The sequence below is a fragment of the Hymenobacter sedentarius genome (assembly GCF_001507645.1).
Classification (GTDB): Bacteria; Bacteroidota; Bacteroidia; order Cytophagales; family Hymenobacteraceae; genus Hymenobacter; species Hymenobacter sedentarius.
In genome coordinates this window covers 340,710-571,395 of record NZ_CP013909.1, presented here as the reverse complement: position 1 = coordinate 571,395, position 230,686 = coordinate 340,710, and the positions used below count along the sequence as shown (strand labels likewise).

Below are 230,686 nucleotides of genomic sequence, written 5' to 3'. Positions count from 1 at the left end.
GGTGCCCACCACGGTGCCGGCGGCGCCGTCTTCCTGGGTGGTGTAGGACTGGTTGGCTACTACCGGGGCCTCGTTCACGTCGCTCACGTTAATAACGAAGGCGGCGCTGCTGGTCAGGCTGCCGTCGGTGGCTTGGGCGGTGATGGTGTAGCTGGTCGCGACTTCAAAGTCGAGCCCGGCACGGTTGGCCACGGTCACCACGCCGGTGGTGGCGTCGATGACGAAGCGGCCGTTGGCGTCGTCGGTCAGGCTGTAAGTCAGGGTGGCGTTGTCCGCGTCGGTGGCCGTCACGGTAAGGCCCGTGGGGGTGCCGGGAGTTGCATTCTCAGCCACGGCGTTGGGGGCCGCGTCGGCGTCGGTCGGGGAACCAGGGGCGTCGTTCACGGCCTGCACCTGCACCAGCTTGGTGGCGGGGTTGCTGTCGAGGCCACCGTCATTCACCACGAAGCTGACCGTGCGGTCGGCGGCGGTGGGGGCGTCGGCGGTGTTGAGGTAGGTGATGCTTTGCAGCACGGCCTGCCAGTCGGCCAGCGTGGCGTAGGGCGCGGCCGAAGCCAAATTGAGCACGCCGGTGGCGGCGTCGTAGGCACCGGTGATGTTGCCGGCGGGCACGAAGGCCAGCACGTCCTCAGCCGGCACCAGGCCGCTGCTGAGGCTGACGGTGGCCGAAGCCAAGGTGGTGCCGTCGGCGTCGTTCACGGTCATGCCAGCGTCCACGGCGGTGACGGTTTGCTCGGGGGCGGCCGTAGCGCCGGTCGTGGCAGCCAGCACGGGAGCTTGCAGCACCGCGAAGGCTGCGCTATTGGCGGTGCCAGCGGGCGTGGCCACGCTGCTGCTGCCGGTGGCTGTGGCCCCGGCCGGTACGTTAAAGGTGATGGCTGTGCCGGTGTTGCTTAAGATGGTAGCCGCCGTTCCGTTGATGACCAGGGCCGTGGCCCCAGTGAGGTTGGTGCCGCTGAGGGTGACCAGGGTGCCGGGGGCGGCCGGGTTTGTGCTGAAGCTAGTGATAGCGGGGGCCGTTTCCTGATTTAGGCGCACGCTCACTGTGCCGCTGCTGTAGTTGGCCGCGAGCAGGTCGAGGTCGCCGTCGCCGTCCACGTCGGCCAGGGCCACGCCGCGGGGGCTGGCGCCGACGGGCACGTTCTGGGTGCCGGCGAAGGCGCCCGTGTTCGAGCCCGTGGCGTCGCCCCCGTTCAGGCGCACGCTCACCGTGCTGCTGCCAATGTTGGCCGTCACCAGGTCCAGGTCGCCGTCGCCGTCCACGTCGGCCAGGGCCACGCAGTAGGGGCCGCTGCCCACGGGCACGTTCCGGGTGCCGGCGAAGGCGCCCGTGTTCGAGCCCGTGGCGTCGCCCCCGTTCAGGCGCACGCTCACCGTGCTGTTGCCAGTGTTGGCGGTCACCAGGTCGAGGTCGCCGTCGCCGTCCACGTCGGCCACGGCCATGCTCTGGGGGTTGGCGCCCACGGGCACGGTTTGCGTGCCGGAGAAGGCGCCCGTATTCGAGCCTGTGGCGTCGCCCCCGTTCAGGCGCACGCTCACCGTGTTGTTGTTGGCGTTGGCCGCGAGCAGGTCGAGGTCGCCGTCGCCGTCCACGTCGGCCAGGGCCACGCCGCGGGGGCTGGCGCCGACGGGCACGTTCTGGGTGCCGGTGAAGACGCCCGTGTTCGAGCCCGTGGCGTCGCCCCCGTTCAGGCGCACGCTCACCGTGGTATTGCCAGCGTTTGCGGTCACCAGGTCGGGGTCGCCGTCGCCGTCCACGTCGGCCAGGACCACGCAGTAGGGGTTGATGCCCACGGGCACGTTCCGGGTGCCGGTGAAGACGCCCGTATTGCTGCCCGTCGCGTCGCCCCCGTTCAGGCGCACGCTCACCGTGCCGCTGCCGTTGTTGGCGTTGGCCGCGAGCAGGTCGAGGTCGCCGTCGCCGTCCACGTCGGCCAGGGCCACGCAGTAGGGGCTGGCGCCGACGGACACGTTCTGGCCACCGGCGAAGGCGCCCGTGTTCGAGCCCGTGGCGTCGCCCCCGTTCAGGCGCACGCTCACCGTGCTGTTGCCAGTGTTGGCGGTCACCAGGTCGAGGTCGCCGTCGCCGTCCACGTCGCCCACGGCCACGCTCTGGGGGCCGCTGCCCACGGGCACGTTCTGGGTGCCGGCGAAGGTGCCGGACCCGGCGCCGGCCTGGGCCGTGAACTGGTACACGTAGGGCTTGGCCGCGCCGGCGGGCGAGGTGACGTAGACCGTTTCGCCGGGCTTGAAGTCGGTGCTCGGGTCCAGGGTCACGGTGTTGCCGCTGGCCGTGGCGGCGAGGGCTTTGCGGCCCCCGGCCTGCTGGGAGTACACGCGCACGCTGGCGGCCAGGGCCGCGTTCGCAGCCTGGCCATACGTCAGGGCCACGTTGGCGGCGCGCCCGGCGGCCAGGGCGTTGCGCGCGGGCGAAGTGCTCACCACCGTCGGCAACGGCGGCACTATGAACGTACCGGCCGTGGACACGGTGAACGGCAGGGACGTGACCTGCACGTAGCTGCTGCTGCTGGTGGTGAGGGCCGCGCCCACGGCCACGCCGTTAATCAGCACGCGCATGGCTTGGTCGTAGGGCAGGGCGCAGCACTGGCGCTGGGCCATGAGGAAGCGCACCCGGTAGGTGCCCGCGCCCAGGCTCAAGGCCTGCTCCACGTACCCGTCCCGCAGCTGAAACAGGGCAATGTGGGTGCCGTCGGGCGGCGTGGGCGGGTAGAAGGGACTGTTGGCAGTGGCGATGGCCGCGTTGCCGATGCTGAAGCCGGGGCTAGCAAAGGCCCAGCCCGTGACCGTGGTCGGGTTATACACGATGTCGGCGGCCGGGGCGCCGCTCTCGAAGCTGCCGTTGGCCACGCCCCCGGGCACCACCGCGCCGTTGGCGTCGATGATTTCCACCTGGTCGATGTACACCGTGTTGTCGGAGCTGGTGCCGCCGGTGCCTTGCAGGCGCAGCACGGGGTTGGGGGCCGAGGTGGCCCCGCCGCTGGCCGTGGCCAGCGTGAGGGCCCCGCTGGTGGAGCCCACGCCCGGCGCGAAGGTGAAACCCAGGGCCGTGCCCGTGCTGGTGAGGGTGCCCGCTGTGCCGTTCACGGCCACGGCGGTTACCCCGCTCAGGTCGGTGCCCGTCACACTGACGCTGGTGCCGGCCGGCCCGCTAGTGGGCGTAAAGCCTGTGATGGCAGGGGCCTGGGCCCGCGCCGCCACCGGCAGCAGCGCCGCAAGCAGCAGCCATAGCCTGTAGGCCGAAAAGCAGCGGATGCTGCGCAAGGATGGTAAGGGTGTTGGCATAAATTGAGGGGGGTAGGAAAACTAAAAGTTGCTGATTAAGAGATAGTTATTCGCCAGCAGTAGCCGTAGCGCCTAGTGCGGGTCTGGGTCTGGGTAAGTGGCCTAGTGGGGCCTCCAGCAACAGCAGGCCCAGCAGCGACCGGCGCAGGGAGCTGTTCAGGTGCCAGAGCTGGTGGCGGGCGGCGCGGGGGAGAAAAGCCAGAGTGGCGGAAGCCGACGAGGCACCGACGCCGCGGGAAGCAGGAAGCGATGCTGCATCGGTGCCGTGGGAGGCGGGAGCCGTCGCTGCATCGGTGCCGCAGGTAGCGGCCGGAGAGTAGCGTGTACTCATGCAGTTGGAGAAAAAGTGAAGATTTTGCTGATTTGCAAGAAGTAGCGGCTGGGCAACACAATCCCATCCAATAATTCTACAAAGCTACCGGCCACGACAAGGGCACGGTATGACACGTTGGTGTCATGCGAAAAACCAGGAAATTATAGTATTTTGACGGGAAGATCGTGCCTGGCCGCACGCAAAACGCCCGGCTTCCCAAGACGGCCGGGTGCAAACCAAATGCAATTATTTGAAAATAAAATTTTACGGCACGATGCAATTGAGCACATTTCGAGAAGGGCTGCTGCTCGAGGTCGCCCATGTAAGTTCCTGTGCTGGTCCCTCGGCGGAGAGGCAGGAGCTCGCGAGGGAGTCGCTGGTGCGTGACACCCCGGCTTACCTCGCCTCGTGGGCAAGCCAGGGCCTGGCTGGCCGGGAAGCCGGGCGGCTACCCAGCCAGCGGTACTGTCACTACCACCGCGAAGCCCGTTGCCAACGGCTCGTAGCGCACGGTGCCGCCCACGACCCGGGCGCGGGCCTGCATGTTGGTCAGGCCGCGGCCGCCGGGGCGGGGGCGGCCGTCGTGGCCACGGCCGTCGTCGGCCACGCTGAGCGTGAGGCCGGCCGCATCCGCCACCAGCTGCACCGTAACTGTGGTGGCGCGGGCGTGCTTGACCACGTTGTGCAGGGCTTCCTTGTAGATGAGGTAGAAGTTGTGGAGCAGGGCTGGGTCCAACACCGGGTCGGGCAGGTCGGGGACAACGCGGAATTGTACGTCGAGGCCGGCAGGTGGCAGCACCTCCTGGGCGTGGTCACGCATGCGGTCCAGCAGCTGGCCGAGGCGCAGTGGCCCGGCGTCGAGGCTCCATACCACGTCGCTCATTTGCTGGGCAGCCTGGCGGGAGGCGAGGGCCAGGGCGTCGAGCCGGGCCCGGGTCTGGGCCGGGGTGTGGGGCGTTTCGCGCAGCAGGTCGCTGTGCATGCTGATTTGGGTGAGCAGGTTGCCCACGTCGTCATGCAGGTCGGCGGCGATGCGCTGGCGCAGGGCGTGTTCGGCTGCCCAGTACCGCTCGCGCCGCCGGCTGCGGCGCTGCTGCCACCGGTACACCCCGCCCACGGCCGCCGCCAGCAGCAGGCCCGTGAGGGCGGCCCACACGCCGGGCCGCCGCCACCAGTAGGTGCGCGCCCGCACCGGCACGCGCAGGACGTTGCGGGCGGGCGTGCCCAGTTCGGTTTCGCCCCGGATTTCGAGCGTGTAGTCGCCCGGTTCCAGCCCTTGCAGGCGCAGGCGGTTGCTGGTGCCCAGCTCCTGCCAGGGCGCGGGCCGCGTGCCCCGCAGGCGGTACGCGAAGCGTCCCAGCTCGGGGCCGGTGTCATCGCTGAAACTCAGCGCCAGGTCCGCAAAGGCATCGCCGGGGGCCAGCTCCAGGCCCTGGGGCAGGGTGCCGGCCAAATAATCGGTGCGGATGGTGTCGGGCTGGGCGTGGTGCTGGGTGAGGCCGGTGAGCAGCAGCCGGGGCTGGTACTCAGCAACGGTCAGGTCCTGAAGCTCTAGGACGCTTAGCCCGCCCACCCCGCCCACGTACAGGCGCTGCCGCACCGAGTCGTACCAGCCCGATTGGCGGTTCAGTTCGTTGGTCGCCAGCCCTTTGGCAGTGGTTAGGTCGCTGCGCCTCCCGGTACGGGGGTCGTAGCGCACCAAGCCGTTGTGGGTGCCCACCCACAGCACCCGCCCCGGCCGGGGGGCCAGCACAAACGCCACCGCTTCGCTGGGTAGCCCCCGGCCCAGCGTGAGCTGCCGCTGCACGCCCCGCCGCGGGTGCAGCAGCAGCAGGCCGGCGTCGAGGGTGCCCACCCACACGCTGTCGGGGTGCGCGGCCAGCACGCAGCGCAGCAGGCCGGTGGGCAGCCGGTAGGGCGGCGCCTCGTCGGGGCCGTAGTGGCGCAGGGCGCCGGTGGCCGGCTGCAGGCAGTACAGCCCCCGGTTGGTAGCCAGCCACAGCTCGCCGTTCGCGCCTTCGCTCAGGGCCTCAATCTCGCAGCGGTGCAAGGGCCAGGCGGGGTCGCCTTCGCGGTAGCGCGTGCGCGTGTGGCGGGCCAGGTCGAGCTCAAACAGGCCCTGCTGCCCGCCCGCCCACAGCCGCCCGGCCCGGTCGCGTAGCAGGCAAAAGATGGTTTTGCCCGTGGGGTCGGGGTGGAGGCCGGCCCACGCGATTTCCTGAAACCGTCGCCCGGTCAGCAGCCCGACGCTCCTTCCGTTTTCAAACCCCACGACCAGGCGCGCATCGGGCAGGCGCAAGCTGCAGTACCAAACCTGGCCGGGGGCCTCGCCGCGCCAGCGGCGCAGGGGGGCCAGCGGGCTGTCGGCCGCCTGCGTAAACGTGCCCGAGTAGCTGCCCACCAGCAGCCGGCCATCGGCCAGCCGGCTAATGGTGCGGGTGCTCAGGCGCTGCCCCCCGGCCACGGGCAGCACCTGAATGGGCGCCCGTCGGGGCCGCAACTTAAAAACCCCCGGCATGCCTTCGGCAAACGCCCACAGCCCCGTGCGGTCCCGGTTGAAGCACAGCCAGCCGTTCCACTCGCGGGCCAGGGGCAGGGGGTAGTGCTGCAGCCCGGGCGGCTGCCGCTGCCGCCGGATGGACAACGCCAGCAGCTCGCCGCTGCCCAGCCAGTACCAGGTGCTGTCCAGCTCCAGCACGTTCAGGCGGGGCACGGCCGCGGAGGAACTGTTGCGGAGCCAGCGGGCCAGCACCCGCGCCGGCCGCTGCGGCCGGCGTTCATAGAGCACGCTGTCGGTCAAGAAGTAGGGGCCGTGGGGCAGGCGCAGCGGGTGAGTGGCCAACTGCGTCCGGCGCGCGTTATCGGCCTTCAGCACCCGGTAGCGCCGGCTGTGGTTGGCCAGAAGTTGGGCCGAGCCACCCGGCATCAGCCGCCAGCTGCGCTCAAAGCTGAACAGCAGGAGCTGCCCCGCCGAATCGGGCTCTATGGCTGCTATCAAGCCCTGCGGGTACTGCCACACCAGCCGCGCGGGCTGTCGGGGCCGCCGGAGCGGCAGCCGGAACAGCTGGCAGGGGTCCAGCCCCCGGCCAAACCACAGCGCCCCCCGGTACAACAGCAAGGCGTTGATGTGGCCGTGTCGCCCCGTTAAGCGGGGCAGCGGCACCCGGCGCAGCTCGCCGCTCGCGGGCACAAACGCGTACAGCCCGTCGTGCATGCCCACCCACACCGTGCCGGCCGAATCGGCCACCACCCGGTAGGCTTCGCCGCTCAGACGGGGCCCTTGCCGCACCAGTTGGTTGAGGGGCACCAACTGCCGGCCGTCGTAGCGAAACATTCCCTGCCGAGCGGCCACCCAGGCGAAACCCGCCGGGTCGCTGCTCAAGTCGCGGACCCCCACCGTGCTCAGAACGCGGTCGGGCTGCTGCTCCAGCGGCTGGGTCCTCGCGACCGGACCGGCCAGCAACAGCCAGCTGCCCACCAGCCACCGCAAGATTGTTATTAGCTTCGTCAGCATGCAGGTCGGGCGTTGAAAGTTGGGTACAAATAACGCTCAGCTTTCGCGCCAACTGCCCCTTGCTGGCCAGTCAGAATCAGGGCTTGTTCGCGGTCAGGCTGCGGGGCGTGCGCCCCGGCCGTGGGCGAGTTCAACAGCCCTTGCTAGCGGCTAGCCTAGCGGACCTATCCGCGCCGCTTCAGGGCTAGCGCCAGCAGCTCGCCTTTCGAGTTGATGTGCAGCTTGCGGTACACGGCCCGCAGGTGGTTTTTAACCGTTTCGTGGCTGATGCTGAAGGTATCGGCGATGAGCTTGTAGCTCAGCCCTTCCTCCACGGCCGTCACCACCTCCTGCTCGCGGGCTGTGAGGCGGGCCGTGGCCGTGGCCGCCACCGCCACCGGCGGCTGTCGCCGAAATGCCTGCAGGACGTGCCGCGCCACGGCCGGCGACATGGGCGAGCCGCCGCCGGCCACCTCCAGCAAGTGGGCCTTGAGGACGGGCAGCGGCGTGTTTTTCACCAAGTAGCCCACCGCCCCGGCGCAAATGGCCTCGAACACGCGGGGCGCATCGGTGTACACGCTTAGCATGAGCACCTGCGCCTCCGGCAGCCGCGCCAGGATGAGTGGCAACCCCTCGATGCCCGAGCGGCCGGGCAGGCCCACGTCCGAGAGCACCAGCGCCGGCAGCGTGCCCAGGGCGGGCAGCTGCTGGAAGAAGTCCTCCACCGAATTTGCCGCCAGCACGCACTCGAACTCGGGCTGGGCGCCCAGGTACTGCTGCAGCATTTCCCGGATGGGGGTCTGGTCTTCGATGATGGCCAAAGGGAGCCTGTTTTGCATGGGGCAAAAGTAGTGCCCACTGATTTGCGGCGCTATGACACGAAAGGGGGATAGACGGCTTAACTCCCGGGACTTGTCAGGCGTTATTTTTTCAGCCGGAACTGAAGTTCTCTCAAATCTTAGGTTAACCTAGGAGCGTCTAATTTATTCCTGCACTCTATCTTCCACGCACTTTTGTTGCGCGAGCGCCTCCATTAGCACACTTTAGCGTTCGGGGTCTACTCCGGGCCCGGGGTTACTTTTGCAGGGGCTCCACGTCAAGGCCGGGGACGATGCCAGCCTTGAGGCGGAAGGCTTCTTCCACGAGTTCCCTGACGAGGGCCGCGTCGTCGGGGCGGCAGACGACCGAGTCGTGGATGGTGGCGGCCCAGACCTTGTTGGCGTGGAGGGCCTTAAGCACTGTGTCGAGGATGACCGAGGCTTCGCGCTTCTGCATGGCGTCGGCCAGGTCCTGGTACCGGGCGAACTTCATGTCGCGGATGAGCTGGTAGACGTTGGGGAAGTGCTCCTCGAACCACTTGCCGCACTTGCCGGCCACGGTGTGCTGGTTTTTGCAGAAGAACAAGCTGGCGAAAAACCAGCCCTTGAACTCGCGGCGCTCGCGCTTGTTACGCATGGGTATCTTCATAGCGGCGGCCACGTGCTCGTAAAACTTGCCGGAGGCCGTGAGGTCCATGTAGTGCTCGGCGTCTGCCGGCAGCTCCTGGTAGCGGTACTTGTCGGCGAGCAGCAGATTCAGCATGAAGGGCTGGGAGTTCTTAATGTCGATGTTGACGAGCACCTCGGCCGGGGCGTCGGCGTGGTAGAGAAACTGGCGGAAGCAACTGGCCAGGTTGGTGAGCGCCGTGTAGACCCGCGAGCCTTTGATGGGCCGGGTGGGTGGCTTGAGCTGGAGGTTGCGGAGCTTTTCCAGGGCCACGAGGTTGGAGGTGTAGGCGTCGAGTGCCCGGGCCTTGAGCACAGCGTAGATGGTGGTCTCCGGCTCGTGCTGCTCGCGGTTCTTCAGCTGGCGGGGGAGGAGCACCTTGCGCAGCTTCGCGCGGCTGGGCAGCTGGATATGCAGCTCGTCGGCCTCGAAGGCAGCGTCGAGCAGCGCGGCGTAGGCTTTCTTGGTCACCTTGGTCTTATCGACCGTGGCCCGGTGGGCGACGATAAATTCGAGCGTCGTGTCGTAGATGCGCTCGTTGAGGTCCCGGGCCGGGGTGAAATCGAGGCGGAGTTCTTTCATGTCGCGGTGGATGCGGTTAAGGAAGCGGTCCTTCTTGAGCTGGTGCTCTTCGTCGTGGCGCTGGTCCCAGAGCTTCTTGCCGAAGGTTTCCTGTTTGTAGATTAGCACGCCGACGGGCTTGCCGACGTAGGTGGAGGTGATGCAGTAGCCCAGGTTCTTGCCCGCACCGTCCACGCCCTGGCCGTTCCAGTACCGGTAGTCGCAGTCAATGACGCCGGAATCCTTGAGCAAGGTGAGCACCAGCTTGGTGTAGCGGGCACCGAGCTGCTGGACCAGCCAGTTGTAGCTGATGTTGACGAAGTCGCCCTGGGAGTAGCGGACGTCGTAGACCGGGGCCGTGATGATGCAGTCGAGGATGTAGGCCACCTTGTCCTGGTGGTGGAGAATCTGGGGCTCGGTCCAGCCGTTGGCGCGGAGGTAGCCCGGGAGGTCGGCCAGCATGCCGGGCACGTAGAGCGGCCGGGGATTGAAGGTAAAGGTGGAAACGTAGGCCACGGGGTCTAAGGCTTTGGTGCTGGGTTCAGGGGGTCTCCGGCGTTCCACGGCCGGCGTTGTTGGTGGAGCGGGGTGAAGCGCTGGTGGAGGACCAAAACCAAACCTCCCCCAGCCCCGGCCGATGTTTGCGAGTCTGGTCTTCTCGGAAAGCCCCGGGGGCCTTCGGGGGTAAATACGCCGACCGAGGTGTCGTTTTCCAGTTGAGCTAAAAAAAGCGAAAAACCTCTCTCTCGTGGGCGCGGGCGCGCGCGGTAGTTCTGGAAGCCTTTTCATTTCCGTGGTATTCAGGTTCCACTTTTCATGTGCTCCACTGGCTCCCCACCAGGTTCCCCACTTCCCGGTCTTCCCAGTCCCCTTCCCCTCCAGGTTCTCCCACCAGGCTCCAGGATAAGGCTCCCCTTTCATTCTTCCCTTATCACGATACACTTGATGAATTTCCATTTTTAAGTAGTACATGCCCAGGTAGTTACGAGCTGTTTTTTTTGGCAAAAAGTGTAAACCAGGTTGTGGTACCTGGGGTAGTGGCCCCCGCTCACCCTCAAAAAGAACGAGGTCGTGAGGGCGGCGGGGAGGTGGGAACCACCGGGCGGGGGCTACTTGGTTTTGGTGGGCTGCTGCTAGTAGATGGGGAAGACCCCTTGATGCGGGCTAGGGTGTAGCCTCCGAGCGTCTACTTGACCTTGCCGTCCTGGTGGTCGAGCTGCTTGAGCTGGTCCTCGCTGCGCACCGCCTTGACCGTCCCACGGGCCTGGGGCTCGGTGAGCTTGAAATCGGGGCGCATGCGGTCATAGGCCCGGGCCCAGCCGTCCATGCCACCGGTCGTTTTGCGTCGGGACCAGTGCCTGGTAGCCACTGGTAAGGGCTTGCCGAAGTCACTTGGACGTAGCAGTCTACTACTATACTCACTCGATATGTCGCACTCAGAATTTTTGAAAAAAACTTGGGGTACCCACCACAGATGGAGGCCCCAAGGGGGCGGGCGGAGGAGGAGGGGGATACTTAGGCAGCAGGGGCGGGGGCCCCAAACCCAGGCTTTTTAGGTTGCCCGGCTAGCCTTCGGCACCTGTTTGTCGTCCGATGCACTCCACACAGGGTTTTTAACTGGTGACGCCTTGCCAGAACGGCACCAAAAAATCAGTTGTATCCGCAATAAAAACCCGTTATTCCCGGTTCGGGAACTGTTAAGTTTTGTACTTGCTAGGGGTAGTACCGGGGGTTGACCAGAAGCGGGAACCGATGCTGACTCTGTTAACCACGACCACAAGTGGTGGGTGGGAACAACCTTTGTCGCGGGCGAGTAGCGGGCACGCACCACGAAGATTAGCCAGCTTTTCTGGGGCGGCCCGTGGTGCAGCGCCCGTATTTGCGTCGCCCATTGGGTTGGGTTTGCAGTTTCAATGCAGCCAGCACGTGGCCCCGTTTGACGCGTACCTCGCGACCAGCTTTGAAGCCCTGGAGCTTCCCCGCCTTGACCCACTCGTAAACAGTTTGCGGGCTTAGCCCCAGCAACTGCGCGGCTTCGTTCACAGTCAAGACTTGGTCATTCTGGTCGGCTTCCACGGCTGCCGCGGCCTTCTCTGCCAGCAGCAACTCGTACTCTTCGCGGGCTGCCAGGCGTGCATACCGGTCCAGTTCCTCGAGTAGCGGAATGATGAGGTTCAGCCACTTGGTGAACCCGTGAAATGGTTGCTCACCAGCTTTTTTTGCGAAGGTCGAAGGCGTGATTCCTGCGGGTAGAGGACGCGTCATTAGTTTCATGGCCGCCTTTACGGCAACCCCAACGGCCCCGTTACCGTAGCTTTTCTCCTTTTCACAAAAAAGATTATAAAACCCTTAATTACAGTTGGTTGAACTGTTAATGGGTTGCCGGGTTTCCCGCTTCCCGCCCGGCGTTTGCTGGGTGGTGGCAAATGAAAACGCCGCCACGAATAGAAAAAAGCTCTACTCGTGGCGACATTCCAGAACCGAAGCCTACTCGGTTGCTTCCAGCTCCTCGGCGATGCTGGCGAACTGCGCCAGCGCGGCCTGTAGGTTCTCGGTGATTTCCAGGGCCAGCACGTCGGGGGCGGGCAGGGTGGCGCTGTCTTCGAGGGCGTCGTCCTTTAGCCAGAAGATGTCGAGGTTCACCTTGTCGCGGGCCAGCAGCTGGGCCAGCTCGTAGCGGTGGAACTGCTCGGTCTCCTGGCGCTGGGCCCGCTGGCCCGGCTTGCCGTAGCAGGCGATGAAGTCCTGCAGGTGGGCCAGCGTGAGCGGGTTTCCCTTGGGGGTGAAGTGCTGGTTGGTGCGCAGGTCGTACACCCACAGCTCCTTGGTCTGGGCCTGCTCGGCGGCGGCGCGCTTCTCGAAGAAAATGACGTTGGCCTTCACGCCCTGGGCGTAGAAGATGCCCGTGGGCAGGCGCAGCAGGGTGTGCACGTTGCAATCTTGCAGCAGCTTGCGGCGGATGGTTTCGCCGGCCCCGCCCTCAAACAGCACGTTGTCGGGCAGCACCACGGCGGCCGTGCCGCCCACCTTGAGGATGGTGTAGATGTGCTGGACGAAGTTGAGCTGCTTGTTGCTGGTGGTGGCCACAAAGTCGGTGCGCTCGTAGCTGAGCGTGTCCTTGCTGGTCTGGCCTTCCTCGCTCATCACCGTGATGCTGCTCTTCTTGCCGAAGGGCGGGTTGGCCAGGATGAAGTCGTAGCGCTCGCCGGGGTCGGAGAGGAGGGAGTCGCGGTTTTGCACCGGGCTTTCGGTGGAGCCCACGCCGTGCAGGTACAGGTTCATGGCGGCCAGGCGCACCACCGAGTCCACGATGTCGGTGCCGTGGAAGGTGTGGTCGCGCAGGAACCTGAGCTGCTCGCGGTCCAAGTCCTTGCCGTAGGTGTCGACGAGGTAGTCGCGGGCCACCAGCAGGAAGCCGGCCGTGCCGCAGGCCGGGTCGCAAATGGTCTGGCCCGGGGCGGGGGCCACGGCTTCCACGATGGCCTGGATGAGCGGGCGCGGGGTGAAGTACTGGCCGGCGCCGCCCTTCACGTCCTCGGCGTTCTTCTGCAGCAAGCCTTCGTAAATCTCGCCCTTCACGTCGAAGCCCAGGCCCGACCAGTTCTCGCGGTCAATCAAAGCCAGCAGGTGCTTGAGGCGGGCGGGGTTCTGAATCTTGTTCTGGGCCTTCTTAAAGATGACGCCCAGCATGCCGGGCTCCTTGCCCAGGTCGGTGAGCAGGTGGCGGTACTGCACCTCCAGCGCGTCGCCTTCGAGGTGGCGCAGGCTGGCCCAGTCCTTTCCTTCTGGCACGGCCGGGGCGTTGGGGGCGCCGGCCTGCTCGTCGGCCATCTTCAGGAACAGCAGGTAGGTAATTTGCTCGACGTAGTCGCCGTAGCCCACGCCGTCGTCGCGGAGCACGGTGGCGTAGCCCCAGACGCGCTGGACGAGGGATTGGGCGGTGGCATTCGGGGTTGGCTGGCGCATGGGAGTAGGTGGCAAAGAGGGGTGGCCCCGCATGGGGACCGGTGATGAGGGGCTGCCGCTACGGGCAGGGGACGGTTTCGTTGGAGAGGTACTCGCTCTTCTTGGCGCCGGCGTAGGCGTAGGAGAAGGGCTTGTCGGTGCGGGTCATGCGGGCGCAGCTGTAGAGGCCGATGCCGCGGCTGATGCGCGCGGTGCTGGTTTTGTCGAGCGAGGCGCCGGTGAAGTTGGCCATGTAGCCGCTTTGCCGGTGGGTGTTTTTCAGAATTACCACGTAGCGGCCGTTCACCTTCACCTTGAGGATTTGCAGGTAGGGGTTGGTCGTGGCCGCGGCGCTATACGTTAGCCCCACCTCGCGCATGGCCTGGTTGAATTGGCACACGTAGGGCTGCTCGCTGGTGTCGTCGTTCAGCAGCTTGAATACCGACAGCAGCGCCTCCGCATCGGCTTTCTGCGCCGCGTTTTCGGGGTCGCCGATGAACGACTCGACATCGTGCTTGTACCGGCCAGCGTCGTCGCTAAACAGGGCACCCACGAAATGCGAGCGCAGCGAGGAGTAGCTCTGGCAGAAGCCGCGAAACGGAGCCAGCAGCAAGGCCAGGACCAGAAGGGTTGAAAGACGCATGGAGTGGGGTAGGATGAGGTAACCAGAAGCAGGCACGCGCCTACAAGGGCATGGGGAGTTGTTTTGATGCCGGCGAGGCTTTGGGCTCCCGGGCCTTGCGCGCTTTCGGCGGGGCCGTGGATTCGTTCCGGAGCCGCGCCAGCAGCACCGTGGCCGGCTCGTCGGTGGCATCTTGGGGCACAAGGCGGCCGGTGAAAGCCCGGTGCAGGATGCTCTGGCGCAGGCGCTCGGCGCGTTTCAGCTCGTCGGTGAGGGTCTTGCTCAGCGCATCGAGCACGGTGAGGCGGCGCTCTACTTCGGCTATGATTTCTATTTGCTCGGCGATGGGCGGCAAGCAAACGGGCAGGTTTAATAACTGCTCTGTGTTGATTCCGTCCCTCGTGGCACCATGATTCACACGGAGCAAATAACTGACGACTTCGCGGGCTCCACGGACATAGTAGAGGAAAAAGAAAGGGGTTATGGTCTCGGCATCCAGCCTTAAGCGCATGATGTGATAATTGAAGAGAATGCCATCAAGCTCACTCGTAACAAAACCAGCTCTCCCAACAGATGCCATGCGCGAGAAAAGCAAATCTCCTTTTTTCAGCCGGTAGCGCTCAAGCCCAGCTGCTTTTTCTTCAGTGATATGGACTGCTTTATTCAACTTAATGCCGCCTTCTGTCAAGCAGCCAATAGTTAAGACTGGTACTCCAGAAGTGACAAAATCACTCGTCCCTAAGGAAGTGCCGAACGGTCCTGTCATCACTGTTTGCTCTCCTATAACCCCAAGCTGCTCCACCGTGGTCCAAGCCCAGCCCGACGGCAGCTCCGGAAGCTCGGAAGCATCTACCGCTTCCGGCTCAACATACTTCGATTTCCATCCCTCGCCCAACGGCAGCTGCCCGCCGCGCTTGGCCACCTGGGCGGCTTCCCACTGCGCCCGGCGCTCGGCGCGGATGCGGGCCAGCAGGGCGGCGCCGGTTTCGGTGGGGGCGGGGTGGGCCTCGCGCCAGGCGCGGGTAAGTTCGCCAGTCACGGCCGCGTGCAGCACCGACTGGCGGTAGCGTTTCAGCAGGGCCTGGGTGCGGCGCACGGTCGCTACGCCTGCATCCAGCTTGCTAAATAGCTCCTCCAGCTTCGCCACGATGCGGCGCTGCTCGGGCAGGGGCGCTAAGGGCATTTCCATTTGCCGCACCCTCTCTTTATTTAAAGCTGGCTGATTATTGCCAGATGAAGTACGCCTTGTCTTGTGGTAGCTACCTAACAAGTAGTAATAAACAAACTCGGGACTGACCTCTGTCTCAGAAACCCGAATCGCAGCTGAATTTTGATTGTTACAGGCTTCAATATCAAGGATGGCAACCTGTCCACGCGTTTTCCCTTCACCTATCATCCCGATTAGCACAGTGCCCCGTGGATGGATTGAAGTAGATGAATTTGCTAGACCCTGCTCGGAAATAAACTCACGGGCTGTTTTGATTCTGCAGAAAGCAACCTCGCCGCTGCTAATCCAAGGAATACCACCTGTCCAGTAATCTTGATTTGACCTGCTAGGGGTGGCCCCTACTAAGACCTTGAAAATTTGGCCTATACTAGTTCTTGCCCAACTGTTCGGTAACTCCTGCTGCTCTTCCATTTCTTACGTTTCCTACGCGGCCAGGGCCTCGTTTAATTCGGCCACCAGCTGATTCAAATCTGCCCCGAACACCTGTTTGGCGCGGGCGTAGCCGCCCTGGTCCACGAAGGGCGGCATCGTAAAGTCTTCGGCCTCCACGCTCAGGGAGGTGGCCACCTTCTCCTTCATCATTGTGAGCCAGCGCTGTTGCTCCTCCGTGAACGTGCGGCCGGCCTGCTGCTGCGCCGCCAGCCACGCCCCGAACCGCTCGTCCACGCCCAGCGGGTAGGCCGTCAGCGTTTCGGTCTGGTGCAGGGCAAAGCGCACGAGGCTGATGAGGTTGGTGAGCAGGGTTTTGGGGCCGGCCCCGCGCACTCGCGCCTTTTCCAGCTGCTCGTAGGCCGCCCAGATGCCTTCGGGCGTCAGTTCCGGGTGGTCGAGGCGCAGGGCCAGGGCCAGCTCCCGAATCTGGGCAAAGGTAACGGCCCGGCGAGCGTAGGGCCGGTTGTGCAGCAGCTGCAAGGCCGTGATTTCATCTTTGTGCGCTTCGATGAAGGCCTGAAACTTGTCGACTCGCTGCCGGGCCAGCGCCTCCTGCGCGGCTTCGGGCGAGGTGCGGCTCTCGAAGCCCGCCGCCAGCACCCGGTCCTGGCTCACCAGGTCGATGATGAGGTCGTGCTGGGCGTGCACCTTGGTGAGCAGCGTGCGCAAGGCCGGGTCGTCGAACAGGTGTACGGCCCGCTCGGTGAGGGCCTCCACGGCCTGCTGCCAGTGGGCGTCGGTGGGCTCGTCGAGGGCGCTACCCGGCTCGCCGGGGGCGGGCTGGCCGGCGGCGTGGGCTTCGGCCGCGGCCACGCGCTGGGCTTCGGCTTCTTGGCGCACGGGGTCCACGGCGTCGTAGAGGCGGGCGGCGAGCTGTTGCACGGTGGTCCCGCCGGTCTGGGTTTGCACGGCGGCGCGGTCGTCAGGCGTGAGCTGGCGGTCGAGCCGGGCCAGGCGGGTTGCCAGGCTGCGCAGCTGGGCCGGGTCGTGGTTGCCCTGGGCCACGGCGTGTAGCAGCTTCTCGAAGCCCAGGCCGCCGAGGCGCTCCACGCTTTCGGTGTCTTTCTTCACCGAGTCGGTCACGCCCACCGCGTCCACAATCACGAAACGAGTTTTGGCGCCGGCGTCGCTCGTCACCGTCTCCAGGTCGGAGGGGCTGATGACGCGCGTGCCGCGCCCCTTCATCTGGTCGAAGTACACCCGGCTGCGCACGTCGCGCAAGAAGAGCAGGCACTCCAGGGGCTTGATGTCGGTGCCGGTCGAAATCATGTCCACCGTCACCGCCACCCGCGGGTTGTACTCGTTGCGGAACTTGCGAATCAGCGTGTCGGCGTTCTCGTCGGAGCCGTAGGTGATTTTCTTGCAGAAGTCGTTGCCCTTGCCGAACAGCTCGCGCACCAGCTCCACGATTTCGTCGGCGTGGTGGTCGCTCTTGGCGAATATCAAGGTCTTGGGGACGATTTCGCGCCCCGGAAACAGCTCCGTGAACAGGCTGGATTTCCACTTCGTGAGCACCGTGCGAATCTGGTCGGGCGTCGTCACCGAGCGGTCGAGCTGCGTGCCGGTGTACACCAAGTCGTCGTCGAGCGTTTCCCAGCGGCGCTTGCGGGTCTGGCGCTCCATGCGCTTCACGGCGCTGCCCTTTTCCACCCGCGAGCCCTGGGCCGTGATTTCGGTCTCGATGCGGAACACGTCGGAGCCCACGTTCACCCCGTCGACCACGGCCCGCTCGTGGCTGTACTCCATCACCAGGTTCTGGTTGAAGAAGCCGAAGGTCTGCTTGGCCGGCGTGGCCGTCAGGCCGATGAGGTGGGCGTCGAAGTATTCGAGCACCTGCTGCCACACGTTGTAGATGGAGCGGTGGCACTCGTCAATCACCACGAAGTCGTAGCCCTCGGGCGGCAGGGCCGGGTTGTAGGCCACCTCGCGGGGCCGCTGCGGCGCCTCGCCGTTCAGCTCGAAGCCCGACCGCTCCTCGTTGCCCGCGTCGAACTCGGCCTCGCCCCGCAGCATCGAGTAGAGCCGCTGGATGGTGGTGATGGTGACCTTGCTCACCGTGTCGAGCTGGTTGCTGGTCAGGTGCTGCACGTTGTAGAGCTCCGTGAACTTGCGCCCGTCGTCCGGGGCCGTGTACTGCTGAAACTCCTGCAGGGTCTGTCGCCCCAGGTTGCCCCGGTCCACCAGAAATAGGATGCGCTTGGCCCCCGCAAACTTGATGAGCCGGTAGATGAACGACACCGCCGTAAAGGTCTTCCCCGAGCCCGTGGCCATCTGAATGAGCGCCCGGGGCCGGTCGTCCTTCAGGCTCACGTCGAGGTTGCGCAGGGCTTCAATCTGGCAGTCGCGCAGGCCGGCGGTGGTAACGGCCGGCAGGGTACGCAGCCGCGCCCGCAGCGTACCAATTTGCCGGGTCCACCCGCGCAGGGTCTCAGGCCGGTGAAAGCCGAACACCGGCCGGGAGCGTGGCTCCGGGTCGCGGGCATCGGCGAAACGAATTTCCTGACCGTTGGCCTCATAACCGAAGGGGAGCTGGTCGGCCACCCGCTGGGCGTGCTTGGTGGCGCTGGCCTGGTAGCGGGCCGTCTGCTCGGCCACGGCAGTAAGCGAGGTGCCTTCCCGCTTGGCCTCCACGATGCCCACCAGTTTGCGGTCCACCAGCAGGGCGTAGTCCGCCGGGCCCGAGTCGGTGGGGTACTCCCGGACTGCCACACCGGCACCCGCTCCTAAGTTTATCTGCTTGTAGTCCTGCACGAGCCAGCCGGCGAGGGCAAGTTGGGCGTCGATGAGCTGGCGAGCGTGCTGTTCAGGGGTAAGCATGAAAGGAAAGGGCGGCGGTAGAACTGCGAATGTAGTTCCATATTAGGGCTCATCCCTAAAACGCCTACGGCCTTGTTCAGGCGGTGCCTGGCAAGGGGCTGCCCCCGGGTAAGACATTACTCGTGGCGTGTTCCTGTTTGCTCCATACACTAGCAAATTCTGTCAGCAACCTATCTGACGTTACCTGGATGTAACGTCGAAAGGATTTGAAGTCCTTGTGTCCGGTAGCTTTCATAATCGTTTCCCAGCTCAAGCGCCCCTCGAGCGAAAGGGTAACGAAGGTGCGCCGACCCGTGTGGGTGCTGATGAGCTCGTACTTGGGATGGGTGGTGCTGGTGTGCAGGCTTCCCCGGTGCTCATCATGATTGGTAGGAGTGTCGATGCCCGCAAGCCGGGCGACGTCCTTGATATAAGCATTCAAATTCTGGTTGGCGATGGGGTGCACTAGGCCCGCCCAAAGCCGGGCCAGCAGCGGTACGGCTGGGTTACCACGGAGCGGGATGGTGAGCTTCTCCTTGGTCTTCTGGGCCCGCAGCTCCAGCCACTCTCCATTCTGGTGCTCCGGCCGCAGGGCAGCTACGTCGGAAAATCGCAGGCCGGTGTAGCAGCTGATGAGAAACAAAGCACGCGCATTCTCCAGCCGGTCCGTGTCGCTCAGGCCGGACAAGTCGACCCGCTCCAGGGCGGATAATTCGGCTCGGGTGAGGGCCAGCACGTCCGGGTCTTGGCGCTTCCAGTGCCAGCGCTTGTAGTCCTGCAATGTCGTATGCCCTGACTCGTGGGCATCCCCCAGGAAGTGTTTCAAATGAGCAAGGAGCTTGGCGATGCTGTTGTCTTGCAGCCGGGCCGTGTCGAGGAGGTAGGCAGCAAAATCGTCCCAGAATTTCTTCGTGAAGCCCTCGTAGGTTAAAGTTTTGCCCCTGTGCTGTTCATAGCGGTCCAGGTGGTTGTAGAGCGTGCCGATAGCTTTCACCGTGTTGGGCCGGCGGGTTATGGCATGTCGTTCCTTGTAAGCCAGCAGGTCGATAAGAGGGCGCGGCGGCGGGGCGGGTGCTGCGGGTGCTGCTTCCGGTTCAATGGCTTCCCGGAGTTGGGCGGCACTTGGCAGGGTGTCCTGGCTGCGACACTCGTTCCAGCAGGCCAGCAGGCGCTTGCTCATCCGGGCAAGGTTGAGGTTCAGCGTTTCGTGAGTGCGCTTGAGTTCAGCGTCGATGTCCCGGCCCTTGACGCGGGCCTGTTGCACATCACCGCCGGCCCAATATATGGGCAGGATTTTCTCACCGGTATAGATGCGGACCCTGTCGTTCCCGTTCTGGGGGTTAAACCAGATGTAAATGGTCGTTGGTTTTTCGGCCTTGGGGTCCTTGAGGTGAAACGAGACGGTCGCCATGAACTGGGAGTTGATGCTGACGTGAAGGTAGCTAAGTGCTAGGGTTGGGTACAGCCTGGGGTACAAACATTCCGTAAAGCACACACATCACTTCTTTAAAGCAACAGGCCCCTGAACCAATAAAAGGCGTTTTTTGCTGAATCAGCCGGTGTTTTATCAGTTTTGACTTGGGTTGGTTATGGTATTTGGTACTCCCGTCTCTGGTACAATAGAAAAGCCTCCCATACAGGAGGCTTTTTTATTTTAAGGCGTGCGTTGAGCTGAAATTCCAGCGGCGGCGCCCAGGCCCGATTTGAATAGTACCACTAGCGCGGCCACTGGTAGCGGGCTGACGATAAAGTCCAGCAGGTGGCGGCTGAGGCGGTAGCCCCAGGCCGCGTTGCCGGTCAGCTTATTTAGCAGCACCATGGCCGCATACACGGCCAACGCGCCCGCATAGAGCCGCAGCGCCAGCCGCCACTGGGCCGGCGTGGGGAGCAGCAGCCGCAACAGCAGCAGGCAAATGCTGAGGTACAACACCGCGTAGGTGGCCACCGCGGGCAAGAAGCGTTTCAAAATGCCCCCGTTTATTCCCTGCTGCAAGGCCTGGGCCTGGCGTTGTAAGCCCACTGCGGCTAGTGCTTTTTGCCAGAAAGAAGTAAGCAGCTGCAGAATGGACTCGTCGTAGATGCCTATTAGGAACAACAGGATTACCAGCGCGCCGACGCTCACCCAATAAGCGGGGTGTACGGGTTTGGTTGGTCTAAAGCCAGGTTGTTCAAGCACGTGATTTTAGCTTCGGTTACGCGTTAGAATGCCGCGGGGCGGTGGGCGGCAACGGCCAGCCGCTTGGCCCACAGCATCCACAAGCCAAAGATGAAGCCGTACACGATAAAGGTGAACGTGTAGTGGTGGTTGAAGTCGACCGACTGCTGGGCGTAGTGATGATTGATGGCCAGGGCCGCTACCCGCAGCACATTCAGCCCCCAAATGAGCACCATGCCGGCGGGAATAAACCAAAGCTTGCGCCGCCAGGGACCCGGGAAGGCGGCCACAAACCCACTAAACAGCGCATACAGCACCAGGCCGTTGCAGGGCGCGCCGATTATTACGGCCGGCTGCCCCCTCATCATCACCAGGGTGGCGTACTGGGGGCTCACGGCCGCATCAAAACCCAGCAGCCGCAGCAGCCCCACCCCAGCCGCCGTAATCTGATTGCACAAGGCCGCATCGAGCCGGCCGTCGGGCGCCAGCCATTGTTCATAGCCAAAAAACCACACCAGAAACAGGGCCGCCGCAATAAGCAGGAACCGGTACAGGAACCGGTTGCCGGTCGGCGCGGGGCTGGCGGAGGCAGTAGCGGGCATAAACTCCAAAATAAGGGGGCTGCAATTTCCAACAAAAAACGGCTCCTCCTTCCGGAAGAGCCGCTCCTGGCCTACAAAATTAGTGGGCTAAACCTTGCGCCGACGGTTGCGCAGGCGCTTTACGCCATAGGCCACGCCGCCGGCCAGCAGCAGCGAAATGCCGCCATCGATGGGAACGGCCGTTGGGTTGGGAGGGGTGCCAGGAGTTGGGCCGCCGGTGGGTGGCTCCCCTTGAGCCAACGCTAGTGCAGTAGTTGCCAGCACCAGCAAGAGGCTCGGCAGCAGAGTTTTTAGAAAAAATGATTTCATACAGGAACGCTAAGGGTGCTAACTGAGGAGGCGGATATAGCAAATATAGAAAGAAAGCTGGCCCGTCAATCCGGCTGGATCAGGTGCTTATTCTATGTAAGGCAGGCGGGATACTCGACAATTACGCATACTGTGGAGAAGTAGTTTTGGCCGCGCAGCCGGACCGTAAATAAGCGTCGGAATAAAGCCCCGCAAGGGAGTCGTGGCTGGTTTCAAGTTAATGGGATGCCGGACACAGCCAGGGCAAGCCGCGTAACCAGGCTAAGCGCTATGGTGGCTGCACCAAGCGCGACATTACGCAAGGCAAGCGTGGGGCTGAGAATAGATAAGGGTAATTTACGGTTTAGCCCAAGCGGGGCGGCCGCCTGGGCATGGTGGCCGGTGCGGCGGGTACAGCGGGCTTGTGCCTACCTTGCACCTGTCGTTTTGCCCCCGCCTATCCATGAATCCCGCTTCTGACGTACCGGTTCCGTCGGCCGGCCCCGCCGACTACCATCCTCTCATTCGCCAGGTTTTTGCCGAGATGGGCAAGGTGGTGGTGGGCCAGCAGCCGCTGCTCACGCGCCTGCTTATCGGCTTGTTTACCGGTGGGCACATCCTGCTCGAAGGCGTGCCGGGACTGGCCAAAACCCTCACCATTTCCACGCTGGCCAAGGTGCTGCACCTGAATTTCCAGCGCGTGCAGTTCACGCCCGACCTACTGCCGTCGGACCTGGTTGGCACCATGATTTACAACCAGAATCAGTCGGTGTTTGAGGTCAAGAAAGGACCGATTTTCGCCAATCTGGTGCTGGCCGACGAAATCAACCGCTCGCCGGCCAAGGTGCAGAGTGCCCTGCTCGAAGCCATGCAGGAAAAGCAGGTCACCATCGGCGAGACCACCTATCAGCTCGACCTGCCCTTTCTGGTGCTGGCCACCCAAAACCCGGTGGAGCAGGAGGGCACGTATCCGCTGCCCGAAGCCCAGGTCGACCGGTTTATGCTGAAGGTGCACGTCGATTACCTCAAGAAGGCCGACGAGCTGGAGGTAATGCGCCGCATGGCCAACCTCAGCTTTGTGGAAGACGTGCAGCCCGTGCTCACGGAGGCCGATATCTTTGGCATCCGCCAGCAAATCAACCAGGTCCAGATTTCGGAAACGCTGGAGAAGTACCTGATTGAGCTGGTGTTCGCCACTCGCCGCCCGGCCGACTACGACCTGCCCGAGTTTGCCCAGGCCGTCCAGTTTGGGGCCAGCCCCCGGGCCAGCATCGCCCTGCACCGCGCTTCCAAGGCCGTAGCCTACCTCGAAGGCCGCGACTACGTGCTGCCCGAAGACATCAAGGAAGTGGCCGCCGATGTGCTCAACCACCGCATTCTGCTCACCTACGAAGCCGAAGCCGATGGCATCCGCACGCAGGACTTGATTGAAGCCATTCTGCGCAAAGTGCCCATTAGCTAGGCTCGCGCTTGGCTCGTTAGCGTAACCACATAAAAAAGGGCTGACCGTATGGCCAGCCCTTTTTGCTGAGGAAAATATAAGACCGTTTATTCTACCACTACACGCTTTACCACCAGGTCGGTGCCGGTGCTGAGCTGCAACGAGTACACGCCCGGGGCCAGGCGGCTCACGTCGAAGTTGGCGGTGCCGTTGGCTGGGGAGAGGTTGAGCTGGCGCGTCTGCACCACTTGGCCCAAGGCGTTGAGCAGCGTGGCCGAGGCCGCGCGCAGGCTGCCAGCGGGCACGGTCAGGGTGAAGCGTTGGTGCGCCGGGTTTGGGTACACCGACACGGTAGCGGCCAGGGCCTCGTTGCGGGTGGCCGTGGCCACGCCGAGGGTTACATCAACTGCCAGCCGCGAATTGAGCGTGGAAGTGTTGATGTCCGTCCAGGTGGTGCCGGTGGTGGTGAAGAAGAACGTGCCGGCTCGCAGCGGCTCTTCCAACTGATAGGCCAGCCCAATATTTTCTGCCCCCACGGTTTTGATGCCCACGAAGAAGGGCCCGTTTACCGCCACGTTGGGCACGGATACCGCGTCGGTCACGACGGCGCCGGTGGCGGCCGAGGGGCGGGGACGGGCCGGCGACGTGTACAGCACGGTGCCGGGCTGGCCGTTGGCAGCCGAATACACCAGCACCTGATACGTGGAGCCCGCCGTGGCCGTCCCCACGAACGTCGGGGTGACCGAAGTGACGGCCGCGGCTCCGGCGGTCCGGTAGCCTACTGCAATTACGCTGCCGGCGGAGGTGACGCCCGCCCCGCCGTCAAACGTCGTCCCGGAAATGTAGCTCAGTGAAGCCGTCGAAATGGTCTGGGTGACGGTTTGGGAGTTGTTGGAGGCATGGTCGTCGGCCGGAACGGTTACGGTGAGGGTGTTGGTGCCGCTGGCCCCGGCCACGGGGTACGTGAAGGTCACAGTGGTTGAAGCGCCGGCGGCCAGCGTGGCCACGGTCTGCGTGTTGGTGTACGTGGTGGCGCCGCTCACCGTCAGGGTTACCGGCACGTTGGTCAGGGCGGCAGAGCCGGCGTTGGTTATCACGGCCTGCGCCGTCACGGGCGAGCCAAAGGTGCTCGACACCTTGCCCAGCGTGTACACCACGGTTACGGCCGCATCTTTGGGCGGCAGGTTCAGGATGCTGGCACAAATGGTGAAAGCTCCTTGGGTATCGCTGGAGCCAACGCCCGACACGAATACATAATACGTGGTGGCCGGCGCCAGGCCCCGCAATTCCAAGGGCGGGGCAACGGCATTATTGGCCTGGCCCGCCGAGCACCCCACCGATACAAACGGCCCGGCTGCGCCGCCCGTGCTGGAAAAGACCCGCACCTGCCCCGCCGGGGCCCCGGTAACGGTGATGGTGACGGCGGTGCTGCCTTGCTGGCCGCTGGCAGCGGTGGTGAACTTATACCACACGTCCTTGGGGTTGATGGCCACGCCGCAGCCCGGGTTGCCATACCCTGCGGGCGTCGTGGTGGTGGCGCCCACGTTGGTTCCGTTGGTGGGGGTGCAGGTAGCTGCCAGCGGCAGCGCAATGGCGCCGGCCGGGTCGTCGTTGGCAGGGGGAGGGGCAATGCCGCCGGGCGTAAAGCGGTAAGTGCGCCCGGCATCCGGCAGGCCGTCTTTGCTTATGTTGTGCGCCTGTTGGCCGTAGTTCTGGTTGATGAAGGTGGTGCTGCTCCACGGGTCGGAGGGCACGCCTTTCAGCGCCAGCGTCACTTGGTTGGTGGCGGTGCTGCTGCCTTTCAGGCCCACGTTGGGAAAGCGGGTGCCCGCCGGGCTTGCCGAAGGCGTGGCCGTACCGTACACAAACTCAATGTTGCTGTTCTCATACAGCTTCACCTGGAAGCTGAAGTTGGCGTACTGCGACGCCGCCGCGTTGGCCGCGCCGGCAGGGTCCGATTTGTCGCTCACGTTTTTCCACTGAATCGTGCACACCCGGTTGGGCGCCGTGCCCGTGGTCTGGACCCGATATTCGGCCGCGCTGGTGCCCGCCTGCAAATCGAAGTTGAAGGGCATAATCAGGTTGATGTCGGCAGCCCCAGCGGCGCCCCCCAGGGGGTCGACCCCAGCACCGCCGCCAAAATTCTCATAGTACAGCGCCGCCGTAGAAGGTGGGGTGCTGCCGAGCTTGATTAACCCGTTGGTGTTGAGGATGAACTGCGTGAAGGCCGTGCCGTTGTAGTTAAACGTGAAGCCGATGTTCTGGGCGGCGGAGTTGGCGTCGTCGGCGTTGGCCGTGGCGATGACCGTGCCATTGGTCCCCAGGTCCGTGTAGGTGCCGGCCACGTTCACGGCATTGGCCGCGCCATAGTTCAGGTTTTGGGCGTGCGCCGCAAAGGGCAGCAAGGCCAGCGGTAGCCACCGACTGGCTTTTTTCAGCCGGGCGAGTAAAGGTGTGAACATGAAAAGGAGGAAAAGTGGAGAATAGAAAGACCAGTAAGCAGCAGTGGATAACCGATAAGCCCAACCGCACTGCCGTGCGAAGGGCTGGGCCAAAGCCGTAAGCAAATTACCACATTAAAACCCAAAGGCATAGCTGTACTATACCGCTGTAAGGCGCTAGGAGCGAGAACTAACGGGCCTCGGTGGCAATTGACTGAAGCAGGGTGGCGGCGTTTTGGGCCGGGTTGCAGTCGGCCACCGGCACGAACGTGCGGTCGGGCTCGCCGGGCCGTTGGGCTAGCCCATAGGTGTAGGTCTTGTCGTAGTAATCGAGCACCAGCTCCACCATTTGGGCGAAATCGCCGGCCTCGACCGCTGCCAAGGCTTGCTGGGCAGCCAGGCCGCCCAGGCGTTTGTGCAGCCGCTCGATGGCCGCGGCCAGTTCCACCGGGTTTTCGGCGCCGTACTCGGCGGCCAGTTTGGCTACGCGGGCGGCGCGGGGCACCTCCAGCACCCAGCGCGGAGCCGTGCGCAGCTGCGCAAACAAGGCGGGCGGAATGGTGAGCCGGCCAATTTGCCGGCTTTCGTCTTCCACCCAGATGGGCGCATCGGTGGGCAGCGCCGCCATAGCCGCCGCCAGGTTGTTCTCAAACTGCTCCTGAGTGGGCTGAGCGGGCTGGCCGATGGCGCCAAACGCCGAGCCCTTGTGGCTGGCCAGGCCTTCGAGGTCGAGCACCGGCTGGGTGGCCGAGGTGGCCGTCAGGGCGTGCAGCACGTCGGTTTTGCCGCTGCCGGTGAGGCCGCCCAGCACGCGCCATTGGCGCGGAGTATCGAACGAAGCCAGCACCTCGCGGCGGTACTCCTTATAGCCCTTGTCCAGCAGGTGCACCTTGAAGCCGGCCAGCTCCAGCAGCCACATCACGGCCCCGCTGCGCATGCCGCCGCGCCAGCAGTGCAGGCGCACTTCCTTGCCCTGGGCCAGCTTCTGGGCCTGCTTGGCCATCGCCGACATCTTCGGTCCAAAGAATTCCAGGCCCAAGTGCACGGCGCGTTCCTGGCTCACCTGCTTGTAGGTGGTGCCGATGCGGGCCCGTTCCTCATCGGTGAACAGCGGCAGGTTGAGCGCGCCCGGCACGTGGCCCTGCGCAAACTCAATCGGGGCCCGCACGTCGAGAATGGGGTAGGGCAGGGCCTGAAACTCGGCCAAAGAAAGACGGGGCATAACTTATTTCATTTAACAATTAACATTTATCGTTAACATCTAGTCTTTGTATTCAGCCAGCACTTCATTATTTCAACCGAGCACGGAAGGCTGTTGACTGATAAAGGTTAATTGTTAAATGGCTTGAGCTGACGCTTGTAGAGTTGAACGGTGTTTTCGAGGCCCAGGTAAATGGCGTCGCACACCAGCGCGTGGCCGATGCTTACTTCGGCCAGCTCGGGCAGCTGTTGCTGGAGCCAAGCCAGGTTGTCGAGGTCGAGGTCGTGGCCTGCATTCACGCCCAGCCCAAGCTGGCCGGCGCGGGCGGCGGCGGCGCGGTAGGGCGCCACGCCCTGCTCCCGGTCGGTGAGGTATTGCCGGGCGTAGGCTTCGGTGTACAGCTCAATTCGGTCGGTGCCGGTGGTGGCGGCCGCGTCTACCAAAGCCAGGTCGGGGTCGAGGAAGATGCTCACCCGGCAACCCAACCCTTTGAGCTCGGCCACAATATCCCGGAGGTAGTCTTGGTGCTTGATGACGTCCCAGCCCGCGTTGGAGGTGATGGCGTCGGGCGCGTCAGGCACTAGCGTCACCTGCTCGGGGCGCACTTCGCGCACCAGGTCCAGGAAATCGGGCGTGGGGTTGCCCTCCACGTTCAGCTCCGTAGTCACGATGGCCTTCAGGTCGCGGACGTCCTGGTAGCGGATGTGGCGCTCGTCGGGCCGCGGGTGCACGGTGATGCCTTCGGCGCCGAACCGCTCAATGTCCCGCGCGGCCTGCAGGATGTCGGGCCGGTTGTGGCCCCGGGCGTTGCGCAGGGTGGCCAGTTTGTTGATGTTGACGCTGAGCTTGGTCACGGGTGGTTCGGGTATGGAGTGGGAGAGAGGGCAGAAGCACAACAGTTCAGCAGGGCCCGCCGGTTTAAACTTCCGTAGTGCTGAGCCTACGCTTGCGGGCCGGCTGCCGTAGCTTCGGGGCGAAATTACGCCCGCCACGGCCCCCGCCCCGAAGCGCCGCGCGCCGTGGGCCCGTATACCCTGGCCAACCTCAGCAATTTGCCGCTGAGGCTGGCCTGTTGCCACATTCTTTCCCGCACTAACTCGCCAACCCACCACCTTATGCTAAAAGACACCATCGACGCCGCCATCAAGCAAGCCATGCTGGCCAAAGACAAAGTGCGCCTCACCACCCTGCGCAGCATCAAATCGCAGATTATGCTGGCCGAAACCGCCGAAGGAGCCCACGGCGCCGCCCTCACCCCCGAGGCCGAGCTCAAGCTGCTCAATAAAGCCGCCAAGCAGCGCCGCGATGCCGCCGCCATCTACAAGGAGCAGTTTCGCTCCGAGCTGGAAGAAAACGAGCTGGCCGAGTTGGCCATCATCGAAGAATTCCTGCCCCAGCAGCTCTCCGAAGCCGATTTGGTGGAGCGCCTCGTGCACATCATCCAGCGCGTAGGTGCTCAGGGCCCTTCCGACTTGGGCAAGGTGATGGGCGTAGCCGCCCGCGAACTCTCGGGCCAGGCCGACGGCAAGCGCATTTCCGACGTCCTGAGCCATTTGCTCAACAATACTAACCTGTAATCATTTATCATTTAACAATTATCATTTAACAGGTCGCCCAGCGTGCCTGCATCCAGGAGAAGGAGCTGAGGCCTCAACGCAGGTTGAGCTGAATGATAATTGTTAAATGATAACTGTTAATTTACATGACTGCCCTCGATATTCTGCTCCTGCTTCCACTGGGCATTGGGGCTGTGAAGGGCTACCGGCGCGGGCTGGTACTGGAGGTGGTGTCGCTGCTGGCTTTCGTGCTGGCCGTGGTGGGCGGGCTGAGTTTGCTGTCGGCCGCCGTGCCGCTGGTGCGGCATTACGTGGGCAGCGCCTTTGGCATGCTGCCGCTGGTGTCGTTTGCGCTGGTGTTTGTGGCCATTATGTGGGGCGTGCACCTGCTGGGCGGCCTGCTCAAAACGGCAGTGCACCTCACCCCGCTGGGCGTACTCGACAACTTGCTGGGCGCCGCCGCCGGGGTCATTAAGTGGGTGGTAGGGCTGAGCTTGCTGCTACACGGCACCGGGCTGGCGGGGCTGCACCTGTTGTCGCCGGGTCTTGTGGCTGGCTCCCAGGTGTTGCCCATCGTGCAGCAGGCCACGCCGCTGGCGCTGCAGCTCACCGGCTACGTGCTGCCCTTTGCCCAGGATTTGCTGGTGCGAATGCGCTCGGCCTTTGTCAAAATTTAAAAATGACGAATGAGGAATGACAAATGGTTGCTACCAGTTGTGGAGCGCCCATTTGCCATTCCTCATTCGTCATTCGTCATTTCAGAAATGCGCCTGCTGCTGCTCGACAATTTTGATTCCTTCACCTTCACCCTGGCCGACTACCTGCGTCAGCTGGGCGCCGAGGTGCTGGTGCGCCGCAACGATGTGCCGTTGGTGGAGCTGGAGCGGCTGGAGTTTGATGGCATCGTGCTGTCGCCGGGGCCCGGCACGCCTGCCGAGGCGGGGGTGATGCCCGCGGTGATACAAGCCTACTACCAGCGCTTGCCCATGCTAGGCGTGTGCCTGGGCCACCAGGCGTTGGGCCAGTTCTTCGGGGCCCGCGTGGTGCGGGCGGCCCGGCCCATGCACGGCAAAGTAGCCCAGATGCTTTGCGATACTACTGATCCGCTTTTTGCCGGGTTGCCCGCCACGCAGCTGGTCACGCGCTACCATTCGCTCATTGTCGGCGAGCTGCTGCCGCCGGAGCTTTTGGCCCTGGCCCATACCACCGGCCCCACCCCCGAACTCATGGCCTTGCGCCACCGCACGTTACCGCTCTACGGCGTCCAGTTTCACCCCGAAGCCCTGCTTACCCCCCATGGGTTGGCAATTTTGGCCAATTGGCTCCATTGTTGTATCATTGCCAAAACGCCGGGACTTGACGAGAAATGAGATGGAATTGCGCCGCCAGCACCAGCAAGGGTATGAATACGTAGACGAAGGCCACGGCCCGGTGCTGCTGCTGCTCCATGGCCTGTTTGGTGCCCTGAGCAACTGGCAGGAAGTGGTGCGCGAGTTTGCGCCCGACCACCGCGTTCTCATCCCCCTGCTTCCCGTATATGACATGCCGTTGAGCCAAGCCGGCGTGCCCGGTTTGGTGAAGTATGTCGAAGGCTTCGTAGCTGCCCTCGGCCTGCCGTCGGACTTCACGGTGCTTGGCAACTCCCTCGGTGGGCACGTGGCCCTGGTATACACCCTTACTAATGCCCGGCGCGTCAACCGGCTGGTGCTCACGGGAAGCAGCGGGCTGTTTGAAAACAGCATGGGGGCCTCGTTCCCCAAGCGCGGCAACTATGCCTACGTGCAAGAGCGGGTCGGTTTTACTTTTTACGACCCTACCGTCGCGACCCAGGAATTGGTGGATGAGGTGTTCAACGTCACCAACTCCAATTCCAAATGCCTCCGCATCATTGCCATTGCCCGCTCTGCGCAACGCCATAACCTGAGCAAGGAGCTAGCAAAAATCACGGTGCCCGTGCTGCTGGTGTGGGGCCTGAACGATACGATTACGCCGCCACCCGTGGCCCACGAGTTTGCCCGCTTATTGCCGCACGCCGAATTGCGTTTTCTCGACCACTGCTGCCACGCGCCCATGATGGAGCGCCCCGCCGGCTTCAATGCCTACTTGCGGCGGTTTTTGCGTACAACCGAAACGGCCCCCGCCGTCGCTGCTTAGAAAGCCGGTTATCATTCTGCCGGCTCCGCTGTTGTTCTCTACTATCCTGCCACTTTCGCGTGGTCTTTATGCCTTTCCACTATCCTTTCCACCAAGCCCGCTGCTATCTCTTCGACATTCATAATCAATAAGAATATGCCCGCCCTGCTCGCCGAAGACTTACTCAACGAAATGATTCCGCCTCTGAAGGGCACCGATTCGGCGGGCAAAGCAGCGCGCTGGCTCGATGAGTTTCACGTGGCCCAACTGCCTGTGCTCGACAACCGCCACTACCGTGGCCTCGTCACCGAAGCGGACCTGGCGGACTACGAAGACCCGGAAACCCTGCTCTCCGAACTGCAGCTGGGCTACGCCGATGCCTATGTGCGCCCCGACCAGCACTTTTACCGGGTAATGGAGTTGGCCATTGAAAATAAAATTCAGCTGGTGCCCGTCGTGGATGAGCGCCAGGAATACGCCGGGGTCGTGACCATCGCCGATGCGCTCGCCGCCTTTGGGCAGCAGCCGGCCGGCGGCCAAGGCGGCATCATAGTGCTCAGTATGGAGGAGCGGGATTATTCTCTCACCCAAATCAGCCGCTACGTAGAGGAAAACAACGCCAAAATCGTGAGTGCCCTCGTGGCTCAGGACGAGGTGGACCCCTACCGCATCCGGCTCACCCTCAAGCTCAACACTGACAATCTTTCCCGCATTACGGCTACGCTGGAGCGGTTTGGCTACGTCGTAACAGCCCAGTTCAACGGCACGGCGGTGGCTAATGAAGATGAGCAGGAACGCTACGACGCCCTCCTGCGGTACCTGAGTGTCTAATATCGGGTGCTAGGAATTCTCTTGTCGCTACGGCTGCTCTTGGCCAGCGTGGGCGTTGGGCTGGCTCCGCCCGATACCTTGCCCAAGCCGCTACGCCCGGTAGTGGCCCCCACCGATACCTTGGTGCGCATCGTGCCCTGCCCGGGCATAGCGCGCGCGGTGGTTGGCACCATTCTTTTCGGGGGCAATGCGGTTACCAAAGAGCGCATCTTGCGAGCGGAGCTGGATTTTCACGAAGGCGACACCCTCGCGCTTGCCGACCTGCCCACCCGCCTCGAGGCCAACCGCAGCCGGCTGTTCAACCTGCAGCTGTTTCATGCCGTGGTGGTGCAATCCAGCTGCGCGGGTAGTCGGCTCATTGTCGTTTTCGGCGTGCAGGAGCGGTGGTACACCTTCCCGGTTCCCATCCTCTCGCTGGCCGACCGCAACCTGCGCTCCTGGAGCGAGCGCACCGACCGCTGGCGCCGCGTCGACTACGGCGTGCACGTGGTGCGCAATAACTTCCGGGGGCGCAATGAGCAGGTTATCGCCAACCTCCAGCTGGGTTTCAACCGCAAGTATGAGCTTTTCTACGAAGCCCCGGGTCTGGGCACCTACCGGCGCATTGGCCTTGGGGTAGGAGCGTCCTTCTACCAGAGCCGCACCGTCGATTACATCACGCGGGCCGACCGCCTGGTGCCACTGGCTTCCAACGACGGCTTTCCGATTCAACGATTTTACGCCACGGCCGGGCTGCGCTTTCGCCATACTGTCCAGTTTCTCACCGCCCTCGACGCCTCTTATCACCGCGAGCGCATCACGGATTCAATTAACTACTATAATCCCAACTATTATCAGGGCCGCACCCAGCGCGAGTTCCTCGACCTAACCCTCACCAGCACCCGCAACCAACGCAACACCTTTGCCTACCCACTTACCGGGCAGTATGCCCAGGCCCGCCTCACGCACCGTGTTTTTCTGGATGGGGCCACGCCCAGCCTCACCACCCTGCGCCTGAGCTACGCCCGCTACCTGGCGCTGGGCCATGGGTTTTACTACACCGCTGGCATCAGTGCTCAGGCCCGGCTCACCCGCCGCCTGGCCTACGCCGACACCCGGGCGTTGGGCTACGAAGACCTGGTGCGGGGCTACGATGAATACGTCATTGACGGTCGGCACTATGGGTTGCTGCAACAAGGCCTGTCTTACCGGCTGTTTCATCCCGAGCCCATTCGGGTGCAGTCCCTCGGCAACCCCAAAATCAACACCATCCCGTTAGCGCTCTACTTGAATATCTTTGCTGATGCCGGCTACGTTGCCGCGCCCAGCACTCTACCCCAAAACCGCTTGCCCAACCACCTGCTCCGCGCTATTGGCCTCGGGCTTCATCTGGTCACCTACTACGACCGGGTGTTTACCGCCGAATACACCTTGAACGGGCTGGGCCAAACCGGCTACTTTTTTCGAGCCGAGTTTCCGATTTAACGTTTGCGACGTGCGTTGACGGTTATTTATTTGTTACGTATTCCCATCCCAGGTGACGTAATTCGCTTCCCTTACCCGCATGAAAATCGCCATTCTCGGCAAACCGTTCGACGACGAAGCCGCCCCGGCCATTCAGGCATTGCTCGACGACCTGGCCGCGCGCCGGGCCGAAGTGCGCATTGGCGAAGCCTTCCGCACCTTCCTCGACAACCGCCTGCGCCTGCCCGAGGGCACCACCGAATTCCGCCGGGGCGATTCGCTACGCGGCGTCCAGTTCGTTCTGAGCATTGGCGGCGACGGCACCCTGCTCGACACGGTAACCTACGTCGGGAGCCTCCAAATCCCCATTCTGGGCATTCATACCGGCCGGCTGGGCTTCCTCGCCACCATAACGCCCGACCGCATTGCCCAAGCCATCGATGCCTTGTATAAAGGCCACTTCAATATTGAGGAGCGCAGCCTGATACGCGTGGATACCGACCCCGACGTTTTTGGTCAGCTCAACTTTGGCCTGAACGAATTCAGCGTTCTTAAGCGCGACACTTCGTCCATGATTGTCGTTCACACGTACATCGACGGCGAATACCTTAATTCGTATTGGGCCGATGGATTGGTAGTAGCCACTCCCACAGGCTCTACCGGTTACTCGCTCAGCTGTGGAGGTCCGGTGATGCTTCCCCAGACCAACAATTTTATCATTGCTCCCGTATGTCCCCACAATTTGAACGTGCGTCCTCTTGTGGTGTCAGACCGAAGCGTGATTTCCTTTGAGATTGAAGGCCGTAGCACCAGCTACATGCTTTCGCTCGATTCACGCTCCCTGCCCGTAGAGGCCTCCGTCCAGATTGCCGTTCGCCGCGAAGCCTTCAATGCCCGCCTTGTAAAACTCAACCATGTAAACTTCCTCAGTACCTTGCGTAGCAAGTTAAACTGGGGCCTTGACCGCCGTAATCCCTCTGGAATTCAATTGTAATTCGGCAATTTCTTATTGAAAAGATATTAGAAAGTTTTTTTAGTTCCTGTTAACGCCTACTTTTGTCACTGTCTGAAACTGCGCACTTTCTGCGCTGCTTACAATACCCGAACTTCGCATCATCATTTTAGCTGCCTTATGAAAAATATTTTCACGTATTCTACGGCCTTTGTGCTCGGTTTGGCCCTAGTGGCTACGCCGGATGCCGATGCCCAGCAGTTCAGTAAGCGGAAGCAGTATAACTCCGTGGGCTTCAGCCTCAACGCTGTAAACTATTTTGGCGATGTAACGCCTACTACGAGCTTCACCAGCCTCCGCTTCGGCGCGACTCGCGTGGGTGCCGGTGTTTCCATCACCCGTCGTTTTTACCCGCGTCTTTCGGGCCGCTTCGGCCTAAGCTACGGTCGCATCACGGGCGATGACAACCTGGCCGCTGATGAGCAAGGTGCAGATTCCAAATTCCGCTACAACCGGAACATGAGCTTTCGCAATGATTTGTTCGAAGCGTCTGCAGTTGCAATTTTTGACATCATCGAAAACCGCAATAACTACCTAAAGCGTCCGGACTTTGTGCCGTATGTATTCGCAGGCGTTGCCGGCTTCTACAACAATCCGAAAGGACTGGTGGGGAAAAACACCTTGGGCCTATCTGAAGGCCAATATATTGCTTTGGCAGACCTGAAGACCGAAGGCCAAGCCACCGCTTACAGCAAAACCCAGATTTCAATTCCCTTTGGTGGTGGCATTCGCTACCGCATTAATCGTAACTTTGACGCCAGCTTAGAAGTTGGCTGGCGCAAAACGTTTACCGACTACATCGATGACGTAGGTGGTAAATATGCTCCGGTGTCGAATTTGTCTACGCCTGCCGCTCAATACTTCGGGCATTTTATTACCAAAGACCGGACCAACTTTCCCGGCTTTGATGCTCCAGGTGCTATTCGGGGCGACAAAGGCAATAAGACCGACTGGTACATCGTTACCGGTGTGACGTTGAATTATATTTTGACGCCTCGCATCAAGAATCCCAAGTTCCGCTAGCCTAATTTGCTGGCTGATTATTTACTCTACAGTCAGTTTGAATGACGAAGTCAGTTTACCAAAGCGCACTCCTCGTTTGCCTCATGCAAGCGGGGAGTGCGCTTTTTTGCGCAGATGCTACTGCTCAAAGCACGAGTGAGGTAGGGATAGGAATTGGCGCTACCAATTACCGCGGGGAAATTTCTCCTAACTATCAGTTAAAGAATAATCGGCCGGCGTTTACAGCCTTCTATCGGCGCGATGTATCGGTGCCCATCACGCTGCGCGGGGCTTTTACCGCGGGCTTACTCCGCGCGGCCGATGACAACGTGACCGGCGTGAATGGCGGCGTGCCGCCGTTGCAAAATTATCGGCAGGCAAATACGAAAGGAAGCCTGCTGGAGGCATCGGCGGTGATGGAGTATAACTTCATGGACTATCATCTCCGCACGAACAAGATTCATTTTACGCCTTATTTATTCGTGGGGGTTGCCACATTTTATGCCAACACCACTACGGTAACCAATAATGCGATGCTCGGCGAAGCGTTTAATCGCAAGGGCTCAATGTTGGGCTTTGCCATACCGGCAGGGGCAGGAATCAAGTATGCGCTTTCGCAACACATCAATCTTGGTTTGGAGGCGGGTGTCCGCAAAGCATTTACGGACAATCTCGACCATCTATTTGACCAAGACCCACTCTTGGTAAATCCTCATGACCAAGATTGGTATTATTACAGTGGAGTAAGCCTATCTTATACTTTCTATAAAATCCTCTGCCCTGACCAGTATAAGAACAACGAACACCTACTGAAGTAGTAGCTGTCTTGCAGTAATGACGGGTGAAGAGGTGGGCCGGGTACCCCATCCATGGGTAGTTCTCACTTCGTCTTCGGCTGCTAAATGCAACCATTTCCGTAACTTGCGGGCTCTTTTAGCGAAACCGCAAGCATGACCGGCAAGGCCGAAATAGATACTCATAATATTCCTGCCCACGTGGCTGTTATCATGGATGGTAACGGGCGCTGGGCCAAGCAGCGGGGCGGCTTGCGCGTGTTTGGGCATCAAAGCGCCATTACCGCTGTGCGCGAGACTGTGGAGGAAGCGGCCGAACTCGGCGTGCGCTACCTGACGCTTTATGCTTTCTCGACGGAAAACTGGAACCGGCCGGCTCTGGAGGTAATGGCCCTGATGCAGTTGCTGGTGCATACCATCCGGCAGGAAACGGCGACATTGCTCAAAAACAGCATTCGTTTAGAAGCCATTGGCGATATCAGCACCCTGCCTGGCAACTGCCAGCGTGAGTTGGCCGAGGCCATGGAGCTAACTAAAGACGGCACCCGCATGACCCTGGTGTTGGCCTTGAGCTACAGCGGCCGTTGGGACTTGACGCAGGCGGCCAAGCGGATGGCTGCCGACGTGGCCAGCGGCCAGCTTAAGCCCGCCGATGTGACGGAAGCTACCGTGGCAAGCTACCTGGTAACAGCCAATATGCCCGACCCGGAGCTGCTCATTCGGACCAGTGGCGAGCAGCGCATTAGTAACTTTTTGCTCTGGCAATTAGCTTACACAGAGCTTTACATCACCGATTTGTTGTGGCCGGATTTCCGAAAGCAGCATTTTCAGGAGGCCATTCGGGCGTACCAGCGCCGGGAGCGGCGATTTGGCAAAACCAGTGAGCAAATCGCTGTATCTTAATTTTTTGTAATGATAGTTGTGCGTAATTTTTTGGTAAAATGTGTGCTGACACTGGTGGTGCTAGGAAGCCTGTTGGCCCGCTCAGTGCTGGCACAGCAAGCTGCTCCCGGTGGAGCAGGGGAGCCCAAACGGTATGAGCTAGGGGGCATCACCGTAAGTGGCGCCCGCTACCTCGACCCCAATACCCTTATCGGGCTGACTGGTTTGCGCGTGGGGGACGCTATTACGGTGCCAGGCGAAGAAATTGGCAAATCCATTCGGAAACTGTGGGCCCAAGGCATTCTGGGCGATGTAAGCGTGACCATCGCGCGCATTGAGGGCAATAAGATTTTCCTCGATTACAACCTGAAGGAGCGTCCTCGCTTGTCGAAGTTTACTTTTACCGGAATCAAGAAAAGCCAGACGGAAGACCTCACCAAAAAGATTACCCTGATTCGGGGTAAAGTGGTGACGGATGCCCTGCTGAATAACACGCGGACGCAGGTGCGCAAGTTCTTCGTAAACAAGGGCTATCTGGATGCCAAGGTGAACATCCTACAAGTGGCCGACTCGTCTTTGTCGAACAGTGTGGCCCTGCGCATTGATGTGGACAAGGGGTCAAAAGTGCGCATCCATGATATTGCCTTTGAAGGCAATAACGCGTTTACCGACCGTAAGCTGAAAGGAAAGCTGAAGAAGACCAAAGAGCGCAAACCCTACAAATTCCTGACCGCGGGCAAATTCCAGCGTAACGAATACGAAGAGGACAAAAAGAAGCTGCTCGAATTTTACAACGCCGAAGGGTACCGGGATGCCACCATTGTGTCGGACACGCTGGTGCGCGATAAGGAAGGGTTGGCCCTGCGGATTCGGGTTGATGAAGGCCCGAAATACTATTTCCGGCATATCACCTGGAGTGGCAACTACCTCTACGACGACAAGACGCTGGCCAATGTGCTCGGCATCAAGCCCGGCAGCCCGTACAGCAAGGAGATTTTAGATAAACGGTTGAACTACAACCCAACCGGACAGGATATCTCCTCACTGTACCTCAACGACGGATATCTGTTCTTCACTATCGACCCGGTAGAAACCAAGGTAGAAGGCGACTCCATCGACATTGAGATGCGTCTGAGTGAAGGTGTGCAAGCGCACATCAAGGACATTAACATTGCGGGCAATACCAAGACCAGCGACCATGTGCTGCGCCGCACCTTGCGTACGCTGCCCGGCGACAAATTCAACCGGGAATTGCTCATCCGCTCACAGCGGGAAATAGCCACCTTGGGCTATTTTGATCCGGAAAAAATCGGCATCAACCCCGTGCCAAACCCAGTAGATGGTACCGTAGACATCAACTATACGGTCGTAGAAAAGCCTTCCGACCAGGTAACGCTGTCGGGTGGCTGGGGCGGTTACGCAGGCTTTATCGGTACAGTAGGGTTGGTGTTCAATAACTTCTCACTCCGGAAAGCTGGCACGCTGCGCAACTGGACCCCGGTGCCTTCGGGCGATGGCCAACGGTTGGCGCTGAACCTGCAGGCCAACGGCGTGCAGTATCAGGCGTATTCGCTCTCGTTTACGGAGCCCTGGCTGGGCGGCCGGCGGCCCAACTCATTCTCCTTTAGCCTGAACCACAGCATCCAGCGTGCCGGCACCAGCCTAGACGCTTCCACGAGCAGCTTCATTAAGGTAAACAGTGCTACCGTGGGCCTGGGCCGCCAGCTGCGCGTGCCGGATGACTACTTTACGCTCAGCAACTCGCTCTCGGTAAGCCAATACCAGACGCAGAACTATGCGTTGCTGCCCGGTTTTGCTACAGGCTATGCCACAAACATTACCTTCAACACCACGCTGGCCCGCAATAGCATCGACAACCCGACCTATACGCGGCGCGGCTCCTCGTTGAGCTTGAGCGTGAACCTGACCCCGCCGTATTCGCTGCTCAACCCCAACCATCCCAATACCAGCCAGCTGATTGAATTCCACAAATGGATTTTTGACGCTTCGTGGTTTACGCCCATCGTGGGCAAGCTGGTGCTGAACACCCGCGCCCACTTTGGCTACCTGGGCAACTACAATTCCAATCGCACGATTGGGCCGTTTGAACGGTTTAAGATGGGCGGCGCGGGCCTGGGCTACAACGGCGGCGGCAACTTCCTGGTGGGCACCGACTACGTGGGCTTGCGTGGATACGATGACCCCAACAGCACGTTCGCCATTCCCACGGCCCAGAACAACCAGTCGGGGGGCATTGCCTTCAACAAGTACGTGCTGGAAATGCGCTACCCGGTTAGCCTTAACCCCGCTGCGACGGTCTACGTGCTGGCTTTCGCGGAAGCAGGCAACTCGTATGACTCCTACACCAATTATAACCCCTACAAGCTGTACCGCTCGGCTGGCGTAGGAGCCCGCGTCTTCATGTCGGCATTTGGTTTGCTAGGCTTTGATTTTGGTCATGGCTTTGATTCCGTGGTACCCCCGGTGGGCACTGCCGTGGGCACCAAGCAGGACCCCAACCACTTCCATTTTATTATTGGGCAGCAAATTCGCTAGTTGAACACTAGGCGGGCGTCATTTCACGTTTCCTCTTTATGAAGAACCTCCGTTATTTGCTGCTGGCCTTATTGTTGCTTATGGTCGCGTCTGGTGTTCGGGCGCAAAAATTCGGCTGGGTTGATTCGGAGTACATCATGGCCAAAATGCCGGAGTACGCCAAGGCCCAAGCCGAATTGAACGCCATCTCGGAAACCTGGCAAAAGGAAATCGAGGCCCAGAAAAAGGACCTTGATAAACTGTACCACAACTACCAAGCGGAAGAAGTGGTGCTGACCGAGCCCATGAAGAAGAAGCGGCAGGACGAAATCCTGAAGAAGGAACAAGACATCAAAGCCTACCAGAACAAGCAGTTCGGCTACGAAGGGCAGCTTTTCAAGAAGCGGCAGGAACTCAACAAGCCAGTTCAGGACAAGGTATTCGAGGCCGTGGAAAAAGTGGCCAAGAAGAAGCAGCTGGCGGTTGTCTTCGACAAGGCCAGTGACTTGACCATGCTTTATACCAACCCTGCCCACGACTACACCGAATTTGTACTGGAGGAGTTGGGCCTGGGCGCCGAAGACCGCAACCAGCCCGGCCCGAAAGGTGCCGTGAAAACCGTGGCGCCGCCTAAAACCCCAGTGGACCCCAACTTTGAGTCTGATTCCGGTACGCCGGAACCGGCCTCCGGAAACAAGCCAGCGCCCAAGCCTACCCGCTCGACCAAGAAGAGCCGGAAGTAATTACCTTTGTCCCAACATTTTTCTGACCTTTTTTCTTTTGATGAACCTCGTGAAAATCTTTCGTCTGACGCTCGCCGCCGCTCTGCTGACCGCCGGAACCCTGGCTGCCACTTCTGCGCAGGCCCAGGCCCCCTTGAAAATTGGCTATACCGACGTGCAGTACGTGTTGGCCCAGATGCCCGAAAGCAAGCAAATTGAATCGGAGCTCAAGACGTATAATGACCAGCTCGCTGCTCAGCTGAAAAGCAAAAGCGGCGAATTCGAAACGAAGCTGAAAGCTTACCAGCAGGGTGGCCCCACCATGACGGATGTAGTTAAAGCCGACAAAGAGAAGGAATTGCAAGGGCTGCAGCAGTCCATTCAGGAGTTCCAGCGCAGCGCCGAGCAGTCGTTGCAGCAGAAGCAGCAAACCCTGCTGAAGCCGGCCCTGGACAAGCTCCAGAAAAACATCGACATTGTCGCCAATGAAAACGGCTTCACCTACATCTTCAATTCCGATGGCGGTGGAAGCCCCCTGTTGCTGCACGCTCCCAAGGATGGCGACATTTCCGACTTGGTGCTGAAGAAAATGGGCATCACCCCCGGCGCCGCTGCTCCCATCAAATCGGGTCCGGTAGCAACGCCGGCGCCTGCCGCAGCTCCAGCGGCAAGCAAAACCAAAACGAAGACCAAGAAGTAAGCGGCACTCGCCGCTTGATAGCAGAAAAGCCGGAGCGTTTGCTTCGGCTTTTTTCATATGTAAATGCGTCAGGTATGATAAGCAATGAATTAGACGCCGAAGACTTGGAGGGCGTCGACCCGGATGAAATCGAAGGAGGTGACGAGCTTTATGAGCACCACCGCATCGTCGTGGACCGGGGGCAGGAGCTGCTGCGCATCGACAAGTTCCTGCAGGCTCGGCTGCGCAACACGTCGCGCAATAAAGTCCAGGAAGCTATTCGCGCCCTGGCGGTGGAAGTAAACGGCGTTCCGGTTAAGCCCAATTATCGGGTGAAGCCGCAGGACACCATCACCATCACCCTGCCCGAGCCGCCGCGCGACGACCGGGTGGTGCCCGAGGAAATGGCCTTGGACATCCGCTATGAGGATTCGGAACTGCTGATTGTGAACAAGCCAGCCGGGCTGGTGGTGCACCCCGCCTACGGCCATTGGCAGGGCACACTGGTGAATGGATTGGCCCACCACCTAGCCAACCTGCCCACGGGCCGCAACGGCGAAATACGACCGGGCTTGGTGCATCGCATCGATAAGGACACGTCGGGCCTGCTGGTGATTGGCAAAACGGAATTTGCTATGACGCACTTATCAAACCAGTTTTTTCACCATACCATCCAGCGCAGCTACCTGGCCTTGGTGTGGGGCACGCCACCCGGCCCAACGGGCACCATTCGGGGCCATATTGGCCGTAGTGTGCGCGACCGTAAGGTACAGGCAGTATTTCCCGGTGGGGAACAAGGCAAGCCCGCTGTGACGCACTATGAGGTGCTCGAAAGCTTTGGGCCGGTAACCCTGGTGCGGTGCGTGCTCGAGACCGGCCGAACCCACCAGATTCGGGCGCATATGCAGTACATCGGCCACCCGCTCTTTTCGGATGCTACTTATGGGGGCGACCGCATTCGGGTGGGCCAGAACACGGGCAGCTACCGGATGTTTGTCGAGAATGCTTTTCAGCTGATGCCTAGGCAAGCGCTGCACGCCCGCTCCCTGGGCTTTGTGCACCCTACTTCCGGCAAGCAGATATTCTTTGAGGTGGAGCTCCCAGACGATTTTGCCGCAGTGCTCGAGAAGTGGCGGGCGTGGGCATCGGCTTCTTAGGTGTTAGTAAATCATGATACATAAAAAAGCCCCGACGTATCACGTCGGGGCTTTTTTATGTATCTGCTCGGCTCAACTACTTTTTCTTGACAGTAGTTTTAGTCGTCGTTTTCTTAGCAGTGGTCGTAGCACGAGGCTTTGCCTTAAGAATGCTGATGTTGTTAGCAGCGCCCTTGTTCTCGGGGTCCATGGCCAGCACTTGCTCAAAGTAGCCCAGCGCGGCAGCTTTGTCGCCTTTCTGGAAGTTGTACACACCGAGGTAGCCATTGGCTTCTACCACGCCTTCCTTGAACTTAGCAGGGTCAGCGCCTTCGGCTTTCGACAGCTCGATGTATTTCTCATAGTAAGGCTTGGCCAGGCCCTGTTTGGCTTCGGGGTCGATGTACGAATTCACCTTGGCGCGGGCCAGGTAGCCGGGGGCGTACGTGGGCTTCGCGGTGAGGATGATGTTGTACACACTATCGGCGCGGGTATACTGCTTGTCGCCGGTGAGGGCTGTAGCCAAGCGGAACTGGTCCGTCAGGTCGCCTTTGCAGTTGATCAGCTTATACTTGTACACGTTAGCTGCACCTTTGTAGTCCTTCTGGTTGGCATAGATAGCCGCTAGGTCGTTCTGCAGATCGCAGCCTTTGGAAGGGTCTTTGGCAATGATTTGCTTGATAAGCGCTACTGCCTCGGGACCACGGCCGGTTTTGCTCATGATTTTGGCCTGGTAAGCATAGTCTTCGGGGATAAGCTTATCAGCCGGAGCTACTTTCAGGTAAGTATCCATGGCCGTAGCAGCACCGGCATAATCACCAGTTTCATACAGCAAGTAGGGCTTCAGGCGGTTCATGGTGAGGTTCTTGGGGTCGCTCTGCAACACCTTGTTCACCTCGGCCAATGCTTCGGGGTACTTCTTGGTCAGGTACAGGAACGATGCATACTGGGCATCGGTAGCCGACGACTTCTCAGCCAAGCCAATGTACTTCTGGAAGCTGCTCAGGGCCAAGTCGTACTGGCCGGCGTAATAGTACATGTCAGCCAGCTCGCGGTAGGCAGGAGCGTAGCTGGGGTCCAGCTCAACGGCTTTGTTCAGGCTTTCCCGGGCAGCGTTGAAGTTGCGCGAACGCACGCTCAACGCACCTTTTTTGTAGTAGGCCTGGGCGTAGCTTGGGTTGGCTGCAATGGCCCGGTCGTAGCTGGTCATGGCTTCGCCACCGCCTTGGTCAGAGTGGAGGAAAACGTCGCCGCGAGCAACCATCAGCGCCGGGTCATCCTTTTTGATGACGGTCTGGGCGGCATTCAGGTAGTTTTGGGCTTTGTTGATGTCCTTCACTTCAGACTCTCCATAAGCCTGCGCAATCATGGTCAGGACCTTGGCGTCTTTGTTTTTTGTGGCTTTCGCGGCCGCGTCAAACTGAGCTTCGGCTGGGCCCACTTCGCCTTTGGCTAACAGGGCCCGTCCGGCTGCTACTTTGCCAAAAGGCGAAGTGCCCGAGGCTCTGTTAAAGTAAAAAGCAGCCGAGTCCGGCATGTCGCGCATCTGATACAGACGGCCAAGTTCGAAGGCGGCTTCAGGCGAAGAGCCGGGGCGCAACATAGCGCGGGCTTCGTTGAAACGACCCAGCTCAATGGCGCGTTGGGCGGTTTGCACGTTTTGGGCGGTGGCTGCCGTAGTGCCGGCTATCATGGCGATAGCAACGAGCAGCGGCTGTTTCCAGGGCTTGAAACTCATAGGAAAAGGGAATGGATGAAAAAGCTGTAGTAAAAGTTGGTACGCGCAAAAGGCGCTTACAGTTTAGGGGTCGTCATGATGCGGGCCTGCATCTGAGCTGGCAGCAACCCTGACTTCTGAAATATCAGCTGCCCATTTTTGCCTGCCACGAAAGATGCAAACCCCGTGCCTAACCCCGCGCGCGCCTCTCGGCTGATGACGTAAAGGTTGCGCCGAAGCGGGTAATTCTGCAAATCGGGATATTGAGCCATTTGCTCCGGCGTCTTCTCGGCCAAGTATACTTGGTAAGGCTGAATGTAATCGGCGGGTTTGGGGTGGGGCCGGGCCGTAATGCTGGCCACGCGCACTTTGTTGGCAAACTTCATGGCTGTCGGGTCGTCCCGGTCAGAAATCCAGTTGACTCCCACGATGCCAATGGCGTTCGGATGCGTAGAAACGTAATCCAGCAGGGCCGGATTCGATGACGCCGCGAATACCCGCGTGGTCAAGGGTTTGCCGTGCGTCACGGAATCGCGCACGAAGCGAGCGGTGCTGCTGCGGTTCGCATCAAATACCACGTTGATGTCGGCCAGCCCCTTCTTGCCGCTTACCTGGCTCCAGTTGCTGATTTTCCCAGTGAAGATGTCAGCCAATTGAGCTACCGTCAACAGCGAGTCCGGGTTGGCGCGGTTCACCACAATGGCCAGGCCATCGATGCCGATGCGCGTGGTGCGCGGGATGATGTTCTGCTTCACAAAATCGGCCTTTTCCTCCGCGTTCAACTCCCGGGCTACCACGGCCACCTTCACCTTGTCGTTGATGAGGTCCAGCATCACCTTTTCTTCGGGCTGGAAGCTCATTTTCACGTGCGCGTTGGGGTAGAGCTTCGAAAACGTGTCTATCTGCGCCTGCAGGATAGGGGCGAAGGTCTCGTCTACGCTCACGGCCACGGTGCCACTGGTAGGCGTGTCCTGTGCCCCCGGTGAGCCGGGTCCATTGCAGGCGGCAACGGTAAAGGCACCGGCCAGTACCGCAGCGGCGCCGGTGGTCAGAAGGTGAGCGCGCTTAGTCATGGTCGTTGGAAGAAGTGTTTTTACGAAAGTGAGTCTGAAAGCCCCGGCCGAACCGGAGCAATCCATAAAGGAGGAATACTGTGCCCAGTACGCGGCGGCCGGTGGGGCCTAGTTGAAGCAGGCCACCGCCCGCTGGCTGGTCGGCCGACCACCATAGCCAGATGCCTAGTCCTATATATACCAGAGCCATCGCCAGCACAAAGTAACGCACCAGCCGTTGGGGCGACTTGCCGAGCCGTTCTTCGGTTGTTGGAATGTTGAGCATAAACAGGAAAAATTTAAGAATGAATATGTTATAAAACCAATAACCTGCCCCTAAAGGTTCGGCCGAATAGTAGACTATCCCTGAACTGGCTCACAAAAAAGCCGAAAATTAGCCGCTTTTCATAGCTGCGGCCAACTTTCGGCTTTCGTCAGGCGCATTCCTGCCGGTAGGGAAGGCCGGCGCGCCTATTCGTACTGGAACGTGATGGGTAGCGTGAACCGCACGGGAACCGAATGATGGTTTTGTATGCCGGGCGTCCAGGCGGGCATTTCGCGCACCACCCGGGCCGCCGCTTCCTCCGTACCGTAGCCGAGCCCTTTCAGCACCACCACGTCGCCAATAGAGCCATCGGCCTGCACCACGAAGGTCACGTACACCTTGCCCGAAACCTGGGCGGCTAGCGCGGCCGCGGGGTAGCGCAGGTGCTTCTGCAAGTAGCGCTGCAAGGCCGAGCGCCCGCCCACGAAGTCAGGCATCACCTCGGCCGTCAGAGCCGGCGCTGGGGCTGGCTCAACTGTTGGCTTCGCCGAGTCTACTCCTGGCGTAGTAGCTGGGCCCGTTCCCGCACTAGCCCCGGTTAAGTTCTCGGCCCCCGGCGTGGCGGGGCCCGCCTTGCCCACATCCTGTGGCAAGGCTGGTTCCACGGTGGGCTTTACCTCAGGGTCGGGCACCACGTGGGTTTTAATCTCGGCATGCGGCGTAACCGTGACGGCGGGATGGCTAGCAATCGGTGGCAGCATCGGCTTCACTTTCGGCAACTCGTAAATTTTGGGTTGAACTGGTTCCGACCCGGAAAAAAGTGGGGGCGCCACAACTACCTCAGGCAAGAAGTAGCGAACAGCCAGCGGCAGCAGCAATAGCACCGCGCAAGCCGTGACGGCGATGAGCAGCGCTGAGCCTAAATGGCGCTGGTAGGAGCGGCGCAGCTGAAACGCGCCGTAGGCTTGGTTGCGACCCTCGAAGACGATGTCATCGAGCGAGCCATGAGTGAGGAGCGAGAACATAGAGGCAGCAATGGGTTGAAGTGAGAGAAATCAAACCCAAGCCACGCAGGCGGGGGCCCTCCGCTACTGGCTTGCTCCAGCACAACGACTTACTGTTTTAAATTAGTATGCAAGCATACATAAATCTTATTGTCATTGGGAGTGGTACGCCCAAAGAAAAACCCCGGACCGAGCCGTGAGGCCCAATCCGGGGTTTTAGCTGGTTCTGGCTTGCGCCGGAACGTTGCTTTACTGAATCTTAAAGGTGATTGGCACCGTGAACGATACGCTAACCGCGCGGCCGTTCTGCTTGCCGGGGATGAATTTAGGCAGGGTTTTCACCGCCCGAATCGTTTCCTCGTCCAAGCCGGAGCCCAGCCCTTTTACCACTTTCACATCCGAAACGTCGCCTTGGGCATTCACCGTGAAGCTAACGAAGATGCGGCCTTCTACTTGGTTGCGAAGAGCCAGCGGAGGGTACTTGGTAGCTTTCTGGATGGCTGATACGATGGCGGCGTTGCCGCCGCCGCCGGGCAGCTGGGGCATTTGCTCCACGTAGGTGTAGACTTTGTTCTCTACCACCTCCTCAACTACCTTGTCGCCTTCGCCCGAAAGCTCGGTCAGGTCCGGAGCGTCCGTGTTGCCTTTTACGGTTACGGTGGCTACGGTCTTGTCCTTCAGCTCCTCCTGGTCCGGAACCTCTTCCTTCTTCACCTCTTCATCCTTTTTCACCACTGGAGGGGTGAACTTGATGGTGGTGAGCTTGGGGGGCGGGGGTGGCGGCGCCTCGGGGGGCGGGGGCGGGGGTGGCGGCTTGGTCTCGTCCAGAGGAGGAGCATCCATCAGCACGTTCTCCTGCAGGTTCTTCTTGGGCTCCTTCGGCATCTTGTCTTTCAGATACTGCGAAATGAGCGGGAAGAAAATCAGCAGCGAGAATATCGCTGTGGCGATAATCAGGGCCCGGGTGACGTGCCGCTGGTACAAGCGGCGCAGCACATAAGCACCGTATGCCTTATTACGGCCCTCAAAAACGATGTCGTTTAAGCTGGCCTTGGCAATTTGCGCATTGTCCATCATAGGGCTGATTCTTTAATAAGGTCCAGGTCTTCTTTGGGAGCCTTCACCAGCGCGTATTTCTTCTGGTTCGTGATGTTCATCTCGTCCAGAATATCCACCATGTTTTTATACTTGGCGTCTTCGGTTGGCTTGATAAGAATGATAGGTTCCGGCTTCTGGCGCTGGCGCGTCAGCAGGACCTGCCGAATGCCGTTGGCCGAAAAGTTGGTCACCTTCATCTCCGGCTTTGGTACGGTCTTATCGGCCGGGGTGTTCAGGCCGAAGTAGTAGTACGCCTTGTTGTCTTTCCCGAGGAGGATGGTCATGGCCTGCGAGGCCTTGATTTTGGTGTCCTCCACATCGTCGGTCTTCTTCACCGGCATCGTGAGCTGCATCACGTTGGGCTTGGCGAAGGTGGTGGTCAGCATGAAGAAGGTAAGCAGCAGAAAGGCTAAGTCCACCATCGGTGTCATGTCGATTTTGGTCGACATTTTCTTGGCCCGCTTCTTTCCACCCTTGCCACCAGATTGGGCTTTTTGTTGGATTTCTGCCATGGTATTTGCTTAAGTGAATGCCATGGAAAAACAATTCCTACGGGTCAGGCTCGCAATTAGCGCGAGGCCGCCACAGGCTTGTTCTCCATGTCTGTGATGAGGTTGAAGCGGTTGATGTCCTTCTCCTGGAGCACCTTGATAACCTTCTGCACCGTGGGCACGTCCGCGTTGCCGTCGCCCTTGATGGCGATATAAGTCGGCTTGTGGAAGATGGCTTGGTTGGCACGGCGGGCTTCCAGTACCCAGTCAACCAATTGGTTGTTGAGCGAGTCGAGCGGCACACCGGGTTGCTTGTCGTTCACCTGCTTGCGGTCTTCCTTGGCCATGTCCAGGTAAGAGCCGAGCTGGCTGATGGGCAATCCAAAGTTGGGCAGGTCCCCAAACTCCTTGGCTTGCGCAGCGGTGAAGTTCACGCCGTATTTGGCGCCGACCCGCTGCAGGGCCTGGATTTTGGTTTGTTTGGCATCGACACCGAAAAACACACGCTTGTTCTTGTCGACGGTGAGCGTAATAACGTTGTTTTCGGGCAGTTTCAGCTCCGAGACGGATGACGGAGTGTCTACCACCACGGATTCCTCGGGGGCAAACTTGGTGGTGAGCATGAAGAACGTCACCAGCAAGAAGGCCAGGTCCACCATCGGCGTCATGTCGAGCGACGGCGAGGTACGGTGCGGTTTTACTTTAGGCATTGCGAGGTGGGGTTAAAAGGGGGCGATTCGCTCCAGAGAACGAATCGCCCCACGTTTTAGTGCATCAGCTTAGTGCCGACAAACGGAAATTAAACCGTCTGGGCAGGCTGCGTATTGCCGTGCTGAGCGGCAAAGGTTTGGATGATGCTGAAGCCAGCCTCGTCGATGCTGTAGGTCAGCTCGTCAATTTTGCTCGTGAAGTAGTTGTAGGCAACGATGGCCAGCGCCGACGTACCAATACCCAGAGCGGTGTTGATGAGGGCTTCCGAGATACCGTTGGCCAGTGCTACAGCGTCGGGGGTGCCGGCCTGCGCCAGAGCGGCGAAGGCGCGAATCATGCCGAATACCGTGCCGAGCAGACCTACCAGCGTAGCGATAGAAGCCAGGGTCGAGATGATAACCAGATTCTTCTCCAGCATGGGCAATTCCAGCGCGGTGCTTTCCTCGATTTCTTTCTGGATGGCCAGGATTTTCTGGTCGGTGGCCATGGTACGGTCACGGCCCATTTCGTTGTATTTCAGCAGGCCGGCTTTTACCACGTTGGCCACGGAGCCTTTCTGCTGGTCGCAAGCGGCCAGGGCACCGTTGATGTCGTTGGTGTTCAGCTTCTGGCGTACCGTGCGTACAAACGCCTCGATGCTCTTCGAGCCTTTAGCTTTGCTGATGGTCAGCATGCGCTCAATCGAGAAGGTGATTACGCAAAGCAGCATCGTCATCAGGATAGGCACGATAAAACCACCTTTGTACACCACGCCGAGGTAATCACCGGGGTTGGGGTTGTTCTCGTTGTTGCCGCCCTGGAAGTGGCTTGCATCACCTAGCACGAATTTATAAACGACAACGCTGACGATAAAGGCTAGGATAATAACCAGGACGGAGAACAGCGAGGCACCACCGCTGCTTTGGGCTTCGGCTTTGGCGGCCGTTGCGGCAGGCCGTGGGCTCGTATTCAAGGCATTTTTCTGTTCCATTGTTCTGGAGTGTTTGGGTTGTTAAATGTGAAGTAGTTGAATTGAGTGGGTAAAGAAAAAGCAAAAAGTTGGTAGGAACGCCAGGGGCTAGCAAAAGAACAATCGATAATCCCGAACCAAAAGGACTGGAATGGCACTTATCGAAGTACAAGCTACGCACGGCGCTGTCTTAGCTGGGCAAACCTAACCAAAAAGCGCGGCCCAACCAAAGAAAACTTGACCGGAGCCAACAGAAGGGCGGCAAAGAAGCGGTAGAAACGTGACAACGCTAATTAGCGCCTTTGGGTTGGGTGGGGCGTTGTTTTGCCTGTTCCCAATATATATCCATTTGCGCCAATGTCAGGTCGGCGAGGCGTTCGCCGTTGGCCGCAGCAGCACTTTCCAGATACTGAAAGCGGCTGATAAACTTGCGGTTGGTGCGTTCGAGCGCCTCCTCGGGGTTGATGCCCGCAAAGCGGGCAAAGTTGACCAGCGAAAACAGCAAATCCCCGAATTCATCGGCGGCGCGTTCGACGTCCATTTGCTCGGGCCGGCCGTGGCTGTATTCGTCGCCAAATTCCCCTAACTCCTCCTTGACTTTTTCCCAAACTTGCTCGGGCTGCTCCCAATCGAAGCCGGCTCCGCGGGCTTTTTCCTGGATACGCATGGCCTTTACCAGCGCCGGCAACGACGTGGGCACCCCCCCGAGTACGCCGGCGGTATTGCCTTTTTCCTTCAATTTTAATTGTTCCCAGTTGCGCTTTACCGCGTCCTCGTCATCGGCCTGCGCATCGCCGTAGATGTGGGGGTGGCGGTAAATCAGCTTTTCGCACTGCGCGTTGAGCACGTCGGCAATGTCGAAGGCGCCTTTTTCGGCGGCGATGCGGGCGTAAAAAAGCAAGTGCAGCATCACGTCGCCCAGCTCTTTCTTCAAATCGGGCAGGTCGTCGCGCAGAATTGCGTCGCTGATTTCGTACGTTTCCTCAATGGTGAGGTGGCGCAGCGATTGCAGCGTTTGCTTTTTATCCCAGGGGCATTCGGTGCGCAGGCGGTCCAGAACGTCGAGCAAACGGCCGAAGGCCTCAAGCTGAGCCGGGTGGCGGGCGCTGGTAAGCAGAACACTAGGTATCGAAGCAGAGTTTTCCATTGTTCCAAAGATAAATGTCGGCACCGCCAACCGGTTGCCAGTGCCTAAATTTGGCCTTTCAAAAAACTACCCCGTGACTCTCATAAAATCTATCTCCGGCATTCGTGGCACCATCGGCGGCCCTGTTGGGCAAGGCCTGACTCCTCTCGACGTGGTGAAATATGCCGCGGCGTACGGCTCCTGGGTGAAAACCCAGGCCACCGACAGCAAGCTTATCATCATCGGCCGCGACGCCCGGATATCCGGCGAAATGGTCAGCCGCCTCGTGGCTGCCACCTTGCAGGGGCTGGGCCTCGACGTGTGCGACCTGGGGCTGAGCACCACGCCCACCGTGGAAATGGCCGTGCCGGCCAAGAAGGCGGCCGGCGGCATCATCCTCACCGCCTCGCACAACCCCAAGCAGTGGAACGCGCTGAAGCTGCTGAATGCCCAGGGCGAATTCATTTCCGAAACCGACGGGCAGCAGGTGCTGGCCTTGGCCGAAAGCGAAGATTTTGAGTTTGCGGCCGTCACAAAATTGGGCCAGTACACCACCGACGCTACCTTCCTCAAAAAGCACATCAAGGCCATTTTGGCCCTGCCGCTGGTGGACGTAGAAGCCATTCGGGCCCGAAAGTTCCGGGTGGTGGTGGATGCCGTGAATTCCTCGGGTGGCTTTGCCGTGCCGCAACTGCTGGAAGCGCTGGGCGTGACCACGGTGGAAAAGCTGCACTGCGAGCCCACCGGCGACTTTGCCCACAACCCCGAGCCCCTGCCCGAGCACTTGCGCGACATTGCCAAGGCACTGGAGAAAGGCGGCTTTGACCTCGGCATCGTGGTGGACCCCGACGTGGACCGCCTGGCCCTGGTGAGCGAGAACGGCGAAATGTTCGGCGAAGAGTACACCCTAGTGGCCGTAGCCGACTACGTGCTCAAGCAACTGGGCGGCGGCAACACCGTGAGCAACCTGAGCAGCACCCGCGCCCTGCGCGACGTGACCGAAAAAGCCGGCGGCCAGTACGCCGCCGCCGCCGTGGGCGAGGTGAACGTGGTGACCAAGATGAAGGAAACCAACGCCGTGATTGGCGGTGAAGGCAATGGCGGCATCATCTACCCCGAGCTGCACTACGGGCGCGATGCCTTGGTGGGCATTGCGCTTTTCCTAACGCACTTGGCCAAGTCCGGCCTGAAGATGAGCCAGCTGCGGCGCTCGTACCCGGGCTATTTTATTTCTAAGAATAAAATTGAGCTGACCGCTGAAATCAATACCGACGACGTGTTGGCGCAGATGGAGAAGCGGTATGCCAAGCAGCCCGTGAACACGATTGACGGGGTGAAAATTGAGTTCGACAAGGAGTGGGTGCACCTGCGCAAGTCCAACACCGAGCCCATTATCCGCATCTACGCCGAGTCGGATTCGAACGCGACGGCCGACTACCTGGCACAGAAAATCATCGGCGACATCAAGGAGATTATTGCTGTAAAGGCGTAAATCTTTGTGCGGTAGGCAGAGCGGCGGCTGATTGCCTAGCGTTCTGGTTTTGGCGGCGGGTTGGTTTGGACGAAAAGTCCGACGTTTGTGTAATGATATCTTGGAAAGGCCGGGCGCACCCACGCCCGGCTTCTTCTGGTCTTACCCTTCTTATATGACACCCAACCCCTCTTCCGCCCCCGCCTTCGTTTATTTCGACAACGCCGCCACCACCCCGCTCGACCCTGAAGTGCTGGAGGCCATGCTGCCTTTCCTGAGCCAACACTACGGCAACCCAAGCAGCCTGCACGGGCCGGGCCGCCAAGTGCGGGCCGCCATCGAAAACGCCCGCAAGACGGTGGCGCACCTGCTGAATGCCGCCCCGGCCGAAATTTCTTTCACGAGCGGCGGCACCGAGGCCGATAACTACGCGGCTTTTGGCAGCATCCGCACCCTGGGGCTGAAGCACGCCATCACCTCGCCGCTGGAGCACCACGCCGTGCTGCACCCGCTGCAGGCCATGGCCAAAACCGGCGAAATTGAGCTGCATTATGTGCGGCACGACGCCCAGGGCCGTTTAGACCTGGGCCATTTGGAGGAACTGCTGGCCACGCAGCCCCGCACCTTTGTGAGCCTGATGCACGCCAATAATGAAATTGGCAACCTGAACGACATTGAGGCCATCGGGGATATCTGTGCCCGCCACCAGGCCGTGTTCCATACTGACACGGTGCAGACCATGGGCCATTATCGGCACGACGTGCAGAAGCTGAAAAACCAGTTCCTGGTAGGGTCGGCGCACAAGTTCCACGGGCCGAAGGGCGTGGGCTTTCTCTACACCCGCAGCGGCATGCAAGTGAGCCCGCTCATTCACGGGGGCTCGCAGGAGCGCAACGTGCGCTCGGGCACTGAGAATGTGTACGGCATTGTGGGGCTGGCCAAGGCCTTGGAAATAGCGATTCGCGACCTGGCGGCGCACCAAGCCCACGTGCAGGGCCTGAAGGACCGGTTCATCGAAAAGCTGCGCGCGGAGATTGACGACGTGCAGTTTAATGGCCTGTCGGCGCAAGCCGACCAGAGCCTGTACACGGTGCTGAGCGTGAGCCTGCCGCTGTCGCCCATCAACGAAATGCTGCTTTTTAACCTGGACATAAGCAAGATAGCGGCGTCTGGCGGCTCGGCTTGTACCAGCGGGGCACAGGCGGGCTCGCACGTACTCGAAGCCCTCGGCTGTGACCCCGACCGGGCCACGGTGCGTTTCTCGATGAGCAAGATGAATACCGCGGCCGAAGTGGACTACGCGGTGGCCCAACTGGCCAAGCTCTACCGGCCGGTAGCCGCCTAGCCAAAATTGTGAAGCCTCCTTAGCTGATCTATGGCCGGCTAAGGAGGTTTTCTGGGAGAAAATAGAAGCGTTGGGTGCCAGGGGCTACGGTCCGGAAAAGTAGAGCTAAAAGGGCCCGGTGCTGCGCCGCCCACGGCCCTTTTAGGCGCTTTAAGGCCGAAGCTCGGCCTAACACTGGGGGAGGTTTGTCGTAAGCCGGGAGAGTTTCACCAATCCTTTCTTCGCCATGGACCAGTCCCAATTTTCCACCTCAACTACCGCTTACGGCAATGCTGCGGGAAGCCAAGCGCAGCAATGGCGCAATCAGGGCAATATGTTCCAGATGCTCAATAAGTTGCCGACTTCGCTCAAAAACCTGGGCAACCAAACGGCCACGACCTTCAACAAGCTCAGCACTACCCAAAAAGTAGTGGGCGGCGCCCTGTTGGTGCTGGGCGCCAGCTACCTCACGCGCCGCGGCAAAAACGGCAAGGGCCAGAGCGCTACGCTGCACGAGCTGCTTTACTTCGTAAATGACCGGATTGAAGGTTACCGGCGCGCTGTGGAGGAAAGCAAGGACACACAGCTGCGCAGCTACTACCAGCAGCTGGTGAGCCAAAGCCAGCAGTTTGCCAATCAGCTCAACGCGTACCTGCGCCAGCAAGGTGGAGACCGCGAAACCGGCACCACCCTAAAAGGCAAGCTCTACCGCGGCTGGATGGACGCCAAAGCCGCCATAACCGGCCGCGACGAAAAAGCCATTCTCGGCTCCAATATCTACGGCGAGGAGTGGGCACTAAAAGCCTACGAAGAAGCCCTGCAGGACCAGACCCTCACCGGCCCCATGCGCAGAGCCGTAGAGCACCAATACAGCCAGGCGCAAAGAACCTATCAGGAGCTTAAGCGCCTGGAGAGCAACCAGATTTAGCCGGTAACTTATTTCATCTGACAAGCCCCACGGGGCGTGGCCCAATGGCGGGCCACGCCCCGTGGGGCTTGGCTTTGGGTAGCCTTCTGAAGGATGAGAATACCTGGGGTCATCGCCTGAGAAGATGTTAGACTACAGCCGCTATTTATTAGCCCAGGTGGCTGCGACAGCCCACTTTCCTCGCAACTGAAACATAGCGCAAATTGACTATTTTTCGGTTTGCTTCGTAAGGCAAAACATCACCCAAACTTCTTTATGGCGGATATTAATATTCAACGCAAAAAATCAGCGCCAAGCCCATGGCTGCTGGTGCTGCTGGCAGCCCTGGCTTTGGCCGTAGCGGCGTATTTTTTTCTGCGGCAGGAGCCGGCCGATGAACCTGCCCCGCCCAATGCCACCGGCATGGAAGCCCAGCCCGCCGACTCGCTGGCTCCCGGCAGCGCCGCCGAACAAGCCCGCGCCACGCCGCCCCCAGCCGATGCCCCCGCCGACTCTGTGAACCTGGCGCATGAGGACAACTCCACCGCCGAAACCCTAGCTGCCCAGGCCACCGGCAATCCTGCCAACCCCAATTACGCCGTGAACGGCCTGCGGAAGCTAACCGGCGTACTGGTGGCCCTGGCCGACCGCGACGACCTACGCGACCCCACCATCACGGAGCAGCGCGACAACCTGACCAGCGCCACCAACCGCCTGGGCGAAGCCAGTACGAGTTTGCGGCCGGGATTTGTGGCGGCGGCGGGGCTCATTAAAGCCATGCAGCAAAAAGCCTATCCGGAGTTGGAAGGGGCCGCCAACGACCTGGTGAGCCTGGCCGGCCAGCTGTCGGGCCGCCACGCCACCCCCGCCGACCAGCAGCAAAACAAGCAATTTCTGACCCAAGCCGCCGCCGCGGTGCGCATGCTGAGCGAGCCGGCTCACTAACCCTCATTTACAAGAGCTATGGAAACTCCAGTGCTGCGCCGTTTGCGCGACTTAACCGATTTTGAAGTGGCCGATGGCAACCCGGACGTGCGCGGCTGGGCCGTGCGCGGCGGCGATGGCCAGGCCCTGGGTGTGGTGCACGAACTGATTGTAGAGCCCCAGGCCCTTAAAGTGCGGTACCTGGATATTGAGCTGCACGACCGGTTCAAGCGCGGCAAGCACGAGAACCACATTCTGCTGCCCATTGGCGTGGCCTCGCTCGATACCGACGGCGACAACGTGTTCGTGCCCGCGCTCACCGCCGACACGATTCCGAACTACCCGCCGTACTCCGAAATCCAGATTACCCGCGACTACGAAGAAGCCATGCTCCGGGCCCTGGGCATTGCGCCGGCGGTGGGCAACAACCAGTTCTACGACCGCGACTCCTACGATGCAGGGGCGTTCTATCGCCGCCGCGCATAGCCGACGCGCGGCAAACTCTTAGTTGCGCCGAATCATGGCGGCCACGGCATCTACCCACTGCGGCTCCGAGTTCAGCGAGGGCACCAGCTGCCAATGCTCGCCGCCGACTTCTTCAAACATCTCCTTGAACTCCTCGCCGACTTCGATGGTAGTTTCCAAGCAGTCGGCCACAAAGGCCGGGCTGAAGGCCAGCACGTTTTTGATGCCTTTGGCCGGCATATCCTTCAGGGCAAAGTCGGTGTAGGGCTTGAGCCACGGGTCGCGGCCCAGGCGGCTTTGGAACGAAACGGTGTACTGGTCGGGCGTGATGCCCAGGCCGGCCGCAACCAAGCGCGAGGTCTCGAAGCACTGGGCGCGGTAGCAGTAGCGGTTTTTGTCGTTTAGCGTGTCGCAGCAGCTCCCAAACTGGCAGTAGTTGTGGAAGCTGCCCTTGGTGATGTGCCGCTCCGGAATGCCGTGGTAGCTGAAGACGATGTGGTCGTACTGGTGCTTGGCCATCTCGCGTTTGCCCAATTCCACAATAGTGCCTATGAAGCCGGGGTCGTCGGAAAAAGCGCTGATGAAGCTGATGCTGGGCACAATCCACCACTTGCCCACAATCTCCATTACCTTCTCCTGCACCGAGCCGGTGCTGGCCGCCGCGTACTGCGGGAACAGCGGCAGCACAATGATGCGCTCCACGGCCGCCTCGCGCAGCTCCTCCAGCGCCTTGGCAATGCTCGGCTTCTGGTAGCGCATGCCGAAGGCCACCACGTACTCCGGCCCAAGTTCGGCTTGCACTTTTTTCTGCAAATCGAGCCCGTGAAAGAGCAGGGGAGAGCCCCGTTCGGTCCAGAGCTGCTGGTAAATTTTGGCCGACTTCGGGGCCCGTAGCGGTACCACAATGCCTTGAAACAACGGGTAATGCACCACGGCGGGCAGGTTGTCAATCACCCGCACGTCGGTCAGAAATTCGTTGAGGTAGCGGCGCACGTCCGGCGTTTTGGGCGAGTCAGGCGTGCCGAGGTTGACGAGCAGTACGCCGATGCGGCGAGAGGGGGCAACAGGAGAGTTCATTAACACAAAGTTCAGCAGCAACGAGCGGACTACCGGGGTGTGCGTTTCCAAATAGCGCCATCACCCCGGCTGGTTGCCAGGCAAACAGGGATTGGGCTGCTTGGTTCAGCTCAGCCGCTCGGGCGCCGCACCTTTAGCTCAATTTGCGGGAATTGAACCACTCAAAAAGTGGAAAGAGCGTCACGTATTGAAGCTTCGTCGTTGGACACATTTAGGGCCACCGTAGTATTTGCCCTTCAAAATTCGTACCTTTGCGCCCCTGATTATCAAACCCATCCATCGTGAACCCCGAAACTAAACCCCACCGCGCCGGCTTCGTGAGCATCATCGGCAAGCCCAACGTGGGCAAGTCCACGCTCATGAACGCGCTGGTGGGCGAGCGGCTCAGCATCGTCACCAGCAAGGCCCAAACCACCCGCCACCGCATCCTGGGAATTCTCAACGGCGTAGATTTTCAGCTGATTTACTCCGACACGCCGGGCATCATTCAGCCCAAGTACGAGCTGCACAACGCCATGATGTCGTTCGTGTACTCTTCGCTGGAAGACGCCGACGTGGTGCTGTTCGTGACTGACATCTACGAGAAGCACGACGAGGAGCCCGTAGTGGAGCGCCTGCGCAAAATGGTGGACACGCCCATCATTCTGCTGGTCAACAAAATCGACCAGGCCGACCAGGCCGAAGTCGAAGCCAAACTGGCTTACTGGAAAGAGCAGCTCCCCAACGCCGCCGAGGTGCTGCCCATTTCGGCGCTCAATGCCTTCGGCACCGAAGGTGTGTTGCAGCTGGTGCTCGAGCGCCTGCCTATCCACCCCGAGTACTACCCCAAAGATGAGCTGACAGATAAGCCCGAGCGCTTCTTTGCCGCCGAAATGGTGCGCGAGAAAATCTTCAAGCTCTACAAAAAGGAGATTCCGTACAGCTGCGAGGTCGTTATTGAGGAGTTTAAGGAAGAGGAAACTATTATCCGTATCCGCGGCATTATATATGTAGAGCGGAGCAGCCAGAAAGGCATCATCATCGGCGCGGGCGGCGAGGCGCTGAAGAAAGTAGGCACCTGGGCGCGCGAGGAGATGGAGAAGTTTTTCCAGAAAAAAGTGTTTCTGGAGCTCCACGTCAAAGTCAACGAAAACTGGCGCACCGACCCCAAAGCCTTGAGCCGCTTCGGGTACCAGTAAGTCATTCAACATTTATCAATTAACATTTATCAGCCGTTCTGCTTGCGCAGGATGGAGGCTGTTAGCGTGTTAAATGATAAATGTTAATTGTTAAATGAAAATCCGGCCATCTTGTATTTAAATAACCCCGGGCACTGCCGAATCTAGGTCGGGTCGGCGGCTGGGGCCACATAACATGTCAACGCAAAACACCATCGCCATCGTGGGGCGGCCCAACGTGGGCAAATCCACGCTATTCAACCGCCTCGTGGGCCAGCGCAAGGCCATCATGGACAACGAGAGCGGTGTCACCCGCGACCGCCACTACGGCTACGGCGACTGGATTGGGAAAAACTTCACCGTGATTGACACGGGTGGTTACGTCCACAATTCGGAAGATATTTTCGAAGGCGAAATCAACAAGCAGGTGAAGCTGGCCATTGAAGAGGCCGACGTCGTCCTGTTCATGGTAGACGCCGATGCCGGCGTACACGGCCTCGACGAGGAGTTTGCGCACGTGCTGCGCCGCTACATCGGCAAAAAGCCGATTTACCTGGTAGCCAACAAGGCCGATACCAACCTGCGCGCCAACGGCGTGGGCGAGTTCTACTCGCTCGGCCTCGGCGACGGGGAAATCTACGCCATCAGCAGCGCGAACGGCCACGGCACCGGCGAATTGCTCGACGCCGTGGTGAGCCACTTCGACGAGCCCGGCGTGGAAGAGCCCGAGTCGGACATCCCGCGCATTGCCGTGGTGGGCCGCCCCAACGTGGGCAAGTCCAGCCTCGTGAACCTGCTGCTGGGCGAAGACCGCAGCATCGTAACCGATATTGCCGGCACCACCCGCGACTCGATTTCGGCCCGCTACAATGCTTTCGGCAACGAGTTCATCCTGGTCGACACGGCCGGCTTGCGCCGCAAGGCCAAGGTGAGCGAAGACGTGGAGTTCTACGCCAACATGCGCAGCCTGCGTGCCCTGGAAGAGTGCGACGTCTGCATCGTCATGCTCGACGCCAGCCGCGGCATCGAGGCGCAGGACGTGAACATCATCTCGCTGGCCGACAAGAACCGCAAGGGCATCGTGATTCTGGTGAACAAGTGGGACCTGGTGGAGAACAAGGAGACGAACACGGCCAAGGACTTTGAGGCGAAAATCCTCGAAAAGATTGCGCCGATTTCGTACATCCCGGTCATCTTCATCTCGGTGCTCAACAAGCAGCGGGTGCACAAGGCCATCGAAACCGCCATCGAAGTGTACCACAACAAGCGCCGTAAAATCCCGACTTCGCAGCTCAACGACGTAATGCTAAAGGAGATTGAGAAGTACGGCCCGCCGGCGCTTAAAGGCAAGATGATTCGCATCAAGTACGCCACGCAGCTGCCCACGCACAACCCCGTGTTTGCCTTCTTCTGCAACCTGCCGCAGTACGTGCAGGCCAACTACACGCGCTACCTCGAAAACCGGATGCGCGAGCATTTCGACTTTACCGGCGTTCCCATCGGCATCGTGTTCCGCAAGAAGTAAACCTCGCAGTGGGCGAAGCGCAGAGGCTTTTTCATAGGTTCTTCATAAATATCCGATTGGGTGGGTTACCTTTTTTAAACTGGGGTATAAAGCCCCGAATTTGAGAACTTGCTTCCCGCGGGCTCTTGAAGGTTAACTGAATCTAACACCACACTTTAAATTGACCCCAAGATGAAAAAGGTATTGTTCCTCGCCCTGGCTGCTGCTTCGTTCTCGTTCACCTCTTGCGAGAGCAAGAAAGAAGAGGCTACCGAGCAGGCTGCTGAGAATGTAGAAAACGCTGGCGAAGCCAAGGCTGATGCCATGGAAGACAAGGCTGACGCCGTACGTGACTCGGCCGATGCTAAGTCGGACAAAATGGAAGACAACGCCGATAAAATGGCTCCTGCTACCGAGACTCCCTCGGCAGAAGTTAAGAAGTAATTCTTAGCCTTACGGCACAAAAAGCCCCGCCAGCAATGGCGGGGCTTTTTTCGTTTCTGTTAGATTCTCTTAAAGCGTGGTTTCGGGCGAGCCCAGCCGGCGGTTGAGCAGGCCGTCTACCACTTCAAATAGGCGGCGTGGCTCGTAGGTGCGCCACGGCAGGTCGTCGAGTTGGCCGCCGAAGTTGACGTAGTTGTCGACGTTGTATTGCTGCATTTCCCGCTGCACGTGCTCCTGGAAGTTCACGCCCGCAATCCAGCCGTCCTCCACGTCTTCGAACCACTCTTCATAATAGTCGTCGTCGGAGCCGTGGAAGTTGAACACGTTTTCGCCCACCAGGATAAACTTGCGGATGCCCTCGTGCACGAGCACGTCCACGATGTTGCGCTTCAGCTCCATGATGTCGTTTTCGATGGCATCGTTCCACTCCCCAATGAACTCGAGGATGGCCACGCCGTCTTCGTAGTCGGCAAACAGGATTTTGAAGAAGAGCGTATCCGACCCCAGACTGTCCCACTGCGGGTGGATGTAGTAGCCATAAATGGTGTTGGTGTAGGCTTCGAGGCTGTTTTCGGCCTCGAACAACGGCGAACGGGGGTCTTCGGAGGCCGAGTACTGGTCAATCCAGTTGTAATGGGGCTCAATGGTGTGCATAGGCGGCAGAAGGCGTTAAGCTAGGAACGCACCTCGGCGCGCTCGGTTTCCCCAACCCCAACAAATTGGGCTGGGTTCTACTAACGCCTAATGCGCCGTGGCGCGTTCCGGGCCGGCGCTAGCGGGCCTGCAGGGCCGCGCGCACGCTGCCGTGCTGCTTCAGTAGCTCAGCCGCTTCGGCTTCGCCAATGCCGAGTTCTTCCATCAACATCCGTTCGCCGCGCTCCACCAGCTTCACGTTGGAGAGCTTCATGTCAACCATTTTGTTGCCGCGCACGTAGCCCAGGCGCACAAAGGTGGCGGTGGTGAGCATGTTGAGCACCATTTTCTGCGCCGAGCCGGCCTTCAGGCGGGTGCTGCCCGTGAGGAATTCCGGGCCGGTTACTACTTCCACCGGGAATTCGGCGGCAGCGGCCACGGCCGAGCCAGCGTTGCACACCACGCAGCCCGTGGCCACGCCCGCGGCCCGCGCCTGCGTGAGCCCGCCTATCACATACGGCGTGCGGCCCGAGGCGGCGATGCCCACTAGCACATCCTTAGTGCTGATGTTATGGGCCTGCAGGTCCTTCCAGGCTTGTTCGGCGTCGTCTTCGGCGCCTTCAACGGCCACCCGAATGGCCGAATCGCCGCCGGCCATGATGCCCACCACCATCTCGGCCGGTACGCCAAACGTGGGCGGGCACTCCGAGGCATCGACTACGCCCAGCCGCCCACTGGTGCCTGCCCCGATGTAAAACAGCCGCCCGCCGGCGCTCAGCCGCGCCACAATGGCTTCGACCAGCTTTTCAATCTGCGGCAGGGCCTTGGCCACGGTTTCGGGCACCGTGCGGTCGAGCCGGTTCATGCCGGCCAGAATGGCGGCCGTAGGCAGGGTTTCGAGGTTGTTGTATTCGGAGGGCGATTCGGTGGTCATGCGCGGAGAGAGCTAGGCTTGCCGTGAAACGGGAAATATCAATGTTCAACAAACGGTAAGCGAAAACTTACGTCTGGAGTTGGCCAATTACCGGAAAATTATCAAATACGTGGGCCGTGTGCGGGGCGTCGTGGTCCAGTTCGGTGGTCAGGTCCTGGCCCGCCCAGTGTTCGTAGTGGTTGCCGCGCCGCCACAGGCGCGAGCGGCTCACGTCGTAAATCTTGCCCTGGTAGGCCACCCAGATTTCGTCGCGGTCTTGGCCGTTGCGCAAGGCCAGCTGGTTTTTGGTGTAGGTTTTAGTTGTTGGTTGCTCGTTGTCCGTTGCTAGGCTCATACCGCTTTCTGTTACGCATTTGACTATCAACTGACAACAAGCAACGAACAATACGCACTAGCCCAACAAGGCCTGCAGCCGAATCCAGCGTTGCGGCAGATCGCCTTGCGAGGCGTTCATGTAGTCTTCGTAGGTGCAGGGCACCACGCGCTTCACGGCGTTGTCGCCCAGGCGCTCTACTTCCATCCACCACTTGTCGGCGCGGCGCGATTTGTAGAACACCAGCTTGTCGGGGTTGCCGGGCAGCACCACGGTGTAGGTAAGGAAGCGGAACGTGCCAAAGCCCGTTTCGGGACGGCGGTGGTAGAAACCTTCCACGAAGTACCAGAGCATGGTGGCCACGGTAGCGGCGGCCATGCCGTGCGGGTCCTGGTCAGCGCGGTAGCCGTAGAGGCCGAAGGAGCTGAGCTGCTCGTTGTGCCCGGCGTACCAGCAGAGCTGCGTGGCTTCTTCGTTGCCCAGGCCGAAAGGGTTGGCCGGGAAGTAGCCGGGCGCGTCCTGCCAGCGCAGCGCCGCGATGTCCACGCTCATGAATTCGGCCTGCCGAATGAGCGGCTCGGCCAGGCGGCGGTCGGCCCGGACTTCGCCCACGCTCATGGTTTCGAAATGCAGCTTTTCGAGGGCAATGAGCACCTCGGGCGGCGTGAGGTATTGCTGGTGGGCTAGGTGGGCTAAGCTGAACACGAAGTTGGGCTCGTGCACCAGCAGGCGGCGCAGGTGGCTGTCTTCGGGCGGCGTGCCGGGGCCGGGCTCGGCCATGTCGGGCCGGGCGTCCACCACGGCAAAGCTGATGGCGCGGTCCTGGCTTTCGTAGGCCAGAAACTGGCCGTAGTCGAGGTCGTGGCTGCCGCCCAGCAGCACGGGTACGGTGTTTTCTTCCAGCAGCGCCCCGATGATTTCGCGCAGGCGCTGGTAGGTATCTTCCAGGGTCAGGCCGGGGCGCAGGTTGCCCAAATCCACGAAGCGTACCGAGCCGGTGCCTTTCTGCAACTGGTAGAAGCGCTGGCGTACTTCGTTGGCGCCGTGGCGGTTGGGGGCCGGTGGGCCGGCGGCGCTGCCCCGCCACTCATCGAGCCCAATCAGGGCCAAGTCGGCGTTGCGCCAGTCGGGGAAGGTTTCGGTAAAACGGGTGGCGTAGGCGGCCAGGGTGGTGGGGGCAGGCACCGCGGCGGTTAGCGTTTCCGGCAGCGGGTCAAAAAACAGGGCCAGGTTCATTGGGGGCGGAAAGGCAAGCGCCCAAAATTACGCAGGAAAAGCCCGCATTGGCTGGCTTTTGGGCCGTTTTTGCATCTGTATTGGTTTATAGCAGTAAGAGCAGGGTTGTTCATCGCCTAACCGAATGTAGTCTGGCCCGAAAAAAAGCTCTTTATTTAAGCTGAATTTCACTGATACGCTTTATCCAGCCCCACCCATGGACGTTCGTCGCTCCTTCGATATCCTGCCGCACCAACTAGCCAATTCGCCCAAAAGCGACGCCTTGGCCGCGAAAATTGGCGGCCAATGGATACCCAAAAGCACCCAGCAGCTGCAGGACGAGGCCAACCTCGTAAGCCTGGGGTTGGTAGCCATTGGGCTGAAGCGCGGCGACAAAGTGGCCATTATCTCGATGAACCGTCCGGAGTGGATGCTGGCCGATTTTGGCATCGCGCAAATTGGCGGCGTGAGCGTGCCCATGTACCCAAGCATCACGGTGGAAGACTACAAGTACATCTTCACCGATGCCGGCGTGCGCGCCGTGTTTGTGGCCGATAAAAAGCTGTACGATAAAGTGAAAGAAGCCACGTCGGGCCTTGACATTCCCGCCGAGAACATCTTCACCTTCGACAAAATTGACGGCGCCCGCCATTTTGATGAGCTGCTGGAATTGGGCAAAAAAGGCCAGCCCGCCACACTAGAGCCTCTGAAAGCCGCCGTGCAGCCCGACGACCTGCTCACCCTCATCTACACCAGCGGCACCACGGGCAGCCCCAAGGGCGTGATGCTCACACACAACAACATTCTAAGCAACTGCCGCAGCTCCCAGCGATTTGTGCCGGTAAACAAAGAAGACAAAGCCCTGAGCTTCCTGCCGCTGTGCCACATTTTCGAGCGCATGGTAACGTACCTGTACATGATTAACGGCGTGAGCATCTACTACGCCGAGAGCATGGACGTGATTGCCGACAATCTGCGCGAGGTGAAGCCCCAGATTTTCACCACCGTGCCCCGCCTGCTGGAGAAAGTGTATGACAAAATCGTGGCCAAAGGCCACGAGCTGGAAGGCATCAAAAAGCAGCTGTTCTTCTGGGCCCTCGACTTGGGCCTGCGGTACGACACCCAGAAAGACCAGGGCTTCCTGTACAATACCCAGCTGGCGCTGGCCAACAAACTCATCTTCAACAAGTGGCGGGAGGCCCTGGGCGGCAACCTTCGCTGCATTGTGAGCGGTGGCGGCGCCTTGCAGCCGCGCCTGGCCCGGGTATTCTGGGCGGCCGGCATCCGCGTGATGGAGGGCTACGGCCTCACCGAAACGTCGCCGGTAATTGCCGTGGGCGGCTACGAGCCCGAAAACAATATGATTGGCACCGTGGGCCCGGTGATTGACAACGTGGAGGTGAAAATTGCCGCCGATGGCGAGATTCTGACCAAATCGGCTTCGGTGATGAAGGGCTACTACAACAAGCCCGACCTCACCGCCGAGGTCTTCGACAAGGAGGGCTGGTTCCACACCGGCGACATTGGGGAGCTGGTCAATGGCAAGTTCCTGAAAATCACGGACCGCAAGAAAGAGATGTTCAAAACATCGGGCGGTAAGTACATTGCCCCGCAGGTGATTGAGGGCAAACTGAAGGAAGACCCGCTCATTGAGCAGGCCATGGTGGTGGGCGCCGACCAGAAATTCCCTTCGGCGCTGATCGTGCCGTCCTTCTCCGACCTGAAGAGCTGGTGCAAGCGCAACGGCGTGCCCGCCGACGTGCCCAACGAGGAGCTCATTAAAAATGAGAAAATAGTGGACCTGTACGAAGGTCTGGTGAAGAAGTACAACCAGAGCTTTGCGCAGTGGGAGCAGGTGAAGCGCATTGTGCTGCTGCCCGAGCTCTGGACCGTGGAAAGCGGCGAAATGACGCCCACCATGAAGGTGAAACGCAAGGTCATCACCGAAAAGAACAAAGACCTTATCGAGAGCCTGTACCACGTGGCCGAGCGGCGCTAGCCGCCGCTGGCTCAATTGCCAGATAACGGTTACGACAACGCCGTCGTAAGTAGGTTCGTGGAATTTAATTTGCTGTTGGGGAAGCCGGAACGACATCCGGCTTCCCCAATTTTTTTAGCCTAACTGTTATGCAAGCATAACAAAACCTTCGTAAGTTTACCGCTCTTTCAGCTCGCTTATGAAACCCGAAGAAACCGTTGACTACAACATCAAAGTGGCCTGGCACGCCATTTCACGGATGTACAACACCCAGGCGGCGCAGAACGACATCACGACCAGCATCGGCTTTGTGTTGTTGAACATTGACCAGGAGAAGGGCACGCCGGCCACCAAAATTGCCCCGCTGCTGGGTCTCGAAACCCGCAGCCTGACCCGCATTCTGCGGAGCATGGAGGAAAAAGGCCTGATTTATAAACAGGCCGATTCGGTGGACAAACGCTCGGTGCGCATTTTCCTGACGCCGCTGGGGCTGGAGAAAAAAGAAGTTTCGCGGCAGACCGTGCGCCACTTCAACCTCAAAGTGCGGGAGAAGATACCGCAAAGCCAGCTCGACACCTTTTTTAAGGTAACGGCTCAGATAACGAGCATGATAGAAGGCAAAACCCTTTTTGAGGATTTTGTACTCAAGCCGCTGCGGAAAGAAGCCTCGTCTTAGGCAGCCCTGCTAGCCGCTTCACCTACTACCCACCCCACTTCCCAACTCATCACCCCACCAGAGGATGAACCGAACCATTAAGAAAGTTGCCGTGCTCGGCTCCGGCGTCATGGGCTCGCGCATTGCCTGCCACTTCGCCAACATCGGCGTGCAGGTGCTGCTGCTCGACATTGCCCCCAAAGAGCTACTGCCCGACGAAGAGAAAAAAGGCCTGCAGCTGGACGCACCCGCGGTGAAAAACCGCTTGGTGAACGCTGCCCTGCAAGCGGCCATCGCCTCGAACCCGTCGCCGCTCTACCGCAAGGCCGACGCCAGCCGCATCAAAACCGGCAACTTCGACGACAACCTGAAAGACATTGCCGGCTGCGACTGGACCATTGAGGTGGTAGTGGAGCGGCTCGATATTAAAAAGAGCCTGTTTGAGCGCGTGGAGCAGTTCCGCAAGCCCGGCACGCTCATCACCAGCAACACCAGCGGCATCCCGATTCACCTGATGACGGAAGGCCGCTCCGCCGATTTCAAGAAGCACTTCTGCGGCACGCACTTCTTCAACCCCCCGCGCTACCTGAAGCTGCTCGAAATCATTCCGACGCCGGACACTGACACTGGAATCGTGGATTTCCTGCTGCACTACGGCGACCTGTACCTGGGCAAAACCACGGTACTGGCCAAGGACACCCCGGCCTTTATTGCCAACCGCGTGGGCGTGTTTGCCATCATGGACGTGTTGCGCATCATGCAGGAACTGGGCCTGACGGTGGAGGAAGTGGACAAGCTCACCGGCCCGGTGATTGGCCACGCCAAGTCGGCCACCTTCCGCACTTCCGATATCGTGGGGCTGGATACGCTGATGAACGTGGCCAACGGCCTCGCCCAGGGCCTGCCCAACGACGAAGCCAAGGACGTGTTCCAACTGCCCGAGTTCCTCAAGAAGATGGGCGAGAACAAGTGGCTGGGCGACAAAACCGGCCAGGGCTTCTACAAGAAAGTAAAAGGCGAAGGCGGCAAGTCGGAAATCCAAGCACTGGACTTGAACACGCTGGAATACCAGCCCGGCACCAAGGTGAAGTTTGCCACGCTGGAGCTGACCAAAACCATGGATGCTCTGGCGCCGCGCTTCGCGGTGCTGGTGAGCGGCAAGGACAAGGCCGGCGAGTTTTACCGCAAGAGCTTCGGCAGCCTGTTTGCCTACGTTTCGAATCGCATTCCCGAAATCACCGACGCGCTGTACAAGATTGACGACGCGCTCCGCGCTGGCTTCGGCTGGGAAATGGGGCCGTTTGAGACCTGGGACGCGCTGGGCGTGCAGAAAGGAATTGAGCTGATGCAGGCCGAAGGCAAGCAGCCTGCTGCCTGGGTGACGGAGATGCTGGCCGCCGGTCATACCACCTTCTACAAGGTGAACGCCGCCGGCAGCAAGGAGTACTACGACGCCGAAACCAAGAGCTACCAGCCCATCCGCGGCGTGGAGAACTTCATCATTCTCGACAACCTGCGCACCACCGGCAAAGTGCTGTGGAAAAACGCTGGCGCTTCAATAATTGACTTGGGCGACGGCATCCTGAACGTGGAGTTCCACTCCAAGATGAACTCACTGGGCCAGGACGTTATCCAGGGCTTGCTGAAGGGCGTGGACATGGCCGAAGCTGGCTACCGCGGCCTGGTGGTTGGCAACGACGCGCCGCAGTTTTCGGCGGGCGCCAACCTGGGTCTGGTGTACATGCAGGCGCTGGAGCAGGAGTTCGACGAGCTGAACATGATGATTGCGCAGTTCCAGAACGCCATGATGCGGATGCGCTACAGCAGCATTCCGGTGGTGGGTGCCCCGCACGGCCTGGCGCTGGGCGGCGGTTGTGAGCTGAACCTGCACTGCGACCGGGTAGTGGCCGCGGCCGAAACCTACATGGGCCTCGTGGAATTCGGCGTTGGGCTGATTCCGGCCGGCGGCGGCACCAAGGAAATGACCTTGCGCACCGCAGCTAAGTACGAAGAAGGCGAGCCCGAATTCAACCTGCTGCGCAACACCTACATGACCATCAGCACGGCCAAGGTTTCGACCTCCACTGCCGAAGCCTTCGACCTGGGATTCATGCGCCGGGGCGACGAAATCGTGGTGAACAGCAACCGCGTGATTGCCGCCGCTAAGGCCGCCGCGCTGGACCTGGCCGACGCCGGCTACACCCAGCCCACGCAGAAAACCAACATCAAGGTGCACGGCAAGGGTGCACTGGCCATGTTCAAAACGGGCGTATACGCCATGCAGCAGGGCAACTACATCTCGACCCACGACCAGCTTATCGCCGACAAACTCGCTTATGTGATGTGCGGCGGCGACCTCTCGTCGCCCACCGAAGTGAGCGAGCAGTACCTGCTGGACCTCGAGCGCGAAGCCTTCCTGAGCCTCTGCGGCGAGCGCAAGACGCTGGAACGGATTCAGAGCATTCTGACCACCGGCAAGCCGCTGCGCAACTAAATCGTTTGTCATGCTGACGAAGGAAGCATCTTATCACGGCTGCTTTCGTCAGAAATCCAACCTACCCGAGCGGTGCGAACGTGATAAGATGCTTCGCAAGCTCAGCATGACAATAAAAATACCATGTCTAACACTGCATATATCGTAGCTGGTTACCGCACGGCCGTGGGCAAAGCCCCCCGTGGCGGCTTCCGCTTTACCCGGCCCGACGACCTGGCGGCCAACGTTATCAAGCACCTGATAGCCCAGGTGCCGACTCTCGACCCCACGCGCATCGATGATGTTATCGTCGGCAACGCCGTACCGGAAGCCGAGCAGGGCCTGCAGATGGGCCGCCTGATTTCGCTGCTGGCCCTGCCCATCAACGTACCCGGCCTCATCGTGAACCGCTACTGCGGCTCGGGGGTGGAAACTATTGCCATGGCCGTGGGCAAAATCACGGCCGGCATGGCCGAATGCATCATCGCCGGTGGTACCGAGAGCATGAGCATGGTGCCCACCGTGGGCTGGAAGACCGTGCCCAACTACAACCTGGCCATGAAGCACCCCGACTATTACATGGGCATGGGCCTCACGGCTGAGGCGGTGGCCAAGGACTACAACATCAGCCGCCAGGACCAGGACGAATTTTCCTACAACTCGCACCAGAAGGCCATCAAGGCCATCCGAGGCGGCAAGTTCCAGAAGAGCATCGTGCCCGTAACGGTGGAGGAAACCTACGTGGACCAAGCCACCGGCAAGAAGAAAAGCCGCTCCTACGTGGTGGACACCGACGAAGGACCCCGCGCCGACACCTCGGTGGAAGCCCTGGGCAAGCTGCGCCCCGTGTTCGCGGCCAACGGCACCGTCACGGCCGGTAATTCCTCCCAAACTTCCGATGGCGCGGCCTTCGTGCTCGTGATGTCGGAGCGCATGGTGAAGGAGCTGAATCTGGAGCCCATTGCCCGCATGGTGAACTACGCCTCGGAAGGCGTGGACCCGCGCATTATGGGCATGGGCCCCATCAAAGCCGTGCCCAAAGCGCTGAAGCAGGCCGGCCTCAAGTTGGACGACATCGACCTGATTGAGCTAAACGAAGCCTTTGCTTCGCAGTCCTTGGCCGTGGTGCGCGAGTTGGGCATCGACCCTGAGAAGCTGAACGTGAACGGCGGCGCCATTGCCTTGGGCCACCCGTTGGGCTGCTCGGGTGCCAAGCTCAGCATTCAGCTGTTCGACGAGTTGCGCGAGCGTGGCAAGAAGTACGGCATGGTAACGGCCTGTGTGGGCGGCGGCCAGGGCGTGGCCGGCATCTACGAGCTGCTGAAGTAGAAAAATGCTGCGGAAAGTCGGCTGCTTGGTTGAGCTGAATAAAGCCTGCCAAATGGCTTGATTTTCTGAGAACCAGCACGAGCTTCCCTGGTGTTTTGTACCAAAGAAAGCCCCGCTCATCCGGGGTTTTCTTTACCCAAAGTAGTAGGCGTGCCTAACAAATTTGCCCGATTTTTCTTACCTTTTACCCCACCTAACCTAATTACCACCCGTCATGGAAGTAACGCAGAAAGCGCCCCTCAAGGGCGGTGAATTCATAATCAAGCCAACCGCTGCGCAGGACGTTTTCACGCCCGCTGATTTTACCGAAGAGCAGAATTACATGCACCAAACCTGCCTGGACTTCGTCGGGACGGAGGTGCAGCCGCTGCTTGAGCGCCTCGACAACCATGAGGAAGGCCTGATGCGCGGCCTGATGGAAAAAGCGGGCCACCTTGGCCTGTTCGGCGTGAGCGTGCCCGAGCAGTTTGGTGGGCTGGACATGGACTTTCCCACGGCGCTGCGCGTGACCGAGGGGGTAGGCGGGGGCCACTCGTTTCCGGTGGCATTTGCGGCGCACACGGGCATTGCCCTGTTGCCCATCCTGTACTTCGGCAACGAAGAGCAGAAAGCCAAGTACCTGCCCGGCCTCACCAGCGGCGAGCTGATGGGCGCGTACTGCCTCACCGAGCCCGGCTCCGGGTCCGACGCGCTGGGCGCCAAGACCAAGGCCGTGCTCAACGCCGAAGGCACGCACTACGTGCTCAACGGCCAGAAAATGTGGATTACCAACGCCGGCTTTGCCGATGTGTTCATTGTGTTTGCTCAGATCGACGGCGACAAGTTCACCGGCTTCATCGTGGAGAAAAATACGCCCGGCCTGAGCCTCGGCAACGAGGAGCACAAGATGGGCATCCAGGGCAGCAGCACCCGGCAGGTGTTCTTCGCCGATGCTCCCGTGCCGAAGGAAAACGTGCTGGGCGAGATTGGCAAAGGCCACCTCATTGCCTTCAACGTGCTGAACATCGGCCGCATCAAGCTGGCCGCGGCCTGCCTGGGCGCCACCAAAATGGCCGCCACGCTGAGCGTGAAATACGCCAACGAGCGGGTGCAGTTCAAGATGCCGATTGCCAAGTTTGGCGCCATTCGCTACAAGCTGGCGCAGCAGGCCATCCGCATCTACGCCGTGGAATCGGCCATTTACCGCGCCGGTTCCGATATCTACCGCATGGAGCAGCAGCTCATGGCCGAAGGCAAAGGCGCCAACGAGGCCCTGCTCGGCGCGGCCCGCGAGTTTGCCGTGGAGTGCGCCATCCTGAAAGTGGAAGGCTCGGAAGTGCTCGACTACGTGGTAGACGAAGGCGTGCAGATTTATGGCGGCTACGGCTTCTCGGCCGACTACCCCATGGACCGCGCCTACCGCGACTCGCGCATCAACCGCATTTTTGAAGGCACCAACGAAATCAACCGGCTGCTGGCCGTCGACATGATTTTGAAGAAAGGGCTGAAAGGCGAAATCGACCTGATGGGCCCGGCCATGGCCGTGCAGCAGGAGCTGCTGAGCATCCCGAGCCTGAGCCAGGAGGAAGAAACCGGCCTGTTCAGCAAGGAGTTCAAGACCATTGCCAACCTGAAAAAGGCGGTGTTGATGGTAGCCGGCACGGCCGTGCAGAAGTACGCCGCCACCCTGGCCAAAGAGCAGGAACTGCTGATGAACATCGCCGACATGGCCATCAAGGTCTACACGGCCGAGAGCACCTTGCTGCGCGTGGAGAAAGAAGCCGGCACCAAGGGCGTCGAAGCCCTCTCGGTGCAAGCCGACATGGCCCGCGTGTACCTCACCGACACCGTGGACACGGTGGAGAAATCCGGCAAAGACGCCATTGGCAGCATGTGCGAAGGCGACGAGCAGCGCCTGCTGACCATGGGCCTGAAGCGCTTCACCAAAACCGAACTGCTGAACGTGCGCGATGCCCGTCGCCGCGTAGCCGCGGTTCTCATTGAGGCCAACGAGTACGCTTTCTAAGCCTTATATCTGTAAACAAAAAGCCGCTCCAGGTTTCAGGAGCGGCTTTTTTATGGATACTGGCGGAGTTGGGCTATTTCACCACGATTTTTTCCAGCTGCAGGGCCGCCGATTTTTTGCTTGGCCGGCTCACGGCAATGATGGTTTTCTCGCCGAGCCAGGTAGTGAAGTCCTTCACGTAGGCCAGGCTTTTGTCGTCGGCCACGTTCAGCTTCAGGCGCTCGGGAGGGCTCACCACGCCGGTTTGGGTGTTGATGCGGCGCAGGTAGAGGTCCGATTTCTTGTTGATGGTTTCCAGGGTGAGCACCTGCACGGTGCTGCCAAAAACCGCCGCCCGAAACCCGATGCCCGTGTAGGCATCCACGGCCGGGGCCACTTGGTCTTTGGCCACGATGCTGTGCCAGGTGGGCTGGCCGTATTCGTTGTAGCCGAACACATGCAGCTCACGCGCATGCACGGGGGCTTCGCTGCCGCCTTCCTCAAAGTGTTTTTCGGCCACTACCACCAGCTGCTTTTCCGGGGTCAGCAGCAACTCGCCCAGGTACACGTCGTCGAGGCGCTTTACATCGACACCGCTCGACTTACTCACCTCGGCCAGGTAAGCAGGCGTGAAGCGAAACTCCGGCGAAAACTTCATGTCGCCGGCGCCGCTGAAATCGTACTTCACCACCTTCAGGCTGTAGTACTCGCCGGTCTGGTAATCGGCGCACAGCGCGGCGGCGTACAGGCTCCCATCGTTCAGCACCTTAAACTGGGCATCGCGGATGGTAACAGACTTGCCGCCGAACGTGCCGCCAACTGGTACCCCCAGCACCTTGATTTCAGTTGAACTTCCGGCCGGGTAGCGGCGCACGGTCAGCTTCTTCATGTGGTCGCTGATTAGCGTCACGTACTGGGTGCCGTCGTTGGCCACGTGCACCGACGGCGAGAAGAAGTCGCCCAAGTCGCGAAAGTCGTAGGCTTTTTCCTGCAGTTGGGCCAGGTTTTGGTCAAATAGAGTAGCAGCAATGCTCTTCACCTGCTGCTCGCGCGCCAAGTAGCGAAAGGCCAGCAACCGCGTGCCATCGGGGGAGATGGACACGCCTGGCCGGCGGTCGCGGGCCGGGGCCGTCATCACCACTTTGGCCGCGCCTTTCTGGCCGCTTTGCAGGTTCACGGCCACCACGCTCAGGTTTTGGCTGCTTTCGTCCTTGTGGTGCAGCACCACCAGCGCCTGCTGGGGGCCGCGCCCAAACGCTTCCAGGGTTTCCCCGGGGTTCACCGGAATGGTGGTGCTCCACTGCTTTTTAAGGTCGGCGTCGTAGCGCTCCACGGCGTAGCCGCCCGCGCTTTGGTGAGCCAGAATCACGAAGCCCGTGCCATCGGCCAGGGGCAAGGTCTTTTGGGGCACCCGCATGTCGTAGCGGTCGGTGCCCTGCTCGGGGAGATAGCTGAACGGGGCGGATTTTACTTTTTGAGCCAAGGCCGGGCCGGCGTTGCCCATTAGTGCCCAGACTAGTAGCCCCACCAGCAATGCTCGATGCAACATAAAATTTGGTTTTGTTGGAAGTAGGAGTAGGCGAAACGCATCTGTCTGTCGCGGTCAAAAGTACCCATTCAAGGCTTCGCCAGCCGCATTTGGGCCAGTTGCGGCATTAAAATTGAGCTGGGATAACAAAAAGATATTATTAAGCATAACACTAAAGGTTTCTCCTTCGTACAGGGACTCCATTCCCCTACTGTCCACCTTTATAGAGCATTAAACGGATATAATATTCCCTTAACGGTTCAACTTAAATTCGACGTGCTGCGAGCCCTTTTCGTCGTGCATTTCGCCTAGTCTGCCCATCTCTACCTAACAAAAATTACCCTCTACCGTACCTTTGCTGTCCCAAGCCATTATAGGAATTATGAAATCACTTTTCAAATTTACCCTTCTATCTGCCCTCATTATCAGTGGCAAACTTGCCAAACAATCGTCCCCGGTTGCTGTGGCACAAAGTGTAGAAACGACGACTTCCCCCGACACTACTGTAGTGTTTGTTCATCAAGTAACTAGCACTGAGCCAGCCAAGCCTGCCCAAGACACAGTCCAGCCCCAACAAAACGGCCCCAGTCTTTTGGCCAACTTGTTTTAGACAAAAAACGTGACTCCTACCAGAGTCCTTTTTTTTGCTCTGTCGGATATTATAGAATTAGAATATTATAAAAACCCTTAACTAATCCTGCTCCAGTTTACGGCTGATGCCGGCAAGCTTTCGATGTGGCGCCGGATGTTCCCATTGTCAGGGTTTACCAAGTCGGGGTCTTCTGTTAGCAAAGCCTGGGCTGCGGCCCGGCTTTCGCTCAGAATGCGGCCGTCTTTGGCGAGGTCTGCAATCAGCAAATCGAGCACGCCGCTCTGCTGGGTGCCCATCAGGTCGCCCGGCCCCCGCAGTTTCAGGTCGATGTCGGCGATTTCAAAGCCGTTGTTGGTGCGCACCATCGTTTCGAGGCGGGTACGGGCGTCTTTGCTCAGCTTGAAGCCCGTCATCAGGACGCAGTAGCTCTGGTCGGCGCCGCGGCCTACCCGCCCACGCAGCTGGTGCAGCTGCGAGAGGCCAAACCGCTCGGCCGATTCTATCACCATCACCGAGGCGTTGGGCACGTTCACGCCCACCTCAATCACGGTGGTAGCCACCATAATCTGGGTTTCCTTGTTGATGAAGCGCTGCATCTCGAAGTCTTTTTCCTCGGCCTTCATGCGCCCGTGCACGATGCTGATTTGAAACTCCGGGAAGGCCCGCGACACGCTTTCGTAGCCATCGGTCAGGTCCTTGTAATCCATCGTTTCTGATTCTTCAATCAGCGGGTACACGATGTAAACCTGCCGCCCCAGCTTCACTTGGTCGCGGACGAACTCAAACACCTTCAGGCGGTTGGCGTCGTAGCGGTGTACGGTCACAATGGGTTTGCGGCCGGCGGGCAGCTCGTCAATCACGCTCACGTCGAGGTCGCCGTACAGCGTCATGGCCAGGGTGCGCGGAATGGGCGTGGCCGTCATCACCAGCACGTGCGGGATAACGTGCGGGTTCTTCTGCCACAGCTTCGAGCGCTGCGCCACGCCAAAGCGGTGCTGCTCGTCCATTATGGTCAGGCCTAAGTTGCGGAACTGCACCACATCCTCCAGTAGGGCGTGGGTGCCCACGAGCATGTGCATGGTGCCGTTGCGCAGGGCCTCGTGCAGCACCCGCCGCTCGGCCGTGCGCGTGCTGCCCGTGAGCTTGCCGATGCTGATGCCTAGGGCATCGGCGTACACCTTCAGGCCGGTGTAATGCTGGTCGGCCAGGATTTCGGTGGGAGCCATAATGCAGCTCTGCGCGCCGTTGTCGGCGGCCATGAGCATGGCGATGAAGGCCACAATGGTTTTGCCAGAGCCTACGTCGCCTTGCAGCAGCCGGTTCATCTGCTGGCCGGCGCAAAAGTCCTTGTAGATGTCGTGGATAACGCGCTTCTGCGCCCCGGTCAGGTCAAACGCGAGGTGGTTTTTGTAGAAGTCTACCAGCGTGGGCACCTGATTGAAAATCTGCCCGGCCAAGGTCACCTTGCGCTGGTCGCGTTGGCGCAGCAGCTTGAGCTGCACGTAGAACAGCTCCTCAAACTTAAGCCGGAATTTGGCCGCCGCCAGCAGCTCCGGGCTCTGCGGAAAGTGAATCTGCTGCAAGGCCTGGGCCTTGCTCATTAGCCCATAGTGCTCAATGAGCGCCGGCGAGAGCGACTCCACGACGTGCGACTGCGCCAGCTTGAGCAGCTCGGCCACCATGCGCATAATGGCCTTGCTATCGATGCGGTGGTAGTTCTTGAGCTTTTCCGATGTGTTATAGACTGGCTGCAAAAAGCTTTGCCCGGGCTTGGCTTCCGTTACTTCCTCCAACTCGGGGTGAGCCATCTGGGGCCGGCCGTTAAACATCGTCGGCTTGCCGAAGACGATGTACTCCTGGTTGTTCTTGGTGTACTGCTGCACCCACTTCACGCCCTTAAACCACACCAGCTCCAACTCGCCAGTGCCGTCGCCCACTTTTGCAGTGAGGCGTTGCTTGGGCCCTTCGCCTATTAGTTCTTTGCCCCGCAGCATGCCTTTCACCTGCACGTAAGGCAGGTCGTCGTGCAGGTCGGCCACGTTGTACACCTGCGTGCGGTCCAAGTACCGGAACGGGTAGCGCTGAATTAGGTCGCCGTAGGTAAACAGGCCCAGCTCTTTGCCCAGCAATTGGGCCCGCTGGGTGCTGCCCACCGTGCGCAAAAACTCAAGCCGGGTGTTGAAGAAATTACTCATTTCATTTAACAATTAACATTTATCATTTAACAAGTCGACCGAAATGCACTAAGTCCAGGGAGCATCAGCGTGTTAAATGTTAATTGATAAATGTCAAATGAAGCCTATTTATATCTAAGCGTGTTAAGCATCCGAACCATGTCGGTTTTCACGTACTCAATCACCGGGGCCAGGGAGTCGTTGGCCGTGGCCGTCTGGAAATACAGGGCCCCGCGCAGGAAATGCTTGGTGCTGTCGGTGGTGTAAAACTGAAACTGGCTGGGCACCTCGCCCTGCAGCTCAAACACCGAGGCCCTAATGCCGCTCGGAGTTTTCAGAATCCGCTCGTCGATGGCCGTGGCCTTGATTTCGTGCTTGCCGGTGAGCTTGCGGGCGTCCTCCATCATCTTGTTGTAGAGGCGCCGGTCGCGCTGCACATCCATGTAAGTTATCTGCACGTTGGCGTGCAGCTTGGGATAGTACACGTTAATCCAATGCGGTTGGGCCATGTAGGACGAGTCGCGCTTGACCACCGCTTGCGTGGAGTACTCAAAAGTATACGGGTGGTTGCCTGGCAGCATGCGGTAGCGGTGCGCCGGCAAATCGATGCGGTTGTAGCCCTTGGGCTTGGGCGTAAAATCGGGCGCCGACGAGCAGCTCGCCAGCAGCACCAGCGCTACTACCAAGGCAGGAAGTTTTTTCAGTATCGCAATCACGTAATCTAGTCTAAAGAAGTGGCGCGTCCGCATCGGAAAGGGCCTAAGGCGTCAAAGGTAACCTTTGGCCCGCGCTGGTCGCAACGTAAAAAGCCCCGGGCTAGTGCCGGGGCTTTTTCTCAAAAACGTTGTTTAGCTACTAAAACGGCAGCTGGTCCATCTCCGGTTCCTGCCGGAAGCTTTGCTGCGGCTCGGCAGTAGCCGGAGCGCTGGCATCGCCGGTGGCCCCCTGCGGCCGGCCGCCCAGCATCGAAATCTCATCGGCGATGATTTCGGTGATGTAGCGCGTCTGCTGGTCTTTGTCCTGGTACTGGCGGGTGCGCAGCTTGCCTTCGATGTACACTTGCTGGCCCTTCTTCAGGTACTTGTCGGCCATATCGGCCAGACCACGCCACGCCGAGATGTTGTGCCATTCGGTGCGCTCCACCCGATTGCCCTGCTTGTCCTTATAATAGTCGTTGGTAGCGAGGGTGAAGTGAGCCACGCTCACACCGCCTTCCAAATGGCGCACTTCGGGGTCTTTGCCCAGGTTGCCTACCAAAATCACTTTGTTCACTCCGGCCATATTATTGCTCGTTAGGAAATACAGAATCGAAAAAGCCACCCGGCCTTTTCTTGCTCAAAGATAATAGATTAAATTGAGTTGAGCTAAAGAATTGCTAAAAAAATAGGCAGACTTAGCTAATATAAATAGGCATAACCGGCTCACGCATTCTGGCTGCAATAATTGGCAATTAGCTTGGGCTTGGGCAGGGCCTCGATTTCATTGGCCGAGTAGGCACGGAGCCCTAAGTCCCGCAGCGTGGTTTCGGGTAGCGGTTGAGCCAAGACCAGGGAATGGAAGCGCGCTTCCAGTTTTTGGTGGCTCAACACGTGGCGGTAGGCCGAGCTGGGTTCGGCGGCCTGGCTGGTGTCGAGGCGCACGCCCAGCGCGTCGAGGTGGCGCATCAGCTCTGCGGGTGGGAGCTCCGCCACGGTGGTTTCGGTCATGGCAAAGTCGTAGAGCCCCTGCCAGATGTCTTTCTCCCGCCGCTCGCGCAGGTACGTCTGCTCGCCGTGGCGCAGCACGAAGTAGTGGAAGTAGCGGGTGCGCGAGGCCTTGGCCTTGCTCTTTACCGGCAGTAAGGCTACCTGGCCGTGCTGAAACGCCCAGCACTGGCTTTGCAAGGGGCAAAACATGCAATCGGGCTTTAGGGGCGTGCACTGAATGGCCCCAAACTCCATAATGGCCTGATTGAAATCGGCCGGGGTACTGGCCGGAATGTGCTGGTCGGCCAGGGCCTGGAACTCCTTTCTTGAGCTGGGCGCGGCAATATCTGAATGCAGCCCAAAGATGCGGGCCAGCACGCGGTACACATTGCCGTCGAGCACCGCCACGGCCTCATCAAAAGCAAAGGAGGCAATGGCCGCCGCCGTGTAGGGCCCCACGCCGCGCAGCTGCAGCAGGCCGGCGTAGGTACTGGGAAACCGGCCGCCATATTCATGCACCACCTGCTGCGCGGTAAGGTGCATGTTGCGAGCCCGCGAATAGTAACCTAAGCCCTGCCAGTAGCGTAGGACCTCAGCCTCTGGAGCGGCGGCTAAATCCTGCACCGTGGGGTAGGCCGCCAGGAAGGTTTCGTAATAGGGGAGGCCTTGGGCTACGCGGGTTTGCTGTAGTATGATTTCCGACAACCAAATGGCGTACGGGTCACGGGTGTGGCGCCAGGGCAGGTCGCGGGAATGCCGCGGATACCAGGCCAGGAGCGCGGCCGCTAGAAAGGAAGGCCGGGAAGTTATTTTTGTCAAAATTTTGAAAGAGAATAATTTGGGTCCTGGACTTGTTTAGTCGTCTTGGTTGTTAAAACAAAAAAAGGGGGCTACCTTTGTGGCCCCAATTCAAGGGCGAACCGCCTACCGGGCAAGGGCTTACGCTGGAATTCGGGACTTTTTTGCCTAAAAACGTAATTTTTTTAACCACCTAAGTACCATACCAACGTGACTAAAGCTGAGGTAATCGCCGAAATCTCTACGAAGACCGGCATCGAGAAAGCAGACGTATTGATGACTGTTGAAGCTTTCTTCAAAGTCGTGAAAGATTCTATGACGGAAGGCAACAACATTTATGTACGCGGCTTTGGCTCGTTCGTAAACAAGAAGCGCGCCCGTAAAGTAGCCCGCAACATCTCGAAAAACACGTCCCTTATCATCGAGGAACACTACATTCCGAGCTTTAAGCCTTCGAAAACCTTCGTGGCAAAAATTAAGAACAGCAAGAAGGTGAAAGCCGTTGCTGCCAAAGCCTAAATTCAACAGTAGACAGCGTTAGGTATTAAGTAATCAGCCTACTTATTATCCACTGCTGACTATAAGGCAATGAATTACCGGCCGCGCCGCCGGTGTCTTTTCCGAGAGGGGAAGCCCGGCGGCCGGTTTTTTTCAGCCCATGGCTACATCCCGTTCTGCTTCTCATCAATTGGTCGTCCTCGCCGCTGCGCTTGCACTGGTCGGGGGCTTGTACGTGTTGCCCAAGGGCATCATGAAGCCAAAAGAAAGTCGGTCGGAGCTGAGCAGCGACGCTGCGAAAACGGCCAACCGTGACGGTGGCGGTCCTAACACCAACGGCTCCAAAACCGAGGCTTCTTCGGGACCGGTACCGGCTACGGCTACCGACAATGGCGGGGCCCACTCCGACGGCGACGGGCACGACCACAGTGCTTCAGCACCGGCGGCTGCCCCGCACACCACCGCCAGCCCCGCCCAGCGGGCGGAACTGGCGCGGTTGCTGGCGGAGTACAAAGCGGCGCCCAACGCGGCCGCCCAATCGGCGGCGGCCATCACGCTGGCCCGCCGCTACGAAAGCGTGGAGCGGTTTGACAGCGCCGGCTATTACCTGGAGCAGGTGGCTTTGGCTAGCCCAAGCGCTCAAAACTGGCAGCGGGCCGCCGATGCTTACTTCCAAGCGTTTAGTTTTGCGGCTTCCGACGAGCGGGTAAAACTGCTCGGTGGCAAGTCCCGGGAGCTTTACGCAAAAGTTTTGCAGAAGGAACCGGGCAACTTAGATGCTAAAACCAACCTCGGCATGGCCTACATGGCCTCCGATAACCCCGTGCAGGGTGTAACGCTCCTGCGCGAAGTGCTGGCTACCGACCCCCGCAATGAGAAAGCCCTCTACAACATGGGCATTCTAGCGGTGCAAAGCAACCAGTACGAGAAAGCCGTGAAACGCTTCCAGGACTTGGTGAAAGTCAATCCGAAGAACGTGAACGGCCAGTTTTACCTTGGCGTGACCTTGGCCCGCACCGGCGACAAGGAGGGCGCAAAGGCGGCTTTCCTCACCGCCAAAAGCCTCAGCGCCGACCCGGCCCTGGCCGCTTCGGTAGACGAAGAAATTGCCAAATTGAAATAGCTACAATAACTCAAACACCAACTTAACCCCCAAGCATCATGCCCTGCGGTAAAAAAAGAAAGCGTCATAAGATTGCCACTCACAAGCGCAAGAAGCGCCTGCGCAAGAACCGTCACAAGAAGAAGTAAGCCTCACGGGGCGTAGCGGCGGCCGGCAGTTTTCCTAACGGGAAAGGAGCCAGCCGTCTATCTCTCACGTAGCCTCCTGGGTGTGGCCGCGTTGGGTGCTTTTCCCGTGGCTCGCGAGGGAAGCCAGAACCTTGAGTTCTGGCTTCCCTTTGCCGGTTTCGGGGTAGTGCTTTAGCGGCCTTGCCAGCAGGTTACCTTAACTAAATCAACGCTTTGAGTAATGAATTAGTGATTAATTCTACTCAGGAAGGCGAGCGGATTGCGTTGTTGCAGGATAAACGGTTGATTGAATACCACTTCGACCGCAACGACACCAATTACTCAGTAGGCGACATCTTCCTGGGCACCGTGAAAAAGGTGATGCCCGGCTTGAACGCGGCTTTTGTGGACATAGGCTACGAAAAAGACGCGTTTCTGCACTACGGCGACCTCGGCGAACAATACAACTCCTTTACGAAGTGGGTGCGCACCGTACAAAGCGGCCGCGCCACCACTGCCGGACTGGAAAAATTCACGTTTGAGCCCCCGCTCGATAAAGTGGGCAAGGCCGAGAGCGTGTTCAAGAAAGGCCAGCAGATTGTGGTGCAGGTCATCAAGGAGCCGATTTCGACCAAAGGCCCCCGCGTGAGCACCGACATTTCGATGGCGGGCCGCTACCTCGTGCTGATGCCGTTTTCGAACACCATCAGCGTCAGCAAGAAAATTGTGAGCAAGGCCGAGCGTGACCGGCTCAAGCGCCTCATCGCCAGCATCAAGCCCAATAACTTCGGCGTCATCATCCGCACCGTGGCGGAAGGGCGTGAGGTGGCCGAGCTGGATAAGGACATGCAGGACATGGTGGCCAAGTGGGAGCAGCTTTATACCACACTCCGCACGGCCAAGCCCAACGACAAGGTCCTGGGCGAGCTGGGCCGCACGTCGTCGATGCTCCGCGATATGCTGAACGAATCCTTCGACAGCATTATGGTGGACGCGCCCGCCATGTACGAGGAGATGCGGGATTACCTGCAGAAGATTGCGCCCGACAAGCTTGGATTGCTGAAGCTGCATAACTCGAAGATTAAAATCTTCGAGCAGACCGGCATCGAAAAGCAGCTTAAGACGCTGTTTGGCAAGACCGTGACCGTACCCGGCGGCGGCTACCTCGTAATTGAGCACACCGAAGCTCTGCACGTCATCGACGTGAACTCGGGCAGCAAGAGCAATCAGGAGAACGACCAGGAAGCTACGGCTTTGATGATTAATTTGCTGGCTGCCAAAGAAGTAGCCCGCCAGCTGCGCCTGCGCGACATGGGCGGCATCATCGTGATTGACTTCATCGACATGCGCTCGGCCGAGAGCCGCAAAAAGGTGGAGGACACGGTGCGCGACGTGATGAAGCTCGACAAAGCCAAATTCACGGTGTTGCCCATCACCAAGTTTGGCCTGCTGCAAATCACCCGCCAGCGGGTGCGGCCAGCCGAGAACATCGTGACCGGCGAGGTGTGCCCCACCTGCGGCGGCACGGGCAAGATTTCGGCTTCCATCCAGGTAACCGACGACATCGACAACAGCATCGACGACCTCCTGGTGAACCAGAACCAGTCGGGCATCACGCTGTCGGTGCATCCGTTCCTGCACGCCTACTACACCAAGGGTCTGGTGTCGCGCCAGATGAAGTGGTACCTCAAGTACTACAAGTGGGTGAAGGTGGTAAAGGACAGCAGCTTGGGCCTCACCGACTATCGTATCGAAGACGAGCGCGGCGAAGAAATCCAGCTGCGTTCCTCAGCAGCGGCCATGAGCCGTTTGCAGGACCGCGAAGTAGAAATCGTGGACTAGCCTTCGAGTTGAAAAGCAAAAGCCCCGCCGCTTGCACGAATGCAGACGGCGGGGCTTTTGCTTAAGGAGTCTTTCGACGGCTTTGTCGGCTAGAACTTGATGCCGAGGTCCAGCGCAAAGCCACTGTTCTTGATAGTCACGTCTTTGAAGCCACGGCTTTTCTCGAAGTAGTGGTCGATGTCGACCAAGCCACGGTTGTAGCTGATGCCGGCAAAAAGCTTGGTGCTTTTTGCCATTTGGTACTCGGTGCCCACGCTAACTAGTGCGTCGGCATCGACGAAGTATACGTAGTCGCTGGCCTTGTTTTCGTTGTTGGTGGCGGGGTCCTTAAAGAACTTGCTGCTGTTGATGCGCGTGCCAATGGGCACATTCAATGCACCACCTACCTGGAAGTAGAGCCGGGTAGCGGGCGCAATTTCATTCGTGAACAGCTTCACGGTGAGCGGCACGCCCAGATACTGGGTATTAAACTTCAGCGGGACCACAAACGACTGGCCCGTTACGCCGCTGGAAACGTCGGTGTATTTGATGCTGCCGCCTTTGCCGGTGAGCAATAAGCCGGTGCTAAACGCGTAATTCTCGCCGAAAAAATAATCCACCACGAGGCCACCGCCGAAGCCAGCCTGGCTGCCATCGCTGGTGAAGGCGTGGTCGGCGGGCGACTCGGCCCGCAGGCTGGTAATGGAAGGCGACACTTTTAGCCCAATTTCAAATTGAGCTGAAGCGGTGTGAATGGTGGCTACGAAGACCAGCAGGGCAAGGAATATTTTTTTCATAGAAGGCAGGTGGCCCGCAGCTTCCGGCAACTGCCGGCTGCCAACGGGTTGTTGGCTAATTTTGCCCCAAAGTAACGCGCGTGAATAAGAATAATTTTGCCTGGCGGCGCTGGCTGCCCGTATTGTTGGTAGTAAGCCTCGGACTAGGGGCTTGTAAAAAGGGCTCGGCCGAGGGCTGCCGGACCGATGTCGCGGCCGATGCCCCGGCCTTGCCGGTGCGGGTGCAGCATCTGGAAATACCTTTTTTCAAGATTAAGACGCCCGCCGACGCCCGGCAGTTTATGGATGCCCACCGGGCTTTTTCCCGGTATTATTTGCAGCGGCAGCCGGCTACTGAAAATGAGCTGGAGGGCGGCTTGCCCCAGTTGGCTACTAACGCGGCTCTGCAGCAGCTGGGCCGCGAAACGGCCGCCGCGTTCCCCGACAGCGCAGCGCTTACCCACGACCTGGGGGAGATGTTCCGGCGGGTGCATTATTACTTTCCCGACTTCCGGGTGCCGCCTGCGGCGACTTATGTAAGCGGGTTCTTGAGCAAGGATATTTATGTGAACGACAGCTTGTTGGTGCTTAGCCTGGACTGGTTTGCGGGCCCCAAAGCCAGTAAGCGGCCCGACCTGCCCCAGTACATGCTGCGCCGCTACACGCCCGCGGGGCTGCTGCCGCTGCTGGCCCAAAACGTGTCGAGCAAGTACAACCGCCACGAGCTGACGGCCAACACTATGCTGGATGCCATGGTGCATTCGGGCAAGGCGCTCTATTTCGCCAGCCTAATGCTGCCCTGCACGCCCGATTCGTTGCTGCTGGGCTATACCGGCCGCGAGATGGTAGGACTGGAAGCCAACGAGCCGCGGGTGTGGGGCCATTTTCTGGAAAAAAACCTCCTGTACTCTACTACGCCGTTCCTGCTACAGAAGTACGTGGGCGAGCGGCCCAACGTGCCCGAAATCGACAAAACCTGCCCGGGCAGGGTGGGCCAGTGGGTGGGCCTCCAAATCGTGCGCAAGTACGTGGCCGAGCACCCCGAAGTCAGCCTGGGCCGCCTCATGGCCGAGAAGAATGCCCAGCGCATTCTCAACGAGTCGCACTACCGGCCCAAGCGCGACTGAGCAGCTGAGTGACTGAGCGAACGTGCTGTTAACCTCATCATTTACTCAGTTACTCAGTCGTTCAGTCACTCAGTGATTCCATGCACATCGCCGTTCTCAGCCAGTACCACACCAACCCCGACTGCCCGGCGACCAGCCGGCACTACACGCTGCTGGCCCACATTGCTAAAACGCACCGGGTGACGCTGCTCACTACGCCCGCCTGGAAGGAGCAACGGCTGACCGAGGAGTTTCCGTGGGTGCCGGCCGGCGTGGAAATCCGGGAGGCGAAGGTGCCGTACGACAACAAAATGGGGCCTGCTCGCCGCGCCTTGTCCTTTGCGCAGTATGCGGCGTGGGCCGTGCGCGAAGGGCTGCGCATCGACAAGCCGGACGTAATCTGGGGCATCAGTACGCCGCTTACGGCGGCTTGGGCAGCGGCGCAGGTGGCGCGGTGGCGCAAGGTGCCGTGGGTGTTTGAGGTGCAGGACCTGTGGCCTTCCTTTCCCATTGCCATGGGTGCCGTGCCAACCGCCTTGGCTCGTCAGCAGCTGTATCATCTGGAGAAGCGCCTCTATGGGAGCGCCCGGCACATTCTGCCGCTGTCGCCGGATATGAGCCGTTATATCACTGATTTGGGTATTTCATCCGCAAAGGTGACGACCGTGCTCAACGGCACCGACCTGGATTTGGCTGTGCGGGCGACACCGGCTAACGTAGCTCAACTTCGCCAGGAAGTTGGGCTGGCGGGGAAGCGCGTGATTTTATACGCTGGCACCTTCGGGCGGGCCAACGATATTCCCACATTGGTCGCGGCGGCGGAAGCTATGGCCGCGACCGATGCGGATACGGTGTGGCTGTTTCTGGGCCATGGCTACTTAGAGCCGCTAATTGCGGCAGCGGCAGCCCGCTGGCCGGGGCACATTCGGTTGGTGGGAGGGCAGGCCCGGCACGACGTTTTCAGCTGGTTTGCGCTGGCGGCAGTGTCGGTGGTGTCGTTTTTGAGCTTGCCCGTGCTGGACTCTAACTCGCCGGCCAAGCTTTATGACTCGCTGGCCGTGGGCACGCCGGTGATTGTAACCAACCAGGGCTGGACCAAGGCGCTTGTGGAACAGTACAACTGCGGCTGGTACGTGCCGGCCGGGGAGCCTGGCGCGCTGGTAGCTCAATTACGGGCGCTGCTGGCCCAGCCGGAGGCGCTAGCCGCGGCAGGTGCCCGGGGCCGGCAGTTGGCACTGGCAGCGTTCGACCGCCAGCAGCTGGCTCAGCAGGTACAAGGAATATTGGAAGCGTCAGCCGGCTCGGTATAAAGGCTTGCCCGGGCGTTACAGTTTAAAAGGCAACGTTTTATACCGCATAATGCCGAGCTTGTGCCCAGTTGTGCTTTGTAAGCAGCCGTACAGAATCGTAACGCCCGGCAAAGGCTATTCGGTAGGCAACGGCACGTAGGCCAGCTCCTTGCCAAAGTGCTTTTCAAAGTAGGCGCAGCTGGGAGCCAGCGGGCAAATGCTGCACTTGGGCGAGCGGGCCACGCAGATGTAGCGGCCGTGCAAAATCAGCCAGTGGTGGGCTTTATTGATTAGGTCTTCGGGGATGTACCGAACCAGGGCCTTCTCCACAGCAAGCGGGGTGGTGGCCACTTTTGGCACGAGGCCAATGCGGTGCGACACCCGAAATACGTGCGTATCAACCGCCATGGCGGGCTGGTTGTAAATGACCGAGGCCACCACGTTGGCCGTTTTGCGGCCCACGCCAGGCAGCCGCTGCAATTCCTCAATCTGGCTCGGAACTTCGCCCCCAAACTCTTCGGTGAGCATGCGGCCCAGGCCGGCCAGGTGCTTGGCTTTGTTGTTGGGATACGAAATGCTGCGGATGAACACGAAGATTTCTTCGGCCGAGGCCGCCCCCAGGTGCGCGGCGGTGGGAAACTGCTCCAGCAGCGCCGGCATTATCTGGTTTACGCGCTTATCGGTGCACTGCGCGCTGAGCACTACGGCCACTATCAGCTCGTATGGGTTGCCGTACACCAGTTCCGTTTTGGGTTCCGGAAAGTGGGTAGTGAAGTAGTCGAGAAAGTAGCGAAACCGGTCGGCACGTGACATAACGAGAAGAATAGTGCGCAAAAAAATACATCCTGAGCGCAACGAAGGACCTGGGGCGGCGAGCGGCGGCCAGTAATCGATAAAATTACTGAGTTCAACTCAACCGGCGGTAGGTCCTTCGCTACGCTCAGGATGACAGCAGGTATAAAGATTAAAATGGGGACGCTACGAACCCGCCAAAAAAGTGCGGGAATAGCGCAGGATAGCCTCGGTGGTTTCGGCCCGGGGCTCGCGGCGCAGGCCGTCGAGGGTGCGTTGGGCCAGGAGCAGGTCGGCGCAGGCGGTGGCCAGTTCGGGGTCGTGTAGCAATGCCTCTTCTACGCCGAGCAACTCCTTAGCTGGCAACTCGTTGTACACGTAGCGGAGCAGTGTCGAATGGGGTAAGGTTTGGATCATAACTATAGGAATTTGCGGTCATTTTCTTCCGCAGGTTAATTAGCGCGTAGCGCATCCGGCCCAAGGCCGTGTTGATGCTGACGCCGGTTGCGTCGGCTATCTCCTGAAAGCTCATGTCGCCGTAATGGCGCATCAGCAGCACTTCTTTCTGGGCAGCAGGCAGTTCCTGAATCAACAGCCGAAGGCGGGCGTGGGTTTCTTCCCGCGACATAATGTCGTCGGGGCCGTCGTCGGCAATGGTAAGCGTGCTGGCCAGTCGCTCATTGTCGGTGAGGCTGACGTGCGGAACACGCTTGCCCCGCCGGAACGAATCGATGGCTAGGTTGTGAGCAATGCGGCAAATCCAGGGGGCAAACTTGCCCTCTTCGTTGTAGCGTCCACTTTTTAAAGTGTGGATGGCCTTGATGAAGGTGTCCTGCAAAAGGTCTTCCGCCACATCCTCGTCGCGCACGATGAGCAGGATAGTGGTGAAAGCACGGCTTCGGTGCCGTTCCAAGAGAATGGAAAAGGCGGATTCCTGGCCGGCCAGGTAGAGCGAGATGAGCGCGGAGTCGCTAGGCTGCAAGAGGTCCATAAAGGGCTACGGATTAAGAGAACGTAGAGCTTTAGGCCGATAGTATGCAGTTATCTGAAAAATTTGAGAAAGCGACGAGAAGCTGGCTTTTAGCCCGCTAGAATCGGACCAAATGTAGAGAAACGGAAGGCAAATGCGCAATAGACGAGAAATTAAAATGACAAAATCTTTTTGCTGAAAAAACGCAACCTTCCCAATTTCTTCATTTAAGGCCTTTTTTAGATAACCCTGCTAATAAAAAAATGTATATAATGCTGAGCTTATGTAAAGCGCGGGGCCGGTGGGGCTAGCCGGCTAGCCAGCGGTGGGCGGCGGCTTCGTCGGTGAAGAGGGCCGTGAAGAAGCCCTGGTTGGACTGGCTGTTGTGGCTGATGGCCGCTACCGAGCTGTCGGACTGCTCTTCGCGGGCTCGCAGAGGCGACACCAGGAAGGCGATGCGCACGGGCTCGGCGTAGCGGCGGGGTAGCTTGGGGAAGAAGTCGGCCTTGAGCCAGGCGGCCAGCTCTGGCGTGGTCAGCTCGTCGCGGCGGCGCAGGTCGAGCAGCCACCGCGCGCAGTCCATGGCATCGGCGGCGTCGAGAATGGCGAAGTAGCCCGCCTTGAGCTCGGGCACCGTGATTTCGCGCTGCCACCGGGCCACGAGGGCGGGCAGGTCGGGGCGGGGCGTTATTTCGAGGCCGAAATCGGGCATGAGCCGGAGCGGTGAGCGCAGTGAAGGTCAGGATACAAGGTAGCAAAAACCGGCGCGCTCGCCCAAACGGCCGGGCCGTCGGGGCTACCTTTGGGCCCCGGCGCCGTCATGGCGCTTTTTATTGTGCTGTATGCTGCCTCCCGCCGTTGCCCCCGTTGCCCACGACCCGTACGCTGCCCTTCGCCTGCCCGAATTCCGCCGCCTGGTGTCGGCCCGGGTGCTGTACATCATCGCCAGCCAGATTCAGGGCGTGGTGGTGGGCTGGCAGATTTATGAGCTCACCAACAACCCCCTGGCGCTCGGCCTGATTGGGTTGGCCGAGGCCATTCCCAGCATCACGGTGTCGCTCTATGCTGGGCACGTGGCCGATTCGGTGCCGCGCAAGCGGATTATCATTCCGGCGATGGTGGTGCTGTTTCTCTGCTCGTTGAGCTTGTTTTTGCTCACCAAGCCGGCCGGCATGGCGCTTTTTGCCAACCGTGAGGTGCTGGCGCTGCCGCTGTACGTGGCCATGCTGTACGTGGTGCTGTTTGTGAGCGGCATTGCCCGCGGGTTTATGGGGCCGGCGCTGTTCTCGTTTATGCCCCAGTTGCTGCCCAATCGCAGCGTGCTCTCTAATGCCGTGACGTGGAACTCCACCAGCTGGCAGGCCTCGGCGGTGCTGGGGCCGGCCATTGGCGGGCTGCTGTTTGCCCAGCAAGGCAAGGGTTTCGCTTACGGGGTCGACGCGACGCTGATGTTCCTTTCGCTGCTGCTTTTCTTGAGCATTGCGGGGCGGCCGCTGCCCGAGCGCGAGGGCCAGCAACTGAGTTTGAGCGAGAGCGTGCTGAGCGGCGTCCGGTTTATTTTCAACAACCAGATTGTGCTGGCGGCCCTCTCGCTGGATTTGTTTGCGGTGCTGTTTGGGGGCGCGGTGGCGCTGCTGCCCATTTTTGCGAAGGACATTTTGCACACCGGCCCCGATGGGTTGGGCTACCTGCGGGCCGCGCCGGCGGTGGGCTCTGTGCTCATGGCGGTGTGGCTCACGTACTCGCCGCTGCGGCGTCGAGCGGGGCGCAAGCTGCTGTGGGCCGTGGCGGGCTTTGGCCTCGCCACCATTGGGTTTGCGCTGTCCAAGAGCTTTGCGCTGTCACTGTTTCTGCTGTTTCTCACGGGCGTGTTCGACTCTGTGTCGGTGATTGTGCGCTCCACGCTCATTCACACATACACCCCAGAATACATGAAAGGGCGAGTCTCGGCCGTGAATAACATCTTCATCGGCTCCTCCAATGAGATTGGGGGCTTCGAAAGCGGCGCGGCAGCCAAGCTGATGGGCACCGTGACGTCGGTGGTATTTGGGGGCCTGATGACGCTGGTGGTCGTGGGCATCACCGCCCTGAAAGCCGACAAGCTGCGGGAGCTGGAAACCGGCACGAAGTAGCCCGGCATTTAGCTCAATTTTTCAGCCCAACTATTCAGCTCAACTTGAGCCAGAATCAGCCGCCGCATTTGCGACCAGCGCAGCATATTGCTCGGGCGTGTCCACATCCATCAACCCACCGGGAAACGGCACCCGGCCAACGGCTGGGCCTAGGCTTTTGATAAGCAGGCCGGCGCCCTGTGCTCCTTTCAGCTGCTGAAGCGCAGGCAGCATCGTGCGGTCGAATACGGCTGGCACGCCCAGGGTATCGCCGTAGGCAGCGGCCACTACCGGGGCCTGCGTGTGGTGCTGCTGCGCTATCAGCTGCCGCAGCAGGGCAGGCGTCACCAGCGGCTGGTCGCTGAGTATGACGAGGAAGGCCGTAGGTTGAGCTGGCGCCGCTGCGGCTAAGCCCGCCCGAATGGACGACGCCATTCCCTTTTCCCACGCCAAATTGCGAACAACTTGCACCGGCAAATCGGCAACTTCGGCTACCAACGCCTCGTGCACAGCACCCGTGACGAGAACCACCGGCGCGCAGCCAGTAGCCGCGGCGGTTTCGGCGGCGTGGCGCAGCAGGGTGCTGCCGCGGTAGGGCAGCAGCTGCTTGGACTGGCCCATGCGGGTGGAAGCACCGGCGGCTAGCAGCAACAACGCCACCGTCCCGGGCAAGCCCGGAGCGGTGGCGCTGGAGGAAGCAGAAGGCTGCTCGGGCATTTATACCGATTTGGTGCCCAGGATTTTGTCGGGCGTAATGGGCAGGTCGCGCACGCGCTTGCCGGTGGCGTGGAACACGGCGTTGGCCACGGCAGCCGACACGCCCACCATGGAAATTTCGCCGATGCCCTTCACGCCCATGGCGTTGATGAAGGGGTCGTGCTCGTCGATGAACTCCACGGTCATTTCCGGGATGTCGGCATTCACGGGAATGTGGTAGTCACCCAGGTCGGAGTTGGTGTAGCGGGCGTAGTGCGGGTCGCGCAGGGTGGCTTCCATCAGGGCCGCGCCAATGCCAAAAATGGAGCCGCCGATAATCTGGCTGCGGGCGGTTTTGGCGTTGAGGATGCGGCCGGCGCCGTGCACGCTCACCCAGCGCGTGACGCGCACGGTGCCCAGGTCAGGGTCTACCTGCACCTCGCAGAAGTGGGCGCCGAACGAGTGCATGGAGTGCTCGCCCGTCGATTCTGTGTTGTTGTTGGGGCCGGCGGGGTTGCCGGGGCGCCCGGTTTCGTAGCCCGCGCCGTATTTGCCCTGGCCGCTGCCCTCCACATCGTCCATGCCGGCCCGTTTCATCAGGGCCATGAAGTCTTCGCCTTTGGCGGTGTTTTTTGTGAGCTGCAGGCGGCCCTTCTCCACGCTTACGTCTTCGGGCTTGGCTTTGAACAGCGGCGACTTGGGGTCCTGAATGGCGACTTTGGTGAGGCGCTGCCACACGTCCTGCGCGGCCATGTACACCGACGAGGAGACCGTGCCCGCCGCTACCGAGCCGCCCGAGTTGGGCGCGGTGGGCAGCTTGGTGTCGCCGAGCTCGAAGCGGATTTTTTCGGGCGGCAAGCCGAGCGAATCGGCCGCTACCTGGGTGATGACGGTGTAGGTGCCGGTGCCCAGGTCGGTGGCGCCGGCCTGCACCACGGCGTGGCCGTCGGCGTACAGCCGCACCCGGGCCATGCCCTGGGAGTTGTGCACGGGGTAGCTGGCGGTGGCCATGCCCATGCCCACCAGCAGGCGGCCGTTGCGGGTGGCGCCCGCTTTGGGGTTGCGCTTGTTCCAGCCAAAGAGCTCGGCCCCGCGGGCGTAGCACTGGCGCAGGCTTTTGCTGCTCCAGGGCCGGCCGGTGCTGGGGTCCTTCTCGGCGTAGTTGCGCAGCCGGATTTCGATGGGGTCAATATTGAGCTGATACGCCAGGTCGTCCATCAAACACTCGATGGCAAACGAGCCGGGCGCCTCCCCCGGGGCGCGGGTAAAGGTCGACGTCATCACGTTGCCCCGCGCCAGCTGGTAGTGCGACTCAAACGTGGGGCAGTCGTAGAGCATGTTGATAATCTTGCTGTTGGCCTCCGCGTAATTATCCCAAGGCGACGTGGTGGAGGTCTTTTCGTGGATGAGCGACAGCAGCTTGCCTTCCCGGCTGGCTCCCAGCATCAGCGTTTGGGTCTGGTCTTCGCGGTGGCCCATACTCGTGAACTGCTGGCGCCGGGTGAGCACCAGCTTCACCGGCCGGCCCACGCCCTTGGCCGCCTGCGCCGTGAGCACGGTGTGCGGCCAGCAGGAGCCCTTGCAGCCGAAGCCGCCGCCGAGGTACTTGGTCACCACGCGCACCTGGTCTTGCGGCAGGCCCAGCATGGTGGCCAGCGACTTCTGGGTGCGCGTTACGCCCTGGGTCGATTCGTACACCGTGAGGCGGTCGGGGGCTTCCCACACTGCCGTGGTGGAGCCGGGCTCCATGGGATTGTGGTGGTTGATGGCGTGCGTGTACACGGCCGTCAGCTTCACGGGGGCGCTGGCCATGGCCGCGCGGGCATCGCCGCGCCGGGTGTAGCCATCGGCCTTGCCGTCCTGAACCTTGTCGGGGTTAAACAGCTGGGCCTTGGGGTCGGTGTAGGTGGCAATGGGCTGCTCGGCGGCGTAGGCCACGCGCACTAGGGAGGCCGCGTGGGTGGCCCGCTCAAAGGTGTCGGCCACCACCAGGGCCACGGGCTGGCCGGCGTAGTGAATCACATCCGATGTCAGGGGCAGGAAGCCCATGGGGGCGCCAATGGCTTTTTTGCCGTCGGGGTCGTTGGGCGTTTTGGCCAGCTTGGGCAGGTTGAGGTGCGTGTAGATGGCCAGCACGCCCGGCTCTTTGGCCGCGGCCGTGATGTCGATGCTTTTGATGCGGCCTTTGGCGATATCGCTGGTTTTCAGTACGCCGTAGGTGAGGCCGGGCAGGGCGTATTCGGCTGAGTACTTGGCTTTGCCGGTTACCTTGTCGCGGCCGTCCACGCGGTTTAGGGGCTGCCCCACCACGCCGGGGCCGGCGGTAGTTTCGAAGAAAGCTGGTTCGTTCATGGTGCGGTGGGGTTAGGCCTTGGCGGCAACGTCGGTGAGCGCCCGAACCAGGGTATTCTGGGCCAGCTCAATCTTAAAGCGGTTTTGTTCGCGGGGTTGGGCCTCACGCACGGCCGCCGCGGCCGCGGCCCGGAAAGTGGCTTCCGTAGCCGGCGCGCCCGTGAGAATCTTCTCGGCGGCCAGTGAGCGCCAGGGCTTGGTGCCCACGCCGCCCAGCGCCACCCGGGCCGAGCGAATCTGGCCACCCTGCACATCCAGCCCAACGGCCGCGGAAACCAACGCGAAGGCATACGACGCCCGGTCGCGCACCTTCAGGTACATCGACTTGCGGGCGTGCGCCGCGGCGGGCACCGTCACGGACACAATCAGCTCACCCAGCTCAATTACGGTCTCGCGCTGGGGCGTATTGCCGGGCACGAGGTGGAAATCGAGCAGCGGCACGTGGCGCTGCTTGCCCTTGGCATTTTCGAGGAGCACCACGGCATCGAGCGCTACCAGGGCCACGGCGAGGTCGCCGGGGTAGGTGGCAATGCAGGCTTTGCTGCCGCCCAGGATGGCCAGGTTGCGGTTTTCGCCGTCCTGGGCCGGGCAGCCGGAGCCGGGCTGGCGCTTATTGCATGGAAAGGCCGTGTCGCGGAAGTAGCCGCAGCGGGTGCGCTGCAGCAGGTTGCCCCCAATGCTGGCCATGTTGCGCAGCTGTGGCGAGGCCGCCTGCAGCAGCGACTGCGAGATAACGGGGTACTGCTGCACCACCAGTGGGTTTTCGCCCACGTCGCTCATGCGCTCCAGGGCACCGATGCGCAGGCCGTCGGCGGTTTGCTCCACGCCTTTGAAGGCCAGCATATTGATGTCGACCAGCTGGTTGTGGTTTTCCACGTTCAGCTTCATCAAATCGAGCAGGGTGGTGCCGCCGGCAATGAAGGCCGCGCCCTTGTGGTCGTGCACCGCGGCCGTGGCTTCCTTGGCCTGCGAGGCTTGGAGGTAGGTGAAATTTTCCATAACCTTAAGACTTAAAGCCGCTTTTCTCGACCTGCCGAATGGCCGCCACGATGTTGGGGTAAGCACCGCAGCGGCAGAGGTTGCCGCTCATCCACTCGCGCACGTCGCCGTCGGTTTTGGCGTGGCCTTCTTTCAGGCAGGCCACACCCGACATGAGCTGGCCCGGCGTGCAGTAGCCGCACTGAAAGCCGTCGTGCTCAATAAAGGCCTGCTGCAGCGGGTGCAGCTCTTCGCCTTTGGCCAGGCCTTCCACGGTGGTGATTTCCTTGCCCTGGCTCATCACGGCCAAGGTGAGGCAGCTGTTGACGCGGCGGCCGTCTACCAGCACGGTGCAGGCACCGCACTGGCCGTGGTCGCAGCCTTTCTTGGAGCCCGTAAGGTCCAGGTTTTCGCGCAGGGCGTCCAGCAGCGTGGTGCGGGGCTCGGCCTTGATGGTGCGTACGGTGCCGTTCACCTTCAGCTTCATCTCCGATACGCCGGCCACTTTTTTGGAAAGCGCCGTGAGCCGTTCGGCCTGGCCCACGAGCGGTGGGGCCAGCGCCAAGCCCAGGAGGCCCGTGGCTTGCTTGATGAACGAGCGACGGCCGTCGTTGGGGGAGGGGCCGTCGGGCTGCGCGGCCGAATCGGGCGTGAAGTGGTCAGTCATGGCGGAGAAGTCGAGGCAAGGAGTAGGCGGCTAACAGTTCAAGCGGGCGCTTGGTTGGGAAGTAGCAGGCACAAGGTACGGTTGAGTAGAACCACCTACTACGTTACATGTCTTCCGAAAAGTTACTACGCCGGCCGGGAATAAGCCAGGCGGTGCCCCGCTAGTCGCACCGCACGTAGGGCCGCATCTTCTCCCAGTCTTCCGCTTTCAGAATCGGAATCTGCTTCAAATCTTCCACCCGCTTGAAGGGCCCGTGCTGGTTGCGGTAGGCCACGATGAGGCGGGCGCGCGGCTTGCCGATGTAGGGGTGCAGGTACATTTCGTCGAACGATGCCGTGTTCACATTCACCACCCGGGGCGCAAACCCAGCAGCTACGAAGGTGTATTTCTTGAGGCTGTCGCGCAAATCGGGTGCGTCCTTCAGCACAAAAACCTCGTCCAGCTGCTCTTCGCGCAGGTAGCCGCCGAGCTGGTTGCGGTACCGCACCACCCACTTGGCGCGCCCCGCCCCAATGCCCCGAATCTGCATAAGCTGCGTGGTGTCGGCGGTATTGAGGTCGAAGGGCTGCAGGTTGCGCGGCTTGCGCGGGAATCGGCCGGCGGCCTCGCCAGTGGCGGCAAAGGGCGGAAACTTGCCGTCGGGGCCTAGCCGATTATTGGCGTAGGCAGGGCGGGGTGTTTCGTCGGGCAGCTGCATGAAGGGCGCTAGGCGCTGGTATACCGAGTCTTCCAGGCCATACATTTTCTTGAGCTGGGCTTTGGCTTTGAAGCCGCCCGCGGCCTCGCGGTATTTCACGATGCGGCCGGCCACGAAATGCGGCACGCCGCGTGCTTCCCAATCCTGGGCCGTCAGGGCGTTGGGGTCGAAGGGCGCGAGCCGCACCTGGGCCACGCGCGGGTAGCGCGAGCCGCCGCCCGCATTGTTTTCATAGTTCCGTTTCGGGTAGCGGGTGGCGTAGCGTGGGTCAGCGGTGCGGTGCTCCTTGAGCTGGGCGGCTAGTTGGTCTAACGCCTGCTGGTCGGCGGCGGGCAGGTACACGGGCGCCTCGGGCCGCAGCAGGATAGGGGCTACTATGGCCGCCAGCATCAGGGCCAGCAGCCCGGCCATGCCGCGGGCTTCGCTCCGCGAGTATCCCATGTGGCGCCGCACCCAGCGCATGGGGCCAGAGTTATCCCACGACCAGCGGGGCCGTGGTGGGGGTGGCGTAGCAGCCATGGGCGAAGGCTCCAACGCAGGGTTGGAAAATGGTAGGAGAGACGAGCGCAGCTGCAGCCGGGAAGAGCTTTCCTCACTGCAGCAAGCAAGTATAGGGATAAAGCCCGATTATGGCTCAACTCCTACCACGCATCAGCCCAACTCAAACCCACTCCGCAGCTAGCCGCGCAGGCGCGGTACGCTACCCGTTTTGGTGATTCGGGGTGCCGGGAAAGGCAGCTTCTGCGGCGCGCGTACCGGAGCTGCGGTTGGCTGCTTGGACTTAACGGCCACCCAGTCGTTGATTTTCTTGAGGGCAACGGGCGAGAACGTGGCTTGCTGCACACCGTTTACCAGGGGCCATTGGGCGGGGGCGGGCTGGAACAAGTGGTTCACGCCGTCGAGCCGATAGGCCGAAACGGGGCGGTGGGAGGCGTGCAGGCCCCGGCGCAGCGGCGTCATGTTGCGCTTGGCCGATACCTGCAAATCGGCGGTGCCGTTGAGCAGCAGAACGGGGCATTGAACCTTGCTCAACTGGGTTAGAGGGCTGAAATCGAAGAAGTAGCGCGACCACGGCGAGGTGAGCTGCGCGGCGCGGGCGCGGGCCATGGCCGGGTTAATGCCCGTGTTGGCCCCGCTGAGCATGGCCGCCACTTTGGCGCTGGCGGCGGCATTGTCCGGCGTCTGGCGGATGGTGCTCACGGTGCGGTAGTAGATGTCCTGGGCCGCTTGTACTTCCGCGGCGTTGGCGCCGGTCAGGCGCATGATTTCGTTTTGCTGGCGCAGCAGCACGCTGTAGCCCGGCTGGCCATAGCCGGCCAACGACACCACGAAAGCCGGTGCCCGGCCGGGCACCGCCGCGGCCAGTAGGGCCACGTTGGCGCCTTCGCCGTGCCCGAGCAGGCCCACGCGCTGCGGCGCCACCAGCGGGCGGGTGCGCAAAAAGTTCAGCGCCGCCTGCGCATCCGTCACCAGGTCGGCCGTGGTGGCGTTGGCGTAGGTGCCGCCCGATTTGCCCACGCCGCGGTCGTCGTAGCGCAGCACCGCGATGCCGTGGCGGGAGAGGTAATCAGCCAGCTGCCCAAACATGCGGTAGCCCGATACTTCCACCTCACGGCCCTGCGGACCCAGGTCAGAGACGAGCACTACCGCCGGGAAAGGCCCTTCGCCCGCCGGCACGGTAAGCGTGCCGCCCAGGTTCTGCCGGGAGATGGGGTTGGGGAACACCACCTCGGAGACGCGGTAGGGCGGCGTGGGCCGGAACGGCGCAGCGGCTACGGCCTTGGCCGAGGGGGCGCGCAGCAGCACCATGGCAGTTTTCACGCCGGCCTGCGTCCAGGTGCCGCTGAACTTGGCGCCGCCGTTCAGCACCTTGCCCACGAAGCTGCTGCCAGCCTGCTCAATGCGCAGCTTGAGGTCGGTGCCGTGCAGCTCCACGGCCACCGGCATGCGGCTGATGCGCTGCTGGGGCGCGTCGAGGGCGCCGTAGTACGTGCCGTTGGTGAGGGGCACAATGGTAATGATAACGGTGATTTGGCCGCCGAGCAGTTTGAGCGGGCCTTTCCACTGGCCATTAAGCGGAGCGGGGGCAGCAGGCAGCGCGGCGGCATCGGGTCGTGGCAATAGCAGCAGGGTAACCAAATACACCGATGTAAGTAAATACTGAATCATGAAATTGAAATATAATAATGGTCTTTATAAGTCAAATAAAGCTTGTAGAAGGTGAAAAGTGCAACAAAAAAAATGCGTGGCAAGGCTTGGCATGACAGAAAACAAGTACGCATGAAAACACGAATGGCCGGCCTTGCGGGCCGACCATTTCGGTAGCAGCTATCGGGTAAGCACCTTCACTTAGTCTTTTGTGCGGCGACCTATCCAATGGCGGACGAGCGGTGATGCGCAAGGCGCAAATGCCTCTGAAAGGAGCCATACTTACTTGGGGTGCCAATGGGGCCCTGTGGCCCTGCAGAACGGGTAGTTCAAGTTGGGCAATGCTTTCACCGCCGGTTGCTGCAAATGGCCCGGGAACCGTATTTGGGCAGGGCAGATGGCTGGCCGACGGCAGTGGCTAGGCTAAGCCGAATGAACAGGCCCCTCGGCATCAGGCCCGCTGCGTAAGGCCAAAGGTGTTCATCATTTGAAAAAGTAAGTTATCGGCCGCGCTCAGGTTGTGAGCCTGCTCGTTGAGCTCATTAGGGGCAGTGTAGCCTGCCAGTTCATAAAACTGCTCGGGCGAAAGCGTTTGGAAGGCCATCGACCAATCTGAAAAGCTGCGTTGGCTGATTTCCTTGTCGGCTAGTTTGGTGAGGCCCTTATGACGGGGGTCTCGGGAAACAACCTCATAAACCGCATCTAAATCGGCCTTCTCACCCTCCATAATTTGCATAAACTGCCCGTCGCCGTAGGCCAGTGCCCCGGTAATGTTCCGCTGCTCATTGTTGAGGCGTGCTTGGCGAAGAATAAATTCTAAATCGTTGTCGCTCATTGGATGCGCGGCGCGACTCATGTAGATAATGTGGTGCATGTGGAATGTATCAATTTGCTGGATTGACGCAAATAAAAGAAGCGTAAATCAAATTAATTAACATAATTAAATATTAATAAAGTTATGATTTGTGAGGGAGCTATGCCTTTAATCCGCTGATGCCTGAGTTCAACTGGCTTCCTGTAATCTTATTAGGATACGATACTTAGAGTAGTAAGATGCTGCCACTATTATCATACCTGTATCTTCAATCTCGATCTGCCCAATCTACTTAACAGCTACAAGTAATGCGCGCAACCCGTTTAACGTGCTGCTTTTGTCGGGATTTCCTATGATTATTGAATATACCAACGGTTTTGGTAAAGTGTATCATACCATTGAGTACGATTACAGAAACGAGAGGGTGTAAAGTAATTGGATTGGTTACCAGACGTATACCGGTATTGTGGCCGGAGCAGACTCCTGTCTGCACGTGCTCGAGGAAAATAAAAGCCACCTGTTGCTCAACGACAACCGCGAAGTAGTGGGCCCGTGGGACCACGCGGTGGAATGTTACGAACTGGGCCCCGCGGGCTATTGCGCACGGGCTCACGCATTTTGCCAACGTGGTCAGCCCCGAGTCGATGGCCGCCCTTTCGGCCGAAGCCATGCATCTGGGAATAGGGAGCCAGCTACAGATGCGTTCGTTTGGCAGTGTGGACCTGGCGCAGGCTTGGTTGCGTGCGGCGCGGCGCACCATTGGCAAGTAAGCCGCCGTCAACTTCGGAAGTGGGCCGGCCGCTACAGGCAAACTGCAAGAGGGCTAATTTGCAGCGGGGCAGAAAGCTGCTGCATCACGAAGGTGGCGTTTGCCAGACAGTCGGCCGCACTATAGTTGGTGCCGATGTATACCGTATTGCCGTGGTAAAAAGCCGGAGTGCTTGAGCCGATGGGCTGCTTTGTGCGGGAAATTAGAAATCGGGTTTTGCCCGCTTTATCAGAAAAGGGCAGTGGTAAATGAGGGGTGTTAGCCAAGACATACCGGGTTGCTTCCAGCAGGATTTCCTTCCAGGTAGCAATTGATTTAATAGTGCCGTCGGGCAGTCGTAATTGCGTTGGTTTATGGCCTGGCTGCAATTCATTCAACTTGAGTTCGCTTAATGGCGTAAAACCTGCTGAGTTTGCCTTGGGCTTCTTTGGTTTCGGTAGCGCCTGCACTGCCAGTATAGGCGGCCTGCTGGCAACGGGCAATTTTTGCTGGAACAGGGGCACAGATGCGGCCACCTGGGGTAGGTGGATACCATGCCCGCCATACGCGGCATCAAGCCACTGAATAAGTTGCAACGCTGCCTCCACCGGAGGCGTATCCCGCAGGTTTAGGGTGCCAACCGGTTCGTAGCTGGAGTGAGCAGGCGAATAACAATGCCAGTTCAGGCCGTCGGTGATGAAAAATTTTCTGGGCTTCAACGAAAACGCGTACCCAATTAGAGCGCCAACGTGGCCCAGCTTATCCAGGCTTTCACCCAATTTTTTGGCTTCCACCACCGCGCAGGTTTTACCCTGGGTGTCTTTAAGCAGGTAATCTAATTTTTGCTTGTTGGCCACCATGCGCTCGGGTTCCACCATCCGAACGTTGCTTGTATCCCAGCCCAACGCCCGCAGAATCGGGTCAATCAGGGCCGCCCGGGTGGCGGCTTCGTTGTTCTGAAAAAGGACGGCATTGGCGGCAGCCTGGGCTTGCACCTGCTGAATAACCTGGTAGATAGCCGGGAGCGGACTGGCAGAGGGCATACGTAACGGAAGAAGGGAAATGTGGCGTAATGTTAGGCAAAGCACCACGATACCGGGGTATTGCCGGGCTACCATGCCGCGGCTTTAGCCCCGGCCGTACCTTCGCAGTCCCAAGCAACTGCATCCGGCCGAAACCTTCCGGCCCCTTCTAGCTGTTGGTTCGTTTATGCCCAAAAAAGACTCGTTGCAAGTTTCGGCCCCCGCCGACAATGCCATTGATAACCTCGACCCGCGCGAATTCATCCTCATCAAGAATGCCCGGGTTCACAACCTCAAAAACCTCAGCGTAGCCCTGCCGCGCAACCAGTTTATCGTCATCACGGGCCTGAGCGGCTCGGGCAAGTCGAGCCTGGCCTTTGATACCTTGTATGCTGAAGGCCAGCGCATGTACGTGGAAAGCCTGAGCAGCTATGCCCGCCAGTTTTTGGGCCGCATGGACAAGCCCGACGTGGACTACATCCGCGGCATCTCGCCGGCCATTGCCATCGAGCAGAAGGTCAGCATCAAGAACAACCGCTCGACGGTGGGCACCAGCACCGAGATTTACGACTACCTCAAGCTGCTGTTTGCGCGGGTGGGCCGCACGTTTTCGCCCGTGAGCGGCGAGCAGGTGCGCAAGGACAACGTGGCCGACGTGGTCGATTTTTTGGCCACCCAGCCCGACGGCACCAAGGCCATGATTCTGGCCCCGCTCTACCGCGCCGACAAAACCCGCCCCATGAGCAAGGAGTTGGATTTGCTGCTGCAGAAAGGCTACAGCCGCGTGGTGGTGAACGGCGTGACCTCCCAGATTGAGGACCTGATAGGCGAGGGCCAGCCCGAAGTTAAAGGCGACGTCTTCATCATGATAGACCGCGCCGTGCTTCGGCCCAACGACGAGGACCTGCTGTTCCGACTGTCTGACTCGGTGCAGACCGCCTTTTTCGAAGGCCACGGCACCTGCCTGCTGCGCCTGAACGAAGACGAGACCCGCACCTTCTCCGACAAGTTTGAGCTGGATGATATCGTGTTTGAGGAGCCCAGCGTCAACTTCTTCTCCTTCAACAACCCCTACGGGGCCTGCCAGACCTGCGAGGGCTTTGGCTCGGTGCTGGGCATTGATGAAGACCTGGTAATTCCAGACAAGAGCATGACCGTGTACGAGGGCGCCATCGCTCCCTGGCGTACCGAGAAGCAGGGCGAGTGGCTTAAGCCGCTGCTGAAAAACGGCATCCGCTTCGACTTTCCCATTCACCGCCCCTACAGCGAGCTCAGCCACGCCGAGCAGCGCCTGCTCTGGACCGGCAACAAGTACTTCGACGGCCTCGACAAGTACTTTAAGTGGGTGAGCGAGCAGACCCACAAAATCCAGTACCGGGTGCTGCAAAGCCGCTACCGCGGCCGCACCACCTGCCCCGACTGCCGCGGCACCCGCCTGCGCAAAGACGCCCAGTACGTGCGCATCGACGGCCGCAGCATTGCCGACATCGTGCTGCTGCCCATCTCCGACGCGCTAAACTTCTTCGAAAACCTGACCCTGAGCGAGCACGACGCCAAAGTGGCCGAGCGCCTCGTAACCGAAATCACCAACCGCCTGGGCTACCTCAACCGCGTAGGTCTGGGATACCTCACCCTGAACCGCTTGAGCAATACGCTGAGTGGCGGCGAAAGCCAGCGCATTTCGCTCGCTACTTCCCTGGGCTCGGCCTTGGTGGGCTCCATGTACGTGCTCGACGAGCCCAGCATTGGCCTGCACCCCAAGGATGCTGAGCAGCTCATCGGCGTGCTGCGCTCCCTGCAGCAGCTGGGCAATACCGTGGTGGTGGTGGAGCACGAAGAGAAGATGATGGAAGCGGCCGACCAGATTATCGACATCGGCCCCGAAGCCGGCAGCGGCGGCGGCAACCTGATGTTCCAGGGCACCATGGCGCAGCTCCTGCAGGACACCGAAACCTACACCGGCCAGTACCTGAGCGGCAAAATGGAAGTGCCCGTGCCCAAAGTGCGCCGCCCCTGGCGCAACGCCCTGGAGCTAACCGGCGCCCGCGAAAACAACCTCAAAAACGTGAGCGTGAAGATTCCGCTGGGCGTGATGACCGTTGTAACGGGCGTATCTGGCTCGGGCAAGTCCACGCTCATCAAGCGCATCCTGGCCCCGGCCTTGATGAAAATGCTGGGGGGCGGCGCCGGCGAAAGCACCGGCAAATTCGACCGCCTCACCGGCGTAAACGGGCAGGTAACGCACGTCGAGTTCGTCGACCAGAACCCCATCGGCAAGTCGTCGCGCTCCAACCCCGTGACTTACGTGAAGGCCTACGACGCCATTCGAACGCTGTTTTCGGAGCAGCCGCTGGCCAAGGCGCGTGGCCTCAAGCCCTCGCACTTCTCCTTCAACATCGACGGCGGCCGCTGCGAGGTGTGCCAGGGCGAAGGCCAGGTAAAGATTGAAATGCAGTTCATGGCCGACATCTACCTGACCTGCGAAGGTTGCGGCGGCCGCAAGTTCAAGCAGGACATTCTGGACATCAAGTTTCAGGACAAAGGCATCGACGAAGTGCTGGAGCTGACCGTGACCGATGCCGTCCAGTTCTTCAAAGGCCAGCCCAAAGTAGCCGAGCGCCTCAAGCCGCTCGAAGACGTGGGCTTGGGCTACATCCGCCTCGGGCAGTCGGCCAACACGCTGAGCGGTGGCGAAGCCCAGCGCGTGAAGCTGGCTTCCTTCCTCACCAAAGGCGCCACGCTGCAGCAGGACAAAATCCTGTTCATCTTCGACGAGCCCAGCACCGGCCTGCACTTCCACGACATCAGCAAGCTGCTCACGGCCCTGAACGCGCTGGTGGAGCAGGGCAACTCCGTGCTCATCATCGAGCACAACGTCGACATCATCAAGTGTGCCGACTGGCTCATCGACCTAGGGCCGGAAGGCGGCCTCAACGGTGGCCATTTGCTCTTCGAAGGCACGCCCGAAGAGATGGTGAAATTGAAGGACACCAACCACACAGCGCGGTTTTTGGCGGAGAAAGTGTAACGTTACAGCCCGAAACCGCCGTAGCTGCCTGCCGTAGTGCAGCAGAAGAGGTTAGGAAGGCGGTAAGTGGAGCTAATTATCAAGGGATAAGCAGCTCCACTGACCGTTAATCCACCTGCCCCGACCGATACGTAGGTTACGTGCTTTAATTCCCGCTCATGCTCGCACCCTCGCCGGCCCCAGATAATTACGCTTCCCCCAACCGCACCTTCATGGGAAGGCTGTGGCGGTGGCTGACGGCGTTGGCCATTTTTGGCAACATCTTTCTCAGCTACTATTCGAACACCCACCCCTTTTCCGGGCAAACCATGGGCATGGTGTCGGCCAGATACCCTACCTTGCTCACGCCGGCGGGCTATGCCTTCAGCATCTGGGGCCTGATATTTTTGGGGTTGGCGGTGTATGCCATTTGGCAGCTGTTGCCCGCCCAACGGCAGTTGTCGCTGCCCGACGCTCTGGCCAAGCCGCTCACGCTGGCCAATGTGGCCACCGGCGCCTGGGTCGTGCTGTTTGCCTACGAGCAGATTATCCCCAGCGTGGGGGTAATGCTACTCATTCTGCTTTCCCTGATTGTGGCGTACGGCCGCACCCGGCGGCGCATTTTTGCCGGGGCTGCTCCGGCCTGGATTGGGGTGCCCTTCTCGCTGTACCTGGGCTGGATTTCGGTGGCCTCGGTTATCAACATCACCATTGGGCTGCGGGAGTTGGGGTGGCAGACCGCCGAGGGCCTCTCGGTCACGATGACGCTGGGGCTGCTGCTTGTGATTGTGGCTTTAGGTTTGATAATCAGCCGGGTCTTTCGGGACATGGCGTTCCCGTTGGTACTGGCCTGGGCCCTGGTGGCCATTTGGGTGGTGCGCTTGCGCGAAATACCCGAGTTGGGCTGGGCGGCGCTGGCCGGGGCCGTGGCAGTCACGGTGCTGGGCATTGTATTGTCGCGCCGCGGCGGCCGCAAAACGCCCTGGCAGCTGCGCGACGAAGCCGTAGCGGCAGTCGAAGCCGAGATTGCAGCTGCCCGCGCCGCCAGGGAAATGCGCACGGGCGAATAGTGCGGCGCCGCTGTGGCGAATAAGATGCGATGGCTGCGACGCGGCAGGCGCTGTTAGCTTTGTGCGATTGAACTTCACGCTTATCGCACCTTCAGCTTATGCGCAAAAATCTCGTTGCCGGCAATTGGAAAATGAACCTGACTTACCCCGAGGGCTTGGCCCTGGTAAGTGAAATTACCAGCTTGGCCGGCTCGGCCGCCGCTGGCGCCAATGCCCCCGAAATCGTTATCTGCCCGCCGTTTCCGCTGCTGCACGGCGTGGGGCAGGCCCTGCCGCAGCGCGGCAAGTTTCACCTCGGCGCGCAGAACTGCCACCAGAAAGAAAGCGGTGCTTTCACCGGCGAGGTTTCGGCCAAGATGCTGGCTTCGGTGGGCTGCGAATACGTTATCCTGGGCCACTCGGAGCGCCGACAGTACTTCCGCGAAGACGACGAGCTGCTGAGCCAGAAGCTGAAAGCGGCCCTGGCCGCCGGCCTGAAGCCCATTTTCTGCGTGGGCGAGTCGCTCGATACGCGTGAATCGGACGAGACCTTCGACTACATCGGCAAGCAACTCACCGACGGGCTGTTCCACCTCAGCAACGAGGAGTTTGACCAAGTCACTGTCGCCTACGAGCCCATCTGGGCCATTGGCACGGGCCGCACCGCCACCAGCGCGCAGGCGCAGGAAGTACACGCCTTCATCCGGGAGCGCATTGCCCGCGCCTACGATGCCAAAGCTGCTCTCGACACTACCATTCTCTACGGCGGCTCGGCCAATGCGCAGAACGCGCGGGAGCTTTTTTCGCAGCCCGATGTTGACGGCGGACTGATTGGCGGGGCTTCGCTGAAAGCGGCGGACTTCACGGCCATCATCCAGTCGTTTTAACCCAGGCCTGGCACCGTTGTTGGAAGGCGGTTAGGCCCGTAATACCCGCGTAATTCCGCCCAAAAACTGTCGCTTCAGCTATGTTCTTTTCCTTTCTGCTCACGGCATTATTAGCAACGGCTCTGGCTCAACCCCGGTTGAGCCATGCGGCGGTAGCTGCCCGCACCCACGCGGCTGGTCCGCTGGAGCCGTGCAAAATCTACGGTTCCGTGTATCTCGAAACCGACCCGAGCCGCCGCAACTACTGCCTGGGCACGGTGTACGTGGAGCCCGAAGAGGCCTTTGTCGACCTCATCGTGTTCAAGGAAGCCAACAAGCTGTTTGCCGACAAAGCCGGCCTGTGGGCCGACGCCCCGGCCCGCGACTTCGCCGACTACGTCCTATTTGTGACCACCGACCGGTCGCGGGCCGACTTCTCTATCCATTACACCAAGGTGCGCTCCTTTGCCGGCTGCAAGCAGTAACTACGCGCTGTATAACTTCTCAAAATGCCACCTTTAACCGGGGTGGCATTTTTGTTTGCCGGCAATTGGGGGAATGTCAATAGTAGCGGTGCCGGTATACCATCGGGTATGGAAGGCGCTTACCCGGCTTTTCCTGCGACCTTTGCCGCATGGTTTTCCTCGACGGCTGGTCTGAGCCGTTGCTTTTTGCTCTTTATGGATTTTATTGAACTGACCGTTGAAGCCCCGCGCGAGCTGGCCGATATTTTGGTGGCCGAGCTGGCCGAAGTAGGCTTCGACACTTTTGAAGACAACGACGCCGGCTTTTGTGCCTACACCACCGAAGAGGCCTTCAACCCCGATGCGGTGGAGGAAATCATGGCCCGCTACTCGGGCATTGGCGACCTGAACCATTCGCACCGCGTCATTACCCGCCAAAACTGGAACGCCGAGTGGGAGAAGAACTTCCAGCCGCTGATTATCGCCGAGCGCGTGTCGGTGCGGGCCCCGTTTCACTCCAAGCCCGACAACGTGGACTATGACATCGTCATCATGCCGCGCATGTCCTTCGGCACGGGCCACCACGAAACCACGGCCCTGATGATAGAAAACCAGCTCGACGTCGACCACAAGGGCCTGCGCGTGCTGGACATGGGCACCGGCACCGGCATCCTGGCCATTATGGCCGAAATGCTGGGCGCCCGCCAGGTCCTGGCCGTCGACACCGAGCCCTGGACGGTGGAAAACGCCCGCGACAACGCCGCCGAAAACCAGTGCCGCACCATTGAGTGCCGCCTGGGCGGCGTGGAAACCCTGGCCAACGAAGCCCCCTTCGACCTCATCCTGGCTAACATCAACCGCAACGTGCTGCTCGAAGACATGCACGAGTACGCCCGCCTGCTGCCCAGCGGCCGCCCCATCCTATTCAGCGGTTTCTACGAAGAAGACCTGCCCAAAATTCAGGCTGAGGCGGCTAAGCACGGCCTCCGCTACCAGCGCCACCGCACGTTGCGCAGCTGGGTGTCAGCCATTTTTGAGAAGGAGTAAGGCGATTTAAAACCTCGCCTGGGGTATTGTAACCACAAGAGTGTTTCAATCGCCTGTCATGCTGAGCTTGCGAAGCATCTTATCGCCGCGGAACGAATCGTTCGAACGTGATAAGATGCTTCGCAAGCTCAGCATGACAGGCGATGTGGTAAAGATGCTTCGCTGCACTCTGTATGACGTCCCAGTTTATAGCTCAATTCCAGCTAAATACCCAATCGCATAAACTGTTGCTACGAAACCAGCTTGGGCAGTGCCCGCGACGACTCGCGAACTACCAGGGTGGTGGGTAGCTTCATTGTGCTGGGGCCGGTGCTCTTGTGCTTGCGCTCGATCTGCTCGATGAGGCGTTCGGCGGCGAGCTGACCTATTTCCTGGGCGGGCTGGGTCACGGTGCTCAGGGGCGGGTTGAGCAGGTGGGCCGATTGGGAATTGGTGAAGCTGAGCAGCCCCACCTGGCCGGGAATGTCGACGCCGCGCTCGCGCAGGGCCGCGAGACAGCCCAGGGCCAGCCGGTCGCTGGCCGTGAAAAACGCATCGGGCGGGGGCGAAAGGGCCAGCAGCTCGTCCACGAGCGGACCGGCCTCGTCGGGGCCGAAGGTGCCGTAGCGCACCAGGTTTTCGTCGAAGGGCACGCCGTATTGCTCCAGGGCGGCGCGGTAGCCGGCTAGCCGCTCCTGCGTGATGCTCAGGTAGGGCGGAATGGTGAGGTGGGCAATGCGGCGCCGGCCGGTTTGGAGCAGGTGCGAGGTGGCGGCGTAGGCCCCGCCGAAGTTGTCGGCTACCACCTGCGTCACGGGCAGCTCGGCGGCTACACGGTCGAACAGCACCAGCGGCATGCCCTGGTCAATCAGCGCCTGCAGGTGCGACACGTTGGAGGTTTCGCTGGACAGCGAGAGCAGCAGACCGTCGACGCGGCGGGACACGGCCTGCTGAATATTGGCCAGTTCGCGCTCGTACGACTCGTGCGTCTGGAAGATGATGACGTGGTAGCCGCGGTTGTAGGCAATGGCCTCGATGCCGTTGATGGCCTGCGAAAAGAAGTTGTTCGCAATCTGGGGCACAATCACGGCCAGAGCCTTGCTGCTGCTGCCCTTCAGGCTCAGGGCAATGGGGTTGGGCCGGTAGTTGAGCCGCTCGGCGTATTCCATCACCAGCCGCTTGGTTTCGGGGCTGATTTCGTAACTGTCGCGCAAGGCCCGCGACACCGTCGAGGTCGACAGGTTCAGCGCGTGCGCAATATCCTTGATGGTGACGGGGTCCAAGCGCGTTGACTAAGAAAGGAGAATAAACAGCCGCAGCCGGCTCAACTAAATTACTGGATTACGCGCCCGGATGGTTCCGGCGCCTTCGCCCAACCAAGTTGAGCTGCTGGCAGCAGCGGTGGCCGCTGCAGGAAAACTTTCTAGGCTTAATCCACTACAAGAGTAGCTAATTCTGGCTAAATAGAAACGGCCCGGGCGTTTCCGCTGGTAAGAAGGCCGCGGAATTAGCTCAAGTCCCTGGGAGCATGGCTTGCGGGGTTCATGGTGTCGCCATCTTTGTGCAGTAATCTTACGGTTGGGCTAAATAATAAAGCCCACTGTTTTCGACAGCCTGCAAAGATGAAATTAGTGCGCGTGCAAAAAGGAATGCTGGCGGCCCTGCTGGCCGTTGGAGTGGTGCTCACCGCCTTTCGCCAGCGGCCCGCTGAGGAAGGCCTGATGGAGCGCATCGCGCGCCAGGTAGGCGAATTCTACGCAGCCGCCCGGGGTGAAAAGGCCTACCTCCACCTCGACCGCCCGGTGTACGGCACCGGCGAAACCATCTGGTTCAGCGCTTATGTCGTCGATGCCTCGCGGCACCAGCTCGATTCCCTTAATCAGGTGCTGCACGTCGACCTGGTCTCGCCCGAGCACAAGGTGGTGGCCCGCCGCACCCTGCTGCTGCAAGGCGGCCGCGCCAGCGGCGACCTCGACGTTGCCGATTCGCTGGCCGCCGGCACCTACGTGCTGCGCGCCTACACCAACTGGATGCGCAACGCCGGCGATAATTTCGTGTACAGCCGCCGCCTGAGCATCTGGCCCGCCTCGCCCATTGGCCCCCAGGAACCCAGCGCCGAAACCACTGCGGCCCGCAAACCCAAAGGCGGCAGCGCCGCCGCCGGCAAACCCGACGTGCAGTTTTTCCCCGAAGGCGGCTACCTCGTGGAAGGCTTGCCGGGCGTGGTGGCCTGCAAAGCCACCGACGCCAGCGGCCGGGGCATTGCCGTGCGCGGCCAGATTCTAACCGCGCAAAACGCCGTGGTGACCACCTACAGCAGCCGCCACGCCGGCATGGGCCGCTTTGCCCTGGTGCCCGCCGCGGGCCAGCGCTACCACGCTCGCATCACGCTGCCCGACGGCAGCACCGCCGACTATCCCTTGCCCGTGCCGCAGCCCAGCGGCTACACCCTGCACGTGGTAGAAAACGGCCCGGACTTCCTGGTAGAGGCCCGCTACCGGGGCGCGGCCGGGGCTCCCGCGCCCGGCCCTGTGCACCTACTCACGCAAGTGCGGGGCGTGGTGGCCTACCCGGCGGCGCGCCCGCTGGTGGGCGATGCCCCGGCGGTATGGCGCATGCCAAAGAAGAACTACCCCAATGGCATTGTGCACTTCACCTTGTTTGATGCCCAGGGCACGCCGCGCTGCGAGCGGCTGGCCTTTGTGCAAAACGGCCCGGCCGCGCTGAAAGTCACCATCACCCCCGACCAGCCCACCTACGGGGCCCACGCGCCGGTGCAACTCACCGTGCGCGTAGCCGATGCGGCGGGCCTGCCGGTGCAAACCAACCTGTCGGTGGCCGTGAGCGATGCCGGGTTGAGCGCCCTCGACCCCAACGCCGAAACCATTGCCTCGAATCTGCTGCTGACTTCTGACCTGGTGGGCTACGTCGACACCCCCGGCTACTACTTCCGGGAGCAGTCGGCCGCCACGGCCCAGGCCCTCGACGACCTGCTGCTGACGCAGGGCTGGCGGCGGTTTGTGTGGAAGGACGTGCTGGCCGGCAAGCCCGCGCCCGTTGTGTTCTTGCCCGAGCAAAACATCTCCCTCACCGGGCAGGTGGTGAGCGCGCAGGGCAACCGCCCCATTGCCAACAGCCAGCTCACGTTCCTGCAAACGCGGCCGACCAAAAACGTGGCCACGGCTACCACTGACGCCAACGGCCGCTTCACGTTCTCGGCGTTCACGCTGCGCGATACGGCCGTGATTACCCTGCAGGCGCGGCGCTCGCAGGGCGGTTCCAACGTCCTCATCCGGCCCGATGCCGGCCCGATGCCGAGCACGCAGCCCTTACCCGCGCTGCCGTCGTTGGCCACGGCACCCGCCGGCGTGGCCGCCTTTGTGCGCCGCAGCCGCCAGGCCCAGGCCGCCGACCTGGACCTGCACCCCGAAAAAGCCGTGCGCAACATCAACCTGAGCAACGTGTCGGTGACGGCCAAGCGGGAAACCGTGCCGCGCGACGACCCGCGCCGCCTCTACGGGGCCACCGGGGGCACAGTGATTGATTTTGCCAACATGCCGGAGGCGAAATCGGGCATGTCGGTGCTGCAGCTGCTGCAGGGGCGTGTGGCCGGCCTCACCATCAGTGGCAACCCGCCGAACATGACGGCGCAAATCCGGGGGGCGGGCACGCCGCTATTTATCCTCGACGGACAAAAGGTGGACATCGACTTTATCAGCTCGCTGCAGTCTTCCGACATTGAATCGGTGGAAGTTTTCAAGGGCATCGAAGCGGCCATCTTTGGTGGCAGCGGCGGCGCCATTGCCATCTACACCAAGCGCGCCAACCCCAAGTACAAGGGGGGCGATTCGGCTCCATCGCCCGGCATTGCGACCGTGAAGGTGCCAGGCTTCTACCAGGCCCGCGAGTTTTACCAGCCCCGCTACAACGCCCTGCTCACCAACCCACCCGCCGACCCGCGCACCAGCACCCTGTACTGGAACCCCATCGTGCGGACCAATGCGCGCGGCGAGGCCGAACTGCACTTCTTCACCGCCGATGGCAGCGGCACTTTCCAGGCAGTGGCCGAGGGCCTCAGCCTGGGCGGGCTGCCGGCCCAGGGCACGGGCACGATGGTGGTTCGGGGGAAATAGCCTGAGGAGCCTTAGGTTGAGCTGGCTTGCGTAAAAGGCCAGGAGGTTGGGCTGCCAGCAGCGCAGATGAGAACGTTCCCGGCAACGATTGCGCAAAAAAAAGCGCCTCTCTGCCTCGCAGGAAGGGCCTATCGGCTCAGAGTTGGCCTAATATTGTTAGGGCGATACTGCCTTCACTCCCTTGGGCTCACTCGCCGGGGCGGGTGCAACCTTTCCTTTCGCGCGATGAAATCAACGTTGGTATTACTGCTGGCTGGGCTGGCGGCTTTCCTCATGCTGGCCTTTGGGCCGGCGGCCGAGCCGAAAACGCAGATTTTCCTGGTGGGCGACTCCACCATGGCCGACAAGGCCGACCTCACCAAGCCCGAGCGTGGCTGGGGCATGGAATTCGGCCAGTATTTTGACGGCGGCGTGGTTATCCGCAACACCGCCGTGAACGGGCGCAGCACCAAAAGCTTCCTGCGCGAAGGCCGTTGGGCCAAGGTGCTCCAGGACCTCAAGCCCGGCGACTGGGTGTTCATTCAGTTTGGGCACAACGACTCCAAAGTGGAAGACAGCACCCGCTCGGCCCCGGCCCAGACGCTGTACCGCCAGCTCCTCACCAAGTTTGTGCAGGAAGCCAAGCAAAAAGGCGCTAACCCCGTGCTGCTCACGCCCGTGGGCCGCCGCTTCTTCGACGAGGCCGGCAAGCGCAAGGACGACCACGGCGAATACCCCGGCGTGGTGCGCGAGGTGGCCAAGGCCCAGAAAGTGCCGCTGATTGACTTGCACGAAAAAAGCTGGGCCCTGTACTCGCAGCTCGGCGAGCAGGGGTCGCGGCCGCTGTTCTGGTCGTACCTCAACGGCTACTACCAGCTCAACCCGGTGCCGCCCGCCAAGAACGACAACACCCACTTTTCGGAGTATGGCGCCACCCGCGTGGCCCAACTCGTGGCCCAGAGCGTGAAGGAGCAGAACCTGCCCCTGGCCAGCCACCTGAGCCGCGCGCCCTTCGACGGCAAGTACCTGTTTGACCTGCCCGTGGTGCTGGAGCCGATGTTTAAAAAGGACACCTTTAACATCGTGAAATACGGCGCCGTGGCCGACGGCCAGGCCCTGAACACCGAAGCCTTCCGCAAAGCCGTTGATGCGTGTGCGGTAAATGGCGGCACGGTGCTGGTGCCCCGCGGCCTCTGGCTCACCGGCCCCATCGTGCTGAAAAACAACGTGAACCTGCACCTGGCCACCGGTGCGCTGGTGCAGTTCACGGCCGACCGCAGCCAGTACCCGCTCATTAAAACCACCTGGGAAGGGGAGGAGGCCATTCGCAGCCAGGCCCCCATTTCGGGCGTGGACTTGACCAACATCGCCATCACCGGCAACGGCATCTTCGACGGGGCCGGCGACGCCTGGCGGCCCGTCAAGAAAAACAAACTCAACGAAACGCAGTGGCAGAAGCTGGTGGCCTCGGGCGGCGTGCTCTCCGATAAGAAAGACTACTGGTACCCTTCGGCCGGGTCCCTGAAAGGAAACCTGCTGGCTACGGCCGGCACGCCCCGCAAGAGCCTTGACCCGAAAGACTTCGACGACATCCGCGACTTCCTGCGGCCCAACATGCTGAGCCTAACGCGCTGCAAGCAGATTCTGCTGGAGGGCTTCACCATCCAGAATTCCCCGGCCTGGACCATTCACCCGCTGCTGTGTGAAAACATCACGCTGCGCAACGTGACGGCCAAGAACCCCTGGTATGGCCAGAACACCGACGCGCTGGACCTGGAATCCTGCCGCACGGGCGTGGTAGAAGGCTGCACATTTGACGTGGGCGACGACGGCATCTGCATCAAGAGCGGCCGTGACGAGCAGGGTCGCAAGCGCGGCGTGCCTACCGAAAACTTCATCGTGCGCGACACGAAAGTGTATCACGCCCACGGCGGCTTCGTGATTGGTTCCGAAATGTCGGGCGGCGCCCGCAACCTGTACGTGTACAACTGCACCTTCATGGGCACCGACGTGGGCCTGCGCTTCAAGACGGCCCGCGGCCGCGGCGGCGTGGTCGAGAACATCTTCGTCGATGGCGTGGACATGACCGACATTGCCGGCGAGGCCATTCTGTTCGACATGTATTACGCCGCCAAGGACCCCGTGCCGCTGGCCGGCGAAAGCACCGCGCCGCCCGTGATAGCCGCGCAGCCGCTAAACGAGGGCACGCCCCAGTTTAAGGGCTTCCGCATCCGCAACGTGACGTGCAAGGGTGCCACGACCGGCATCTTGGTGCGCGGCCTGCCCGAGATGAGCATCAAGGATATCAGCATTGAAAACGCGGTGCTGGAAAGCAAAAAAGGCCTGGTGTGCCAGGAGGCCGAGAACATCCGCCTGAAAAACGTGACGCTGCTCTCGACTGAAACCGCCCCCGTGATGGAAGTGCAAAACAGCCACAACATCGCGCTGGACGGCATCCACTACACCAAGGGCGCCGAACTGCTGCTGCGTGTGACCGGCGACCGCAGCAAAGACATCCGCTTGACCAACACTAATATCAAGCTGGCGAAAAAAGACGTGGAGCTGGGCCAGAAAGTGGCCAAGAAAGCGGTGGTTTTTGCTAAGCGTTAAGGCACAGTATTGGGCTATTTTTAAATAAAGAACTTCGTGCCGAGCCTCCTGTCATGCAGAGCGTAGCGAAGCATCTTATCACTGCCAGACGAATCGTTTAGCGGCGATAAGATGCTTCCTTCGTCAGCATGACAGACGATTAGTTTAGTTGCGCGAGCAAGAGGCTTCGCTCCGCTCTGCATGACGTTATGTTACCCTTCCTTTATGAAAAACAATCTCCGTTTCCTGCTGCCGCTGCTGGGCCTTTCGCTGTTGAGTGAAACCGCCTCGGCGCAGACGGCGAGACCCGCCGCGTACTCGCAGCGCATGGCCGATGCCTTCATCAGATGGCACCCCGATTCCATTGTCATTGGCTCGCGCAAAACGGCCCGCTGGGACTACGAGCAGGGCCTGATGCTGAAGGCGCTGGAACGCGTGTGGCAGCGCACCGGCAACGCGAAGTATTTCACCTACATTCAGAAAGACATCGACCAGTTTGTGCAGAAGGACGGCAGCATCCGCACCTACAAGGCCGACGAATACCAACTCGACAACATCACCACGGGCCACGCCTTGCTGCTGCTCAGCCAGGTTTCGGTGCCCAACCAGGATAAGTACATCAAAGCCGCGCAGTTGCTCCGCAAGCAGCTCGACACCCAGCCGCGTACCAAAGAGGGCGGCTTCTGGCACAAGAAAACCTACCCCAACCAGATGTGGCTCGATGGCCTGTACATGGCGGAGCCGTTCTATGCCGAGTACAGCCGGCTGTTCAACCAGCCCGCTGTCCTGGACGACGTGGCCAAGCAGTTTGCGCTGATTGAGAAAAACCTGGTGGACCCCAAAACTGGCCTGCTCTACCACGGCTATGACGAAAGCCGCGAGCAGCAGTGGGCCAACAAAACCACCGGCCAGTCGCCCAATTTCTGGGACCGCGGCATCGGCTGGTACAGCATGGCGCTGGTCGATGTGCTCGACTACTTCCCCCAGAACCACCCGCAGCGGCCTGCCCTCGTTAAGGCCCTGAAACGCCTGGCCCCCGTGCTGGCCAAGTACCAGGACCCGAAAACCGGCACCTGGAGCCTGGTAATGACCCAGGAAGGCCGCAAGGGCAACTACGCCGAGGCCTCGGGCAGCAGCATGTTTGTGTACGCGCTGGCTAAGGGCGTGCGCATGGGCTACCTCGATAAAAGCTTCGCCCAGGTGGCCCGGAAGGGCTACGAAGGCCTGCTCAAGTCCTTCGTGGCCACCGAGCCCGGCGGTGCGTTGGCCTTCAATGGCACGGTGAGCGTGGGCGGCCTGGGCGGCAAGCCCTATCGTGACGGCTCCTACGACTACTACCTCAGCGAGCCGCTGCGCAAGAACGACCTGAAGGGCGTCGGCCCGTTCATCCTGGCCAGCACGGAGATGGAGATTGCCGCCGAAAACGGCATCGGCCAGAACAAAACCGTGGGACTGGATTATTTCTTCAACCACGAGATGCGCAAAAACAGCATCACCGGCGAGCCCGAGCAGTGGCACTACACCTGGGAAGAGCGCACGCACGGCGGCTTCTGGCTGTGGGGCAACCAGTTACGGGAGCTGGGCGCAAAGACCGTGGCCATTCCTACCGCGCCTACTGCGGCCAGCCTCAAGAACCTGAGCGTCTACATCATCGTGGACCCCGACACGCGCAAGGAAAGCCCTCAGCCCCACTACATCCAGCCCGCCGACAGCAAGGCCGTAACCGACTGGGTGAAGGCCGGCGGCACGCTGGTGCTCTTCGCCAACGACACGGCCAACTGCGAAATCAAGCACTTCAATGAGCTGACCAAAAACTTCGGCGTGCAGTTCACCGACCAAAGCGTGAACATGGTGCAAGGCAGCCAGTTTGAGCAGGGCAAAGTGGAGCTGAACTCCGGCAAAGCGGTGTTTAAAAACGCCGCGACGGCTTACATCAAGGAGCTAGCTGTGCTGGCCGTGCAGGCGCCGGCCCAGCCACTGGTCACCAACAACGGCAAGGTCATCATGGCCACCGCCAGGTTGGGCAAGGGCCGGGTGTTCGTCCTCGGCGACCCGTGGCTGTATAACGAGTACGTGGACGGCCGCAAGATTCCGGCTACGTTCGAGAACTTCCAGGCCGGCAAGGACCTGGCCACCTGGCTGCTGAGCAACAAGTAGCGGCAGCGGGGCCGGCAATGCGGTGATGGCGAGTTAAGCTGGCTTTGGCGCATCCGGTGTGGCAAAACCGGGACCTGAAGCGTAGCTTAGCGGCTCAACGGTGCCCCGGCCTTGGGCGCTCTTTCTTCATTGTTATGAACAAGTATTTACTACTGGCTTCTCTGGCCTTGCCGCTGGCGGGGCACGCCCAAACCACTCCCACGCCGCGGGCTCTGCGCCTGAGCGACCTGGCTCAACTTCGCGACGTGGCCGACCCGCAGCTTTCGCCCGACGGCGCCTGGGCGGCCTACACCGTGACGCGGGCCGACACGGCCGCCGACAAGCGCAACGCCGACGTGTGGATGGCCCGCACCGACGGCTCGCAGAACCTGCGCATCACCACCGACCCCAAAAGCGAAACCAAGCCCCGCTTCAGCCCCGACGGCAAGTACCTGAGCTTCCTGTCGAGCCGCGGCGAGGACGACGCCGGCGATGCCCAGCTCTGGCTGCTGAACCGCGCCGGCGGCGAAGCCGAAAAAGTAACCAAGCTCCGCGGCAGCGTGTCGGACTACGTATGGGCACCCGATGGCAAGCGCATTGCCCTGATTATCCGCGACGCCGACCCCGACTCCCTTTCTGCCGCTCAAAAGACCAAGAAGAAAACCGCGCCGCCCATCGTCATTGACCGGTTTCAGTTCAAACAGGACATCGACGGCTACCTCAACAAGCAGCGCCAGCACCTCTACGTGTTCGACGTGGCCACGCGCAAGCTCGTGAACCTTACGCCCGGCGCGTACGACGAGTACCTGCCCGCCTGGAGCCCCGACGGCAAGCAGCTGGTGTTCTCCAGCAAGCGCGGGGCCGACCCGGACCGCCACAACAACTTCGACCTCTTCCTCATCGATGCCCAGTCCGGGGCCACGGCCCGCCCGCTCACCACGAGCGAATTGCCCGACAGCGCGCCACGCTACGGCAGCCGCCCCGCCTGGAGCCCCGACGGCAAGAGCATTGCCTTCGTGCAGGGCGGCCCCAAGGAGCAGCTGGTGTACGCTCTGCACCAGCTGATGGTGGTGCCCGCCAGTGGCGGCACCCCGCGCGCCCTCACCGCCGGCCTCGACCGCAACACCACCAAGCCCCAGTGGGCCCCCGACGGCAAAAGTCTCTACTTTCTGCTCGAGGATGACCGCGCCGTATCGCTGGCCCGCGTGCCCGCCGCCGGTGGCAAAATTGAAAAAGTACTCACCGGCGCCCGGGAGGTGGGCGACTACGCCCTGGCCCGCAACGGCCAGCTGGCGGTGCTCACGGGCCAGGCCCAGCAGCCCAACGAAGTGTTTGCGCTGGGCAAGAAGGCCGCCCTGCGCCCGCTTTCCAAGCAGAACGACGAGTGGCTGCGCGGCCTCACGCTGGGCGACGTGACGCCCATTCAGGCCAAGAGCAAGGACGGCACGCAAGTGAGCGGCTTCCTTATCAAGCCGGTGGGCTACCAGGCGGGGCGCAAGTACCCCACGCTGCTGCGCATTCACGGCGGGCCGGTGTCGCAGTTTGGCTACGGCTTCTCGTTTGAGTGGCAGTACTTCGCGGCCAATGGCTACGCCGTGGTGGTGGCCAACCCGCGCGGCAGTTCGGGCCGCGGCCTCGACTACAGCAAGGCCATCTACGCCGACTGGGGCAACAAAGACACAGACGACGTACTGGCCGTGGTCGACTACGCCGTGGCTCAGGGCCTGGCCGACCCCGACCGCCTGGGCGTGGGCGGCTGGAGCTACGGCGGCATCATGACCGACCAGGTTATTGCCCGCGACCAGCGCTTTAAAGCCGCGGTGAGCGGCGCCAGCATCGGCAACGTGCTGGCCGGCTACGGCACCGACCAGTACATCCGCGACTATGAAACCGAGCTAGGCACGCCCTGGAAGAACACCGACGTGTACCTGCGCGTGTCGTACCCTTTCTTCCACGCCGACCAGATTCACACGCCCACGCTTTTTCTCTGCGGCGAAAAGGATTTCAACGTGCCCCTGCTCAACACCGAGCAGATGTACCAGGCCCTGAAAAGCCTGAACGTGCCCACGCAGCTCGTTATCTACCCCGGCCAGTTTCACGGCATCAACACGCCCAGCTACGTGAAGGACCGCTACGCCCGCTACCTGGCTTGGTACAACAAGTACCTCATGCCGAAAGGCAGCGCCTCCAGCGGCCAATAAGCTCGCCTGGCAGCTCAATTTCAATCTGTATATTCGAATGAAAAACAGTTCGTTATGCTCCATGGGTGAGACATAGCCAGGTGTTTTATTAGCTCTGCTGCGCTCAAGTAGCTGAAGGCCAAACCAACCAGATGAAGGCCGCCGCAAAGCCAGCGTTAGCGCCCGGCGGAAACCGTTGCACAAACGATTATGTGCGAAAAACCAGTTTTTTCTTTCAGAAGCGGTTTTTTTAGCGGAACATTACTTTCCCTTAGCTTCGCTAGCACTGCGCCACCCTGCAAATGTGGCTAGCCGCGGCGTTCCAACACCAACTACACTCAATGAACAAGCTCTCTACGATTGATTACATCGTTTTCTTCGTTTACTTCATCATTGTATCCGGCTACGGCATCTGGATTTACCGGCGCAAAACCGGCCACGATGGTACCCTGGAGGGCGATTCCAAAGACTACTTCCTCGCCGAAGGCTCCCTGACGTGGTGGGCCATCGGCTCCTCGCTCATCGCCTCCAACATCTCGGCCGAGCAGTTTGTGGGCATGTCGGGTTCGGGTTTCAAAATGGGCCTGGCCATTGCCACCTACGAATGGATGGCGGCCATCACGCTGGTGGTTGTGGCCACGTTCTTCATCCCGGTGTATCTGAAGAATCACATCTTCACGATGCCCCAGTTCCTGAACCAGCGCTACAACAGCACCGTGGCCATGATTATGGCCATTTTCTGGCTGGCGCTCTACATCGTCGTCAACCTGACCTCGATTCTCTACCTCGGCGCCATCGCCATTAGCAGCATCGCCGGCCTCAACCTCGACTTCTGCCTGTACGCGCTGGCCGCGTTTGCCGTGCTTATCACGCTAGGGGGCATGAAGGTAATTGGCTTTACCGACGTAATCCAGGTGTTCTTCCTGATTCTGGGCGGCTTGGCCACCACCTACCTAGCCCTGAACCTCGTGGCCGAGCACAGCGGCCAGACCGGCGTGCTCAACGGCTTCCACCTGATGACGCAGCAAGCCGGCGACCACTTCCAGATGATATTCAAGAAGGACAACCCCAACTTCATCGACCTGCCCGGCCTGACCGTGCTGCTCGGCGGCATGTGGATTGTGAACCTGAACTACTGGGGCTGCAACCAATACATCACCCAGCGCGCCCTCGGCGCCGACCTGCCCACGGCCCGCGCCGGCATCCTGTTTGCCGCGTTCCTCAAGCTGCTCATGCCCGTGATTGTGGTGCTGCCCGGCATCGCTGCCTACGTGCTGTACAAATCCGACGTGTTTAGCACGGAAATGATGCAGAACGGCGAGCTTAACCCCGACCGCGCCTACCCGGTGCTGCTCAACATCCTGCCCGTGGGCCTGAAGGGCCTTTCCTTCGCCGCGCTCACGGCGGCCGTGGTGGCCTCGCTGGCCGGCAAAGCCAACAGCATTGCCACCATCTTCACCCTCGACGTCTACAAGAAAGTTATTAACCCCGAGGCTTCGGAAAAGAAGCTGGTGCACGTGGGCAAGGCCGCCGTTATCGTGGCCATGATTTTGGGCGTGCTCATCGCGCCGCACCTGGGCATCGACAAGAAAGGCGGTTTCCAGTACATTCAGGAATATACGGGCTTCGTGTCGCCGGGTATTTTTGCCATGTTCATCCTGGGCTTCTTCTGGAAAAAGACCACCTCGTCGGCGGCGCTGTTCGCTACCATCGGTGGCTTCCTGCTGTCGGTGCTGTTCAAGTTCCTGCCCAATTTCACGGACCTTTCGTTCCTGGCGCCTTTTGGGTTTGCGGTGAAGAACGCCGACGGCGTGTATGAAATCCCGTTCCTAGACCGGATGGGCTTTGTGTTCGCCATCTGCATCGTGGCCATGGTGCTCATCAGCTTGTTTGAAACCAGCCGCGGCGTAAAAACCAACGGCCTGGAAGTAGACCGGAGCATGTTCAAAACCACCCGCGGCTTTGCCATCGGCTCCATTGCCATCATGGTTATCCTCACCACGCTCTACACCATTTACTGGTAAGCTTTCAGGCAAAGCGCCATAGGCCGTCATGCTGAGCGCAGCCGAAGCATCTCGCGTGCAATAGTAGACTCAATCAATAAGATTAGTTACAGCACGCGAGATGCTTCGGCTGCGCTCAGCATGACGTTCTGCGTTATGTCAACCCGCCTTTCCACCCTTATTCGCTATGAAACTAATCCGCTACGGCCTGCCCGGCCAGGAAAAGCCCGGCATTCTACAGGGCACCCAGCGCTACGACGTGTCCGCGTTTGGCGAAGACTACAACGAAGCCTTTTTTGAGCACGATGGCCTGCAGCGGCTAGCTCAATTTGTGCGGGCCAATGCCAGCCAGCTGCCCTTGGTGGCCGATACCGAGCGCCTGGGACCGCCCGTGGCCCGGCCATCCAAAATCGTGTGCATTGGGCTGAACTACTCCGACCACGCCCGCGAGGTAGGCGCCACGCCGCCCGTCGAGCCGGTGCTGTTTCTGAAGTCAACCACCGCGCTGGTCGGGCCTTTCGATGACATCATTATCCCCCGAAACTCGGTGAAAACCGACTGGGAAGTGGAACTGGCCGTGGTGATTGGCAAGCGTGCTTCCTATGTGGAGGAAGCCGATGCCGCCGGCTACATCGCCGGGTACACGCTGCACAACGACGTATCGGAACGCGAGTTTCAGATGGAGCGCAGCGGCACTTGGGACAAGGGCAAGGGCTGCGACACCTTCGCGCCAGTGGGCCCCTTCCTGGCCACGCCCGACGAAGTAGGCGACGTGGACAACCTGCGCCTCTGGCTCACCCTGAACGGGACCATGGTGCAGGACGGCACCACGGCCAACCTGATTTTCAACATTCCCTTCATCATCGCCTACGTCAGCCAGTTTATGACCCTGCTGCCCGGCGACATTATCTCGACGGGCACCCCTGCCGGGGTAGGCCTGGGCTTTAAGCCGCCGGTATATCTCCAGCCCGGCGATGTTGTAGAGCTGGGCATCGACGGCTTGGGCACGTCGCGCCAAGTGCTGAAGGCCTACGCGGGCTAGTTGGTCGGCTTCAGTTACTTGTGATGCTGACGCGCCATCTGTCATGCAGAGCGCAGCGAAGCATCTTATCGCCGCGGAACGACTCAGGCGCAATAAGATGCTTCCTGCGTCAGCATGACAGACCCGTTACAACGAAGCAGTAGAGATGCTTCAACTGCGCGGACGCCAGATGAGCATGACGTTCTTTTTTGACTATACCCTAAGCAGCAAGCAATGGCAGCACAGCTAAAGCGGATAGTTCGAAGTGTTGTAATCTTGAGTATCGGCTTGAGCCTGCAGGCGGCAGCCCAGGCCACGCTTTCCCAGGTTTGGGTCCCGGACCTGGGCAACGGCAGCTACAAAAACCCGGTGCTGTACGCCGACTATTCGGACCCGGACGTGGTGCGGGTCGGCACCGATTACTACCTCACCTCGTCGAGCTTCAACAGCGTGCCGGGCCTGCAAATCCTGCATTCCAAAGACCTGGTGAACTGGACCATTATCGGGGCCGCGTTTCAGGAACAGCTGCCGGTGGCCGAGTTCCGGCTGCCCCAGCACGGCAACGGCGTGTGGGCCCCGGCCATTCGCTACCACAACAAGCAGTTTTACCTCTACTACCCGGACCCCGACCGCGGCATTTACGTGACGCGCGCCACCAACCCCGCCGGCCCCTGGGAGCTCCCCAAGCTAATAAAGGAAGCCAAAGGCTGGATAGACCCCTGCCCGCTGTGGGACGAAGACGGCAGCGCCTACCTCGTGCACGCCTTCGCCGGCAGCCGGGCCGGGTTCAAGTCCATTCTGGCCGTATCGCGTCTGAGCGCGGATGGCCTGCAAGTCATGGGCGACGACGTGCTGGTCTTCGACGGGCACGCCAGGCACCCCACCATCGAGGGCCCTAAGTTTTACAAGCGCCACGGCTACTACTACATTTTCGCGCCCGGCGGCGGCGTGCCCACCGGCTGGCAAACCGTGCTGCGGTCCAAGAGCGTATTCGGCCCCTACGAAGACCGGATTGTAATGGACCAAGGCAAAACCACCATCAACGGTCCCCACCAGGGCGCGTGGGTCGACACGCCCGATGGCAAGGAGGACTGGTTTCTGCATTTCCAGGACCAGGGGCCCTACGGCCGGGTGGTGCACCTGCAGCCCATGGCCTGGAAGAACGACTGGCCCGTCATCGGCGAAGACCCCGACGGCGACGGCAAGGGCCAGCCGGTGCTCACCTACCGCAGGCCCCGCGTGCCCGGCCCGGCGCAGCCCCTGGCCACCCCGGCCACGTCCGACGAATTCAGCGGCCCCGCGCTGGGCCTGCAGTGGCAGTGGCACGCCAACCCCCAGTTGGGCTGGGCCTTCCCCAACGGGCCCCAGGGCTACCTGCGCCTCTACGCCGTGCCGCTGCTCACCGACTTCAAGAACTACTGGCAAGCCCCCAACCTGCTGCTGCAAAAGCTGCCGGCCGAGCGCTTCACGGCCACCACCAAGCTCACCTTCACGCCCCGGTTCGACGGCGAAAAAGTTGGGCTGATAATGATGGGGCTCGACTACGCCTACCTCTCCGTCACGAGCCACAACGGGCAGTGGCGCATCGCCCAAACCACCTGCCACGATGCCGACAAGCTCACCCTCGAAACCGGGGCCGCGCCGCTCATGATTGCCGCTCCGGCTTCCGGCACCATCTACCTGCGGGTGCAGGTGAGCCCCGGTGCCAAGTGCCGCTTCAGCTACAGTCGCGACGGCAAGCTGTTCGAAACAATCGGGCCTGATTTCCAGGCCCGCGAAGGCAAGTGGATTGGAGCCAAAGTGGGTGTGTTTTGCAGCCGCATCGGCAAAACCAACGACGCCGGCAACGTCGATTTGGATTGGTGGCGCATCACTGAGAATGGGCAATAGGCAGTAAAATATCTGTTCCATCTGTCATGCTGACTAGCATTTGTCATGCAGAGCGCGGCGAAGCATCTCTACCGCGCAGGTAACCCAATCGGCTGTCATGCTGACGAAGGAAGCATCTTATCACGCCTGAGCCGTTCTCCGGGGATAAGATGCTTCGCTGCGCTCTGCATGACAGAAAGCGCGGGTGCTTTAAGACGAAAGAGGAATTGTAAAATAATTGGGCTGATTATGAAATAAGGTATTGTTCAGCTTAAGCCGAAAAATCAAATACAGGGCTAGAATATTAGTAAAGTACAATAATAGCCGTAAGAGCCGGTTGCAGCTGGTTCGAAACTCATTTGGCCTAAATTGAGCTAGTTAAGCCAATTAATTCTGCTGGTGAGAGCATCGTCGCGGGTATGGCATCGTTCCCGGTAACGATTGCGCAAAAATATATTGTCCAAGTCTTGCTTCCAGGGTCTGATGCACGAAACCTTTAAGAAGCAAAACCGGCCGCAGCCGAACTGCGAGCTTGGTTTATACTTCTTCTGGTCTCCGCATCGTCCCTTTTATGACTGCATTTTCTTCTGCTTTTAGTTTAGCCGGCAAGCGCGCCCTCGTGACGGGCTGCGACCGGGGTATCGGTCAAGCCATAGCCTTGGGCCTGGCCGAAGCTGGCGCCGACATCATCGGCGTATCGGCGCATATGCCCCAGGGCGGCGAAACCGAGCAGGCTGTGCAGGCCCTAGGCCGGGAGTACCGCGGCTACCAGGCCGACTTCGGCAATCTGGAGCAGCTCAACGGCTTCATCAAGGAGGTGCAGGCCGATTATCCCACGATTGACATCCTGTTCAACAACGCCGGCATCATCCGCCGCGCGCCGGCCGCCGAGCATTCTGACGAGGACTGGGACGCCGTGCTCACCATTAATCTGGACGCTCCGTTCCGGCTGGCGCGCGCCATCGGCGCGCAAATGCTGCAGCAGGGGAGTGGCAAAATCATCTTTACGGCCTCCCTGCTCACCTTCCAGGGTGGGATCAACGTGCCCAGCTACGCGGCCAGCAAAGGCGGCGTAGGCAGCCTGGTGAAGGCGCTGGCCAATGAATGGGCCGGCCGTGGCATCAACGTGAACGCCATTGCCCCCGGCTACGTGGCCACCGACAACACCGCCGCCCTGCGCCAGGACGAGGAGCGTAGCGCCGCCATTCTCTCGCGCATTCCGGCTGGCCGTTGGGCTGTGCCCCAGGACTACCAGGGCCCGGCCGTGTTCCTGGCCTCGGCCGCCAGCGACTACGTGCACGGCACCATCCTCACCGTCGACGGCGGCTGGATGGGGCGGTAATTAAGGGTTGAGTTTTGAATGTTGAGGGTTGAATTGAACAAGTAAAGCACCTCTCAATAATTCAAACGAAAGAAATTCAACCCTCAACATTCAAAACTCAACCTTTCCATGACCCAACGCTTCGCCATCGGTCCGCGTGAAACGGCTACCCTCAACACGAGTGGTATCCGCGAGCATTTCCTGATTGAAAACCTGTTTGCGGCCGGTGAAATCCAACTTACCTACACGCACTACGACCGCATGATAGTGGGCGGGGCCCAGCCCAATGGCCAAGCGTTGTCGCTGCCGTGCCCGGAGTCGCTCAAGGCCGGCTATTTTCTGGAGCGCCGCGAGCTGGGCGTGCTCAACGTAGGTGGCCCCGGCCAGGTACGCGTGGGCAACGACACCTACGAGCTGGGCAACCAGGACTGCCTCTACGTGGGCATGGGCACGGCCGACGTGCGCTTCACCAGCCACGACGCCGCCAATCCGGCGAAGTACTACCTGCTCTCGGCCCCGGCCCACCATGCCCACCCCACTACTCTGCGCACGCAGGCTCAGGCCACGCCCGTGGAAATGGGCGCCACCGAGACGGCCAACCGCCGCACCATCTACAAGTACATCTACGCCGAAGGCATCCAGAGCTGCCAGCTGGTGATGGGCCTGACGCAGCTGCAAGCCGGCTCGGTGTGGAACACCATGCCCAGCCACACCCACGACCGCCGCATGGAGGCCTACCTCTACTTTAACCTGCCCGCCGGCCAGCGCGTGCTGCACCTGCTGGGCGAGCCCACCGAGACACGCCCCCTGTGGGTGAGCAACGAGCAGGCCATCCTCTCGCCGCCGTGGTCTATCCACACCGGCTGCGGCACGGCGGCCTATGCCTTCATCTGGGGCATGGCCGGCGAAAACCGCGAATACACCGACATGGACGCCGTGCCCCTCGAGGCCCTGCGCTAAGCTGATTTCAAAAAAACTCCTACCCAATTTTTCCTGCACTCATGAAAAAACATTTTCTCCTGCTCTGGCTGCTGCTCTTTGGGAGCATCGGACTGGCGATGGCCCAAAGCCGCCAGATTCAGGGCGTCGTAAAGTCTGCCGAAGGGGAGCCCCTGCCCGGCGTGACGGTGCTGGTAGAAGGCACCACCAATGGGTCCTCCACCGGGGGCGACGGTGCTTACAACATCACGCTGCCCGCCGCTAGTGCGGCTACGGCCAAGCTGCGTTTCAGCTACGTGGGCTTTACCTCAAAAGAAGTGACGGTGGGCGACCAGTCGACCATCAACGTGACCCTGGCTTCCGACAGCAAGCAGCTGGAAGACGTGGTTGTGATTGGCTACCAGGAGGTGCAGCGCCGCGACGTGACCGGCTCGGTATCGTCGGTGGGGGCGCAGCAAATCAAGGACGTGCCCGTGAACTCGGCTGCTGAAGCGCTGACCGGCCGCCTGGCCGGCGTGCAGCTCACCTCGGCCGAAGGCACGCCCGGTAATGCCAACGTGCAGATTCGGGTGCGCGGCGGCGGTTCCATTACCCAGGACAACTCGCCGCTGTACGTGGTGGATGGGATTCAAGTAGAAAATGCCTTGTCGGTAATTTCGCCCCAGGACATTGCCTCGGTCGACGTGCTCAAGGATGCGTCGGCTACGGCCATTTACGGCGCCCGCGGCGCCAATGGCGTGGTCATCATCACCACCAAAAAAGGCCGTGACGGCAAGGTGGTGGTAAGCTATAACGGCTTTGCCGGCGTTCGCCAGCTTGCGCGCAAGCTCGACCTGATGAAACCCGCCGACTACGTGGACTACCAGTTTGAGCGGGCGCAGTCGGTGGGCACGGCCGCGGGCGGCATCAACACCTTTAAAACGGCTTTTGGCAGTAAAAACTTCCTCAGCGATACGCTAAACCGCAGCCGCAGCGCGCCCTTCCTGGACTGGCAGGACCAGGTGTTTGGCCGTGACGCTTTCCAGCAGACCCACAATTTCTCGGTGGCTGGCGGGGTGAAGGGCACGACCTATTCGCTGAGCCTGACCGATAACCACGAAGACGGCATTCAGCGCGGCTCCAACTATGACCGCAAGCTGGCCAACTTCCGCTTCGACACCAAGGCCAGCGACAAGTTTTCCTTTGGCCTGAACGCACGCTTTAACAATCAGGAAACCAACGGATCGGGCACGTCCAGTGCCTTGTCCACCATCACTTCGCGGCTGCGCAACGCGGTGCAGTTCCAGCCCTTGGCCGTGCCGCTGGCCGGCGCCCTGGACCCCACGCAGTTCGACGAAGACTTTTTTCAGCAATCGAGCTTGGTGAACCCGGTCATTGCCATCGACAACGAGTACCGCCTGGACCGCCGCCGCACCACCAACCTCAGCGGCAACGTGGCCCTGACGCTGGTGCCGGGCCTGGTGGTTCGGTCCACGGCCGGATTCGACATTACCGACTCGCGGCTGGAAACCTTTAACGGCCGCTACTCGCCCACCATCCGCCAGGTGGCCGGCAACTACGCCGCGCTGCCCTTCGCCTCGCTGAGCACGGGCGTCCAAACCACCATCAACAACTCCAACGTGGTGAGCTACACGTACAAAACGGGCCGCCACAGCCTGGACGGCCTCCTGGGCCAGGAAATCTACCAGCAGCAGGGCACCGTTCAGTACATCCAAACCAACTTCCTGCCGCTTGACATCACGGCGCGCCAGGCCATTGCCAACATCAACCAAGGTGTGCTGCCGGCCGGCACCGTGGCCCAGCCCAACCTGCCCACCACCGGCGAGCCGGTGAAGTCGCGCCTGCTCTCGGGCTTCGGCCGCCTGAACTACACGTTTGCCGATAAGTACCTGGCCACGCTGACGTTCCGGGCCGATGGCTCGTCGAAATACGCGCCGGGCAACCGCGTGGGTTATTTCCCGGCCGCTTCGCTGGCGTGGCGCGTGTCGCAGGAAGAATTCTTGAAGCCGCTGACGGTGATTTCGGACCTGAAAATCCGCCTGAGCTACGGCAAGGCCGGTAACAACCGCATCAACGACTTTTCCTACCTGCGCCTGTTGAGCGGGGGCGGCGGCGAATATTGGCTGAACCACATCCGGGTGGGCGGCGCCAACGTGCCGTTCCTGGAAAACCCCAACCTGAAGTGGGAAACCACCGTCTCGCGCAACCTCGGCATGGACTTGGCCTTGTTCAACAACCGCCTGCAGCTCACCGCCGACGTGTACTACAACACCACGCAGGACTTGCTGGTGGCCCGGCCCATCCCGGTTATTACGGGCTACGCTTCGCAGCTGCAAAACATCGGCTCCACCTCGAACCGCGGCCTCGAGCTGCAGCTTAGCGGCACGGTGATGCAAACCCCCGACTTCACTTGGACGGCAAATTTCAACACCTCGTTTAACCGCGGCCGGATTGAAGACTTGGGCGGTGCCCCGGAAATTCCCGGCGTGTACTCAGGCTGGGCCAGCACGGCCATTTCCCAGGATTTTGTGGCCCGCGTGGGCAGCCCCATCGGCCTGATGTACGGCTACGTGACCGACTTCGACAACGGCCGCAAGGGCTTTTATACCGTCGATGACTTCGAAGGCTACAACGCCACTACCAAAGCGTGGACGCTGAAGTCGGGTGTGGCTTCCGACGTGGGCGTGCAGGGCCAGACCCTGGCGCCGGGCATCATCAAGCTCAAGGACCTCAACGGCGACGGCATCGTGAACGAGCTGGACCGCACGGTGATTGGCAACGCCAACCCCAAGCTGACGGGTGGTTTTAACCAGCAGTTTACCTACAAAGGATTCGATGCCAGTGTGTTCCTGAACTTCGTGTACGGCAACGACGTGTACAACGCCAACAAGCTGGAGTTTACCAGCGCCATCAACCCGCTCAGCAACATGCTGGCCCTGATGAACGACCGGTACCGCACCATCGACGCCAACGGCGCCCCGATTACGGACCCGAACACCTCGCGCGACCTGAACCAGAACGCGCAAATTTGGCAGCCCACGCGGCAGCTGTTCACGCACTCCTGGGCCATCGAAAACGGTTCGTTTCTGCGCGTCAACAACGTGACGCTGGGCTACTCGCTGCCCAAGGCCCTCATCAGCCGCGCCAAGCTCACGCAGCTGCGTTTCTATGTGACTACCAACAACTTGTACACCTTCACTAAATACACCGGCTACGACCCGGAGGCCAACACCCGCCGCGCCACCGGCCTCACGCCCGGCGTAGACTACGCCGCGTACCCGCGCAGCCGCGCCTTCCTTTTTGGTGTCAACCTGGCTTTGTAATAACTCCGATGATGAAACGCAATATCCTTCGCCTGGCCCTGGGGGCCGCCACGCTGACCGCCACCCTTGGCCTGAGTGCGTGTAAAGATTACCTTGACGTAACGCCCGATGCCTACTACACCCCGGAGCAGCTCTTCAGCACGGTAAGTGGGGCCACTACGGCCGTTATTGGAGCGTACGACCTGCTTTCCGGCGACCGGACCTACGGCACCCGCCTGAGCCTGTACTACCCCTATGATACCGACGAGCTGATTGGCGCGCCCGGCGTGGCCAACTCCGGCAACCGGGGCATCTCGCGCTACAAAGCCTTGCCTACCAATGCCGAAGTGGTGAACCCCTGGGGCGACCTGTACCAGGGCGTGGAGCGGGCCAACATCTGCATCAAGAACATTCCGCAGATGTCCCTGTACCGCAGCGGTACCTCTGCCGATACGGCTGCTTTGCACCGCCTCTACGGCGAAGCCCTGACGCTGCGTGCCCAGTATATGTATGAGCTGGTGCGCAATTGGGGCGATGTACCGGCTCCGTTGGTGCCTACTGACGCCGCGGCCAATTTCCAGTTGCCCTCCGCAGACCGGAACGTGACCCTGGACACGCTGATTGCAAACCTGGGTAAAGCTTCCAAGCTCGTGCCGTGGCGTAGTGCCGCCGGCGCGCCCTCTGAGCGCATCACCAAAGGAGCCGTGAAAGCATTGCGCGCCCGCCTGGCGCTGCAGCGCGGCGGCTACTCGGCCAACGCCCGTACCGGCGTGATAGAGCGCCCCGCCGACTACCTTACCTACTACCGCATCGCGCAGCAGGAGTGCGCCGACTTGATGCGTAACCGCACCCAGCACACGCTCAACCCCAGCTTCTACGACCTGTTCAAGAGCATAAATGAGCTGCGCCGCGAAAGCTCCAACGAAATCATGTTTGAGGTAGGCATGGGCGGCAGCAGCGCCGTGTCCGACAGTAAAGTGGGCTACTACGACGGCCCGCGCCTGAATGCCTCGCCCATCTATGGCTCTTCGCAGGGCACCGTCGTCGCCGTACCCACTTACTTCTACGCCTTCGACTCGACGGATGTGCGTCGCGACATCACGCTCACGCCCTACACCATCGGTTCCAACAACAACCAGGCCGGCACCACACTGGCCGCGGTGACCACCGGCAAGTTCCGCCGCGACTGGCGTACCCCGGCCCTGCCCGGAACCGGCAACTACCTGGGTTACAACTGGGTGCTTATCCGCTTTGCCGATGTGCTGCTGATGTTTGCCGAAGCCGAAAACGAGCTGAACGGTCCCACTACGGCTGCTAAAAACGCCTTGTTGGAAGTGCGCACCCGGGGATTCGGCGGCAACGCCACCCGCGCCGCCGCTGGCCTGGACCTCACCACGAAAGCAGCGTTTTTCAACGCGCTGGTGAAAGAGCGGCTGCTGGAATTTGGTGGCGAAGGCATTCGCAAATACGATTTGCTGCGCTGGGGCATGCTGGCCACCAAGCTGGCCGAAACCAAGGCCGAGCTGGCCAAAATGCAGGCTGGCCAGGCTCCTTACAATATCGTGCCGCAGTACATGTACTACCGAGTTGTGAACGGCCAAGTGCAGTGGGCGCGCTCGTTCTATCGGCCCTCGCCGGCCGCTACGCCCACCGGCACCACCCGCGTCAACTGGCGCTTGTCCGTTGATGCAGCTTACGTGAACAACACCAAGCCCGGAGGCACGGGCCTGGCCGCCGACTTTGTGCCCAACGTGGGCAAAGAACTGCTGCCCATCCCGCAGAGCACCATCGACACGGACCCCAACGTGCGTCAGAATTTCGGCTATTAGTAAGCCTTTTTACTAGTCGGCAACGACGGCCCCGGCGGTCGTTGCCGACTTCTATGCCCTAGCGAGTTCGTCCCTTTCAACATGAAAACAACGCTGCAACTACTGTTCCTGCTGCTAGTGGGATTGGGCAAGGTGGGACTTGGAACGACCCTTGCTCAGCAGGTGACGGTGGCCGAGGATGGTTCGGGAAGTTTCCGGACCATCCAGGCAGCGGTCAACAGCTTGCCCAACGAGGCCACCCAGCCGCGCACGGTGTTCATTAAAAACGGCACCTACCGCGAGAAGGTGTTTGTTGACGGCAAGGCCAACATCGTATTCAAAGGCCAAAGCGAAAAAGGCGTGGTGCTGACCTATGCCCAGGCCCGCGACGCCTGGCGCTGCGACCCCGCCGGCGGCCCCGACGACTGGGGTGTGGCCACGCTGAACCTACGCAACAGCCCCGACATCACGCTGGAGAACCTCACGGTTGTCAATTCCTACGGCTTCGATGCCACCGGCGACGTGGTGCTGGATTGCCCCGCCGAGCCCAGTGGCAAGAAAACGGTGAGCAAAACCGGCCACCAGATGGCCCTGCGCACCATGCCTGGTGCCACCCGCATCACGGTAAAGCATTGCACCTTCCGGGCCCTGGGCGGCGACACGGTGAGCCCCTGGGACACTGAGGCCGGCCTGTATTACTTCAAGGACTGCACCATGGAGGGCGGCGTGGATTTCTACTGCCCCCGCGGGTGGGCCTACGCCGAAAACTGCCGCTTTATCTGCCACAACCCGAACGCGGCCATCTGGCACGATGGCTCGGGCAACCGGGACTCGAAAACGGTGCTGAAAAACTGCCGCTTCACCGGCGACGACAACTTCAAGCTCGGTCGCTTCCACCGCGAGGCGCAGTTCTACCTCATTGGCTGCAAGTTTGCCAAGAACATGGCCGACGCCGATATCTATTGGGCTGAATCGGGTCCGGGCGCCAAGCAGTGGGGCCGGCGCGTGTACTACTACGACTGCCACCGCAAGGGCGGCGACTACGCCTGGATGAAAAACAACCTGGCCACCGCCGAAAATGCCCCCAGCCCCCGCGCCATCAACGCGAACTGGACCTTCGGCGGCCGCTGGAACGTGGACCTAAGCAAGCCTGCGCTGCCCGCTCCGGCATCGGCGGCGGTCGATACCATCGCTGAGAAAATGCTGGTTTTCCAGCGGAGCGTGGGCGGCTGGCCCAAGGCCGTAGGGGAGGTGAAGGTGAACTACGACCACAAGCTGACCGCCGCCCAGCGCGCGGCCACGCTGGCCGATAAAAACCGCACCGACGCCACCATCGACAACAACGCCACCGCGCGCGAAATAACCTATTTAGTCGAGGCCTTCCGCCGCACCAACAACCCGGCCTACCGCCAGGCCGCCGAAAACGGCATCCGCTTCCTGCTGAAAATGCAGTATCCCAATGGCGGCTTCCCGCAGTACTACCCCGATTTCAGCAACTACCGCCACCAGATAACCTACAACGACGACGCCATGGTGCGGGCCCTGACGGTGCTACGCAATGTGGCCCAACAGAAAGACCAGTTCGCTATTGTGGACCCCGGCCTAGTAGCTCAAGCCAAAGAAGCCGTGGACCGTGGCATCAGCTGCATCCTCAAAACGCAGTACGTGCAAAACGGCAAGCTCACTGCCTGGTGCGCCCAGCACGACGAGAAAACCCTGCTGCCAGCCAAAGCCCGCGCCTTCGAGCTAGCCTCGCTGAGCGGCGACGAAACCGTGGGCATCGTGCGCTTCCTGATGGGAGTAGACAAGCCATCTGAGCCCGTGACAACCGCCATCGAAAGCGCCGTGGCCTGGCTGAATGCCGTGAAAATGGAAGGCTTCGCCATGAAGGAAATCGACGCTCCCAAGGAACCGCGCGGCAAAGACCGGGTCATCGTGCCCGAAGCCGGCTCCACGCTGTGGGCGCGGTTTTATGAGCTGAACACCAACCGCCCCATTTACGTGGGCCGCGACAGCCAGGTGCACTACCACTTGACCGAAATCGAAAACGAGCGCCGCGCCGGCTACCTCTACGCCGGTACCTGGCCCGCCAAGTTGCTCGAAAAAGAATACCCCGCCTGGCAAAAGCGCGTGAACACCGCACCGGGCGAAGCAAAAAAATAAACGGCTACATCTATCCCTCCATGACGATTCTAACCCAAGAGCTGGTCCGGACTGCCCCACGCGCGGCCCTGCCTGTAGCCTGGCCCACCGCCGAAATGCTGGCGCTCCCCGAAAAGGTGCTTCAATTTGGCACTGGAGTGCTGCTGCGCGGCCTGCCCGATTTCATGATTGACGAGGCCAACCGCCAGGGCGTGTTCAACGGCCGCATTGTGGTGGTGAAAAGCACCGACGGCGGCGACGCCACGGCCTTTGACCGCCAAAACGGCCTGTACACGGTGTGCGTGCGCGGCGTCGACGACGGCAAGCCCGTGGAGGAAAACGTAGTATGCGCCAGCATCAGCCGGGTGCTATCGGCCAAAAGCCAGTGGGCCGACGTCTTGGAATTTGCCACCAGCTCCGACCTGCAAGTGGTAATTTCCAACACCACCGAAGTCGGCATTCAGCTGGTGAACGAAGACATTCACCTCACGCCGCCGCAGTCGTTTCCCGGCAAGCTGCTGGCCGTGCTCTACGCGCGCTTTCAGGCCTTCAAGGGAGATGCCAGCCGCGGGCTCGTGGTCGTGCCCACCGAGCTGATTACCGACAACGGCCGCAAGCTCGAAGCCATTGTACTGGAGCTGGCGCACCGCAACGACCTGGGCAGCGAGTTCATCGACTGGCTCGAATCGGCCAATAACTTCTGCAATACCCTGGTCGACCGCATCGTGCCCGGCCGGCCCGACCCTGCTACCTACGAGCAGCTGCAAACCGACCTGGGTTACCAGGACGAATTGCTCACCGTGGCCGAAGCGTATTCACTCTGGGCCATTGAGGGCGGCGAAGAAGTACGTGAGATACTCTCGTTTCACAGCACGGCCCAAGGCGTAGTTATCCGGCCCGATATCACGCTGTTTCGGGAACTGAAGCTGCGCCTGCTCAACGGCACGCACACCCTGAGCTATGGCCTGGCACATTTGGTGGGCTGCACTACCGTACGCGAAGCCCTCGACAACGAGTGCCTGGCCCGCTTCATCCACAACCTCATGCTGGCCGATTTGCTGCCGGGCATCCCGTATGCTGTGGATGAAAAGGTGGGCCAGCGCTTTGGCATGCAGGTGCTAGACCGGTTCCGCAACCCCTACCTGGAGCACCGCTGGATGTCCATTGCTATGCAGGGCACCACGAAGATGCAAATGCGCAACGTGCCCACGCTGCTGCACTACTACCAGCAGCACCAGGCCGTGCCGCACTACATGGCGCTGGGCTTTGCGGCCTACCTGCTATTTATGCGCAACACCACTTCAGCTCCCGGCGTGGGGCACGGCGAGTCTAATGGCGAGCCCTACACCATTATCGACGACCGCGCCGGTTACTTTGCCGACCTCTGGGCCCGGGTCTCGCCCCCGGAATTGACCACCACGGTATTGGGCAACACCGCCCTCTGGGGCCACGACCTGACGCGCCTGCCCGGCTTTGCCGACTGCGTAAGCCAGTATCTGACTCAATTGATGGAGGAAGGGGCTGCAGCCACTTTAGTGGCCTTTTTCACCAAAAAATCTGCCGCTGTTAACTCGTAAACTACTATAACCGTCATGCTGAGCGCAGCCGAAGCATCTCGCCCGCTTCGTTGCAATCATCTGGATTACTGCTGCACGCGAGATGCTTCGGCTGCGCTCAGCATGACAGTCTATCTAAACTCTAACTCACCCGTGAAGCACCAAGTAGCCCGTATTCACCCCGCCGACAATGTGCTGGTCGCCCTCGTGGACCTGCCCATCGGCACCGAAGTGCCGTGGGAAAATGGGTTTGTGACCGTTACTGAAGCCATTCCGGCCAAGCACAAGCTCGCGCCCCTGGGCCTGAGCCCCGGCCAGCCCGTGACCATGTACGGCGTGCTGGTAGGCACCGCGCGCGAGGCCATCCGCCCCGGCGGCCGCCTCACCACGGCCAACATTCAGCACGCCACCAACAGCTACGACGAGCACGCCCAGCAGCGCGCCACCTGGCAGGCGCCCGACGTGAGTGCCTGGCAAAACCGCACCTTCCAGGGCTTCTACCGCGCCGATGGCCGCGTGGGCACCGCCAACTACTGGTTGGTAATCCCGCTGGTGTTCTGCGAAAACCGCAACATCCAGGTGCTGCAGGATGCCCTGATAACGGACCTGGGCTACGGCCGCCGCAAAAGCTACCAGCCCGAAACCCGCAAGCTGGTGAGCCTAATGCAGGCCGGCAAGTCCATCGAAGAAATCCTGAGCACCGACCTCGAAGCGGCCGAAGACACGGCCCGCAGCCAGCGCCCTTTCCCGAACGTAGACGGCATCCGCTTCCTTTCGCATGAGGGCGGCTGTGGCGGTATCCGCCAGGATGCCCAGACGCTGTGCGGCCTGTTGGCCGGCTACATCACGCACCCCAACGTGGCAGGTGCCACCGTGCTCAGCTTGGGCTGCCAGAATGCGCAGGCCACCATGCTGCAGGACGAAATTGCGAAGCGCGACCCGCACTTCAGCAAGCCGCTTTACATCCTGGACCAGCAGAAGCTGGGCACCGAGGAAAACCTCATCAGCACGGCCCTGCGGCAGACGTTTGCGGGCCTGATGATTGCCAACCAAGCCCACCGCGAGCCGGCGCCACTGTCCAAGCTCAATATTGGGCTGGAGTGCGGCGGCTCCGATGGCTTCTCGGGCATTTCGGCCAATCCGGCCCTGGGGCACGTATCCGACATGCTGGTGGCACTGGGCGGTTCGGTTATCCTGGCCGAATTCCCGGAACTGTGCGGCGTGGAGCAGGAACTCGTGGACCGCAGTGTGGACCAACCCACCGCCGAACGATTCAGCAGCCTGATGAAAGCGTACGGCGACAGCGCCGTGGCCGTGGGCTCGGGCTTCGACATGAACCCTTCACCGGGCAACATCCGCGACGGCCTGATTACCGACGCCATGAAATCGGCCGGGGCAGCCCGCAAGGGCGGCTCTTCGCCCGTGGTAGCCGTGCTCGACTACCCGGAGCTGGTGACCAAGCCGGGTTTGAACCTACTGTGCACGCCCGGTAACGACGTGGAATCGACCACGGCTGAAGTTGGCTCTGGCGCCAACATCGTGCTGTTTACCACCGGCCTGGGCACGCCCACCGGCAACCCCATTGCCCCGGTGGTGAAAATCGCCAGCAACACAGCCCTGGCCAAGCGCATGCCCGACATCATCGACGTGAACACCGGAACGGTGATTGACGGCGAAGAAACCATCGAGCAGGCCGGCGAGCGCATCCTCGACTACGTCATTCGGGTGGCCAGCGGCGAGGAAGTTGCCGCCGTGCGCCACGACCAAACCGACTTCATTCCGTGGAAGCGCGGGGTGAGTTTATAAGCTGGATTTTCATATAGAACGTCATGTCGAGCGCAGCCGAGACATCTCGCTCAAGGAAGTAATTAAAATAATTGCAACGACGCATGCGAGATGTCTCGGCTGCGCTCGACATGACGTTCTCTTTAGGCTATTGAATTTATGAAGCCCTTTCTCAACGACGACTTCCTGCTTCAGACGGCCACGGCCAGCATGCTCTACCACGAGTACGCGAAGCAGATGCCCATTATCGATTACCACAACCACCTGCTGCCCGACCAGATAGCCGAGGACAAGCAGTTTGAGAACATTACCCAAATCTGGCTCTACGGCGACCACTACAAGTGGCGCGCCATGCGGGCCAACGGCATCCCCGAGCGCTACATCACCGGCGATGCCTCGGACTGGGAGAAGTTTGAGAAGTGGGCCGAAACCGTGCCCTACACCCTGCGCAACCCGCTCTACCACTGGACGCACCTGGAGCTGCAGCGCTACTTCGGCATCACGGAGCTGCTGAACAAGGACAGCGCCCGCCGCATCTATGACGAGTGCAGCGCCAAGCTGCAAACCCCCGAGTACTCGGTGCGCGGCCTGCTGCGCAAGATGAACGTGGAAACCCTCTGCACCACCGACGACCCCGCCGATAACCTCGAACACCACCAGGCCCTCGCGGCCTCGGGCTTCAAGGTGCGCGTGCTGCCCACCTTCCGGGCCGACAAGGCCATGGCCGTGGACGATGCCGCCAGCTACAACGCCTACCTCGACCGCCTGGGCCCCGTGGCCGCGGTGGACATCCGCACTTTCGCCGATTTGGAAACGGCCTTGCGCCGCCGGCACGACTTCTTTGCCAGCGTGGGCTGCCGCTTGTCGGACCACGGCCTCGAGCAGATTTATGCCGCCGATTATACCGCGGCGGAAGCGGATGCCATCTTCAGCAAAATCCGCGGCGGCAGCGAGCTGACGCTGGCCGAGAACAACCAGTTTAAATCGGCCATGCTGGTGCTGCTGGCCGAAATGGACTGGGAAAAAGGCTGGACGCAACAATACCACTTGGGTGCGCTGCGCAACAACAACTCGCGCATGCTCCGCGAACTGGGCCCCGACACGGGCTGGGATTCCATCGGCGACTTCCTGCAGGGCCGCGCCCTCTCCACGTTCCTGGACCGCCTCGACGGGCAGAACAAGCTGGCCAAGACCATTATCTACAACCTGAACCCGGCCGACAATGACTTGATTGCCACGATGATTGGCAACTTCAACGACGGCTCGGTGGCGGGCAAGATGCAGTTCGGCTCCGGCTGGTGGTTCCTCGACCAGAAGGACGGCATGGAAAAACAGCTCAACTCGCTCTCGAACATGGGCCTGCTACCCCGTTTCGTGGGGATGCTCACCGATTCGCGCAGCTTTCTTTCGTACCCGCGCCACGAGTATTTCCGCCGCGTGCTCTGCAACTTGCTCGGCAACGACGTGGAAAACGGCGAGTTGCCGGCCGACCTGGAATTGCTGGGCCGCACCGTGCAAAATATTTGCTACGGCAACGCCAAGGAGTACTTTGGCTTCGGCGAAGTAGCTCAAGCGGCGCCAGTCGCTGCCACTGTTCAGTAGCGAACAAATTCGTCTGTCATGCTGAGCTAGCGAAGCATCTTCTCCCGGCTGAACGAATTGAGCTAACCTGATAAGATGCTTCCTTCGTCAGCATGACAGATGAAGTGATGAAATTCAAGACCTTAACTACCCACTAAATGAAGCAAGTTGTCACGTTCGGCGAAATCATGATGCGGCTCGCGCCGCCGCTGAACTACCGGTTCGCCCAAACTCCCAGTCTGGAAATCACCTACGGCGGCGGCGACGCCAACGTGGGCGCTTCGCTGGCGGGGTTGGGCGTGCCCGCCGCGCACGTTACTTGCTTTCCGGCCAATGACCTCGGCCAGGCGGCTGCCCAGCACTTCCGCGCCCTGGGCGTGAACATGGACGCCACCGTATTCAACGGCGACCGGCTGGGGCTGTATTTCCTGGAAGTAGGAGCGGGGATGCGCCCCAGCAAGGTGGTGTACGACCGCGCCAACTCAGCTTTTGCCCACCTCGATGCCGCGGCTTTCAACTGGGATGAAATCCTGAAAAACGCTGGCTGGCTGCACTGGACGGGCATCACGCCCGCCATCTCGGCCAGCACGGCCGAGGCCACGCGCCAGGCCATCGCGGCCGCGCGCCGCCTGGGCATCACCGTCTCGGCCGATGTGAACTACCGCCGCAACCTGTGGCAGTACGGCCAAACGGCCCAAGCCGTGATGTCGGAACTGGTGGAGGGCTGCGACGTGGTGGTGTGCTCCGAAAACGACGCCGAGGACTTGTTCGGCATTCAGCCGCTGCTCGGCACCGACAACAAGTTTGTGTCGGTAGCCCAGCAGGTGATGGCGCGCTTCCCGCAAATCAAGCAGGTCATCACCACCCGCCGCAACACCCACAGCGCCTCGCACAATGGCCTGAAGGGCCTGTTTTACGACGGCAAGCAGTTCCTCGAAACCCTCACCTACGACATCAACCCCATCGTGGACCGCATTGGCGGGGGCGATGCCTTCATGGCGGGTTTCATCTACGGTTCTTTGGCTTACAACAACCCGCAACAGGCCCTGACCTTCGCCGTGGCGGCGTCGGCGCTCAAGCACACTATCCACGGCGACATTAACTTAGTGACGGTGGCCGAGGTGGAAGAAATCATGAAAGGCAACACCAGCGGCCGCTTGCTGCGCTAAAGCTCACTTACAGATAATGGCTCAACTGACAGTCTCCGCCGCCGATACATTAGCAACTTTGTTGCGCTACCCCGTGGTGCCCGTGTTCTACCACGCCGACGCGGCGTATGCCCAGCGCATGCTGCAGGCCTGCTACGCGGGCGGCATTCGGGTGTTTGAATTCACTAACCGCGGCGGCAACGCCCTCGAAGTATTCACGCAGCTCCAGGCCTACGCGCAGGAAAACTGCCCCGATATGGTGCTGGGCATCGGCACGCTGTTCACGGCCGAGCAGGCCGAGCAGTTTATCGCGGCCGGCGCCGCCTTTGTGGTGCAGCCCTGCGCCACGGCCGAAGTAGCCGAGGTGTGCCGCGCCCACAACATACCGTGGCTGCCCGGCGCGCTCACGCCCACCGAGATTTACAACGCCAGCCAGCTGGGGGCGGCCGTGGTCAAAATCTTCCCCGGCAACATCGTCGGGCCTGATTATGTGAAAGCCCTGCGCGGCCCCATTCCCCACATCAAGCTGATGGTGACGGGTGGCGTGGAGCCCACCCGCGAGAGCGTTAGCGCCTGGTTTGGGGCGGGCGTGAACGCCGTGGGCATGGGCTCGCAGCTGTTCAAGAATGCCGATGATACCGACGCGCTGTCCGCCAGCATTAGCGAGCTGATGCAGTTCGTCGAAACGCTGAAAAAGAATTAGTAAGTTGGAGGAACGTCATGCTGAGCGCAGTCGAAGCATCTCTACCGTGTAAGTAAATATTTGCTATTGAGGTAGAGATGCTTCGACTGCGCTCAGCATGACGTTCTTCTTGAGTGTGTGCTGCCCGAGTACCCGTTCTTAAATTCCCAAACTCGATGATGCCAACTTCCGCCCAAGCGCTGCCCGGCTCCCCGCTGGCCTCCGCCAATGCCGTCATGGGCAAATTCCGCTGGACCATCTGCGCTCTGGTGTTTTTTGCCACCACCATCAACTACCTCGACCGGGCGGTTATCTCGCTGCTGAAGCCGTACCTGGAAACGGAGTTTCACTGGAACTCGGGCGACTACGCCAACATTGAAATTGCCTTCAAGCTTGCCTACGCCGTGGGCATGGTGGGCGCCGGCCGCATCATCGACAAGCTGGGTACGAAACTGGGCTACGCCCTTTCCACTGCTCTGTGGAGTGTGGCCGCTATGGGCCACGCCCTGGTGAGCAGCACATTTGGCTTCGGCATTGCACGGGGCTTTTTGGGCATCACGGAGGCCGGTAACTTTCCGGCCGCCATCAAAACCACGGCCGAGTGGTTTCCGCAGCGGGAGCGGGCGCTGGCTACGGGTATCTTCAACTCGGGCTCGAACGTGGGCGCCATCGTGGCGCCACTCACCGTGCCGCTCATTGCCGAAACCATCGGCTGGAAATGGGCCTTCATCATTACGGGCGCACTGGGCTTTATCTGGCTGGTGCTGTGGATGTATTTCTACGAAACGCCCGCCAAGCACGCCCGCCTCACCAAGTCTGAGTTTGATTACATCAACGCCGACATTCCGGTGGGCCTGCCGGCCGAAGGCGTGACCGAAGAAAAGCCCAAGGCCTCGTGGGGCAAGCTGCTCACCTTCCGGCAAACCTGGGCCTTCGTGATTGGCAAGTTCATCACCGACCCCATCTGGTGGTTCTACCTGTTCTGGTTGCCCGATTTTCTGGGCAAGCAATACAACCTCAAGGGCACGGCCATTGCCCTGCCGGTAGCGGCGGTATACATCTTGTCGAGCATCGGGAGCGTGGGCGGCGGCTACCTGCCCCTGGGCTTCATCCGGCGCGGCATGCCGGCGTTTCAGGCCCGTAAAACCTCGATGCTCCTCATTGCCTGCTGCGTGTTCCCAATAGTGTTTGCGCAGTGGCTGGGGCACATGAACATGTGGCTGGCGGTGTTCGTCATCGGCATTGCGGCGGCGGCGCACCAGGCCTGGAGTGCCAACATTTTCACCACCGTATCCGACATGTTTCCGAAGCGGGCCGTGGGCTCGGTCACGGGCATTGGCGGCATGGCGGGTGGCCTGGGCGGCATTGCCCTCACGGCGCTGGTGCAGAAGCGCATGTTTGTGCACTACGAAAGCATCGGGCAGATTGACAAGGCCTACTACATCATGTTCTTCATCTGCGGCGCGGCTTACCTCGTGGCCTGGGTCCTGATGTTCACCCTGGTGCCGCGCATGGAGCCCATCACCCTCGACGAAGAACCCAACCAACCCGCAGCTTAGTGCTAGCCCTTCCGATGAAACGATTCTTAACCTTTGCACTGCTGGTGCTCGGCCTCTCCGCGGTAGCTCACCCCACCGATAACAAAAACGACAAAGCCGCCAAAGAAGTGGAGGCCCTGGAGCGGCAGCGCTTTGAGGCTCAGGTGAAAAAGGACTACGCCTTTCTGGAAAAAGTCTTTTCCGACGACCTGATTTACACGCACTCCAACGGCAAGCAGAACAACAAAACGGAGTATCTGCAGAGCATCCGCGACGGCAAAAGCGTGTACGACAAAATCGAAGTGGAAAACCTCAACGTGCGCGCCTACAACGACGGCAAAACGGCGGTGGTTAATGGCCAAATCATCATCTACCAGCCCAACAAGCCCGATGGCACGCCCAACGTAGCCCACCTCAAATACGTGGTGGTGCAGGTGAAGGACAAACACAAAGGCTGGCAGGTGGTGCTGTGGCAGTCGCAAAAACAGGCTTCTTAGGCCCATACTAGCCGGAAAGCACTGTCATGCAGGGCGACGCGAACCGATGGTCGGCGTAGCCAAGCATCTCGCGTGCTCAAGTAATTCAATCAATCGTCTGTGATGCTGAGCAGCGCGAAGCATCTTATCAAGTCAGAACAAATCGTTCAGCGGCGATAAGATGCTTCCTGCCTCACCATGACAAATGGCGAGGACAAGATGCTTTGCGGCGCTCTACATGACTGCCTGACTACTGGTTTGCCTTATCATACTTAGCTCCGCTCTATCCAAATCCCACCCATGTCTCAGACCACTGAAAACACGCTGGCTACTCCGGTAGGCATCACGCTGGAGCGCTACATCATGCGCAAGCAATCGGAGTTTGCCTATGCCACGGGCGAGCTGTCGCAGCTGCTGCGCGACATTGCCCTGGCCGGCAAAATTGTGAACCGCGAGGTAAACCGGGCGGGTCTTTCCCGCATTACGGGGGCCATGGGCGAGAAAAACGTGCAGGGCGAAAACCAGCAAAAGCTCGACGTGGAAGCCAACATCCGCTTTGTCCGCGCCCTCACCAACGGCGGCGAAGCCTGCGCTGTGCTGTCGGAAGAAGACGAGGATATTATCCAGACGGGCAACGTGAACGGCAAGTACGTGGTGGCCATCGACCCGCTCGACGGCTCCTCGAACATTGACGTAAACGTGAGCATCGGCACCATTTTCGGTATTTACCGCCGCGTGTCGCGCATTGGGGGGCCGGCCCGAAAGGAAGATTTCCTACAGGGCGGCCGCGCGCAGATAGCAGCCGGCTACGTCCTGTATGGCTCCAGCACCATGCTGGTGTACACCACCGGGCACGGCGTGGCGGGCTTCACCTACGAAAACTCGTTGGGCGAATTCTTTCTCTCGCACCCCGACATCAAAATCCCCCGCCAGGGCCCGGTGTTTTCCTGCAACGAAGGCAACTGGTTTGATTACCCGGAGTTCGTGCGCACCTTCCTCACTACTTGCAAGGAGCGCCGGCTTACGGCCCGCTACGTGGGCTCGCTGGTGGCCGACTATCACCGCAACCTCTTCACGGGCGGTATCTACCTCTACCCGCCCACCGTGGACAAGCCCGGCGGCAAGCTGCGCCTGCTCTACGAGTGCTTTCCGCTGGCTTTCCTCATTGAGCAGGCCGGAGGCGTGGCCGTGACCGGGGCCGATTTGGTGCTCGACGTGCACCCGACTTCCGACCTGCACCAGCGCGCCCCACTCTTCGTGGGCTCTGCCGATTTGGTGGAGGAGCTGCGCTGCAAAGCGACGAAATAAGGCCGATACTATGCGTGCCAAGGCCCTCTTGCTTGCTCTAGTGGCCCTGGCCACGGGCTATTCGGCGCGCGCCCAACAGCCCAGCTCTAACGTGCTGGACTGGAAAGCGCCCGCCACGCTGAGCACCTACTTGCTGCAGCAAATGCATGCGCAGTACGCGTCACGCGCCGCCGAACTGGACCGGGCCGCACAGTCGACAGCCGGGGCGGCGGCGTACCGCGACAGCGTGCGGGCGCGCTTCCGGCGGGTACTGGGACCGCTGCCGACGCGCACCCCGCTGCGGGCCCAGGTCACTGGCAAGCTCACGCGCGACCAGTACCGCATCGAAAAAATCATCTACGAAAGCACCCCAAACCACCACGTAACGGCCAACCTCTACGTGCCCGCGGGCAAAGGCAAGAAGCCCGGCGTGCTGCTGTTCTGTGGGCACGAGCAGGAGGCCAAAGCCACAGTATCGTACCAAAAAACGGCTATTCTTTTCGCGCAGCACGGGTTTGTAGTGCTGGTGATTGACCCCATTTCGCAGGGCGAGCGCATGCAGCTCACCGACGCGGCCGGCAAGCCCCTGGCCCGAGGCGGCACCACTGAACACACCTTGCTTAACGCTGATGCGGCGCTACTGGGCGAAACGGTACCGGCCGAGCAGTTCTGGGACAACGAGCGCGGCCTCGATTACCTGCTCACCCGCGCCGAGGTGGATACCGCACGCTTGGGCTGCCTGGGTAATTCCGGGGGTGCGACCCAAACGGCCTACTTCATGGCCCTGGAGAAGCGGATGAAAGTAGCGGCGCTGTGCAGCTACGTGGCCAGCGGCGAGCGCAACCTGGAGCTCACTGGCCCCGCCGATGGCTGCGTGCAGCTGCCCGGTGCCGGCCGCGCCTGCCTCGACCTGGCCGATTGGCCCATCATGTTTGCCCCCAAGCCCTTGCTGGTGCTGGCCGGCCGCTACGATTTTGTGGATTATACCCAAATAGAAGCCGCCACGGCCGAAACCCGGCGCGTATACACTGCCCTGGGCCACCCCAACCAGCTCAACTTATTCACCTACGACGACGGGCACGGCATCTCGCAGCCCAAACGGGAGGCCGCGGTGGCCTGGTTCCGGCGGTGGTTTTATGGCGATGCCAGCCCAATTCGGGAAGGCGCCTTAGCCACGTTGTCTGAGAAAGAACTGCGCTGCACGGCCACCGGCCAGGTCAATACTGCTTTCCCCAACGAAGTGACCTTAGCCGCCGCACATTTGGCGGCCGCGCAGAAGCTGGCCCCAGCCCGTGCCGCCGCCACGCCGGAAGCCATAGGGGCGCTGGTGCGCCGGGAACTGAACATTTCCTCCAGCGCAGATGGCCGGCCATTGTCCATGGCGCTGCTTGATACCGTGCGCCGCAACGGCCTCGTGCTGCGAAAGTTGATTCTGCGCCGCGAAGGCGAGCCGCCGCTGCCAGCGCTGCTAGCCATGCCGCCTGCCTCGGTGCGCCCCACGCGGGTACTTATCTGGCTGCCTGACGCGGGGAAGGCCACTATTCTGGACAGCGCGGCGCAGGTGCAAGCCTACCTGCGCCAGGGCACGGCCGTGCTGCTGGCCGACTTGCGCGGCCTGGGCGAAACCACCGACCCCGCGGCGTTCAACGACCCCAAATATTACAACCGCGAGTACCGAAACGCCCTGCTGGCCCTGCACATAGGCCGCCCGCTGCTGGCCCAACGCGTAGAGGACCTGAACTCAATTCAAATGTTCGTGCGCAACCAAACGCAGCTGTCTGGCCTGCCCATGGAAATGAGGGCCAGAGGCCGGGCAGTGGGGCCCGCCTTGCATGCCGCGTTTATTTGGCCCACTTTCGCCCGCGTCGTGGTAGAGCAACCGCCCCGCTCATATCAGCAACTACTAGCCCAACCCACGGCCAAGGATGTGTATTCGGAGGTGCTGCCGGGAGTACTGCAGCGCTATGATTTGCCGGATTTGCAGCGGGCGCTGGGCAGCCGGCTGGTGCTGCCGTAGCACCACGCCTGCAGTTGCTTTCTGAAGACACAAGCCTTCCTCAGTAACGAAAGCAGCTCACCGAGATTAAAGTGAATACGCTTAGAAGTTGAAGCGCAGTTGCTCTCCACGCCAGGTGCTGGCGGTGCCGGTAGAGGCGGCTAGCAGGCGCTGGCGCTCCCGCTCGTGCGCCCCATGTTTCTGTAGCCAGGCCAAAGCGGGCTCTTCCTCCTTAAACCAGCCTACGCGGGCAGCCCAGGTAGGCCATTCGCTCACGGGCTCCTGCCCCAGCTTGGGCAAGTCCTGCCACAGGGATGGAGCTACCAGCAGGGCGATGCACGGGGGGTGCCCCAACTGGGCCCGCACCCGGGGGAAATAATCTTCCTCCAGCCACTCATGTAGCTGAGGCGGCTGGGCGTTTGAGCTTTCTCGTCCGTCCAGCAGCCAGTAGCGGCAGCGCCGGCGTGTAGCGGTTGCCAGCAGCACTTCGCAGGTTTTGGTGACTTCCTCGGCGCTTAGGGCCCGCTTGAGGCGGCCGCGCAGCAGCGAAGAGCCGGTTCGGCACGTTACTGGGCAGAAAGTGAGGCTCGGTAGAGGAGCTTCTGGCAAGTGACTGAGCTGAGGCATAGGGCAAGAATATAATCTCACCAAAGGAACAATATTTATATGATATATGCAAAATATTGTAATAGCCTGATAGTCCGCACTATTCTTACAGTAAACGCCCTTGGCTTAAGCTGGCTAGCCGCCAAAAAAGCTCGCACCATCGCCGTAATCAGGTGGTTAATAGCTTTTCGCTACTCATTTGGCTCGGTAGGCCAACCCAATTTTCAGGCGAGCTGGCATTTCCCGACCAGGTAACGCACGTTGCCCCATCCCTGCCGCATGCAGCTACAAGAGCCGGGGCAGGTTGGGCAATACTAAGTGCGTTTGAAGAGTTCAGTTAGTGTATTCCAGCTGCCCACGACGGGCTAGGCTTCAGGCCCAAAATCCGGGGCGCTTTCCAATAGCTCGTTTTGCCAGAGCAGCTGTTCTTCGCGGATGGGGTAGGGGGCGCCGTGGCGAATGGTCTGGAATACGGCTTCAAACAGGTGCATGTAGTCGCCGGGGGAGGCGGGGTCCGGGGTGGTAGTGAGGCTCCCGTCGGGGGCGGCGAGGGTGAGGCGGCCTTCCTGGCCGGGCTTTTCGTGGCCATAGTCGGGTGCCAGCGGCGAAGTGCCTTGGAGCAGTTGGGCTTCCTGCGGGTCGGTGCGGCCTTTTTGGTAGCTGCCCAGGGTGCCGTGCAGGATGTAGGCGGGGCCGGGGTCGGCGATGAGCAGGCCGGAGGTCAGCCACACGTTCAGGTTGTGCGGGAAGCGCAGGTGTAGCGTAAAAAAGTCATCGACGCGGCTGCCGGCCCGGTACCGGCCCACCGTCTTGTGGCGGCCGAGCGGCTGCCCAAACAAGCTGATGGCCTGGTCGATGAGGTGCGGGCCCAGGTCGTAGAGCAGGCCGCTGCCGGGCAGGGGCTCTTCCTTGAATTTCTTGGTGTGCAGGGTCGGCTTGTAGCGGTCGAAGCGAAAGTGCACTTCGATGAGCTGGCCCAACTGCCCACTTTCGACCACGCGGCGCACGGCACCAAAGTCGCTGTCCCAGCGGCGGTTTTGGTAAGCTAGGAGGTGGCAGCCCATTTCCCGAGCCAGCGCCACCAGCGCCTGCAGCTGCGCCACGGAAGTGGCCACGGGCTTTTCCAGTAGCACGTGCTTGCCGGCGCGCAGGGCTTGCTGGGCCAGCTCGAAGTGGGTGTTGCTGGGCGTGTTCACCACCACCAGCTCAATAGTAGGGTCGGCCAGCACGTCGGCCACGCTCGGGTAGCTACGGATGCTGGGGTAATCGAGGTACATGCGCTTTTCGGTGCGCTCGGCCACGGCCAGCAAGTCAAACCCGGGGTGGGCGGCCAGAAACGGGGCTTGAAAAAGCTTGCCCGACATGCCGTAGGCCAGCAGGGCGGTGCGAATGGGTGCAGTGGTCATGCACCAAAGTAAACTGGTTGGGAATCAACGGGGCCTGAATTCTGCGCTACCTGCCAGCGCAGGGCGGGGGCCATTTCCGGGTGCGGGCATTTTTTGAAAAGTGTAACAATAGCAGGGAGCCAAAAAGGAGCTTGGCCAGAAAATTGCTGACTGTCAGCAAGTATCGGACTTTAACTCCTGCGGTTGGTGTATTGCTTTTTAGATTCTGCCTAACTTGTACCGATTTTTTAGCACTGCGTGGAGCACTATACTTTGTCACAGGCGTTTGCGTTGAAAAAGCAGCCCGCTGAGTCGTGGCTGCGTCGTTTCGTCGACGCGCGGACGGGGCAGGGGCGGCTATAGCAGCATTTATACCATTGGGAAGGTCCGCGGCTTGCCGAGCGAGCCACAATTACAGACAACGAGACTTTATGAAGCATTTAGTTCTTCTTACGGCATGGCTGGGTTTGGTACTGGGCGGTTATTCGTCGGCCCAAGCCCAAACCAAGGCGCCGGCGCCGGGTGGGGCGGCGCCGGCCGCCGCACCCCGCTACCAGGTGGGCCGGCTCTCGACCGACCCGGCTCAGTACATCGTTGATGTACAGAGCATGATGGCCAGCACCAACAACGCCGCTGCCCGCGCCGTGGGAGCCCGCCTGAGGGAGCTGTGGGGCACCAACCGCCTCACCTCCTCGCAGCAGGCGCGCATCGTGGCCCTGTCGCAGGTGATGCTGGCAAAGAAGTTTCGGCCCCGGCCGCACTTCGAGCAGCTGTACATGGCCATCATTGGCGGCGCGAACTCGGCCAAGCTCAGCGACCAGCAAATGGACCAGTACCTCGACGTGCTGGGCCAAACCCTGGAGAAGGAAGCCCCGCAGGAAACCGAGAAATTTATCTTCAGCACCAGCCGCTTTTTCAACGGCGGCTACTTGTACCGCTCCGGCTACAGCTCGTTGCGGGCCGTGGGTGGCACGATTTCGTTTGCGTACTCGCCCATTGCCGCACCGGTTTCTAACCTGGAATTTGGCGCGTCGGCGCCCGCGCCTAAAGACGAGCCGCTGCCCGCCGCCAAGAAGCCCGTGGCCGCGGCCAAGACGCCGGCAAAAGCGGCTCCCAAGCCCGCCGCGCCCAAGCCCAAGAAGAAAGCAAGCAGCAGCGGCTGGGATACGGCCGACATGTGGTCGTCGCCCTCGGGCGGCGGTTGGGGCGATTCGGACGACGGCTGGGGTGCTCCCGTGAAGAAAAAAGCGCCGGCCAAAAAGCCCGTGGCCAAAACGGCTACCAAGGCCAGCCCAACCGCCGCGCCCGCAAAAGCGGCCGCGCCCACCGCCAAGGCCGCGGACTTTGAGCCGCCTACGGCTTCGTTTACGCCCTCGGCGCTGCCCTACGACGACTACATGGCGCCGCCGGCCCGTGGGGCCGTGATAGTGGTGAAGGATACCGACCTGCATATGGGCACGGCCGGCGACTCGGTGGTACTCAAAAAAGTGAGCGGCACGGCCGTGCCCAACTCCGGCCGGTTCCTGGCCACGGGCGGGCAGTTTGCCTGGGTCATCAAAGGCAATCCGGTAACGGCCGACCTGGCCGGGTTTGACTTCGATATGAACAAGCCCGAGTTCACGGTGCAGCCCGTCACGCTCACGTATCCGGCCGTGCTGGAGGCCCCCGTGAAAGGCGCGCTCAGCTACAAGAGCGTGCGGCGCAAGCCCGGCGCCCCCGACACGGGCTACCCACGCTTTATCTCGCTCACCAACGACGCCCGTATTAAAAACCTGGGTGAGAACATTCAGTACCGCGGCGGCCTGTCGATGGCCGGCGGCAAGGTGCTCAGCGCGGCCCTCGATGGCTCGCCGTCCAACCTTATCGTGAGCCTGGGCGGTAAGCCCAAGTTCAAAGCGTCGTCGCGGGCCTACGTGCTGGGCGACTCGGTTATCACCGCCAACCGGGCGGCGGTGACCATCTACGAAGGCGCCAAGGACTCGGTGACGCACCCCGGCACCCAGCTCAAGTACCTGAAAGGCAAGCAGCAGCTGAAGCTGGCGCGCGAAGAAGGCCTCTATAAGAACACGCCCTACAGCGACTCCTACCACCAGATGGATATTCGCACCGAGGCGCTGACCTGGAACCTGAACAGCCCCACCATCGACTTCGCCGTGCTCTCGGCCAAAAACCAGCAAACGGCGGATTTTGAGAGCAAAGAGTTTTTTACCAACAGCCGCTACCAGCAGCTCAAGAGCATCAACCGGCTGCACCCGCTGCAAATGCTGGTGGGCTACAGCCAAAGCCACGGCAACGCCAAAACGCTGAACGTGTCGACCCTGGCCACCGACCTGCAAACCTCGGAGCCCAACATGCGCAGCGCCATGGCCGGCCTGGCGCGCGACGGCTACGTGGAGTGGAACCCCCTAACCGGCGACGTAACCATTCTGCCCAAGGGCGCGCACTACGTGGCGTCGGCCCGCGACAAAAAAGACTACGACCACATCGCTATCAAGTCGCTGTCGGGCTCGGGCCGGAACGCCACCCTTAACCTGAACACCAACGAGCTGACGGTGCGCGGCGTGGACCGCTTCAACTTCTCCGACGACTCGGCCACGGTGTTTGTGCGGCCCGACAGCGCCATCATCCGCATTCAGAAAAACCGCAACATCAACTTCAACGGCACGGTGGTGGCGTCGGCCATGCGCTTCAAGGGCCGCGAGTTCAAGTTCGACTACGACGGGTTTTACGTCGACATGGCCAAGATTGACTCCATCGTCATTCGCAGCGAAGCCAAAGACGCCAAGGGCAAGCCCACCGGCAAGCACGCCGACTTTGCCCTCACCAACAAAGGCAAATTCTCGACCGGTCGCCTTTTTCTGAACGACCCCAAAAACAAGTCGGGCCGCAAGAAAAAAGGCCAGTACCCCGCCTTCGATTCCAAAAGCGGGGCCAACGTGTACTTCGGCAAGCAGGACGTGCTGGGCGGCGCCTACGACTCCACGATGGTGTTCGACATCCCGCCGTTTAAGCTCGACTCGCTCAACGGCATCGGCAAGACGGCCACCGGCTTCAACGGCACGTTCCGCAGCGGCGGCATTATCCCCGACATCCAGACCAAGCTCACCGTGCAGGAAGACGGCTCGCTGGGCTTCGTGTACGACGTGCCCAAGGACGGCTTTCCGCTGTATAAAGGCCGCGGCCGGGTGTTCAGCAAGGTGAAGATGAACGGCAAAGGCCTGCAGGGCGACGGCACCATTACCTACCAGTCGGGCACGTTCACCTCCAACAGCTTCGTGTTTTACCGCGACTCGGTGGTGACGGTGGGCCGGACGGGCGCCATTGCGGCCAAGAAAGCCGAGGGCGTGGACATTCCGAAAATGAGTTTGCCCACCGGCTACCTCATGAACTGGAACGTGCGCCGCGACTCCATGTTCCTGACCACGCCGCGCACCGGCGAGGCCATCCGCATGTACACCGCCGCCGACCAGAAAGCTAAAACGGTGACGGCGTACAACTTCAAAGGAACCGCCGTGCTGACGCCTAAAAACGTGGGTGGCGACGGCCGCCTCGACGGGCCGCAGTCGTTCATCAAGTCGCCGGCGTTCACGTTCAAAACCGACAGCTACTCGGGGCGCAAGGCCACGGTGAGCATCAAGTCGGCCGAAGCCAACAAGCCCGCCCTCACGGCCAGCGACGTGGCCTTCGACTACAACCTGAGCCGGGGCTTTGCCGACTTCAAGCGCGAGGAAGGCAGCAAGGCCAGCATCGACCTGCCGTACTCGAAGTTCAAGACCACGCTCAGCGGCGGGCACTGGGACTTCAAGAAAAAGCAGGTGGTGCTGCGCGTGGCCGCCAATGCCGATTCCACCAAGTCGTATTTCTATTCCACCAACCCCGACCAGCAGGGGCTGAAGTTTAAGGCCTCGAGCGGCGTGTACGACTTGGCCAAGTACCGCATGCAAGTGGGCGGCGTGCCCTACATCGCCGCCGCCGATGCCTGGATTACCCCGGACTCGGGCAAGGTCAGCATTGGGGCCAACGGCCGCCTGCAGCGCTTCCGCAATGCGGGCGTGGTGCTCGACTCCCTGGACAAATTCCACCACTTGGTGAAAGGCAACGTGGAAGTGCTCTCGAAAGCGGCCTTCACCGGCAATGCCGAGTACACCATCAAAACGGCCCGCGACTCGGTGGCGCTGCGTTTCAGCAATTTCGAGCCCGACCCGGCCGCGGTTCTGGCCGGCAAAGGCAAGGCCGCGCGTAAGAATAAGGACGAATTTGCGGGCGCTGCCGTGGCGGGCCCGCCCACCGTGGCCACGGCCGTGGTAAGCCCGGGGAGCAAGTTTCAGCTCACGCCGCGCATCGGCTACCGGGGCAACGTGCTGCTCAACTCGCGGCGCCGCGGCTTTGCGTTCGATGGCCAGGTGCAGCTGCAGTTTGGCAAAGACCGCAAGTCGGCCGAATGGATTGCGGTGAAGGACTCCATTGACCCGAAGAACTTCAGCCTCAACCTGAAGGACATCAAGGCCGAGGACGGCTCCCCGCTCGTGACCGGCTTGTTCCTGTCGGACCAGACCAACAAGGTGTACCCGCTCTATGCCGCTACCCTGCCCAACAACACCGACGTGTCCATTCTGAAAGTAGATGGGCAGCTGCGGTACGACGACAAAAAAGGAATTTATACCATCTCGCGCAACGACCTGAGCGACGTGAATGCCTACGAAGGCGCCATGCTGGCTTACACGGACGCCACCAACTCGCTCAGCTTCCGGGGCCCGATGACGTTCATCAACTCCAACAAAAACTACAAGCTGGTGGGCAGCGGCGTGGGCACCGCCAACCCCGACAGCGCCCGCTATTCGGTGGATGCGCTGCTGGGCTTCGACATCGGCATGCCCGAGAAAGCCGTGGCCACCATGGGCACCGAGCTGGCCCGCGTGACCAAAGGCTCGCCCGAAGCCCTGGACGGCTCCACCAACGAGCTCTACAAGTTGGCCCAGTTTATCGGCAACAAGGGCGTGGAGGAGTACACCATGCGCAAAGGCGCCGCCGCCGACCTCCTGAAGCTCTCGCCCAAGCTCATGCACACCATCATGCTGAGCAAGGTAGACCTGCGCTGGAGCGAGAAGCGGCGGGCCTGGTACTCGGTGGGCAAGTTTGGGCTGGCTGGCGTGGGCAAGCAGCCGCTCAACGCCCTGATTGATGGCCACATCGAAATCCGCCGCGAAAACAACACCGACCTGGTGGAAATCTACCTCGAGCCCGAGCCCCAGACCTGGTACTACTTCAAGTACGCCAACAACCTGCTGCTGGCGAAATCGTCGAGCGAGAACTTCGACGCCGAAGTGGGCGGCAAGGCCAAGGGCGACTACAACACGGCCACCAGCTACGGCGCCTTCCTCGGCGATTTCACCGACGTGGATGCCTTCCGCTCGCACTTCCAGCGCGACTACCTGGGCAAGAGCGGCAAGCTGACCGCCCGCCCGGCGGCACCGGCTCCCAGCACCTTTGATACCTATGAAGGGAAGAAGGGTAAAAAGAAAAAAGGACAGGACGACGCCTTCGGCACCACCGACCCCAACGCTGCACCCGCAGCCGATGCCGCCCCCGAGCCCACCAAAAAGAAGAAAAAGGCTAAAGCCAACGACCCCTTCGGCGACGGCGTGATGGAAGACCCCAACGCGCCGGCTGCCACCGCCGAGCCCGCCAACAAGAAGGAAAAGGTGAAGGTGAAAGCCGCCGACACCCCTGCGGCGGCCGACGCAACCGAGCCCGACCTCAAAAAGGTGAAGACCAAGACCAAAGCCGCCGACGCGGCTCCCGACGCCGAAGCCGCACCCGACCCGGCCCAGGACAAGAAAGAAGCCGCCCGCCTCGCCAAAGAAGCCGAAAAGCAGAAAAAGGAGGAGGAGAAGCGGAAGAAGGAAGAAGAAAAGAAGAAAAAGAAAGCCACTGAAGACCCCTTCGGCGACAGCTAAGCCACCCGGTTCGCCAGCCCAGCACGTCATGCTGAGCTTGTCGAAGCATCTCGCCCGGAGCAGTAATTCGTTGCTCCCGCCGCCGAGACCTTCGCAAGCCCGGCATGACGTGCTGGTTTTTCATGAAGTCCTGCCACTGCCTTTAAGCCCTGCTGCGCGCTACTTTTATCCCCGCATGAATTACCTCTACATTTTCCTCGCGCTTCTGGCCGCCTACCTCCTCGGTTCTATCCCAACCGCCCTGTGGGTGGGCCGCCGCTTCTTTGGGCTAGCCGACATCCGCGAGCACGGCTCTGGCAACGCCGGCGCTACCAATACCTTCCGCGTACTGGGCCCCAAGGCCGGCTCGGTGGTCCTGCTCATCGATGCGATGAAAGGCTTTGTGGCCGCCTACTTTTTGCCGGCGTGGCTGGTAGCCCAGGGTGCTATTCAGCCCGAGCACGAACTGTACTTTAAGCTGGCCTGCGGTGTGCTCGCCATTGTGGGGCACATCTACCCGGTCTTTGCGCAGTTCCGGGGCGGCAAGGGCGTGGCCACGGTGCTGGGCATGATGCTGGGCGTGGCCCCGGCCACGGTGGGCGTGTGCATGTTGGTGTTTATCGTGATGTTGCTCCTTTTCCGCTATGTGTCTTTGGCCAGCATGACGGCGGGCGTGACCTTCGCGCTGCTGCAGCTGCTGCCGCAGTTCCGGCCAGCCCAACCGTTTATGGTGTGGGTGGGCTTCTTGCTGGCCGTGCTGCTTATTTACACGCACCGGGCCAATATCGGCCGCTTGCGGAGCGGGACGGAAAGCCGCGTGCCACTGTTTGGGCGGAAGTAGGAGCGAGGGTGGTTGCACCTTGTGCTCAACCGGCGTTTTAGCCCAATTTCTTAGGTAAAGACTTTTGCTGCTGTCTCCCTTATGCGGTACCTGCTTCGCTTCCTGATTCTGCTGTTTCTCACGCTGCCCGCGGCCGCGCAGAAATACAACACCGCCCTGGGCACGGCCCCGGCGGGCTTCCGGTGGCAGGCGCTGCCCGACATTAAAGCCGCCATGCCCTTGCCCGAAGGCTGGTACTACAAGGCCGACGGGCAGAAGGGCGCCACCACCTACTTCCTGACCCGCGATGAAATAGGGGAGAGCGGCGAGTTTCAGACCGGGGCGTCGCTGAACGTGGTGCGCAAGGTGAAGGCCAAGACCGGCCGCCAAGCCGCCGACTACGCCGAATTGCTGATGCTGCGAACCGGATTTGGCCCGGGGCAGCAGCAGTTGGACAAGACTTCCTCGGTAGACGGCCCGTTCTACAAGCGCGCGGTGCGCTACCGCGAAGCGCCCTCCGAGGCCGAGCCCCGCGTGGTGTACCAAATGGCTCTGGCCAACGCCAAGACCGATACGCTCTACCTGCTCACCTTCGAAAGCCCCGAGAAAGACTGGGCCGAAGCCTGGAAACTGGGCGAGGTAATGCTGCGTGAGCTGGTGCTGGATGCGCGCTTGTAATCGAGCCTGGTGAGCAGCCCAATAATTGCGAATGGCGCCGCGCCGGAACCCCAAAAGCTGTTGGAGCGGTATCGGCCGCGCCCGCTACTTTTACTCTACCGTTCCCAACCCATCACCATACTTCCCTGCCTCGCATGGCCAATTACCTTTCCGACAACCAAACGCGCTTTCTCGACGAGCTGATTGACTGGCTCCGCATTCCCTCGGTATCGGCCGACCCTAAGTTTCACGGCGACGTGCTGCGGGCCGCCGACTACCTGAAAACGCGCCTCGAAGAAGCCGGCGTGCAGAACGTGGAAATCTGCCCCACGGCCGGCAACCCCATCGTGTACGGCGACTACATCACCGACGCGAGCAAGCCCACCGTGCTGGTGTACGGCCACTACGACGTGCAACCCGCCGACCCCTACGAGCTGTGGACCTCGCCGCCGTTTGACCCCGTTATCAAAGACGGCAAAATCTACGCCCGCGGCGCCTGCGACGACAAAGGCCAGGTGTACATGCACGTGAAAGCCTTCGAGATGATGATGCGCGACGGCCAGGGCGGCGTGCCCTGCAACATCAAGTTCATGTTTGAAGGCGAAGAAGAAATTGGGTCCAACAACCTCGAAATCTTCGTGAAAGCCAACAAAGCCAAGCTAAAAGCCGACGTCATCCTGATTTCAGATACCGGCATTCTGGCCAACGACGTGCCCAGCATCGAGGTGGGCCTGCGCGGCCTGAGCTACCACGAAGTAACCGTGACCGGCCCCAACCGCGACCTGCACTCCGGCCTCTACGGCGGTGCCGTGCAAAACCCCATCAACGCCCTGTGCGAGATGATTGCCAGCCTGCACGATGCGAACGGCCACATCACCATTCCCGGCTTCTACGACAAGGTAGACGAACTGAGCACCGAGGAGCGCGCCGAGATGGCCAAAGCCCCGTTCTCCGAAGAGGAGTTCCAGAAAAGCATCGGCCTGCCCGCCAGCTACGGCGAAAAAGGCTACAGCAGCATGGAGCGCACCAGCATCCGGCCCACGCTCGACGTGAACGGCATCTGGGGCGGCTACACGGGCGAAGGCGCCAAAACCGTCATCGCCTCGCAGGCCCACGCCAAAATCTCCATGCGCCTGGTGCCCCACCAGACCTCGGCCGAAATCACGGAGCTGTTCCAGAAGCACTTCACAAGCATCGCGCCCGTCGGCGTCACGGTAGAAGTGCGGCCCCACCACGGCGGCGAGCCCGTGGTGACGCCCACCAACTCGGTGGCCTACAAAGCCGCGGCCGACGCCATGGAAACCACCTTCGGCAAGCGCCCGGTGCCCACGCGCGGCGGCGGTTCCATCCCCATCGTGGCCATGTTCAAGTCGGAGCTGGGCCTCGACACCGTGCTGCTGGGCTTCGGCCTCGATTCCGATGCCATCCACTCGCCCAACGAGCATTTCGGCGTCTTCAACTTCCTGAAGGGTATCGAAACCATCCCGCATTTCTACCGCAACTACGCCGCGGCTCAGTAGGTAGCGCCCGGTTGACGCTCCACTTAAAGCCCCGCTCGTCCCCGAGAGCGGGGCTTTACTTTGGAAATTCAGTTGTGGGCCGGCCAGCGAAAAGAAGCCCCGCGTATAGCTGAAACGTTTGGTTGTAAATGTCGGCTTGACCGTAGACGTGCTGATAAGCGCCGGCTTGGAACACCGACGTCAGCCCTCGGCAGTAGCGCACACCCAGTATCAGTCCGTTTTCCGCCTGAAATCCGGTCCCAACGGCGTAGCCCAGTTCGAACGGTTTGAATTTGCTTCGATTTTCGTAATTGCTTTGCCCGTTTGATTCGACACGGGCGCTCAGCAGGCAAAAGTAGGCCCTGTTTCTACGAAAAAGCCCATGATGCTGCGTAGTTTGGCCAATACCGGTAATTCCAGGTAAGCCAGGCGTTGGGCGCCCGACACGCTCATGTAATTCGGCAGCGCGAAGGTTTGGCCGCGGGCGCCTTTTTGCGAATACAGCAGCTCCAACTGTACCGAAAAAACCGACCCCGGGGGCAATTGCAGCACGCCGCCGCCGCAATAGCCTCCCAGATTGCAGTTGCCCACGAATGCGTCATTGCCCCGGTACTGGGCCAAACTGCCGCCCAGCTTGAGGCCGACTTGTGAAGATTGGGCATGTGCCATGCCCGCGAAGCTCAGCAACAGCGAAAGTGGAAGGTAGAAGTTTCTCATTAACATGGAAGAGTTTGTATCGACAAATCTACACACCCTCCGACCACCATGTCCACTGGGAGCTTGCTCCCCGCTAATGCAAACTTGTTGCACGAAATCAGCCCAACTTAGCCGCACCCACCTCCACGCAAAAGCCCGGTTTCCATGGCGGAAACCGGGCTTTTGCGTGGGTAAGCTTGGGGTTTCTTAGCGGCCGGTGCCGCCGAACGAATACCCGAGGTTGAGCCAGAAAGTGCTGTTTTTCAGCTTGCCATTGCCCAGGCCGTTAGCCGCGGTGTCCTTGTAGGTGTTGGTGAAGCCGCCATCGTAGCGGATGCCAATCGACGGGCCGCTGCTGAGCTGGTAGCCCAGGCCGACCACGTAGTCGAGCGCCACGGGGCTCACGTCGCTTTTCACGTCGTTGCCGGCCTCGTTTTTGGCGGCCAGCGCGAAGTTGACTTCGGGGCCGGCTTCAAAGAACAAGCCATCGGCGTGGTAGCGCGCCAGCAGCGGCACGTTGATGTAGGAAACGTCGCGGCTCAGTGCGGCGAGCGACGAGCTGGAGCCTTCGGTGGCATCGTAGTACTGCAGCGTGTACAGCAGCTCGGGGTGAAACGACACCACCTCGCCCACATACACATCGGCCATGAGGCCCGCCTGGTACGCCGAGTGCGTCTTCGCGTTGTAGTTGCTGTTTTTGCCCGTGAGGCTGGTGCGGCCGTAGCCCGCCGTAATGCCGATGGAGTTGGATTGGGCCTGGGCTGCGCCGGCCGCGCAAGCCAGCAAGGCGAGGGTCGTGATGATTTTTTTCATGGTATAAGAGAATAAGGCTGCTTTGATACGAAAGGTCCGGGCTCATTTCAGCGCCGGGCAGTATACTGATTAGCCGAATAAATAGTTGGTTTTATACTTTAAAGGCCTGATAATAACAAAGCCCGGACCTAAAGGGGAGCCGGGCTGTTTAGCCGAAAAAGCGCCGCGATTACAGGCCCAGCGTATAGCCCACCTGCAGCTGAAACACCGAGTTGTGCACCTTCGGGTTGGTAAACCTGGCGTCAAACGCCTGGTAGGGCTTCAGGGCGTCGGCCGTGCCGCTGCCGTCTTTGTACGCTTGCGAAATGTCGCCGGTGTAGCGGATGCCCATGCTCAGGCCGCTGGGCAGCTGGTAGCCGAAGCCGGCCACGTAGCCAAACGCTACGCGGTTGAAGTCGTCGGTGCTGCTGCCCACGGCGAAGGCCGGCATGCTGCCGCCCGTGGGGTTGGTGCGGTTGGGGCCGGCCAGCACCACGGTGGCTTTGTCGCCCCGGTCGATGGCGCTCTTTTGGCCGACGAGAAAGCTGGCCTGGGGGCCCAATTCAAAAAACAAGCCCTCGCCGGAGCTGCCCCCGGTGTTCACGCGCAAGAGCACCGGCACATCGAGGTAGGTCAGGGTTTGGCCGAAGGTGCCGGATACGTTGCCGGTACTGTTGAATACGGTTGCATCGCTGGAATCATCGCCGGTATAGCGCAGCTTCATGCCCTTCTGCGAAAACAGCACTTCCGGCTGCACGGCAATCATGTCGGACAAGGCAAAATTGAAGGTGGCCCCAGCGCTGATGCCGAATCGGGACGTTACGTCCTGCTTGTCGGTGCCCGTGAAACTGGACATGTTGGCCCCCGCTTTAAGGCCAATTTTGATACCCGTTTGCGCTTGCGCGGCGCCAACCATGCCGGCCAGCAGCCCAAGGGATAGAAGTGCTTTTTTCATGAGAGGAGTGTAGAAGTGAGGAGCTTGATTATCACCAAAGCTATAGAATAATTGCTATGCGGTAATACTGCTCACCCGGCAGCTAGCTCAAGAAATTCAGCTGGATACAAGAAGGCCCGGCTTCTTAGGAAAATCCGGGCCTTCTTGTATCCATACTCTGGCCTGCCAGGCCCAGCCGGGCTATTGGCCAAACGGCAGCAGGTAGCCCAACTGGAGCGTGAAGACGTTGTTGAAAGCCTTGGGCTCCTGGCTGTTGGGCACGTTCTTGGTATCAATCAAGGAGTTGAAGCCGCGGGCATAGCGCAGGTCCAGGCTCAGCCCGCCCTCGGTCATAAAGCCGATGCCGGCCACGCCCGAAATGTCAAATTGAGCCAAGTCCGACTTGTCTTTATCGCCCCGGGCGATGCCAGTGTAGTCCTGAAAGCTGCCGTTGTCCTCCACCTTGTCTTTAGTGCCATTGGAGTATTTGGTGGTGGTCTGCTGCTTGTTTTTAGACCCAAACAAGTAGCTCACCTGCGGTCCCAGCTCAAAAAACAGGCCGCCCGCGTTGATGCGCGCCAGAATGGGCACGTCCAGGTAGTGCAGCACGCGCTGCTGCTCAAACTCGAACGACGAAACCCCGCTGGGCAGGTTGCTGGTCTGCTTCGACTTGATTTCGTAGCCTTTGCGGTTGTAGAGCAGCTCGGGCTGCAGGGAGAAAAACCCGTCGCTGCTAATGGGTACATTCGCGGTGATACCTGCATTATAGCCCAACTTGTAGTCGCCGAGGTCGCTGCTGAAGTTGGGCCCGGTAATTTGCGAAACGTTGTCGCCGGAAATGCTGGAGTACGTGGCGCCGATTTTTGCTCCCAGGCGGAAATCTTCCGACCCTTGAGCCCGGGCCACCGAGATACTCAAAATAGACAGGGCTAGTATTGCAATATTTTTCATGGGGATAAAGTGAAATGGTGAGATAGAATAAATGGTGGGATAGGATAATTTTAGAGCTGCAAAACTTACTCTTCGGGCATCGGCTTTATACCGACGTTTCGAGATGAGGGGTTGCTGAAAAATGAAAAATTAATTTTTAGGTAACATGCTGTTATTCCAACTGTTGAGTTGTGATTTGGGGTCTATTCTGGCGCTTGGGCTATGAGGGTAGCGTCCTCATTGCGGCAGCGTTCTAGCGGCTTACTGTTCTTGCTGATGGCGCTGGCCGCCCGCCCCGTGGCCGCGCAGGTTGACACGGCCGCAGCCGCGGTTTCGGCGCCAGTAGTTGCGCCCCGGGCGCCGCTGGTGGTAGGAGCCTATGCCCAGGGCAGCATCATTCTGGCGCATACCTACGCCATCCGGCACCTGGTCGCCTCCCACCCCACGGGGTTTGAGCTCAACTTCCAGCGCCAGACCACCGGGAGCGCGCCTTGGCACGGCTGGTACAAGTACCCGAAAGTGGGCGTGGCCCTCACGTACTACGATTTTCACAACCCCGTGCTCGGCTACGTCTGGTCGGCCAGCCCCTACATCAGCAAGTCGTTTTCGCGGGGTCCCAAGCACGATTTCAGCTTCCGCCTCGGCGCCGGCCTGGCCTACCTCTCCAACCCCTACAACCAGGACACCAACCACAAAAACACCATCGCCAGCTCGGCGCTGAACGCTACCCTGCAGTTTCGGTTTGAGTACGACTACGCCCTCACGCCGCACCTGGGCCTGCTAGCCGGCGTGGGGCTAAACCACTACTCCAACGGCGCCACCACCAAGCCCAATTTTGGCGTGAACCTGCCCTCCGTAGTGCTGGGGCTTAACTACCACGAGCAGCGCCACGCCCCTCAAACCAACGCCCACGCGCCCGCGCCGGCCGAGCTGTGCCACAACTTCTTCAACTTCAGCACCAGCCTGGGCTTCAAGCAGCGCACCGAGGGCGACCGCCACAAGTACCTCGTGAACTCGGTGACGGCCGCCGTGGGGCGGCGCGTAAACCGCAAATCCAATCTGCTGGCCGGCGTGGAAGGCTTCTATGACCGCAGCCTGCAAGCCCAGCTGGAAGACACCACCCGCGCAGGCCTCACGCAGCCCGATGTGAAAAAAGTGGGCGCCTTTGTGGGCCACGAGCTGCTGTTTGGCCGGCTGGCGTTTGTGTCGCACTTGGGCTTTTATGTGTACGCGCCCTACAAGTCGAGCACGGCCTACTACGAGCGTCTGGGCCTGAAGTACCATTTCACCAACCTGCTCTTTGGCGCCATCGATTTGAAGATTCACCGCGGCGCGGCCGATGTGATTGAGTTCAAGGTAGGAGCCCGACTCTAGGCCGCAGCCAGCGCAATAAATGCGCCTCAGCCCTTGACCAGCGCCTTATTAATCCGGCTCACCAGCGCCGGCCCTTCGTAAATAAACCCGGTATAAAGCCGAATCAGGGAAGCACCAGCTGCTAGCTTTTCCAGCTCATCAGCGGCCGAGTGAATGCCGCCCGCGCCGATAATGGGCAGTGCCCCATCCGTGCGGCGGTGCAAATAGCGGATAACCTCGGTGGCCCGGGCCCGCAACGGCCGGCCGCTGAAGCCACCCGCACCCAAGGCCGCCACCTGGGCAGCATTGGTACTAAGGTTATCGCGGCTAATGGTGGTATTGGTGGCTACCAGGCCGCTCAACCCGGTTTCCTGGGCTATTTCGAGGATGTCGTCGAGCTGCGAATCGGTGAGATCGGGCGCAATTTTGAGCAGCAGCGGCCGGGGCGTGGGGCGGGCCAGGTTGCGGGCCTGTACCTACTGGAGCAGCTCAATGAGCGGCTTTTTCTCCTGCAACTGCCGCAGGTTGGGCGTGTTGGGCGACGACACGTTGACCACAAAGTAATCGACCACCTCGGCCAGGGCCTCAAAGCCGGCCACGTAGTCGGCGGCGGCTTGCTCGTTCGGCGTGTCCTTGTTCTTGCCAATGTTGCCGCCGATGAGGAGCTGCCGGTTCCGGCGCCGGGCCAGCCGGGCCGCCACCACTTCCGCGCCGTCGTTGTTGAAGCCCATCCGGTTCACCAGCGCTTCGTCCTGCGGCAGCCGGAACAGGCGCGGCAGCGGGTTGCCGGGCTGCGGCCGGGGCGTCACCGTGCCAATCTCCACAAAGCCAAAGCCCAGTGTGGCCAGCTCGTCCGTCAGCGCGGCGTTCTTATCAAAACCCGCCGCCAGGCCCACCGGATTGGGGAATTTCAGCCCAAATACTTCCCGCGCCAGGCTGGGATGCTGGTAGTCGTACAGAGCCCGCAGCAAGGCCTTGGCGCCCGGCACGCGCGCCGCCCGACGCAGGTTGTCGAAAACCAAGTGGTGGGCGCGCTCTGCGTCGAGGGAGAAAAGGGCAGGTTTTACAAGCGCCTTGTACATGGGAAGTTAGCCGGCCCAGCCCTCGCGGTCGAGGCTGCGGTATTGAATGGCTTCGGCCAGGTGCTGAATCTGGATTTCTTCGGTGCCGGCCAGGTCGGCAATGGTGCGGGCTACTTTCAAAATACGGTCGTAGGCGCGGGCCGAGAGGCCGAGGCGCTCCATGGCCGTTTTCAGCAGCATGCGTCCCGCTTCGCTGATTTGGCACACGTCCTTCACCATCTGCGGCGGCATCATGGCGTTGGAGTGGATGTCGGCGTAGTCCTTAAAACGCGTTTCCTGCACCTGGCGGGCCTTGTCTACCCGGGGCTGGATGTCGGCGCTGGTTTCGGCCTTGCGCGTCGCCGTCATCTGGTCAAAGGTCACGGGCGTCACTTCCACGTGTAGGTCGATGCGGTCGAGCAGCGGGCCCGATACCTTGTTCAGGTACTTCTGCACCACGCCGGGGCCGCACACGCACTCTTTCTCCGGATGGTTGTAATACCCGCACGGACAGGGATTCATGCTGGCAATGAGCATGAAGTTGGCCGGAAATTCGATGCTGACTTTGGCCCGCGAAATCGTGACGCGGCGCTCTTCCAGTGGCTGGCGCATCACCTCGAGCACCGTGCGCTTGAATTCCGGCAGCTCGTCCAGAAACAGCACGCCGTTGTGCGAGAGTGAGATTTCGCCCGGCTGCGGGTTGCTGCCGCCGCCCACCAGCGCCACGTCCGAAATGGTGTGGTGCGGCGCCCGGAAGGGCCGCGTGCTCAGCAGCCCGCCCCCGGCCAGCTTGCCTGCTACGGAGTGAATCTTGGTGGTTTCCAGGGCCTCCTGCATGCTCAGCGGCGGCAGGATGCTGGGCAGGCGCTTGGCCAGCATGGTCTTGCCCGCGCCGGGTGGCCCGATCATAATCACGTTGTGGCCGCCGGCCGCGGCTATTTCCAGCGCCCGCTTGATGTTTTCCTGGCCCTGCACATCGGCAAAGTCAGCGGAGTATTTGTTGACCGAATGCTGGAATAAGTCACGAGTATCAATCGTGGTGGGCGTGATGTCCAGCCGCCCTTCAAAAAAGTCGATGGCATCCTGCATGCTCCCAACGGCTATCACGTCCAGGTTGTTGACGATGGCCGCTTCCTCGGCATTCTCCTTGGGCAGGATGATGCCCTTAAAGCCTTCTTTGCGGGCCTGAATGGCGATGGGCAGCACGCCCTTTATCGGGCGCAGCTCCCCATCAAGCGACATTTCGCCCATGATGATGTACTCGCTCAGTCGCTCCGAATTGAGCTGTTGCGATGCGTGCAGAATGCCCAGGGCAATGGGCAAATCGTACGCCGCGCCTTCCTTGCGGATGTCGGCCGGGGCCATGTTCACCACCACCTTGGTACGTGGCATACGGTAGCCCCGGAATTTCAAGGCCGCCTCAATGCGCTGCTGGCTTTCCTTGATGGCGTTGTCCGGCAGGCCCACCACGTTGAACCCCGTTCCGGCCGAAACCACCACTTCAATGATAATGGTGTAGGCATTGACGCCCTGCACGGCCGAGCCGAAGGTTTTAGTGAGCATAACGGTGGCTCCAACGGGTGGTTGGAGAGTATCAAAACGGATGGTAGAGAAAGAAAGCGGCGCAATTTAAAGCCGGCGCTACAGCGTCAGCTTTTCAATCAGCATAATCAGGATGTGAATGGCCTTGATGTGGATTTCCTGAATCCTATCGGCATAGCCCGCGTGCGGCGCCCGGATTTCCACGTCGCTGATGCCGGCCAGCTGGCCGCCGTCTTTGCCGGTAAGCGACACGACCAGCATGCCGGCTTCTTTGGCCGCTTCGGCGGCGCGCAGCACGTTGGGCGAATTGCCGCTGGTGCTGATGGCCAGCAGCACATCGCCGGGCCGGCCCAGCGCCTGCACAAAGCGGCTGAAGACGAATTCGAACCCGTAGTCATTGGCTACGCAGGTCATGTGCGAGGCCTCGGTGAGGGCAATGGCGGCCAGGGCGCGGCGGTCTTGGCGGTAGCGGCCGCTGAGCTCTTCGGCAAAGTGCTGGGCATCGCAGAGGCTGCCGCCGTTGCCGCAGGTCAGGATTTTGCCGCCGTTGCGCAGGCTGTGGGCCATGAGCTCGGCCGCTTCGGCAATGCGGGCCAGGTTGGCTGGGTTAGTGAGGAAACGGTCGAGCACGTCGCGCGCTTCGGCCAGTTCGGCTTGGATAAGGTCGGTCAGGAGGGAAGGAGTATCAGACACGTGAAGCGGAAGCGCGGGTATCGAGCGTTAGAGCAACCGCTTTCTAAGATAACGGGGGCCGCTCGGCGGGTGGAGTGTTGGTTAGGCTGGGGTCGCTTTGTGGGAAAATGGGCTGGGGCAAGTGGTCAGCCGTGCGATTTTCGGTCAGGCTCACGGTGCCGGCTGCCTGGCTCTGCGTAGGGTGGGCAGGCGTAGGCTGCACGGGCGAAGTCTGTACCGGAACCGGCTGCACTGGAACCGGCTCGGTATAAACTCGGCCGTCGGTAGTGCGGCTTACGGGAGCTACTACCGGCGCCGTGGCGCGCTGTTGCTGGTCGTACAGCTTGGCTTTGAGCTCGTTGATTTTGCCTTCGTATTGGCTCACCGAACGGCGCAGGATGGCACTGTCGAGGTTTTCGGTGACTAAGTGCAGGGCCAGCAAAATGGCGCCTATCACGAACAGGGTGTAGTAAAACTGCCGTTCCTGCTCCAGAGCCGACAGGCCCGAGCCCATGCCCATGACGGAAGTGCGCACCGCCGGGACGAAAATGAACAACAGCGCCAGCAACAAATAAATCATTACTGCAACGGTGACAATACGTTTTAGAGCGAGCATGGCGGAAAAGATTGGTTGAGACCGAAAGATAGGTACACCAAGTTCCTGCGTGGTGTCGCCGTTGTGTACGCATTAATGGCGCACTTCGCTGTGCCGGGGCATTTGGGGCGCTTATACCAGCGCGGCATTGGTCTGCATGGAGCTCAGGCGCTGGTACACGCCGCCCTCGCGCCGCACCAGCTCGTCGTGGGTGCCGCGCTCCACGATGCGGCCGTGCTGCAGCACGATAATTTCATCGGCGTGCTGTACCGTGCTCAGGCGGTGGGCAATGACCAGCGACGTCCGGTTTTGCATCAGGCGCTGCAGGGCTTCCTGCACCAGCTTTTCGCTCTCGGTGTCGAGGGCCGAGGTGGCTTCGTCGAGAATGAGGATGGGCGGGTTGCGCAAGATGGCGCGCGCAATGCTGAGCCGCTGCCGCTGCCCGCCCGAGAGGCGCGAGCCCCGGTCGCCAATCACGGTCTGGTAGCCCTCGGGGCTGGCCAGGATGAACTCGTGGGCATTGGCGATTTTGGCGGCTTCGATGACTTCGGCCTCGCTGGCTTCGGTGTTGAAGCGGATGTTGTTGAGGATGCTGTCGTTAAACAGAATGCTTTCCTGGGTCACGATGCCCATCTGGTCGCGCACCGAGTGCAGGGTGCAGGCACGCAGGTCGTGGCCGTCAATCAGAATCTGGCCGCCGCTGGGGTCGTAGAAGCGCGGCAGCAGGTCGGCCAGCGTGCTTTTGCCGCCCCCGCTCGAGCCCACCAGCGCCACAGTGCTGCCTTTGCGAATCTTCAGATTTACATCGTAGAGCACCGGGGTGTCGCCGTAGCTGAACTGCAGGTTCTGGAACTCAATTTCGCGCTCAAACGGCGGAAGGGTGGTGGCACCCGGCCGGTCGCGTATGGCCGGCTCCGTGTCGATGATGCTCAGGACCCGCTCGCCGGCCACCAGCCCGCGCTGGATGTTGCCAAACGACGACGACAGTGCCTTGGCTGGCGTGAGCACTTGCGAAAACAGCACGATGTAGGTGATAAACGAAGCCCCTTCCAGGTCTGACTGCCCGCCCAATATCAGCGAGCCGCCGAAATACAGCAGCCCGGCCACCACCAGTACCCCCGCAAACTCCGAAAAGGGTGAGGCCAGGTCGCGGATGTTGTCGATGCGCCGCGAGGTGCTCGCGTATTGGTCGTTCTGCGCTTCAAACTTGCCCGTTATGTATTCCTCCGCATTAAAAGCTTTCACCACGCGAATGCCGCCCAGGGTCTCGTCAATCACGGAGAGCATGGAGCCCAGCGTCTTCTGGCTTGTTTTGGCCTGCTGGCGCAGGCGCTTGGCCAGGCCCGCGATGATGCCACCCGAAATGGGCAACAGCAACAGCGTGAACAGCGTGAGTTTGAGTGACATGTAAAACAGCACCGCGAAGTAGGCCACAATGGTAAGCGGCTCGCGGATAACGGCCGTGAGCGTGTTCACTACCGAAATTTCCACCTCCTGTACGTCGTTGGTGAAGCGCGACATCAGGTCGCCCTTGCGCTCGTTGGCAAAGTAGCCCAACTCCAGCCGCATGATGCGGTGGTACAGCGCGCGGCGCAAGTTGCGGATAACGCGCGAACGCACCCGGGCCACCAGCCGCAAGCTCAGGTACCGGAACACGTTGCTGAAAAACACCGACACCACCAGCACAAGGCACACAAAGAGCAGTGCCCCCAGCTTGCCGTGCTCGGCAATCACCTGGGCAAAGTAGTAGTTGAAAGTATTGGTGATGTAGTCGAGCGTGAGCGCAAAATCCGGCAGGTGGGTCGGCGCCTGCACCTGCACCTTGCCGGTCTTGTCAAACAGCACATTCAGCAGCGGAATGATGAGCGCGAAGTTGCCAATGCTGAAAAAGATGCCCAGAACCGTATATAGCAGGTATAGCGGCAGGAAGTCTGCGTAAGGCCGGGCGTAGCTAAGGATGCGTAAATAAGTCTTCATCTTATCAATTAACAATTATCATTTAACAGTTATCAGCTTTTACAGGACTGACAATGTGCTAAATGGCATTGCGAAGCTTGCGGGTTGACCGAAGGATGGAGAAAAGCATTCTGCCCAGCTCATCGGCGTCGGCGAACATGCTTTCAAACATCTTAGGCGTAATAAAATCGGTGTCGTGCAGTAGGTTCAGCCAGTATTTGGTTTCCAGGCACTCTTTGTAGGCGATGGATATTTTGGCGGAGAAGTCGGCGTCTGAAATGGCTCCATTTGCCTCCGTTACGTTTGCCCCAATGCTCGTTCCGCAGCGCAGCAATTGCTTCGAGAGAACGAATTTTCGCTTCTCGGACGATAGGAACTGGTAAGCCTTCACCACCCGCACCGCAAAGGCATAGGACTTGTCATAAAGCACATTGTCCTTGCCACCTAGCATTCAGAACGACTGATAAATGTTAAATGATAATTGTTAAATGACTTAAAATTCGTGGAGCCGCTGGGCAATGTTCCAGCGCAGGGCCAGCGAGGCGTATACTTCGTTGCCGTTGAGGGCGAGGGTGCGGGTGTAGGTCTGGTTGCGCGCAATCAGCTTGGCGTCGAGGAATAGGTTCAGGCGGGGCTGGTACGTGGCCGTGAAATCGGCATGCAGCAGGCGGCTCTTGTTGCCTTGGGCTACTTTATTGCCGTATTCGCTTACCCGGGTGTTGTACGACTTAAGTACGTTGCCACCAAAGTTGAAGCCGTTGAGGTCTGCGTTGTTGACGTCGAGGCCCTGCTCCGAATAGAAGGCCTTGCCCACCAGCATCAGGCGGGGCAGGGGCTGGTAGCTGAGCACCCCCAGTATCTCGGCCAGGTTGGCGCCCATGGGGTGGGCCAGGGGCTGCTGGTAATGCTGGTAGTTGGTGTAGCTGTCTTCGTGCTGGTAGGTGTAGGGCCGGATGTAGTTGACTTCCACCTGCAGGTCGAGGTTGCGCAGGCCGGCCACGTCGATGTACTTGGCGCCCAGCTGCACGGCTTGCTTGTTGCCCCACCAGCCGTTGCCGGCGCGCACCTCGCTTATCTTAAACTCATCGAGTACCACCTGACCGTAGAGCTGGGCGGTGTGGAGCACGTTCCACTTGAAATCCAGCCCAAGAATGGCGTTATCGGCCGAGCCCACGTTCTGCTCCACTGCGCGGTAGAAAATCACCGGGTTCAGGTACTGCAGCTCGAAGCCGCCGCGCTGGTTCACCACGCGCCCGTTCACGATAGTGCTGTCGATGCCGCGGCCGCCCAGCACCGTGCTCTCAAACACGCCAATGTTGAAATTGGGCGTCACATCGAAGCTGAGGTGGTGCAGCGCCAGGTACTTCTTGGGGTACACCTGGTCCTGGTTTTTGCGCTCGGCCGTGAGCTCGGCAAACAGGTTCTGGTAGTTGAACTTCCAGACCCGAGTATTAATCTTCAGGAAGAAGTACGGCGCGCTGTAATCAGAGATAATCAGCGAGCGGTAGCCGTTGCCGATGAAGTTGCGGTCGTGGGCCAGCTGCACGTTGATGTGCTTGCTGGCCGCGTAGGTAATGCCCCCACGGGCCGTGAAAAAGTCGTATTGGTCGGTCTGGTTTTTAAAGTTCTTTTTAAAACCTTCGTGCGGCACAATGTCGTCGCGCAGAATCCGGTCCTGCACATAGCCGGGCACGGCCTGCTGGTTGTCAGTTAGAAAGGTGTAGAAGCCCAGCTTCTGGTCAATGGTGCCTTCCAGTTGCACGCCCCGCGTGTTCACGTACCGCAGCCCACTTAGTTCCGTATCCTTGCCAGCTTGCAGCAGCAGCACGGGGTTCACGCGCAGCGTAAAGTCGGGCGACTCGACGTGGTATAAGTCGGTTTGATTGCGGTAGAAGTAGTTCAGGAAAGGGCTGGCGCTCTGGTTCACGTCGGCGCCCTGCTCGGAGTTAGCCCAATTGTCTTTCAGCAGGTATTGGGCATTGAACCGGTCGGCGCGGGAAAGGCTGCCGGTGCGGTAGGCTTGGGCACTGTCGGCCGAGAGCATGCGCTCGGCCAGGCGGGCCACGCCGGCGCGGGTATAAGGCCGTGAGCTGGTGTGCGGGTCATGCAGCGAATCGGAGCCAAACTTGATGGCGTATCGGTCAATCAGGCGGTACGTGTCGGGGTCGAGTGGCACGTAGTTGGCGCCCTGTGTTGGTGCGGTGTTATTGCCCGAAAAGCTCTTTTGCCGCGGCGTGGCCGTACGTACTGGCTTATCGCGCAGCGGCCGCTCCCGAGCTGCTTTGCTCCGAGTGGGCGGCACACTATCAAGCGGTTGGTCGAAAATTAACCACGGCGATTTTTCGGCCTTCGCGGGAGTAGCGGGTGCCGATGGGTTGGTGGGCGCTGTGGGAGGTGTCGTGGGCACAGTCTGGGCGGCCAGGGAGCCCGTCAGCAGCGCCAGCACGGAAGAAAGAAGCAGAGCTTTATGCATAAATACCGATAGTTCTCATAAAAAGCGAAACGGCACGACCCAACGAAAGTCAAGAGCGGCAATTTCTTAACAAACCTACGCAGCAAGCCGTTGGTACGGATAAGCTGAGCCTCTGTGGGCCATCGCCAGGAGGACGCCCTGGACCACCCTGAACCGGTGCTGAAGCAGGCCTGATACCGGGTATTTCTTGCCTGCCGCCGGTTTTTGTGCCAACTTCGGGGCCACAGCAAGGTTTATATTCCTGGCTCCACCTCCTTTCCCTTTTTGCAGCATGGCCAAAACCCCACTTTCTACCGCACCAGCCGACGCAGCCGTGCCCGTCGCTGCCGACACGGTCGACGCCCTGGCCCATGTGCACGTTGTGTGTGCCGAGCCCAGCATCGCCAACCATTTCCTGGCCGAGCTGCGCGACAAAGAGGTGCAAAAAGACAGCCTCCGTTTCCGCCGCAACCTCCAGCGCCTGGGCGAAATCATTGCCTACCGCATCAGCGCCCACCTCAGCTACACCGAGCAAACCATTCAGACGCCCCTGGCCGAAACCCGCGGCAAGCTGCTGCACGACTTTCCCATTCTGGCCACCGTGCTGCGCGCTGGCCTGCCCTTTCACCAGGGCTTCCTCAACTATTTCGACCAGTCGCCCAGCGCCTTCGTGGCGGCCTACCGCATCGAGGGCACGGCCCAGGTGCAGGTACAGGTCGATTATCTGTCGGCGCCCAGCCTCGACGAGCGGGTGCTTATTCTGGCCGACCCCATGCTGGCCACCGGCAAAAGCCTCGTGCAAACCTATCGGGCTATGCTGCGCTTCGGCACGCCGCGGCAGGTGCACATCGCCGCCGTCATTGCCTCGCCCGAGGGCCTAGCGTACGTGGCCCGCGAGATTCCCGAAGCCAGCCTGTGGGTAGCCGCCATCGACGAGCGCCTGAACGAGCACGCCTACATCGTGCCCGGCCTCGGCGACGCGGGCGACCTCTCCTACGGCAGCAAGCTCTAGCCCACGCCACCGCTTGGCGAGTAGCTCAACGCGTCCAGCCCAAGCGCCGGGCTGGTAAAGGTGAAGATTTCAGGCCGGCCAGAGAGCTGGGTTTGGGCTGTGCGCTACCGTTTAGGCTGGGCAAAACAGCATAATAAGCGGCCTGCAAGCGGCGTTTATGGAACCAGCCCTCTTTAAACTTGGTATCTTTGCGAAGCGTCCACCCCGCTTTGCTTTTTACTCATCACCGCCTGCTTTTTCTCCTCGTTTTGCTCCATCCCGCCGTTAAATGCGCGTCTGTGTTCTTGTTGAGCACGGTCAAGTTTTTGGGCGGCCCACTGGCCGGCACTTCCATGGGGCTGCACTTCTGGCCCACGATGGGCCTCACCGTGGCCGGCATGATGACCAGCGTCTTTATTTTCTCAGGCATCGGCCGCGTCTGGATGCAGCACCGGCAGAAGCAGCGACGCTTGCGCCGCGAGCCCATCTTTACGAAACGCTCGCGCAACATTATCAAGGTGTTTCGCAAGTTTGGGATGGGGGGCATCGCCTTCCTTACCCCGCTGCTGCTCACTCCCATTGGCGGCACCGTCATCGCCACGCTGCTGGGCGTGCCGCGGGCCCGCATCTTGCTCCACATGCTGTGGAGCGCGGTGTTCTGGGGTTGTGCCCTCACGTTTATTAGCGTGCACTTCGGGCACATGTTGCACCATCATCACTAGTACTGTAGCAGTAAAGCCCGTCATGCTGAGCTTGCCGAAGCATCTCTACCGCAGCACTAACTCTGATTAGCTGCGCAGTAGAGATGCTTCGGCAAGCTCAGCATGACGGGCTTTAAGCCTATTTCTGTTAACGGCTTACCGCCGCTTGCGCGCCTTGATGGCTTTCACGCCCGGGGCCGAGCCGCCTTTCTTGCCCACGTTGGCCTTAGAGCCTTTGGTGCTCTTTTTCTTGCCTTCCTGAAACGGCTTGCCGGTGCGCTTGTCGATGGTCACGCCGGGCTTAATCCACTCTTTCTTCTCGTGGAAAGCTCCTTGGAACGTGGGGTCCAGCTTCTTGCGGCGCTCGTCGAGCTCACGGCCCATCTTCTGCTGCTCCTCAAACGGCGTCTCCTCGATGGTCACTTCTTCGGGCAGCGGCAGTACCTCAATTTGTTGGTTGATAAGGGTCTCAATCTCGCCGATGTGCACCATCTCCGCCTCGTTGGCGAAGGTGATGGCCGCCCCAATGTGCTGGGCCCGGCCGGTGCGGCCGATGCGGTGCACGTAGTCGTCGTGCACAATGGGCACGTCGAAGTTGATAACGTGCGTCACCTGCGGCACGTCGATGCCGCGCGCAGCCACGTCGGTGGCCACCATGTAGCGCACTTCGCCGGCCCGGAAGGCATCCATGCTGTTCATGCGGGCGTTCTGGCCTTTGTTGCCGTGAATCACGCGCACCTCGCCGGCAGGGGCTTTGCGCTCCAGAAAGTGCGCCACCTGGTCAGCGTGCTCCTTGGTGCGGGTGAAGAGCAGCACCCGCGTCATGGTTTCGGCGTCGCGGTGCAGCAGGAAATTGAGCAGGTTGATTTTCGTGAGCAGGTTGGGCGCCTGATACAGCGTCTGGGTGACCGTAGAGGCGGTTTTAGCCGGCGGGCTCACTTCCACCCGCACCGGAAACTCCAGGAATTCTTCGCTCAGCAAGGTCACGCGCTCTGGCATGGTGGCCGAAAACAATACGTTCTGCCGCTTGCGCGGAATAATCTCCAGAATGCGCCGAATCTGGGGCATGAAGCCCATGTCCATCATCTTGTCGGCCTCGTCCATCACGAAGGTTTTCAGCTCGCGCAGCACCAGGTCGCCCCGCAGGTAGATTTCCATCAGCCGGCCCGGCGTGGCGATGAGCACATCGACGCCTTGGGCAATGGTTTCAATCTGGGTTTTCGGCCCTAAACCGCCGTAAATGGCGAAAATGCGCAGGTCGGTATGCACGGCCAGCGCTTTCAAATGCGTTTCAATCTGGATGGCCAACTCGCGCGTGGGAGCCAGCACGAGGGCTCGGGGATTGGTGCCCTGGGCGTATTTGGCCTTCATGAGCAGGGGCAAGCCGAAAGCGGCGGTTTTGCCAGTGCCGGTTTGGGCGATGCCCAGCACGTCGTGCCCGGCCAGCAGCAGCGGGATGGTCTGTTGCTGCACCGGCGTAGGCTCCGTAAAGCCCGCTTCGGCTACCGCTGAAAGAAGTTGTTTGTTGAGCTTGAAATCGTTGAACGATGGGGTGGTATTGGGTTCCATTCTGCAAAGGTCGGCTTTTTGAAGCGGAGAGCCTTTGCCCCGACAGAACCCGATACAAAAAGACCGTCATGCTGAGCGCAGCCGAAGCATCTCACGGGCTGTCACTAAATCAATCGTTCAATGATGTGGGCGAGATGCTTCGGCTGCGCTCAGCATGACGGTCTCTATCAACTGAGCCATCAAATCATCCTCCCTCAGAACTTTTTTTGCCCAATCCCGCTTCCTTTTCTATCTTTGCACCACCAAAACCAACACGGTAGATATAGCTCAGCTGGTTAGAGCGTCGGATTGTGATTCCGAAGGTCGTGGGTTCGAGCCCCATTATTTACCCATTAATTAAGTCCCCGGAGATTTCCGGGGACTTTTTTTTTAATTGCCGAACGTTGTAGTGTGGATTGCCGCGCGGTGGTTGGTTTCGGCCCATTGCTCAGCCCTTCAATCAGCACCTATTTAACTCGACAACACCCTAAACATTAAGTACATGAGTCTACTCGTCATCGGCAGCGTTGCATTCGACGCCATCGAAACGCCCTTCGGCAAAACCGACAAAATCATCGGTGGTGCTGCCACGTTTATCGGCCTCTCAGCTTCTTATTCGGTAAAGCCCGTGAAATTGGTGGCCGTAGTGGGCGAAGACTTTCCGCAGTCTGACATCTTGCTGCTCGAAGAGCACGGCGTGGACGTGGAAGGCCTGCAGGTGAAGCAGGGCGAGAAGTCGTTTTTCTGGTCGGGCAAGTACTCGCGGGACCTCAACTCGCGCGAAACCCTGGTGACGGAGCTCAACGTGCTGGCCGATTTCGACCCCATCATTCCCGATAGCTACCAGGACTGCAAGTACCTGATGCTGGGCAACCTGGCCCCGCAGGTGCAGCGCCTGGTCATCCAGCGCCTCGTCAACCGGCCCAAGCTAATTGTGATGGACACCATGAACTTCTGGATGGACATTGCCCTGGAAGAGCTCATCGCCACCATCGAAATGGTGGACGTGCTCAGCATCAACGACGAAGAAGCCCGCCAGCTCAGCGGCGAGTACTCGCTGGTGAAGGCTGCCAAGAAAATCATGGCCATGGGGCCGAAGTTTCTCATCATCAAGAAAGGCGAGCACGGCGCCCTGCTCTTCCACAAAAACAAGGTGTTCTACGCGCCCGCATTGCCGCTGGAAGAAGTATTCGACCCGACCGGCGCCGGCGACACGTTCGCGGGCGGTTTCATTGGCCACTTGGCCGCGACCGACGACATCAGCTTCGAAAACATGAAGCGCGCCGTCATTCACGGCTCGGCCATGGCTTCGTTCTGCGTCGAGAAATTCGGCACCGAGCGCCTGCTCAACCTCACCGCCGAGGAAGTGGAAGCCCGCGAGGCACTGTTTGCCGAGCTGGTGAAAGTGGTGCCCGCTGCTGCTTTGGCCAACGTGCCCGCAGTTTAAGCAGGCGAAACGTCTTAAAAGCACAACTCTTTCGAGACGGTGTAGGTAAAAGGAATATCCACTCCACTTTTGCTTTTCACACCATGCCTACTAAGAAAACTCCCGGCCAGACTGACGAAAAGCCTTCGGTGGTGCCCTTCGAAAACGAGCATCACAAAAAGACGGCAACCCCCAAAGTGAAATCGGCGACCAACCAAAACGTCAACCAAAATCACTTGACGGAACAGGGTAACGAAACCAAAGGCAACACGCCCGGCGGCAACTTCAACGAAGTGCGCCATACCCAGGCCAATAAGCCCCGCAGCAACCCCCAAGGCAATGCGCCCATGTCGATAGACAGCACCAACGCCAAAAAAGGGCCCGGCCGCAAAGCCGATTAACTTTAGAAAACCGAATTAAAAAAGCCCCGCCAATTCACTTGGCGGGGCTTTTTTGCTTTATGGGACGTCGCTAAAAATCCCAGCCCAACCAATGGGCAAAGCTTTCCTGCTGCGTTGGGCTGGCCGTTTCCAGCTTGTCCACCGCGTAGCGCTGCCCAAAGCTGACGCCCGGCACCGCCGCCAGCTGCACCGTGAGCAAGCGGTTTTGGCGGAACACCGCGACTTCGTAGCTCGGGGCGCCGTTGTTGAGCAAGGACTGCAGGTTCATGTCGACGCGACGACCGTTGACGGCCACAATTTCGTCGTCCACCGTTAGGGCTGCGGCCGCGGGCGAATTGGGCCAAATCGCCGTCACCTCGGTCCGTTCGTTTTTCACCACCGTGCGGAAGCCGAACGTGCCTTCCGAGGCCGAGCCGTTTTCGGCCATCAGCAGCCGGCAGCCCACCGTGTGCAGCAGCTTGTCCAAGGGCTCGGTAAGCGGCGCGGTGCCGTAGATAAACTTGTCGAAATACACGTGCATGTCGCGCCCGGCCACCTCGTTTACAATCCGGATGTAGTCGGCCTCGGTGTAGCCAATGCCAGTTTTGCCAAATTCCTCGTACAGCCGCCGCATCACGTCGTCGAGGCTGCGGGCGTGGCCGGAAAGCTGCCGCAGCGTCAGGTCCAGAATCAGCGCCGCCAGCGCGCCCTTGTGGTACACCGACACCTTGCGGTCGGGCACGCCCGACTTGTAGCCGTCGAGCCAGAGGTCCATGGAGGCGTCGGCCAGCGAAAGGTTTTCGCCGCCGGCGTCGTCGTAGTGCTTGCGCAGCACCGTGTTCAGCTCCTCAAAATATTGAGCTGGCGTGCGCACGTGGCTGCGGGCCAGCAGGTATTCGCCGTAGTAGGTCGTGATGCCTTCGGCAATGAAGCACGTGCGGAAGTAGTTCTCGCGGCTGTAGTCGTAGGGCTGCATCTCGGCCGGCCGGATGCTCTTGATGTTCCAGGTGTGGAACAGTTCGTGGCAGCTCACGCCCAGCAATTCCTTGTACAGGCCCTCGCTCATAATCAGCTCGGCCGGGCCCAGCGTAATCACCGTCGAGTTGTTGTGCTCCACACCGTGGTAGTGCTTGTAGGGCAAAAACTGGTTCAGGAAGTGATAATCGGCCACCGGGAAGCCGCCGAATAGCCGCAACTGCTCTTCCGAAAAAGCCTTGAAATCGGCCAGCAGCTGCGGCCAGTTCAGCTCGGCCTCGCCCTGCACCCACACGTGGAAGGGCAGCCCACCGGCCTCGTACTGCCGGTGCGTCAGCGTGGGGCTGGCAATGAGCGGCGAGTCGGCCAGTTGGTCAAAATCCTGCGCCGTTAGCACATTTGGGGCGGTTTGCGGGAGGCCGCAGGCTATTTGCCAGCCTTCGGGAATGGCCAGGGTCAGGTCGCAGGCTTCCTGCTGGCGGTCCTCCACGTACATGAAGGCCTGCACGGGGTTCAGGTACAGCTGCGACTCGTCGAGCCAGGAGCCGCCGGCGTCCATCTGGTGGGCGTAGAAGTTGTAGCGCACTTGCACCGTGCGGCCGGCCACGTTGGCTATTTCCCAGCGGTCTTTGGTGAGCTTGCCGTAGGGCAGGGGCTGGCCGCTGGCCGCATCAAACACCTCTACTTTGTGAATCTTCTGGGCAAAGTTCTGCAGCTCGTAGCGGCCCGGGCGCCAGGCAGGCAGCTGCAGCTCCAGCGGCGCAGTGGCCTCGGCCGCCACGTCCAGCGTCAGCTCAATTTGGAGGTAAAACGTAAGAGGGTTCTCGAAGGAAACGCGGTATTGAATCATCGTCGAAAGGGGGTAAAAGTGGCTAAAGCTACTGCGAGCACGCCTATTGCCGGTAAAAGTGTCTGAGGACCTTGCCTTTTCCAGAGAAAGCCCGTACCTTTGCCGGCCCAACTCGAAACTAGACTTACCATGAAACGTACCTATCAGCCTTCGAAGCGCAAGCGTGTTAACAAGCACGGCTTCCGTCTCCGCATGGAAACCGCCAACGGCCGTAACGTGCTGGCCCGCCGTCGCGCCAAAGGCCGCAAGCGCCTCACCGTATCCGACGAAGGCAAGCACAAGCGCTAGCAGTAGGCTATTAGCTGAAAGCTGTTAGCTAATAGCTCACTTTATGCAAGAACCACAATCGCCGGGCTTGCCCTCTCCTCCGGAGAAGGAGCCGGGGGCTGGGGTTACCGGAGCAGCGCCTACCCGGCGCTATACCTTCCCGAAAGAGGAACACCTGTGTCGCAAGAAGCTCATCGAAGAGCTTTTTAGCAAGCAGGGTTCCTCTTTCGGCGTTTACCCCCTGCGCATTGTTTGGGTGGCTAGCCCGGCGCCCACGGCCGCGCCGCCGCAGGTACTCATCAGTGTGAGCAAGCGCACCTTCAAGCGGGCCGTCGACCGCAACCGCCTCAAGCGGCTCATTCGGGAGGCGTATCGGCTCAATAAATATCGGTTGGTGGAGCAACCCGGCGGGCATCAAGTCGCTCTTCTAGGTATTATCTTCACGGGTAAGGAAAAAAGCCCTCTATCGTTGGTGGAAAAAAAATTAATTTCCGCAATCCATCGTTTATCAGGCACAACGGTGGGAGCATTCGCTCCGCCGCCCGCCCCGTAGATTCGCCTACTTGCTACCTGTATTTTTATGACTATCCGTAAAAAACTACTCGCTACCCTGGCCGTCGGTACGTTGGGCCTCGTGTCGTTCCGGGCTGCTTCCGACAACGAGCGGTACTTCGAGATTGCCAAAAACCTGGACATCTTCGTCACCTTATTTAAGGAGGTGAATACCTATTATGTGGACGAGATAACGCCCGCTAAACTGGTGAAAACGGGCATCGACGGCATGCTGCGCTCGCTCGACCCGTATACGAACTACATTCCGGAGGACGATATTGAGGACTTCCGCACCATGACCACCGGCCAGTACGGCGGCATTGGGGCGTCGGTGGTGAAGCGCAACGGCAAGACCGTGGTGCAAGCCGCCTACGAAGGCTACCCGGCCCAGAAAGCCGGCCTGCTCCCCGGCGACGAAATCCTCGACATCAACGGCGTGGTGGTCGACAAGAAGAGCAACTCCGATATTAGCAAGCTCCTCAAGGGCCAGGCCAATTCGGTGGTGAAGCTGATGGTGACGCGCTACGGGCAGGAAAAGCCGGTGGCAATCGACATCACCCGCGATAAAATTCAAGTGGACAACGTGCCCTACATCGGCATGATAACCGGCGATGTGGGCTACTTCCAGCTCGGGGGCTTTACGGTAGATGCCGGCCGGGAAGTGCGCGCCGCCGTCACCAAGCTCAAAGAGCAGGGCGCGAAGAAAATCGTGTTCGACATCCGCGACAACCCCGGCGGTTTGCTCAACGAAGCGGTGAACATTTCCAATCTCTTCATCGACAAAGGCCTGGACGTGGTGAGCACCAAGGGCAAGGTGACGGAGTGGAACAAAACCTACAAAGCCCTCGACCAGCCCCTCGATACCCAGATTCCGCTGGCCATCATCACCTCCAATCGCTCGGCTTCGGCTTCCGAAATCGTGTCGGGCGTGTTGCAGGACTACGACCGCGCCGTGCTGGTAGGCGAGCGCACCTTCGGCAAAGGCTTAGTGCAAGCCACCCGCCCGCTGAGCTACAACTCGCAACTGAAGGTGACCACGGCCAAATACTATATTCCCAGCGGCCGCTGCATTCAGGAAATTGACTACGCCCACCGCGCCGACGACGGCTCGCTCGGTAAGTTCCCCGATTCCTTGCGCACCGCTTTCAAGACCACCGCGGGCCGTACCGTGTACGACGGCGGTGGCGTAGCTCCGGACATTGAAGTGCAGGACCGCGAAATCGCGGACATCACGCGCACCTTGCTCCAGAAAAGCTACCTCTTCGACTACGCCACGCGTTTCCGCGCCGAGCATACTACGATTCCGCCGGCCCGTGCTTTCCATTTGTCCGATACCGATTACCAGAAGTTCGTGACCTACTTGCAGAGCAAGAACCTCAGCTACAGCACCGACGCCGAAAAAGCCCTCGCCGACCTTGGCAAGAAGGTAAAGGAAGAGAAGCACTACGACGACGTGAAAGCCGAACTCGAAGCCATTCGCAAGAAGGTGACCGTCAACAAAGCCAACGACCTGCAGCGCTTCAAGCCCGAAATCAAGGAGCTGCTGGAGCAGGAAATCGTATCGCGCTACTATTTCGAGAAAGGCCGCACCGAAGCCGGCTTCGACGATGACCCCAACATCATCGCCGCTGTGTCGGTGCTCAACGACCCCAACCGGTACGCGGCTTTGCTTAAGCCCACAGGTCAGGCCGCCAGCGCTAGAAAGTCGGCCGGAACGAAGTAATTTTGCTCAACCAAACAAAAAGCAGACTCTAGTAGGGTCTGCTTTTTTGTGTCAATCCAAATGCCGACGCTTCTCCTTTCGCTCGAAACTTCGTCCCCGGTTTGCTCCGTCGCCCTGCATCGCGTAGCCGATGCCACCCTCGTCGGCCAATCGGAACTGCGCCTTGATAAGTCGCACTCCACGCACCTCACCGTCTTAATTGAGCAGTTGCTCGCCAATACAGGCCACCAGTTGAGCGACCTCGCCGCCATCGCCGTGAGCGACGGTCCTGGTTCCTACACTGGCCTCCGCATTGGCGGCGCCGCGGCCAAGGGCTTATGCTTCGCGCTGGATATTCCTTTAATAGCCATCAGCACGCTGCGCGCGCTGGCAGTTCAAGTAGCCGTGGGCACCGCTTCACCGGAGAATTTTCTGTATTGCCCCATGCTGGATGCCCGGCGTATGGAGGTTTATGCCGCCCTTTACACCCGCGAAGGAGAGGAAGTGCTGGCGCCCACGCCACTTCTGCTGGAAGCCGGCACGCTGGCCGAACAATTGGCTACCCATTCCGTGTTATTCTTTGGTCACGGCGCTACGAAGTTTCAAGCGTTGCTGGGCGAGCATCCCCACGCTGGTTTTCTGACGGGTATTGAGCCATCGGCGGTATCCGTAGGGGCGTTGGCCGTGGCGGCGTACCACCGTCAGGAATTCCAGGACGTGGCTTATTACGAGCCGTTTTATTTAAAAGAAGTATATACCACTACGCCGAAAGGCAACTAGCAGCCCGTCATTGAAAGCCTGACGCCGCCTGCTTCGATAGGCACTAACTACCCACGAGCATGGAACCCCTCTTCGTCAACCGCGTCGCCAATAGCGGCCTCGTTACCCTGAATCTGGAAGAATTCATTCATCCCGGCGAGCGGGTGGTGTACGACATCAAGGAAAACCTATTCCACGGGCTCATTCTGCGCGAAAAGGATTTCCGCGAGTTCATCAAAACCAACGATTGGACACAATACGATGGCAAGAACGTAGCCATCATCTGCTCGGCCGATGCCATTGTGCCCACCTGGGCCTACATGCTGCTCGCCACCAAGCTGCAAAACCACGCCCACCGCTACGTGTTCGGCAATTTGGATGCCTTGGAGCAAGCCTTGTTCCAGGAAGCCATTGCGGCTATCGACGCGGAAGAATACCGCGATGCCAAGGTGGTAGTAAAAGGTTGCGGCAACGTGCCTGTACCCACTTACGCCTACGTTGCCATCATGCAAAAGCTGCTCCCGGTAGCCAGCAGCATCATGTATGGAGAGCCGTGCAGCACCGTGCCGCTCTACAAAAAGCCCAAGGTAAATAGCGAACTGGCTTGAGCTAAAACGGATAATTCCTAACGCTACGTGGCGCTATAAGTCCAGTTCTAGCAGCCGTTGCAGCAGCAATGCGAATACCACGCACAGGCTTACCGACCAGTAATCCCGGCAGATGCCCGCATCTTTGAGGAGTTAAGTTCCTCAGTATGCCTTCTTCGCTCAACGCTCCTTACAAAATCACCTTCCTCACCGGCGCGGCCATCGTCATCGCCAACATGGTGGGCACGGGAGTTTTTACTAGCCTGGGATTTCAGGTGATGGGCATCCAAAGCGGCTTCGCACTGCTGATGCTGTGGCTGGTGGGAGGTCTGATTGCGCTGTGCGGGGCCGTATGCTACGGCGAACTGGCCGCTGCCATGCCCCGTTCGGGCGGCGAATACCATTACTTGAGCCAGATTTATCACCCCGCACTGGGTTTCCTATCAGGTTGGGTCTCGGCCACCGTGGGCTTTGCGGCGCCCACAGCATTGGCCGCGTTGGCACTGGGCGAATACGCCAAGAGCTTGTTCCCCACGCTGCAGCCCACCTGGCTTTCAGTAGCCGTGGTGCTCTTCCTAACCGTTGTCCACGGCAGCAGCACCCGCATCGGTAGCCGAATGCAAGTAATTATCACCGCCCTGAAAGTAGTGGTACTAGTCGTTTTCATTGGCGCTGGCATGGTAGTAGGAGAGGGGCAGCCGCTAAGTTTCGTGCCTGATGCCGCGGGTTGGCAGGCAATGCTCAGCCCAACCTTTGCCGTTTCGTTGGTGTATGTGAGCTACGCCTATTCCGGTTGGAACGCCGCAGTGTACGTCACCGGCGAAATTGAAAATCCTAAACGCAACCTGTCGCGCATCCTGCTGGCCGGTACCGCCGTCGTACTCCTCCTATATGTTGGGCTAAACTATGTGTTCCTGCGCTCCACGCCGCTGGCTGGGTTGAGTGGTCAGGTTGAAGTCGGCTTTGTAGCGGCAACTTCGCTTTTTGGTCCTTTGGGTGGCCGGTTGATGGGCGGTGTCATCGCGGCTTTGCTCGTTTCCACCATCAGTTCCATGATTTTCGCCGGCCCCCGCATCGTCCAGACGATGGGGGAGGACATCCCGGCGTTGCGCTGGCTGGCGCCGCGCAGCCGTGCCGGCATCCCCGTGCGTGCACTCCTGCTCCAAACGGTCATCACCCTGGCTTTTGTGCTCAAGCCCAGCTTCAAGGAAGTACTGGTTTACGCGGGCTTTGTGCTCAATCTATTTACTTTCCTCACTGTGCTGGGTTTGTTCGTCCTCCGGTGGCGCCGGCCGGACTTGGAGCGTCCGTATCGTGCGTGGGGCTACCCCATCACCCCCCTCACCTTTCTGGGCTTGAGCGGCTGGACGCTGGCGTTTATTCTGCGAGACAAACCCACCGAATCCCTCTACGGCCTGGGCACTTTGGGCGTGGGGCTGCTGGTATATTTCCTGGCCATGCGCACCGCGCGTCCTGTTCCAGTGGTCCAAGGCTAAAGCCCTGCCGTAACTTGCGGACTCATCTGCCGGCTTCATCCCCTGATGCCGGTTGTATTTAATACGCTACTATATAATGTACTTCCGCACCGCTGCGCTTCGGTTCCTGCCGTCCGCTTTGCTTCTGCTCACCGCTTGCTCCGAGTCGAACACCAAAACCGAAATGGTTTCTAAAACCGCGCCTGCCGCCGAAGAAACCATGGCTTCTACGGCCGCTGCCATGGATTCCACCAAGCCCGCAACTCCACCAGCTGCTCCGCAGCCCAAACGCCTCACCGCCCCAGATACCGCATACGCCCAGGACGTCGCGTCCTTTCTCGGCGGCCAGCGCCCCAGCCAAAACAGCGACCTCGCCAAGCTCGCCGCGCAGCCGGCGTGGCAGGCCTTCGCCACCGACCAGGACAGAAGTTGGGCTAAATACCGCGCCACCCACACCACCAGCATGACCAAGTGGGCCAGCACCGAGCTGGACGAAGTGCACCGCAGCAGCCCCACCATCTTTTACCCCTTTAGCGGCCCCGATTTCCTGAACGTCTTCACGATGTTCCCCACCAGCCAAACCTACGTGCTGATGGGCCTCGAGCCCGTGGGCAGCGTGCCGGCCCGCACGTCGTTGGAAAGCCCCAAGCTGTTTCCCGCCGTCAAGGCCTCGCTCTGGTCAGTGCTCAACTTCAGCTTTTTCCGTACCAATGACATGGCCGTGGACCTGAAATCGGTAGAGCTCGATGGTGCCCTGCCGCTGATGATGCTCTTCGCCGCCCGCACCGGCAACCAAATCATTGCCATCCGTCCCGTGCAGCTCGATGCTAGCGGCCAACTTACCGACGCCCCCACCGATACCACCCAAGCTGCCCATCCGAAAGCCGTGCCCGGCGTCGAAATGAAGCTCCGCAGCCCCGACGGCCAGCCCAAGACCGTCTATTACTTCTCCACCGACCTCAGCAACCACGGCCTGCAAGTCAAGCCGGCTCCCATCCAGTTCGTGCGTTCGCTGGGTCCGCTGACCACCTACGTCAAGTCGGCCACGTATCTCATGCACAAGCTTTATTTCAGCGAGGTTCGCCGCCTGGTGCTGCGCCACAGCCGCTATATCCTGCAGGATGACTCCGGCATCGCCATGAAGTTCTTCCAAAAAGGTGCCTGGCAGTTCAATTACTACGGCACATACAAGCGCCCCATCAACCTTTTCGCCAAGCACTACCAGCCCGAGCTCACTGCCGCTTACACCGACACCCTCCACCGTCCCAAAGCCCTGCCCTTCGGCACCGGCTACAATTGGCGCCAAACCGACTCCAACCTTCTCCTGGCCCGCCGCCTCATCCCACTGGCCGACTAGATTCCCATAACAACTGCCTCCCAGGGCCGTGGTGGCAACACCATGGCCCTTTTTATTTCTAGCTGCTATGAAATTACCCTATCAGTTGCGCGCTTATCGATACTATATAATAGAAGTAGCATTTGGGCTGCTTATCGCCGCTTTGGCAGCTCAAGCCTCTACCACCCGTCTGATACCTCTTCTCTTCAATAAACAGAGGCAGGGTGGGGGCGCAGCTTCCACCAACTCGCCCTTACTGGATAGCTTGCTCCACGCCAATCCGCAGCTAGCTCAAGTAATAGCCCGCCCCGATACCTATGAGCTCCAAATTATCTACACCCAAATCAACCGCGACGCCCAAAACCGTCCAACCTTCACGCCCCACACCTACTACCTCAACCCCCGCCAGTACTTCAACCCCGCCAGTCTGGTAAAGCTCCCGGTGGCCGCTCTCTCCCTCGAAAAGCTAAATCAGCTCAACAAGCCCGGGGTAACGCGCCGCACCATCATGGCCACCGGCACCGCCTTTCGCTGCCAAACCCCCGTCCAGTTCGCTGCCCCCGCCGATTCCGACCAGGCCGCCACCGTCGGAAACTACATCAAGCGAATGCTCCTTGTGAGTGATAACCTCGCCTACAATCGCCTCTACGAGTTTCTGGGCCAGCGCCCCCTCAACGACCGCCTCGCCCAGATCGGTTATCCCAACGTCCGCATCACCCGCCGCTTCGCCCCCTGCGATACCACCGCCAACCGCCACACCAACCCCATCAGCTTTCACACCCGTCAAGGCGACACCTTATATAAGGAGCCAGCCAAAGTCAATCTTATTTCCTACACCAGCCCCCTCGGCCGGGTCCTCAAAGGCCGCGCCCACCAGGCCGGTGGCCGCATTATCCTCGAACCCTACGATTTTACAACTGCCAACCATCTCCCCCTGGGCGATATCACCGCGCTGCTTCAGAGCATTCTATTCCCGGCCTCCGTTCCCCCAAGCCAGCGGTTTAACCTAACCCCGACCGATTACGCCTTCCTTCGCCGTTACCTCCACGCCACCCCGCATGAGTCCGGCTTCCATCCCTACGCCGCATCGCGCTACTTCGACGCTTATAAGAAGTACCTCTACTACGGCCGCAGCCCCACGCTTCCCCGCCAATCCGGCCTGCATATCTATAATGTAGTGGGCATGTCGCACGGTTACCTCGCCGACGTCGCCTACTTCGCCGATTCCCTCCACCAGTCCGAATTCATGCTTAGCACCGTGCTGTACGTCAACCGCGACGGCATCATTAACGACGGGGCCTACGAATACGACTCCATTGGTTCGCCATTTCTAGCCCAACTCGGTCGCTCCATCCAGCAATACGAAGCCCAGCGGCCCCGCCAGTTCCGCCCCAACTTGGCCGAGTTCTTCGCATCTGAACCGATTCGCTAAAAAACCTCAAAAAAGTGTGCTGGGTAAGTCGCTGATTTAGACGCTGCCCTCCGACGGAAAGCCTCTGCTGCATGCTGTAGGGAGTGAAAACATTAGCGCCACCCTTTTTTGCCTCGAAAAAACCCACTACTTTTGCAATCCCAAATCGTCAAACGGACAGCGGGTTCTTCAAATCAGAAAGTGTCTGAAAAAATTTGACAATTACGGAACTTCACAAGCGGTTTGATTGTCTTACCACTCGTGCTGCCTGAGCAAAGTCCTAGAAAAGAAATTTTCGAAAGAGGTTGTGAAAGCCGAAAAAAGTGCCGTACCTTTGCAGCCCGCTTCGATAGGAGGCGGAAGGAGTTGAAAAGCAAAACAGGAAAAAATTAAAAAATTTCCTACTAAAGCTTGACAATTCAAAACTTCTTCTTACCTTTGCACTCCCAAATCGAAAGAAGGAAAATAAGGAAGAGAAGATGACCGGCCGCCAGGCCCCACGGTTCGCTCAATAGGAGCGGGCACACGTTCTTTGAATGCTTGGAAAAGACAAATGGTAAGACTTGCTTCGGCAAGTTGACAACCAAACGTAACATTGAATAAAAACTCGTCAAATACGAGTCGGATTCGCACTCGACATCAGCCCCGGTTCGCCGGGGTGTAGAACATTTTACAATGGAGAGTTTGATCTTGGCTCAGGATGAACGCTAGCGGCAGGCCTAATACATGCAAGTCGAACGGTCTCTAGCAATGGAGATAGTGGCGCACGGGTGCGTAACGCGTAACCAACCTACCCAGTTCTGGGGGATAGCCCGCCGAAAGGCGGATTAATACCGCATAAGACCATAGAGTGGCATCGCTCAGTGGTTAAAGATTTATTGGAATTGGATGGGGTTGCGTGCCATTAGCTAGTTGGGGGGGTAACGGCCCACCAAGGCGACGATGGCTAGGGGAGCTGAGAGGCTGGTCCCCCACACGGGCACTGAGATACGGGCCCGACTCCTACGGGAGGCAGCAGTAGGGAATATTGGGCAATGGGCGAGAGCCTGACCCAGCCATGCCGCGTGCAGGATGAAGGCTTTCTGAGTCGTAAACTGCTTTTGCCAGGGAAGAAAAAGGGGGATGCGTCCTCCACTGACGGTACCTGGTGAATAAGCACCGGCTAACTCCGTGCCAGCAGCCGCGGTAATACGGAGGGTGCAAGCGTTGTCCGGATTTATTGGGTTTAAAGGGTGCGTAGGCGGCCGATTAAGTCTGGGGTGAAAGCCCACTGCTCAACAGTGGAACTGCCCTGGAAACTGGTCGGCTTGAGTACAGACGAGGGCGGCGGAATGGAGGGTGTAGCGGTGAAATGCATAGATACCCTCCAGAACCCCGATTGCGAAGGCAGCTGCCTAGACTGTAACTGACGCTGAGGCACGAAAGCGTGGGGAGCGAACAGGATTAGATACCCTGGTAGTCCACGCCGTAAACGATGGATACTCGCTGCCGGCGATACAAGGTCGGTGGCTTAGCGAAAGCGTTAAGTATCCCACCTGGGGAGTACGCCCGCAAGGGTGAAACTCAAAAGAATTGACGGGGGCCCGCACAAGTGGTGGAGCATGTGGTTTAATTCGATGATACGCGAGGAACCTTACCTAGGCTAGAATGCGCGTGACCGCCTCAGAGATGAGGCTTTCCTTCGGGACACAAAGCAAGGTGCTGCATGGCCGTCGTCAGCTCGTGCCGTGAGGTGTTGGGTTAAGTCCCGCAACGAGCGCAACCCCTATGTTTAGTTGCCAGCGGATCATGCCGGGGACTCTAGACAGACTGCCTGCGCAAGCAGTGAGGAAGGCGGGGACGACGTCAGGTCATCATGGCCCTTACGCCTAGGGCTACACACGTGCTACAATGGACGGTACAGCGGGTTGCCAACCAGCGATGGTGCGCCAATCCCGAAAAGCCGTTCTCAGTTCGGATCGGAGTCTGCAACTCGACTCCGTGAAGCTGGAATCACTAGTAATCGCGTATCAGCAATGACGCGGTGAATACGTTCCCGGGCCTTGTACACACCGCCCGTCAAGCCATGGAAGTTTGGTAGACCTGAAGCCGGTGCTCGTCACAGAAGCCGGTTAGGGTAGAACAGGTAACTAGGGCTAAGTCGTAACAAGGTAGCCGTACCGGAAGGTGCGGCTGGATCACCTCCTTTCTGGAGCAGTTCGACTCGTGAGTTTTTATTGTAGTGTTACGGTTGTCACACCGTTTGTCTTTTCCTTCATTCAAATAATCTTTGAATCCGAATACGGGCTTGTAGCTCAGGTGGTTAGAGCGCTACACTGATAATGTAGAGGTCCGTGGTTCGAGTCCACGCAGGCCCACTTGGTTCGCCCAGGTGGTCTGAAAGGTTCGGGATTCAGCAATACCGGTTTGCTTCATTAGGAAGCAAACCTCGACATCACTAGATACCAGAGTGATACACGTTCTTTGACGTAAGGGGTAACAAAAACGAAGCGTAGCGCGCTTGCCTGCAGCAATGCAGGAATTACAAGTGTGATTACGAAAGCGAAGTAAGCAAGAGCACACGGGGGATGCCTAGGGTCTGAGAGGCGACGAAGGACGCGATAAGCTGCGATAAGGCGTGGGGAGGGGCACATACCCTGTGATCCGCGCATTTCCGAATGGGGCAACCCCTTGGTTGGAAGAACCAAGAGCCGACGGGCTTGACCCGCGGCGGCAAACGCCGAGAACTGAAACATCTAAGTACCGGCAGGAAAAGAAAATAACAATGATTCCCCAAGTAGTGGCGAGCGAACGGGGAGGAGCCCAAACCGGGTTGGTTACGGCCAGTCCGGGGTTGTAGGGTCGCGACATGTGATTGAATCGAGGTAGCCGAAGTGCTTGGGAAAGCACATCAGAGAGGGTGAAAGTCCCGTAGGCGACACTTCTGATTCACGCTAGCGATACCCTGAGTAGGGCGGGGCCGGAGAAACCCCGTCTGAAGCGAGCGGCACCATCCGCTAAGGCTACATACTCCTCAGACACCGATAGTGAACTAGTACCGTGAGGGAAAGGTGAAAAGAACCGGGAATACCGGAGTGAAAAGAACCTGAAACCGTGTGCTTACAAGCAGTTAGAGGGAGTTCGTCTCCTGATAGCGTGCCTTTTGCATAATGAGCCTACGAGTTACTCCTCCCCGGCAAGGTTAATTGACTTGAGTCAAGGAGCCGCAGCGAAAGCGAGTCTGAACAGGGCGCGGAGTCGGGGGGGGTAGACGCGAAACTTGGTGAGCTACCCATGAGCAGGTTGAAGGTGCGGTAACACGCACTGGAGGACCGAACGAGTTTCCGTTGAAAAGGATTTCGATGACTTGTGGGTAGGGGTGAAAGGCCAATCAAACTGAGAAATAGCTCGTACTCCCCGAAATGTATTGAGGTACAGCGTCGTGGTGAGGTCGTTGGAGGTAGAGCTACCAATAGGACTAGGGGGTGTCAGAGCCTACCGAATCCTGATGAACTCCGAATGCCAGCGGCTATACACGGCAGTGAGGCCTGGGGTGCTAAGGTCCCCGGCCGAGAGGGAAAGAACCCAGACCATCTGCTAAGGTCCCTAAATCCAGATTAAGTTGAACAAAGGAGGTCCAGTTGCTTTGACAGCCAGGAGGTTGGCTTGGAAGCAGCCATTCCTTTAAAGAGTGCGTAACAGCTCACTGGTCGAGCGACCGGGCATCGATAATACGCGGGCATCAAATCTGGTACCGAAGCAATGGATGTAACCTGCAAGACGGTTACGTGGTAGGGGAGCATTCTCCTTGCGGTGAAGGTGCGTCGTCAGGCGTGCTGGAGCGTGGAGAAAAGCATATGTAGGCATGAGTAACGATAATGGGGGTGCGAAACCCCCACGCCGATAGACTAAGGTTTCCAATTCAACGCTAATCGGAATTGGGTTAGTCGGGACCTAAGGGGCAGCCGAAAGGTGAACTCGATGGACAGCAGGTTAATATTCCTGTACTGATGATGACAAGTGATGCAGTGACGCAGAAGTGAAAGCACCGCGGGCGGACGGAAGTGCCCGTTGAAGGCCGTAGGTATTGGGAGGGTAGTTAAGTACGCCCACCTAGCCGAACGCTGATAGTACCGCACGTCCTTCGGGACACGCGGATAGTGTGCCTAATCCGACTGCCAAGAAAACCTGCTAAGCGTTTTAATGTCATTATCACCCGTACCGCAAACCGACACAGGTAGTCAAGGAGAGTATCCTGAGGCGCTCGAGTGAATCACGGCCAAGGAACTCGGCAAAATGGACCTGTAACTTCGGGAGAAGGGTCGCTTCCTCTTGGGCAACCAAGAGAAGCCGCAGTGAAAAGGCCCAGGCGACTGTTTAACAAAAACACATGGCTTTGCTAACGCGCAAGCGGACGTATAAGGCCTGACACCTGCCCGGTGCCGGAAGGTTAAGAGGGGAACTTAGTGCCGCAAGGTGCGAAGGTTTGAATCGAAGCCCCGGTAAACGGCGGCCGTAACTATAACGGTCCTAAGGTAGCGAAATTCCTTGTCGGGTAAGTTCCGACCTGCACGAATGGTGTAACGATCTGGGCGCTGTCTCAGCCGTGAGCTCGGTGAAATTGTAGTCTCGGTGAAGATGCCGAGTACCCGCCACGGGACGGAAAGACCCCGTGCACCTTTACTATAGGTTGCCATTGGTGTTGGGTTCGGCATGTGTAGCATAGGCGGGAGGCGCTGAGCCGGGGACGCTAGTTCTCGGGGAGCCACCGTTGAAATACCGCCCTTGCCGTGCCTGATGCCTAACTCTGGATTCCAGAGAACAGTGGCTGCTGGGTAGTTTGACTGGGGTGGTCGCCTCCAAAAGAGTATCGGAGGCTTTCAAAGGTCCGCTCAGTACGCTTGGTAACCGTACGCAGAGCGCAATAGCAGAAGCGGGCTTGACTGTGAGGCCGACTAGCCGAGCAGGGTCGAAAGACGGATATAGTGATCCGGTGGTTCCGCATGGAAGGGCCATCGCTCAAAGGATAAAAGGTACGCCGGGGATAACAGGCTGATCTCCCCCAAGAGCTCATATCGACGGGGAGGTTTGGCACCTCGATGTCGGCTCGTCACGTCCTGGGGCTGGAGAAGGTCCCAAGGGTTCGGCTGTTCGCCGATTAAAGTGGCACGCGAGCTGGGTTCAGAACGTCGTGAGACAGTTCGGTCCCTATCTGTGGTGGGCGTTGGAAATTTGACAGGACCTGTCCTTAGTACGAGAGGACCGGGATGGACCAGCCGCTGGTGCGCCGGTTGTACCGCCAGGTGCAGCGCCGGGTAGCTACGCTGGGACGAGATAAGCGCTGAAAGCATCTAAGTGCGAAACTCACCTGGAGATGAGATTTCCCAATTGAAGGCCCGTCGGAGATGACGACGTGGATAGGCGGCAGGTGAACAAGCAGAAATGCAATAGCTGAGCCGTACTAAGTGGCCGAGGGCTTCGCTACTTCAAGCAATTGAATTCATTCGTCGAGCGCGCAACACACGCTTCGTTTTTGTCCCCTTATGTCAACGTTATTGAGTCCTGCACGAACACGCAGTGACCCGCCAGCAATGGTGGCTTTAGCCCGGGTGTTCACCTCTTCCCATTCCGAACAGAGCCGTTAAGCCCCGGTGCGCCTATGGTACTGCCTTCACCGGTGGGAGAGTCGGTCGCCGCCAACCTTATTGTCCAACAACGCCCCCCGCCGCTTTTACCAGCCGAGCGGGGGGCGTTTTGCATTTTGTGCCCGCTCGCCTAAGCCGATAAAGCAGGCTAACGCATACTAGGCTAGCAACACAGGCTATAAGTGTGTAAATTTGTGTAGGTATTATTTAGCCGTAATTATTTGTGCAAGTTTCACCCGCACGTTATAGTCGGAGTATTGATTGGCTAACAGTGCTACTATATGTAGTGCTGGTTGGCATAGGATGGATTTGCATTTATGCATCTAGTTATTCGCCTGATGCACCAGCTAACCCATTGAGCAACCTGAGCTTCGATAAGCTTATGGCTTTTAATTGGTTTAAGCAGTTATTATGGATTGCTACCGCTATTGTGCTAGTGGTCGTGCTGTTGGTGATAGACTATAAAGCCTATGATACATTGGCATATGCCATGTATGCGGGCATGATAGTACTGCTTCTGTTAACAATGTTTGTTGCCAGGCCTATTGCGGGTTCTCGCTCATGGTTGGAGCTTGGACCGGTGCGGTTACAGCCTGCCGAATTTGCTAAATTCACGACTGCACTAGCGGCATCTCGCTTTATGGCCAGTATTAACCTGCGGTATCAGAACTGGCGTGACCAGCTTGTATTGGCCGGTATCACCCTATTGCCTCCACTACTCATTGTGGCATCAAATGAATCGGGGCAGGCGTTGGTATTCGGCGCATTGTTGCTGGCGTATTTCCGCGAAGGGATGTCGCCTCTGATACTGCTGCTGCTAGCTGCTGGGGGAGTTATTTTGCTATTGGCCTTATTGGTGCCAAAAGTTTGGTTGATTGCGGCATTTACAGTGATGCTCTTAGCGGTGCTCGGGGTGAACCGGCGGATATTGCGTCATCATTTACCCCTTGCAATCGGTGTATGGCTGGCGGTAGCGGGAATGGTGGTAGGCGTAGATTTCTTTTATAAGAAGGTGTTGCAACCGCACCAACGGCAACGGATTGAAATACTGATAAACCCTTCGGCAGACCCATTAGGGAAGGGGTGGAATGTGACACAAAGCAAGATTGCAATTGGGTCTGGTGGCTTTATTGGCAAGGGGTTCCTACAAGGGACTCAAACAAAATTTGATTTTGTGCCGGAGCAGAGTACGGACTTTATTTTCTGTACCGTAGGGGAGGAGTTTGGGTGGATGGGAAGCTTCGTGGTCATTGCGCTATATCTGACCCTACTCTGGCGGATTATTTATGTAGCAGAGCGCCAAAAATCAGTCTTTGGAAGAACCTATGGCTATTGCGTGGCATGTGTGCTGTTCTTCCACATAACGGTGAATATGGGCATGACCATTGGGCTGGCACCAGTTGTGGGTATCCCGCTGCCATTTTTCAGTTACGGGGGATCTTCGTTATGGTCGTTTACGATTTTGCTTTTTAGTCTGCTGGCGTTGGACGCATACCGTAAGCAAGACCTATTGCGTTGATGGGACGGGGGCATGTGCCAAGCTGGGTGTGGTCAATATTAGTTGGGGCCCACATCCTGGCGTTGGGTTGGGTGTTGCATAAGGGCACTTGGGACTTTCCCGACTCGGGCAGATACTTACAGGCCGCCGAGAACTTTCGGGTTTATGGGAAGCTTTATGCCAAGCCGTGGCTGGGCCTGCCACCACGCGGACAAGCCGTTCAGGAGTTCACGATTCGGCCATTGGGCTATCCGCTGGCAGTGCTGGGTCTTAGAGGAGGAATGACTCGTCCAGCGTTATTGCTGGGGTTACAAAACTTATTGAGTTTGCTCAATATTGGGTTAGTACTGTCATTATGGGCTAGAAGGGCGCGGCCCAAAGCTAGGCAGTGGGCAAGAGCCTTGGTTGTTGTGCTGTCGTTTCCAGCTCAACTTATTTATGCGAATGCTGTGATGAGCGAAATGCTGCTGCAAACGGCAGTAGTGGTAATGATTGCAACAGGACTGGGATTTATTCGAACTCAGCGGAAGCAGTATTTTGCGGGGGTAGCTGGCGCCACAATTGTGGCATTGCTGCTAAAACCGGTTTTCTATCCCTTAGCGTGTGTAATAGCTGGTCTGGGAATGTGGCTGGCTTCGCGGGGAAGGCGGCTAGACTTTGTGTTTATAGGGCTGATTCCATTGGTGGTGGTGGTGCTTTACATGGGCTGGAATAAGGAGCGGACGGGGTATTTTCACTTCTCAAGCATTGCCGAAATCAACTTGCTGCATTACAACGCTGCTGGGGTAGTGAGGCAAGCCGAGGGGCCGGCGGCGGAAGAGAAATGGGTAGCCAGCGTTTTGCAGGAGGCTAATAAACAACCCGATTTCGCGACACGGCAACATGTAATTCGCACGCGTGCCGGGGCGGCGCTGTGGGCCCACCCTGCAGTGTATGCAAGGCAGCACTTGCAGGGAATGGCGGCGTTGTTTTTAGACCCCGGCAGATTCGATATTACTCAATTTCTGCGGCTGGAGCCATCTAATGGCTCAGGTTTGCTGGCTCAGGCCCAAACCGGCGGCTTGTTGCAAGCCTTGTGCCATATGCCGTCGGCGATGCTAAGTTTACTGGGCTGGGTGCTGCTGGCAAACGTGGTACGTTTGGTGCTGGCTGCGCGCGGCTTTTTGCGGCTGAAGCACAGCGAACCAGGGCTGCGCTACGGGCGCTGGATAGCGTTAGGGCTTCTGCTGTATGTAGCATTACTGACCGGCCCATTGGGCGCGGCGCGCTTTTTAGTGCCCGTGTGGCCGCTGCTATTGGGGCTGGCGCTGATGGGGCTGCAAAAGGGGGCAGGGCTGGATGAGTCAGGTGCGGACGAGGCGACGCCAGTGAGTGAAGACCAGCGCCAAAGCTGAGCAAAACACAGGCGCAGCGAGGTAGCCCATCCGACCCAAATCGCCGGAAAGCAGCATATGAATGGCTACAACTGCAAGCAAACCAATTTCAGCCCAGCCCAAAGAGGCGTAGAATATTGGTTCTGAATGGGCTCTGCTACTTTTCCTCAAGTAGAAGGCAATGGGAATAACCAAGGTATAAAGGCCGAAAACGCTGAGCAGTTCGCCTATTCCCTTGGCGGAAGCGGCCCGATGCATCGAATAAACGATGTTCTCCAGGTGCTGGAAGGCATTGGTAACAGATGCGGTGGTATTAGTGTCAAGATGGTTGTCTACGAAAAGATGGACGGCGACTAAGGCTGATACGCCGCCGGCCAGCGCCAGTATCTGCTTGGGCCAAGCCAAGGTTTTGCGACCAAACCAACACAACCAAGGCAGCAACAGGAAGAAGGATTCTTTCGCTAGCGGCCCAAGTACAAGGGCAATTGCCAAGGCCCAGGCGCCACGGGGTCCACGCCGGATGGCATAATAGCCCAAGCCAAAAACCAGCAGATAGAGGCTATCAGTAAGGGGCAGCCCGGCGGCGTATTCTGCCCAGCGGCTGGTGAGTGCGGCCAGCATGGCCAGGGCCGCGGCGGGCGGAGAGGCACCGGCTAGGCGGGCCCCATTGAACCAACACGCTCCGGCAGCAGCCAGCAGCAGGCAATTGACAAGGTAAAAGGCAAAGCGCAGGGGCCACAAGCCAGCTGGGCGCTGGGGCCATATTCGCCCGTATATTTTAGAAACAGGGGCAGCTACTACCGCAGCGGCGGCAGGGACCAGCACCCGGTAGCGGTGCGTAACCTTTACGCTATCGAAACGCCCTGCGGCCATGCGCAGGTAGCTGCGCGTATCCAGCGAATGCGAGAAATCGAAGTGCACGTACATCGGGTAAGCCAAATTGGCCAGGGCGGCCATTGCTAGCAACCATGGCAGGAGCCAGTGGCGGAGCCGAGGTCCGAGCAGGGGCGACTTCGACGCCGACGAGGTGCTAAGCAAACTTGCGCTCGATGAGCTTCAGAAGTTTGTTGACGTGCTCCTCTTTGCGGCTCCAATCGTAGCGCTGCGACAAGTCACCGGTAACATAGGCGCGGGCTTGATCGGCCGTAGGCAACGAATCGAGGTGCTGAATAGCGGCGTGATATTCCATGTTTTCCCCGTTGAACAGCTCATTGATAAAGCTGAAGCGCTGGTTGATGGAAATGGCTTCGCGCAGGGACTCGACTTTGGGGCCGGGGCGTTCGGCAAGTTGAGCTGACGTGGCGGTTGCGCGCAAGGTTTCGGCCAGGGGGGCAGCCGCGGGCTGTCCGGCTTTCAGCTTTTCGTGAAGAGGTACGCTGGCCGTTTCGGTATGCGGCAGGGGCCGGGCCGGCGTTGCTGGCGTGGGTACCGCCCGCGCGGCAACCGGCTCTGGAACTGCTGGGGTAGCTGGAGCAGGAACAACAGGCTGCGAAGGGGCTACCACGGCAGGGGAAGCTACAAACGTGGGCACGGCCACCGGAGTGGGTTCGGGAGCTTTAGCAGGGGCTGCTTCCGGTGCGGGCGCTGCTGGAGCCGAAATAGCTGATACCGGGCCATCCTCAAGCAAATCGGCAGTGGTGAGGGGCAGCAGGGCGCTCAACTCGGTTACCAGGCGCTGCATGGTCTGGAGGCCCTTGTAGTTGGCGGCATGGTACAGCTCGAAGCGGTGGGACAGAAAATCGCCGCTGAGCTCACTGCTGGCCGGCAGGCTGTCGACAAAGCCCTGGTAAAAAGGTTTGTCGATGTCGATATAGCGCAGGTTGTCGCGCAGGCCTGATAGGGTAAAAGACTCTGCTTTGCCTAGTAGCAGGTGCTGGAAGCTATGCACCGGGTCGGCCACAATGCCCAGCGTATCGGCAACGGCTTGAGCCAGCAAGGGCTCGAAAGCCGTCCGGCCCAGGCTGATGTGCCGCGACAGCACATTCATAAACTGCGTGAGCGCCGCTTGCACGGGCGCCGCCTCAAAATCAAAATAAGGGCTGCGCAGGCGGGCGGTTTCGGCTTGCCACTGGCCCAATAACTGGCGTACTACTAGTAAGTTGACCTGGCGGACCGGCGTGAATTTGAGCACCGCGGGCCCATCGAGCGTGGCGGTGGGCTGAGCGCCGAAGTGCTGTTCGCAGAGACGAGCGGCCAACCGGCGACCGTATTGCGCGCACTTGGCGAGGCTATATTTGTCGTTCATAAAAAGGCCGTGTTTCGGTGGCCGAAGTTAGGCACAAATGGCCCTGTTAACGATTGAAAACTTGCCGGGCGCGGCCATGGAGGTGCCCGCCGGCGCTACGCTGCTGGCCGCGCTGCAAGCCGCTGGCCACGACTGGATGCACGCCTGCGGGGCCAAAGGCCGCTGCACCACTTGCCGCCTGCAGGTGCGACAGGGCATGGAAAACCTGAGCCCGCCCTCCGATGCCGAGCTACGCTACCGGGCTGCTGGGCGGCTGCTGTCCAACGAGCGGCTAACCTGCCAAACCCGCTTGCTGGCGGGCGAGGTAGTGGGCCGAGTGCCCGACGCTACGCAGCTGCCCCACGTGCAGTACGGCTGAACCCCAACGCTGGCGCGTCAAAATTATTGACTACGCCAGCCCAATAGTGGAATCGCAGGCGGTCAAGACGTTTGCCTGAGCAGCGGGTAGGCCCGGACTGCAGCCATGCTTTATGCTCTGCAGTTCGTTCCTAACTTTAGGTTTCTAAACCTCCCCAAGCCCGCCTGTACTTTGTTTATTGAACCCCGCGTTGGCAATCGCCACAACGCCCCGCGCCGGGGCTGGATAGAAGTGGTCTGCGGCTCCATGTTTTCGGGCAAAACCGAAGAACTAATTCGCCGCCTTACCCGCGCCCGCATTGCGCGGCAGCAGGTCGAGATTTTCAAACCCGCCGTCGACACCCGCTACGACGTCGACGACGTGGTGAGCCACAACGCGGCCCGTATCCGCTCTACCCCGGTGGCCATTGCCTCGGAAATCCTGCTGCTGGCGGCCGGCTCAGATGTGGTGGGCATCGACGAAGGACAGTTTTTTGACGACTCGCTGGTGGACGTGTGCCAGCAACTGGCCAACAACGGCACCCGGGTCATCGTGGCCGGGCTGGACATGGACTACCTCGGCCGCCCGTTTGGGCCCATGCCGGCGCTGCTGGCCACGGCCGAATACGTGACCAAGGTGCACGCCGTGTGCGTGTGCTGCGGCGAAATTGCTTCTTACTCGTATCGCAACGCGGCCAGCGAAAACCAGGTCCTGCTCGGCGAAACGGACTCGTACGAGGCCCGCTGCCGGCCATGCTTTTTGGAAGGCATGCAGGCCAAAGCCCCGGCTCCGGAGGCGCGCTCGGCCGCCGCGCACTAAAGGGCGGAGCCCTGCGTTGGCAAAGGCAGCCTGGCTGCTTCTACTTAAACCGTGTTTTTGCTGAGCGTATGCTGCACATTTTCCGTTGTTGGCTGGGGCTGGTTGGGCTGCTTTTCTTGGCCCAAACCGTGGGGGCGCAGAGCACAGCTGGCTACGGCGACTGGCAGCTTCACCTGCCTACCAACCGCCCCCTGCGCCTCGAAGACGCCGGCGACCGGGTGTATGTGGCGACGGAGAACGCCTTTTATTTCCTGGATAAAAAGCTTAACACCACTCAGGTGCTTTCGCGGCGGGATGGCCTGAACGACGTGGGCGTGGCCGCCCTGGCCTACGATTCGGTAACCCAGCAAACGGTGCTGGCTTACCGCAACAGCAACCTCGACATTCTGCGGCCCAACGGCAGCGTGCGCAACCTGAACGATGTGCTACGCAAGTCGATTCAGGGCACCAAGGAAATCAACCAGGTTTCGATTGGGGCTGGCAAGGCTTACGTATCGACCAGCTTTGGCCTGGTGGTGGTGGATTTGACTAAGCTCGAAATCAGCGACACTTACAGCAACATTGGCCCCGGCGGCACCGTCGTGGCCGTGTACGACGCCGCGGTGGCCAACGGCGCGCTTTATGCGGCAACCTCGGCCGGCTTGTTGCGGGGCCAGCTCACCAGCAACCTGCTTGACTACCGCAACTGGACCCGGTACCAGCCGGTGCCGCTGAGCGCCAATCCGGCGCAGCACGTCTATCCCTTCCTGGCCGCTTATGGCGGGGAAGTATATGCCGCCGTAGAGGGCGCAGGGGCGGCGGTGTACAAGTTTATTCCGGGCACGCCCGGCGCGTGGCGCGCCGTGCCCAATACCTACACTCCCCAGTTCCGAAAGCTACGCGCCAGCAGCATTGGGGTGCTGGTGATCGACGATATTTCCGGGGTGCGCCGCATCGAGCGCACGGGCGTGGTGACTGTCGTGGTGCCGCCTACGCCCGGTACGTACACGCAGGATGCCGTGCGCTCCCGCGACGGCAGCTATTACGTGGCCAATTACCAGAACGGCTTGCAGCGAGTGCGCCCCGGTTCCGGCCAGGTGCCGGAGCGCTTCGTGCCCAACGGTCCCGAAACGGGACTGGCCTTCAGCATTCTGGCCGATGCTCACACCAACAAGGTGGACGTGTTCACCGGGGGCTACTCCGAGCGGTATTTGCCCAACGGCTTTCGACTGGGCTTTTACGAATTTGCCAACGGGCAGTGGACCAATTTTACGCCCGCGGCTTTCCCGGCCACCAATTTTCCGGACTTGCAGAGCCCCTCCCGTGGCACCCGCACGCCCGATGGCACCTTGTATGTGGCGGCCTACGGCGGTGGGCTGCTGGAGTGGAAAGGGCCTGGGCAGTTTCGTCAGTTTGGCGAGGGCACCCCGGCCGGCAGCCCCCTTTTGGGCACCTTTGGCAACAAGAACCGGGTGGAGGTGACCGATGTGGCCGCCGACGCCACCGGCAAGGTGTGGGTGGTAAATCGGCACCTGCGCCCCAATACCTCGGGCCTGTTTATCCTGGACCCGGTCACCACCACTTGGCGGACCATTCCGTGGGTGTCTGGGTTTGAAGCGCTGGAGCGCATTGTGCTGGACGACAATGGCTTTGCATGGGTATCGGTGTCGCGCAAAACCGACCCTACCGGAGCCGCCCTGGGCATCTTTGCGGTCGACCCCGCCACGGCTAAACCCAACCAGCCGCGGTTTTTTACCACCGCATCCGGCCTGCCCGACAACCAAATCTATGAGCTGGCCAAAGACCGGCGGGGGTACATCTGGGCCGCTACCATCAAAGGCGTAGCGGTTTTTAACGACCCCAGCGGGCCGTTTGGGTCCAGCCTGGGGTTTACCCTGCCGTTGGTGACGCGGGGCGAGGGAGCGAACTTTCCCGCGCTGTTTAGCGAGGCCGTGCGGACCATGGCCGTGGACGGCGGCGACCGCAAGTGGTTCGGTACCGACCACGGCCTGTGGCTGTTCAGCCCCGATGCCGACGAAGCCCTGCTGCACTTCACCACCGCCAACAGCCCGCTGCCATCCGACCGCATCATTGACGTGAAGGTGAACGACAAGACCGGCGAAGTCTGGGTGGCCACCGACGGCGGCGTGGTAACCTACCGCGGCGCGGCCACCGTTACGGAAGGCAGCCCGAAGTGCACGGCCGTGTTCCCCAACCCGGTGCGGCCCGAGTTTACCGGCACGGTGGGCATTACCGGCCTGGCCAATAATGCAGTGGTGAAGATTACCGATGTGGCCGGGCACCTCGTGTACGCCACCAAGGCCAACGGCGGCACCGTAACCTGGAACATGACCAACCCCGACGGCCAACGCGTCCGTTCGGGCACGTACCTCGTACTATCGACGGATGCCGATGGCAAAAACGGCTGCGTGAGCAAAGTAGCGGTGCTCAGCAAATAAAATCAAAATGAGGAATGAATAGTGAGAGTGAACGAGGCGCATAGCCCAATTCTTCATCACTTAGTATTCGTTCTCGTTCCCTTTTAAGATGTTAATCAAAACCCGGGGCATCGTCCTCAGCTACCTGAAATACCGCGAAACGAGCATCATTGCCCGTGTCTACACCGAGCGGCTGGGCGTGCAGAACTACATCGTGAACGGCGTGCGCAAGGCCAAGCCGCCAGGCCGCATTGCCTTGTTTCAGCCCTTTACGCTGCTGGAACTGGTGGCCTACGTGGCACGGGGCAGCAGCGGCCTCACCCGCCTGTCCGAGTTCCGGTGTTCGGAGCCTTTCGTTAGCCTGCCCTATGAGGTGCAGAAAAGCAGCGTGGTGCTGTTTCTTTCCGAAGTGGTGGGGCGGGCCGTGCGCGAAGAAGAGCAAAACGAACCCCTCTTCCAATTTCTGTACAACTCCATTCTGGCGTTTGACCAGCAGACCACGGGCAGCGAAAACTTTGCCCTGGTCTTTCTGCTGCGCCTGGCCACCTACCTGGGCTTTGGGGTAAGCTCGGGGGGCGAACTCACCGACCAGGTAATCATGGCCGGCCACGCGGCTACTTCCAAGGGCGCTACCGGCCCGGCCACGCTGCGCCTGCGCGAGTTTGAGGGTTACTTCGACGAGCTATTGCAGGACCCGGCCACCAGCACCATTCCCAACGGCCGCGTGCGCCACGAATTGCTGAATGTGCTCATTCGCTACTACCAGCTGCACGTGGAGCAGCTAGGCGAGATTCGCTCGCTGGATATTCTCTCACAAGTGCTGGCAGAGTAAGGCACTTTCAGCCCAAGTAAAAGCCCCGGCGGCGGTCCTTCCAAAGAGGGCACGCACTGGGGCTTTTACTTGGGCTGAATTTTATAACGCCCTACTTGAAATCAACCAGCTCAACTTCGAAGCGAAGCACGGCGTTGGCCGGGATGTCGGCGCCCGCGCCGCGGGGGCCGTAGGCCAGGGGAGAAGGGATGAGCAGCACGGCTTTGCTGCCCTTGGTGAGCATGGCAATGCCCTGGTCCCAGCCCGGAATAACCTGGCCCGTGCCGAGCGCAAACGCAATGGGCTCATTGCCGTGCTTGGCAGAGGAATCAAACTCTTTGCCCGTGGCCAAGACGGTGCCGCGGTAGAGCACACGCACGGTTTGGCCTTTCTTGGGCGGTAGGCCCTTGCCGGGCCGGGTTATGATGTAGTAGGTGCCGCCAACCGTTTTCTTGGCCACCAGCTTGTTCTTCTTCAGGTAGGCTTGGATTTTGGCGGCGTCTTTGGCCGATTGAGCTACGGCAGCGGCTTTGGCTTGCTTGGCGTACTCGGCCTGCAGCTTCTCCTGGCGCGCCGACATTTCGGCCATGGTGAGCAGCTCGCGGGCGCTGGCAAACACGAGCATGGTGTTGCCGCCCTTGCGAATAAACGGGGGCACGGGCTGGCGGAAGGTCTTGGCAAATATGGTATCGGCCGGGAAGCGGAACACGGCGCTGTCGCCGGGCAGGAGCAGCCCCAGCGCCTCTTCGAGGCTACCGACCTCGGGCTTGTCGGGCAGGGCTACGGGCTGCGGCGTGGGCTGCATCTGGCGCGACTTCATCAGCAGGGAGTCGCGGCCGGTGCGGAATTCCAGGAAGACCGTGAGCACCTGCCCAACGCGGCTGGCATACGGTGCATCGGTAGCAGCCAGCGGGTGGGGCAGGTAACGGCCCGTCGCGTCCTTCCGAAACAGCCGGTACTCGGTGCCCGTGGGCAAGCGGGAAAACTCCGCGCCCGGCGTTTGCGCGCTGGCAGGTTGCAAAAAAGCGAACAGCGCACAAACAGCGCTCAGGAGGAAGTATCGCATAGAAGAAAGTTGGTCAGTATCCAGGAGGGAGTTAACGCACGCTCAGTACCTGCAGCTCAAACACGAGTTCGGTATTGGGTGGAATCAAGTAACGGCTTTCATCATCGGGGTCGCGCACGCCGGTGGTGCCGTAGGCCAGCGCCGCCGGTATCCAGGCCCGCACCCGCGAGCCCGCTGGCAGCAGGGGCAGCAGTTCGTCCCAGCCCAGGATAACCTCGCCCCGGCCCACCCGAAACCGAAGCGGCCCGCCCGAGGCGGCCGTCGCATCGAAAATATGGCCATCGGGTAGGAAGCCGGTGTAACGCACGGCCACGCGGCTGCCGGCCTTGGCCTGCGGCCCGGTGCCGCGCTCCCGAAACACAAAGCGCACCCCGCTCCGCGTGTGCTGCGGAACGAGGTGCGCTGTATCGGAGCCGGTGGCTGGGGCGCTTGGGGTGGAGGGCACCACGGGCTTTGGGGCAGTCTGGGCGCTTGCAGCTGTAGCGACGAGCCACAGCCCAAGTGCCAACGCCACGCTACTTAGGTGGCGTTTCAGGCCAGCAAACCAACTCACGGCGAAGGCATTAAAAAACGTCGAGCACTTCCACGTCGAACATCAAGGCCGCGTCGGCCGGAATGCCCGTTTGGCCGGAAGGGCCGTACGCCAGGCGCGAGGGAATGAGCAACAGCTTGCGGTCGCCTTTGCGCATGAGCAGCAGCCCTTCGCTGAAACCGGCAATAGCGCCGCTGCCCGCTGTGAAGACGGCGCAGCCGCAGGCGGTGTGGTTCTCCGACGAGTTGTCGAAAATAGCACCTTGCGGGTAGCGGCTGTCGCCGGGCGAAGCCGGGTAGCCCGAAGACTCGGGGTGCGCGCCGTTGCTCAGAATGCGGCCAACGTACTTCACGCTTACCTGCTTGCCGGCCGTAATGGGCGTGCCCTGGCCCGCTGTGAGCGTAACCACGTACAGGCCCGAGTTGGTCCGCACTGCATTCGTCATCAGCTTATTGCGCGTCAGGTAATGCTGAATCGTATCCTCGTCGATGGCTTTTAGTTGGTCTTCGTGCTCACGCAACGTTTTCTGGTAGGCAGTTTCGGTGTTGCAGCTCCACAGGGCCGGGGCCGCCAGGAGCAGGCTCGCCGCTAGCACCAGCAAGCGTGAACGGAGCAGAAGGTATTTCATGGCGAAGGGGATAAAAGGATTCCGACCAACGGAGGCGCTGGCAGCTGTGCCGTGCCGCCCGTTGGCCGGAATTCAGAAACAATAAAAGACTATTGGACGTCGACTAGCTCCACCTCGAAGCGCAGGGGCGCGTCGGCGGGGATGTCCGTACCTGCGCCGCGCGTGCCGTAGGCCAGCGAGGAGGGGATGAGCAGGATGGCCTTGCTGCCTTTGTTGAGTAGCGCAATGCCTTGGTCCCAACCAGGAATCACGGCGCCTTGGCCGATTGGGAAGTCAATTGGCTTGCCGGTTTTCTCCGACGAGTCAAACAGCTTGCCGCTGAGCAGCGTGCCGTTGTAGTTCACGCTCACCGTCTGGCCGGGCTTGGGCGTGGGGCCGGTGCCGGGCTTCAGGACCTGGTAGTAGATGCCCGAGGGCGTCTTCTTCATGTTCAGGTTGTTTTTCTTGATGTAGTCCTGCAGCACGGCGTCGTCCTTCTTGAGCTGGGCTACCACGGCCGGAGCGGCCAGGGCTTTGGCTTGGGCATCTGCCTGTTCTTTCATCTGCTTGGCATACTCGGGCGAGGCCATGCGCTGCTTCATCTGGGCGGCCATGGCGCGCTTCTGCAGCTCGGGCTGCATGGCCTGGGCTTCTTCCTGCGTGATGAGCTTGGGCGTGGTGGCCACGTACATCATCACCACGTTGCCGCCGTTCTTCAGGAACTTGGGCACGGGCTGGCCCGACTTGGGCTTGATGAGCGAATCAACCTGAAAGCGGAACACGCCGCTGTCGCCGGGCTGCAGCATCGACAGGGCTTCGTCGGGAGCACCTTTCTGCTTGAGCTCGAGCAGGGGCAGCGGCACGGGCAGGCCCACGTCGCGGCGGGTGTTCTGCAGCACCGAGTCCTTGCCGGTGCGGTACTGCATGTTGCCCAGCAGGAACTTGCCCACCCGGTCTTTGTAGGTCGGGTCGCCGTCGGGGCTCACATCGCGCCGCTCGTAATCGTTGCCGACTTTCTTGAAAATCTTGTACTCGATGCCGGATTTGGTTTTGGCAAAGTCACCGCCGCCTTTGTTACAGGCCGTGAGGGAAGCGAAGCCCAGCAGGCTGGCCCCCAGGGCCAACTGCCGCGCAGAGCGGGAGGAAAAACGCATGAAAAAGAAAGAAGTGAGGAATCAGAAACGTTTCAAAGTTACGCCACCGGCGGCGCTACGGCGGCAGGTACGCCCGTTAGCTGCTCCTTATACTCGGGAAGGATGCTCAGGAAGCGCTCCACCGTTGCATCGAGGGGCAAATAACTGATGCCGCCGGCCGCATTGTGGTGCCCCCCGCCTTCGAAATGCCGGCGCGAAAAGTCGCTCACGGAAAAGTTGCCCACCGAGCGGAAGGAAATCTTCACGGCCACGCCGCGGTCGATGAACACGGCCGCGAACTTGATGCCTTCGATGCTCAACGCGTAGTTGACCAGGCCTTCGGTGTCGCCGGTTTTGCTCTGGTACTGGCGCAGTTCGTCCTGCGTGATGGCGATGTAGGCCGTGTTGTACTCGCGGTTCACCACCAGTTTGTCCTTCAGCACAAAGCCCAGGAAGCGGAGGCGGATTTCGGAATGCGAGTCGTAGATGAGGCGGTGCACCTTCGAGAGGTCGATGTTGACCTTCAGGAGCTCGGCAATGATGAGGTGCACGTTGCGCGAGGTGCTGGGGTGGCGAAACGAGCCTGTGTCGGTCATGATGCCCGCGTACAGGGCCTCGCCGATGCCTTTAGTGATGAGGTCCTGGTCGCCCAGGTCGCGGATGATTTCAAAAATCAGCTCGGCCGTAGCGGCGGCGCTGGGCACCGAAAAAACGATGTCGGCAAAGTCCTCGGGCTCCTGGTGGTGGTCGATGAGCACCTTGGTGCCGCTGGCCTGCCGGATGTACTCGCCCAACTCATTGATGCGGCCCAGGCAGCTGAAATCGAGACAGCAGATAACCTCGGCGCGGGCGATGAGGTCGCGCACCTGCCGGTCGTTCTGCCGCTTGTCGTACACCACCACTTCGTCGTTGCCCTCCATCCAGTTGAGGAACGCGGGGTAGTCGGAAGGGGTAACCACCGTGACGTGGTGGCCTTTTTGTTTGAGATAGCCGGCCCAGGCAAGTGACGAGCCCAGCGCGTCGGCGTCGGGTTTGTGATGGGTGGTGATAACAACCTGCTTGGGCTGCGCAAGCAACGCCTGCAGGGCGGATATGGAAGTGGACATCGACAACGTGAATGGCCCAAAAAGGAACTGAGGGCCGGTGGCTTACGAATAAATCGGGCGGCAAAAGTCGGAAGAAATCTTTTCTTAACAGCCAGCCCCCCTTGGAAGGTTCTCCCAAATCTGAATAAAGGTTGAGCTAAAAAGGCCGTTGAAACAGCGGTTTTTTCGCCAATATTGCCTTCTCGTCCAGGGCAAATAATGAGCATTTTTTCCTTTTTAAGCAGGCGGGCGGCGGGCCGCGGAATGGCTCCGCTAACCCTGCTGGTGCTATTGCTGGCCCTGAGCGTCTGGTTTTATCACGACTCCATCGGCCTCTATCCGTCGTTCAATCATGCCTGGTCGCAGGCCGACTGGCTGGCCATCGCCGTAAAATTTTGCGAACGGGGCTATAATTTTTTTCTTCCGGCCACTTTCAATCTCCTCACCGACGACGGCGTGACCGGCGCTGGCTTCCCGCTGCCCGCCTACCTGGCCGCCCTGCTCATGGGCCTCACCGGCCAGGAGGCCCCCGGCCTGATGCGGGGCGTGACATTGGCCGCTGGCTTAGGGGGGCTGCGGGCCCTTTTTGCGCTGGTGCGGCGCGCCAGCGGCTCGGCCCTCAAGGGAGGGATAGTCGCGCTGTTTGCTTTTTTCAGCCCCATTTATGTGTTTTATCAGGCCAATTTCCTGCCTTCGGTGCCAGCTGCGGCGGCGGCGCTGGCAGGGTATTATTGGTTTTATCTGGCTCTGGAGGCTGATAACCAATCACGAGAAGCGCGTTGGCACTTGGTAGTGGCTGTGGCGTGGCTGACGTTGGCCGCGGCCATGCGTACACCTTTCGCCTTGCCGCTCCTGTGCACGCTCGGCCACGTGGTGCTTCTGCAGTCCCAGCGCCCGGCGCTGGTGGGCCGGGGAGCGTTGCTGGTTATTTATGGAACCGCCTTTTCGCTGCTGATAGCCGAATTTCAGTATAACGAACACCTGAACCAGGCCTACCATGGTGCCCTGTTTCTGGCGCGGCCGCGCTCCTTCACCTCGTGGGCCCAGGCGGTGGAAGTGACCCAAACGGTCCGCGAGTACTGGCTGTGGAGCTTGCTCAGCAAGCCGCAGTGGCTCTTGCTGCTCTTGGCCGGCGGGGCGCTAGTGGGGCAACAGGGGCGCCGGCTGTTTCGCAATGAATGGGTTGGGCACTGGCTGGCGCTCTCGGCCGGTGGTCTGGTTTACTACGTGCTGATGGGGCAGCAATTTGCCATCCACGACTACTACCTGCTCGACACGTTCTTCCTGCCGCTAGTGCTGGCTTTTGCGGGTAGCGTAGCCAGCATACGCCTGACCCAGCGGCGGCCAGCCCAACTCGCGATTATGGCGGGTACGCTGTTGCTGAGCGGCACGGCGGCGTGGAAAGCCCGGGCCGAGCAGTTGCGCCGCATTACGCCCCTTGCCACCGACAAGAGCGTGCTCACCCGCGACAATTTTGCCTCGAGTGCCCGGTGGCTCGATTCGTTGGGCGTGCCGCATACGGCCACGATTTTGGTGCTTGATGCCTACTCCTACAACCTGCCCTTGCTGCTGGCCCACCGCCGGGGCTGGACCATGCTCCAGAACCGAAAGTCAGCCCAGGATTTATCGGCAGCAAACGTTCGGGCCGCACTGTCGCTGCCGGCCGACTACGTGATTACGCAAAACGCGACTTACGCCCAGGAAGTCGTGAACCGCTACCCGGGCATCGCCGCCTACCTGCAACCCATCGCCAACAACGGCCGACTGAGTTTGTGGCGCATCCGAAAAGTGCCGCTGGTGGCTCACTGGCAGCTGCGCACCGATATGGAAACCCCACTCGATACCATAATGTGGCTCAATACGGCAAGTATTTCGGCGGGTCCTGCCGCATCGGGGCGGCGGGCTGCCCGCCTTGCTGGCGGTAGGGCCACGGGGCTGGCTTTTCACCAGACGGTAGCTCAACTCGGTTTGCGCGCTGGTCAGCAACTGCTTTTTTCGGCGCGGTACCAGGCTGGCAGCGAGGCCGGAGCTGTGCTGGTGGTCAGTTTGGCGTTGGAGGCTGGGGCACCGCCTTACTGGCAGCAAACGGTGGTGTGCCGGGCCACCCGACCCGGCGAGTGGGAGCCGCTGGGTGCTGCGTTTACCCTGCCTGCGCCACACGCGGCCATCGATGTGCTAACGGTGGGCATTAGGGAGTCCGGGGCTGGTGAAATCTCCCTCGACGATTGGGAAATGAGCATTTTGCCCTGAGCTACGGCGCAGCTAAGAACCACCGGGTTGGGTGCCCGCCGGGGATGTGGTAGTTTTGCAGCTTCAACTTTTCATTTTTACCTGATTTCCCCTGCCCATGGCCACCAACCGCACATTCACGATGATTAAGCCCGACGCTGTACAGGAAAACCACATTGGTGGCATCCTGAACATGATGGAAGAAGGCGGCTTCCGCATCGTGGAGCTTCAGAAACTCACCCTCACGGCCGAGCGCGCCGGCCAGTTCTACGCGGTGCACGCCGAGCGTCCTTTCTACAACGACCTGGTTCGTTACATGTCGAGCGGCCCCATCGTAGCGGCTGTGCTGGAGAAGGACAATGCCGTGGCCGATTTCCGCACCCTCATCGGCGCTACCAACCCCGCCCAGGCCGCCGAAGGCACCATCCGGAAGAAGTACGCCAAGAGCATCGAAGCCAACGCCGTGCACGGCTCAGACTCCGACGAGAACGCGCAGATTGAAGCCGACTTCTTCTTCGGCGCGAAGTAGTCCAGCGTCCGTTAAATCAACAAAAAGCCCGCCCTGCGCTATGCAGGGCGGGCTTTTTGTTTGTGCCAAAAGCTGACTGTTTTTGTACCAATTTTGTATTGTTGAGCTTACTTTATCGGCTGAAACCGATGCGGCCGGGTGTTTTGAATTCGCTGATGAAATCGGTTTTTTCGCGGTTGTAAAGCTCAGCCAAAGACGTGGGCTCTAGGATGGGCTCGGTCAGGCCGAGCTCCGTGGCCAGGGCCTGGGCTTTTTCCAGGGCCAGCGGCTCAAAGCGGTAGGAGGCGATGAGTCGGCCTTTGCGCAGCAGAGCTTTGTCGATGCGGGCCAGGTCGGCGTTGAAAGTACAGATAATCTGGATGTGGAAGCCGTCGGACAGCAGGCCGTCGGAGAGGTTGAGCAGGTTGCTCACGGCGTTGCCGCCGTGGCCGTCGCGCTTGGCCAGCAGCTCCTCGGCGTCTTCAATCAGCAGAATGGAGTTGGTGTTGTCGTGCAGCAGGTTGATGAATTCCGGGTCGGCAATGCGGGTGGCCAGGTTGGGCGGAATGAACAGCTTGGGCTTGTCGGTGAGGCCGCACAGGTGCCGGATGTAGCTCGTTTTGCCGGTGCCGGGCGGGCCGTGCAGGATAATGATGCCTTTCTCGTCGGGCTGCTGCAGGCGCTTGAGAATGGCTTCGTGGGCGGGCAGCAGGTCGTCGTTGTAGTGGGTGGTGAGGTCCAGCGCCGGGATTTTGATGGGCAGCGGCGAAAACTCCAGCTCCCCGAAGGCCAGGCGCAGTACCTGAATGCGGTCGTGTTCCAGCTTCCCGGTGTCGAGCTGGGCCGCCAGGAGTTTCTGCACCAGCGCCAACTGGGCGGGGTCGGTCTGCGGGGAAAAGAACAGCTGGCCGGCGCGGTCGCCGTAGGTGCCGCGCTCGTAGAACCACAGCAGCAGGTGCGGCGCCAGGCTCAGGGCGTAGTGGCTGATGTCGGGCGCCTTGTCTTTTTTGTCCAGGTACACCGCGTGCGCGACGGTGGCCTGCTCCAGGTCATAAGTCTTGGCCAGCTCCGCCAGAATGGTTTGCCGGGCTTCGGCACTGGCCAGCTGGTAAATCTCACGGCGCGGCAACACCCCGAATGCCGAGTAAAACCAGGAGACGGGCTGGAAATATGCGTCTCTTTCGAAGGATTGCGAGAGGTCGGGAGTGGCCACCACAGGCAATGCTTTCTTCATGCCGTTGACTTTCATTCCTAAAAATACATTTTACTGCCCGGAAACCAACCAGTCTCCGAGCAAAAATTCAGCTCAACGCGGCCCATGCGGTGCGCAGTAGGATGGGGCTGCGGTTTAAAAGAGCCAACAAAAAAGCCTCGCAATTGCAAGGCTTTTTTCATTGAGCAAAGACGGCTGCAACACGTACCGCCGCGTCGTGGACTATACTTGCTCTACGGTGAGCAGGCCTTCGGGGTGCGCTTGCGCGGTGGCCTGAGGGGTGTGTTTGTGCTTGAAAATAAGCACAAACAGCACGGCAATGGCCAGCGCATAGCCCGCAAACGTGAGCCAGATGCTGTGCCAGTCCTTGTTGCCGGCGGCGTCGGTGAAATAGTGTTGGATGATAAGGCCGCTCAGCGAGCTGCCCAGCACGGCCCCGAAGCCGTTGGTCATCATCATAAACAAGCCCTGTGCGCTGGCCCGGATGCTGGGCTGCGTCTGGGTTTCGACGAACAGCGAGCCCGAGATGTTAAAGAAGTCGAAGGCCATGCCGTACACGATGCACGAGAGGATAATCATCCAGAGGCCCCCGCCGGGGTTGCCGTAAGCAAACAGGCCGAAGCGCAACACCCAGGCAATCATGCTGAAGAGCATCACCTGCTTGATGCCGAAGCGCCGCAGGAAGAACGGAATGGCCAGGATGAACAGGGTCTCGGAAATCTGCGAGATGGACATGATGATGGCCGGGTACTTCACCGTCAGGGTGTCCTGGTAAGCCGGCGTCTTATCGAAATCGTGCAGGAAGGTATCGCCGTACGCGTTGGTGAGCTGCAAAGCGGCCCCGAGCAGCAGCGCAAACAGGAAGAAGGTGAGCATCTTGCGGTCGCGCAGGATGGCAAACGATTTGAGGCCCAAGATTTCCATCAGGCCCTGGCTGGACGTGCTGGTGGACTGGGGAGGGCACTTGGGCAGCGTGAAGGAGTACAGGCCTAGCAGGAGAGCCGCACCAGCCGCCACGTAAAACTGGCCCGCCGTCTTCTCGAAGCCCAGCAGGCTCACCGTCCACATGGCCACAATGAAGCCGATGGTGCCCCACACCCGGATGGGCGGGTAGTCCTTCACCACGTCGAGCCCTTCGGTTTTCAGCACCGAAAACGACACCGCGATGGACAGCGACAGCGTGGGCATGTAGAAAATCATGTTCAGCAGAATCACCCAGAAGAACGTGCTGGGGTCCGTCACCATGGGGATGGTGCAGAGCGTCAGGCCGCCCAGGATGTGCAGGATGCCGTAGAGCTTCTCCGCGTTGATGTATTTATCGGCCACAATGCCCATGAGCGAGGGCATGAAGATGGAGGCGATGCCCATGGTCGAGAAGATGGCGCCAAACTGCGCGCCCGACCATTGCTTGGTTTGAAACCAATAAGCCCCAATTGTTATCAACCACGAGCCCCAGATAAAGAATTGTAAGAAACTCAATACGGTGAGGCGCAACTTAGTATTCATGCTGGGTCAGAATAACAGAAAGGTGTGATTTAGCCGCTAAAGATACACGGCTTCCCGGCAGAAGTGGCAACGCCGTGCTCCTGCCGCCGAGTTGGTTTTGCCCGGGCTGCTTTCATAAAGAATAGCTAAGGGCCTTGCCTAACGTACAGCCCCTCGTGGCGCAACTCCGGCCTGCAACTTTAGCCCAACACCAATGTTTGGGCAGCAAAAAAGCCCCGGCCGTTGAAGGCCGGGGCTTTGTGTTTTTTTACGAAAGCAGCGCTGCCTAAGCTTGGTAGCTAGGCGAGAACGTGCCTGCGGGCTGGCCATCCAGGGTTGGGTAGTCGATATAGCCCTCGGGCCCGGGCGTGTAGAGCTTGTCCGCGTCGAGGGGAGCCAACGGCGCGCCGGTCTTGAGGCGCTCGACCAGGTCGGGGTTCGAGATGAAGGGCTTACCGAAGGCCACCAGGTCAGCGCGGCCGCTTTGCAGGGCTTCTTCGGCGCGCTCGGCATCGTAGCCTCCGCTCAGGATGAGGGTGTTGGTGAACAGGCGGCGAATGGTGGCCACCGTTTCGGCCGGCACGGCAGGGGCCCCCATGCTGGAGTGGTCGACGAGGTGCACGTACACCAAACCGATTTTTTGGAGCTCCTCGGCCAGGTAGGCGTAGGTTTCGTCCATTTCGGGGTAGTGCGGCATGTCGGCGTCGGTGCCCCAGGGCGAAAGGCGGATGCCCGTGCGCTCGGCCCCGATGGCATCGGCCACGCCCTGGGCTACCTCCAGCACGAAGCGGGCCCGGTTCTGCACGCTGCCGCCGTAGGCGTCGGTGCGCTGGTTGCTGTGCGGGTTCAGGAACTGCGAAAGCAAGTAGCCGTTGGCGCTGTGCACCTCCACGCCGTCGAAGCCGGCATCAATGCCCAGCTTGGCGCTTTGAATATACTCGTCGCGCAGGCGAGCCAGCTCGTCGGTGCGGATTTCGCGGGGCTGGGTATGGGGCAGCAGCTGCTGCTCATCGGTCCACATTTGGCCCGCAGCCGTGATGGCCGAGGGGGCCAGCACTTCGGCGCCGGCGGGCAGGTTGAGGGTGTGGCCGATGCGCCCGGCGTGCATGAGCTGTATGAAGATATGGCCGCCGTGGTGGTGCACCGTTTCGGTGATGCGCTGCCAGTTGGTGACCTGCTCCTGATTGAACAGGCCCGGAATGCGAGCGTAGCCCAGCCCGTCGGCCGAGGGCGAGGTGCCTTCCGTAATAATCAGGCCCGCCGTGGCGCGCTGGCGGTAGTACTCCGCCATCAGCTCGTTGGGCACGTTGCCAATCGCGCGGCTACGCGTGAGCGGGGCCATTACGATGTGGTTGCTTAAAGTAAGGGGGCCCAGCTGAGCCGGCTCAAACAATTTCTTGGACATAAAAACAAGTTTTGCCGCGGTGCTTGGACCGCGGGAGGATGAAACGTGTCCTGAAACGAAGTATGTACACGAATTGTTTTCGATGACCCTTTTCTGAGCTGCCTAATGCTGGCAGCCGGCCCAGCTAAAACCAGAAAACCCGTTCCACAACGCGGAACGGGCCTTCTGTGCTTGAGATTTGCGCCACGGTATTTTTGCGCACCAGATGCTTACATGGGCGTGGCTTCGGCAAAGCGCCGGTTCACCTCGTCCCAGTTAATCAGGTTGTAGAAGCCGGCGATGTAGTCGGGCCGGCGGTTCTGGTACTTCAGGTAGTAGGCGTGCTCCCACACGTCGAGGCCCAGCACCGGAATGCCGCGGCAGCCCGCGTCGGGCATCAGCGGGTTGTCCTGGTTGGGTGTCGAGCAGATTTGTACCGAGCCATCGGCCTGCTTGCACAGCCACGCCCAACCCGAGCCGAAGCGCGTGGTGGCGGCCTTGGTGAATTCTTCTTTGAATTTGTCGAAACTGCCGAACGTCTTCGTGATGGCCTCGCCCACGGCGCCGGTGGGCTGCCCGCCGCCGTTGGGCGACATGATGGTCCAGAACAGGGAGTGGTTCCAGTGGCCGCCGCCGTTGTTGCGCACGGCCACGGGGGCCTTGGCAATGTTGTGCATGATTTCCTCGAGGGACTGATTCTCCATATCGGTGCCGGCAATGGCAGCGTTCAGGTTGGTCACGTAAGCCTGGTGGTGCTTCGTGTGGTGGATTTCCATCGTTTGGGCATCGATGGTAGGTTCCAGTGCATCGTAGGCGTACGGGAGTTTGGGGAGCTCAAAAGCCATAAGTGAAAAGGGTTTTGGGTGGACGGGCGTATGAAAAACCGAGCAGGCGCTAAAATAGCCTAACTAGATATCTAGTTACGACCAGCGCCCGCTCAGGTTCAAAAGTAGATTTATTTCCGCTTTAAACTAAAAAACGCTTGCATCAGCGCGGCGCAAGCTTCGGCCTGCACGCCTGCGCGCAGTTGGGTCTTGGGATGCAGGAGCTGGCCGTGGCGCCGGAACCCCACTTTGGGCTCGCTGGCCCCAAACACCACCGCTTTTAGTTGGGCCCAGTAGCTGGCGCCGGCGCACATCACGCACGGCTCAATGGTGACGTAGAGGGTGCAATCGGCCAGGTATTTATTGCCCAGGTGGTTGGCGGCGGCCGTCAGGGCCAGCATTTCGGCGTGGGCCGTCACGTCGCGCAGCTGCTCGGTTTGATTGTAGCCCCGCCCAATTATCTGTTTCTCGAACACCACCACGGCCCCGATGGGAATTTCATCGGCCGCCAGAGCTTTTTCGGCCTCGGCCAGCGCTTGAAGCATGAAAAAGTCGTCGGTCATGAGAGGCGGAGCCCGGGCGGTGTGAGCCCGGCAAAATTAGCCCAATAAAAGAACCCCCGGCACTGCGCAGTGCCGGGGGTTCTTTTATTGGGCTAAAAGGATAATGAACCAAGAAAGCGCCTCGCCTTGGCCGATGGCCTTATTTCAGCGCAATGGTATTCATAACAGCTTGCGCGGTGGGTTGCCACTTGGCTTGCTCTTCGGCGGGAGCCACGAAGGTGAAGACATACAGCTGCTGGCCCTCAATGGCGTATTGCACCGCCTGGTATTTCTTGATGGGCGCCAACTGGCTGCCGCGCCGCGTATCCGTCACGGTCGACACAAATTCGAAGTAAATGAAATCGCGCCCGTTTACGGTGCGGATGTCTTCCTTCAGAAAGTCAACCTTGGAATACAGGCGCTGAATGCTGGACTTGTAAATCTTGAGCAGCACGCCGTAGTCCATGCTTTCGAACGTGGTGGGGCGCACGGCCACGCTGTAGTCCACGCGGCCGCTGGGGTCGGAGTACACGGCCAGCGGCTTGCGCGGCGACGGGTACTTCACCGCAATGCCGTCGTCGGGCAGGGGCATAAAGCCGGCCGGCACGCCAACCGTCAGGCCTGAGCCGAGCTTGACATTCGTCAGCTTGGGCTTCGGGACAAAGGCCGTGAGGCCAAGAATCAACAGCAGAAACGAGAAAATCTTCATGGTAAGCAGCAACGATGAGGGGATAAAAGTAGTGCCACGGCTGGGGGGCCGTGGCACTGCCGTAGGTCTTCGGGGCCTTAGCGCCGAACGGCGGGGTACTTAATCCGCACCTTCTTCCAGTAGACGTAGTTGCCGGTTTTGGCTTCGACCAAATAGGTGCCGGCCGGAATCTTGCCCAAGTCTACCGGGGCGCCGGTGTTGTTGGCCGGGTCGAGCTCAGTTTGGTAAATGACGCGGTTCTTGTAGTCCGTCATCACCAGCGTACCGGGCTTGGTGAACTGCTGGGTAAAGCTCAGCAGGATGCTGGTGGAGTTGGGCTTGGGAAATACGTCTATGCCCGACAGCGTTTCGATGCGCTTGATGGGGCCGTCGAGCGTCACCGCTCCGGCCGTGCCCTTGGCTTTCACCACGGTGCCCGACTCGTCCGACTTGTTTTTGGTCTTGACTTTGGTTTGTGCCTGGGCGGTGCCGGCAAACAATAGGGCGGCCGCGAGTGCGAAGGAGGGGAGGAATTTCATTGACAATTGAAGGATTGAGAAGACAAAGGAACGCACTTGCTGTCGGCCTTTGCATACTCCGTACCAAAAATGCGGGAAGCGCCGTCGGGAGGTTCGCCAGTTGGCGGTTGGCTTCTTAGCCCAAGGGCCTAACTTTGCCCAAAACCCTTTTGCCATGCTCCGTACCCACACCTGCGGCGAACTCCGCCCCGAACACATTGGTCAAACCGTCACGCTTTGCGGCTGGGTGCAACGCACCCGCGACAAAGGCGCCATTCTCTGGATTGACCTGCGCGACCGGTACGGCCTCACCCAAATAGCCCTGGAAGAAGGCGTGGAAGCCAACGAAGTGCGCGAAACCGCCCGCCACCTCGGCCGCGAATTTGTGCTGAGCGTGACCGGAAAGGTGGTAGAACGCCATTCCAAAAACGACAAGATGCCCACAGGCGCCATCGAAATTCGTCCCGAGAAGCTCGAAATTCTCAACGCCGCCAAGCTACCGCCCTTCCTCATCGAAGACGAAACCGACGGCGGCGACGACCTGCGGATGAAGTACCGCTACCTCGACCTGCGCCGTACCCCCGTGCGCAACAACCTGATGCTGCGCCACAAAATGGCCCAAGCCGTGCGCCGCTACCTCGACGGCCAGCACTTCATCGAAGTCGAAACGCCGGTGCTCATCAAGTCCACGCCCGAAGGCGCCCGCGACTTTGTGGTGCCCTCACGCATGAACCCCGGCGAGTTCTACGCCCTGCCGCAGTCGCCCCAGACGTTCAAGCAGCTACTTATGGTGTCGGGATTTGACCGCTACTTCCAGATTGTGAAGTGCTTCCGCGACGAAGACCTGCGCGCCGACCGCCAGCCCGAGTTCACGCAGATTGACTGCGAAATGGCCTTCGTGACCCAGGAAGACATCCTGCACACCTTCGAAGGACTGACCCGCTACCTGTTCAAGGAAATCAAGGGCCTCGACTTCCCAACCGTCCCCCGCATGACCTACGCCGACGCCATGCGCCGCTTCGGCAACGACAAGCCCGACACGCGCTTCGCCATGGAGTTCGTTGAGCTGACCGAAATTGTACAGGGCCAGGGCTTCCCCGTGTTCGATAACGCTGGGCTGGTCGTGGGCATCAATGCTTCCACCTGTGCTCATTTCACCCGCAAGCAACTCGACGAGCTGACGGATTTCGTAAAGCGCCCCCAAATCGGAGCTACTGGCCTCATCTACGCTCGCGTCGAATCCGGTGGAGTGGTGAAGTCGTCGGTTGATAAGTTCTACTCACAGGAAGAGCTGCAGCGCTGGAAGACGGCTTTCAACGCCCACGAAGGCGACCTGCTGCTCATCATCGCCGGCGAGCCCAACAAGGCCCGCAAAGCCATGAGCGAGCTGCGCCTGGAGATGGGCCAGCGCCTCGGCCTGCGCGACAAAGACGATTTCTCGCCACTGTGGGTGGTCGATTTCCCCTTGCTCGAATACAGCGATGAGGAAAACCGCTACTTCGCCATGCACCACCCCTTCACCTCGCCCAAGCCGGAAGACCTGGCCCTGCTCGACTCGCCCGACACCATCGGCCAGGTTCGCGCCAATGCCTACGACCTTGTGATTAACGGCGTAGAAGTGGGTGGCGGCTCCATCCGCATTCACGACCGCGCCGTGCAGGCCCGCATGTTCGGCCTGCTCGGCTTCACCCCCGAAGAAGCCCAGGCCCAGTTCGGCTTCCTGCTCGACGCCTTCGAGTACGGCGCCCCGCCCCACGGCGGCATCGCCTTCGGCTTCGACCGCCTCTGCAGCCTCTTCGGCGGTGCCGATTCCATCCGCGACTTCATCGCCTTCCCGAAGAACAACTCCGGCCGCGACGTGATGATTGACTCGCCCTCGCCGATTTCGGGTGCTCAACTCAAGGAATTGAGCATTGCCACGGCGGTAGTGGCGAAGTAGCTTCGTGTGACGGTAGAAACAGCAGCGGCGCCTGATACTTCAGGCGCCGCTTTTTTATGCCCCGTTAAGTAGCGTCCTTATCTATTGCCTAATCTGAATATTTAACCGGTTAAAAATCCACCGTTCAACGAGTAATCCGAATCCTTCAGCGAGGTAGTAAATCTGAAGGCAAACCAGCCCAGTAAGTTTGAGCAGTTATCCTCTTAAACGCTTTCTGCACGTGTCTAAATTTTACGCCTTCGCCGCCTTTGTTCTGTTTATGGGTTTGAGCACCTCGCTCATTCGCCTGCAACTCGCATCGTCGCCCGTATCGAAGATGCGCGTGCCTACTTACCGCTCGGTATCAGTAGCCTCACACGCTATGGCCCGCATAACGCGCCCCATCGCTGGTATATATAATTAACCCGTCATCGGCTACCTGAGCTGTTTGTTTTTCTGATAACAAAAGAGTCGCGCCCTCAGGGTGCGGCTCTTTTGTTATCGGCACAGAAGCCCAAAAGCTTCTTACGCCTGTTTCACGTTTGCCCAGCATTACCGAGCCCACCATGGATGCTAGCAGATTTTCTGAGACTGACTAGCGATTGAATTGGTAGTTATAACGTTAGTGGGCACAGATGCACTTACCTAAATTTGCCGCAATTCTTTGTGCCGTCATTCATGTTCACCCAAGAAGATTTGGAGGCTCTCGTGCCAAGCAAAATTTTTGAACGGGGCGCAGCGTATTATTACGAGGAGGACGCCGTTGGGCACATTCAACGGAAAGGGAATGTTTTCAAAGCCCGCGTGCGCGGCACGGATACGTACCGGGTAAGCCTGACCATCCGGGCCGCCGGTTCGCCCGAAATCCATTGCGACTGCCCTTACGAGCACGGCGACGTGTGCAAGCATGGCATCGCCTTGGGCCTGGCGGTGCTTGATTTGATGGAAGATGAGCCGGCCAGTGAGCCGCTGGCACCTTCCAAGCTCAGCAAAGCTGAGCAGTCGGTGCATATTCTGAACGGCGCCTGGACCCGCACCAGCGACAAAGAAAAATTAGGCTTCCTGCATCAGCTGCTGAGCCAGAAGCCCAAGCAGTTGCACCGGTTTCTGGAGGCATTCGAGTTCGATGAAGAACTGCTGGCCGCGCTGCCCGCGGCGCCCAGGCTTACCGCCAAGTCAACGCCTCAACTCGCCCGCCGGCCCGCCCCGCGCCAGCCGCTCACCCTCACCGAGCAAGCTCACCAGCTGCTGGCCCAGCAGCGCGGCCACGACCTGCTGCCCCTGGTGCTCTCGGTTGACTGGCTGCAGCATCCGCCCGCGTCGGATACCCACGCCCTGCCATACCTGCTGAGCGAAGCCGCCCGCTTTCAGCCCGAAGCTGCGTTTGATGCCGTAATGGAACGGTTCGAGGCCTTCCTGCAAAACAAAGCTTTGCGGGCTTATCCGCTCTACAACCGCTTGGCTGCTTGTCTGCAAGCCCTGGCTCAGCTGCCATCCCTCACCAAGCAGGTGCAGCTGTTTGCCTCAGAGCTAATGCAGCAGTACCGGCAGCTCCGGGCGTTGCGTGAGAGCTTGGCACGCGCCGGCTTTTCTCCCATTGCTCCCGAGGAAGCCACTGCTCTACCACCCAAGCGGCGCGGCCGTCAGCCCAGGGCGGCTGGCTAGATAACAACAAAGCCGCACCCGTCGGGCGCGGCTTTGTTGTGAGAAAGAGATGAATAATGAATCAGAAGTTCCGCTCGCCCGTCTCCCGTTTGCCTAGCATTACCGAGCCCACCATGGCCGCCAGCAGCAATACCGATGCCAACTCAAACGGCAAGGCATATTGCTGAAACAACACCAGGCCCAGTCGGTCAACCATGCCAATCTGCGAATCGAAGCTGGCGGGGTCGTAGCCGGCGGGGCTCACGTTGCGCATAGCGGCTACCAGAATCAGCAGCAGCGAGCCGCCGGCGATGGCAGCTGCAAACTTGGCTAGCGCTGGCTTGTGCGGCTCAGTTTCCTCGTTCAGGTTCAAAAACATAATCACAAAAAGAAACAGCACCATGATGGCGCCGGCGTACACGATGATGTTCACGGCGGCCAAGAACTGCGCGTTCAGCAGCAGGTAGTGGCCGGACAGCGTGAAGAACGTGAGGATGAGGAAGAGCACGCTGTGGACCGGGTTTTTGGCTAGCACCACGCCCAGCGCACTCAGCAAGGCCACGAACGAGAGAAACAGGAACAGAGGGGACATAAGTAGCGCGGACTTTTAGTCCGCGTGGAAGATGAAAATAAACAAGCGGACGCGGACTAAAAGTCCGCGCTATTTTATGCCAGTTGCGAACGCAGCTTGTCGGCTTGCTCGGGCGTGAGTTGGATGCCGCGCTTCGAGCGGTTGTCCGGCGTCACGGGCTCTACCAGCCGGTCTTTGCCGTAGATGAACTCGTCGCGCTCAAAGCGCGGCGGGGCCATTTTATCAGCTTGCAGGTACACGGCGGCTTTCGGGCAGGCTTCTTCGCAGAGGCCGCAGAAGATGCAGCGCAGCATGTTGATTTCGTAGCTCACGGCGTACTTCTCCTCGCGGTAGAGGTTCTCCTCGCCCTTTTTGCGCTCGCCGGCCACCATGGTGATGGCTTCGGCAGGGCAGGCCACGGCGCAGAGGCCGCAGGCGGTGCAGCGCTCCCGGCCAGCTTCGTCGCGCTTGAGCACGTGCAAGCCACGGAAAACGGGGGAGAAGGGACGGGTCTCGTCGGGGTAGCGTACGGTTACCTGCTTCTTGGTAGCGGCCCGGAAAAAGTGCCGCATCGTAATCGTCAGGCCCTGAAAAATCGCCGGCAGGTAAGCCCGCTCGGCGAAAGTCATGGGCTTCTTTTCGAGGACTTTGGCGCGTTTGCTTAAGGATTCCATGGTCGTTAGTTAATTACGCCGAACGTAATCAGGCCGCCCGTAAGTAGGATGTTGAAGATAGCCAGCGGAATGAGAATCGTCCAGCCCAAGCGCATCAGTTGGTCGTAGCGGAAGCGCGGCAAGGTCCAGCGCACCCACATAAAGAAGAAGATGAAGCCGAAGATTTTGGCGAACAAGCCCACCAGCCCAAGGATGGTAATGATGTTTGAGGCCGTCACCAGCTCTAGGTGCTGCGATGAAACCAACCAATCACGCAATTCATATTGGAAAGGGAAGTTGAAGCCGCCGAAGTACAGCACGCTCATCACGGCCGAAGCCACGAATACGTTGATGTATTCAGCGAACAGGTACAGGCCCATTTTCATGGAGCTGTACTCGGTGTGGTAGCCGCCAATCAGCTCAGTTTCGCACTCCGGCAAGTCGAAGGGCGTCCGATTGGTCTCCGCAAAAGCACACACAATGAAGATGATAAAGCCCAGCGGCTGCTTGGCGATGTTCCAGAAGTGCCACTCGCCGGCCACCGACTGCTGCAGGGTGATTTCGCGCAGCGACAGTGTGCCCGACATCATCAGCACGGCAATCAGGGCGAGGCCCATAGCAATTTCATAGCTGATGTTTTGCGAAGCAGCGCGAATGGCGCCCAGTAGCGAGAACTTGTTGTTTGAAGCCCAGCCGCCAATCATGATGCCGTACACGCCCAGCGATACCATGCCGAACACGTAGAGCATCCCGACATTGATTTCAATGCCTTGAAGGTGAATAGACGTTTCACCGAACTGCAGCACGTTGCCGAACGGAATAACTGCCGACGACATGAGCGCCGTGGTCATGGCCAGACAGGGCCCAAATACGAACAGCGCGCGGTTGGCACCGGCCGGGAAAAACTCTTCTTTAGTGAAGAGCTTCACGGCATCGGCCAGCGGCTGCAGCAGGCCGAAGGGACCGGCGCGGTCCGGGCCCACCCGGTCCTGCAGAAACGCGGCGATGACGCGCTCCGCATAAGTAGAATACGTGGCAATCAGCAGCGAAACGCCGAAAACTACCAGAACGACGAGGCCTTGCCAGCCCAGAGCGGGAAGAGTCATATGTTGTGTTATAAGTCGGCCGTCATTCCTGTGTCCGTCATGCTGAGCGAAGTCGAAGCATCTCTACCGCTTCGTTTGATTTACTCTCGTGGTAGAGATACTTCGACTTCGCTCAGCATGACGTTCTTTTGTTGACGCGCTGATTATGAGTTTAATTAGCCATTGATGCCACCCAGGCGCAGCGGCGGGTTGCGTTCCAGTTCGCGGGTCGTGCTTTCGGGCAAGTCCAGAATTACCTGCGGGTTTACTACCGGCAGCTCGTAGTGGTTCTGCGAGATTACCGAAGCGCGGTTGATGTGCGCCGGGCCTTCGAGCACCCAGTCCGAGGTTTCCTTTTTGTCGAAACGGCAGGTGTTGCAAATCCACTCCTTCACTTCGCCGTACTGGTCTTTGCGGGCCGTCACGCGGAGCACGTCCTTGCCTTTGTACCAGAGCGTTACTCGGCCGCAGCACTTCTCGTTTTCGCACTCGCGGTGGGCGTTCACGGGTTTCGTGAACCACACGCGCTGCTTGAAGCGGAAGGTTTTGTCGGTCAGCGCGCCCACCGGGCACACGTCGATGACGTTGCCGCTGAACTCGTTGTCGATGATGTTTTCGATGTAGGTGCCGATTTCCGACGCATCGCCGCGGCCCAATACGCCGTGCACGCGCTCGGGGGTGAGCTGGTCGGCGGTGTAGACGCAGCGGTAGCACAGGATGCAGCGTGTCATGTGCAGCTGAATGAGCGGGCCGATGTCGATTTTCTCGAAGGTGCGGCGCTCTTCCTCGTAGCGGGTGGTGCTCACGCCGTGCTCGAAGGCAAAGTCCTGCAAGTCGCACTCGCCGGCCTGGTCGCACACCGGGCAATCGAGCGGGTGGTTGATGAGCAGCATCTCCACGATGCCCTTGCGCACGTCCATCACTTGCTGCGAGGTCGTGTTCTCGACCACCATGCCGTCTTGCACCGTCGTGATGCACGAGGCCACCAGTTTGGGCATGGGGCGCGGGTCTTTGGCCGAACCGGCCGCCACGCGCACCAGGCAGGCGCGGCATTTGCCGCCGGTGCCCTTTAGCGGGGTATAGTAGCACATGGCGGGCGGCACCACGCCCCCGCCAATCTGGCGGGCCGCGTTCAGGATAGTGGTTCCGTCCGGAACCTCTACCTCAATGCCGTCGAAGGTTATTTTAGCCATTGTTGGGGAGAATCAAATTTATATCTGGCCGTCATGCTGAGCGAAGCGCAGCGGAGTCGAAGCATCTCTACCGCAGTACTATTTCAATCGGCTTAACGAAGCGGTAGAGATGCTTCGGCAAGCTCAGCATGACGTTCTTTTTTCGTTCTAAGAATTAGGCCAGCACCGCCGCGCCGCGGTACGCCGCGCCGGGCATAGTGGCCTCTTTGGGGTTGGTCACGTGCCACTCAAACTCGTGGCGGAAGTGACGCACAGCGGCAGCTACCGGCCACGCCGCAGCTTCGCCGAGCGGGCAGATGGTGTTGCCTTCAATCTGCTTGGCCACGCTCACAATCAGGTCGATGTCGTGCATCGAGCCGTGGCCGTGTTCGAGGCGGTGCAGTACTTTCTCCAGCCAGCCCGTACCCTCACGGCAGGGCGAGCACTGCCCGCACGACTCGTGGTGGTAGAAGCGGCTGAAATTCCAGGTGTTCTTCACAATGCACGTGGTTTCGTCCATCGCAATGAAGCCGCCCGAGCCCAGCATGGTGCCCGTAACGAAGCCGCCGTCAGACAACGACTCGTAGGTCATCAGGCGGTTTTCGCCGGCTGCGGTTTTCAGGATAAGCTCCTTGGGCAGAATCGGAACGGACGAACCCCCAGCCACAACGGCCTTTAGGTCGCGGCCCTTCCAGATGCCGCCGCAGTACTCATCGGAATAGATAAATTCCTCCACCGGTACGCCCAGCTCAATTTCGTAGATGCCCGGCTTGTTCAGGTGGCCGCATGCCGAAATCAGCTTGGTGCCCGTGCTTTTGCCTACCCCGATTTTGGCGTACTCGTCGCCGCCTTCGTTCACGATAACTGGCACAGCTGCAATGGTTTCCACGTTATTTACCACCGTGGGGCGGGCGTAGAGGCCCTGCACAGCCGGGAATGGCGGCTTGTTGCGCGGGTTGCCGCGCTTCCCTTCCAAGGATTCTAGCAGCGCGGTTTCCTCGCCGCAGATGTAGGCGCCGGCGCCGGGGTGCACGTGCAAATCGAGCGAGTAGCCCGAGCCGAGGATGTTCTCGCCCAGGAAACCAGCCGCGTAAGCCTCAGCAATGGCCTTTTCGAGAATGCGCAGCACGTACAACAACTCGCCGCGGATGTAGATGTAGCTGGTGCGCGCGCCCAGGGCGTAGCTGCCCGTAATCATGCCCTCAATGAGCAAGTGGGGCAGTTTCGCCATCAACTGGCGGTCCTTGAAGGTGCCGGGCTCCGATTCGTCGGCGTTGCAGACGAGGTAGCGCGGCACGCCCTCGGGCTTGGCCAAGAAGCTCCACTTCATGCCTGTAGGGAAGCCCGCGCCGCCGCGGCCCCGCAGGCCCGACTTCTTCACTTCTTCCACTACTTCCTCAGGCGTCATGGTTTTGAGCGCCTTCTCCACGGAGCGGTAGCCGCCGTGCTTGCGGTAGACTTCGAAGGTGTCAATGCCTTCGACGTTGATATGTTCAGTTAATAGCTTGCGGCCCATAGTGGTAAGCGTTGTGCTGATGGCCAGCCGATTAGTAGTTCTTCAAGGAGTTGGGCAGGCCCGTTTCTTCCCACGGCAAAATGGGGCGGTGCACCAGGCTCTTCAATTCGCTGAGCATGGCGTCCACCGCCTCAGGCGTGTCCAACTGCTCGTAGTATTTCTCGCGCACCTGCACGATGGGGGCAAAGCCGCAGGCGGCCAGGCACTCCACTTCTTTCAGGGTGAAGGTACCGTCGGGCGAAGTGCCGCCCACTTTGGCGCCGGTGATGCGCTCGAGGTGGGCCGTCAGCTCATCAGAGCCGCGCAGCATGCAGGGGCCCGTGCGGCATATTTCCAGCACGTGCTTGCCCACCGGCTTGAGGTTGTACTGCGTGTAAAAGGAGGATACCTCGTATACTTCAATGGGCTTGATGCCGAGGGTCTCAGCTACCAGGTCCTGTACTTCGGGGCTTACCCAACCGCCGAACTCGGCTTGCGCAATGTGCAGAATCGGCAGCAGGGCCGACTTGCTCCGGTCTTCCGGGTAGTGCGTGAGCAGGCGCTTGATTTCCGCTTGGGCGGCGGGAGAAAATTGCGGTTTGGTGGGCGCGGTGGTCGGCTCCATATCAATCAGATTCACAGAAAACTAGGCGTCCAGCTCGCCAGCGATGACGTTCATGGACGAGAGAATGACAATGGCGTCCGACAGCGTGGTGCCCACGGCCATTTCCGGGTAAGCTTGGTAATAGATAAAGCACGGCCGGCGGAAGTGCAGGCGGTAGGGCGTGCGGCCGCCGTCCGAAATCAGGTAGAAACCCAACTCGCCGTTGCCGCCTTCCACCGAGTGATATACCTCACCTACAGGCGCATCAATCTCGCCCATGATGATTTTGAAGTGGTAAATCAGGGCCTCCATGTTCTTGTACACTTCCTGCTTGGCGGGCAGGTAGTAGTGCGGGGCGTCAGCGTGGTAGGGGCCTTCGGGCAGGTTTTCCAGCGCTTGCTTGATGATGCGCAGGCTCTGCCAAATCTCCTCGTTGCGGACGATGAAACGGTCGTAGGTATCACCATTGGTGCCCACCGGAATGTCGAACTCGAAGTCCTCGTAAGAAGAATAGGGGTTCATGGCGCGCACGTCGTAGTCGACGCCAGCGGCCCGTAGGTTGGGACCGGTGAAGCCGTAGTTCAACGCCTTCTCCGCCGAAATCGGGCCCACGTTTACCACGCGGTCCATGAAAATGCGGTTGCGATTGAACATCGACTCAAATTCCTTCATCACGGCCGGGAAGGTCTTGAGCCAGTCGCGCAGCTTTTGCAGTGCTACCGGCGAGAAATCCCGCTCCATGCCGCCCACACGGCCCATGTTGGTGGTCAGGCGCGAGCCGCACACCTCCTCGTAGATTTCGTAAATCTTCTCGCGCTCCTGGAACACGTACAGGAAGCCGGTGAAGGCACCCGTGTCCACGCCCAGGATGGAGTTGCAAATCAAGTGGTCGGCAATGCGGGCCAACTCCATCATAATCACGCGCATGTACTGCGCCCGCTTGGGCACCGTCACGCCGAGCAGCTTCTCCACCGTCATGTGCCAGCCCATGTTGTTGATGGGCGACGAACAGTAGTTCATCCGGTCGGTGAGCGGCGTGATTTGATAAAACGGGCGGCGCTCCGCGATTTTCTCAAATGCGCGGTGGATGTAGCCGATGGTGGGCACGCCCGACACAATCCGCTCGCCATCCATTTGCAGGATGTTCTGGAAAATGCCGTGCGTGGCCGGGTGCGTGGGGCCCAGGTTCAGCGTCGTCAGCTCCTGGCTGAAGTCGTTGAGCAGGGGCATGAGTTGGCCGTGGCGCTGCGCGGCGGCCTCCTCGTGGATTTTATGGGTGCCTTCCAGCGTGTCGTTTACTGCCATGATAGGGGTATCAGGGGCCTAGCGGCCGAAAAACAGGTCAGTTTTGTCTTCGCGGGTACCGTCTTCGAGCGGGTATTCGCGCCGCATCGGGAAGTAGTCCATGTCCTCGACGTTGAGGATGCGAATGAGATTGGGGTGGCCGGTGAAGATGACGCCAAAGAAGTCGTAGGCCTCGCGCTCCATCCAGTTGGCGGTGGCGTAGAGGTCGGTGAGGGTCGGCACCACCGGGTCGGCGATGGGAAAGAAGATTTTAATCCGCAGGCGGATGTTCTGTGTCAGGCTGTGCAGGTGGTAAATCATGCCCAGCTCCTTGCCCTCGTTCTCGGGGTAGTTGATGCCGCACATCGTGGTCAGGAAATGGAATTTAATTTCCTGGTCCTGCTGCAAGCCGGCGATGATGTCGTGGATGCGCTCCCGCGTGGTGGTCACCGTCAGCAGGCCGTAGGGCTCCTCCACATCGGTGAAAGTGGCCTCGCCAAACAACTGGTGCAGCAAAGCCAGCACCCGCGCATTCTGGACCTTAATGGGGTCTTCGGCAACAGCGACTTCGGGAGCGGCGGCAGATTCCTGAGGATTCATTCGGGGGTTGCTATTAGTTATTGGTTGCTAATTGTCAGTTCATTAAACACAAACCACTGACAACTAGCAACCAACAGCCAAATTATTTGATATTGTACGACGCCAGCAGGGCCTGGTACTCGGGTGCATTGCGGCGGCGCATGGATTCGTTTTTGGCCAGGTCCTGCACGCGCATCAGGCCGTCGAGCACTTGCTCGGGGCGGGGCGGGCAGCCGGGCACGTACACGTCGACCGGGATGATGCGGTCGATGCCTTGCAGCACCGAGTACGAGTCGAAAATGCCGCCCGAACACGCGCAGGCACCCATGGCCAGCACCCAGCGGGGCTCGGCCATCTGCTCGTACACTTGCTTCACAATGGGGGCCATTTTCTTGGCAATGGTGCCCATTACCATCAGCAAGTCGGCCTGGCGGGGCGAGAAGCTGGGCCGCTCGGAGCCGAAGCGTGAGATGTCGTAGTGCGAGCCCATGGTGGCCATGAACTCGATGCCGCAGCAGGAGGTAGCGAAGGGCAAGGGCCAGAGCGAGTTGGCGCGGGCAATGCCCACCACTTTCTCCAGCGAAGTGGCAAAGAAGCCAGCGCCTTCAATGCCCTCGGGGGCCTCGACAGTTTTGATTTCCGGAACTCGGGTATCCATAGTTGAGATGGGTCAGGTTTGGGGGCCTAATGGCCTAGTCGCCAACACAAGCTGCGCGGCAAAAGTTTGGCCGAATTAGGCTTCGTTCCAGCGCAGGATGCCCTTTTTGATGATGTAGAGGAAGCCCGCCAACAGGAAGAACATGAACAGCACCATAGCAATGAAACCGTCGTTGCCCAAGGCCCGGAAATTCACCGCCCAGGGATACATGAAGATGACTTCGACGTCGAACAGCACAAAGACAATGGCCGTGAGGAAGTATTTCACCGAAATCGGCGTGCGGGCGTTGCCCACCGATTCGATGCCGCACTCGAAGGAGGCATCCTTCACCGTGCTGTGGCGTTTCGGGCCCACGAGGTGGGAAACAATCATGGCGAAGGCGACAAAGGCCAGCGCCAGACCGAATTGAATGATAATCGGGAGGTAATCGGAAGGCTGATAATTGGCAGCCGGCAGGACTAATAACATAACAATCAGGCTAGTGGCAAGCAGGCCCCAAGGGCGCTGAAGGGCAAAGGTAGCGCGCACGGGTTTGGGGCGCAATGTTGGGGCTATGCGCAGGCCAAGAACCGACGTTAGGAACGCAAGCTGCTACAAAGGCTGCACAAAATGAAGTTTGGCAAACGCGTGTAAATCAGTGATAATACACTTCGGCTTGCTTGCGATAATCAGGAGCTACTCTCGGCGGGCTTACCAAAACCTTGACAAGTATTCTATGCTTTGCCAGTTTGCGGTACGGATGGGAAACTGACAAATCCATTCTAAGCTATTTGCTTCCGGGTGCTTGCTGCTAGTCCTGCGGTATTAGCGCAGAAATGTTTTATTTAGCTCAATTACCTGTTTGGTAGCTCTTCGCCACCGATGGCCGCTGATGCTACAAACCTCCCCAAGCCATGCTTAACCGCAGTACGCCGTTGGATAATGCGCCATTTGAGCGGAGTGCGGAGGCGATTTTCGTGCTGGACGGGGCCGGCAATTTCCAACGGGCCAATTCCCGCTTTGCGCATTTGTTGGGCTGCGCCGTCGCGCAACTGCCCGGCACGGCATTTTTGCAGTACCTCGCTTCGGGCGAGGCGGAGCAGAGCCAGCAGTACCTCGCCCGGGCCGCGGCGGGCGAAATCGTGCGCTACCAGGCCAGTATGACGGCTGCCGATGGGCCCCTGAAACTGAATCTTGAGCTTCTGCCGGTACTCACCGATGCGGACCAGTTCGCGGGCGTCTATGGCATTGCTACGCCGGTACCCAGCCCACCCGCGGCAACCGAGGCATTGGTGGAGCGGGAGCATCAGCTTTCGGTTATCTTCAATACCATTGCCGACGTCACTTTTGTGCTCTACGTAGAGGAGAACGGCCGTTACCGGTTCACTTTTGCCAACAAAGCCTTTGAGAGAACCACCGGGGTGCCGGCCGAAAAAGTGGTGGGCAGCTACGTCGACGAAGTAATTCCGGAGCCGTCGCTCACCTTGGTGTTGCAGAAATACCACGAAGCCGTGACCACGCTGGAGCGGGTGGTCTGGCAGGAAACGTCGGACTACCCGACCGGCCGGGTCACGGGCGAGGTGAGCGTGACGCCCGTGTGCGACGCGGCCGGCCGCTGCCACCAGCTGGTGGGCGTCGTGCACGACCTGACCAAGGAGAAGCAGGTGGAAGAAGCCTTGCGCGTGAGCAATGAGCGGTTTGCGTATGCGCTGAAAGCCACCACCGACGCTATTTACGACTGGAACGTAATGGAAGACACGCTGTATTGGGGAGAGGGGTTTGAGTTCTTGTTTGGGTATCAGCTCAAGCAGAACCCCGTTTCCTTTAGCGGCTGGACCGATTATGTGCACCCCGACGACACGCACCGCACCGTGGTGGGCCTGCAGCGGGTGGTGTACGAAACCACGGATTCGTTCTGGGAAGACGAATACCGATTTCAACGGGCCGACGGTTCCTGGGCCGTGGTCATGGACCGGGGCTACATCCTGCGGGATGCAGCGGGCCACGCCCTGCGCATGATTGGGGCCATGCAGGACATTACGCCTCGCAAGCAGGCCGAAGAGCGGCAGCGGCTGCTCACTGAAAGGCTGGCCCGGCAAAACTCGGATTTGCAGCAATTTACCTACATCGTGTCGCACAACCTGCGCGCGCCGCTGGCCAATGCCCTCGGGTTTAGCGACCTGCTTTCCCGGGTCGACAAACAATCGGAGGTATTCGACCAGTCGGTGCAAAACCTGCGCACCAGCCTGCTGCAGCTGGACCAGGTGCTGACCGATGTGAACGACATCCTTTCGCTTCGCGACGAGCAAGGCGGCTACCGGCCCGAGCCAGTGGCGGTGGCCGCCGTGTGCCGGGAGGCACTGCTTGGCCTGCAGGAAGCGTTGCGGGCGTGCGGGGGCGAGCTGCACAGTAATATCCCGGAAACGTTGTGGGTATCCGGCAGCCGGGCTTATTTTCACAGCATCTTCTACAATCTGGTGTCGAATTCCATCAAGTACCGCTCCGACGAGCGGCCCTTGCGTATCGACATCACGGCCACCGTCGGCCCCGGCTCCGACACGACCATCACCGTGCGCGACAACGGGTTGGGCATCAGCCAGGAAAAGGGAAGCGAGGAGATGTTTCAGCTGTACCGGCGCTTCCACACCGATAAAGCCGGGCGCGGCGTTGGGCTGTACTTGGTTAAAGCGCACATGGAGGCCATGGGCGGGCAAATTATTGTTCGGAGCCAGGTCAACGAAGGCACCGAATTTATACTTTATTTTAGGCAACGTGCGGATGAAAACCTACCTGATTGACGACGACCACCTCGGGATTTTCCTCACCGAGCAGTTGTTGCGAGCCGAAGGTTTTTCCAATTCCATTTGCACGTTCGAATCGGCCGAAGCAGCCTTGCAGTCGCTGGCGCAAGGAGAAGACGAGGTGCCGCAGGTGGTATTTCTGGACCTGAACATGCCGGTAATGAACGGCTGGGAATTCCTGGATGCTTTGGTCCCCTACGAGAAAAAACTGCGCGGCAACTGCCATATCTACATCCTTACCTCGTCGCTGGCGCTCACCGACCTGGAGAAATCCAAGCACTACGCCCTGGTAGTCGGCCTGATACACAAGCCTCTCGACAGCAAAGAAATCCGCGCCATTCAAGCGCAGCTGGAAAATGGCTTGGAAGCGCAGTAAAAGCTGGCTGGCCAGAAAATTGAGCTGGTTTATGCTGAGATTTCTGTTAAAAACAAAAGCCGCCTCCAGTGCTGGGGGCGGCTTTTGCATATTGAGCTGAATGTAAATCAGCCGCAAGGGAAAGCTCTTACAAGCCCTTATCGCGGTTCAAGTCTTCCGCCGGCTCCGAGCCCAGGAAGGGGTAGCGGTAGTCGGTCACGGGCACGAAGGTTTCCTTGATGGCGCGGGGCGACACCCAGCGAATGAGGTTGAGCTGCGAGCCGGCTTTGTCGTTGGTGCCGGAGGCGCGGGCGCCGCCGAAAGGCTGCTGGCCCACTACGGCGCCGGTGGGCTTGTCGTTGATGTAGAAGTTGCCAGCCGCGTTCATCAGGCGCTTGGAGGCCAGGTCGATGGCGTACCGGTCCTGGGCAAACACGGCACCGGTGAGGGCGTAGGGCGAGGTGGTATCCACCAGCGCCAGCGTCTCTTCGAACTCGTTCTCGTCGTACACATGCACCGTGAGCACGGGGCCGAACAGCTCCTCACACATGGTCACGTACTTGGGGTCTTTGGCCACAATCACCGTGGGCTCGATGAAGTAGCCTTTCGACTTGTCGTGGCCGCCGCCGGCAATGATTTCCACGTTCGGGTCGGCTTTGGCGTCGTCGAGGTACTTGGCGAGCTTATCAAAGGAAGCCTCGCTGATAACGGCGTTGATGAAGTTGCCGAAATCCTCCACGTCGCCCATTTTGAACGAGGCGAGGTCTTCTTTCACGTAGCCCAAGATTTCTTCGGCCGTGTTCGACGGCAGGTACACGCGCGATGCGGCCGAGCATTTCTGACCTTGGTACTCGAAGGCGCCCCGGCTCATAGCCACGGCTACCGCTTTGGGGTGGGCCGAGTGGTGGGCCAGGATAAAGTCCTTGCCGCCAGTTTCGCCCACGATGCGCGGGTAGGATTTGTAGAGGTGAATGTTCTGGCCGATGGTCTTCCAGATGTTCTGGAACACGCCCGTAGAGCCGGTGAAGTGAATGCCGGCAAAGTCGCGGTGCGAGAAAATAACGTCGCCGGCCGTGGGGCCGTCCACGTACACGAGGTTAATCACGCCGTCAGGCACGCCCGCTTCCTTGAACAGCTCCATCAGCACCTGGGCCGAGTAAATCTGGGTGTTGGCGGGCTTCCAGACGATGACATTGCCCATCATGGCCGCCGACGAAGGCAGGTTGCCGGCGATGGACGTGAAGTTGAACGGCGTGAGGGCAAACACGAAGCCTTCCAGGGCCCGGTGCTCCACACGGTTCCACATGCCGGGCAGGCTCTCGGGCTGCTGCTTGTAGATTTCCTGCATGTAGTACACGTTGAACCGGAAGAAGTCAATCAGCTCGCAGGCGGCGTCGATTTCGGCCTGAAACGCATTCTTGCTCTGGCCCAGCATGGTGGCGGCGTTGATGCGGGCGCGGTAGGGGCCGGCCAGCAAGTCGGCGGCTTTCAGGAACACGGCGGCGCGGTGCTCCCAGGGCAATTCGGCCCAAGCCGTGCGGGCCGCCAGGGCAGCCTCAATGGCGAGGGTCACGTGGCTGGCGTCGCCGGCGTGGAAATGGCCAATGGTGCGCTGGTGGTCGTGGGGCGGGCTAATGCGCTCCAGTTTGCCGGTCCGTACTTCCTTCCCGCCGATGTACATCGGAATGTCCAGCTCCAAATTGCGCAGGCTCTTGAGCTGCTGCTGCAGCTCCAGCCGCTCTTTGGAGCCGGGCGCGTAGCCTTTCACGGGTTCGTTAATCGGGATGGGGACGTTGAAAAAGGCGTTGGCCATAAGGTGCGGGTTAGGTGTTTATGGAGTTTTGAGTGGGAGGGAGCAAAGGTAGCGGGATAAAATAGCAGCTAGAATTGCGGATGGTTTACATGCCAAGGGGCGTTAAATGCTTCAGGGTCGACATGAAGGCTGGTTAACAAAGCATATAGCTCGTTGATGTCAGTAGCGTAATACCTTGCTTGACTCACAATTGCTAAGTCTTCATCTCCGTGTTCAGCATGGACTTCTAATAATGATGTGTCATACTCAGTGTCAATAACACAATAGAGGTGAGGCGGGTGTACTACAACAGAGTGCCTATTCACATTGTAGTAAATGTCTACCCAGCGGTTTCGATTATCTGTTGATGCGTGGGCAATAGCTGCAATCGGCTGTTGCAAAATTTCTATCCTGTTCCAAACTTTTAATGGAATAGTCTTCATCCTTTTAAGTTGCTACAACTGCTTCGTCAGCTCCTTCACCTGCTGCTCCAGGTCCTTGAAAGAGCCGGTATTGTAAATCGTAAAATCAAAGTGCTGATACGTATCCATCGCCGTTTCGCTGGGGTGGTTATCGTCGCGGGTGCCATCGCCGCGCTGCTTGAGCGGGTCGCCTTCGATGCGCAGCATCAGGCCGCCGCGGGCCCGGATGGGGTCGGCTTCGTTGGCAAAGCGCACGTCGGGCACCAGCACGCAGGCGTCGTGCGGCAGCGCGGCAAAAAAGGCATCCACCCACACCATGGGCTCCCACGCTCGCAGGGCCTGGCCCACTTGCTGGAGCATTTCGCCCCGGGTGCGCCGGAAAGTAGGCACCAGCTGGGCCTTGCCTCGTTGGGTGTAATAAGGCGCCACGTCTTCGCCCGTGAGGGCGGCGCAGACCGATTTAATGGAATCGCCGAAAGAGCGGATTTGCCAGAGGCGCGCCGGTTGCTGTTGCTGCAGCAGGCGCGCCACGGTGTCTTTGCCGCTGCCCCGGCGGCCCGACATGCCAATCAGATGTATCATGGGTTTTGAGTAGGCGGATAAAAATAACGGTCATGCTGAGCGGAGTCGAGGCATCTCTACCGGGGAAGTAATCTAATTACTCTTGTGGTAGAGATGCTTCGACAAGCTCAGCATGACGGCCTTTTTATTCTAGCGTTTTACAAAATGTCCTTCAGTTCGCTCAGGCAACTGATTTCGTGGGTAATCTGGTTGAAGTGCCGGCGCTTGTCGGGGTTGAAATACACTTGGTCGATGCCGGCGTTATAAGCGCCCAGCACGTCGCATTCCAGGTTATCGCCTATCATCAGGCTTTCGGCGGCGGTGGCGCCGGTGCGCTCCAGCGCGTGCTGAAACATGCGCGGGTCGGGCTTGAGGTGGCCGCTGTGCTCGGAGGTAATGACCTCCTCGAAATAGTGCGACAGGTTCGACGAAACCAGCTTGAGGTCCTGGATGTCGTTGAAGCCGTTGGTGATTAAGTGGAGCCGGTACTTGGGCTTGAGGTAGTCCAGCACTTCGTGCGTAAAGGGGAATACCGCCGACTTCTGGGGGAGGATGCTGGTGAACTCGGCCGAAATAGTGGCCGGAATCTGGTCTTCCGGCACGCCCAGTTTGGTCAGCGTGCGCACGAAGCGGATTTCGCGCAGCTGCTTTTGGGTAATCTTATTGTTTTGGTACAGGCGCCACAGCGCGTGGTTAACGTCGCTGTAGACCTGGATAAACTCCTCGACGGTGAACGTGCCAAAGCGCGCAAAATCATGCCGCTCAAATAGCGTGTGCAGCGTTTCGTTCGCGTTTTTTTCGAAGTCCCACAGCGTGTGGTCGAGGTCGAAGAAGAGGTGGCGGTAGGTTTTCAATGGCTCAAGTAATAAGTATCAGAAAGCAACTACAGGTTGGGCGGCCCTATTGATTCAACACGCTACGCGCCAAATCCCTTTAGCCGATGCCGCCGGCCAGTGCCATGCTCAGCACGCCCGCCAGCATAATGCCCTTGCACCAGGCACTCAGGTGCTTGAAGTGGCGCCGGCGGTCGGCCCGGATGAGCAGGCGCGCCAGCTGCACCATGGGCAGCAGCACCAGCAGCACCAGCCACACCCCCAGCGGCCAGTGCCCGCTCCCGAACATGCGGGCCGTGGCCCCCGCCGTGAGCAAGGCAAGACAGGCCAGAAAGAAACCCGCCACCCATTTGGTTTGGGCCACGCCCACCACCAGCGGCAGGGTGCGGCAGCCGTGCTGGGCGTCGCCGCGCATGTCTTCCACGTCCTTCACAATTTCGCGCACCATGGTGAGCAGAAACGCAGCCAGGGCGTAGGGCCACACCACGCTGTGGCTGTTGTTGCGCGCCAGCTGCAGCTGCAGCTCAGGCAGCAGCACCAGCGCCGCCGTGAGCGTGGCAATGCTGGCATTGCCGGCCAGCGCCACCCGCTTGAACCGGGCCGAGTAGCCCCACAGCAGCAGCGCCGTGCCCAGCGTAACGGCCCCCAGCACGGGGTGGAGCCCGCCGGCCAGCAGCACACCCGTGCCGCTTAGTATCAGGTGGGCCAGCATGGCCTTGCGCCGCTGCACCACGCGCCCAATCACCAGCCGGTCGGGCCGGTTGATGGCGTCGATTTTAACGTCGTAATAGTCGTTGATGATGTAGCCGCCGGCCGCCACCAGCAGCGCCGCCAGCACCAGCACCAGGAAGCGCGGCTCCAACAGGGCCGTGCCCAGCGGCTGCTCGGGCAGCAGCAGGCCCGCGCGCACCAAGGCCAGGCACAGCAGCATGATGAGCAAATTGGGCCAGCGCACCAGCGTGGGCAGCGCCGAGCCCAGCCCACCCGCCGGAAACGGGGGCAGCGCCGGGTGCGGCAGCTTGGGCGGGGGCGTGGTCATGGTGGGCAGGTGGGGCAGGCTGCAAAGGTCGGCGAAAGAGAATGGCCTTGGGCCGAAACGGGCGCCGGGCGCAATAAAAAAGCTTCTCCGGGAGGGGAGAAGCTTTCGGCGGGTAGCCCCGCAATTATTGGTTTAGCTCAGACTTTGCGCACGTTCACGGCGTTGATGCCTTTGCGGCCTTCCTGGGTTTCGAACTCAACTCGGTCGTTTTGTTGCACTGTGGCTCCGTTCAGGCCGGTTACGTGCACGAAGAAGTCTTCCTTCGTTTGGTCGTCGGTCACGAAGCCGTAGCCTTTGGCTTCGTTGAAAAATTTGATGATGCCGGTTTTCATGCAAAAAAACAAAAATGGAAAGATGAGAAACTGCCCGGGTAAAGGCTGCAGAAATGCCTGAAATGGGTTTTTAATTCACTTCAGGGCAGCTTACGCGGGAAATCAACGCCGGGTTGGCTGCCCGGAGTTCTAACCCCATCCGTTATTGGTTATCGCGCCACTCGTACACCCACTTGGCCTGAATCTGCTCGAGGTGGCCTTCGGTGGCCTGCTCGCGGGTGCCGTTGAAGTTGCTCAAGCTCAGCACCCATTCAATCAAATCGGTGAAGCGGATGCGGTAAATCTTCGCCTCGGTAAAATCATCGCCGAACTTCTCGTAGAGCGCCATGGCAATGTCTTCGTGGTCGGCCCAGTGCATGGGCGGCTCAAAGTGATTCATTCTGGAAGGGTTGAGTTTTGAAGGTTGAGTGTTGAATGAAAAATTGAGTAGGAGGAAATAACAAGGCCGTTCCCGATTTAAAAATCAGCTGGGCCCATAATTCAACATTCAACCCTAAAAATTCAACACTTCGAAAGTTAGTGGCCCAGGAAATGCTGGGGTGGGATGGTCACGACCAACTGCGTGCCGGCTTGCACCACGCACTGGCAGGCCAGGCGGGAGTTGATGCGCGGGTTCTCGGCGCGGTCAATGAAGTCCTCCTCCTTGTCGCTGATTTCGGGCAGGTCATCGCCGCCCGAGTTGATGTAGACGTGGCAGGTGCTGCAGCCGCATACGCCGCCGCAGTTGTGCTGGAGCTGAATGCCGTTGTTGAGGGCCACGTCGAGCACCGACTCGCCGGGGGCCGCCACGTGGGTTTGGGCCGGCTGGCCGTCGCTGAGTTGGAAGGTGATGGTGGTGGCGGGAACAGACAAAACGAAAAACGAAAATGGCGAAAAAGACACGGCCGTAGCCGCCGCAAAGGTACTCCTCCCGGTCCCGGCATCAAAGTTGGGCTTGAATGCTGGCGGTGAGCTGCCCGTAAAGGGCCTGCCATGCCGGATGAGCCGCCAGCGCCGCCTGGTGGGCGGCCAGGGTCGGCGCATCCTGGCGGGCGGCGGGCCCGGTTTGCACGGAGAACGGCGGATTGGCCAGGGCTTTGTCCACGGTTTCGCGCACGAGCGGGGCCAGCAGCGCCGGCGGCAGATTGGCTTCGGCCAGGAGGGCCTCGGCAATGCCCAACAGGTGGTTGGTAAAATTGTTGGCAAACACGGCGGCCACGTGCAGCTTCAGGCGTTGGGCCGAATCGAGGCGCCGCACGTGCTGGCTCAGGCTGCGAGCCAGGTCCAGCAGGGTGGTTTCGGCGGTCAGGTCGTTGGCTTCGATGCAAAGCGGCACCGTGGGCCAGTCGATGGCCCGGCCGGGGCTGAAGGTTTGCAGCGGATACAAGACGCCGCCGCGCACGGTGGGCTGGTGCTCAAAAATGCTGAGTGGCAGGGCGCCCGCCAAGTGTGCCACCAGCGCCCCAGCCGGCCAGCTGATGCTGCTCAGCAGCGGCGCCACGGCCGCATCGGGCACGGCCAGAAGGTAGACATCGGCGGC

187 protein-coding genes, 2 tRNA genes, 3 rRNA genes and 2 pseudogenes (2 of these 194 only partly in view) are annotated in these 230,686 nt (G+C 60.2%); 94 read left to right on the top strand and 100 right to left on the bottom strand.

The window, feature by feature from the left end:
- From AUC43_RS02430 to AUC43_RS02370, 16 genes and pseudogenes are all read right to left on the bottom strand, one after another.
- A protein-coding gene (locus tag AUC43_RS02430; protein WP_157780894.1) for an FG-GAP-like repeat-containing protein crosses the window boundary here: on the bottom strand, positions 1–3,303 show its 5' portion. It extends 2,256 nt beyond the left edge of the window; only the first 3,303 of its 5,559 coding nucleotides appear in the window; it begins with the start codon at positions 3,301–3,303; the stop codon falls past the left edge of the window.
- Positions 3,304–3,349: 46 nt separating this feature from the next.
- Positions 3,350–3,634, bottom strand: coding sequence for a hypothetical protein (locus AUC43_RS20770; protein ID WP_157780893.1), 285 nt, complete (start codon positions 3,632–3,634; stop codon positions 3,350–3,352).
- A gap of 430 nt (positions 3,635–4,064) precedes the next feature.
- The gene (locus tag AUC43_RS02425) at positions 4,065–7,130 is read right to left on the bottom strand and encodes a sensor histidine kinase (protein ID WP_068189453.1); all 3,066 of its coding nucleotides are present in this window, start codon (positions 7,128–7,130) and stop codon (positions 4,065–4,067) included.
- Positions 7,131–7,294: 164 nt separating this feature from the next.
- Positions 7,295–7,948 carry a response regulator transcription factor gene (locus tag AUC43_RS02420; RefSeq protein ID WP_068189450.1) on the bottom strand — a complete coding sequence of 218 codons (654 nt, stop codon included), beginning with the start codon at positions 7,946–7,948 and terminating at the stop codon, positions 7,295–7,297.
- A gap of 235 nt (positions 7,949–8,183) precedes the next feature.
- Positions 8,184–9,671 (bottom strand): hypothetical protein, encoded by a 1,488-nt coding sequence (locus tag AUC43_RS02415; protein ID WP_068189443.1) that lies wholly within the window; start codon positions 9,669–9,671, stop codon positions 8,184–8,186.
- A gap of 670 nt (positions 9,672–10,341) precedes the next feature.
- Entirely contained in the window at positions 10,342–10,524 is a 183-nt protein-coding gene (locus AUC43_RS20765; RefSeq protein ID WP_157780892.1) for a hypothetical protein, read from the bottom strand.
- Between the two features lie 467 nt (positions 10,525–10,991).
- Complete coding sequence (locus AUC43_RS20295) at positions 10,992–11,420, bottom strand: helix-turn-helix domain-containing protein (protein WP_157780891.1); 429 nt, start codon at positions 11,418–11,420, stop codon at positions 10,992–10,994.
- Between the two features lie 222 nt (positions 11,421–11,642).
- Complete coding sequence (locus AUC43_RS02405) at positions 11,643–13,121, bottom strand: class I SAM-dependent DNA methyltransferase (RefSeq protein ID WP_068189437.1); 1,479 nt, start codon at positions 13,119–13,121, stop codon at positions 11,643–11,645.
- A gap of 58 nt (positions 13,122–13,179) precedes the next feature.
- On the bottom strand, positions 13,180–13,743 hold the full coding sequence (locus AUC43_RS02400; RefSeq protein WP_068189433.1) for a hypothetical protein: 564 nt from the start codon (positions 13,741–13,743) through the stop codon (positions 13,180–13,182).
- Between the two features lie 40 nt (positions 13,744–13,783).
- Positions 13,784–15,118, bottom strand: coding sequence for a restriction endonuclease subunit S (locus tag AUC43_RS02395; protein ID WP_233254087.1), 1,335 nt, complete (start codon positions 15,116–15,118; stop codon positions 13,784–13,786).
- Between the two features lie 105 nt (positions 15,119–15,223).
- Positions 15,224–15,361, bottom strand: a pseudogene (locus tag AUC43_RS21920) (restriction endonuclease subunit S); the annotation flags it as partial.
- A 12-nt stretch (positions 15,362–15,373) separates the two neighbouring features.
- Positions 15,374–18,199 (bottom strand): type I restriction endonuclease subunit R, encoded by a 2,826-nt coding sequence (locus AUC43_RS21760; protein ID WP_068189427.1) that lies wholly within the window; start codon positions 18,197–18,199, stop codon positions 15,374–15,376.
- Positions 18,200–18,275: 76 nt separating this feature from the next.
- Positions 18,276–19,589, bottom strand: coding sequence for a site-specific integrase (locus AUC43_RS02385; RefSeq protein WP_157780890.1), 1,314 nt, complete (start codon positions 19,587–19,589; stop codon positions 18,276–18,278).
- A 243-nt stretch (positions 19,590–19,832) separates the two neighbouring features.
- The gene (locus AUC43_RS02380; RefSeq protein ID WP_157780889.1) at positions 19,833–20,354 is read right to left on the bottom strand and encodes an XrtX-associated membrane protein; all 522 of its coding nucleotides are present in this window, start codon (positions 20,352–20,354) and stop codon (positions 19,833–19,835) included.
- Positions 20,355–20,377: 23 nt separating this feature from the next.
- Positions 20,378–20,935: an exosortase X gene (gene xrtX, locus AUC43_RS02375; RefSeq protein WP_068189416.1), complete on the bottom strand. Its 558-nt coding sequence runs from the start codon at positions 20,933–20,935 to the stop codon at positions 20,378–20,380.
- An 87-nt stretch (positions 20,936–21,022) separates the two neighbouring features.
- The gene (locus AUC43_RS02370; RefSeq protein ID WP_068189414.1) at positions 21,023–21,244 is read right to left on the bottom strand and encodes a PID-CTERM protein-sorting domain-containing protein; all 222 of its coding nucleotides are present in this window, start codon (positions 21,242–21,244) and stop codon (positions 21,023–21,025) included.
- 442 nt (positions 21,245–21,686) lie between these two features.
- Here AUC43_RS02370 and AUC43_RS02365 point away from each other — a divergent pair, with 442 nt between their 5' ends.
- On the top strand, positions 21,687–22,685 hold the full coding sequence (locus tag AUC43_RS02365; RefSeq protein ID WP_068189412.1) for an AAA family ATPase: 999 nt from the start codon (positions 21,687–21,689) through the stop codon (positions 22,683–22,685).
- An 86-nt stretch (positions 22,686–22,771) separates the two neighbouring features.
- Here AUC43_RS02365 and AUC43_RS02360 read toward each other — a convergent pair whose 3' ends face one another.
- From AUC43_RS02360 to AUC43_RS02350, 3 genes are all read right to left on the bottom strand, one after another.
- Positions 22,772–25,126, bottom strand: coding sequence for a T9SS type A sorting domain-containing protein (locus AUC43_RS02360; protein WP_068189406.1), 2,355 nt, complete (start codon positions 25,124–25,126; stop codon positions 22,772–22,774).
- Positions 25,127–25,295: 169 nt separating this feature from the next.
- Positions 25,296–26,327 carry a tRNA 2-selenouridine(34) synthase MnmH gene (gene mnmH / locus AUC43_RS02355; protein WP_068189398.1) on the bottom strand — a complete coding sequence of 344 codons (1,032 nt, stop codon included), beginning with the start codon at positions 26,325–26,327 and terminating at the stop codon, positions 25,296–25,298.
- Positions 26,328–26,434: 107 nt separating this feature from the next.
- Complete coding sequence (locus AUC43_RS02350; protein ID WP_068189395.1) at positions 26,435–27,160, bottom strand: pyridoxine 5'-phosphate synthase; 726 nt, start codon at positions 27,158–27,160, stop codon at positions 26,435–26,437.
- 261 nt (positions 27,161–27,421) lie between these two features.
- Here AUC43_RS02350 and AUC43_RS02345 point away from each other — a divergent pair, with 261 nt between their 5' ends.
- The 14 genes from AUC43_RS02345 (at position 27,422) to AUC43_RS02280 (ending at position 41,052) form a co-directional block, all read left to right on the top strand.
- Entirely contained in the window at positions 27,422–27,883 is a 462-nt protein-coding gene (locus tag AUC43_RS02345; RefSeq protein ID WP_068189393.1) for a GatB/YqeY domain-containing protein, read from the top strand.
- Positions 27,884–28,008: 125 nt separating this feature from the next.
- Positions 28,009–28,539: a CvpA family protein gene (locus AUC43_RS02340; RefSeq protein ID WP_068189383.1), complete on the top strand. Its 531-nt coding sequence runs from the start codon at positions 28,009–28,011 to the stop codon at positions 28,537–28,539.
- A gap of 87 nt (positions 28,540–28,626) precedes the next feature.
- A complete protein-coding gene (locus AUC43_RS02335; protein WP_068189380.1) occupies positions 28,627–29,232 on the top strand; it encodes an anthranilate synthase component II in 606 nt (201 codons plus the stop codon).
- Position 29,233: 1 nt separating this feature from the next.
- The gene (locus AUC43_RS02330; RefSeq protein WP_068189377.1) at positions 29,234–30,016 is read left to right on the top strand and encodes an alpha/beta fold hydrolase; all 783 of its coding nucleotides are present in this window, start codon (positions 29,234–29,236) and stop codon (positions 30,014–30,016) included.
- 135 nt (positions 30,017–30,151) lie between these two features.
- Positions 30,152–30,826, top strand: coding sequence for a CBS domain-containing protein (locus AUC43_RS02325; RefSeq protein ID WP_068189375.1), 675 nt, complete (start codon positions 30,152–30,154; stop codon positions 30,824–30,826).
- Between the two features lie 6 nt (positions 30,827–30,832).
- Complete coding sequence (locus AUC43_RS02320) at positions 30,833–32,290, top strand: BamA/TamA family outer membrane protein (protein WP_082684855.1); 1,458 nt, start codon at positions 30,833–30,835, stop codon at positions 32,288–32,290.
- A 79-nt stretch (positions 32,291–32,369) separates the two neighbouring features.
- Positions 32,370–33,263 carry an NAD kinase gene (locus AUC43_RS02315; protein WP_068189361.1) on the top strand — a complete coding sequence of 298 codons (894 nt, stop codon included), beginning with the start codon at positions 32,370–32,372 and terminating at the stop codon, positions 33,261–33,263.
- Between the two features lie 138 nt (positions 33,264–33,401).
- Positions 33,402–34,304: a DUF6089 family protein gene (locus tag AUC43_RS02310; protein ID WP_068189355.1), complete on the top strand. Its 903-nt coding sequence runs from the start codon at positions 33,402–33,404 to the stop codon at positions 34,302–34,304.
- Positions 34,305–34,345: 41 nt separating this feature from the next.
- Positions 34,346–35,101, top strand: a complete 756-nt coding sequence (gene porG, locus AUC43_RS02305; protein ID WP_068189352.1) for a type IX secretion system protein PorG — start codon at positions 34,346–34,348, stop codon at positions 35,099–35,101.
- A gap of 132 nt (positions 35,102–35,233) precedes the next feature.
- Positions 35,234–35,980 (top strand): isoprenyl transferase, encoded by a 747-nt coding sequence (locus AUC43_RS02300; RefSeq protein WP_068189349.1) that lies wholly within the window; start codon positions 35,234–35,236, stop codon positions 35,978–35,980.
- 42 nt (positions 35,981–36,022) lie between these two features.
- Positions 36,023–38,515, top strand: coding sequence for an outer membrane protein assembly factor BamA (gene bamA, locus AUC43_RS02295; protein ID WP_233254086.1), 2,493 nt, complete (start codon positions 36,023–36,025; stop codon positions 38,513–38,515).
- Positions 38,516–38,553: 38 nt separating this feature from the next.
- Positions 38,554–39,237 carry an OmpH/Skp family outer membrane protein gene (locus AUC43_RS02290; protein WP_068189343.1) on the top strand — a complete coding sequence of 228 codons (684 nt, stop codon included), beginning with the start codon at positions 38,554–38,556 and terminating at the stop codon, positions 39,235–39,237.
- Between the two features lie 49 nt (positions 39,238–39,286).
- Entirely contained in the window at positions 39,287–39,916 is a 630-nt protein-coding gene (locus tag AUC43_RS02285; RefSeq protein ID WP_233254085.1) for an OmpH/Skp family outer membrane protein, read from the top strand.
- 74 nt (positions 39,917–39,990) lie between these two features.
- Positions 39,991–41,052: an RluA family pseudouridine synthase gene (locus AUC43_RS02280; protein ID WP_068189337.1), complete on the top strand. Its 1,062-nt coding sequence runs from the start codon at positions 39,991–39,993 to the stop codon at positions 41,050–41,052.
- A gap of 76 nt (positions 41,053–41,128) precedes the next feature.
- Here AUC43_RS02280 and AUC43_RS02275 read toward each other — a convergent pair whose 3' ends face one another.
- From AUC43_RS02275 to mazG, 9 genes are all read right to left on the bottom strand, one after another.
- Positions 41,129–42,769, bottom strand: coding sequence for a tetratricopeptide repeat protein (locus AUC43_RS02275; RefSeq protein WP_068189334.1), 1,641 nt, complete (start codon positions 42,767–42,769; stop codon positions 41,129–41,131).
- Between the two features lie 56 nt (positions 42,770–42,825).
- Positions 42,826–43,821 carry a PstS family phosphate ABC transporter substrate-binding protein gene (locus tag AUC43_RS02270; RefSeq protein WP_068189331.1) on the bottom strand — a complete coding sequence of 332 codons (996 nt, stop codon included), beginning with the start codon at positions 43,819–43,821 and terminating at the stop codon, positions 42,826–42,828.
- Positions 43,814–44,086, bottom strand: coding sequence for a hypothetical protein (locus tag AUC43_RS02265; RefSeq protein ID WP_068189323.1), 273 nt, complete (start codon positions 44,084–44,086; stop codon positions 43,814–43,816). The genes AUC43_RS02270 and AUC43_RS02265 overlap by 8 nt, the downstream gene beginning before the upstream one ends.
- Positions 44,087–44,271: 185 nt before the next feature.
- Complete coding sequence (locus AUC43_RS02260; protein WP_068189321.1) at positions 44,272–45,090, bottom strand: energy transducer TonB; 819 nt, start codon at positions 45,088–45,090, stop codon at positions 44,272–44,274.
- 228 nt (positions 45,091–45,318) lie between these two features.
- The gene (locus AUC43_RS02255; RefSeq protein ID WP_233254084.1) at positions 45,319–46,146 is read right to left on the bottom strand and encodes an energy transducer TonB; all 828 of its coding nucleotides are present in this window, start codon (positions 46,144–46,146) and stop codon (positions 45,319–45,321) included.
- Positions 46,143–46,679 carry an ExbD/TolR family protein gene (locus tag AUC43_RS02250; protein ID WP_068189315.1) on the bottom strand — a complete coding sequence of 179 codons (537 nt, stop codon included), beginning with the start codon at positions 46,677–46,679 and terminating at the stop codon, positions 46,143–46,145. The genes AUC43_RS02255 and AUC43_RS02250 overlap by 4 nt, the downstream gene beginning before the upstream one ends.
- Before the next feature lie 56 nt (positions 46,680–46,735).
- Complete coding sequence (locus tag AUC43_RS02245; protein WP_068189312.1) at positions 46,736–47,368, bottom strand: ExbD/TolR family protein; 633 nt, start codon at positions 47,366–47,368, stop codon at positions 46,736–46,738.
- An 89-nt stretch (positions 47,369–47,457) separates the two neighbouring features.
- A complete protein-coding gene (locus AUC43_RS02240; protein WP_068189308.1) occupies positions 47,458–48,339 on the bottom strand; it encodes a MotA/TolQ/ExbB proton channel family protein in 882 nt (293 codons plus the stop codon).
- 268 nt (positions 48,340–48,607) lie between these two features.
- Positions 48,608–49,465, bottom strand: a complete 858-nt coding sequence (gene mazG / locus AUC43_RS02235; RefSeq protein ID WP_068189305.1) for a nucleoside triphosphate pyrophosphohydrolase — start codon at positions 49,463–49,465, stop codon at positions 48,608–48,610.
- A 73-nt stretch (positions 49,466–49,538) separates the two neighbouring features.
- Between mazG and glmM the strand changes: the two genes are divergently transcribed.
- The 5 genes from glmM (at position 49,539) to AUC43_RS02210 (ending at position 54,556) form a co-directional block, all read left to right on the top strand.
- Complete coding sequence (gene glmM / locus AUC43_RS02230; RefSeq protein ID WP_068198102.1) at positions 49,539–50,936, top strand: phosphoglucosamine mutase; 1,398 nt, start codon at positions 49,539–49,541, stop codon at positions 50,934–50,936.
- 154 nt (positions 50,937–51,090) lie between these two features.
- Positions 51,091–52,260 carry a cysteine desulfurase family protein gene (locus tag AUC43_RS02225; RefSeq protein ID WP_068189300.1) on the top strand — a complete coding sequence of 390 codons (1,170 nt, stop codon included), beginning with the start codon at positions 51,091–51,093 and terminating at the stop codon, positions 52,258–52,260.
- Positions 52,261–52,486: 226 nt separating this feature from the next.
- Complete coding sequence (locus tag AUC43_RS02220; protein ID WP_068189295.1) at positions 52,487–53,167, top strand: ferritin-like domain-containing protein; 681 nt, start codon at positions 52,487–52,489, stop codon at positions 53,165–53,167.
- Positions 53,168–53,422: 255 nt separating this feature from the next.
- A complete protein-coding gene (locus AUC43_RS02215; RefSeq protein WP_068189289.1) occupies positions 53,423–54,091 on the top strand; it encodes a hypothetical protein in 669 nt (222 codons plus the stop codon).
- 18 nt (positions 54,092–54,109) lie between these two features.
- The gene (locus AUC43_RS02210; RefSeq protein WP_068189287.1) at positions 54,110–54,556 is read left to right on the top strand and encodes a PRC-barrel domain-containing protein; all 447 of its coding nucleotides are present in this window, start codon (positions 54,110–54,112) and stop codon (positions 54,554–54,556) included.
- Between the two features lie 18 nt (positions 54,557–54,574).
- Here AUC43_RS02210 and hemH read toward each other — a convergent pair whose 3' ends face one another.
- Positions 54,575–55,612, bottom strand: coding sequence for a ferrochelatase (hemH, locus tag AUC43_RS02205; RefSeq protein WP_068198100.1), 1,038 nt, complete (start codon positions 55,610–55,612; stop codon positions 54,575–54,577).
- Between the two features lie 281 nt (positions 55,613–55,893).
- Here hemH and era point away from each other — a divergent pair, with 281 nt between their 5' ends.
- The 3 genes from era to AUC43_RS02190 all read left to right on the top strand — a co-directional run bounded on the left by era (position 55,894) and on the right by AUC43_RS02190 (position 58,717).
- Positions 55,894–56,790: a GTPase Era gene (gene era, locus AUC43_RS02200; protein WP_068189277.1), complete on the top strand. Its 897-nt coding sequence runs from the start codon at positions 55,894–55,896 to the stop codon at positions 56,788–56,790.
- A 175-nt stretch (positions 56,791–56,965) separates the two neighbouring features.
- Entirely contained in the window at positions 56,966–58,294 is a 1,329-nt protein-coding gene (gene der, locus AUC43_RS02195) for a ribosome biogenesis GTPase Der (protein WP_068189275.1), read from the top strand.
- 171 nt (positions 58,295–58,465) lie between these two features.
- Positions 58,466–58,717: a hypothetical protein gene (locus AUC43_RS02190; protein ID WP_068189274.1), complete on the top strand. Its 252-nt coding sequence runs from the start codon at positions 58,466–58,468 to the stop codon at positions 58,715–58,717.
- 69 nt (positions 58,718–58,786) lie between these two features.
- Here AUC43_RS02190 and AUC43_RS02185 read toward each other — a convergent pair whose 3' ends face one another.
- The 4 genes from AUC43_RS02185 to AUC43_RS02170 all read right to left on the bottom strand — a co-directional run bounded on the left by AUC43_RS02185 (position 58,787) and on the right by AUC43_RS02170 (position 61,833).
- Positions 58,787–59,371, bottom strand: coding sequence for a hypothetical protein (locus AUC43_RS02185; protein ID WP_068189271.1), 585 nt, complete (start codon positions 59,369–59,371; stop codon positions 58,787–58,789).
- 118 nt (positions 59,372–59,489) lie between these two features.
- A complete protein-coding gene (murQ, locus tag AUC43_RS02180) occupies positions 59,490–60,284 on the bottom strand; it encodes an N-acetylmuramic acid 6-phosphate etherase (RefSeq protein WP_068189269.1) in 795 nt (264 codons plus the stop codon).
- A gap of 67 nt (positions 60,285–60,351) precedes the next feature.
- Positions 60,352–60,618, bottom strand: coding sequence for a cytochrome b5 domain-containing protein (locus tag AUC43_RS02175; RefSeq protein WP_068189268.1), 267 nt, complete (start codon positions 60,616–60,618; stop codon positions 60,352–60,354).
- A gap of 57 nt (positions 60,619–60,675) precedes the next feature.
- A complete protein-coding gene (locus tag AUC43_RS02170) occupies positions 60,676–61,833 on the bottom strand; it encodes an arginase family protein (RefSeq protein ID WP_068189265.1) in 1,158 nt (385 codons plus the stop codon).
- A 196-nt stretch (positions 61,834–62,029) separates the two neighbouring features.
- Here AUC43_RS02170 and AUC43_RS02165 point away from each other — a divergent pair, with 196 nt between their 5' ends.
- From AUC43_RS02165 to AUC43_RS02145, 5 genes are all read left to right on the top strand, one after another.
- Complete coding sequence (locus AUC43_RS02165) at positions 62,030–63,811, top strand: AMP-dependent synthetase/ligase (RefSeq protein WP_068189263.1); 1,782 nt, start codon at positions 62,030–62,032, stop codon at positions 63,809–63,811.
- A 178-nt stretch (positions 63,812–63,989) separates the two neighbouring features.
- The gene (locus AUC43_RS02160) at positions 63,990–64,466 is read left to right on the top strand and encodes a MarR family winged helix-turn-helix transcriptional regulator (protein WP_068189253.1); all 477 of its coding nucleotides are present in this window, start codon (positions 63,990–63,992) and stop codon (positions 64,464–64,466) included.
- Positions 64,467–64,530: 64 nt separating this feature from the next.
- Entirely contained in the window at positions 64,531–66,939 is a 2,409-nt protein-coding gene (locus AUC43_RS02155; RefSeq protein WP_068189250.1) for a 3-hydroxyacyl-CoA dehydrogenase/enoyl-CoA hydratase family protein, read from the top strand.
- A gap of 123 nt (positions 66,940–67,062) precedes the next feature.
- On the top strand, positions 67,063–68,247 hold the full coding sequence (locus AUC43_RS02150) for an acetyl-CoA C-acyltransferase (RefSeq protein WP_068189246.1): 1,185 nt from the start codon (positions 67,063–67,065) through the stop codon (positions 68,245–68,247).
- Positions 68,248–68,461: 214 nt separating this feature from the next.
- Positions 68,462–70,252: an acyl-CoA dehydrogenase family protein gene (locus AUC43_RS02145; protein ID WP_068189244.1), complete on the top strand. Its 1,791-nt coding sequence runs from the start codon at positions 68,462–68,464 to the stop codon at positions 70,250–70,252.
- 73 nt (positions 70,253–70,325) lie between these two features.
- On the opposite strand, the gene AUC43_RS02140 is transcribed toward AUC43_RS02145, so the two are convergent.
- From AUC43_RS02140 to mutY, 5 genes are all read right to left on the bottom strand, one after another.
- Positions 70,326–71,780 carry a hypothetical protein gene (locus AUC43_RS02140; protein WP_157780887.1) on the bottom strand — a complete coding sequence of 485 codons (1,455 nt, stop codon included), beginning with the start codon at positions 71,778–71,780 and terminating at the stop codon, positions 70,326–70,328.
- 666 nt (positions 71,781–72,446) lie between these two features.
- Complete coding sequence (recG, locus tag AUC43_RS02135) at positions 72,447–74,546, bottom strand: ATP-dependent DNA helicase RecG (protein ID WP_068189240.1); 2,100 nt, start codon at positions 74,544–74,546, stop codon at positions 72,447–72,449.
- A 104-nt stretch (positions 74,547–74,650) separates the two neighbouring features.
- The gene (gene gldD, locus AUC43_RS02130) at positions 74,651–75,274 is read right to left on the bottom strand and encodes a gliding motility lipoprotein GldD (RefSeq protein WP_082684854.1); all 624 of its coding nucleotides are present in this window, start codon (positions 75,272–75,274) and stop codon (positions 74,651–74,653) included.
- Between the two features lie 106 nt (positions 75,275–75,380).
- The gene (locus AUC43_RS02125; RefSeq protein ID WP_068198095.1) at positions 75,381–75,806 is read right to left on the bottom strand and encodes a single-stranded DNA-binding protein; all 426 of its coding nucleotides are present in this window, start codon (positions 75,804–75,806) and stop codon (positions 75,381–75,383) included.
- A 140-nt stretch (positions 75,807–75,946) separates the two neighbouring features.
- Positions 75,947–77,029, bottom strand: a complete 1,083-nt coding sequence (gene mutY / locus AUC43_RS02120) for an A/G-specific adenine glycosylase (RefSeq protein WP_335340909.1) — start codon at positions 77,027–77,029, stop codon at positions 75,947–75,949.
- Positions 77,030–77,218: 189 nt separating this feature from the next.
- Here mutY and AUC43_RS02115 point away from each other — a divergent pair, with 189 nt between their 5' ends.
- From AUC43_RS02115 to AUC43_RS02105, 3 genes are all read left to right on the top strand, one after another.
- Positions 77,219–77,527, top strand: coding sequence for an HU family DNA-binding protein (locus AUC43_RS02115; protein ID WP_046244842.1), 309 nt, complete (start codon positions 77,219–77,221; stop codon positions 77,525–77,527).
- Positions 77,528–77,666: 139 nt separating this feature from the next.
- The gene (locus AUC43_RS02110) at positions 77,667–78,629 is read left to right on the top strand and encodes a tetratricopeptide repeat protein (RefSeq protein ID WP_082684853.1); all 963 of its coding nucleotides are present in this window, start codon (positions 77,667–77,669) and stop codon (positions 78,627–78,629) included.
- Between the two features lie 341 nt (positions 78,630–78,970).
- A complete protein-coding gene (locus tag AUC43_RS02105) occupies positions 78,971–80,578 on the top strand; it encodes an Rne/Rng family ribonuclease (protein ID WP_068189230.1) in 1,608 nt (535 codons plus the stop codon).
- Positions 80,579–80,667: 89 nt separating this feature from the next.
- Here the strand turns inward: AUC43_RS02105 and AUC43_RS02100 are convergent, their stop codons facing one another.
- Entirely contained in the window at positions 80,668–81,354 is a 687-nt protein-coding gene (locus AUC43_RS02100) for a porin family protein (RefSeq protein ID WP_068189228.1), read from the bottom strand.
- Positions 81,355–81,434: 80 nt separating this feature from the next.
- On the opposite strand from AUC43_RS02100, the gene AUC43_RS02095 reads away from it, so the two are divergent.
- Entirely contained in the window at positions 81,435–82,460 is a 1,026-nt protein-coding gene (locus AUC43_RS02095; protein WP_068189225.1) for a gliding motility protein GldB-related protein, read from the top strand.
- An 80-nt stretch (positions 82,461–82,540) separates the two neighbouring features.
- Positions 82,541–83,749, top strand: a complete 1,209-nt coding sequence (locus AUC43_RS02090) for a glycosyltransferase family 4 protein (RefSeq protein WP_068189222.1) — start codon at positions 82,541–82,543, stop codon at positions 83,747–83,749.
- A gap of 114 nt (positions 83,750–83,863) precedes the next feature.
- Here AUC43_RS02090 and nth read toward each other — a convergent pair whose 3' ends face one another.
- The 4 genes from nth to AUC43_RS02070 all read right to left on the bottom strand — a co-directional run bounded on the left by nth (position 83,864) and on the right by AUC43_RS02070 (position 86,202).
- Positions 83,864–84,541 carry an endonuclease III gene (nth, locus tag AUC43_RS02085; protein WP_068189219.1) on the bottom strand — a complete coding sequence of 226 codons (678 nt, stop codon included), beginning with the start codon at positions 84,539–84,541 and terminating at the stop codon, positions 83,864–83,866.
- A gap of 165 nt (positions 84,542–84,706) precedes the next feature.
- Positions 84,707–84,898, bottom strand: a complete 192-nt coding sequence (locus AUC43_RS02080; RefSeq protein ID WP_068189216.1) for a hypothetical protein — start codon at positions 84,896–84,898, stop codon at positions 84,707–84,709.
- Positions 84,876–85,511 carry an RNA polymerase sigma factor gene (locus AUC43_RS02075; RefSeq protein WP_068189213.1) on the bottom strand — a complete coding sequence of 212 codons (636 nt, stop codon included), beginning with the start codon at positions 85,509–85,511 and terminating at the stop codon, positions 84,876–84,878. The genes AUC43_RS02080 and AUC43_RS02075 overlap by 23 nt, the downstream gene beginning before the upstream one ends.
- Before the next feature lie 286 nt (positions 85,512–85,797).
- Positions 85,798–86,202, bottom strand: a complete 405-nt coding sequence (locus AUC43_RS02070) for a hypothetical protein (protein ID WP_068189209.1) — start codon at positions 86,200–86,202, stop codon at positions 85,798–85,800.
- Positions 86,203–86,332: 130 nt separating this feature from the next.
- Here AUC43_RS02070 and AUC43_RS02065 point away from each other — a divergent pair, with 130 nt between their 5' ends.
- The gene (locus AUC43_RS02065; RefSeq protein ID WP_068189206.1) at positions 86,333–87,622 is read left to right on the top strand and encodes an MFS transporter; all 1,290 of its coding nucleotides are present in this window, start codon (positions 86,333–86,335) and stop codon (positions 87,620–87,622) included.
- A 39-nt stretch (positions 87,623–87,661) separates the two neighbouring features.
- Here the strand turns inward: AUC43_RS02065 and AUC43_RS02060 are convergent, their stop codons facing one another.
- The 8 genes from AUC43_RS02060 to AUC43_RS02025 form a co-directional block, all read right to left on the bottom strand.
- The gene (locus tag AUC43_RS02060) at positions 87,662–88,318 is read right to left on the bottom strand and encodes a nucleotidyltransferase family protein (protein ID WP_071885795.1); all 657 of its coding nucleotides are present in this window, start codon (positions 88,316–88,318) and stop codon (positions 87,662–87,664) included.
- Complete coding sequence (locus AUC43_RS02055; protein ID WP_068189199.1) at positions 88,319–90,649, bottom strand: xanthine dehydrogenase family protein molybdopterin-binding subunit; 2,331 nt, start codon at positions 90,647–90,649, stop codon at positions 88,319–88,321.
- Between the two features lie 12 nt (positions 90,650–90,661).
- Positions 90,662–91,648 (bottom strand): FAD binding domain-containing protein, encoded by a 987-nt coding sequence (locus AUC43_RS02050; protein ID WP_068189196.1) that lies wholly within the window; start codon positions 91,646–91,648, stop codon positions 90,662–90,664.
- A gap of 4 nt (positions 91,649–91,652) precedes the next feature.
- Positions 91,653–92,294, bottom strand: coding sequence for a (2Fe-2S)-binding protein (locus AUC43_RS02045; RefSeq protein WP_068189186.1), 642 nt, complete (start codon positions 92,292–92,294; stop codon positions 91,653–91,655).
- Positions 92,295–92,454: 160 nt separating this feature from the next.
- Positions 92,455–93,510, bottom strand: a complete 1,056-nt coding sequence (locus tag AUC43_RS02040; protein WP_157780886.1) for a ComEA family DNA-binding protein — start codon at positions 93,508–93,510, stop codon at positions 92,455–92,457.
- 159 nt (positions 93,511–93,669) lie between these two features.
- Entirely contained in the window at positions 93,670–95,160 is a 1,491-nt protein-coding gene (locus AUC43_RS02035) for an alpha/beta hydrolase family protein (RefSeq protein ID WP_068189182.1), read from the bottom strand.
- Between the two features lie 430 nt (positions 95,161–95,590).
- Positions 95,591–96,013, bottom strand: coding sequence for a BLUF domain-containing protein (locus AUC43_RS02030; protein WP_068189180.1), 423 nt, complete (start codon positions 96,011–96,013; stop codon positions 95,591–95,593).
- A 741-nt stretch (positions 96,014–96,754) separates the two neighbouring features.
- Entirely contained in the window at positions 96,755–97,744 is a 990-nt protein-coding gene (locus AUC43_RS02025) for a hypothetical protein (RefSeq protein WP_068189177.1), read from the bottom strand.
- Between the two features lie 166 nt (positions 97,745–97,910).
- Here AUC43_RS02025 and uvrA point away from each other — a divergent pair, with 166 nt between their 5' ends.
- From uvrA to prmA, 5 genes are all read left to right on the top strand, one after another.
- A complete protein-coding gene (gene uvrA, locus AUC43_RS02020) occupies positions 97,911–100,751 on the top strand; it encodes an excinuclease ABC subunit UvrA (protein WP_068189173.1) in 2,841 nt (946 codons plus the stop codon).
- A gap of 158 nt (positions 100,752–100,909) precedes the next feature.
- Positions 100,910–101,800 (top strand): tryptophan-rich sensory protein, encoded by an 891-nt coding sequence (locus AUC43_RS02015; protein WP_157780885.1) that lies wholly within the window; start codon positions 100,910–100,912, stop codon positions 101,798–101,800.
- Positions 101,801–101,898: 98 nt separating this feature from the next.
- Positions 101,899–102,666 (top strand): triose-phosphate isomerase, encoded by a 768-nt coding sequence (tpiA, locus tag AUC43_RS02010; RefSeq protein ID WP_068189165.1) that lies wholly within the window; start codon positions 101,899–101,901, stop codon positions 102,664–102,666.
- A gap of 80 nt (positions 102,667–102,746) precedes the next feature.
- The gene (locus tag AUC43_RS02005; protein WP_233254083.1) at positions 102,747–103,130 is read left to right on the top strand and encodes a 7(1) septoil knot domain-containing protein; all 384 of its coding nucleotides are present in this window, start codon (positions 102,747–102,749) and stop codon (positions 103,128–103,130) included.
- Positions 103,131–103,325: 195 nt separating this feature from the next.
- A complete protein-coding gene (gene prmA / locus AUC43_RS02000; RefSeq protein ID WP_068189161.1) occupies positions 103,326–104,156 on the top strand; it encodes a 50S ribosomal protein L11 methyltransferase in 831 nt (276 codons plus the stop codon).
- 230 nt (positions 104,157–104,386) lie between these two features.
- Here the strand turns inward: prmA and AUC43_RS01995 are convergent, their stop codons facing one another.
- Positions 104,387–105,418 (bottom strand): LacI family DNA-binding transcriptional regulator, encoded by a 1,032-nt coding sequence (locus tag AUC43_RS01995; RefSeq protein WP_068189154.1) that lies wholly within the window; start codon positions 105,416–105,418, stop codon positions 104,387–104,389.
- Positions 105,419–105,757: 339 nt separating this feature from the next.
- On the opposite strand from AUC43_RS01995, the gene AUC43_RS01990 reads away from it, so the two are divergent.
- The 21 genes from AUC43_RS01990 (at position 105,758) to AUC43_RS01890 (ending at position 141,627) form a co-directional block, all read left to right on the top strand.
- On the top strand, positions 105,758–108,268 hold the full coding sequence (locus AUC43_RS01990) for a TonB-dependent receptor plug domain-containing protein (RefSeq protein WP_068189151.1): 2,511 nt from the start codon (positions 105,758–105,760) through the stop codon (positions 108,266–108,268).
- Between the two features lie 225 nt (positions 108,269–108,493).
- Positions 108,494–110,857, top strand: coding sequence for a glycosyl hydrolase family 28 protein (locus AUC43_RS01985; RefSeq protein ID WP_068189149.1), 2,364 nt, complete (start codon positions 108,494–108,496; stop codon positions 110,855–110,857).
- A 204-nt stretch (positions 110,858–111,061) separates the two neighbouring features.
- Positions 111,062–112,993, top strand: a complete 1,932-nt coding sequence (locus tag AUC43_RS01980) for a DUF4350 domain-containing protein (protein WP_068189147.1) — start codon at positions 111,062–111,064, stop codon at positions 112,991–112,993.
- Positions 112,994–113,127: 134 nt separating this feature from the next.
- Positions 113,128–115,173, top strand: a complete 2,046-nt coding sequence (locus tag AUC43_RS01975) for a S9 family peptidase (RefSeq protein WP_071885794.1) — start codon at positions 113,128–113,130, stop codon at positions 115,171–115,173.
- A 320-nt stretch (positions 115,174–115,493) separates the two neighbouring features.
- Positions 115,494–117,176 carry a sodium/sugar symporter gene (locus AUC43_RS01970; protein ID WP_068189144.1) on the top strand — a complete coding sequence of 561 codons (1,683 nt, stop codon included), beginning with the start codon at positions 115,494–115,496 and terminating at the stop codon, positions 117,174–117,176.
- A 166-nt stretch (positions 117,177–117,342) separates the two neighbouring features.
- Complete coding sequence (locus AUC43_RS01965) at positions 117,343–118,197, top strand: fumarylacetoacetate hydrolase family protein (protein WP_068189141.1); 855 nt, start codon at positions 117,343–117,345, stop codon at positions 118,195–118,197.
- A 255-nt stretch (positions 118,198–118,452) separates the two neighbouring features.
- Entirely contained in the window at positions 118,453–120,066 is a 1,614-nt protein-coding gene (locus tag AUC43_RS01960; protein WP_335340908.1) for a glycoside hydrolase family 43 protein, read from the top strand.
- A 550-nt stretch (positions 120,067–120,616) separates the two neighbouring features.
- Positions 120,617–121,387: a 2-dehydro-3-deoxy-D-gluconate 5-dehydrogenase KduD gene (kduD, locus tag AUC43_RS01955; protein ID WP_068189135.1), complete on the top strand. Its 771-nt coding sequence runs from the start codon at positions 120,617–120,619 to the stop codon at positions 121,385–121,387.
- A 108-nt stretch (positions 121,388–121,495) separates the two neighbouring features.
- Entirely contained in the window at positions 121,496–122,326 is an 831-nt protein-coding gene (gene kduI / locus AUC43_RS01950; RefSeq protein ID WP_068189132.1) for a 5-dehydro-4-deoxy-D-glucuronate isomerase, read from the top strand.
- Between the two features lie 41 nt (positions 122,327–122,367).
- Positions 122,368–125,628, top strand: coding sequence for a SusC/RagA family TonB-linked outer membrane protein (locus tag AUC43_RS01945; protein ID WP_068189129.1), 3,261 nt, complete (start codon positions 122,368–122,370; stop codon positions 125,626–125,628).
- An 8-nt stretch (positions 125,629–125,636) separates the two neighbouring features.
- Positions 125,637–127,436, top strand: a complete 1,800-nt coding sequence (locus tag AUC43_RS01940; RefSeq protein WP_233254082.1) for a RagB/SusD family nutrient uptake outer membrane protein — start codon at positions 125,637–125,639, stop codon at positions 127,434–127,436.
- Positions 127,437–127,517: 81 nt separating this feature from the next.
- On the top strand, positions 127,518–129,578 hold the full coding sequence (gene pelA, locus AUC43_RS21385; RefSeq protein WP_233254081.1) for a pectate lyase: 2,061 nt from the start codon (positions 127,518–127,520) through the stop codon (positions 129,576–129,578).
- Positions 129,579–129,598: 20 nt separating this feature from the next.
- Positions 129,599–131,134, top strand: a complete 1,536-nt coding sequence (locus AUC43_RS01930; protein ID WP_068189126.1) for a tagaturonate reductase — start codon at positions 129,599–129,601, stop codon at positions 131,132–131,134.
- 132 nt (positions 131,135–131,266) lie between these two features.
- Positions 131,267–132,919, top strand: a complete 1,653-nt coding sequence (locus AUC43_RS01925; protein ID WP_068189123.1) for a UxaA family hydrolase — start codon at positions 131,267–131,269, stop codon at positions 132,917–132,919.
- Between the two features lie 138 nt (positions 132,920–133,057).
- Positions 133,058–134,500 carry a glucuronate isomerase gene (gene uxaC, locus AUC43_RS01920; protein WP_068189121.1) on the top strand — a complete coding sequence of 481 codons (1,443 nt, stop codon included), beginning with the start codon at positions 133,058–133,060 and terminating at the stop codon, positions 134,498–134,500.
- A 137-nt stretch (positions 134,501–134,637) separates the two neighbouring features.
- The gene (locus tag AUC43_RS01915) at positions 134,638–135,648 is read left to right on the top strand and encodes a sugar kinase (RefSeq protein WP_068189118.1); all 1,011 of its coding nucleotides are present in this window, start codon (positions 134,638–134,640) and stop codon (positions 135,646–135,648) included.
- A gap of 16 nt (positions 135,649–135,664) precedes the next feature.
- Positions 135,665–136,330, top strand: a complete 666-nt coding sequence (locus tag AUC43_RS01910) for a beta/alpha barrel domain-containing protein (protein WP_068189115.1) — start codon at positions 135,665–135,667, stop codon at positions 136,328–136,330.
- A gap of 155 nt (positions 136,331–136,485) precedes the next feature.
- A complete protein-coding gene (locus AUC43_RS01905; protein ID WP_335340907.1) occupies positions 136,486–137,868 on the top strand; it encodes an MFS transporter in 1,383 nt (460 codons plus the stop codon).
- 14 nt (positions 137,869–137,882) lie between these two features.
- Positions 137,883–138,344, top strand: a complete 462-nt coding sequence (locus AUC43_RS01900) for a nuclear transport factor 2 family protein (RefSeq protein WP_068189112.1) — start codon at positions 137,883–137,885, stop codon at positions 138,342–138,344.
- Between the two features lie 279 nt (positions 138,345–138,623).
- Positions 138,624–139,631: a class 1 fructose-bisphosphatase gene (fbp, locus tag AUC43_RS01895; RefSeq protein ID WP_068189109.1), complete on the top strand. Its 1,008-nt coding sequence runs from the start codon at positions 138,624–138,626 to the stop codon at positions 139,629–139,631.
- A gap of 10 nt (positions 139,632–139,641) precedes the next feature.
- Positions 139,642–141,627 (top strand): alpha/beta hydrolase family protein, encoded by a 1,986-nt coding sequence (locus tag AUC43_RS01890; RefSeq protein WP_157780884.1) that lies wholly within the window; start codon positions 139,642–139,644, stop codon positions 141,625–141,627.
- Positions 141,628–141,708: 81 nt separating this feature from the next.
- Here AUC43_RS01890 and AUC43_RS01885 read toward each other — a convergent pair whose 3' ends face one another.
- Both AUC43_RS01885 and AUC43_RS01880 read right to left on the bottom strand, forming a co-directional pair.
- The gene (locus AUC43_RS01885) at positions 141,709–142,233 is read right to left on the bottom strand and encodes a hypothetical protein (protein WP_068189101.1); all 525 of its coding nucleotides are present in this window, start codon (positions 142,231–142,233) and stop codon (positions 141,709–141,711) included.
- Positions 142,234–142,577: 344 nt separating this feature from the next.
- Entirely contained in the window at positions 142,578–143,618 is a 1,041-nt protein-coding gene (locus AUC43_RS01880; RefSeq protein WP_068189098.1) for a Gfo/Idh/MocA family oxidoreductase, read from the bottom strand.
- Positions 143,619–144,028: 410 nt separating this feature from the next.
- Here AUC43_RS01880 and AUC43_RS01875 point away from each other — a divergent pair, with 410 nt between their 5' ends.
- The 4 genes from AUC43_RS01875 (at position 144,029) to AUC43_RS01860 (ending at position 152,530) form a co-directional block, all read left to right on the top strand.
- Positions 144,029–149,554 carry a hypothetical protein gene (locus AUC43_RS01875; protein WP_157780883.1) on the top strand — a complete coding sequence of 1,842 codons (5,526 nt, stop codon included), beginning with the start codon at positions 144,029–144,031 and terminating at the stop codon, positions 149,552–149,554.
- Positions 149,555–149,729: 175 nt separating this feature from the next.
- Positions 149,730–150,374, top strand: a complete 645-nt coding sequence (gene plsY, locus AUC43_RS01870) for a glycerol-3-phosphate 1-O-acyltransferase PlsY (RefSeq protein WP_068189093.1) — start codon at positions 149,730–149,732, stop codon at positions 150,372–150,374.
- A gap of 81 nt (positions 150,375–150,455) precedes the next feature.
- Positions 150,456–151,031, top strand: a complete 576-nt coding sequence (locus AUC43_RS01865; protein WP_068189091.1) for a hypothetical protein — start codon at positions 150,456–150,458, stop codon at positions 151,029–151,031.
- Positions 151,032–151,165: 134 nt separating this feature from the next.
- A complete protein-coding gene (locus AUC43_RS01860) occupies positions 151,166–152,530 on the top strand; it encodes a dipeptidase (protein ID WP_068189088.1) in 1,365 nt (454 codons plus the stop codon).
- Between the two features lie 321 nt (positions 152,531–152,851).
- On the opposite strand, the gene AUC43_RS01855 is transcribed toward AUC43_RS01860, so the two are convergent.
- The 4 genes from AUC43_RS01855 to AUC43_RS01840 form a co-directional block, all read right to left on the bottom strand.
- Positions 152,852–153,226 (bottom strand): outer membrane beta-barrel protein, encoded by a 375-nt coding sequence (locus AUC43_RS01855; RefSeq protein ID WP_157780882.1) that lies wholly within the window; start codon positions 153,224–153,226, stop codon positions 152,852–152,854.
- Positions 153,227–153,412: 186 nt separating this feature from the next.
- Positions 153,413–154,018, bottom strand: a complete 606-nt coding sequence (locus AUC43_RS01850; RefSeq protein WP_068189082.1) for an outer membrane beta-barrel protein — start codon at positions 154,016–154,018, stop codon at positions 153,413–153,415.
- Positions 154,019–154,187: 169 nt separating this feature from the next.
- A complete protein-coding gene (locus AUC43_RS01845; protein WP_068189079.1) occupies positions 154,188–154,952 on the bottom strand; it encodes a porin family protein in 765 nt (254 codons plus the stop codon).
- Positions 154,953–155,132: 180 nt separating this feature from the next.
- A complete protein-coding gene (locus AUC43_RS01840) occupies positions 155,133–155,882 on the bottom strand; it encodes a porin family protein (RefSeq protein WP_068189075.1) in 750 nt (249 codons plus the stop codon).
- Between the two features lie 255 nt (positions 155,883–156,137).
- Here AUC43_RS01840 and AUC43_RS01835 point away from each other — a divergent pair, with 255 nt between their 5' ends.
- Entirely contained in the window at positions 156,138–157,235 is a 1,098-nt protein-coding gene (locus tag AUC43_RS01835; RefSeq protein ID WP_157780881.1) for an acyloxyacyl hydrolase, read from the top strand.
- Between the two features lie 26 nt (positions 157,236–157,261).
- Here AUC43_RS01835 and AUC43_RS01830 read toward each other — a convergent pair.
- The 7 genes and pseudogenes from AUC43_RS01830 to AUC43_RS01800 form a co-directional block, all read right to left on the bottom strand.
- A pseudogene (locus tag AUC43_RS01830) lies at positions 157,262–158,296 on the bottom strand (quinone-dependent dihydroorotate dehydrogenase).
- Positions 158,297–158,302: 6 nt separating this feature from the next.
- A complete protein-coding gene (locus tag AUC43_RS01825; RefSeq protein WP_068189070.1) occupies positions 158,303–159,838 on the bottom strand; it encodes a YifB family Mg chelatase-like AAA ATPase in 1,536 nt (511 codons plus the stop codon).
- A gap of 78 nt (positions 159,839–159,916) precedes the next feature.
- Entirely contained in the window at positions 159,917–160,489 is a 573-nt protein-coding gene (lpcA, locus tag AUC43_RS01820) for a D-sedoheptulose 7-phosphate isomerase (RefSeq protein WP_068198080.1), read from the bottom strand.
- A gap of 64 nt (positions 160,490–160,553) precedes the next feature.
- Positions 160,554–161,105: a hypothetical protein gene (locus tag AUC43_RS01815; RefSeq protein ID WP_157780880.1), complete on the bottom strand. Its 552-nt coding sequence runs from the start codon at positions 161,103–161,105 to the stop codon at positions 160,554–160,556.
- A gap of 111 nt (positions 161,106–161,216) precedes the next feature.
- Positions 161,217–163,061 (bottom strand): ABC transporter ATP-binding protein, encoded by a 1,845-nt coding sequence (locus AUC43_RS01810; RefSeq protein ID WP_068189063.1) that lies wholly within the window; start codon positions 163,059–163,061, stop codon positions 161,217–161,219.
- 58 nt (positions 163,062–163,119) lie between these two features.
- Positions 163,120–163,491 (bottom strand): four helix bundle protein, encoded by a 372-nt coding sequence (locus tag AUC43_RS01805; protein WP_068189056.1) that lies wholly within the window; start codon positions 163,489–163,491, stop codon positions 163,120–163,122.
- Between the two features lie 42 nt (positions 163,492–163,533).
- Positions 163,534–165,513 carry a hypothetical protein gene (locus AUC43_RS01800; RefSeq protein WP_157780879.1) on the bottom strand — a complete coding sequence of 660 codons (1,980 nt, stop codon included), beginning with the start codon at positions 165,511–165,513 and terminating at the stop codon, positions 163,534–163,536.
- A gap of 271 nt (positions 165,514–165,784) precedes the next feature.
- On the opposite strand from AUC43_RS01800, the gene upp reads away from it, so the two are divergent.
- Positions 165,785–166,504, top strand: a complete 720-nt coding sequence (gene upp, locus AUC43_RS01795) for a uracil phosphoribosyltransferase (RefSeq protein WP_082684847.1) — start codon at positions 165,785–165,787, stop codon at positions 166,502–166,504.
- A 278-nt stretch (positions 166,505–166,782) separates the two neighbouring features.
- Positions 166,783–167,205 (top strand): hypothetical protein, encoded by a 423-nt coding sequence (locus tag AUC43_RS01790; RefSeq protein ID WP_233254080.1) that lies wholly within the window; start codon positions 166,783–166,785, stop codon positions 167,203–167,205.
- Positions 167,206–167,340: 135 nt separating this feature from the next.
- Here AUC43_RS01790 and AUC43_RS01785 read toward each other — a convergent pair whose 3' ends face one another.
- Positions 167,341–168,753 carry a DEAD/DEAH box helicase gene (locus AUC43_RS01785; protein ID WP_068189051.1) on the bottom strand — a complete coding sequence of 471 codons (1,413 nt, stop codon included), beginning with the start codon at positions 168,751–168,753 and terminating at the stop codon, positions 167,341–167,343.
- Positions 168,754–169,009: 256 nt separating this feature from the next.
- Here AUC43_RS01785 and AUC43_RS01780 point away from each other — a divergent pair.
- The 3 genes from AUC43_RS01780 to AUC43_RS01770 all read left to right on the top strand — a co-directional run bounded on the left by AUC43_RS01780 (position 169,010) and on the right by AUC43_RS01770 (position 170,559).
- Positions 169,010–169,083, top strand: a tRNA-His gene (locus AUC43_RS01780).
- A 151-nt stretch (positions 169,084–169,234) separates the two neighbouring features.
- The gene (locus tag AUC43_RS01775) at positions 169,235–170,179 is read left to right on the top strand and encodes a PfkB family carbohydrate kinase (protein WP_068189049.1); all 945 of its coding nucleotides are present in this window, start codon (positions 169,235–169,237) and stop codon (positions 170,177–170,179) included.
- 83 nt (positions 170,180–170,262) lie between these two features.
- Positions 170,263–170,559 (top strand): hypothetical protein, encoded by a 297-nt coding sequence (locus AUC43_RS01770; protein WP_068189047.1) that lies wholly within the window; start codon positions 170,263–170,265, stop codon positions 170,557–170,559.
- Positions 170,560–170,629: 70 nt separating this feature from the next.
- Here the strand turns inward: AUC43_RS01770 and AUC43_RS01765 are convergent, their stop codons facing one another.
- Positions 170,630–172,363: a M61 family metallopeptidase gene (locus tag AUC43_RS01765; RefSeq protein ID WP_068189045.1), complete on the bottom strand. Its 1,734-nt coding sequence runs from the start codon at positions 172,361–172,363 to the stop codon at positions 170,630–170,632.
- Between the two features lie 129 nt (positions 172,364–172,492).
- Between AUC43_RS01765 and rpmH the strand changes: the two genes are divergently transcribed.
- The 14 genes from rpmH (at position 172,493) to AUC43_RS01695 (ending at position 188,968) form a co-directional block, all read left to right on the top strand.
- Positions 172,493–172,651: a 50S ribosomal protein L34 gene (gene rpmH / locus AUC43_RS01760; protein ID WP_046246180.1), complete on the top strand. Its 159-nt coding sequence runs from the start codon at positions 172,493–172,495 to the stop codon at positions 172,649–172,651.
- A 43-nt stretch (positions 172,652–172,694) separates the two neighbouring features.
- The gene (locus AUC43_RS01755) at positions 172,695–173,183 is read left to right on the top strand and encodes a ribonuclease P protein component (RefSeq protein WP_082684846.1); all 489 of its coding nucleotides are present in this window, start codon (positions 172,695–172,697) and stop codon (positions 173,181–173,183) included.
- A gap of 27 nt (positions 173,184–173,210) precedes the next feature.
- A complete protein-coding gene (locus AUC43_RS01750; RefSeq protein ID WP_068189043.1) occupies positions 173,211–174,905 on the top strand; it encodes a S41 family peptidase in 1,695 nt (564 codons plus the stop codon).
- A 60-nt stretch (positions 174,906–174,965) separates the two neighbouring features.
- Positions 174,966–175,664, top strand: coding sequence for a tRNA (adenosine(37)-N6)-threonylcarbamoyltransferase complex dimerization subunit type 1 TsaB (gene tsaB, locus AUC43_RS01745; RefSeq protein ID WP_068189041.1), 699 nt, complete (start codon positions 174,966–174,968; stop codon positions 175,662–175,664).
- A gap of 59 nt (positions 175,665–175,723) precedes the next feature.
- The gene (locus AUC43_RS01740) at positions 175,724–176,251 is read left to right on the top strand and encodes a DUF2480 family protein (protein WP_068189039.1); all 528 of its coding nucleotides are present in this window, start codon (positions 175,724–175,726) and stop codon (positions 176,249–176,251) included.
- 146 nt (positions 176,252–176,397) lie between these two features.
- Entirely contained in the window at positions 176,398–177,726 is a 1,329-nt protein-coding gene (locus tag AUC43_RS01735) for an APC family permease (RefSeq protein ID WP_068189038.1), read from the top strand.
- Positions 177,727–177,844: 118 nt separating this feature from the next.
- Positions 177,845–179,062 (top strand): hypothetical protein, encoded by a 1,218-nt coding sequence (locus tag AUC43_RS01730; protein WP_157780878.1) that lies wholly within the window; start codon positions 177,845–177,847, stop codon positions 179,060–179,062.
- A gap of 244 nt (positions 179,063–179,306) precedes the next feature.
- A complete protein-coding gene (locus AUC43_RS01725) occupies positions 179,307–180,473 on the top strand; it encodes a serine hydrolase (RefSeq protein ID WP_068189033.1) in 1,167 nt (388 codons plus the stop codon).
- 651 nt (positions 180,474–181,124) lie between these two features.
- Positions 181,125–182,640: ribosomal RNA gene (locus AUC43_RS01720) — 16S ribosomal RNA — on the top strand.
- 95 nt (positions 182,641–182,735) lie between these two features.
- Positions 182,736–182,809, top strand: a tRNA-Ile gene (locus AUC43_RS01715).
- 183 nt (positions 182,810–182,992) lie between these two features.
- A 23S ribosomal RNA gene (locus tag AUC43_RS01710) occupies positions 182,993–185,916 on the top strand.
- Positions 185,917–186,021: 105 nt separating this feature from the next.
- A 5S ribosomal RNA gene (gene rrf / locus AUC43_RS01705) occupies positions 186,022–186,133 on the top strand.
- Together the 16S, 23S and 5S rRNA genes with 1 tRNA gene alongside form the textbook arrangement of a ribosomal RNA operon.
- Positions 186,134–186,299: 166 nt before the next feature.
- Positions 186,300–187,595: a rod shape-determining protein RodA gene (rodA, locus tag AUC43_RS01700; RefSeq protein WP_068189031.1), complete on the top strand. Its 1,296-nt coding sequence runs from the start codon at positions 186,300–186,302 to the stop codon at positions 187,593–187,595.
- A 62-nt stretch (positions 187,596–187,657) separates the two neighbouring features.
- The gene (locus tag AUC43_RS01695) at positions 187,658–188,968 is read left to right on the top strand and encodes a hypothetical protein (RefSeq protein ID WP_157780877.1); all 1,311 of its coding nucleotides are present in this window, start codon (positions 187,658–187,660) and stop codon (positions 188,966–188,968) included.
- Here the strand turns inward: AUC43_RS01695 and AUC43_RS01690 are convergent.
- Together AUC43_RS01690 and AUC43_RS01685 are read right to left on the bottom strand one after the other, a co-directional pair.
- Positions 188,918–189,904, bottom strand: a complete 987-nt coding sequence (locus AUC43_RS01690) for a hypothetical protein (RefSeq protein ID WP_068189027.1) — start codon at positions 189,902–189,904, stop codon at positions 188,918–188,920. The two genes, AUC43_RS01695 and AUC43_RS01690, sit on opposite strands and share 51 nt — an antisense overlap.
- Positions 189,905–189,977: 73 nt before the next feature.
- Positions 189,978–191,192 (bottom strand): hypothetical protein, encoded by a 1,215-nt coding sequence (locus AUC43_RS01685; RefSeq protein ID WP_068189025.1) that lies wholly within the window; start codon positions 191,190–191,192, stop codon positions 189,978–189,980.
- 37 nt (positions 191,193–191,229) lie between these two features.
- Here AUC43_RS01685 and AUC43_RS01680 point away from each other — a divergent pair, with 37 nt between their 5' ends.
- From AUC43_RS01680 to recO, 4 genes are all read left to right on the top strand, one after another.
- Positions 191,230–191,550, top strand: coding sequence for a 2Fe-2S iron-sulfur cluster-binding protein (locus tag AUC43_RS01680; protein WP_068189023.1), 321 nt, complete (start codon positions 191,230–191,232; stop codon positions 191,548–191,550).
- 171 nt (positions 191,551–191,721) lie between these two features.
- The gene (locus AUC43_RS01675; protein ID WP_068189021.1) at positions 191,722–192,348 is read left to right on the top strand and encodes a thymidine kinase; all 627 of its coding nucleotides are present in this window, start codon (positions 191,722–191,724) and stop codon (positions 192,346–192,348) included.
- Between the two features lie 68 nt (positions 192,349–192,416).
- Entirely contained in the window at positions 192,417–194,786 is a 2,370-nt protein-coding gene (porZ, locus tag AUC43_RS01670; RefSeq protein WP_068189018.1) for a type IX secretion system anionic LPS delivery protein PorZ, read from the top strand.
- An 88-nt stretch (positions 194,787–194,874) separates the two neighbouring features.
- Positions 194,875–195,597 (top strand): DNA repair protein RecO, encoded by a 723-nt coding sequence (gene recO / locus AUC43_RS01665; protein WP_068189017.1) that lies wholly within the window; start codon positions 194,875–194,877, stop codon positions 195,595–195,597.
- Between the two features lie 91 nt (positions 195,598–195,688).
- Here recO and AUC43_RS01660 read toward each other — a convergent pair whose 3' ends face one another.
- The 5 genes from AUC43_RS01660 to AUC43_RS01640 all read right to left on the bottom strand — a co-directional run bounded on the left by AUC43_RS01660 (position 195,689) and on the right by AUC43_RS01640 (position 200,020).
- The gene (locus AUC43_RS01660; RefSeq protein WP_082684844.1) at positions 195,689–196,642 is read right to left on the bottom strand and encodes an FKBP-type peptidyl-prolyl cis-trans isomerase; all 954 of its coding nucleotides are present in this window, start codon (positions 196,640–196,642) and stop codon (positions 195,689–195,691) included.
- Positions 196,643–196,673: 31 nt separating this feature from the next.
- Positions 196,674–197,195, bottom strand: coding sequence for an FKBP-type peptidyl-prolyl cis-trans isomerase (locus AUC43_RS01655; protein WP_082684843.1), 522 nt, complete (start codon positions 197,193–197,195; stop codon positions 196,674–196,676).
- A 10-nt stretch (positions 197,196–197,205) separates the two neighbouring features.
- Positions 197,206–197,802: an FKBP-type peptidyl-prolyl cis-trans isomerase gene (locus AUC43_RS01650; protein WP_068189008.1), complete on the bottom strand. Its 597-nt coding sequence runs from the start codon at positions 197,800–197,802 to the stop codon at positions 197,206–197,208.
- A gap of 89 nt (positions 197,803–197,891) precedes the next feature.
- Complete coding sequence (locus AUC43_RS01645; RefSeq protein WP_082684842.1) at positions 197,892–198,935, bottom strand: FKBP-type peptidyl-prolyl cis-trans isomerase; 1,044 nt, start codon at positions 198,933–198,935, stop codon at positions 197,892–197,894.
- Between the two features lie 38 nt (positions 198,936–198,973).
- On the bottom strand, positions 198,974–200,020 hold the full coding sequence (locus AUC43_RS01640) for a DHH family phosphoesterase (RefSeq protein WP_068189001.1): 1,047 nt from the start codon (positions 200,018–200,020) through the stop codon (positions 198,974–198,976).
- A gap of 243 nt (positions 200,021–200,263) precedes the next feature.
- Between AUC43_RS01640 and AUC43_RS01635 the strand changes: the two genes are divergently transcribed.
- The gene (locus tag AUC43_RS01635) at positions 200,264–202,249 is read left to right on the top strand and encodes a hypothetical protein (RefSeq protein WP_068188998.1); all 1,986 of its coding nucleotides are present in this window, start codon (positions 200,264–200,266) and stop codon (positions 202,247–202,249) included.
- 97 nt (positions 202,250–202,346) lie between these two features.
- On the top strand, positions 202,347–202,757 hold the full coding sequence (locus tag AUC43_RS01630; RefSeq protein ID WP_068188995.1) for a nucleoside-diphosphate kinase: 411 nt from the start codon (positions 202,347–202,349) through the stop codon (positions 202,755–202,757).
- Between the two features lie 112 nt (positions 202,758–202,869).
- Here AUC43_RS01630 and AUC43_RS01625 read toward each other — a convergent pair whose 3' ends face one another.
- From AUC43_RS01625 to AUC43_RS01595, 7 genes are all read right to left on the bottom strand, one after another.
- Entirely contained in the window at positions 202,870–203,985 is a 1,116-nt protein-coding gene (locus AUC43_RS01625; protein WP_068188992.1) for an AAA family ATPase, read from the bottom strand.
- A gap of 186 nt (positions 203,986–204,171) precedes the next feature.
- Complete coding sequence (locus AUC43_RS01620; RefSeq protein ID WP_068188988.1) at positions 204,172–205,455, bottom strand: nucleoside permease; 1,284 nt, start codon at positions 205,453–205,455, stop codon at positions 204,172–204,174.
- 265 nt (positions 205,456–205,720) lie between these two features.
- Positions 205,721–206,839 carry an alkene reductase gene (locus tag AUC43_RS01615; RefSeq protein ID WP_068188985.1) on the bottom strand — a complete coding sequence of 373 codons (1,119 nt, stop codon included), beginning with the start codon at positions 206,837–206,839 and terminating at the stop codon, positions 205,721–205,723.
- A 209-nt stretch (positions 206,840–207,048) separates the two neighbouring features.
- Complete coding sequence (locus tag AUC43_RS01610; RefSeq protein ID WP_068188982.1) at positions 207,049–207,663, bottom strand: superoxide dismutase; 615 nt, start codon at positions 207,661–207,663, stop codon at positions 207,049–207,051.
- 110 nt (positions 207,664–207,773) lie between these two features.
- Positions 207,774–208,205: a nucleoside deaminase gene (locus AUC43_RS01605; RefSeq protein ID WP_199243491.1), complete on the bottom strand. Its 432-nt coding sequence runs from the start codon at positions 208,203–208,205 to the stop codon at positions 207,774–207,776.
- Positions 208,206–208,344: 139 nt separating this feature from the next.
- Positions 208,345–208,893: a hypothetical protein gene (locus AUC43_RS01600; RefSeq protein WP_157780876.1), complete on the bottom strand. Its 549-nt coding sequence runs from the start codon at positions 208,891–208,893 to the stop codon at positions 208,345–208,347.
- 77 nt (positions 208,894–208,970) lie between these two features.
- The gene (locus AUC43_RS01595; protein WP_068188977.1) at positions 208,971–209,411 is read right to left on the bottom strand and encodes a T9SS type A sorting domain-containing protein; all 441 of its coding nucleotides are present in this window, start codon (positions 209,409–209,411) and stop codon (positions 208,971–208,973) included.
- 154 nt (positions 209,412–209,565) lie between these two features.
- Here AUC43_RS01595 and aspS point away from each other — a divergent pair, with 154 nt between their 5' ends.
- Together aspS and AUC43_RS01585 are read left to right on the top strand one after the other, a co-directional pair.
- Positions 209,566–211,329 carry an aspartate--tRNA ligase gene (aspS, locus tag AUC43_RS01590; protein ID WP_068188973.1) on the top strand — a complete coding sequence of 588 codons (1,764 nt, stop codon included), beginning with the start codon at positions 209,566–209,568 and terminating at the stop codon, positions 211,327–211,329.
- 657 nt (positions 211,330–211,986) lie between these two features.
- Positions 211,987–212,973 (top strand): SWIM zinc finger family protein, encoded by a 987-nt coding sequence (locus tag AUC43_RS01585; RefSeq protein WP_068188968.1) that lies wholly within the window; start codon positions 211,987–211,989, stop codon positions 212,971–212,973.
- Positions 212,974–213,034: 61 nt separating this feature from the next.
- Here the strand turns inward: AUC43_RS01585 and AUC43_RS01580 are convergent, their stop codons facing one another.
- From AUC43_RS01580 to AUC43_RS01535, 10 genes are all read right to left on the bottom strand, one after another.
- On the bottom strand, positions 213,035–213,544 hold the full coding sequence (locus AUC43_RS01580; RefSeq protein WP_068188965.1) for an NADH-quinone oxidoreductase subunit J family protein: 510 nt from the start codon (positions 213,542–213,544) through the stop codon (positions 213,035–213,037).
- A gap of 74 nt (positions 213,545–213,618) precedes the next feature.
- On the bottom strand, positions 213,619–214,197 hold the full coding sequence (locus tag AUC43_RS01575) for a NuoI/complex I 23 kDa subunit family protein (protein ID WP_068188963.1): 579 nt from the start codon (positions 214,195–214,197) through the stop codon (positions 213,619–213,621).
- A gap of 5 nt (positions 214,198–214,202) precedes the next feature.
- Positions 214,203–215,282 (bottom strand): NADH-quinone oxidoreductase subunit NuoH, encoded by a 1,080-nt coding sequence (gene nuoH, locus AUC43_RS01570; protein WP_068188960.1) that lies wholly within the window; start codon positions 215,280–215,282, stop codon positions 214,203–214,205.
- A gap of 155 nt (positions 215,283–215,437) precedes the next feature.
- Entirely contained in the window at positions 215,438–216,454 is a 1,017-nt protein-coding gene (locus AUC43_RS01565; protein WP_068188956.1) for an NADH-quinone oxidoreductase subunit G, read from the bottom strand.
- Between the two features lie 154 nt (positions 216,455–216,608).
- Positions 216,609–217,949 carry an NADH-quinone oxidoreductase subunit NuoF gene (nuoF, locus tag AUC43_RS01560; RefSeq protein ID WP_068188953.1) on the bottom strand — a complete coding sequence of 447 codons (1,341 nt, stop codon included), beginning with the start codon at positions 217,947–217,949 and terminating at the stop codon, positions 216,609–216,611.
- A 31-nt stretch (positions 217,950–217,980) separates the two neighbouring features.
- A complete protein-coding gene (locus AUC43_RS01555; protein WP_068188950.1) occupies positions 217,981–218,553 on the bottom strand; it encodes an NADH-quinone oxidoreductase subunit NuoE family protein in 573 nt (190 codons plus the stop codon).
- Positions 218,554–218,574: 21 nt separating this feature from the next.
- Positions 218,575–219,762, bottom strand: a complete 1,188-nt coding sequence (locus AUC43_RS01550; protein WP_046244293.1) for an NADH dehydrogenase (quinone) subunit D — start codon at positions 219,760–219,762, stop codon at positions 218,575–218,577.
- A gap of 93 nt (positions 219,763–219,855) precedes the next feature.
- The gene (locus AUC43_RS01545) at positions 219,856–220,416 is read right to left on the bottom strand and encodes an NADH-quinone oxidoreductase subunit C (RefSeq protein WP_082684841.1); all 561 of its coding nucleotides are present in this window, start codon (positions 220,414–220,416) and stop codon (positions 219,856–219,858) included.
- Positions 220,417–220,498: 82 nt separating this feature from the next.
- Positions 220,499–221,053 carry an NADH-quinone oxidoreductase subunit B gene (locus AUC43_RS01540; protein ID WP_068188948.1) on the bottom strand — a complete coding sequence of 185 codons (555 nt, stop codon included), beginning with the start codon at positions 221,051–221,053 and terminating at the stop codon, positions 220,499–220,501.
- Between the two features lie 75 nt (positions 221,054–221,128).
- A complete protein-coding gene (locus AUC43_RS01535) occupies positions 221,129–221,521 on the bottom strand; it encodes an NADH-quinone oxidoreductase subunit A (protein WP_068198065.1) in 393 nt (130 codons plus the stop codon).
- A gap of 425 nt (positions 221,522–221,946) precedes the next feature.
- Between AUC43_RS01535 and AUC43_RS01530 the strand changes: the two genes are divergently transcribed.
- Positions 221,947–223,830, top strand: coding sequence for a PAS domain-containing sensor histidine kinase (locus AUC43_RS01530; protein ID WP_082684840.1), 1,884 nt, complete (start codon positions 221,947–221,949; stop codon positions 223,828–223,830).
- A complete protein-coding gene (locus AUC43_RS01525) occupies positions 223,811–224,209 on the top strand; it encodes a response regulator (protein WP_068188943.1) in 399 nt (132 codons plus the stop codon). Before AUC43_RS01530 ends, AUC43_RS01525 begins: the two co-directional genes overlap by 20 nt.
- A 127-nt stretch (positions 224,210–224,336) precedes the next feature.
- Here AUC43_RS01525 and pruA read toward each other — a convergent pair whose 3' ends face one another.
- The 9 genes from pruA to AUC43_RS01485 form a co-directional block, all read right to left on the bottom strand.
- On the bottom strand, positions 224,337–226,001 hold the full coding sequence (pruA, locus tag AUC43_RS01520; protein WP_068188941.1) for an L-glutamate gamma-semialdehyde dehydrogenase: 1,665 nt from the start codon (positions 225,999–226,001) through the stop codon (positions 224,337–224,339).
- 68 nt (positions 226,002–226,069) lie between these two features.
- Positions 226,070–226,423, bottom strand: a complete 354-nt coding sequence (locus tag AUC43_RS20760; RefSeq protein ID WP_157780875.1) for a hypothetical protein — start codon at positions 226,421–226,423, stop codon at positions 226,070–226,072.
- Positions 226,424–226,435: 12 nt separating this feature from the next.
- Entirely contained in the window at positions 226,436–226,984 is a 549-nt protein-coding gene (locus tag AUC43_RS01515) for a nucleoside/nucleotide kinase family protein (protein WP_157780874.1), read from the bottom strand.
- Positions 226,985–227,121: 137 nt separating this feature from the next.
- Complete coding sequence (locus tag AUC43_RS01510) at positions 227,122–227,817, bottom strand: YjjG family noncanonical pyrimidine nucleotidase (RefSeq protein WP_068188935.1); 696 nt, start codon at positions 227,815–227,817, stop codon at positions 227,122–227,124.
- Positions 227,818–227,896: 79 nt separating this feature from the next.
- Complete coding sequence (locus tag AUC43_RS01505) at positions 227,897–228,835, bottom strand: geranylgeranylglycerol-phosphate geranylgeranyltransferase (protein WP_068188932.1); 939 nt, start codon at positions 228,833–228,835, stop codon at positions 227,897–227,899.
- A 137-nt stretch (positions 228,836–228,972) separates the two neighbouring features.
- Entirely contained in the window at positions 228,973–229,167 is a 195-nt protein-coding gene (locus tag AUC43_RS01500) for a cold-shock protein (RefSeq protein ID WP_068188929.1), read from the bottom strand.
- Positions 229,168–229,309: 142 nt separating this feature from the next.
- The gene (gene iscX, locus AUC43_RS01495) at positions 229,310–229,546 is read right to left on the bottom strand and encodes a Fe-S cluster assembly protein IscX (protein ID WP_068188926.1); all 237 of its coding nucleotides are present in this window, start codon (positions 229,544–229,546) and stop codon (positions 229,310–229,312) included.
- Between the two features lie 137 nt (positions 229,547–229,683).
- Positions 229,684–230,019, bottom strand: a complete 336-nt coding sequence (locus AUC43_RS01490; protein WP_082684839.1) for a 2Fe-2S iron-sulfur cluster-binding protein — start codon at positions 230,017–230,019, stop codon at positions 229,684–229,686.
- A 70-nt stretch (positions 230,020–230,089) separates the two neighbouring features.
- A protein-coding gene (locus AUC43_RS01485; protein ID WP_068188923.1) for a Rossmann-like and DUF2520 domain-containing protein crosses the window boundary here: on the bottom strand, positions 230,090–230,686 show its 3' portion. 198 nt of this gene lie beyond the right edge of the window; only the last 597 of its 795 coding nucleotides appear in the window; its start codon lies off the right edge, out of view; its stop codon occupies positions 230,090–230,092.

Bases quoted from the DNA above. Each gene is read 5' to 3' on its own strand.
- AUC43_RS20770 (WP_157780893.1), bottom strand. From the start codon at position 3,634: ATGAGTACACGCTACTCTCCGGCCGCTACCTGCGGCACCGATGCAGCG.
- AUC43_RS02425 (WP_068189453.1), bottom strand. From the start codon at position 7,130: ATGCTGACGAAGCTAATAACAATCTTGCGGTGGCTGGTGGGCAGCTGG.
- AUC43_RS02420 (WP_068189450.1), bottom strand. From the start codon at position 7,948: ATGCAAAACAGGCTCCCTTTGGCCATCATCGAAGACCAGACCCCCATC.
- AUC43_RS20295 (WP_157780891.1), bottom strand. From the start codon at position 11,420: ATGACGCGTCCTCTACCCGCAGGAATCACGCCTTCGACCTTCGCAAAA.
- AUC43_RS02405 (WP_068189437.1), bottom strand. From the start codon at position 13,121: ATGCGCCAGCCAACCCCGAATGCCACCGCCCAATCCCTCGTCCAGCGC.
- AUC43_RS02400 (WP_068189433.1), bottom strand. From the start codon at position 13,743: ATGCGTCTTTCAACCCTTCTGGTCCTGGCCTTGCTGCTGGCTCCGTTT.
- AUC43_RS02395 (WP_233254087.1), bottom strand. From the start codon at position 15,118: ATGATAGGTGAAGGGAAAACGCGTGGACAGGTTGCCATCCTTGATATT.
- AUC43_RS21760 (WP_068189427.1), bottom strand. From the start codon at position 18,199: ATGCTTACCCCTGAACAGCACGCTCGCCAGCTCATCGACGCCCAACTT.
- AUC43_RS02385 (WP_157780890.1), bottom strand. From the start codon at position 19,589: ATGGCGACCGTCTCGTTTCACCTCAAGGACCCCAAGGCCGAAAAACCA.
- xrtX (WP_068189416.1), bottom strand. From the start codon at position 20,935: ATGCCCGCTACTGCCTCCGCCAGCCCCGCGCCGACCGGCAACCGGTTC.
- AUC43_RS02370 (WP_068189414.1), bottom strand. From the start codon at position 21,244: ATGAAATCATTTTTTCTAAAAACTCTGCTGCCGAGCCTCTTGCTGGTG.
- AUC43_RS02365 (WP_068189412.1), top strand. From the start codon at position 21,687: ATGAATCCCGCTTCTGACGTACCGGTTCCGTCGGCCGGCCCCGCCGAC.
- AUC43_RS02360 (WP_068189406.1), bottom strand. From the start codon at position 25,126: ATGTTCACACCTTTACTCGCCCGGCTGAAAAAAGCCAGTCGGTGGCTA.
- mnmH (WP_068189398.1), bottom strand. From the start codon at position 26,327: ATGCCCCGTCTTTCTTTGGCCGAGTTTCAGGCCCTGCCCTACCCCATT.
- AUC43_RS02345 (WP_068189393.1), top strand. From the start codon at position 27,422: ATGCTAAAAGACACCATCGACGCCGCCATCAAGCAAGCCATGCTGGCC.
- AUC43_RS02340 (WP_068189383.1), top strand. From the start codon at position 28,009: ATGACTGCCCTCGATATTCTGCTCCTGCTTCCACTGGGCATTGGGGCT.
- AUC43_RS02335 (WP_068189380.1), top strand. From the start codon at position 28,627: ATGCGCCTGCTGCTGCTCGACAATTTTGATTCCTTCACCTTCACCCTG.
- AUC43_RS02330 (WP_068189377.1), top strand. From the start codon at position 29,234: ATGGAATTGCGCCGCCAGCACCAGCAAGGGTATGAATACGTAGACGAA.
- AUC43_RS02325 (WP_068189375.1), top strand. From the start codon at position 30,152: ATGCCCGCCCTGCTCGCCGAAGACTTACTCAACGAAATGATTCCGCCT.
- AUC43_RS02315 (WP_068189361.1), top strand. From the start codon at position 32,370: ATGAAAATCGCCATTCTCGGCAAACCGTTCGACGACGAAGCCGCCCCG.
- AUC43_RS02310 (WP_068189355.1), top strand. From the start codon at position 33,402: ATGAAAAATATTTTCACGTATTCTACGGCCTTTGTGCTCGGTTTGGCC.
- porG (WP_068189352.1), top strand. From the start codon at position 34,346: ATGACGAAGTCAGTTTACCAAAGCGCACTCCTCGTTTGCCTCATGCAA.
- AUC43_RS02300 (WP_068189349.1), top strand. From the start codon at position 35,234: ATGACCGGCAAGGCCGAAATAGATACTCATAATATTCCTGCCCACGTG.
- AUC43_RS02290 (WP_068189343.1), top strand. From the start codon at position 38,554: ATGAAGAACCTCCGTTATTTGCTGCTGGCCTTATTGTTGCTTATGGTC.
- AUC43_RS02280 (WP_068189337.1), top strand. From the start codon at position 39,991: ATGATAAGCAATGAATTAGACGCCGAAGACTTGGAGGGCGTCGACCCG.
- AUC43_RS02275 (WP_068189334.1), bottom strand. From the start codon at position 42,769: ATGAGTTTCAAGCCCTGGAAACAGCCGCTGCTCGTTGCTATCGCCATG.
- AUC43_RS02270 (WP_068189331.1), bottom strand. From the start codon at position 43,821: ATGACTAAGCGCGCTCACCTTCTGACCACCGGCGCCGCTGCGGTACTG.
- AUC43_RS02265 (WP_068189323.1), bottom strand. From the start codon at position 44,086: ATGCTCAACATTCCAACAACCGAAGAACGGCTCGGCAAGTCGCCCCAA.
- AUC43_RS02260 (WP_068189321.1), bottom strand. From the start codon at position 45,090: ATGTTCTCGCTCCTCACTCATGGCTCGCTCGATGACATCGTCTTCGAG.
- AUC43_RS02255 (WP_233254084.1), bottom strand. From the start codon at position 46,146: ATGATGGACAATGCGCAAATTGCCAAGGCCAGCTTAAACGACATCGTT.
- AUC43_RS02250 (WP_068189315.1), bottom strand. From the start codon at position 46,679: ATGGCAGAAATCCAACAAAAAGCCCAATCTGGTGGCAAGGGTGGAAAG.
- AUC43_RS02245 (WP_068189312.1), bottom strand. From the start codon at position 47,368: ATGCCTAAAGTAAAACCGCACCGTACCTCGCCGTCGCTCGACATGACG.
- AUC43_RS02240 (WP_068189308.1), bottom strand. From the start codon at position 48,339: ATGGAACAGAAAAATGCCTTGAATACGAGCCCACGGCCTGCCGCAACG.
- mazG (WP_068189305.1), bottom strand. From the start codon at position 49,465: ATGGAAAACTCTGCTTCGATACCTAGTGTTCTGCTTACCAGCGCCCGC.
- AUC43_RS02225 (WP_068189300.1), top strand. From the start codon at position 51,091: ATGACACCCAACCCCTCTTCCGCCCCCGCCTTCGTTTATTTCGACAAC.
- AUC43_RS02220 (WP_068189295.1), top strand. From the start codon at position 52,487: ATGGACCAGTCCCAATTTTCCACCTCAACTACCGCTTACGGCAATGCT.
- AUC43_RS02215 (WP_068189289.1), top strand. From the start codon at position 53,423: ATGGCGGATATTAATATTCAACGCAAAAAATCAGCGCCAAGCCCATGG.
- AUC43_RS02210 (WP_068189287.1), top strand. From the start codon at position 54,110: ATGGAAACTCCAGTGCTGCGCCGTTTGCGCGACTTAACCGATTTTGAA.
- hemH (WP_068198100.1), bottom strand. From the start codon at position 55,612: ATGAACTCTCCTGTTGCCCCCTCTCGCCGCATCGGCGTACTGCTCGTC.
- der (WP_068189275.1), top strand. From the start codon at position 56,966: ATGTCAACGCAAAACACCATCGCCATCGTGGGGCGGCCCAACGTGGGC.
- AUC43_RS02190 (WP_068189274.1), top strand. From the start codon at position 58,466: ATGAAAAAGGTATTGTTCCTCGCCCTGGCTGCTGCTTCGTTCTCGTTC.
- AUC43_RS02185 (WP_068189271.1), bottom strand. From the start codon at position 59,371: ATGCACACCATTGAGCCCCATTACAACTGGATTGACCAGTACTCGGCC.
- murQ (WP_068189269.1), bottom strand. From the start codon at position 60,284: ATGACCACCGAATCGCCCTCCGAATACAACAACCTCGAAACCCTGCCT.
- AUC43_RS02175 (WP_068189268.1), bottom strand. From the start codon at position 60,618: ATGAGCCTAGCAACGGACAACGAGCAACCAACAACTAAAACCTACACC.
- AUC43_RS02170 (WP_068189265.1), bottom strand. From the start codon at position 61,833: ATGAACCTGGCCCTGTTTTTTGACCCGCTGCCGGAAACGCTAACCGCC.
- AUC43_RS02165 (WP_068189263.1), top strand. From the start codon at position 62,030: ATGGACGTTCGTCGCTCCTTCGATATCCTGCCGCACCAACTAGCCAAT.
- AUC43_RS02160 (WP_068189253.1), top strand. From the start codon at position 63,990: ATGAAACCCGAAGAAACCGTTGACTACAACATCAAAGTGGCCTGGCAC.
- AUC43_RS02155 (WP_068189250.1), top strand. From the start codon at position 64,531: ATGAACCGAACCATTAAGAAAGTTGCCGTGCTCGGCTCCGGCGTCATG.
- AUC43_RS02150 (WP_068189246.1), top strand. From the start codon at position 67,063: ATGTCTAACACTGCATATATCGTAGCTGGTTACCGCACGGCCGTGGGC.
- AUC43_RS02145 (WP_068189244.1), top strand. From the start codon at position 68,462: ATGGAAGTAACGCAGAAAGCGCCCCTCAAGGGCGGTGAATTCATAATC.
- AUC43_RS02140 (WP_157780887.1), bottom strand. From the start codon at position 71,780: ATGTTGCATCGAGCATTGCTGGTGGGGCTACTAGTCTGGGCACTAATG.
- recG (WP_068189240.1), bottom strand. From the start codon at position 74,546: ATGAGTAATTTCTTCAACACCCGGCTTGAGTTTTTGCGCACGGTGGGC.
- gldD (WP_082684854.1), bottom strand. From the start codon at position 75,274: ATGCGGACGCGCCACTTCTTTAGACTAGATTACGTGATTGCGATACTG.
- AUC43_RS02125 (WP_068198095.1), bottom strand. From the start codon at position 75,806: ATGGCCGGAGTGAACAAAGTGATTTTGGTAGGCAACCTGGGCAAAGAC.
- AUC43_RS02110 (WP_082684853.1), top strand. From the start codon at position 77,667: ATGGCTACATCCCGTTCTGCTTCTCATCAATTGGTCGTCCTCGCCGCT.
- AUC43_RS02100 (WP_068189228.1), bottom strand. From the start codon at position 81,354: ATGAAAAAAATATTCCTTGCCCTGCTGGTCTTCGTAGCCACCATTCAC.
- AUC43_RS02090 (WP_068189222.1), top strand. From the start codon at position 82,541: ATGCACATCGCCGTTCTCAGCCAGTACCACACCAACCCCGACTGCCCG.
- nth (WP_068189219.1), bottom strand. From the start codon at position 84,541: ATGTCACGTGCCGACCGGTTTCGCTACTTTCTCGACTACTTCACTACC.
- AUC43_RS02075 (WP_068189213.1), bottom strand. From the start codon at position 85,511: ATGGACCTCTTGCAGCCTAGCGACTCCGCGCTCATCTCGCTCTACCTG.
- AUC43_RS02070 (WP_068189209.1), bottom strand. From the start codon at position 86,202: ATGCCCGATTTCGGCCTCGAAATAACGCCCCGCCCCGACCTGCCCGCC.
- AUC43_RS02065 (WP_068189206.1), top strand. From the start codon at position 86,333: ATGCTGCCTCCCGCCGTTGCCCCCGTTGCCCACGACCCGTACGCTGCC.
- AUC43_RS02060 (WP_071885795.1), bottom strand. From the start codon at position 88,318: ATGCCCGAGCAGCCTTCTGCTTCCTCCAGCGCCACCGCTCCGGGCTTG.
- AUC43_RS02055 (WP_068189199.1), bottom strand. From the start codon at position 90,649: ATGAACGAACCAGCTTTCTTCGAAACTACCGCCGGCCCCGGCGTGGTG.
- AUC43_RS02050 (WP_068189196.1), bottom strand. From the start codon at position 91,648: ATGGAAAATTTCACCTACCTCCAAGCCTCGCAGGCCAAGGAAGCCACG.
- AUC43_RS02045 (WP_068189186.1), bottom strand. From the start codon at position 92,294: ATGACTGACCACTTCACGCCCGATTCGGCCGCGCAGCCCGACGGCCCC.
- AUC43_RS02040 (WP_157780886.1), bottom strand. From the start codon at position 93,510: ATGGCTGCTACGCCACCCCCACCACGGCCCCGCTGGTCGTGGGATAAC.
- AUC43_RS02035 (WP_068189182.1), bottom strand. From the start codon at position 95,160: ATGATTCAGTATTTACTTACATCGGTGTATTTGGTTACCCTGCTGCTA.
- AUC43_RS02030 (WP_068189180.1), bottom strand. From the start codon at position 96,013: ATGCACCACATTATCTACATGAGTCGCGCCGCGCATCCAATGAGCGAC.
- AUC43_RS02025 (WP_068189177.1), bottom strand. From the start codon at position 97,744: ATGCCCTCTGCCAGTCCGCTCCCGGCTATCTACCAGGTTATTCAGCAG.
- uvrA (WP_068189173.1), top strand. From the start codon at position 97,911: ATGCCCAAAAAAGACTCGTTGCAAGTTTCGGCCCCCGCCGACAATGCC.
- AUC43_RS02015 (WP_157780885.1), top strand. From the start codon at position 100,910: ATGCTCGCACCCTCGCCGGCCCCAGATAATTACGCTTCCCCCAACCGC.
- tpiA (WP_068189165.1), top strand. From the start codon at position 101,899: ATGCGCAAAAATCTCGTTGCCGGCAATTGGAAAATGAACCTGACTTAC.
- AUC43_RS02005 (WP_233254083.1), top strand. From the start codon at position 102,747: ATGTTCTTTTCCTTTCTGCTCACGGCATTATTAGCAACGGCTCTGGCT.
- prmA (WP_068189161.1), top strand. From the start codon at position 103,326: ATGGATTTTATTGAACTGACCGTTGAAGCCCCGCGCGAGCTGGCCGAT.
- AUC43_RS01990 (WP_068189151.1), top strand. From the start codon at position 105,758: ATGAAATTAGTGCGCGTGCAAAAAGGAATGCTGGCGGCCCTGCTGGCC.
- AUC43_RS01985 (WP_068189149.1), top strand. From the start codon at position 108,494: ATGAAATCAACGTTGGTATTACTGCTGGCTGGGCTGGCGGCTTTCCTC.
- AUC43_RS01980 (WP_068189147.1), top strand. From the start codon at position 111,062: ATGAAAAACAATCTCCGTTTCCTGCTGCCGCTGCTGGGCCTTTCGCTG.
- AUC43_RS01975 (WP_071885794.1), top strand. From the start codon at position 113,128: ATGAACAAGTATTTACTACTGGCTTCTCTGGCCTTGCCGCTGGCGGGG.
- AUC43_RS01970 (WP_068189144.1), top strand. From the start codon at position 115,494: ATGAACAAGCTCTCTACGATTGATTACATCGTTTTCTTCGTTTACTTC.
- AUC43_RS01965 (WP_068189141.1), top strand. From the start codon at position 117,343: ATGAAACTAATCCGCTACGGCCTGCCCGGCCAGGAAAAGCCCGGCATT.
- kduD (WP_068189135.1), top strand. From the start codon at position 120,617: ATGACTGCATTTTCTTCTGCTTTTAGTTTAGCCGGCAAGCGCGCCCTC.
- kduI (WP_068189132.1), top strand. From the start codon at position 121,496: ATGACCCAACGCTTCGCCATCGGTCCGCGTGAAACGGCTACCCTCAAC.
- AUC43_RS01945 (WP_068189129.1), top strand. From the start codon at position 122,368: ATGAAAAAACATTTTCTCCTGCTCTGGCTGCTGCTCTTTGGGAGCATC.
- AUC43_RS01940 (WP_233254082.1), top strand. From the start codon at position 125,637: ATGATGAAACGCAATATCCTTCGCCTGGCCCTGGGGGCCGCCACGCTG.
- pelA (WP_233254081.1), top strand. From the start codon at position 127,518: ATGAAAACAACGCTGCAACTACTGTTCCTGCTGCTAGTGGGATTGGGC.
- AUC43_RS01930 (WP_068189126.1), top strand. From the start codon at position 129,599: ATGACGATTCTAACCCAAGAGCTGGTCCGGACTGCCCCACGCGCGGCC.
- uxaC (WP_068189121.1), top strand. From the start codon at position 133,058: ATGAAGCCCTTTCTCAACGACGACTTCCTGCTTCAGACGGCCACGGCC.
- AUC43_RS01915 (WP_068189118.1), top strand. From the start codon at position 134,638: ATGAAGCAAGTTGTCACGTTCGGCGAAATCATGATGCGGCTCGCGCCG.
- AUC43_RS01910 (WP_068189115.1), top strand. From the start codon at position 135,665: ATGGCTCAACTGACAGTCTCCGCCGCCGATACATTAGCAACTTTGTTG.
- AUC43_RS01905 (WP_335340907.1), top strand. From the start codon at position 136,486: ATGATGCCAACTTCCGCCCAAGCGCTGCCCGGCTCCCCGCTGGCCTCC.
- AUC43_RS01900 (WP_068189112.1), top strand. From the start codon at position 137,883: ATGAAACGATTCTTAACCTTTGCACTGCTGGTGCTCGGCCTCTCCGCG.
- fbp (WP_068189109.1), top strand. From the start codon at position 138,624: ATGTCTCAGACCACTGAAAACACGCTGGCTACTCCGGTAGGCATCACG.
- AUC43_RS01890 (WP_157780884.1), top strand. From the start codon at position 139,642: ATGCGTGCCAAGGCCCTCTTGCTTGCTCTAGTGGCCCTGGCCACGGGC.
- AUC43_RS01885 (WP_068189101.1), bottom strand. From the start codon at position 142,233: ATGCCTCAGCTCAGTCACTTGCCAGAAGCTCCTCTACCGAGCCTCACT.
- AUC43_RS01880 (WP_068189098.1), bottom strand. From the start codon at position 143,618: ATGACCACTGCACCCATTCGCACCGCCCTGCTGGCCTACGGCATGTCG.
- AUC43_RS01875 (WP_157780883.1), top strand. From the start codon at position 144,029: ATGAAGCATTTAGTTCTTCTTACGGCATGGCTGGGTTTGGTACTGGGC.
- plsY (WP_068189093.1), top strand. From the start codon at position 149,730: ATGAATTACCTCTACATTTTCCTCGCGCTTCTGGCCGCCTACCTCCTC.
- AUC43_RS01865 (WP_068189091.1), top strand. From the start codon at position 150,456: ATGCGGTACCTGCTTCGCTTCCTGATTCTGCTGTTTCTCACGCTGCCC.
- AUC43_RS01860 (WP_068189088.1), top strand. From the start codon at position 151,166: ATGGCCAATTACCTTTCCGACAACCAAACGCGCTTTCTCGACGAGCTG.
- AUC43_RS01855 (WP_157780882.1), bottom strand. From the start codon at position 153,226: ATGAGAAACTTCTACCTTCCACTTTCGCTGTTGCTGAGCTTCGCGGGC.
- AUC43_RS01850 (WP_068189082.1), bottom strand. From the start codon at position 154,018: ATGAAAAAAATCATCACGACCCTCGCCTTGCTGGCTTGCGCGGCCGGC.
- AUC43_RS01845 (WP_068189079.1), bottom strand. From the start codon at position 154,952: ATGAAAAAAGCACTTCTATCCCTTGGGCTGCTGGCCGGCATGGTTGGC.
- AUC43_RS01840 (WP_068189075.1), bottom strand. From the start codon at position 155,882: ATGAAAAATATTGCAATACTAGCCCTGTCTATTTTGAGTATCTCGGTG.
- AUC43_RS01835 (WP_157780881.1), top strand. From the start codon at position 156,138: ATGGCGCTGGCCGCCCGCCCCGTGGCCGCGCAGGTTGACACGGCCGCA.
- AUC43_RS01825 (WP_068189070.1), bottom strand. From the start codon at position 159,838: ATGCTCACTAAAACCTTCGGCTCGGCCGTGCAGGGCGTCAATGCCTAC.
- AUC43_RS01815 (WP_157780880.1), bottom strand. From the start codon at position 161,105: ATGCTCGCTCTAAAACGTATTGTCACCGTTGCAGTAATGATTTATTTG.
- AUC43_RS01810 (WP_068189063.1), bottom strand. From the start codon at position 163,061: ATGAAGACTTATTTACGCATCCTTAGCTACGCCCGGCCTTACGCAGAC.
- AUC43_RS01805 (WP_068189056.1), bottom strand. From the start codon at position 163,491: ATGCTAGGTGGCAAGGACAATGTGCTTTATGACAAGTCCTATGCCTTT.
- AUC43_RS01800 (WP_157780879.1), bottom strand. From the start codon at position 165,513: ATGCATAAAGCTCTGCTTCTTTCTTCCGTGCTGGCGCTGCTGACGGGC.
- upp (WP_082684847.1), top strand. From the start codon at position 165,785: ATGGCCAAAACCCCACTTTCTACCGCACCAGCCGACGCAGCCGTGCCC.
- AUC43_RS01785 (WP_068189051.1), bottom strand. From the start codon at position 168,753: ATGGAACCCAATACCACCCCATCGTTCAACGATTTCAAGCTCAACAAA.
- AUC43_RS01775 (WP_068189049.1), top strand. From the start codon at position 169,235: ATGAGTCTACTCGTCATCGGCAGCGTTGCATTCGACGCCATCGAAACG.
- AUC43_RS01770 (WP_068189047.1), top strand. From the start codon at position 170,263: ATGCCTACTAAGAAAACTCCCGGCCAGACTGACGAAAAGCCTTCGGTG.
- AUC43_RS01765 (WP_068189045.1), bottom strand. From the start codon at position 172,363: ATGATTCAATACCGCGTTTCCTTCGAGAACCCTCTTACGTTTTACCTC.
- rpmH (WP_046246180.1), top strand. From the start codon at position 172,493: ATGAAACGTACCTATCAGCCTTCGAAGCGCAAGCGTGTTAACAAGCAC.
- AUC43_RS01755 (WP_082684846.1), top strand. From the start codon at position 172,695: ATGCAAGAACCACAATCGCCGGGCTTGCCCTCTCCTCCGGAGAAGGAG.
- AUC43_RS01750 (WP_068189043.1), top strand. From the start codon at position 173,211: ATGACTATCCGTAAAAAACTACTCGCTACCCTGGCCGTCGGTACGTTG.
- tsaB (WP_068189041.1), top strand. From the start codon at position 174,966: ATGCCGACGCTTCTCCTTTCGCTCGAAACTTCGTCCCCGGTTTGCTCC.
- AUC43_RS01740 (WP_068189039.1), top strand. From the start codon at position 175,724: ATGGAACCCCTCTTCGTCAACCGCGTCGCCAATAGCGGCCTCGTTACC.
- AUC43_RS01735 (WP_068189038.1), top strand. From the start codon at position 176,398: ATGCCTTCTTCGCTCAACGCTCCTTACAAAATCACCTTCCTCACCGGC.
- AUC43_RS01690 (WP_068189027.1), bottom strand. From the start codon at position 189,904: ATGGCCGCCCTGGCCAATTTGGCTTACCCGATGTACGTGCACTTCGAT.
- AUC43_RS01685 (WP_068189025.1), bottom strand. From the start codon at position 191,192: ATGAACGACAAATATAGCCTCGCCAAGTGCGCGCAATACGGTCGCCGG.
- AUC43_RS01680 (WP_068189023.1), top strand. From the start codon at position 191,230: ATGGCCCTGTTAACGATTGAAAACTTGCCGGGCGCGGCCATGGAGGTG.
- porZ (WP_068189018.1), top strand. From the start codon at position 192,417: ATGCTGCACATTTTCCGTTGTTGGCTGGGGCTGGTTGGGCTGCTTTTC.
- recO (WP_068189017.1), top strand. From the start codon at position 194,875: ATGTTAATCAAAACCCGGGGCATCGTCCTCAGCTACCTGAAATACCGC.
- AUC43_RS01660 (WP_082684844.1), bottom strand. From the start codon at position 196,642: ATGCGATACTTCCTCCTGAGCGCTGTTTGTGCGCTGTTCGCTTTTTTG.
- AUC43_RS01650 (WP_068189008.1), bottom strand. From the start codon at position 197,802: ATGAAATACCTTCTGCTCCGTTCACGCTTGCTGGTGCTAGCGGCGAGC.
- AUC43_RS01645 (WP_082684842.1), bottom strand. From the start codon at position 198,935: ATGCGTTTTTCCTCCCGCTCTGCGCGGCAGTTGGCCCTGGGGGCCAGC.
- AUC43_RS01640 (WP_068189001.1), bottom strand. From the start codon at position 200,020: ATGTCCACTTCCATATCCGCCCTGCAGGCGTTGCTTGCGCAGCCCAAG.
- AUC43_RS01635 (WP_068188998.1), top strand. From the start codon at position 200,264: ATGGCTCCGCTAACCCTGCTGGTGCTATTGCTGGCCCTGAGCGTCTGG.
- AUC43_RS01630 (WP_068188995.1), top strand. From the start codon at position 202,347: ATGGCCACCAACCGCACATTCACGATGATTAAGCCCGACGCTGTACAG.
- AUC43_RS01625 (WP_068188992.1), bottom strand. From the start codon at position 203,985: ATGAAAGTCAACGGCATGAAGAAAGCATTGCCTGTGGTGGCCACTCCC.
- AUC43_RS01620 (WP_068188988.1), bottom strand. From the start codon at position 205,455: ATGAATACTAAGTTGCGCCTCACCGTATTGAGTTTCTTACAATTCTTT.
- AUC43_RS01615 (WP_068188985.1), bottom strand. From the start codon at position 206,839: ATGTCCAAGAAATTGTTTGAGCCGGCTCAGCTGGGCCCCCTTACTTTA.
- AUC43_RS01610 (WP_068188982.1), bottom strand. From the start codon at position 207,663: ATGGCTTTTGAGCTCCCCAAACTCCCGTACGCCTACGATGCACTGGAA.
- AUC43_RS01605 (WP_199243491.1), bottom strand. From the start codon at position 208,205: ATGACCGACGACTTTTTCATGCTTCAAGCGCTGGCCGAGGCCGAAAAA.
- AUC43_RS01600 (WP_157780876.1), bottom strand. From the start codon at position 208,893: ATGAAGATTTTCTCGTTTCTGCTGTTGATTCTTGGCCTCACGGCCTTT.
- AUC43_RS01595 (WP_068188977.1), bottom strand. From the start codon at position 209,411: ATGAAATTCCTCCCCTCCTTCGCACTCGCGGCCGCCCTATTGTTTGCC.
- aspS (WP_068188973.1), top strand. From the start codon at position 209,566: ATGCTCCGTACCCACACCTGCGGCGAACTCCGCCCCGAACACATTGGT.
- AUC43_RS01585 (WP_068188968.1), top strand. From the start codon at position 211,987: ATGTTCACCCAAGAAGATTTGGAGGCTCTCGTGCCAAGCAAAATTTTT.
- AUC43_RS01580 (WP_068188965.1), bottom strand. From the start codon at position 213,544: ATGTCCCCTCTGTTCCTGTTTCTCTCGTTCGTGGCCTTGCTGAGTGCG.
- AUC43_RS01575 (WP_068188963.1), bottom strand. From the start codon at position 214,197: ATGGAATCCTTAAGCAAACGCGCCAAAGTCCTCGAAAAGAAGCCCATG.
- nuoH (WP_068188960.1), bottom strand. From the start codon at position 215,282: ATGACTCTTCCCGCTCTGGGCTGGCAAGGCCTCGTCGTTCTGGTAGTT.
- AUC43_RS01565 (WP_068188956.1), bottom strand. From the start codon at position 216,454: ATGGCTAAAATAACCTTCGACGGCATTGAGGTAGAGGTTCCGGACGGA.
- nuoF (WP_068188953.1), bottom strand. From the start codon at position 217,949: ATGGGCCGCAAGCTATTAACTGAACATATCAACGTCGAAGGCATTGAC.
- AUC43_RS01555 (WP_068188950.1), bottom strand. From the start codon at position 218,553: ATGGAGCCGACCACCGCGCCCACCAAACCGCAATTTTCTCCCGCCGCC.
- AUC43_RS01550 (WP_046244293.1), bottom strand. From the start codon at position 219,762: ATGCCCCTGCTCAACGACTTCAGCCAGGAGCTGACGACGCTGAACCTG.
- AUC43_RS01545 (WP_082684841.1), bottom strand. From the start codon at position 220,416: ATGAATCCTCAGGAATCTGCCGCCGCTCCCGAAGTCGCTGTTGCCGAA.
- AUC43_RS01540 (WP_068188948.1), bottom strand. From the start codon at position 221,053: ATGGATACCCGAGTTCCGGAAATCAAAACTGTCGAGGCCCCCGAGGGC.
- AUC43_RS01535 (WP_068198065.1), bottom strand. From the start codon at position 221,521: ATGTTATTAGTCCTGCCGGCTGCCAATTATCAGCCTTCCGATTACCTC.
- AUC43_RS01530 (WP_082684840.1), top strand. From the start codon at position 221,947: ATGCTTAACCGCAGTACGCCGTTGGATAATGCGCCATTTGAGCGGAGT.
- AUC43_RS01525 (WP_068188943.1), top strand. From the start codon at position 223,811: ATGAAAACCTACCTGATTGACGACGACCACCTCGGGATTTTCCTCACC.
- pruA (WP_068188941.1), bottom strand. From the start codon at position 226,001: ATGGCCAACGCCTTTTTCAACGTCCCCATCCCGATTAACGAACCCGTG.
- AUC43_RS20760 (WP_157780875.1), bottom strand. From the start codon at position 226,423: ATGAAGACTATTCCATTAAAAGTTTGGAACAGGATAGAAATTTTGCAA.
- AUC43_RS01515 (WP_157780874.1), bottom strand. From the start codon at position 226,984: ATGATACATCTGATTGGCATGTCGGGCCGCCGGGGCAGCGGCAAAGAC.
- AUC43_RS01505 (WP_068188932.1), bottom strand. From the start codon at position 228,835: ATGACCACGCCCCCGCCCAAGCTGCCGCACCCGGCGCTGCCCCCGTTT.
- AUC43_RS01500 (WP_068188929.1), bottom strand. From the start codon at position 229,167: ATGAAAACCGGCATCATCAAATTTTTCAACGAAGCCAAAGGCTACGGC.
- iscX (WP_068188926.1), bottom strand. From the start codon at position 229,546: ATGAATCACTTTGAGCCGCCCATGCACTGGGCCGACCACGAAGACATT.